The sequence below is a fragment of the Humiphilus diazotrophicus genome (assembly GCF_059726315.1).
Window position 1 is genome coordinate 5,345,243 of record NZ_AP040870.1, and the last position, 230,686, is coordinate 5,575,928.

General features: G+C 51.4%; 162 protein-coding genes and 2 tRNA genes (2 of these 164 cut by a window edge). 66 read left to right on the top strand and 98 right to left on the bottom strand.

From position 1 onward, the window contains the following. Together AC6I7T_RS22135 and AC6I7T_RS22140 are read left to right on the top strand one after the other, a co-directional pair. Positions 1-1,126, top strand: the 3' portion of a protein-coding gene (locus AC6I7T_RS22135) for an AsmA family protein (protein ID WP_497789862.1). It extends 518 nt beyond the left edge of the window; only the last 1,126 of its 1,644 coding nucleotides appear in the window; its start codon lies off the left edge, out of view; its stop codon occupies positions 1,124-1,126. Between the two features lie 90 nt (positions 1,127-1,216). Next, complete coding sequence (locus tag AC6I7T_RS22140) at positions 1,217-2,467, top strand: cation:proton antiporter (protein WP_497789863.1); 1,251 nt, start codon at positions 1,217-1,219, stop codon at positions 2,465-2,467. Between the two features lie 75 nt (positions 2,468-2,542). Here AC6I7T_RS22140 and AC6I7T_RS22145 read toward each other — a convergent pair whose 3' ends face one another. The 6 genes from AC6I7T_RS22145 to AC6I7T_RS22170 all read right to left on the bottom strand — a co-directional run bounded on the left by AC6I7T_RS22145 (position 2,543) and on the right by AC6I7T_RS22170 (position 7,760). Continuing rightward, a complete protein-coding gene (locus tag AC6I7T_RS22145) occupies positions 2,543-3,055 on the bottom strand; it encodes a DUF2147 domain-containing protein (RefSeq protein ID WP_497789865.1) in 513 nt (170 codons plus the stop codon). A gap of 61 nt (positions 3,056-3,116) precedes the next feature. Beyond that, a complete protein-coding gene (locus AC6I7T_RS22150) occupies positions 3,117-4,637 on the bottom strand; it encodes a TolC family protein (RefSeq protein WP_497789866.1) in 1,521 nt (506 codons plus the stop codon). Continuing rightward, on the bottom strand, positions 4,625-5,302 hold the full coding sequence (locus AC6I7T_RS22155) for an ATP-binding cassette domain-containing protein (RefSeq protein WP_497789868.1): 678 nt from the start codon (positions 5,300-5,302) through the stop codon (positions 4,625-4,627). Before AC6I7T_RS22155 ends, AC6I7T_RS22150 begins: the two co-directional genes overlap by 13 nt. Beyond that, positions 5,302-6,480 carry an ABC transporter permease DevC gene (gene devC / locus AC6I7T_RS22160; protein ID WP_497789869.1) on the bottom strand — a complete coding sequence of 393 codons (1,179 nt, stop codon included), beginning with the start codon at positions 6,478-6,480 and terminating at the stop codon, positions 5,302-5,304. Before devC ends, AC6I7T_RS22155 begins: the two co-directional genes overlap by 1 nt. Continuing rightward, positions 6,477-7,493, bottom strand: a complete 1,017-nt coding sequence (locus tag AC6I7T_RS22165) for a hypothetical protein (RefSeq protein WP_497789871.1) — start codon at positions 7,491-7,493, stop codon at positions 6,477-6,479. Before AC6I7T_RS22165 ends, devC begins: the two co-directional genes overlap by 4 nt. Positions 7,494-7,565: 72 nt before the next feature. Continuing rightward, positions 7,566-7,760, bottom strand: coding sequence for a hypothetical protein (locus AC6I7T_RS22170; RefSeq protein WP_497789873.1), 195 nt, complete (start codon positions 7,758-7,760; stop codon positions 7,566-7,568). Positions 7,761-7,889: 129 nt separating this feature from the next. Here AC6I7T_RS22170 and AC6I7T_RS22175 point away from each other — a divergent pair, with 129 nt between their 5' ends. From AC6I7T_RS22175 to AC6I7T_RS22185, 3 genes are all read left to right on the top strand, one after another. After that, positions 7,890-9,113, top strand: a complete 1,224-nt coding sequence (locus AC6I7T_RS22175; protein WP_497789874.1) for a sensor histidine kinase — start codon at positions 7,890-7,892, stop codon at positions 9,111-9,113. After that, positions 9,110-9,754 (top strand): response regulator, encoded by a 645-nt coding sequence (locus tag AC6I7T_RS22180; RefSeq protein WP_497789876.1) that lies wholly within the window; start codon positions 9,110-9,112, stop codon positions 9,752-9,754. The genes AC6I7T_RS22175 and AC6I7T_RS22180 overlap by 4 nt, the downstream gene beginning before the upstream one ends. Before the next feature lie 113 nt (positions 9,755-9,867). After that, positions 9,868-11,097: a hypothetical protein gene (locus AC6I7T_RS22185; RefSeq protein WP_497789877.1), complete on the top strand. Its 1,230-nt coding sequence runs from the start codon at positions 9,868-9,870 to the stop codon at positions 11,095-11,097. Positions 11,098-11,236: 139 nt separating this feature from the next. On the opposite strand, the gene AC6I7T_RS22190 is transcribed toward AC6I7T_RS22185, so the two are convergent. Beyond that, a tRNA-Leu gene (locus AC6I7T_RS22190) sits at positions 11,237-11,321 on the bottom strand. A 995-nt stretch (positions 11,322-12,316) separates the two neighbouring features. On the opposite strand from AC6I7T_RS22190, the gene AC6I7T_RS22195 reads away from it, so the two are divergent. Then, the gene (locus AC6I7T_RS22195) at positions 12,317-14,122 is read left to right on the top strand and encodes a hypothetical protein (RefSeq protein WP_497789878.1); all 1,806 of its coding nucleotides are present in this window, start codon (positions 12,317-12,319) and stop codon (positions 14,120-14,122) included. Positions 14,123-14,221: 99 nt separating this feature from the next. Here the strand turns inward: AC6I7T_RS22195 and AC6I7T_RS22200 are convergent, their stop codons facing one another. Beyond that, on the bottom strand, positions 14,222-17,020 hold the full coding sequence (locus tag AC6I7T_RS22200; RefSeq protein WP_497789880.1) for a PIG-L family deacetylase: 2,799 nt from the start codon (positions 17,018-17,020) through the stop codon (positions 14,222-14,224). Positions 17,021-17,183: 163 nt separating this feature from the next. On the opposite strand from AC6I7T_RS22200, the gene AC6I7T_RS22205 reads away from it, so the two are divergent. Then, entirely contained in the window at positions 17,184-18,602 is a 1,419-nt protein-coding gene (locus AC6I7T_RS22205) for an APC family permease (RefSeq protein WP_497789882.1), read from the top strand. Between the two features lie 46 nt (positions 18,603-18,648). Here the strand turns inward: AC6I7T_RS22205 and AC6I7T_RS22210 are convergent, their stop codons facing one another. Beyond that, positions 18,649-19,458, bottom strand: a complete 810-nt coding sequence (locus tag AC6I7T_RS22210; protein WP_497789884.1) for a 2-keto-4-pentenoate hydratase — start codon at positions 19,456-19,458, stop codon at positions 18,649-18,651. A 103-nt stretch (positions 19,459-19,561) separates the two neighbouring features. Here AC6I7T_RS22210 and msrP point away from each other — a divergent pair, with 103 nt between their 5' ends. The 6 genes from msrP (at position 19,562) to AC6I7T_RS22240 (ending at position 27,412) form a co-directional block, all read left to right on the top strand. Further along, the gene (gene msrP, locus AC6I7T_RS22215) at positions 19,562-20,533 is read left to right on the top strand and encodes a protein-methionine-sulfoxide reductase catalytic subunit MsrP (RefSeq protein WP_497789885.1); all 972 of its coding nucleotides are present in this window, start codon (positions 19,562-19,564) and stop codon (positions 20,531-20,533) included. A 34-nt stretch (positions 20,534-20,567) separates the two neighbouring features. Continuing rightward, positions 20,568-21,182, top strand: a complete 615-nt coding sequence (gene msrQ, locus AC6I7T_RS22220) for a protein-methionine-sulfoxide reductase heme-binding subunit MsrQ (RefSeq protein ID WP_497789886.1) — start codon at positions 20,568-20,570, stop codon at positions 21,180-21,182. Between the two features lie 80 nt (positions 21,183-21,262). Next, positions 21,263-23,311 (top strand): DUF1800 domain-containing protein, encoded by a 2,049-nt coding sequence (locus AC6I7T_RS22225; RefSeq protein WP_497789887.1) that lies wholly within the window; start codon positions 21,263-21,265, stop codon positions 23,309-23,311. A gap of 287 nt (positions 23,312-23,598) precedes the next feature. Further along, complete coding sequence (locus tag AC6I7T_RS22230; protein WP_497789888.1) at positions 23,599-24,144, top strand: DUF1003 domain-containing protein; 546 nt, start codon at positions 23,599-23,601, stop codon at positions 24,142-24,144. Between the two features lie 307 nt (positions 24,145-24,451). Next, positions 24,452-25,162 carry a class I SAM-dependent methyltransferase gene (locus AC6I7T_RS22235; RefSeq protein WP_497789889.1) on the top strand — a complete coding sequence of 237 codons (711 nt, stop codon included), beginning with the start codon at positions 24,452-24,454 and terminating at the stop codon, positions 25,160-25,162. A 129-nt stretch (positions 25,163-25,291) separates the two neighbouring features. Further along, positions 25,292-27,412 (top strand): pectinesterase family protein, encoded by a 2,121-nt coding sequence (locus AC6I7T_RS22240; RefSeq protein WP_497789890.1) that lies wholly within the window; start codon positions 25,292-25,294, stop codon positions 27,410-27,412. Positions 27,413-27,496: 84 nt separating this feature from the next. Here the strand turns inward: AC6I7T_RS22240 and AC6I7T_RS22245 are convergent, their stop codons facing one another. Beyond that, entirely contained in the window at positions 27,497-28,249 is a 753-nt protein-coding gene (locus AC6I7T_RS22245; RefSeq protein ID WP_497789891.1) for a PIG-L deacetylase family protein, read from the bottom strand. A gap of 2 nt (positions 28,250-28,251) precedes the next feature. After that, positions 28,252-29,151, bottom strand: coding sequence for a ribonuclease HII (gene rnhB, locus AC6I7T_RS22250; protein WP_497789893.1), 900 nt, complete (start codon positions 29,149-29,151; stop codon positions 28,252-28,254). A 168-nt stretch (positions 29,152-29,319) separates the two neighbouring features. Here rnhB and AC6I7T_RS22255 point away from each other — a divergent pair, with 168 nt between their 5' ends. From AC6I7T_RS22255 to AC6I7T_RS22275, 5 genes are all read left to right on the top strand, one after another. Next, positions 29,320-32,667 (top strand): carboxypeptidase-like regulatory domain-containing protein, encoded by a 3,348-nt coding sequence (locus AC6I7T_RS22255; protein ID WP_497789894.1) that lies wholly within the window; start codon positions 29,320-29,322, stop codon positions 32,665-32,667. A gap of 585 nt (positions 32,668-33,252) precedes the next feature. Continuing rightward, complete coding sequence (locus AC6I7T_RS22260) at positions 33,253-34,371, top strand: sensor histidine kinase (RefSeq protein WP_497789896.1); 1,119 nt, start codon at positions 33,253-33,255, stop codon at positions 34,369-34,371. Beyond that, a complete protein-coding gene (locus AC6I7T_RS22265) occupies positions 34,340-35,110 on the top strand; it encodes a LytR/AlgR family response regulator transcription factor (RefSeq protein WP_497789897.1) in 771 nt (256 codons plus the stop codon). Before AC6I7T_RS22260 ends, AC6I7T_RS22265 begins: the two co-directional genes overlap by 32 nt. A 167-nt stretch (positions 35,111-35,277) precedes the next feature. Beyond that, positions 35,278-36,417, top strand: coding sequence for an acyltransferase family protein (locus tag AC6I7T_RS22270; protein WP_497789898.1), 1,140 nt, complete (start codon positions 35,278-35,280; stop codon positions 36,415-36,417). A gap of 820 nt (positions 36,418-37,237) precedes the next feature. Then, complete coding sequence (locus tag AC6I7T_RS22275) at positions 37,238-38,359, top strand: hypothetical protein (RefSeq protein ID WP_497789899.1); 1,122 nt, start codon at positions 37,238-37,240, stop codon at positions 38,357-38,359. A 36-nt stretch (positions 38,360-38,395) separates the two neighbouring features. Here AC6I7T_RS22275 and AC6I7T_RS22280 read toward each other — a convergent pair whose 3' ends face one another. The 8 genes from AC6I7T_RS22280 to AC6I7T_RS22315 form a co-directional block, all read right to left on the bottom strand. Continuing rightward, positions 38,396-39,280 (bottom strand): M48 family metalloprotease, encoded by an 885-nt coding sequence (locus AC6I7T_RS22280; RefSeq protein ID WP_497789901.1) that lies wholly within the window; start codon positions 39,278-39,280, stop codon positions 38,396-38,398. Continuing rightward, on the bottom strand, positions 39,277-42,312 hold the full coding sequence (locus AC6I7T_RS22285; RefSeq protein WP_497789902.1) for a DUF2339 domain-containing protein: 3,036 nt from the start codon (positions 42,310-42,312) through the stop codon (positions 39,277-39,279). The genes AC6I7T_RS22280 and AC6I7T_RS22285 overlap by 4 nt, the downstream gene beginning before the upstream one ends. A gap of 173 nt (positions 42,313-42,485) precedes the next feature. Next, positions 42,486-42,893, bottom strand: coding sequence for an OsmC family protein (locus AC6I7T_RS22290; protein WP_497789903.1), 408 nt, complete (start codon positions 42,891-42,893; stop codon positions 42,486-42,488). Positions 42,894-42,900: 7 nt separating this feature from the next. Next, the gene (locus AC6I7T_RS22295) at positions 42,901-43,494 is read right to left on the bottom strand and encodes a class I SAM-dependent methyltransferase (RefSeq protein WP_497789905.1); all 594 of its coding nucleotides are present in this window, start codon (positions 43,492-43,494) and stop codon (positions 42,901-42,903) included. Positions 43,495-43,497: 3 nt separating this feature from the next. After that, a complete protein-coding gene (locus AC6I7T_RS22300) occupies positions 43,498-43,713 on the bottom strand; it encodes a YgaP family membrane protein (RefSeq protein ID WP_497789906.1) in 216 nt (71 codons plus the stop codon). A 13-nt stretch (positions 43,714-43,726) separates the two neighbouring features. Then, on the bottom strand, positions 43,727-46,954 hold the full coding sequence (locus AC6I7T_RS22305) for an efflux RND transporter permease subunit (protein WP_497789907.1): 3,228 nt from the start codon (positions 46,952-46,954) through the stop codon (positions 43,727-43,729). Next, complete coding sequence (locus AC6I7T_RS22310) at positions 46,951-48,072, bottom strand: efflux RND transporter periplasmic adaptor subunit (RefSeq protein WP_497789908.1); 1,122 nt, start codon at positions 48,070-48,072, stop codon at positions 46,951-46,953. The genes AC6I7T_RS22305 and AC6I7T_RS22310 overlap by 4 nt, the downstream gene beginning before the upstream one ends. Then, positions 48,069-49,433 (bottom strand): TolC family protein, encoded by a 1,365-nt coding sequence (locus AC6I7T_RS22315; protein WP_497789910.1) that lies wholly within the window; start codon positions 49,431-49,433, stop codon positions 48,069-48,071. The genes AC6I7T_RS22310 and AC6I7T_RS22315 overlap by 4 nt, the downstream gene beginning before the upstream one ends. A gap of 329 nt (positions 49,434-49,762) precedes the next feature. On the opposite strand from AC6I7T_RS22315, the gene AC6I7T_RS22320 reads away from it, so the two are divergent. Together AC6I7T_RS22320 and AC6I7T_RS22325 are read left to right on the top strand one after the other, a co-directional pair. Then, a complete protein-coding gene (locus AC6I7T_RS22320) occupies positions 49,763-50,791 on the top strand; it encodes a hypothetical protein (RefSeq protein ID WP_497789911.1) in 1,029 nt (342 codons plus the stop codon). A 228-nt stretch (positions 50,792-51,019) separates the two neighbouring features. Further along, positions 51,020-51,634, top strand: a complete 615-nt coding sequence (locus AC6I7T_RS22325) for a TetR/AcrR family transcriptional regulator (RefSeq protein ID WP_497789913.1) — start codon at positions 51,020-51,022, stop codon at positions 51,632-51,634. A gap of 193 nt (positions 51,635-51,827) precedes the next feature. Here AC6I7T_RS22325 and AC6I7T_RS22330 read toward each other — a convergent pair whose 3' ends face one another. The 7 genes from AC6I7T_RS22330 to rpsP all read right to left on the bottom strand — a co-directional run bounded on the left by AC6I7T_RS22330 (position 51,828) and on the right by rpsP (position 57,913). Further along, entirely contained in the window at positions 51,828-52,706 is an 879-nt protein-coding gene (locus tag AC6I7T_RS22330; RefSeq protein ID WP_497789915.1) for a sigma-70 family RNA polymerase sigma factor, read from the bottom strand. A gap of 35 nt (positions 52,707-52,741) precedes the next feature. Further along, positions 52,742-54,805: a RecQ family ATP-dependent DNA helicase gene (locus AC6I7T_RS22335; protein WP_497789916.1), complete on the bottom strand. Its 2,064-nt coding sequence runs from the start codon at positions 54,803-54,805 to the stop codon at positions 52,742-52,744. 104 nt (positions 54,806-54,909) lie between these two features. Beyond that, complete coding sequence (gene rplS / locus AC6I7T_RS22340; protein WP_497789918.1) at positions 54,910-55,263, bottom strand: 50S ribosomal protein L19; 354 nt, start codon at positions 55,261-55,263, stop codon at positions 54,910-54,912. A 46-nt stretch (positions 55,264-55,309) separates the two neighbouring features. After that, positions 55,310-56,143, bottom strand: a complete 834-nt coding sequence (trmD, locus tag AC6I7T_RS22345) for a tRNA (guanosine(37)-N1)-methyltransferase TrmD (protein ID WP_497789920.1) — start codon at positions 56,141-56,143, stop codon at positions 55,310-55,312. A 168-nt stretch (positions 56,144-56,311) separates the two neighbouring features. Next, on the bottom strand, positions 56,312-56,905 hold the full coding sequence (gene rimM / locus AC6I7T_RS22350; RefSeq protein WP_497789921.1) for a ribosome maturation factor RimM: 594 nt from the start codon (positions 56,903-56,905) through the stop codon (positions 56,312-56,314). 48 nt (positions 56,906-56,953) lie between these two features. Then, positions 56,954-57,289, bottom strand: a complete 336-nt coding sequence (locus tag AC6I7T_RS22355) for a KH domain-containing protein (RefSeq protein WP_497789923.1) — start codon at positions 57,287-57,289, stop codon at positions 56,954-56,956. A 381-nt stretch (positions 57,290-57,670) separates the two neighbouring features. Continuing rightward, entirely contained in the window at positions 57,671-57,913 is a 243-nt protein-coding gene (rpsP, locus tag AC6I7T_RS22360; protein ID WP_497789924.1) for a 30S ribosomal protein S16, read from the bottom strand. Positions 57,914-58,124: 211 nt separating this feature from the next. Between rpsP and AC6I7T_RS22365 the strand changes: the two genes are divergently transcribed. Both AC6I7T_RS22365 and AC6I7T_RS22370 read left to right on the top strand, forming a co-directional pair. Beyond that, the gene (locus tag AC6I7T_RS22365; RefSeq protein ID WP_497789925.1) at positions 58,125-58,664 is read left to right on the top strand and encodes an SRPBCC domain-containing protein; all 540 of its coding nucleotides are present in this window, start codon (positions 58,125-58,127) and stop codon (positions 58,662-58,664) included. Between the two features lie 378 nt (positions 58,665-59,042). Beyond that, entirely contained in the window at positions 59,043-62,327 is a 3,285-nt protein-coding gene (locus AC6I7T_RS22370; RefSeq protein ID WP_497789926.1) for a protease pro-enzyme activation domain-containing protein, read from the top strand. A 79-nt stretch (positions 62,328-62,406) separates the two neighbouring features. Here AC6I7T_RS22370 and AC6I7T_RS22375 read toward each other — a convergent pair whose 3' ends face one another. Further along, positions 62,407-63,360, bottom strand: a complete 954-nt coding sequence (locus AC6I7T_RS22375) for an L-lactate dehydrogenase (RefSeq protein ID WP_497789927.1) — start codon at positions 63,358-63,360, stop codon at positions 62,407-62,409. A 158-nt stretch (positions 63,361-63,518) separates the two neighbouring features. Here AC6I7T_RS22375 and AC6I7T_RS22380 point away from each other — a divergent pair, with 158 nt between their 5' ends. From AC6I7T_RS22380 to AC6I7T_RS22390, 3 genes are all read left to right on the top strand, one after another. Continuing rightward, positions 63,519-64,502: an aldo/keto reductase gene (locus AC6I7T_RS22380; RefSeq protein WP_497789928.1), complete on the top strand. Its 984-nt coding sequence runs from the start codon at positions 63,519-63,521 to the stop codon at positions 64,500-64,502. Between the two features lie 320 nt (positions 64,503-64,822). Beyond that, entirely contained in the window at positions 64,823-65,188 is a 366-nt protein-coding gene (locus tag AC6I7T_RS22385) for a PilZ domain-containing protein (RefSeq protein ID WP_497789930.1), read from the top strand. Positions 65,189-65,204: 16 nt separating this feature from the next. Continuing rightward, the gene (locus AC6I7T_RS22390) at positions 65,205-65,933 is read left to right on the top strand and encodes a LuxR C-terminal-related transcriptional regulator (protein ID WP_497794637.1); all 729 of its coding nucleotides are present in this window, start codon (positions 65,205-65,207) and stop codon (positions 65,931-65,933) included. Positions 65,934-66,093: 160 nt separating this feature from the next. Here AC6I7T_RS22390 and AC6I7T_RS22395 read toward each other — a convergent pair whose 3' ends face one another. Beyond that, a complete protein-coding gene (locus AC6I7T_RS22395; RefSeq protein WP_497789932.1) occupies positions 66,094-66,579 on the bottom strand; it encodes a MarR family winged helix-turn-helix transcriptional regulator in 486 nt (161 codons plus the stop codon). 128 nt (positions 66,580-66,707) lie between these two features. Then, positions 66,708-67,325 carry a YceI family protein gene (locus tag AC6I7T_RS22400; RefSeq protein WP_497789933.1) on the bottom strand — a complete coding sequence of 206 codons (618 nt, stop codon included), beginning with the start codon at positions 67,323-67,325 and terminating at the stop codon, positions 66,708-66,710. Between the two features lie 262 nt (positions 67,326-67,587). On the opposite strand from AC6I7T_RS22400, the gene AC6I7T_RS22405 reads away from it, so the two are divergent. Genes AC6I7T_RS22405 through AC6I7T_RS22415 form a run of 3 tightly spaced genes read left to right on the top strand, consistent with a single transcriptional unit; the run spans position 67,588 to position 70,573 of the window. Further along, on the top strand, positions 67,588-68,199 hold the full coding sequence (locus AC6I7T_RS22405) for an SRPBCC family protein (RefSeq protein ID WP_497789934.1): 612 nt from the start codon (positions 67,588-67,590) through the stop codon (positions 68,197-68,199). Between the two features lie 14 nt (positions 68,200-68,213). Beyond that, complete coding sequence (locus tag AC6I7T_RS22410; protein WP_497789935.1) at positions 68,214-69,401, top strand: zinc-dependent alcohol dehydrogenase; 1,188 nt, start codon at positions 68,214-68,216, stop codon at positions 69,399-69,401. A 23-nt stretch (positions 69,402-69,424) separates the two neighbouring features. Continuing rightward, positions 69,425-70,573, top strand: a complete 1,149-nt coding sequence (locus AC6I7T_RS22415) for an SDR family NAD(P)-dependent oxidoreductase (protein ID WP_497789936.1) — start codon at positions 69,425-69,427, stop codon at positions 70,571-70,573. Here AC6I7T_RS22415 and AC6I7T_RS22420 read toward each other — a convergent pair. The 4 genes from AC6I7T_RS22420 to AC6I7T_RS22435 form a co-directional block, all read right to left on the bottom strand. Then, positions 70,561-71,535: a carbohydrate kinase family protein gene (locus tag AC6I7T_RS22420; protein ID WP_497789937.1), complete on the bottom strand. Its 975-nt coding sequence runs from the start codon at positions 71,533-71,535 to the stop codon at positions 70,561-70,563. The genes AC6I7T_RS22415 and AC6I7T_RS22420 overlap by 13 nt on opposite strands. An 867-nt stretch (positions 71,536-72,402) precedes the next feature. Continuing rightward, a complete protein-coding gene (locus AC6I7T_RS22425; protein ID WP_497789939.1) occupies positions 72,403-73,731 on the bottom strand; it encodes an APC family permease in 1,329 nt (442 codons plus the stop codon). Between the two features lie 15 nt (positions 73,732-73,746). Beyond that, positions 73,747-76,410, bottom strand: a complete 2,664-nt coding sequence (locus AC6I7T_RS22430; protein WP_497789940.1) for a glycoside hydrolase family 2 protein — start codon at positions 76,408-76,410, stop codon at positions 73,747-73,749. Between the two features lie 23 nt (positions 76,411-76,433). Further along, complete coding sequence (locus AC6I7T_RS22435) at positions 76,434-79,934, bottom strand: carboxypeptidase-like regulatory domain-containing protein (RefSeq protein WP_497789942.1); 3,501 nt, start codon at positions 79,932-79,934, stop codon at positions 76,434-76,436. Positions 79,935-79,986: 52 nt separating this feature from the next. Here AC6I7T_RS22435 and AC6I7T_RS22440 point away from each other — a divergent pair, with 52 nt between their 5' ends. Continuing rightward, complete coding sequence (locus AC6I7T_RS22440) at positions 79,987-80,250, top strand: hypothetical protein (RefSeq protein WP_497789944.1); 264 nt, start codon at positions 79,987-79,989, stop codon at positions 80,248-80,250. Positions 80,251-80,579: 329 nt separating this feature from the next. On the opposite strand, the gene AC6I7T_RS22445 is transcribed toward AC6I7T_RS22440, so the two are convergent. Beyond that, positions 80,580-81,653, bottom strand: a complete 1,074-nt coding sequence (locus AC6I7T_RS22445) for a LacI family DNA-binding transcriptional regulator (RefSeq protein WP_497789946.1) — start codon at positions 81,651-81,653, stop codon at positions 80,580-80,582. A 127-nt stretch (positions 81,654-81,780) separates the two neighbouring features. Continuing rightward, positions 81,781-82,350: an RNA 2',3'-cyclic phosphodiesterase gene (gene thpR, locus AC6I7T_RS22450; RefSeq protein ID WP_497789947.1), complete on the bottom strand. Its 570-nt coding sequence runs from the start codon at positions 82,348-82,350 to the stop codon at positions 81,781-81,783. Positions 82,351-82,467: 117 nt separating this feature from the next. Between thpR and AC6I7T_RS22455 the strand changes: the two genes are divergently transcribed. Then, a complete protein-coding gene (locus AC6I7T_RS22455) occupies positions 82,468-82,776 on the top strand; it encodes an MTH1187 family thiamine-binding protein (RefSeq protein ID WP_497789949.1) in 309 nt (102 codons plus the stop codon). A 43-nt stretch (positions 82,777-82,819) separates the two neighbouring features. Here AC6I7T_RS22455 and AC6I7T_RS22460 read toward each other — a convergent pair whose 3' ends face one another. Together AC6I7T_RS22460 and AC6I7T_RS22465 are read right to left on the bottom strand one after the other, a co-directional pair. Further along, a complete protein-coding gene (locus AC6I7T_RS22460) occupies positions 82,820-84,475 on the bottom strand; it encodes a glycoside hydrolase family 43 protein (RefSeq protein ID WP_497789950.1) in 1,656 nt (551 codons plus the stop codon). Between the two features lie 232 nt (positions 84,476-84,707). Further along, the gene (locus AC6I7T_RS22465; RefSeq protein WP_497789952.1) at positions 84,708-86,411 is read right to left on the bottom strand and encodes a methyl-accepting chemotaxis protein; all 1,704 of its coding nucleotides are present in this window, start codon (positions 86,409-86,411) and stop codon (positions 84,708-84,710) included. Between the two features lie 813 nt (positions 86,412-87,224). On the opposite strand from AC6I7T_RS22465, the gene phoU reads away from it, so the two are divergent. Next, the gene (phoU, locus tag AC6I7T_RS22470; protein WP_497789953.1) at positions 87,225-87,896 is read left to right on the top strand and encodes a phosphate signaling complex protein PhoU; all 672 of its coding nucleotides are present in this window, start codon (positions 87,225-87,227) and stop codon (positions 87,894-87,896) included. Between the two features lie 53 nt (positions 87,897-87,949). On the opposite strand, the gene AC6I7T_RS22475 is transcribed toward phoU, so the two are convergent. The 3 genes from AC6I7T_RS22475 to crcB all read right to left on the bottom strand — a co-directional run bounded on the left by AC6I7T_RS22475 (position 87,950) and on the right by crcB (position 90,203). Beyond that, positions 87,950-88,552, bottom strand: coding sequence for an HAD family hydrolase (locus tag AC6I7T_RS22475; RefSeq protein WP_497789954.1), 603 nt, complete (start codon positions 88,550-88,552; stop codon positions 87,950-87,952). Positions 88,553-88,679: 127 nt separating this feature from the next. Next, a complete protein-coding gene (locus AC6I7T_RS22480) occupies positions 88,680-89,663 on the bottom strand; it encodes a bifunctional enoyl-CoA hydratase/phosphate acetyltransferase (RefSeq protein WP_497789956.1) in 984 nt (327 codons plus the stop codon). A gap of 165 nt (positions 89,664-89,828) precedes the next feature. Further along, entirely contained in the window at positions 89,829-90,203 is a 375-nt protein-coding gene (gene crcB, locus AC6I7T_RS22485) for a fluoride efflux transporter CrcB (protein WP_497789958.1), read from the bottom strand. A 109-nt stretch (positions 90,204-90,312) separates the two neighbouring features. Between crcB and AC6I7T_RS22490 the strand changes: the two genes are divergently transcribed. Both AC6I7T_RS22490 and AC6I7T_RS22495 read left to right on the top strand, forming a co-directional pair. Beyond that, a complete protein-coding gene (locus AC6I7T_RS22490; protein WP_497789959.1) occupies positions 90,313-90,927 on the top strand; it encodes a YceI family protein in 615 nt (204 codons plus the stop codon). Positions 90,928-91,106: 179 nt separating this feature from the next. After that, entirely contained in the window at positions 91,107-93,722 is a 2,616-nt protein-coding gene (locus AC6I7T_RS22495) for an ABC transporter permease (protein WP_497789960.1), read from the top strand. 74 nt (positions 93,723-93,796) lie between these two features. Here the strand turns inward: AC6I7T_RS22495 and AC6I7T_RS22500 are convergent, their stop codons facing one another. Together AC6I7T_RS22500 and AC6I7T_RS22505 are read right to left on the bottom strand one after the other, a co-directional pair. After that, entirely contained in the window at positions 93,797-94,846 is a 1,050-nt protein-coding gene (locus AC6I7T_RS22500; RefSeq protein WP_497789961.1) for a pectinesterase family protein, read from the bottom strand. Positions 94,847-95,025: 179 nt separating this feature from the next. Further along, a complete protein-coding gene (locus AC6I7T_RS22505) occupies positions 95,026-95,301 on the bottom strand; it encodes a hypothetical protein (protein WP_497789962.1) in 276 nt (91 codons plus the stop codon). A gap of 440 nt (positions 95,302-95,741) precedes the next feature. Here AC6I7T_RS22505 and AC6I7T_RS22510 point away from each other — a divergent pair, with 440 nt between their 5' ends. Then, entirely contained in the window at positions 95,742-96,113 is a 372-nt protein-coding gene (locus AC6I7T_RS22510; RefSeq protein ID WP_497789964.1) for a HesB/IscA family protein, read from the top strand. Positions 96,114-96,234: 121 nt separating this feature from the next. On the opposite strand, the gene AC6I7T_RS22515 is transcribed toward AC6I7T_RS22510, so the two are convergent. The 3 genes from AC6I7T_RS22515 to AC6I7T_RS22525 all read right to left on the bottom strand — a co-directional run bounded on the left by AC6I7T_RS22515 (position 96,235) and on the right by AC6I7T_RS22525 (position 103,660). Next, positions 96,235-98,418 (bottom strand): MGH1-like glycoside hydrolase domain-containing protein, encoded by a 2,184-nt coding sequence (locus AC6I7T_RS22515; protein WP_497789966.1) that lies wholly within the window; start codon positions 98,416-98,418, stop codon positions 96,235-96,237. A gap of 14 nt (positions 98,419-98,432) precedes the next feature. Further along, positions 98,433-100,268 (bottom strand): glycoside hydrolase family 66 protein, encoded by a 1,836-nt coding sequence (locus AC6I7T_RS22520; protein WP_497789967.1) that lies wholly within the window; start codon positions 100,266-100,268, stop codon positions 98,433-98,435. 83 nt (positions 100,269-100,351) lie between these two features. After that, positions 100,352-103,660 carry a TonB-dependent receptor gene (locus AC6I7T_RS22525; RefSeq protein ID WP_497789969.1) on the bottom strand — a complete coding sequence of 1,103 codons (3,309 nt, stop codon included), beginning with the start codon at positions 103,658-103,660 and terminating at the stop codon, positions 100,352-100,354. Between the two features lie 254 nt (positions 103,661-103,914). Here AC6I7T_RS22525 and AC6I7T_RS22530 point away from each other — a divergent pair, with 254 nt between their 5' ends. After that, complete coding sequence (locus AC6I7T_RS22530) at positions 103,915-106,146, top strand: winged helix-turn-helix domain-containing protein (RefSeq protein ID WP_497789971.1); 2,232 nt, start codon at positions 103,915-103,917, stop codon at positions 106,144-106,146. 25 nt (positions 106,147-106,171) lie between these two features. On the opposite strand, the gene AC6I7T_RS22535 is transcribed toward AC6I7T_RS22530, so the two are convergent. The 12 genes from AC6I7T_RS22535 to AC6I7T_RS22590 form a co-directional block, all read right to left on the bottom strand. Beyond that, on the bottom strand, positions 106,172-106,948 hold the full coding sequence (locus AC6I7T_RS22535; protein WP_497789972.1) for a hypothetical protein: 777 nt from the start codon (positions 106,946-106,948) through the stop codon (positions 106,172-106,174). Positions 106,949-106,957: 9 nt separating this feature from the next. Continuing rightward, a complete protein-coding gene (locus AC6I7T_RS22540; RefSeq protein WP_497789974.1) occupies positions 106,958-107,557 on the bottom strand; it encodes a hypothetical protein in 600 nt (199 codons plus the stop codon). Beyond that, entirely contained in the window at positions 107,557-108,144 is a 588-nt protein-coding gene (locus tag AC6I7T_RS22545) for a hypothetical protein (protein WP_497789976.1), read from the bottom strand. Before AC6I7T_RS22545 ends, AC6I7T_RS22540 begins: the two co-directional genes overlap by 1 nt. After that, complete coding sequence (locus tag AC6I7T_RS22550; protein ID WP_497789978.1) at positions 108,141-108,863, bottom strand: PilN domain-containing protein; 723 nt, start codon at positions 108,861-108,863, stop codon at positions 108,141-108,143. The genes AC6I7T_RS22545 and AC6I7T_RS22550 overlap by 4 nt, the downstream gene beginning before the upstream one ends. Next, a complete protein-coding gene (gene pilM, locus AC6I7T_RS22555) occupies positions 108,864-109,781 on the bottom strand; it encodes a type IV pilus biogenesis protein PilM (protein WP_497789979.1) in 918 nt (305 codons plus the stop codon). After that, complete coding sequence (locus AC6I7T_RS22560; protein WP_497789981.1) at positions 109,781-111,409, bottom strand: GspE/PulE family protein; 1,629 nt, start codon at positions 111,407-111,409, stop codon at positions 109,781-109,783. Before AC6I7T_RS22560 ends, pilM begins: the two co-directional genes overlap by 1 nt. 17 nt (positions 111,410-111,426) lie before the next feature. Continuing rightward, on the bottom strand, positions 111,427-112,629 hold the full coding sequence (locus AC6I7T_RS22565) for a type II secretion system F family protein (RefSeq protein ID WP_497789983.1): 1,203 nt from the start codon (positions 112,627-112,629) through the stop codon (positions 111,427-111,429). 52 nt (positions 112,630-112,681) lie between these two features. Continuing rightward, positions 112,682-113,890: a hypothetical protein gene (locus tag AC6I7T_RS22570; RefSeq protein ID WP_497789984.1), complete on the bottom strand. Its 1,209-nt coding sequence runs from the start codon at positions 113,888-113,890 to the stop codon at positions 112,682-112,684. Between the two features lie 314 nt (positions 113,891-114,204). Next, positions 114,205-114,858: a LolA family protein gene (locus tag AC6I7T_RS22575; RefSeq protein WP_497789985.1), complete on the bottom strand. Its 654-nt coding sequence runs from the start codon at positions 114,856-114,858 to the stop codon at positions 114,205-114,207. Next, entirely contained in the window at positions 114,859-115,380 is a 522-nt protein-coding gene (locus tag AC6I7T_RS22580) for a type IV pilin protein (protein ID WP_497789986.1), read from the bottom strand. It abuts the gene before it with no gap. Positions 115,381-115,649: 269 nt separating this feature from the next. Beyond that, entirely contained in the window at positions 115,650-116,102 is a 453-nt protein-coding gene (locus tag AC6I7T_RS22585) for a Spy/CpxP family protein refolding chaperone (protein ID WP_497789987.1), read from the bottom strand. 98 nt (positions 116,103-116,200) lie between these two features. Beyond that, complete coding sequence (locus tag AC6I7T_RS22590; RefSeq protein WP_497789989.1) at positions 116,201-117,502, bottom strand: M16 family metallopeptidase; 1,302 nt, start codon at positions 117,500-117,502, stop codon at positions 116,201-116,203. Between the two features lie 54 nt (positions 117,503-117,556). Here AC6I7T_RS22590 and rlmN point away from each other — a divergent pair, with 54 nt between their 5' ends. Continuing rightward, positions 117,557-118,720, top strand: coding sequence for a dual-specificity RNA methyltransferase RlmN (rlmN, locus tag AC6I7T_RS22595; protein WP_497789990.1), 1,164 nt, complete (start codon positions 117,557-117,559; stop codon positions 118,718-118,720). A gap of 66 nt (positions 118,721-118,786) precedes the next feature. On the opposite strand, the gene AC6I7T_RS22600 is transcribed toward rlmN, so the two are convergent. The 3 genes from AC6I7T_RS22600 to AC6I7T_RS22610 all read right to left on the bottom strand — a co-directional run bounded on the left by AC6I7T_RS22600 (position 118,787) and on the right by AC6I7T_RS22610 (position 121,364). Further along, positions 118,787-119,833, bottom strand: coding sequence for a gluconeogenesis factor YvcK family protein (locus tag AC6I7T_RS22600; protein WP_497789991.1), 1,047 nt, complete (start codon positions 119,831-119,833; stop codon positions 118,787-118,789). Positions 119,834-119,939: 106 nt separating this feature from the next. Further along, positions 119,940-120,485, bottom strand: a complete 546-nt coding sequence (locus tag AC6I7T_RS22605) for a TPR end-of-group domain-containing protein (RefSeq protein WP_497789992.1) — start codon at positions 120,483-120,485, stop codon at positions 119,940-119,942. Between the two features lie 243 nt (positions 120,486-120,728). Next, positions 120,729-121,364 carry a DUF4254 domain-containing protein gene (locus AC6I7T_RS22610; RefSeq protein ID WP_497789993.1) on the bottom strand — a complete coding sequence of 212 codons (636 nt, stop codon included), beginning with the start codon at positions 121,362-121,364 and terminating at the stop codon, positions 120,729-120,731. Positions 121,365-121,728: 364 nt separating this feature from the next. Between AC6I7T_RS22610 and AC6I7T_RS22615 the strand changes: the two genes are divergently transcribed. After that, positions 121,729-122,778, top strand: coding sequence for a UDP-glucose--hexose-1-phosphate uridylyltransferase (locus AC6I7T_RS22615; protein ID WP_497789994.1), 1,050 nt, complete (start codon positions 121,729-121,731; stop codon positions 122,776-122,778). A 92-nt stretch (positions 122,779-122,870) separates the two neighbouring features. Here AC6I7T_RS22615 and AC6I7T_RS22620 read toward each other — a convergent pair whose 3' ends face one another. Together AC6I7T_RS22620 and AC6I7T_RS22625 are read right to left on the bottom strand one after the other, a co-directional pair. After that, positions 122,871-123,032 carry a hypothetical protein gene (locus tag AC6I7T_RS22620; RefSeq protein ID WP_497789995.1) on the bottom strand — a complete coding sequence of 54 codons (162 nt, stop codon included), beginning with the start codon at positions 123,030-123,032 and terminating at the stop codon, positions 122,871-122,873. A 94-nt stretch (positions 123,033-123,126) separates the two neighbouring features. Next, positions 123,127-123,202: transfer RNA gene (locus tag AC6I7T_RS22625), tRNA-Lys, on the bottom strand. A gap of 584 nt (positions 123,203-123,786) precedes the next feature. Here AC6I7T_RS22625 and bcsQ point away from each other — a divergent pair. From bcsQ to AC6I7T_RS22645, 4 genes are read left to right on the top strand one after another with little or no spacing between them, the layout of a single operon-like run. Continuing rightward, a complete protein-coding gene (gene bcsQ, locus AC6I7T_RS22630; protein WP_497789996.1) occupies positions 123,787-125,109 on the top strand; it encodes a cellulose biosynthesis protein BcsQ in 1,323 nt (440 codons plus the stop codon). Continuing rightward, on the top strand, positions 125,106-129,506 hold the full coding sequence (gene bcsA, locus AC6I7T_RS22635) for a UDP-forming cellulose synthase catalytic subunit (protein ID WP_497789997.1): 4,401 nt from the start codon (positions 125,106-125,108) through the stop codon (positions 129,504-129,506). Before bcsQ ends, bcsA begins: the two co-directional genes overlap by 4 nt. Positions 129,507-129,511: 5 nt before the next feature. Further along, entirely contained in the window at positions 129,512-130,669 is a 1,158-nt protein-coding gene (bcsZ, locus tag AC6I7T_RS22640) for a cellulose synthase complex periplasmic endoglucanase BcsZ (RefSeq protein WP_497789998.1), read from the top strand. After that, on the top strand, positions 130,666-135,057 hold the full coding sequence (locus AC6I7T_RS22645; protein ID WP_497790000.1) for a cellulose biosynthesis protein BcsC: 4,392 nt from the start codon (positions 130,666-130,668) through the stop codon (positions 135,055-135,057). Before bcsZ ends, AC6I7T_RS22645 begins: the two co-directional genes overlap by 4 nt. A 161-nt stretch (positions 135,058-135,218) precedes the next feature. Here AC6I7T_RS22645 and AC6I7T_RS22650 read toward each other — a convergent pair whose 3' ends face one another. From AC6I7T_RS22650 to AC6I7T_RS22675, 6 genes are all read right to left on the bottom strand, one after another. Then, complete coding sequence (locus tag AC6I7T_RS22650; RefSeq protein ID WP_497790001.1) at positions 135,219-136,340, bottom strand: universal stress protein; 1,122 nt, start codon at positions 136,338-136,340, stop codon at positions 135,219-135,221. A 6-nt stretch (positions 136,341-136,346) separates the two neighbouring features. Then, a complete protein-coding gene (locus tag AC6I7T_RS22655; RefSeq protein WP_497790002.1) occupies positions 136,347-137,828 on the bottom strand; it encodes a HAMP domain-containing sensor histidine kinase in 1,482 nt (493 codons plus the stop codon). 430 nt (positions 137,829-138,258) lie between these two features. Further along, entirely contained in the window at positions 138,259-139,767 is a 1,509-nt protein-coding gene (locus AC6I7T_RS22660; RefSeq protein ID WP_497790003.1) for a hypothetical protein, read from the bottom strand. 33 nt (positions 139,768-139,800) lie between these two features. Next, a complete protein-coding gene (locus tag AC6I7T_RS22665; RefSeq protein WP_497790005.1) occupies positions 139,801-140,787 on the bottom strand; it encodes a UbiA family prenyltransferase in 987 nt (328 codons plus the stop codon). A 287-nt stretch (positions 140,788-141,074) separates the two neighbouring features. Further along, positions 141,075-142,805 carry a chloride channel protein gene (locus AC6I7T_RS22670; protein WP_497790007.1) on the bottom strand — a complete coding sequence of 577 codons (1,731 nt, stop codon included), beginning with the start codon at positions 142,803-142,805 and terminating at the stop codon, positions 141,075-141,077. Next, positions 142,802-144,007, bottom strand: coding sequence for a tetratricopeptide repeat protein (locus tag AC6I7T_RS22675; RefSeq protein ID WP_497790008.1), 1,206 nt, complete (start codon positions 144,005-144,007; stop codon positions 142,802-142,804). The genes AC6I7T_RS22670 and AC6I7T_RS22675 overlap by 4 nt, the downstream gene beginning before the upstream one ends. Before the next feature lie 282 nt (positions 144,008-144,289). On the opposite strand from AC6I7T_RS22675, the gene larE reads away from it, so the two are divergent. The 4 genes from larE (at position 144,290) to ku (ending at position 148,417) form a co-directional block, all read left to right on the top strand. Further along, the gene (larE, locus tag AC6I7T_RS22680; protein ID WP_497790009.1) at positions 144,290-145,132 is read left to right on the top strand and encodes an ATP-dependent sacrificial sulfur transferase LarE; all 843 of its coding nucleotides are present in this window, start codon (positions 144,290-144,292) and stop codon (positions 145,130-145,132) included. Between the two features lie 22 nt (positions 145,133-145,154). Beyond that, positions 145,155-146,453, top strand: coding sequence for a nickel pincer cofactor biosynthesis protein LarC (larC, locus tag AC6I7T_RS22685; protein ID WP_497790010.1), 1,299 nt, complete (start codon positions 145,155-145,157; stop codon positions 146,451-146,453). After that, the gene (gene larB, locus AC6I7T_RS22690) at positions 146,450-147,259 is read left to right on the top strand and encodes a nickel pincer cofactor biosynthesis protein LarB (RefSeq protein ID WP_497790011.1); all 810 of its coding nucleotides are present in this window, start codon (positions 146,450-146,452) and stop codon (positions 147,257-147,259) included. Before larC ends, larB begins: the two co-directional genes overlap by 4 nt. 297 nt (positions 147,260-147,556) lie before the next feature. Further along, a complete protein-coding gene (gene ku, locus AC6I7T_RS22695; protein WP_497790012.1) occupies positions 147,557-148,417 on the top strand; it encodes a non-homologous end joining protein Ku in 861 nt (286 codons plus the stop codon). A gap of 23 nt (positions 148,418-148,440) precedes the next feature. Here ku and AC6I7T_RS22700 read toward each other — a convergent pair whose 3' ends face one another. The 5 genes from AC6I7T_RS22700 to AC6I7T_RS22720 form a co-directional block, all read right to left on the bottom strand. After that, complete coding sequence (locus tag AC6I7T_RS22700) at positions 148,441-149,505, bottom strand: hypothetical protein (protein WP_497790014.1); 1,065 nt, start codon at positions 149,503-149,505, stop codon at positions 148,441-148,443. A gap of 150 nt (positions 149,506-149,655) precedes the next feature. Beyond that, complete coding sequence (locus AC6I7T_RS22705; protein WP_497790015.1) at positions 149,656-151,461, bottom strand: mechanosensitive ion channel family protein; 1,806 nt, start codon at positions 151,459-151,461, stop codon at positions 149,656-149,658. Between the two features lie 210 nt (positions 151,462-151,671). Then, positions 151,672-153,618, bottom strand: a complete 1,947-nt coding sequence (gene ligD / locus AC6I7T_RS22710; protein WP_497790016.1) for a DNA ligase D — start codon at positions 153,616-153,618, stop codon at positions 151,672-151,674. Positions 153,619-154,033: 415 nt separating this feature from the next. Continuing rightward, on the bottom strand, positions 154,034-154,690 hold the full coding sequence (locus AC6I7T_RS22715; RefSeq protein ID WP_497790018.1) for a ZIP family metal transporter: 657 nt from the start codon (positions 154,688-154,690) through the stop codon (positions 154,034-154,036). A gap of 280 nt (positions 154,691-154,970) precedes the next feature. Beyond that, the gene (locus AC6I7T_RS22720) at positions 154,971-156,311 is read right to left on the bottom strand and encodes a hypothetical protein (protein WP_497790019.1); all 1,341 of its coding nucleotides are present in this window, start codon (positions 156,309-156,311) and stop codon (positions 154,971-154,973) included. A 1,038-nt stretch (positions 156,312-157,349) separates the two neighbouring features. Here AC6I7T_RS22720 and AC6I7T_RS22725 point away from each other — a divergent pair. Next, on the top strand, positions 157,350-157,511 hold the full coding sequence (locus AC6I7T_RS22725; protein WP_497790020.1) for a hypothetical protein: 162 nt from the start codon (positions 157,350-157,352) through the stop codon (positions 157,509-157,511). A 23-nt stretch (positions 157,512-157,534) separates the two neighbouring features. Here AC6I7T_RS22725 and AC6I7T_RS22730 read toward each other — a convergent pair whose 3' ends face one another. Further along, a complete protein-coding gene (locus AC6I7T_RS22730) occupies positions 157,535-157,897 on the bottom strand; it encodes a hypothetical protein (RefSeq protein ID WP_497790021.1) in 363 nt (120 codons plus the stop codon). Between the two features lie 117 nt (positions 157,898-158,014). Here AC6I7T_RS22730 and AC6I7T_RS22735 point away from each other — a divergent pair, with 117 nt between their 5' ends. Further along, a complete protein-coding gene (locus tag AC6I7T_RS22735) occupies positions 158,015-158,293 on the top strand; it encodes a hypothetical protein (RefSeq protein ID WP_497790023.1) in 279 nt (92 codons plus the stop codon). A gap of 175 nt (positions 158,294-158,468) precedes the next feature. On the opposite strand, the gene AC6I7T_RS22740 is transcribed toward AC6I7T_RS22735, so the two are convergent. The 3 genes from AC6I7T_RS22740 to AC6I7T_RS22750 form a co-directional block, all read right to left on the bottom strand. Beyond that, complete coding sequence (locus tag AC6I7T_RS22740) at positions 158,469-158,804, bottom strand: hypothetical protein (protein ID WP_497790024.1); 336 nt, start codon at positions 158,802-158,804, stop codon at positions 158,469-158,471. Between the two features lie 164 nt (positions 158,805-158,968). Further along, entirely contained in the window at positions 158,969-159,466 is a 498-nt protein-coding gene (locus tag AC6I7T_RS22745) for a DUF4149 domain-containing protein (RefSeq protein ID WP_497790025.1), read from the bottom strand. A 25-nt stretch (positions 159,467-159,491) separates the two neighbouring features. Then, positions 159,492-160,361: a zinc metalloprotease HtpX gene (locus tag AC6I7T_RS22750; RefSeq protein WP_497790027.1), complete on the bottom strand. Its 870-nt coding sequence runs from the start codon at positions 160,359-160,361 to the stop codon at positions 159,492-159,494. A 297-nt stretch (positions 160,362-160,658) separates the two neighbouring features. Between AC6I7T_RS22750 and AC6I7T_RS22755 the strand changes: the two genes are divergently transcribed. After that, entirely contained in the window at positions 160,659-164,147 is a 3,489-nt protein-coding gene (locus tag AC6I7T_RS22755) for a TonB-dependent receptor (protein ID WP_497790028.1), read from the top strand. Between the two features lie 80 nt (positions 164,148-164,227). Here AC6I7T_RS22755 and AC6I7T_RS22760 read toward each other — a convergent pair whose 3' ends face one another. From AC6I7T_RS22760 to AC6I7T_RS22785, 6 genes are all read right to left on the bottom strand, one after another. After that, positions 164,228-165,541, bottom strand: coding sequence for a peptidase associated/transthyretin-like domain-containing protein (locus AC6I7T_RS22760; protein WP_497790030.1), 1,314 nt, complete (start codon positions 165,539-165,541; stop codon positions 164,228-164,230). A 204-nt stretch (positions 165,542-165,745) separates the two neighbouring features. Further along, entirely contained in the window at positions 165,746-165,940 is a 195-nt protein-coding gene (locus AC6I7T_RS22765; RefSeq protein WP_497790031.1) for a hypothetical protein, read from the bottom strand. A gap of 53 nt (positions 165,941-165,993) precedes the next feature. Further along, positions 165,994-166,266 carry a hypothetical protein gene (locus tag AC6I7T_RS22770; RefSeq protein WP_497790032.1) on the bottom strand — a complete coding sequence of 91 codons (273 nt, stop codon included), beginning with the start codon at positions 166,264-166,266 and terminating at the stop codon, positions 165,994-165,996. Then, positions 166,263-166,760: a cytochrome c-type biogenesis protein gene (locus AC6I7T_RS22775; protein WP_497790034.1), complete on the bottom strand. Its 498-nt coding sequence runs from the start codon at positions 166,758-166,760 to the stop codon at positions 166,263-166,265. The genes AC6I7T_RS22770 and AC6I7T_RS22775 overlap by 4 nt, the downstream gene beginning before the upstream one ends. A 4-nt stretch (positions 166,761-166,764) precedes the next feature. After that, positions 166,765-168,819, bottom strand: coding sequence for a heme lyase CcmF/NrfE family subunit (locus AC6I7T_RS22780; protein WP_497790035.1), 2,055 nt, complete (start codon positions 168,817-168,819; stop codon positions 166,765-166,767). 225 nt (positions 168,820-169,044) lie between these two features. Beyond that, positions 169,045-169,425: a response regulator gene (locus tag AC6I7T_RS22785; protein ID WP_497790037.1), complete on the bottom strand. Its 381-nt coding sequence runs from the start codon at positions 169,423-169,425 to the stop codon at positions 169,045-169,047. Positions 169,426-170,386: 961 nt separating this feature from the next. Between AC6I7T_RS22785 and AC6I7T_RS22790 the strand changes: the two genes are divergently transcribed. Continuing rightward, on the top strand, positions 170,387-172,114 hold the full coding sequence (locus AC6I7T_RS22790; protein ID WP_497790038.1) for a methyl-accepting chemotaxis protein: 1,728 nt from the start codon (positions 170,387-170,389) through the stop codon (positions 172,112-172,114). Positions 172,115-172,151: 37 nt separating this feature from the next. Here AC6I7T_RS22790 and uvrB read toward each other — a convergent pair whose 3' ends face one another. The 9 genes from uvrB to AC6I7T_RS22835 all read right to left on the bottom strand — a co-directional run bounded on the left by uvrB (position 172,152) and on the right by AC6I7T_RS22835 (position 183,559). Next, positions 172,152-174,140 carry an excinuclease ABC subunit UvrB gene (uvrB, locus tag AC6I7T_RS22795; protein ID WP_497790040.1) on the bottom strand — a complete coding sequence of 663 codons (1,989 nt, stop codon included), beginning with the start codon at positions 174,138-174,140 and terminating at the stop codon, positions 172,152-172,154. A gap of 195 nt (positions 174,141-174,335) precedes the next feature. Further along, on the bottom strand, positions 174,336-175,103 hold the full coding sequence (locus AC6I7T_RS22800) for a hydroxypyruvate isomerase family protein (protein WP_497790041.1): 768 nt from the start codon (positions 175,101-175,103) through the stop codon (positions 174,336-174,338). 122 nt (positions 175,104-175,225) lie between these two features. Beyond that, complete coding sequence (locus tag AC6I7T_RS22805; protein ID WP_497790043.1) at positions 175,226-176,083, bottom strand: sugar phosphate isomerase/epimerase family protein; 858 nt, start codon at positions 176,081-176,083, stop codon at positions 175,226-175,228. A gap of 8 nt (positions 176,084-176,091) precedes the next feature. After that, the gene (locus AC6I7T_RS22810) at positions 176,092-177,003 is read right to left on the bottom strand and encodes a VOC family protein (protein WP_497790044.1); all 912 of its coding nucleotides are present in this window, start codon (positions 177,001-177,003) and stop codon (positions 176,092-176,094) included. A gap of 120 nt (positions 177,004-177,123) precedes the next feature. Next, a complete protein-coding gene (locus AC6I7T_RS22815; RefSeq protein WP_497790045.1) occupies positions 177,124-177,594 on the bottom strand; it encodes a hypothetical protein in 471 nt (156 codons plus the stop codon). A gap of 85 nt (positions 177,595-177,679) precedes the next feature. Further along, positions 177,680-180,277 carry an outer membrane beta-barrel protein gene (locus AC6I7T_RS22820; RefSeq protein WP_497790046.1) on the bottom strand — a complete coding sequence of 866 codons (2,598 nt, stop codon included), beginning with the start codon at positions 180,275-180,277 and terminating at the stop codon, positions 177,680-177,682. Between the two features lie 74 nt (positions 180,278-180,351). Next, positions 180,352-181,062, bottom strand: coding sequence for an HAD family hydrolase (locus AC6I7T_RS22825; RefSeq protein WP_497790047.1), 711 nt, complete (start codon positions 181,060-181,062; stop codon positions 180,352-180,354). A gap of 222 nt (positions 181,063-181,284) precedes the next feature. After that, positions 181,285-182,154 (bottom strand): DUF4097 family beta strand repeat-containing protein, encoded by an 870-nt coding sequence (locus tag AC6I7T_RS22830; protein ID WP_497790048.1) that lies wholly within the window; start codon positions 182,152-182,154, stop codon positions 181,285-181,287. Positions 182,155-182,356: 202 nt separating this feature from the next. Continuing rightward, positions 182,357-183,559 (bottom strand): efflux RND transporter periplasmic adaptor subunit, encoded by a 1,203-nt coding sequence (locus tag AC6I7T_RS22835; RefSeq protein ID WP_497790050.1) that lies wholly within the window; start codon positions 183,557-183,559, stop codon positions 182,357-182,359. Positions 183,560-183,802: 243 nt separating this feature from the next. On the opposite strand from AC6I7T_RS22835, the gene AC6I7T_RS22840 reads away from it, so the two are divergent. Together AC6I7T_RS22840 and AC6I7T_RS22845 are read left to right on the top strand one after the other, a co-directional pair. Further along, positions 183,803-185,173, top strand: a complete 1,371-nt coding sequence (locus AC6I7T_RS22840; protein ID WP_497790052.1) for a hemolysin family protein — start codon at positions 183,803-183,805, stop codon at positions 185,171-185,173. Further along, positions 185,174-186,097: an ABC transporter permease gene (locus AC6I7T_RS22845; protein ID WP_497790053.1), complete on the top strand. Its 924-nt coding sequence runs from the start codon at positions 185,174-185,176 to the stop codon at positions 186,095-186,097. It abuts the gene before it with no gap. 39 nt (positions 186,098-186,136) lie between these two features. On the opposite strand, the gene AC6I7T_RS22850 is transcribed toward AC6I7T_RS22845, so the two are convergent. Further along, on the bottom strand, positions 186,137-187,510 hold the full coding sequence (locus AC6I7T_RS22850; RefSeq protein WP_497790055.1) for a hypothetical protein: 1,374 nt from the start codon (positions 187,508-187,510) through the stop codon (positions 186,137-186,139). A 561-nt stretch (positions 187,511-188,071) separates the two neighbouring features. On the opposite strand from AC6I7T_RS22850, the gene AC6I7T_RS22855 reads away from it, so the two are divergent. The 3 genes from AC6I7T_RS22855 (at position 188,072) to AC6I7T_RS22865 (ending at position 196,431) form a co-directional block, all read left to right on the top strand. Next, complete coding sequence (locus AC6I7T_RS22855) at positions 188,072-191,632, top strand: TonB-dependent receptor (protein WP_497790056.1); 3,561 nt, start codon at positions 188,072-188,074, stop codon at positions 191,630-191,632. Positions 191,633-191,886: 254 nt separating this feature from the next. Beyond that, a complete protein-coding gene (locus AC6I7T_RS22860) occupies positions 191,887-194,205 on the top strand; it encodes a GH92 family glycosyl hydrolase (RefSeq protein WP_497790057.1) in 2,319 nt (772 codons plus the stop codon). 30 nt (positions 194,206-194,235) lie between these two features. Continuing rightward, positions 194,236-196,431 carry a hypothetical protein gene (locus tag AC6I7T_RS22865; RefSeq protein WP_497790058.1) on the top strand — a complete coding sequence of 732 codons (2,196 nt, stop codon included), beginning with the start codon at positions 194,236-194,238 and terminating at the stop codon, positions 196,429-196,431. Positions 196,432-196,509: 78 nt separating this feature from the next. On the opposite strand, the gene efp is transcribed toward AC6I7T_RS22865, so the two are convergent. Beyond that, a complete protein-coding gene (gene efp / locus AC6I7T_RS22870; RefSeq protein ID WP_497790059.1) occupies positions 196,510-197,085 on the bottom strand; it encodes an elongation factor P in 576 nt (191 codons plus the stop codon). A 324-nt stretch (positions 197,086-197,409) separates the two neighbouring features. Here efp and AC6I7T_RS22875 point away from each other — a divergent pair, with 324 nt between their 5' ends. Beyond that, complete coding sequence (locus AC6I7T_RS22875; protein WP_497790060.1) at positions 197,410-199,599, top strand: glycoside hydrolase family 3 C-terminal domain-containing protein; 2,190 nt, start codon at positions 197,410-197,412, stop codon at positions 199,597-199,599. A 25-nt stretch (positions 199,600-199,624) separates the two neighbouring features. Here AC6I7T_RS22875 and AC6I7T_RS22880 read toward each other — a convergent pair whose 3' ends face one another. Continuing rightward, on the bottom strand, positions 199,625-201,166 hold the full coding sequence (locus AC6I7T_RS22880) for a GH39 family glycosyl hydrolase (protein ID WP_497790062.1): 1,542 nt from the start codon (positions 201,164-201,166) through the stop codon (positions 199,625-199,627). Positions 201,167-201,534: 368 nt separating this feature from the next. Between AC6I7T_RS22880 and AC6I7T_RS22885 the strand changes: the two genes are divergently transcribed. After that, positions 201,535-203,253: an IS1634 family transposase gene (locus AC6I7T_RS22885; protein WP_497788306.1), complete on the top strand. Its 1,719-nt coding sequence runs from the start codon at positions 201,535-201,537 to the stop codon at positions 203,251-203,253. A gap of 85 nt (positions 203,254-203,338) precedes the next feature. Here AC6I7T_RS22885 and AC6I7T_RS22890 read toward each other — a convergent pair whose 3' ends face one another. Further along, the gene (locus AC6I7T_RS22890) at positions 203,339-206,899 is read right to left on the bottom strand and encodes a TonB-dependent receptor (protein WP_497790063.1); all 3,561 of its coding nucleotides are present in this window, start codon (positions 206,897-206,899) and stop codon (positions 203,339-203,341) included. Between the two features lie 1,340 nt (positions 206,900-208,239). Here AC6I7T_RS22890 and AC6I7T_RS22895 point away from each other — a divergent pair. From AC6I7T_RS22895 to cas6e, 6 genes are all read left to right on the top strand, one after another. Beyond that, complete coding sequence (locus AC6I7T_RS22895; RefSeq protein WP_497790065.1) at positions 208,240-209,637, top strand: flagellin N-terminal helical domain-containing protein; 1,398 nt, start codon at positions 208,240-208,242, stop codon at positions 209,635-209,637. Between the two features lie 1,057 nt (positions 209,638-210,694). Continuing rightward, positions 210,695-212,233, top strand: coding sequence for a type I-E CRISPR-associated protein Cse1/CasA (gene casA, locus AC6I7T_RS22900; RefSeq protein ID WP_497790066.1), 1,539 nt, complete (start codon positions 210,695-210,697; stop codon positions 212,231-212,233). A gap of 14 nt (positions 212,234-212,247) precedes the next feature. Next, a complete protein-coding gene (gene casB / locus AC6I7T_RS22905; RefSeq protein WP_497790067.1) occupies positions 212,248-212,823 on the top strand; it encodes a type I-E CRISPR-associated protein Cse2/CasB in 576 nt (191 codons plus the stop codon). Further along, a complete protein-coding gene (gene cas7e / locus AC6I7T_RS22910) occupies positions 212,807-213,949 on the top strand; it encodes a type I-E CRISPR-associated protein Cas7/Cse4/CasC (protein WP_497790068.1) in 1,143 nt (380 codons plus the stop codon). Before casB ends, cas7e begins: the two co-directional genes overlap by 17 nt. A 16-nt stretch (positions 213,950-213,965) precedes the next feature. Continuing rightward, positions 213,966-214,634 (top strand): type I-E CRISPR-associated protein Cas5/CasD, encoded by a 669-nt coding sequence (gene cas5e / locus AC6I7T_RS22915; protein ID WP_497794638.1) that lies wholly within the window; start codon positions 213,966-213,968, stop codon positions 214,632-214,634. Continuing rightward, positions 214,609-215,307, top strand: a complete 699-nt coding sequence (gene cas6e, locus AC6I7T_RS22920) for a type I-E CRISPR-associated protein Cas6/Cse3/CasE (RefSeq protein ID WP_497790070.1) — start codon at positions 214,609-214,611, stop codon at positions 215,305-215,307. The genes cas5e and cas6e overlap by 26 nt, the downstream gene beginning before the upstream one ends. Before the next feature lie 239 nt (positions 215,308-215,546). Here the strand turns inward: cas6e and AC6I7T_RS22925 are convergent, their stop codons facing one another. Next, positions 215,547-217,853, bottom strand: coding sequence for a tetratricopeptide repeat protein (locus tag AC6I7T_RS22925; protein WP_497790072.1), 2,307 nt, complete (start codon positions 217,851-217,853; stop codon positions 215,547-215,549). Between the two features lie 326 nt (positions 217,854-218,179). On the opposite strand from AC6I7T_RS22925, the gene AC6I7T_RS22930 reads away from it, so the two are divergent. The 4 genes from AC6I7T_RS22930 to AC6I7T_RS22945 all read left to right on the top strand — a co-directional run bounded on the left by AC6I7T_RS22930 (position 218,180) and on the right by AC6I7T_RS22945 (position 229,395). After that, complete coding sequence (locus AC6I7T_RS22930; RefSeq protein WP_497790073.1) at positions 218,180-221,935, top strand: carboxypeptidase-like regulatory domain-containing protein; 3,756 nt, start codon at positions 218,180-218,182, stop codon at positions 221,933-221,935. A gap of 203 nt (positions 221,936-222,138) precedes the next feature. Further along, positions 222,139-224,466: a GH92 family glycosyl hydrolase gene (locus AC6I7T_RS22935; protein ID WP_497790074.1), complete on the top strand. Its 2,328-nt coding sequence runs from the start codon at positions 222,139-222,141 to the stop codon at positions 224,464-224,466. 158 nt (positions 224,467-224,624) lie between these two features. Then, a complete protein-coding gene (locus AC6I7T_RS22940; protein WP_497790076.1) occupies positions 224,625-228,032 on the top strand; it encodes a beta-sandwich domain-containing protein in 3,408 nt (1,135 codons plus the stop codon). 376 nt (positions 228,033-228,408) lie between these two features. Next, the gene (locus tag AC6I7T_RS22945) at positions 228,409-229,395 is read left to right on the top strand and encodes a substrate-binding domain-containing protein (protein WP_497790077.1); all 987 of its coding nucleotides are present in this window, start codon (positions 228,409-228,411) and stop codon (positions 229,393-229,395) included. Positions 229,396-229,555: 160 nt separating this feature from the next. On the opposite strand, the gene AC6I7T_RS22950 is transcribed toward AC6I7T_RS22945, so the two are convergent. Continuing rightward, positions 229,556-230,686, bottom strand: the 3' portion of a protein-coding gene (locus AC6I7T_RS22950) for a DHA2 family efflux MFS transporter permease subunit (protein WP_497790078.1). It continues 477 nt past the right edge of the window; the window shows 1,131 of its 1,608 coding nt (coding positions 478-1,608); the start codon falls outside the window, past its right edge — the gene reads right to left on this strand; it ends in the stop codon at positions 229,556-229,558.

Here is a 230,686-nt window from a genome sequence, read left to right on the forward strand (position 1 = left end):
TTATACCGATCTAAATGTCAAGGTGCAGAATTTCTCGTTCGCGAATACATTTCCTTTCTCTGTGGAAGGTAAGCTTCCTGCAGGTGGGAGTCTGGACATTAGCGGTAACGGCGGTCCATTCAATCAACACGATGCTTCGCTAACTCCCCTTACGGCACATGTAGTACTTAAGCACGCCGATTTACTTGGAGCAGGATTTGTCGAACCGGCTCAAGGCATTTCCGGGGTAGCCGATCTGGATGCGAAGGTCGCTTCCAATGGCCAAACACTCCATGCTGAGGGACACATGGATGCAGCGCAGCTGAAGCTGGCCAAGAATGGTACTCCTTCTTCACAGCCCTTGAGTCTTCAGTTTGTCGTAAATCAGCAGTTGCAAGAGCTTACCGGAAAGGTAGAAAGTGCCGACCTGAAGATAGGTAAAGCGGCACTTGCCATAACAGGTACTTATCAAACTCGCGGGACTACGATATCCACAAATCTCAATGTTAATGGGCAGAATATGCCCATTAACGAGCTCGTTGCTTTTCTTCCCTCGCTGGGAATACAGTTGCCTCCCGGTTCCCGTTTGCAGGGTGGCACTCTTTCGACCTCATTGAACGTGAGCGGGCCCGTAACGGCACCTGTAATCAGTGGACCGGTACGTATTGCCAATACTCAGCTGGCAGGATTTGATCTGGGAAAGAAACTAGCTTCGATACAGACTTTTACAGGCGCCCGGACCGGTTCGAATACAACGATTCAAGTACTAAACACGAATCTGCACTATGGCCCCGATGGAACCCAGACAGACAATCTGGCTGCAGTAGTCGAAGGAGTCGGAGCCGCATCGGGAAGTGGAACTGTCAGCCCCGGTGGAGCATTGAACTATCATCTGGTGGTTAAACTTTCCTCCACTGGAATAGGCGGTCTGGCAGCACAGGCGATGACTCTATTGCCGGGAGTTTTTGGAACTGCAGTCAATCAGGCTACGAAGGACGGCATTCCCCTTACGATTGGCGGTACAACCTCAAATCCAACCTTTTCTCCTGATATGAGGCAAATTGTCGGAGAAAGACTTCAGCAGAAGAAAAACACCAATTCCAGCCCTTTAACCGATGCGTTAAAGGGATTGTTCCACCGGCACTAGGGTCGGTGTAGGTTGGCAGAATAATTACTCTCTGGTAAACAAGAAGAAACGAAACCTCTGTGGCCGCATGTTTCGCCTATTAGGAGATCCATGACTCTTCTTCTCGTCCAGATGGCAGTTGTCATTCTGGTGACTCTGGCGTGCGGTTGGCTGGCACGAAAGGTTGGTCAGTCACGCGTAATCGGCGAAATTGTTGGAGGGATTGCTCTCGGCCCCTCCGTCTTTGGACGCTTCGCGCCACATGCAGCAGAAGTTTTGTTCCCGAAGTCGTCGTTTACATCCTTCGAAATTCTTTCGACAATTGGTCTGATACTTTTCCTATTTCTGATTGGAATGGAATTGGATTATGCGCAGCTATACCGGCAGCGTACGACGGCTGTTTTAGCTAGTGGAATGAGCATCCTCCTGCCGTTTGCGATGGGCGCCTTGCTTGCACATTCGTTACGTATTCGCTTTGCCCCGCATGGCATCGGCAGTATCCCTTTTGTATTGTTCCTGGGGATTGCCATGAGCATCACCGCTTTTCCTGTCCTGGCGCGCATCCTGGAAGAGAGAGGCTTGCAGAGCAGCGCCTTGGGCACGACAGCTATCCTGTGTGCAGCAGTGGATGATGTTGTTGCATGGTTGATGCTTGCCTTAGCTTTGGCTCTGATTGGAGCGGAAGGAGGCCCTTCCTCGTTGCCTCTGCGGCTTCTCGGACTAGTGGCATATCTCGTGGTTATGCTGGGAGTGATTAAGCCTCTCGCAGCTCGTCTTGCACGTAACAGAGAAGATTCCGATCTCTCCCTTGAACTGCTAGGTATTGTTGCTGCCATGGTGCTTGCCTCTGCGGCGGCAACGGAGGCGATTGGCATTCATCCGCTTTTCGGAGCCTTCCTAGCTGGAGTCTGCTTCCCGCGAATCGAGCATTGGCAAGTTTCACTTCGCGGCCGCCTGGATATGTTGGTTTCTGTCTTGCTGCTGCCGCTCTTCTTTGCTCTTACCGGAATGCGTACCAGACTCGATCTGCTAAGTGGTAAGGCAATGTGGCTGTGGGCCGGTATCGTGCTTTTAGCTGCAGTCTTTGGAAAGATGGGGGGCGCCGCTTTGGCTGCGCGTTGGACTGGCCAGTCATGGCGGAATGCCGTAGCTCTGGGAGCACTTCTCAATACTCGAGGACTGGTCGAACTGATTGTGCTTAACATTGCCTACAACGTTGGGGCATTTTCTCCAACACTGTTTACGATGATGGTGGTGATGGCTCTTGTGACCACGATGAGTACGACTCCGATTCTGAATTGGCTAGGAGTAGAGAATCGTAGTTCGCCCCGAGTCGTTCCTGTTGAAAAGTCAGCAGCATAAGTTCGAAATCTTGCAACAGATAGTAATCCCATTTCTATCGATGCATTCAAAAGCTGGCAGGAAAGCGATCAGCCTTTACCTGATTCGTTCAAGGACTGTGCAGTCGTCTTTTGTCTCTCCGTTGTAGCGAGTCCATGTTTCGGTTTGGCTTAGCCAACTCATGCCGAAGAAGCGTGGCCCTTCCAGCTCTGTGCGAATGAAAAGCTGTCCTGTTTTTCCGGTAGCTATTTGCGCGGGGTAATGCCTGCCGGTTTGCGGATAATAGATATGTCCTTCCCAGGCTCTTAATTTTGGACTCCAGTGAAGATTCCGAAAGACCTTCATGCCGCAAACATGCTGCATGCGCATGGATAGAGATTCGTTTTTTACATCCAGAAGCAAAGCTCCATTTGCTCCATAATTGGGACGCATCCCGGCGATCCTTCCGCATAATCCTGTGCCGCAGACTTCAATTGCGAGGACAGTTTTTCTGTCAGGGGAAAGCCATAGGTTACGAGATAGATCCTTGTCAGCATGGAACTCGGTCTTGGCGCAGGCGCAGAGCTGCAAGAATAGCACTAATATCAGGGAAAGCTGTACGGTTTTCACTGTTGTTCTCCTTGTGATTAGCGTCCTGACCAGGGAAAGATTGCAGTGTTGCAGCTAAGTTTTAGGGCAAAGTGAAGACGATTCCCCATGCCGTCAAAGTCTCTCCGGTTGCGTGCCTCAGGGCTGTTTCTGCGTCGTCACGCGCCCGTAATGCAGCTGAATGCAGCTGATCGCTTCTCTGCAGATCCCTTGCCCGGGTTTCTACCTCGATAAGGCGAACTTCTCCGGCGTGGAATCGACGCAGTTCGCTTTCCATGCGAGCACGCAACTGTTCCTGTGCCTGTTGTGTTTGAGCAATCCGTATCTTGGCAGCTTCCAGAGCGTGGAGTGCTGTCAAAACCTCTGCTGTAACTCGTTCCTGTATTTCCCTTGTCGTTGCGGTGAGTTTTCGCTTTTCTTGTACAGCGCGCTGAATGTGTGCATCTGCCTGTCGGTTATGCAGGGGAAGACTGATGGAAAGTCCGATCTGCCAGGTGGGGTAATCCGGAAACTGCTTGAGGGCCTGTTGAAAGCCCCCCTTTGCATTTCGCAAAATGCCAGGATTGCCACTTATATCGGAAACGGAAACAGGATCCCCGGCTAAGCCTTGCAAACTGACGCCAGTCTTTAGATCGACACGAGGGTGCTTCATGTCACGACCTAGATCTTCTTCCCAATGAGTAAGTTCCTGCTTTTGTTTCAGAAGCGCGAACTCAGGCCGCGTTCGAAATGCACGTGCAATAAGCTGATCTGGCTCGTCTGATGGATAAGGTGTTGTGTCGGTTACTGTAATCCAGACAGGGGCGGTTGCGGGATCTACTCCGAGGGCGAGCGAAAGCTGCATTCGCGCATCGTTTACCCGTTGCTGCACCTGTGTAAGTGATTCTTCTGCAAGAACGAGATCAGCGGAAGCACTACTTTCCTCGGCGGGAGCTAGTTCTCCCGCTGCAATCAGTCTTTGCGTAGAAGAGAGGATGCGGCGTGCCGTGTCGCGATGGAATTGGGTTGTCTCCTGAGCCCGCAATGCCTCTGCTAACTCGTGGTGAGCCGATTCTGCGGTTTGCATAAGAGACGAAAGACGAAGCTGTGCCTCTTCGCGTGCGATCCCAACCTGTTTCCAGCGAACGTGCAGATTATAGCGGTTTTCGTCGATCTGTCTTCCGCGTAGCAATGGCGCTGTCAGGTGAAAGTTCCATTGTGGTGCAAAATAGGGACTCAAACTGTAATAGGGATTATTGGAACTTATCTGCTGATTTTCAAAACGGCTCGAAAGATTGAGGCCCGAATACGGAAGCAACCAGTCAATCTGTGCCGCCTGGCTCCGCAAGCGTTCCTTGAGCTGTCCTTTGGGTGCATCAAGAACCGAAGCTACAGGACTTGTTCCATTCTTAAAGTTTGTTTCGGCACGAAAGACAGGCTCGAAGGCCTCCCGTTCTCCGTTTGCGAGTGCACGTGCTTGAGCAAGAGAAGCTTTCTCAACCTCTATCTCCGGGTGTTGCTCAAGAACACGTATAACTACTTCTTTCAGTGTGATGGTCTCGGTCCGGTTTTCTGGAAAGGACAAGAGAGAGGATGCGAGTACAGCGAGAATCAGGCAGTGCATAGAACGCCATCCTCCATGTGTAAGATCCGGTCGGCAATGTCAAGAATGCGATTGTCATGCGTTACCAGAAGCACCGCGGTCCCACGTTCACTCGCAAGATTTTTAAGCAGATTCACAATCTCTCTGCCGGATTTCGAATCGAGAGCAGATGTTGGTTCATCGGCTAGCAATAGCTTTGGCTTGCGAACGAGTGCACGTGCAATTGCAACCCGCTGGTTCTGCCCACCGGACATTTGATTCGGATATTTATCGGCTTGGTCGAGTAAGTTGACACTTTCCAAGGCTATTCTTGAGTTTTCACTCAATTCCCGTTGCGTAGATTCGAGTGACAGTTCGGCGGCCATATGTACGTTTTGCATGGCGGTGAGATACGGAAGCAGATTATGATTCTGGAACACAAAGCCAATTCCACGTCGTACGCGCGTCAAGACTGCCGGCTCTGTTCCTTGTAGTAGCTCGCCTAACACCTTTACCGTACCGTGTTGGTTGCTTCGTAGGGCTCCAATCAGAGTAAGTAACGTAGTTTTGCCACTGCCGGAAGGTCCAGTGAGCAGAACGATCTCTCCTGCATGGATGGAGAGGCTAACGTCTTTTAAAATTTGTTTGCGAAGGCCATTATTCCCGAAGAAGAAGTTGACCTTTTCTAGGAAGACAACGGGATCCATTAAAAGACCTCCGCGGGAGACGCCTGCCGCAGCTTGCGGATCGCCAGCAGTCCGGAAAAGAAACACATAGTTAATGTCAAGAAAAAGACAAGAATGCTTCGTTGCCATGTCTGTTGCATGGGGATGGACGAGACCTGTTGCGTGAAATGATAGAGAAAGCTCGATGCAATAAGACCGGGAAGATACCCCAGAACACTGAGGATCAATGTTTCCTGAAAGACGATGCCAACGAGGTATCTATCTCCGTATCCAATAGCTTTGAGTGTGGCGTATTCCTTTAGGTGATTGGCTATATCGGTAAAAAGGACCTGATACACGATAACGACTCCAACGATAAATCCGAGAATGACTCCCTGGTTGAAGATGACTCCGATGGAAGTGCTACCTCCCCAGTAGTCCTGTTCTGATTGAATAAGTTCTTCCTTTGTCAGGACACGTAGACTGTTGGGAAGAAAATTTCGTAACGCTGTCTGTACCGCTCCGATGGAGCTTCCTGGATGCAGGCGAATCACTCCAATATCCATGGCTCCAATTTGCCTGTCCGGAAAAGTGCGCTCGAAGGCTTGTTTCCCCATTAATACATTTCCGTCCGCAGCAAAGCTTGCTCCCAGATGAAAGAGCCCCCCAACCTGAAATCTTTGTTTTTCCAGTTGCAGGCGAAGGCGTGGATTCTGGCTCAACATATCGACGATCGGGCCAAATTGGTCGCTACTGGCGTCGTCGTATAGCATCATGTCCGCCATGCGGAGCGTTTCTTTGTGCTTAGTGATTTCGGGGAGGTCTAGTGCCGGACTATCCGGATCAACTCCGATTACAAGCACGGAGCGTTTCACTCCTGTGGTCGGATGTTTTAACCGCCCATTACCGATAAAGAGTTCTCCGACGCTGTCGACCTGAGGAAAATCTTGTGCCAGAATCAGTAATCTTCTTGAAAAGGGTTGTGCTTCGATCAGAGCCTGCGAGCGTTGATCGATAAGAAAGAGGTCGCCGTTTAAATGCGTCTCCAGCAGGGATACGCTATCGGATAGAGATTCTTTGACCCCGAGTTGGGCAAAAATTAGCAGGGTCGAGAAGCTCACTCCCAGCAGGACGACGACAAAACGAAGCTTCTGGTGTGTGAGCTGGAGCCACGCAACTGGAGTCTGTTTCCAGATTGGACGATGCCTTAGATCGCTCATGGAAGGATATGTACCCCCACTTGCATATTGCTCAGTTTGGCTGCCAGTTCGGTGGATCGTGGGTCAAGAGCAATCTGGACGCGGAAGACACGAGCATCGGTTTCTGCTGCTGGGTCACCGTTAATCACTTCGCGTTTCCCCACAACCTGTCCGATGCGTTCTACTTTTCCTTTGAGCATATCTCCCAGCGTTGGCAGTTTGATCTCAGCCATCTGCCCGATACGCACGCGGCGGATATCTGCTTCATAGACCTCGGCCATGACGACCATCTGTTTTGTTTCGCCTAAGTCGAGTACCTTGGTGCTAGCCACCTCTCCAGGGCGGTTATAGATGCGCAGGATCACTCCAGATACGGGTGCCACAATGGTAGCTGCATGGATATCGGACAGAACCCGTTTTGTAGCGGCGCGATTTAGTTCATGCTCTTTACGCGCCACCTCCACATCTACGGGACGCACATTCTCCAAGGTTGTCAGTTGTGCTTGCGCGCGCATAATTTCCCGCTTTGCGTTTTCGAAGTTGAGTCGGCGTTGTTCACATTCGCGAGCCGAAAAATCTCCACTTTTGCACAGTTCCTGCGTGCGTCGAAATTGCGTTTCCGCAATTGCTTTTTCTGACTCAAGCCGTTTGACCAGCCCCTGTTGTGCTGCTATTTCCGAGGACTTTGCTCCAGTTTTAGCTTGTTCCAGGCGGGCTGCGGAAAGTTGTTCCATTGCGAGGGCCTGCTTCAATGTAGCCTGAAGCCGCTGCACATTATCGAGAGAGAACAAGGGCTGTTCTGCGATTACCGTGTCGCCCTCTTCGACAAAAAGCTTTCCGACTCGTGTTCCATCTATACCCGCGGCAGCAGAGATGCTGCGGGTAGATCCCCGGGGTTCCAAGCGGCCGAGTGCATTGACGGAGTAGGGTTGTACTGGTTCCGCCTGTGCTTGTGTTGCGGGCGGTCCGGAATGTTTGCAGCCGCCTAACAACAGCATGATAGTAGCTGTGGCAGCGAGCAATAGCATCTTCATTACATATTCCTTCTATTTTCGAGCTAGAACAGAGATATTTGTGAGGACTTACGCACAGAGATAGGAATGGAATCAACTTTCATGCTCAATGTGGCATGTCCGGTTGTCGATTCCTGCTGCGGACGGCTGGCGATGACCGTCGTTTTTATATTCTGGAGCATCTTTTCCGTCTGAGCCCAAGTAGCCAGCCTGGAGCATTTGTGCTCCAATCTCTCGCATGCTGAAGAAAAGTACAATGCCAAGAATTCCTGCAATCCAGATGTGCATTCGTAGTTCCCCCCTGTGCTATTCAGTCTGCAGAAGGGTGGAATCGCTTTTCGAGTGATGGAAGTCTCGAAAAATGTATGACAAACGTCACTGTTAGCCATGGTTTCGATACCGATAGGATGGAGACCTGTGAAAAATATTCGTCCAGTCACCGTACTGCGTCTCGCCGGACTGTTGATGGGCCTGCTCATGGGGCTTGGGGCCATTTATGCGGAGGTTTTCGGTGTCGGGGTGGATCCCAAAAATCTCATTGATTTGACGGTTCCGGCACACTGGCCACTTGTTGCACGTTCGCTCGCCAAAGCTTCCGGATTTGTTCTTTTCGGGGCGCTGTTGCTGGTCGCAACTCAAGAGCGTTTCTGGCTTCGCACTGCAAGGGCGAACTGGTGGCTATTGGGATTGCAGAGTGCGGTTGCCCTGTACTTCGAGCCAGATCTGTTGTACTTTGTTGCCTCTGAAGTTACGTTTCTCTTACCGGTACGCAGTGCGTTGCTGTGGATTTTGTTTCAATCGGTAGCTGAACTCTGCACCGATATCTACATGAGTCATTCCTACGGAGTTCTTCCCGTTCCGGAGCTCAAGGGGATGTCGAATGCGATGCTTTGGTTCTGGATTGTTATTTCCGCACTTGCCTGGTATCTCATGGCCTTTGCAGTTGGAATGCTGGGATCTTCCGGTGCTAGGCAGGCGCGGGAATTGGCGGCAGCCAACGCAGAACTACGGGCGACACAAGAGCTTGCCTCAGAAACAGCACGAGTAGCCGACCGCGTACATCTTGCACGGGAGTTACATGATTCCGTGGGTCATCATCTGACTGCGTTGAGTATTCATCTCCAGGTAGCTACACGCTTGGCAGAAACGGCTGAAGTACGCTTGCGGGAGAAGATAGAACAGTCATACTTGGTTACGCGCACGCTTTTGGGGGAGATTCGAAATATGGTTTCCGGATGGAATGGAAATGAATCGGTTGGTTTGCGCCCTGCTCTCGAAGCTCTGGCGAAAGAGATTGATCGTCCTCATATCGCAATCCACATAGAACCGGAAGCCGAACAGGTAAGCCCGTTTCTAGGACACACTCTCTTCCGTGTTGCGCAGGAGCTTATTACAAATGCACTTCGTCACTCAAGTGCGGAGAGCATTGAAGTGCATGCCCACAAGCGAAGGGGTGGCTATGAATTGGTTGTCTCCGATAATGGAGCCGGCCAATTGCCGATGTCCTTTGGCAATGGACTCAACGGAGTTCAGCAACGGCTGGCCAGTGTTTCCGGTACTCTTGTCTTTGAAGCCAACAAGCCCCGAGGCCTGCGCGCTATTGCGCGGATTCCCCAGCGCCAGGGAGGAAGCGCAGTATGATTCGTATTCTTCTTGCTGAAGACCAGATGCTCGTTCGCAAAGGAATTGTCGAACTTCTCGGCATGTGTCCGGACTTCGAGGTGGTTGCTGAAGTTGCCGACGGAGAGGAGGCTTTGGCTGCTTTCGACAAGGTGCAACCCGATATTCTGGTGATGGATATTCGCATGCCGGGCAAGTCGGGAATCGATGTTGTGCGCGAGCTAAGCGAACGTCTTCCGGATCCGCCACCATCGCTTCTCCTTACTACCTTTGACGAAGACGATCTTTTCTTTGCGGCATTAAGAGTCGGGGCAGCTGGCTTTCTCCTGAAGGACATCTCCCTCGATCGGCTTGCTGCCGCCATTCGAGATTTGAATGAGGGAAAGACTCTGCTCCAGCCAGCTTTGACGGAGCGGGCTATTCGCCACTTCCGTCAACAGCCCAGGAACTTCGAAGTCAGCGAGACACCGGAGAAGCTGACGCCTCGTGAGCTCCAGATTCTGCGCCTGATTGCTGCCGGATATAGCAATCGCGAAATTAGTGCGGCCTTACTCGTAGCGGAAGGTTCGGTACGTAATCAGATCTCGAATATCTTGGGAAAGCTGGGTGTACGCGACCGCATTCGTGCCGTTTTGCGCGGAGTTGAGTTGGGATATCTATAGCGTGATGTAGAAACGAGTACTAACTTCCACAACTTCACTGTTCGGAATTCCTAACAGAGATATCGCTTCTTGCTCTAAATACTCCGATTTGTCGGCCCGATATAATTATCCAAATGAGCTGTTCGTGGTTTTTGTCTTTGCTCAAGAAGAAGTATGCTGTTTCACTTCTTTGGTTCATGTCCCTGATCGCCGCGATTTGTATGGCTGTGGCATTCCCTTTTGGCATAGATGCAAAAGTCTATGAGAGCACAGTCATTGAAGTACATTCAGGTCAATCTCCCTATAATTCCGGTATTGCTCGCCTACAGCTAAAACATGCTCGGGGTACGAAAGAACGTACGCTGAACTATATCTATCCGCCGATTACGTTGCTTGCAGTGCGTGTAATCGGTCAGATTCCAGTCTGGCTTCGCGCTTCTGGATATTGGATAGCCTATGTTTTGGGAGCGTGGCTATTGCTATGGAGTGAAGAGCACTTTCTTTCTCAAAATGAATGGGGCATTTTCCGCTATCTTTCGCCGCTTTGCGTATTTTTCCCTGGATTACTCAACGATGATTTTCTTTTGGCAGGTAATATAGCTATTGTCCTCTATGGTCTGATTGCTGCCGCTGCGATCTGGGATTATAAGTGCGGCAGCTGGAGATGGTTCTATGGGGCAGTACTTTTAGCCTCTCTTTTTAAGCCTCCAATGCTTACCTTACTTGTAATCCCTGTTTTGACAGCTTATGGCGAGTGGTGGCGAGTAGCGGGTACAGGCTTTCTCAGTAGTGTTTTGTTTGTCTCTCAGAGATGGATGTGGCCTGAAGCTTTTCAGAAATATCTCCAGATGATGAATTTGGAGTTCTTATATAACAAGGAATTTGGCTTTAGTCCTGCGGGTCTACTAGGTGGAGTGCTCTTGGCGCATGGGCATAGCTATCAGACAATCTGTACGGTTTTTTATCTCTTTTATGCCGCAGGTGTTTTGCTGCTGCTCTGGTATTGTTCACGGCATTATTTGGCAGGACGACTTTCCATTTACGACTGGATGCCCGTGCTCTTGATTGGAACGATGCTACTGAATCCTCGAATTCGGCAGTATGATGCCGAAGCCGTAACTCTTCCCTTGGCAATCGTCGCTTGGCGCTTCCTGAAAGAAAAAGTACGCAATAAAAGGATCGCAGTCGCTTTGGTTATGGCGATTTTTGCTGTATGCAATATTTTTGCTGCACTCGCAAATGCCTGGAATTTTACCGAGGGGATTCTAATTGTAGTGATGTTTGCTTTCTCCTTTTGGGGGCTGCAGCAAAAGATCAGGAAAGCGCGACAGCAACTGGTGGATATCGAAGCTGTGACTGTTTGAGCCACTTATGAGCGAGAATTCAGAAAGGGCAGGGAACCTGCTTTGAGGAGGAGTCTTTAGGATCAGATGGGACTTCTCATTGATTTAACGGGGAGCAGCCACAGAGTCAGTTTTATTTGTGGTGTGTAAGCCTGTAGGTTGGTGCGGGCGAGAGGACTTGAACCTCCACGAGTTTCCCCACTAGATCCTAAGTCTAGCGCGTCTGCCAATTTCGCCACGCCCGCAATGGGGATTTAAATTGTTTGCAGCGAACGGGCATTCTTAGGAATACCTCGTTATGACCTTTGCTGCGCGATTGTCATCGTTGCTTCAGGAACAACCTGCTGCCCCGCACTGCGATGACGATCTCTAATAGGGGTCAATTTGCATCCTAGCATGGCCGGGCAGTTGGGAACAGTCTGGAGATGAGGAAATAAGGGGTAAATTTTGCAGAATGAGTAATATAGGGGATTTTAGGCGTATTTCTCGAAAGGAAACGGCAGCAGGGTCTCCGAGTCTACTGCGCCGGAGTTTTCTGCTGCCGCTTGAGAGAGCGTTTATATAGCGTGCCCGCTTAACTGCTCGGGTCTGATGGTCCTGTGTTGCGACTGCTGAACTGCTTTACTACTTTTTTACTGCTTTGCACTACTCAACTACGTTACTTCCAGGACTACTGGTACTGCGAATTCCATCGAAAGCAAGACACCACTGCAAGAACATCAGCTTGAAGCAAAAGCTAGTACTACAATTCTTGCCTTACGAAAGATTTCTTCCTACAACAGCTCTACTGCCGACAACTTTTACTGCCACAACAAGTACTGCACTACCTAAACTGCGAAAAGTGTAGGGATCCTGTTATCCGAATCCTGTTCTGCCCACTTGAGTGAATCATTCAACCTGGAAATATCTTGGCAGGTACCTGAAAATTCCTCTGTGACAGTTGTCCGACAAGCTGGTGATCGTAATCACAGTTTTCTTCCTGCCTACTATCAACTGTTTCCTAACCTGTTAAATCTCCGATATTTCCTCATATCTGGGCCAGAGTTTTTCGAGAACATTCACTGAAATTTCTCAGAACATTCACAAAGGGCTGAGACGATGAGCTCTGGCAAGTTCTGTATCCATTATTGAAGTCCGAGGCCTGCAATTAGCTTCAATGCGGTCTGAACTTTGCCAGAAAGAAGATTCCGCAGGAGTTAGGCGGGTCTACACAAAATAAAAGAAATTCGAGAGAGGCTCAATGAAAACCAATCTTAAGGCGCTTGCTGCTATTGTGCTCGCCACCGCCGTCGGTGTCGGCTATGCACAAAGCACGGCTGGCTCCTCCAACCATGCGCCTGTGAAGAAAGTTCGCAGAAAGGCCGCAGAAAAGAAGCCATCTGTTGAATCGCAGATCGAGGAGTTGCGGCGCGATCTGAATTCGCAGCGTTCCCAAATCGATGGCCTGAAGCAGCAGCTCTCAGATCGCGATGCTCAGCTTCAACAAGCTCAGCAGGCGGCTCAAGCTGCGCAGCAGGCCGCACAGTCCGCCCAACAAGCAGCGAATCAGCAACAACAGCAAGTTGCTGATAATGCAACTCAGGTTTCTACTCTTCAGAGTTCGGTGAGCGATCTCAAGCTCAACACAGCTTCCATCGTCGGGACAATTCAGGATCAACAGGCGACCGTAAAGAAGGCGATTGAAAATCCCGATGCTATTCACTTCAAGGGGGTCACGATTTCTCCAACGGGTAGCTTTATCGAAGCCGCGACGGTATATCGCAGCGCTGCTACCGGTGGTGACATCAATACTCCATTTACCGGTGTTCCTCTTGAACATTCGGATGCGGCTCAGTTAAGCGAGTTCTATGGTTCCGGGCGTCAGTCCCGTATTGCTCTCAAGGCAGTCGGCAAGCTGCCGAACATGACGTTGACCGGATACTACGAATTGGACTGGCTTGGTACCGGCATCACCTCGAACAATAACCAGTCGAACAGCTATGTCGTTCGTCAGCGTCAACTCTGGGCTCAAGCGGCGATGAACAATGGCTGGACCGTAACTGGCGGACAGATGTGGTCGCTGGCCACTGAAACATCGCAGGGTATGTCAAACGGATCGGAAATTCTTCCTGGCACAATTGATCCGCAATATACCGCAGGCTTTGTGTGGACACGGCAGTATGGATTCCGCGTTAGCAAAAATTTCTCCAATAAGTTATGGCTGGGAGTTTCAGCGGAGAATGCCGAGACTCTGAATCCTGCCGGTAGCAATCTGCCGACGAATCTGTTGATCGGCTCCGCCGGCGTTGGTGGAGGTCTTTATAACTCCACTGCTAATTACTCCTTTAACCTCGCTCCCGACTTTATTGCTAAGGCTGTTTGGGAACCCGGTCGTGGACACTATGAACTCTTTGGTATCGGACGCTTCTTCCGTGATCGTGTTTACCCCAATGGCGCAACTAACTCATCGGCAGGGGCCTACAATGACAGCACTGCTGTAGGTGGTGTCGGCGGGGGCTTCCGCATTCCTGCAGCGAATAAGAAGCTTTCGATCGGTTTGAAGGGATTGTGGGGGCAGGGAATGGGCCGCTACGGCGATTCGACCATTGCAGATATTACGCTGCGTCCTGATGGTCAGATTGCTCCGCTGCGTGCCTTCTCCGCTCTTGGCACTTTGGAAGCAAGTCCCACTTCTCGTTTGAGCCTCTACTTCAACTACGGCGGCGATTATGTGTACCGTCGTTACTTCGGAAGAGTTGGATATGGTTCTCCTCAGACAGCGATGTCTGGTTGCAACACGGAACCAGTACCCAGCGGAACGAACACTACCGGCTTCAATCCGGTTAACCCGACTTGCGGAAACCAGAATAAAGACGTGCAGGAAATTACAGCTGGCTATTGGTACAACTTCTATTCAGGACCAATGGGACGTCTCCGTCAGGGGATTCAGTACAGCCACTTCCAGCGCGATCTTTGGTCCGGCACCGGCGGTCCTCTAAATCCGAATGGCGGTGCACGTGGTACCGACCATGTAGTCGAAACATCTCTTCGTTACTATCTACCGTAAGACTTCCCCTCTCCAACAAAAAGGACCCGCGTAGGCGGGTCCTTTCTCTTTCAGGGATATCAGTTCATGACTGCCATGTTGTTCGAACTGGTTTCTTCTTTACTGAGCAGTTCCTTTTATCGAAATCAGATTAGCGAGGATTCGGTAAGCTCCTGGTACTACCTCGGGAAACTGACGATACAGAGCATAAGCAACGTAGGTGTATCGTCCCTTGCCGTAAGGAGCCGTCAGAATTCCTCCCTCTTGCGGGTCTTGTTCCGGATCGGCTGTTTCGGTCAGTGATGTGTATTTGGAATCCCACGAAGCTGCGAAAGAATGTCCTCGTTCTTCCACCCAGCCATTGAAGTCTTCCTGATGAATCGCATTCGGTTGGCACAGCAATGGATTCTCTGTGTGAAGCAGATGAACCGGTGCCTGTTCCGTGACAACCTTCTCTGGAAGATTCCCCAGCGATAACGGATATGGTGTAGGGAAGTCAGAGCTTTGGTACTGAACGACCAGATTGCCTCCGCGTTCGACGAAATCCATTAAACGCCGATTCCATTTGCTTAAGGCAGGTCTAGCCGAATAGGCGCGGATACCGATAATAATCGTGTCATATGCGCACAGATTACCGTTGGCGAGTTCCGCATCGGTAATCAAATGCGGGGTATTGCCCAGGCTTTCGATTGCTGCGGGAACATCGTCTCCCGTGCCCATGACATATCCAATGTGAAGCCCTTCTGCGACCTTCACATCGACTCCCCGAACATGGCTCATTGCCGGACGATAGAGATTTGAGGGTAGCACTCCCTGATAACCTGCTGTCTGCCATCCCTGTTTGTACTCGTGTCCGTTACTTTCCGCAGTTGCTTCCAGCGTGTACAGTTTGGGTTCGAACGTTTGGGGGTGAATCGTGAATGGAAGCGCAACTTCTTCACCCTCCTTGGTAATTTGGAATTGTGCCGATGAAGGTTCGGAGCTCCAGCCCGCCGGCAACTTCAGATGTACCTGCCCCTCTGCGGGAATCTGTCCATGTACTTTTGCTGTAACGGTGAAGGCCTTGCTACTAAGAGGAACGGCGCTGCCGGTTGGATCGAGAGATATGCCCAAGGCAGGTGTAACCAGGAGCGGTTCCTGGATTGATCCTGGTCCTTGAACACGATGGATGGTTTGTACCACTTCTCCTATGCGAATCGTAATGCCGTTATAAGCAAATTCGGCCCACCCGCTGACCGGATAGGGAGCGAGAGAAGCATTTCTCCACCGGGGGTCTTGCACGTCATAGTAGGGTTGTTCGATATTCGGGCGGCTGAAATAAGCCTCGGTAGGCCGGGCATGATCTGGTACTAGAATCTTGAAAAATGTATCTGTACTTGCTACTGAATCTCCACCTTGTTTTTCTACCTTCCAATTTTCGCCTTCGGGAGTGGAGACCTCTGCTTTCATCAGCTTTGCCGCTGCACTGGCAGCAGTCGCATGAACACGGACGAAAAAATTTTGGCCAGGAATGACAGCTTGAGGCGTCTGATTGCCGAGAGATAATCCCTCACTGCTGTTCGATTGCGTCCTGACGGCAGCTACTTCAAGTCCGAGCGCTTCTGCGAGTGCGGTGTTGAACTGGACTAATTTGATATTCAGTTCATGTTCCAGATCTGCTTTGGCATCGTTGGAAAGGGAACTCGCCTTTATTGCATCGAACAGTTTTTGTGTTTCAAGGAGTCCGTCTCTCAGCTGGGGAGCGATCTTTTCCGGTTCTGTAGCAACATAACCGGAAAGAGCAGCGGTGACACTCAACTGTATTTTCTTGAGTCCCTCACGCAAAAAGGCAGGGTTACCGGGCGCGAGCGCAGCCATTCCCTCCAGAGAGGTATCGATTCCGTCAAAGAAGGTCTTTTCGTGCGTGGAGGTAGATACATGGGAGCCCCAACGATGATAGGGATTGCTGGCAGGTCCTGTCAGCACCGGGAATCCACCGCCATTCTGGCTTTTTTGTTCGCCCCATCCTTCTCTCGCAATTTGGACATAAGTACGTCCCAGAACCGGATCGAAAGTGCCTGCTGGTACTTCTACATTTACTTCCGGAGCTTTGTCGCTCCAGGTGCCATCGACATGGTTGCGAAACCGCACGGGAGCCCATTTCCCTGTGGCGTAGTCGAACATACCCTTAGGGCTGACAGGGAAGAATGGGGTGCGCGAGTAAACCTTTCGTGGAGACCAGGGACGTAGTCCGGCGGCGATCTGATCAGGAAAGACCTTGGGATCGCCTGCGGCCTTATAGACTTCCTGTGTGATTTCGCCTGAGACCTGATGTTGTCCATGTCCATCGGTAATTCCGCCGACAAAGACGGACATGACGACGAGAGGCCGATTCAGTCGGACAGCGCGAACGGCATCGTAAAGGACGCGCTCATGACCCCATTTATCGAAGGACTCTTCAATAGTTTTGGAAAAACCGAAATCTGCCACTGTGCCCCAATACTGCTGGGTTCCGTAATACTCGTCGGCGCGCAGCAGTTCCTGCGTGCGGATCAGTCCGAGAGCGTCGTAGCTTTCTCCGGACATTGCATTCTGTCCACCCTCGCCGCGGGTGAGCGTCAAGAGTGAGGTGCGTACACCCAGTCCCCGGCTTTCGTAGGCCAGCATGCTGCCGTCTTCGTCGTCGGGGTGGGCCGTAATCAACATGAGGCTGGCCCAGGTGTTCAGTTTATGCAGGGTCTGTTCAAGTCCGGCTGTGCCACGATCTTCGGACAACTTGCCTGTCCGGATATCGGGAGTGATCTCGGTGGCATAGGGAACAGTTTGGGCTCCGGCACTCGCAGGCAGCACTGCGCAGAGTACCGCGGCAAAACGGCGAATCCAGGTCGGGTGGTTTTTCATCCTTAGGAAGAAGTGTACAATCCGTTCGGTTTTAATCATTTCTGGCTTTTGAAAGACTGAATCCGTACAGAGCTGGAACTGAAAGGCAGCTCAGTACCTTCGCAAAGTAAACGCCTATATAAACCTAACTGATGCCAGAGATTGTCCGTAGACTCATTTGAAACGGTCTCGACGGAGCTATCGTGAAAGCTAGAATGCTCTAATGCAAGATTCAGACAGACAGTCCTCTCATCTCCACCGGCAACTCGGGCTGCCAAGCGCAGTGGCTCTGAACATGCTCGACATGATCGGTGTCGGGCCGTTCATGACTTTATCGCTGGTTGTCTCTGCAATGGGGGGCGTTCAGGCTCTGTTGGCATGGATCTTCGGGGCGCTGATTGCCTGCTGCGATGGATTGGTCTGGGCTGAACTAGGGGCAACGATGCCTCACGCGGGCGGTTCGTATGCCTTTCTTCGAGAGATATACGGCGCAAACCGTTGGGGCCGTCTGGCCTCCTTCCTTTTTGTTTGGCAGCTCAGCTTCAGTGCACCGCTTTCTATTGCCTCCGGTTGTATTGGTCTGGCGCAATACGCCGCCTGGCTATTCCCTGTGTTGAGCACGCCGGTGCATCCCTCTACGCCCTGGCTGCATTGGACGAGTCTTGTGGCTGCGGGCTCCTGCCTGACGGTTCTGGCCTTGCTCTATCGCAATCTCAGCGCAATCGCCCGTCTAGCCTGGATGCTTTTTGCCGGAGTCCTGCTGACTCTTGCTCTTGTGATCATTTCCGGCTTTACCCATTTCCATGCGCAGTTGGCCTTCACTCTGCCTCCTCACGCCCTGCAATGGAATGCGGCTTTCTTCCAAGGGCTAGGCGCGGCGACTTTGATTGCTACTTACGACTACTGGGGGTATTACAACGTCTGCTTCCTGGGGTCGGAGGTTCGAAATCCGGGGAGGAATATCCCTAGGGCTGTTTTGTTATCTATTGCTTTGGTCGGACTGCTCTATTTGGCAATGAATATCAGTGTTCTTGGAGTATTACCTGCCAGCGAGATTGCATCGGGGAATCGTTATGCTGTCGTAGCAACAGCGGTTGCGAAAGCATGGGGACCATCGTTTGCAAGGCTGGTGGCGGCACTGGTAATTTGGAGCGCCTTTGCCTCAGTATTTTCCTTGCTGTTGGGGTATTCGCGTGTGCCCTTTGCTGCTGCCAAGGATGGAAACTACTTCCGCGCCTTGTCTGCATTACACCCCAAGCACGGTTTCCCACATCGTTCTTTACTTTCCTTGGGGTTGGTGGCTACGGTCTTTTGCTTCTTTCCCTTACCGCAGGTGATCGCGGCTTTGGTGGTAATTCGCATCATCCTGCAGTTTCTGCTGCAACATGCGGGAGTGATTCTTCTACGGTGGCGTGAGCCGAATCGTCCAAGGCCATTTCGCCTATGGCTCTATCCGTTGCCGCCATTAGCAGCATTTGCAGGATTTGTCTTTATCCTTGTATCTCGCCATGCTGCCGGCCGGGAATTAGGGATTGCTGCGGTGGTGGGAGTTACAGGTATCGCGGTCTTCCTGGTTCGCACTTTTCGCGAGAGAACCTGGCCCTTTGAAGAAAAGCCTTCTTACGTAGCAAAGGTACAGTGAGCCCGAATCTCGATAGGAGAGCCGGGCCCTGCTGCGGATATCAAGATCAGGCGAAACGTAAGGTGGCGGTACCAAAGTGTGCAAAGCGGGCGATGGCTTCGGATCCCTCGTTTGCCCAGGTCTTGCCAGTCCAGCTACCAGTGGTGATCCACTGACCAGCCTTCAGTCCTCCAGTCCGGTAGGAGCCTTCGTTGGCAAGCCAGACCACCATCCGGAACAGGTCGTGGCCCGCAGAGTTGGAGCCGACTCCCTGCTTCCGAACCGCGCCATCTACGATCATGGCCGCTTCTTCTTCAGCCTGATTGATCGATTGCCAGTTCTCAACGGGCGTGCCCCAGACAAATCCACCATTCACCTGCAAATCGGCCATTACCGAGAGCTTGTCGGTCTTGTCCGGTTCCGCAAAGGCTGAATCCAGGACTTCGATGGCAGGAGTGCACATCTTGACGGCGGCAACAACCTCTTCCCGGGAGTATGGAGTGGTGCGAGGCGGCAAGTCTTTTCCCATCTGGAAGGCAAGCTCTGCTTCCAATCCACGCAGACGGCGAAGAGTCCCTCCCAAGGTCGTTCCGCTGGGAGCAAAGCCCAGGGCGAGCGGCATAGGCCCGAAGGTGGGGGTAACGTCAGGGGAACTGGCCCCGATCTTCCATCCGCCAATCTCTCCGAAGCTCAATGCCATCACATCGTTAATGAAGTAACCTTCTTCCTTGGATTGGGGCCGGAGCGCTTCAGGCAACTCGGTAAGCGGCTGCTTGGTCCGGCGTGCTTCGAGGAGCAGTTCAGCGGCTTGCCGTAGAGTGTCTTTTCTCGCAGAGGTCAGTGTTTCCATCTTTTCTGTAACCTTTCTACCTTCCATGTGTCCTATGTTTGGATGATCTAAAAATTAAATTTCAAGCAACAGCTTCTGCCGCGCCGAAACGTAAACCAGTCCGAAAAGCGTCAAAGAAGGAAGATACGCCATGATCCTGCGGAAACCCAACGACATCCCGTCATCTGAGATTACCCCCAAGGCCGATTATCTGAATCGCCGGAAGTTTCTGGCTAAGGCCGCTGCCGCCGGTGCAGGAATCCTTGGTGTCGAACGCTTTGGCCAGATGATCTCTCCTTCGATAGGGGCACAGGCTGGTACCCGTTTGCAGACTGTCAAGAGTTCCTTAACGACGACCGGAGAACCGTTGACTTCTCTTCAAAACATCACCAGCTACAACAACTTTTACGAGTTTGGCGTAGACAAGGGCGATCCGGCCAAGAACGCAGGGCATTTGCAAGTTCGTCCCTGGACGATTCGTGTTGAGGGCTTGGTGCAGCGTCCCCGGACGTTCGATATCGAGACGCTATTGAAGTTCCGTCCCTTGGAGGATCGTGTTTATCGGCTGCGCTGTGTAGAGGCCTGGAGCATGGTGATTCCGTGGGTTGGGTATTCGTTGTCGGAGTTGATTAAGGAATGCGAACCCCTCGGCTCGGCAAAGTATGTACAGTTTCTTTCTCTATATGATCCTAAACAGATGCCTTGGGTAAACCAGGTAGCTCTGAACTGGCCTTATTCCGAGGGTCTGCGAATGGATGAAGCGATGCATCCGCTGACTTTGTTGACCTTCGGGCTATATGGCGAGACGTTGCCGAATCAGGATGGCGCTCCGGTGCGCATCGTAGTGCCCTGGAAATATGGGTTCAAATCCGCTAAATCCATTGTCGCAATTCGTTTTGTCGCCAAGCAGCCGCATACGGCATGGAATGATCGGGCTTCGGATGAATATGGCTTCTATTCGAATGTAAATCCGAATGTAGATCATCCCCGCTGGAGCCAGAAGACCGAGAGGCGTATCGGTGAATCGCTGTTTCACCAGAAGCGTACAACGCTGATGTTCAACGGTTATGCCGATCAGGTCGCGAATCTATATTCGGGGATGGATCTGAAAAAGTACTACTAGAGGGATCTAGAAGAAAGATACGAAGAAAGGTTTCATGGGGAATCGCACGATCATTTGGTTGAAAATTCTAGTCTGGGCTATGTGCCTGTCCCCGGTAGTCAAGCTGTGCTATCAGGCGTTTAGCAGCACTTTGGGACCAGATCCGACTCACACTGTTACCTTTACTACCGGTGACACAACCATCTGGTTACTAGTCTTATCTCTGGCCATCTCCCCGGTTCGAAAGCTCGTTCCTCAATTGAATTGGCTGATTCGCTTTCGGCGCCTTGTGGGTCTATTTGCTTTCTTCTATGCCTCTCTGCACTTGCTCACCTACATAGGTCTCTATGCCTATTTCAATGTGAACGCGATTGTTTCCGATATTTCACAGCATCGTTATGTTTTGGTAGGAATGTCTGCGTGGTTTCTCCTCCTGTTATTGGCATTGACCTCGACCACCTGGTCGATTCGTAAGCTAGGCGGAAAGCGCTGGCAAGCTTTACATCGCCTGGTTTATGTAGCCGGGGTATTGGGGATTCTACATTTCTGGTGGCTCGTAAAGCCGGGGGTGCTGAAGCCTCTCAATCTGACCGTTTTGTTGTTTATTTTCTTGATATCCAGACCACTTATCGCCTGGCGGCAGCGTCGTCTGCAAAAAGCCGTAGCCTGAGATTGTAAGCTTTGGGATTTCTTGATCCTTCCGCAACTCCTCACCGGAAGTATGGTTCATACCCTTGACGGAGTTTGCCTATGCTACGTTCTGCTTCACTGCTTAGCCTGGTTCTTATCCCCACTCTGGCCATGGGGCAGAGCGCCTCGAAGAAGAGTCTTCCTGTGGGCTCCCATAAAAGTCATTCAAAAATCTCTCCGTCTGAATCACCGCGAGCACCCCTCACCGATGAGGAGCGCGCGGCACACGTCCTGAACCGGTTCACCTTTGGGCCGCGTCCCAGCGACATTCCGTTGGTTGAGAAGATGGGGCCTGATTCATGGTTTGAACAACAACTCAATCCCGGACAAATTAACGATTCCGGGTTGGAAAAGCGGCTCAGTGAATATCCCGCAATGGCGCTTAAGCCCGCGCAGCTTTTATCGCTCATGCCTACTGAGCAAATGCTTCGTCAGGTGATGCTAGGAAAGGCCGGGTATCCAACCGATCCCACGACTGCGGCAATTTATCAAGTACTGATCGCCAAGGCCGAGGCGGAGAAGGCGAAGAACGAAGCCGGGCAGAAGCAAACGGCTCCCCTGACTCCGGAGCAGGAGAAAGCTCTACAAGAACAAGAGGCTGAGAAGAAGAAGATAAATCAGGCCCGAGCTCTAACTCTGGCAGAACAGCTGCTGGTCCTTCCCAAGAATCAGCGCATGCCGATGATTCTGCAGCTGTCAGTAGACGACCGCATCATTCTGACTGAGAATCTTCAGCCGGCCCAGAAGAATCAGCTGATGGGAGATTTCACCCCGCGTGAACGTGAGATCTTCAATGAAATGGCCGGAAACTTTAGAAATGCAACCAATGCGGTTGCAAATGAGTTGATGCAGGCTAAAATCGTGCGGGCGATTCTCAGTGAGCGTCAGCTACAGGAGGTGATGACGGATTTCTGGTTCAATCACTTCAATGTTTATATTCACAAGGATGCAGACAGGTTTTATACCGCAAGTTATGAACGGGACACGATCCGTCCACATGCCCTAGGGAAATTTCGTGATCTTTTGTTAGCTACAGCGAAAGATCCGGCCATGCTGGTCTATCTGGACAATTGGCAATCCATTGGTCCGGATTCCATTGTTGCTGGGAGGCCGAAGCCAGGGCAGAAGAATTTTGTACAACGTGGTTTGAATGAAAACTACGGCCGTGAAGTAATGGAACTGCACACCGTTGGCGTAAACGGTGGATATACACAAACCGACGTAACGAACCTGTCAAAGATACTCACGGGATGGACAGTGGATCGTCCTGAATTCGGCGGAGGATTTCTCTTCGATCCGAAGCGGCACGAGCCCGGAGAGAAAAATTGGTTTGGGCAGACAATTCCGGAGAATGGCTATGCCGAGGGAGAGCGCGCATTGGCCTGGCTTGCAGCTCAACCGCAGACGGCACGTTTCATCAGCTTCAAATTGGCGCAACGCTTTGTAGCCGATAATCCGCCCGACTCGCTGGTAGACCGGATGGCCAAATCGTTTCTGAGTTCCGATGGCGATATCAAAGAGGTTTTGCGGACCATGTATCACTCACCGGAGTTTTGGTCCCCGAAATACTACCGTGCCAAGGTGAAGACTCCGTTGGAGTTTGTTGCATCGGCTTTCCGTGCTACCGATACGGCTCCAACCAATCCCGAAGCATTGGTTTATACACTCCAGCGGATGGGAGAACCTCTGTATCAGATGCTTCCTCCTACCGGTTATCCGATGACAGCCGATCACTGGATGAACACAGGAGCGCTAGTCGACCGCCTGAATTTTGCTCTGTCGCTGGGGAATAGCAAGATGGGTGGAATGAAGTTCGACGCTCCACATCTGTTGGCTGCAGGGCTCATTGCCCGTCCTGCTACTTCCGGGACAAGAAATACTCATGCATTGAGAATTGCGGAATCCACCTCAACGGCACCAAGTGGACAAGATGAAGCTCTCGGTCTCATGGAATCGATGTTGATCAATGGAAAAGTCTCCGTGCAGACACATTCCGTGATTCGTCAGCAATTGCAGAATCTTCCATCCTCCGGTGCGCAAGATCCGGCGCAGGTGCTGAACACGATGACGGCACTCCTGTTGGGTTCTCCCGAATTCCAAATGAGATAGCTTTAAGGGACACCTTCAGAAGGAAAATCGAGATCGTCAAGTTTCCTAAAAACATTCGATGACAACGTCTCAATCGTTCCTAGCAGAAAGCAATTATTTCAAACAAGACGCCTTCTTATGGGCAAGAGACGTTTATTACGGAGGGCTGTCTTCTTGAACTACCAAGGCAACGCTGTGACTTATGGCGATTTCTTAGCCCTTTGTGCCTCCTTGGCTACGGCAAAGGAAAGAACGCATCGCAACAATAGCTTGTCCTATACGGGAACCAAGGCGAGAGGGGAGAACGCTTGGCCAATCATGAGAAGGAAAAACAATTCCAGCCTGGGTCCCTGGGCCCGGTAGAAGCGAATATTCGCAGTGTTGTTGAATTGGAACGAGCCTTCGAGGGAAGGAAAAATTTCGTGGAGCGAGTTTCAGATGCCATTGCCGGATTTTCCGGAAGCATCTTTTTTGTGGGCCTTCACGTTCTCTGGTTTGTCGTATGGTTTTCGATCAACTGCGGAGTAATTCCTGGAATTCCAAAATTCGATCCCTATCCTTTCATTCTTTTGTGCATGATCGTTTCGGTTGAAGGTGTTCTTCTAAGTACATTCGTGCTGATGAAACAGAATCGAATGCAACGTAGGACAGATCAACGCGATCAATTGAATCTTCAGATCGGTCTGCTGTCTGAAAAAGAAGTGACAAAAATACTCCAAGTCCTTCGCCTAATTTGTCACAAAATCGGCGTCAATGAAGCCGAACTGGACAAGGAGCTGGAAGAAATGTCACGAACAACCTCCGTCGATCATTTAGCAGCGCGTATCAATACAGAGATGCCTTCCTCTCACTAGAGCAAGACCAGCGTTACTGTGTCCTGCCCAAATATGGTGATGTGAAGGTTTTCTTAACGGAAAACCTTCACAAGGATTTATGGCTCGGGATACATCTACGCTGGTTTGCTCTAGTTTCCTCGCCATATATCCAATCTTCGGCCAAGGGCCAAAAAACACTTCCTTCCGATCAGAAGCAACGGTATCATTTGATTACTATTGATTAATCTATAGATTACTGATTAATAAACAAATCTCAATATACTGAATTTGCATGAACTTGCGGCAAATCCATCAGGCGCTTAATCGGTCACTCGAGCAACGAGGTATGTGGCAGACAGTTGTTTTCGGCTCCAGGAGGGCGTTAGGACTGCCCAACAGACCTCCGGTACGAATGGTACGGCATCCTTTCGACGTGGAGCACGAGGTCCAAACCAGCGGTGTGGTCTTTCGCAAAGAGCGGGATGGAAGGTACACCTATCATGGCGTCGCACCTTCCCTTTTCCGGCAGGCCACACAAAAGTGGCAGTCTCTGATTCCGTCTCAGATCAAAGGCATCGAAGAATATGTCTTCGTCGATCTGGGGTGCGGTATGGGACGTGCTGTGTTGTTGGCTTCGGAACTTCCTTTTCACCAGGTCGAGGGCGTTGAGTTTGATTTAGCTTTGGTGAATACGGCGCGTTCGAATGTTGCGAAATGGGTAGTGCATGGACGTGCTCGGTGCCCGATTGCTATACACCACGTGGATGCTTTGGAGTATTCCTTTCCCCGTCACCCCCTGTTGATTTTCCTGTACAACCCGTTTGGTGAAAGCATCCTGGAACCCATCCTGTCTCGTTTGCAACAGCTGCAACGGGAGATTCCTGCGCCGATTGATGTGCTTTATATTCATCCGAAATGTGGCTACCTGTTCGAAGATCCAAACCGGTTTCAATTGTTATGGACCGCAAGGGTCGAATACGACCAAGCCGATAAAAATGCGAATGAATTTGGTGGACGCGGGGAGCGGTGCTCACTCTACAGGTTCCGCCAATCCTAGAGCGTTTGCGCCAGATTTTGAGATGAGAGAGGCAATCTCTCAAGATGTGGAACTAATCCACAGATAAACTGAATGGCGGGTTCATAGGGCTTGTGAACCTTCACCAATCAGGGGTATCTCTGGATAGTTATGCATACGTTTCGGTCGTGTTTGAAGGCGGCAGTCCTTTCCTTTTTTGTTGGCACAGCAGCGCTTGGATGGGCTGAAGAGAGCCAATCGGCTACACCTCAGGCATGCGCTATTTTAGTGGCGCGATCTGCTTTTGTGGATTTGGCAGGGGCGCCTGTCGATACCGAACGTATCCAGGTTGCACTCGACCATTGTGGTCCTAAACAAGCTGTCGTGCTGAGAGCAAATGGGAAACAGCATGCATTTCTCTCTGCACCTCTGATCCTTCCTCGGTCGGTTACGCTTATTCTCGAACCGGAAGCCGTTCTCTATGCCTCGCGGAATCCCAGGGACTACGATCTTGCTCCCATGAGCTGCGGCGGACCTCAGAAGGAAGTCCCGACTTGCAAGCCCTTTGTCTTTTCCTATCAGGCACCCTTTGCAGGGATTGATGGAGCAGGTGTGATCGATGGACAAGCAAACCAGCCGCTTCGGGGGCAGAAGAAGTCGTGGTGGAATCTACAGGCAGAATCGCTGTCGAGCGGGAAGCCGATCAGTACTCCCGATCTCGTATCCAGCTATGAGTCGCAGAGCTACTTCCTGAATCGCGTGACTCTACGTAACGCTGCTGGTGTTCATGCTTCGATCTTCAAGAGTATGGGAGTGCGTTCCTCCGGGGTAAAGATCGATTCTCCTCAATCGCCCGCAAATGTTACAGGAATGCTCTTGAGCAATGCGGTGGCTGCTGCCGTGGACAATACCTGGATCAGAGTTGCAGGAGAAGCTCTGAGCCTAAAGCCAAGCATTCTGGGCTCCACCGTGCAGGTGCGGATTCATGACCTTCATGTTTATGGAGGGAAGGGAATTTTCTTCGGCGATGAAAAATACGGAGACACAAGAGATATCGATCTTCAAAATGTAACCATAAAAGGAACTGAAGCGGGAATTACTTTGAATCTGCATGGGCAGGAGCGGGGAAAGATGCAGGGAATTCGAGCGCAGGACGTCTGTATGCAGAATGTTGCCTCACCCCTTCAGACGATTGGCACCTCTGATGTTACGAAGCATCCCATTACCTTCGTTCATGCAGTTGTCCAGGGTAAAGGGGAAATCTCTGAAGAAGGGATCAAACAGCAAGATGGCGCTTCCTGCGATTCCATCCCAGACTTTACATCGGTTGCGTCCTCGACGGATGCTCCTAAGTTTGCCGCTCCAAAGAAGCCGGGTATCCGGGCGAGCCTGCATGTTGCAGTGGATGGAACAGCAGATTTTCATACCATTCAGGAGGCCATCGATGCGCTTCCTTTAGCTGGAGGCGAGGTTTCCGTTGCTCCCGGAACCTATCGTGAGGTTGTGACGATACGGAAACCGCATGTACACCTTTATGGAACCGAAGAGGATTTAACAAAGACTACGATCGTTTTCAACAATGGCCCGAAGAATGGTGGGACCTTTGCCAGTGCAACGGTGTTTGTTGAAGCAGACGATGTGACGATCGATCACCTGACAATTGCGAATGATCTTGGCCCACATGGACAGGCTGTGGCTCTGGCAGCATTAGGCGATCGCGGAATCTTCCGTAATTTGCGAATTCTTGGCGCGCAAGACACACTCTTTTCGACAGCTAAACTTTGTTACGGCGACTACGGCCCATGTATTCCTGCCAGACATTACTTTGTTAACGACTACATCGCCGGAGGAGTGGATTTCATCTTTGGCGATAGTATGGCTGTCTTCGACCATTGCGAATTGCACGGAATCGCGGATAGCAATGTAATGTACACGGCTCAAAGCAAGCATTATCCGGAGCAAGAGAGCGGCTACGTTATTAGCAATTCCATTTTGAGTGCCGGTGCCAATGCACGATCTATTGCTTTGGGACGGGCATGGAGGCCTTATTCTACGGTTGTTTATCTGAATACCCGAATGGATGCACCCGTAGTTCCTTCCGGATGGATTGAATGGCTGCGTTTTGGGAAGTCTACTTTAGCCACGGCCTACTACGCGGAGTACAACTCTAGCGGACCAGGTGCTAATCCATCAGCGCGCGAGTCACACTCTCATCAGCTTACGGAGAGTGAAGCAAAGCAGTGGGCCCCGCAGAAATTTCTGAAAGGGAAGGATGGCTGGAATCCCTTTTAGAGCAACAATCTTAATTGGAATAGAAGGATGAGAAGAGGGCGTTTCGCTCTCTTCCTGTCACTGCGGCAAATGATCGGAGTGTTATTAGGACTCTTCCTTAATTCCAGAGAAGAAGGAGTCATCTTCTCCGGCGAGGAATTCTTGTTCGTAGCTGATAGCGGCAAGCTGGTAGCGCTCTAGACCGAAGTACCGATGAGTCATCTCTTCTCCGAAGCGGTCCAGGATAGGCGCCTGTGAGCGATGGGCTCGGAAGGCATCGATCTTGCGATTCTTCAGTTCCCCAAGTTCCAAGGTCAAAGAATAGGGCGTTCGCGGAATATCTTTTGCGTCTTTGCCCAAGACGAAAGGTGAGCAGAAATAGTAGAGCTTTTGCGGAGCATAAGGTTCGATCTCTAGCTCAGGGAAAAACTGGCTGCGCCCTGCCCAGTGGAAGGCTGCGGCGGTGGCCAATCCTGCAACCGTGTGATCGCGATGAAGATTTGCTCCTCCATCGGAACCAAAGGTAAGGATGACCTGCGGTCGCCAAGTTCTGATGCGTAGAACAATCGCTCCGACGAGTTCATTGAAATGCTGGTGCTGCAATTTCCCATCCGGAAAATTCAGTTGTTCGCAGCGTGTTACTCCGAGAATTGCATTGGCTGCCCCAAGTTCATGGCTGCGAATCTGTGCCAGTTCTTCTGCCGAAGCTGCCTCGCCGCGATTCGATGCTGCTTTGCCGTCGGTTAAGCAAAGTACCTGTGTCTCGATACCTTTTGCATGCGCCAATAGGAGCGCTCCACCGAAGGCTCCGCTCTCGTCGTCGGGATGAGCTCCGACGCACATCATCCTGAATGTCAAAATTAAAGCTCCTCTAGGATTGTTTCTGCTTCGACCGCAACCTCTGTAATTGTGGTTGGGGTGTCATCCCAGGGCAGGGAGGCTTGGGCGACGGGTCGAAAGCTCTTACGATGCAACGGGGTAGGCCCATAGAGACGCAAGGCTTCACGATGCTCCGGTGTGCCATAACCTTTGTGCGATGCCAGGCCATACATTGGATACTCGTTATCCAACTTGCGCATCAAGTCATCGCGATAGACCTTGGCCACAACGGACGCTGCCGCAATGGAGATGCTGAGTGAGTCTCCATAAATGATGCTTGTCTGCGGGCACTCCAGGTCAAGGCGCATAGCGTCAATTAGCAGATGATCTGCCGCGGGTACCAGCCGCAAAACGGCTGCTGTCATCGCCATGCGTGTTGCCTGGTAAATATTGACGCGGTCGATTGTTTCGGCATCGACCTCTTCTATGGCAATGGCCAGAGCTTTCTTCTTAACCTGAATTGCGAGACGCTCACGTTCCTCTTCGGTAAGCTGCTTGGAGTCGCGCAGTCCGGGGATTCTACAACCTTCAGGCAGAATAACCGCTGCTGCCACGACAGGACCAAAGAGGCATCCTCGTCCCACCTCATCGACGCCGGCAATCAGCTTTGCCCCGGCTTCTCGAGCTTTGCGCTCGTATTTCGAGCCGCAAACAAGGGTGCGCAACATACGCATCTTGGCTGTCGATGGGGAAACGGGTTTTTCGTCGGATTCCGAGAGTCCGTCCATGCCCGGCAGTAGCGTTGTTTTGCGTCGTACCACGATTACGAGTGTATCGCGTGTCGCCGGTGGATGAATCCGGATTTTCCGGCAAATTCCCGCATCCGGAACTGTCTGAACTGAATCTAGAGAGTGGATGGTATAGTAAAGGTAATGTTGCACATGGATCACAACCGCGCTTGTTGTTGTCTGCCTCACATTTGGCAGTGTCGTGGTGTTCTGTGTCGCCGTTCTTAGCTAGCGATCAAGAATTTTTCTAAAAAGCCCACGACCTAGATCGTGGGCTTTTTCCATTTATCCCCAAAGTTTCAACTGTCGTGAGGTACAAAGATGCGAAAAGCAGTTTTACTTGCTGTATTTGCCATTGTTCTGGCCATGACGAATGTATCAGGTGCGCAATCTCTTATATCGGGAGATCTGGCCGGTATTGTCGTGGATTCCAGTGGTGCAGCAATCCCCAATGCCGCATTGCATTTGAAGAACACCGATTCTGGAGAGTCATTTTCCGCGATAAGCAACAGTTCCGGAGCTTATCGCTTTGCCCTGCTTAAGCCAGGGCACTACCATCTCCAAGTAACAGAGGGTGGTTTTTCTGCATCCGATCGGGACACTACCGTTCAGGTCGGGCAACAGACAACGCTCAACGTTACCTTATCGATTGCCAGTGCTGCTACGACTGTTCAGGTGACGGAAGAACAGTCTTTGTTACAGACTGACCACGCAGATATTTCCACGGCCTTCGATCAGCAGCAGGTGCAATATCTGCCGAATCCGGGAAACGATCTAACTTATATGGCACAGGTAGCCCCTGGCGCCTTGATGAACACGGAATCCGGTACAGGAAACTTTACGGTCTTCGGTCTTCCTGGCAGCTCGAATGTTTTCACCGTGAATGGCGGATTTCAAGACACTTACGGAATCAATGTCAATTACTCTGCCGCCAGCAATCTTCTACTGGGAAACAATGATATTGCTGAAGTGACCGTAGTAAGCCCTGCCTATGAAGGTCAGTATGGAAGTTCTTCCGGCGCCTACATCACGGAACTGACAAAGTCCGGGGGAAGTCAGTACCACGGGAATGCCGTGTACTGGTGGAATGGACGCATTCTCAATGCCAACAACTATTTCAATAAGCAGAGCACTCCGATTACTCCTCGTCCTTTCGATAATGTGAACCAGTGGGCCGCATCAGTTGGTGGACCTGTACCGCATTCAAAAGATAAATTGCATTTCTTCTTCAATAACGAGGGCCTTCGGATTGTCCTGCCCACCAGCAGCTTTGTTTATATCCCATCGTCGGCTTTTCAACAGGCGGTGTTGGCAAATATCTCTCAGGCCAAGCCTTCGCAGTTGAATTTTTACAAGAACCTCTTTGGCATATATAACGGGGCACCCGGAGCTGCATCGGCGATTGGCGTGACGAGCGGCGATACCAGCGGTTGCAACGGCCAGACCTTGACGATTAATGGAACAGTTTTCGGCGGAGGTGGACAACCTTGCGCTGTGCAGTTCCGCTCCCGTGCAAGCAATTCTACGAGTGAGACAATTTATTCAGGACGCGTCGATTATGAAGCTGGAGCCAGTGATCATCTCTTTGCACATTTCAAAGTCGACAAAGGCTTACAGTCCAGCTATACCGATCCGATCAACTCACTCTTCAATGCCAGCAGTAAACAACCGGAGTATGAAGGGCAACTCAATGAGAGCCACATCTTTACTCCCAATCTGACCAATCAGTTTATATTTGCCACGATGTACTATCGTGGAACCTCAAGCAATCCGCAGCTGGACAAGGCTCTCGCACTCTTTCCTGCAACGCTGCAGTTTTCAGGAAGTGTCTTTGCTCCTTTAGGAGGCAACAACTATAGCTATCCCGGTGGCCGCAACGTTACTCAGTACCAATTCATCGACGACTTGAGCTGGATCAAGGAAAAGCACACGATCAAGGCCGGTATTAACTTCCGTCGTGCCAACATGACAAACTATCGCCCGTCGTCGGGTACCGTGGGATTGATCTCCGGTGAACAGCTCGCGGATTTTGCAAATGGCATTAGCGATAACTGGAGACAGAATTTCCCTGTTCGGCGGACGCAGCCTGTTTCTCTATGGTTCCTCGGTGCCTATGTGCAGGATCAGTGGAATGTCACTCCTGTCCTGAAGGTGACTTTATCGCTCCGTAGCGATACGGAGTCTAACCCGGTTTGCCATACAAATTGCTTTTCTAGATTGAGGACGGATTTCCTGTCTCTGAATCACGATGTAATCACGCCATATAACCAGGTTATTGAGACAGGACTCAATTCGGCATTGCACTCGCTGGATGCTCTGGTTTTCCAGCCCCGTTTGGGTGTAGCCTGGTCCGTTTTCGGTCCCAATTCGAAGACGGTTGTTCGTGGAGGTGCAGGAATGTTCACCGACATCCTCCCCGCTGTTTTGGCTGATATGGCGTTGGCAAATCTGCCGAACGATCCTCGCTTTACTGTATCGTCTCGACCGGCTTTGAACCGGATATATTCACTTGATCCCAGCTTGACCGATAGTGCTTCCACTGCTGCAGCGCAATCTGCAGCTGCCTTTCGGAGCGGTTTCACTGCGGGCTACAACTACCAGCAAATCAGTAATGCTGTGAGTAGTGCAGGATCGAGTTTTGCTCCCCCAAGCTTTACGAACACGGTACAGGATTTTCATAATCCCCGTTACGTTGAGTGGAGCCTGTCCTTGCAGCAGCAACTTCCGCATAGTACGGTTGTTACCCTGAACTATGTAGGAAACCATGGATATCGCGAGCCCATCAGCAATAGCGGATTGAATGCCTATGGTTTTGGCAGTCTGCCTACGCAGCCGACGGATGCAGCTTTCAGCACCATAACAGAGGTGACCAATGCTGGTTCGTCAAACTACAACGGCTTGACGGCTCAGGTGCAGCATCGTTCTCGTTATGCCACGGTGCAGTTCAACTATACGTACAGTCACGCATTGGATTTGATCTCCAACGGAGGCTTTGGCGAGTATAGCGGAGGAACCGCCGCGAGTCTCTTGAATCCCCAGAATCCCTTCAATATCAATGCCAATTACGGAAACGCCGATTACGACGTACGCCATAACTTTACTGCCAGTTACATTGTGAACATTCCCCGATTCCATGGTCCACAAAGGATCTCTGATGGATGGCGCCTTGCCGGTACTGTTTTCGGAAGGACAGGAATGCCCTTCTCGGTTATCGACAGTAACATAGGTTCGGCTCTGAGCTCGAATAACTATAGCGGTGACGTATTTGCCGCGCAGGTTGTTCCCAGCCCTCGCGGCGTGTCCTCTTGCGATCGCAGTGCTGCCAAGCTAAACGGATCCCCATGCTTGAATGCTGCGGATTTTGCTTCGCCTACCAGATTCAACCAGCAGGGAAGGAACCAATTCCGTGGGCCTATCTATACGAACACGGATATGAGTCTCTATAAGGCCACAAAGCTTCCTGGAGACAAAGCGAGCGTTACGGTGGGTTTGCAGGCTTTCAATCTGCTTAACCACACTCCGCTTGATTCTCCTGTGAATGATTTTGCCAGCGGGAACTTCGGGCGAATTATCACAACGGCCAATACTCCAACCAGCATTATGGGAGCTTTCCTCGGAGGAGATTCTGCTCCTCGTCAGCTACAGCTAACGGCAAGGTTTGAGTTTTAGTAATTGCCTCTAGCCTGAAAAGATAACGGCAGTATCCGGCTTCCCTGGATGCTGCCGTTGCCTGGAGTTTCTACATCTTCCGAGCTGGTAATTGCAAAAAGTTTTGAACGCAACCAGAATCTTAAAGGCGGATTGGCTTTTGCTGTGTGTCAGGGAAGGCCTTCAGGCCTGCCGAAAACTGTCTTCTTGGTGGGAGTGGAACATTCTCGGTAACTAATGTTGACGAAAGGTGTAAAAGCATTGAATCTATACTCATTCACGCGTTCTGCCATTACCCCTTCAGCTCCAAGACTACTCAAGCAATATCTTACAAATGTTCGCGCAGCCCTGCCTCCTGCTGCATTTGTTACCGAGGATGTCTATCCAACGTTATGAGCATCGCCGCGGCGCCTGAAGGCCAGCCCTGACACAATGCCGCAAAACAAGCTGAATCACGGGTATTGCTATCTCACTTTTCTTATTTTTTCTCTGAATGTAGAAACTACAGATAACGGCAGTATCCGGCTTCCCTGGATGCTGCCGTTGCCATTTGTGACTCGCAGATAAAAATTGGACAGTCCGACTTGAGTTGTCCATACTTGCTTCATGCGATGGCCGTTCAAAAAACCGGGGAAGGGCTGGCTACTGATCTTTGCCTACTTTAACTTTCATGCCTTCTTCCTGTTCAGCTATCGATACTTGGATTCTGTAGCGAGAGGCCGTCATTCTTCACCATTGGTGCCGTTTCTCGAAGAGGTGACGGGAACCTATGGTGGCTTCGTTTTGCTGCCGTATCTGATCTGGGTGGCCAGAAGATATCCCTTTCATCGTGACAGCTGGTTTCGTTCGACGGCCTTTCAAATTCTCGGCGTGATTGTTTATTCGTTTGCCCATACCAGCTGGAATGCGGTAACCCGCTGGATACTCTTTCCCCTATGTGGATTAAGCCATTACGACTATGGGCACATGCCGACCCGCTATTTGATGGAGTTTTCCGGAGATGTGTTGAGCTGGGTGGCTTTGGTAGGTTTTGTTTATCTGTTTGACTTTTACACCAAAACCAAGCAAAGGGAATTACAAACCGCTCAATTGGAGGCCAGCCTGGCACAATCGCAATTACAAAACCTGCGCTTACAGATGGAGCCTCATTTTCTCTTTAATAGTCTCAATGCCATTTCGGCAACGATGTATGAAGATGTACGTGCTGCCGACGAAATGATCAGTGCCTTAGGTGATCTTCTTCGGAATTCGCTTAATAGTTCCCGTTCTCAGGAGGTTTCTCTTGAAGAGGAACTGCGGCTACTGAAAGACTATCTTGCTGTCATGCGAGCACGTTTGGAAGACCGCCTTATTGTCGAATTCGATGTAGATCCTGAGGCCAAAGACGCTTTGGTGCCCTCTCTTCTGCTACAGCCGCTGGTGGAAAACTCAATTCGGCACGGCATGGACCCGCAATCTTCTGCATTACATATTGAAGTGACCGCGAAGCGGGAGGGTGGATTATTGCACCTTCTTGTGCGGGATGATGGACGTGGATTACGTAACGGTGGAAGTGGGACTTTGCGTAAGGGCGTCGGTCTTGGAAATACAGAAAGACGCCTTGAAGCTCTTTATGGCTCAGCGCACAATCTTGAATGGGATAATGCTTCGGGGGGCGGATTCCTTGTAGCTCTGGAGATCCCCTATCACACACATGAAAGCCATCCGAGTCCTTCTAGTCGATGATGAACCTCCGGCGCGCCGGAAGGTAAGACGGTTTCTCGCCGGATATTCGCAGGTTGAAATTATTGGCGAAGCAGAAAATGGCGCATCTGCAATTTCCGCAATTCGGGAGCTTCATCCAGATCTGGTTTTCCTGGATATTCAGATGCCCGATATGGATGGCTTTAAAGTTCTCGATTCGTTGGAAGAGAAAGAGCGGCCCTGCATCATCTTTCTTACGGCGCATGATCAGCATGCGTTGCGAGCCTTTGAATTCCATGCATTCGACTATTTGCTAAAGCCGATTAGTCCAGCTCGATTTGAAACGGTGATGAAGCGGACACTTGAACATCTGGAGCTTATCCGTCGCGGGCAAATGCAAGTCGATCTTCAGGAACTTCTTTCCCTGGGAGAGAAGAAGGCACGCTATACCAAGCGTCTGCTTATTAACGTGAACGAGCGGTCTTACTTCCTTCCTGTAGAGAGTGTCGACCTCCTGGAGGCCGAGAGAAACTATGTCCGCATTCACACGCAGGATGGTTCCTATCTCATGCGCGCTACCCTGGAGAGTTTTCTCGATACTCTCGATCCCGAAGACTTTGTCCAGGTAAATCGCTCTGCAATTGTCCGGTTGGAAGCTGTTGCCGAATTGCAGTCCTGGTTCCACGGCGAATATCGCATTCATATGCGTAATGGCCAGCAGCTTGTCTGGAGCCGGAGATTCGTGAAACGTGCGCCTGCTCAGCTGCTGCCGAGACGATAACGGCGGGCTCTTGCATCTTTGCGAGCTTCTGTGCCCGCTCATCCCGTTCTAGAGCCCATTGGTCCCATAGGCTTCGATTTTTTCTTGCGCTTAGTTCGACTATCGAATGGCGGCGGTCTCGACGTACGACCTCCCTATTTGAAAAGCACAGAGGAGAAGCGACTCCTATGCGTGAGATGGTTGTAGAACAAAGAGAGATACGGAAGCCCGTAAATGTACGGCTTGCCTTTTTAGATAACCTGAAGGGTTTTCTTGCAATATTGGTGGTCATGCATCATGCCGGTCAGCCATATGGTCCCACCGGTGGCAAATGGCCAATATTTCATGCTGAAAAATTCCGTCTGCTTGGCCCTTTCTTTCACTGCAATGCATCGTTCTTCATGGGGCTGTTCTTTCTGATTTCAGGATATTTCCTTCAGGCTGCCTATGACCGGAAGGGAGCGAGTAATTTCCTCCTTGATCGTTTCAGGCGTTTCGGTATTCCCGTTGTGCTTTGGGGCTTTGGTTTTATTCCGCTCGTTCGTCACTATCAGGAGGGGAAACCTTGGGGAGACAGTTTCCTCCCACTTGATTGGGCACATTTGTGGTTTTTGGGGCACCTGCTGATCTATGCCGTCGCATATACGATCTATCGCCTCTTACGCCGGGATACCTCAAAACAAACGGAATCAAGGGCTTTTCCCAGCAACGGAAGTCTGCTTTCTTATGCAGTGCTATTAGCTTTGGTTAGCGCGATTGTACGGATCTGGTCTCCTATAGATCACTGGATCCGGATAGGTGTGACTGCGGAGCCTGCACATTTTCCTCAGTACTGCAGTCTCTTTATTTTTGGCGTGATTTCTGCCCGGTATAACTGGTTGGAAAAGATTCCGAAGAAGATCGGCAAGCAGTGGCTATTGATCGGTATCTCTGCCGTGATTGCAAGATTTGCCTATTCTATTGGGCATGCACACTTCCTTAATCGAGGCGGCTTCCTCGTAGGTTATATATGGAATTTATGGGAAGCCCTCCTTTGTGTCGGAATGTGTGTGGGGCTTCTGTATTGGTTCCGCGAGTATGGCGCCAGCACAAAACCATTTGCGAGATTTCTGGGGAAGCACGCATTTGCTGTGTATATTCTGCATTTGCCGATTCTGGTCTTTATCCAGGAGGCGATGGAGAGATCTTCTTTCGGTCCCTTAATGCTGACGATTCTGACAGGATCAATTGCTACCGTAGTCTGTTATGCAATTGCCGGAGCCTACGATTTTCTTAAGCGGAGCTTACGCCCAAAGCCTGCTATTCCGGTAGTGGCGATAGAAAGCTAAGTCCGTGCAGGAAACTGTCACGGACAAGAGGAAATAGTGTACCGATGCAGGTCTTTCTCAACAGAAGATCTGCATCGGTATCGATCTTGGATGGCTTTTCTCTAGAGAACAACTCCATATACTACTTCCCCGGTTCGACTCTACTGGATTTAAATTCTCATTTACTAATTTGCGTTGAGGTTTCTCGTAGGATAACTGGATTTGTCTCCTCTTATTGAACCTGCACATTGGCTAATTTGTCCGAGTGCTGCGTCATCGCCCATGTCACCAAATTTCAGCCTAGATATCAATCGGAGTTGACATTACCAAAGTGAAGATAGTAGAAAGTCATACACCAATAAGCTTCGGAAGGAAGGGAAATTCAATGATGCCCACTATTCGAGCGATTCTCCTCACTGTTTTTTTGTGAGCTGTCTGTCAGCTTACGGACAAACTTCACAGTTTCCATGTGGCGAAACAAGAGTACAGTCCATCGATTGTGTCGGACCAAACAAGTGCAAGCAGAACGTCGCAGTTAATTTGCCAATTCAGGCTGAATATCCAGTGGCATTGGGTTACTTTTATGTAACATGTTGTGAATCTCAGATTCCATCTTATTACATATATGGTAGTACTTGTCAGGTCCACTCCAAACTCAATGATCCAGTCTTTCTAAAAGAACTCGCTATCGTGGCTGATAACAAAAGTCTCTTAATTGCTGATTGTACAGGTCTGTATCAACCGTATCGGCAGCCACGGAATCTTGATGTTGGGGCGTGGACGTTAAGTACGCAGCGTAGAAAATTATTAGATTAACAGGGAGATTTGGAGGGTGCAGATCATGATAGCCAACAGAGTTGTCCTTCTTCTTATTGCATTCTTCTATGGGTTTACAGCATTTTCGCAAATAAAACCTCCAGAGAAGAAAGCTTCCGTGGAGCCTATCAGTAAAGACAGCGTTCAAAACTCTATTTCGACAAAGGTTTTGGAATTCAAACCGGTCGAAATGAGTTCCTCCATTGAGGTTTCCCCTATTTCAACATTTCCACCTCATTGTTCCAGTGATGGCACTCTATTCCTAAATCTGCTGGATCTAAAGGACTTGAATAAACATACAGTTGTCTCCGTGAAGGGGAAGAAGATTCAGACCTATCCCACATCTGCTATTTCTGACCTATATGATGTTCTTGTATTGGATGCTTTTCCCTCTGATTCCGGCGTTCATTTCCTTGTTCGTGCTTCGAAGGAAAAGCCGGAATCAGAGCGAGGGGCTGGAAGATCGTCTGCAGGGATTCCATGGAGTAAGTATCACAATTATGTCGTCAACTTCGACGAGCACGGAATATATCAGGGGGCAACTCAACTTTCTGTCAATTATAACGTGTCTCATTTGGGAGTATTTCAAACGGGAGATCTCTTGGTCTCCGGCTATGACCATCCAAACTCAACTCTTCGCGTGCTCTACTTGAAGTCCTCTGGAGAGATGGGGCGGGTGGTGGACCTTCCAGCAGCCAGAGATACAACAAATGCGGGAACATCTGACGGAATGTCCGGACCTTCAATGGCGTCAAAAAAGCTCCTTGGTTCGATTTTCTTCACCGCCTTTGGTCAGAGCATTCTAGTCTGGCATAAAGATAGCAATGATCCGATTTTAGAAGTGAGACCGGGAGGAACTGTACGTGAGGTTCCGCTCCAGGTTCCCGGGGGCTACGAATTTGCCGATCTGATCACATCAAATGATCGATGGGTGGCTCATTTCCGTTCGAAAGGTACGGCGAAAGAGGCTCCCATCAATGGGAGTACTGATAGTTATTTTGAAATACAGCCTCAGGATGGTAGTCCCTCTGCGAAGCTTGTGCTGAAAGGGGACGATACTCCTTCGTTAGCTTGCGAACGTGATGGAGCCTACATCTCCTTCAAAAGAGGCGATGATGGAAAACTGAACTTGCTAAACGCAAGATAAAAAAATGGATTTCTGCACAATAATCATGTATTCAACCTAGAAAGCTTCTAGCGGACGAAGTGCCGGTTGATGCCAATGTTCCGAGAGTACAAGACGTTCAATTTGAATCTTCCGTTCTGTCGCCGGAGGGTGACTCCGGAAATATCCCTGTACCGACTCCCAGGAGATATCGAGTGCTTCATCGATAGGAGAGGCAGGAGGATGGGCAGGAGGGTTTTCTGTTTCACGCTCCAGTTTCTCGAATTCGGAAAGCAATTGCAGAATGCCTTTCGGGGAATAGCCCGCAGCTACGGCAAGAGCTGTTCCGTAGCGATCTGCATCCAGTTCCTGCTGCTTGCTATAACCGGCTGTAAAGATGTCGACGGGAAGACCTAGTAAATCACCAAGGACGCCAAGATGTCGAAGCTGTGCTTCCATTTGTATCCTCTCCGTGCAATGACGGAGATCGACATGCTCGATTTCATGTCCGAGCACCGCCGCCAGGGCATCCTCGCTTTTTATCAATTTGAGGAGCCCTGCCCCAACAAATATGTGGCCGCCAGGTAGAGCAAAGGCATTTACAAATGTGTCTTGGGCTATGTAGTGGAAATGATAGGGAAGCTTTCTTCTTGCGTGCGATCCTACAGCCTCTCCAACCTTTTGCAGATACTGCTCGACCTTTATCGCACGTAATTTTTCCTGGTCATCAACCTGCCAAAGTTGCTGATATTCCCTGGCAAGATTATCTCCTATTTGAATCTCTTCCTGGTCGGACATATGGTCCAACTGGAGCGGAATTCGGCTTAGTTCGTGTTCCGTGTCTCCAGTTATTTGAAGCAGAGCCTTGGGGCCCGGGCGGGTATTTATCCCTTGCCGCTCCGCAAAGAAGATTGCCAGTGCCCCCACTAGAACGATGATGGAAACAGGAAGCCACTTTTTCATAGGAATTTCAGAATGGTCTCCCGATATTTTGTGTAGAGGAATGAAACGAGAAGAAGTGCTGCCCCCATTACGATCAGGGTGATATAGCGATCTGTCGGTGCAAGTTTCCAAATATCGATAATCAATATCTTGCCCACGCCTAAAAGCAAAAGTCCTAACCCGGAAAGACGATAGCTGCGTTCGTGTACCAGTAACGCAAAGAGGAATGTTGCGACACCAAGCGCACTCCAGGCAATGGTGATCATCCCGGCCCGCATTTCATGCGCAAGCAAAATGGTAATGAGCAGCAATGGCGCAAAGAATAGGATTTGTTCCGGCCTTGCAAGTAAAAGCTGCAGCTTTGCTCCTATACCTCCGTTTAGAGAAAATCGCTGTTCAAGCTTCCGGATTCGAAAGCCCAGGGGAAGCGCCAGAAGCATGATCGCAGAAGCCATGATTATGCTTGGCATCCGGCCAGCCAAGAAGGATGCTTGCGCTAGAGTTGCCATGGAGAGATTGAAGAGGACAGCACGGAAGAAAATTGCTACGACCAGCAATAATCCTTGTGCCAGAAAAATCTTTCGGCCGAGCGACCATGCGATGGTCATGCACGCGAGAAGGAGAACGGCCCATCCGTCAATTACCCACTCAGGGCGTAATTCAAAATAAAGAACTGCGGCGAATGCTATGGTTCCGAAACTTGCCGTAATGTTTTCGATCAAGAGCTGCTGGCGTGTATGACCCTGCTCCTGCTGAAGCCGCTCATAAATCCAGTAATAGATGGTGATCAAGGGAACCACTGTATATGTCCGTGGGCTTAGGTGGGTGGTTGGCAATCCCGTATTCAGATTGGCAAAGAAGATTCGAATAAAGCTTGCCGTCAATGCGGCATAAGCCTGGTGCTTAAGGTAAGAACGATTCTTTACGACTCCGATTTCGAATAGCAGCAGTCCTAAGACTCCCCAGGCAACGGCGACGCTTATGGGACGCAGTTCATACCAGGCAGTGAGTGCCAGAAGTAAGGATCCCATCCATGTGTAGGCAGCTGGGACATACTGCGGAAGTCCTTCCTGCACGGTTTTGCGTCGAGTGCAGAGATAATACAAAGCACTGCACAAGAGGCATGTGACTAATCTCTGGCTGATTTTTCCCCAGTGCCCTGTCTCCTGGAAGTTAATTACCAAGATGCGCAGAAAAGCTATGACTGCCAGTATGTCGCACTGGACTGACAGATTTACTGACTTCAATTTGTCAGTGATGAAAGAGAGCGTGAGAGCAAGTATCAACCACGCTACTGCCGTAATTGTTCCGGGACAGAGGACCCAAAGAGCGGCTGCTGCAGATGCCATTCCGAGAAAAGAAGTGGCTCGGAGTGTTTGCGTATCCCATTCGTTGTCGAAGAGATCCTTCCATCGAAGGGGAAGCCATTGAGCGTTGATCCAATAGACCAGACTACCGGTTACCAGAGTGACTGCAACCGCAATATGGCTGGAGCTGTCAGGGTGGCTTTGGCGGAGAGAGAAGATCGGCAGCATATCGCTGATGATGAGCTGGAACGCGATACCGAATCCTGCCAAGACGGCTAACCGGCGGAAGACTATCTCACGAATTCTGATTCCGCAGATGAGAAGGGCCTCAGCCTCAAGAAGCCATAAGATGGACCAACTGGAGCCACTATATCGAAATGGAATCGCTGCTAACAGGAGCAAAGAGGCTATAGTCGACAAGACTATAAATGCCGAGCGTTGCTTTTTCCGCGTGTAGAATGCCAACGCCATCTCAGCCGCGCCGAGAGAGGCGAGCCCCCAGAATGCCCATTCCGGATGCGTAGATTGATATTTGAGTAGCCCTAGAAGGCCGCATGAGTTAAGGATTGCCGAGAAGGTAGCGATGGCTCCCTCACGATCATTGCGAGGAGTCCGTCGGATATAAGCAATACGGAAGAGGAGCCAATAAAATATGAGGAGAGCTGCACTGGGGAAGAATTCCGGGAAGTTCCTGGCAAATCCACCTCGTGCTATTTCGATTCGCCATAGCCACAAAAAATGATTGAGATAGACAACGATCAGGCCGATCGATTCCAGCTCAATCCACTTTTCTTTACTGGTGACCAGCACTAATCCCATCGCCAGTACTGCGCTTGCCACTAAGCTGAATACCGATACCTGGCTTATAGCTACTGTGGAAAATGCCAAAAGAAATGCCAGCCCGGTAACCGTCTGGGACTTATAGCGCAGGGAGTGCCATACCATCCCCATAGCAATAATCAACATGAGGATGAGGTCGACTAATTGGGAAGAAAGTATGCGTGTAGCAGAAATATGGTACATCGCATAGGTGGTGAAGAAAGTAAGAGCCCATCCCCCTCCGATACCAGCTCGGGCAAAGATCTTGTAATGATTTTTCCTTTCGAGTAGAAGCCCTCCAATAAGAAGAAAACCACTGACCAGATAACCTACGAATACTTTACCTGCTGGTCCCATGGCGCGTAGCTGGTACGCGAGGAAAAGAGAGACACCAAAGACCAGCGTTATGATGCCTAGCTTATTGAGCCAATTGGTTCCAAGCTTTTCCTCCAGCGAGGCAGTGGCGCGTGCCGGTGGAAGCTTCTCAACAGAGGGAATATCTTTCACGGTTTCACGTGGATTTGGCGTTCCCTTAGATATGGGGAGAGTAGTATCCGGTAATCCCTCTTGAGGTTGGTTGCTACCTGAGTACTTGAGTAAGACTGGCTCAGCCTTTACGGTAACCTGCGGCGCGATTACTCCTTCACTTGAACTATCTTCGGGCGTGATATTTTCTTTGGGAATGGCTGGCTTCGGAGGTTCGGGAGGCGCCACGGACGATGTAACGGAGGCTGTTGCCGGAGTGGCATGCTCACGAGAAGCAAGCAGGTCACCTGCTACTTGCTTCGATTCCAGGATTCGAAGCCGATCTTCTAAGAAATATAGCCGGTTATGTAGCTCTTTTAGTACCTGCTCATATTTTTCGCGATCACGATTTCTTGTTATCAACCAGATAACTGCCAGAACCAGAAGCAGAAAGTATTCCATAAGGTTGGCAAGAATTATTCCATGATGGCGCCTGTTCCGCCACAAAATATTGATTCAGAAATATGAGCCTGGGAGCTATGACGCAACTCGTCCTGTTAGGAATCCGTGGGGAAGGGTGATCTTTCCGTGGCAAAGTTTTGGGTATCCTTTGCCACGGAGGAGATTCTGGGGTCTTACCGAGTCACCTGAGATTGATTGAGTTCGATAGCAATACTGGGAGGATTAAGAAGCGTGTTGTGGATCAAGCATTGATGTACGGAGCGAGTCAATCCTTGCCTTTGCTCTTCGGCAAGATCCAGTGGCGTGTTGATCTGAATAACAAAGTTGGTGAGGCGTGCCGGTGGCTTTATCTTTTCCGCAGTCACCTTTACTTCGACATTTTCGGTAGAGAGGTTATGTCGCTTCAGATATTGCACTGCATAAAATCCGGCACAGGATCCCAGAGAAGCTAGGAGAAATTCCGGCGGTGTCATTCCTGTATCGTTACCACCGTTGTCAACTGGCTGGTCGCAGATAACAGTATGCTCTCTTGCCTGAATTGAAAAGCGTACCTGATCGAGGTATTTGACCGTGATTTCCATAATTCTCCTAATGTGTCTCTGTGGGTTTCTTTGCAATCACCAAGTATGAGAAACGTGCGATCTCAGAAGCTGCGATCACTTTCCAGCCAGCCTTCTCTAGCATAGACTGCAACTCCGATTGAGAAATGCGATGAGCCTGTGGCGGCCCCGGCGGTCTGTCCAGATTGGCTCTCCAATCGAGAATAGCCAACTTCCCATCGTTTCTTAAGATTCGGGATGCTTCTGCAAGCATCTCTTCTTGTTTATCGAGCTCATGCCAGATATTGGCAAGAAAAACGATATCGCAGCTGTTTCTCTCAAGTCCGGTTTTTTCCGCGTCGGCAGCCCGACACGCGATGTTGCCGATGTTTGCGGATGCCAGCTTGCCTTGGAGTAGTGCCAGCATCTGCGGTTCTACATCGACAGCGATGACTTTTCCCGTAATGCCTACAGCCCTGGCAAGAGGGAGGGAAAAATAGCCTGTACCTGCTCCGATGTCCGCGACCGTTTGCCCTGGGCGTAGATCGAGCTTAGCCAGAATTTCGTCGGGAGGAAGCCATGTCATTCGTTCCGGATCGTCCAAACGATGAGCCTGTTCTGGAGAGAATCTGCGTTCATGCATTCGTCACCTGCAGCAACTATGTTGATTATCCGAAGTCCGAAAGCCCAAAGCGCGAAGGATCGGTATCGCGGGGCACCAGTTGCTAAAAGCCGACTGTAACAGATTCAGCCCTGCAAACACGGTGAGCCATAACCATAGGGGCGATATCCAATGAGCCAGCGCGAGTGAGCCTAGTACGGCAATTCCAGCTAGCATTCGAAGTCCACGTTCTACTGTCATAATAAAGTCCTTTCTAGAAAACTGTTTGCTCAGTCGATACAGGAGAAGCTTCTTTGTGGGCCTCTACCATGTAGTAGAGAACCGGTACTGCCAGCCGCGAGAGCAGCGTCGAGGCCACCTCTCCGGCCATGAGCGAGAGTGCCAGCCCTTGAAAGATTGGGTCGAAGAGAATCACACTGGCCCCAACAACGACAGCTGCTGCCGTGAGTAACATCGGACGGAAGCGGACGGCTCCTGCGTCGATCACTGCCTCTCCCAGCGGCATGCCCTGAGCCCGGCGAAGCTCGATAAAGTCCACCAGAATGATCGAGTTCCGTACGATAATGCCTGCACCCGCAATAAAGCCAATCATTGAAGTTGCGGTAAAGAACGCGCCCAGCATCGCGTGTGCCGGCAGGATTCCAACCAGTGTCAGTGGAATCGGGGCCATGATTACCAGCGGGATAATGAACGAACGGAACCAGCCGACGACCAGGACGTAAATCAGGATGAGCACCGCCGCAAAAGCCAATCCCAAGTCGCGAAATACTTCGATGGTGATATGCCATTCGCCATCCCACTTCATCGCGTAATGGTCTGTTGAATCCGGCTGGACGGCGTTATAGCGCGCCAGGGTGTAACCGGAAGGAAGCGTCAGATGGTCGAGAGCACTGTTCATCTTGAAGATTGCATAAACCGGACTCTCTTCGGCGCCTGCCACATCTCCGGTGACATAGACGACCCTGCGCATGTTCTTGCGGTAGATGCTTGGCTCCAGTGTCGATTGCTTTACTTCCGTTAGCTCCCGCAGGGAGACTTGTACTCCGTCTGACCCTGTGAGCTTGATGTTCTGCAATGCTTCAAGCGAAGAGCGTTCGGAACGATTGGTTTCAACGAGAACGGGAACGGGTTCGCGAGCTTGCTCGATATGCAATAGACCGGCCTGCGTCCCTGATTCAGCCGCAGTAAGGGCTCGGGCTACGTCGGTAACGGCGATACCGTGCAGTGCTGCCTTCTGTTCGTCAACTCTGAAGATTATCTTCGGTTGAGGGTCTTCTACATACCAATCCACATCGACGACTCCGGCTGTTTGCTGGAAGATCTGCTTGATTTTTTGGGCAACGTCAAGTTGTCCGGAAAAGTCCGGGCCATAGATTTCAGCAACCAAGGTTTGTACCACCGGAGGTCCTGGCGGAACCTCGCTGACCTTGATGCGTGCTCCGTAGGGCAATCCTAGCTTGACCAGTTCCGGGCGCAGTCTCTTGGCAATCTCATGACTCTGCACACTCCGGTCGCCAGCGGGAAGCAGATTGACTTGAATATCTGCCTGATTCGGAAGATGGCGCAAGTAGTAGTGCCGCACCAATCCGTTGAAGTTGTAAGGACCGGAAAGTCCCGAATAGATCTGGTAATTGGCAATCTCCGGCTGCTGCGCGAGATAGTGTCCGAGTGTTTGTGCGACTCTTGTTGTCTCCTCCAGCGTTGTTCCATCCGGCATATCGACCATTACCTGGAACTCACTCTTGTTATCGAAGGGAAGCATCTTCACTCGCACCAGCTTGAGCGGAACGAAAGCGACTGCAATCAAGAGCAGACCCACAACTCCGCCCAGAAAGATCCAGCGAGATTTTTTCGATGTGATCAGCGGAGACATGATGCGGCGGTAAAGCTTGGTCATCTTGCCTTCACTTTGATCTTCCTTTCCGTGCCTTGCTGCTTCGTGCTTTAGCAAACGAAGCGCAGCCCACGGCGAGACCACAAAGGCCACAAGCAGAGAAAAGAGCATCGCCGAAGATGCGCCGACCGGAATTGGACGCATATAAGGACCCATTAGCCCGTGTACAAAGGCCATGGGAAGAATGGCGGCGATGACTCCGAAGGTGGCGAGAATCGTGGGGTTTCCTACCTCGGCTATCGCTTCGACGGCGACTTCATGAGGGGCTCTGCCCTTGTTCTCCGGCATGCGGAAGTGCCGTACCATGTTTTCGACAACTACGATGGCATCGTCGACCAGAATGCCGATACTAAAGATCAAGGCGAAAAGCGTAACCCGATTCAGGGTATAGCCATAAAGATAAAAGATTGCCAAAGTCAAGGCGAGCGTAACGGGAATTGCCAGCAGAACTACTCCGGACTCGCGCCAGCCGAGGAATATAGCAATCAATAAAGTTACAGATATCGTAGCTAGGAAGAGATGCTTGAGCAGCTCATCGGACTTTGTTTTCGCCGTGTCCCCATAATTGCGCGTAGTCGTGATATGCAGGTCAGTGGGGAAGCTGTTTCCACGCATCTGCTCCAGACGTTTTAGGACTGCATTGGCGATATCCGTTGCATTGGTACCCTTCCGCTTGGCAACGGTAATAGTGACGGCCTGATATTCACCGCCGGGTGCGGCGCTATGTTGTCCTGCTGCTACACCATAGAGAACGTAGTTGTTCGGCTCCGCAGGGCCATCGATGATCTGCTCTGCAACATCCCTGAGGTAGATTGGATGTCCCTGCTTGACTCCAACAACAACTTGTTCGAGATCCTCTTTCCGTTGAAAGAGGTTTCCTGCATCGACACGGAACTCCTGATTCCCGGCAGCGAACTGGCCCGCTTCGCGGCGGGCATTCGCGGACTGGAGCCGGGTCACTACATTATTGGACGAGATCCCATATGCACTTAACCGCTCATTGTTCAAGACGACACGCATGGTGCGTGGTTGCCCGCCGAGAATCTGTGTTTCGGATACATCCGAAACTTGTTTGATGTCGTGCTCCAATTCGGCTGCAATCTGTCGCAGCTGGTAGCCCGAGTATTTTTCACCCCAGAGAGTAAGAGAGAGGATCGGTACATTATCGATGGAGCGCTCCTTGATCATTGGCTGTGAAGCCCCTTGAGGGAAGCGATCCATGTTGGAGTAGAGCTTACTGTAGACCTTAACTAGCGCGTCTTCTTCCTTTGTGCCTACCAGGAAGCGGGCAATAACCAGACTTGAGCCGGGGCTGGAAGTCGAGTAGACATATTCAACTCCCGGGATTTCGCGCAGCAACTTTTCGACAGGGATGGTAACTTGTTGCTCGATTTCGGCAGGGGAGGCTCCGGGCATCGAAGTTGTTACGTCGAGCATGGGAACTGCAATTTGTGGCTCTTCCTCGCGTGGAATCATGAGGACAGCAAAGGCTCCTAGTGCCAGAGATGCGACGATGATCAGCGGAGTCAGCTTCGAATTCAAAAAGGCTTTGGCAATTCGGCCTGCCAAGCCGAGAGACTCTGTCATTGCCGCACCTCGATACGCTTACCACTTAATTCGCGATCTCCCGGTGCTAGCACCAGTATTTCCCCGTCGCTTACACCGGTGAGTATTTCAATATCTCTATCCTGCTTCTCTCCTGTTGTGACATAGCGGAGAGAAGCGACATGATTGGCATCGAGTATCCATAGCCCATTGAGCGATCCGTGTGTTACCAGCGCTGCTTGCGGGACAAACAAAGCGGAATGAGAACCAGTTTGGATCTTTGCGGTCCCAAACATGCCGGAGTGAAGTCCTCGTGTCTCCGGCAGGTCGATCTTCACCAGGAAGCTGTGGCTTGCGGGATCGGCGGAGGGGACGATTGCTGCGACGCGACCGTTAAGGAGAGGTGAAGGAAGAGAGGCAATTTCCAGTTGAATGGATGCTCCCTTCTGCATATTGCGGAGGAGGGATTCATCGACAGTGACATGAAGTTGCAGTTTGCCACGCTTTTCCACTTCCAGAAGTGGAAGTCCTGGTGCTGCTATAGTTCCGGGATCGACATGCCGGGCTGTAAGGATTCCATTGAAGGGTGCTTGTATTCGCGTATAACTGAGAACCGCATGTGCTCCGCTAGCTGCGGCCTTGTTACCTGTCACTTGTGCACGAAGAGAGTCGAGTCGAGCATTGGCTGCCTGAGCACGACGTTCAACCTCATCAAATTCCTGCGGACTCACACTTTTTCTTTCGCGAAGCAACTGGTATCTCTTGAGAGTGCTTGCTGCCAGTGCGGCTTCGGTTTGTGCCGCTTGTACTTCTTGTTCCGCACCTGTAATGGAGGCTTGCGCTCGATCGACCTCTGCCCGCATCTGGGCTCCATCAAGTGTTAGCAGCGTTTGCCCGGCCCGAACCACATCGCCTTCTTTGGCCGTGATATGTGCAATACGCCCGGTTACTTGTGCGGAGAGGCTAGCGGACTCTTCAGCATGAATGGTTCCCGAGACCGGTACTACGGTCGGGGTCTGTCGGATCTGTGCTTGCGCCGTTGTAAGCCCTGTTACTGTGACTGGTTGCGAGGGGGCATTCGTCTTTTTCTCACACCCTGCAAAGGTCAGAGATGCAGCCAAGGTCAGGAAGGGAATCGCGAAACTTATTCTGGCGCTCATTCGAAGTTCTCCATGCTGGCCTGTGTCAGTGTTCCAGCGGCAAGTTGCATTTCGGCAAAGGTAAGGGTGTTGCGGAAGACAGATTGCCAATAGCTCTGGCTACTTTGTCTTTGAGCATCTTCGGCTCTTAAGAGCTCTGTTACAGTTACCAAACCGGCTTCATAGCGGTCTTTGAGAATGCGAAGACTCTCTTCCGCCTGATCCATGGAAGCGTGCGCTACCTTGACCATCTGCTTAGCGGATTGGTGTTGATAATAGGCACGGCTTACCTCCAGAAGGATCTGCTGGTCTGCTGCTTCTGTGCTGGCTTCAGCTTTGGAGAGCGCTATCTTTTCCATCTTCAGATGTTCGCGTTTCGCCAGAGGAAGAAGGTCGATACGCAGTTCTGCTCCAGCCATCCAATTGTTTCCGCCCGAACCGGTAAAGGATTCGCGATTACTTTCCCATGTACCGAAGGTGGTGATCTTGGGGCCAAAATCCGACCGCGCAGAGGCAACGGCTGTTTTTTGCGCATCGGTTTGAAACCCAAGACTTTTCCTGTCGGGTCTTGTCTTTAGGGCGAGAGCGACGATGGCCGATAGAGGCTGCTCTTCAAAAGAGTGTTCGATCAATGGCTGTAGTTGACGCTGTTCCTGTGAAATGGGCGTGCCGATTGCTGCTTCCAATTCTGCCCAAGCAATGAAGACGTTGCCTTGAGCGGCGATCAGATCTTGCTGGCGTGCCGCAAGATTGACAGCAGCGGAAAGCTTGTCTGCATCGACCGCCAGTCCCGCTTGTACGCGGGTTTCGCTTGAGTCAAGCAGTGCCTTGGCTGTTTCCACCTCATGTTCTGCTGTCTTTACCTCTCGAGTTGCCAGAAGGATTGCTTCATAAGAGCGCAGAACACGTAGCAGGATTTCCTGATCCGAGCGACTAGCCGAGGCCTCTGTACCCTTTGCCAGAAGGTCTGCTTTGCGAATCTCTGCCTGAGTATGCAGGGAGTCGAAGACAACCCATTGGCCTGAAAAGCGGCTAGTGAAGTTGTTCAGCGGTAGGGGGCGATTCAACCGGTTTAAAGCAAAATCGTTCTGCTGGAAGCGTTGCTGCCGTAAACGAGTACCGAAGGCGTAGACCGGATCGTTTCCCCGTGTCGCAGCTTCGGAGTAGGACAAGTTGGGGAGAAGGGCAGTCCTTGCCAGCTTTGCTCCCGCCTGGGCGGTGGCGATATCGGCTTGGGTGATTCGTTTTTCCGGACTCTTGGATAATGAGAGACCTGCTGCTTCTCGTAAGGTCAGAGGGGCTTGCTGCGCAAGTCCTCGCTCTGCAAAGTTCGGCAGAAGAAGAGCTACGAATATGAGCGGGAGCTGAGTGATAGTTCGCATTTCATTTATGGCGTTTCCAGAAGTCTCAGTACGGCGTTGTGCCTGCATCCATTCACAAAACCCGATGGATGATCGGCAACGCCATAGGAGGAACCTCTCCGGACGTCCTCATGCGAACAAAGACAGAGGACAGCAAAACGTTACAGAGAGATTGAACTTTTTTCGGTTTGAGTAAGGATTCGAAGGTCCTCGCGGGCAATGGTCCTGCCTGCATCCTGGCGGAATTCCGGATATTCTTTGAATTTTTCAAAAAGCACTTGAGAAATAGTCCTTCTTGTAATTAAATACCTACCAGTAGGTATTTAATTTAAATACTGGAGATTTCGAAAATGCGCCGGTTCTTAGTTTTTCCCCTGACCTCAGGTGTATTGATCCTTCTCTCTCTTCTCTCGCATTCGAATGCGGCTGCACAAGCATCCGGTGCTGTTGTCCGAACTGGCGATTGGAGTGCTTCGCCTGTTCAGCATGTTTATGGCTTTCCCGGAAGCACGCCGAAGGAGAAGGGAATACTTCGAATCAGCCAGACCGACTTAAGTTTTGCTGGGAAATCCGGCAACTTCTCGATTCCGCTTCAGTCTGTTCTTGCCGTTGGCTCAGGGAATCAGAGAGTAGAGCTGTGGGGGATGAAGGGGCGACTTTTCCGAATGGTTATTCCCAATGGAGGAGGTCTGGCGGCCGCTGCTTTCATGCATCACCGGGTGGACATGCTTACGATTGAGTTCAGCGATAGTAAAGGGGCTTATCACGGAGCGGTATTTGTCTTGCCCGCGGAGGAGGTCACGCGAGCCGTTGAGATCTTGGCTTCGCGGTCCACAATGCGCCAGATGCTTCCGGTTTCTAGCTGCACTAGCGGTTGGGTCGGCTTTCGGACAGTTCGGGTTGCTCTTCCAACCTGGGGTGAAACGGATGTGCCTGTAGCATATCGTGCACTTGTTTATGAGCACTTAATTGATCGTCTCAGCGGGATGAAAGGAGTCGAGCATGTCTACCGCGATGGCGACAATGTTTTTCAAGGCGGCTGCCCGCAATTCACGGTACAGGTATCAGTTACGGGATTCAAGGAAGGAAGCCAGGTAAAGCGAGCATCGATGGGACCGGTCGGAATGTTCGTAGGAACGACGCAGATGGTTTTCGATCTTAGGATCAACGACGCTGGATCGCACATGGATTATCACAATCAGATCAAGGCGACTGTACGTGGCGAATCGGAGAGCATGAATGTAGCCGATACAGTGGCAAAGAAGATTGTGAAGCAGTTCGCCGGGGCTCAAAAAACGACAAAGGAGGCGAACCCTAAGGGTGCCTCGCTGTCGTCTGGATTTGGAGTTGTGGCGGATAAGGCCAAGAAACAGGGCTGATTGCTAGAGAATGCCGGTTTTTGCTACATGTAGCAACTTCAACCCTTGAGGGCATATGCTGCTCTATTCTTGCCCTTGAGGGCGAAAAGTCATAACCCTCCCCAGGTTTTCGCTATTTAAAACGGTAGTACCAATAAACAGATATTGTTTCCCTGTGCTATGTTTTGCCTTCGAGAAGCGTGGAGCTATAGACCGGCACAAACGGGTAGCTTTACGATGAAGAAGAAAATGGCCACGATAAAACCCAATAAACATGAGCTTAAGACAAAGGAAACGCGAGAACTCCTGCTGCGGTCTGCCGAGGAGATCTTTGTCCGCGATGGTTACGAAAGGGCCGAGTTGGGTGAAATTGCTGCTCTGGCAGGCCGAACCAAAGGCGCCATCTATGCTCATTTCAAAAGCAAGGAAGATATCTTCCTCGCTCTAGTGGAAGATAAAGCTCAAAATTATCGCTCCCAAATGGAGCAATTGCTTGAAGGGTCTACCAATACAGAGCACAATCTGAAAATTTTCCGTCAATTCTGTCTTGATATGACTCAGGACTCCGCCTGGTCGCTTTTGTTTCTCGAATACAAGCTATTCGCTATTCGTCATCCAGAGTCGAAGGAGAAACTACAGAAGCACTTTGAGCACCTTTTCCCTCCGAATCATGAAGACCGCTTGGCCGGATTCTTGGGACCTGCAGCGAAGGGCAAGGATTCTCTAAGTCGCGCCAGCGTTGTCCGGATCCTTATGCCGTTGATTTCAGCTTTGGAGGTCGAAGCAAAATTCGAACCTACAGTTCTGGACAACCAGGTACTTCGGAAGGTAGTGTCGCGTATCTTTGAAGCTTTGATGTTTTAGAGCAATTCCGTCTCTTCAGGCGAGTATCCCCCGTACGTCCCCTCTACCCGCCAAAAGACAGAAGAAACGCACGGGGCGAACGCTCCGGAATGCAAGGAGAGACTACTTTATAAAAAGGAATTCCGGCTAGTTCGGTTATTAGACGAGGAAACTATAGCTCCGATAGCAGTTGCTGCCTAGAATTTCGGAGTTTCTATCCAGTTGTTACACCGATGAACCGCAGGTACTCCCTGGTCAGTAGGGACTGCAGCTGTGCCGCTACTTTGGGGTCGCATTGAACATCGACTTGCCTGCAGCGTTCAACGGCGCGTTTCAGGTCTTCCAGAAAGACGAGGCAGGAAGGACAAGCCTCAATATGCTGGCGCATTTCTTCGCAGCTCTTCGGTTCAACCCGGCCGTCGAGGTACTCGGAGAGATTTGCAAATAGCTCCCGGCACTTGGCGGGTTTGCTCTTTGCTTCGGAAAGGCTCTGCTCCGTATTTTCCTGTGGAGCGATCTGGTTTGCCAGACGGCCCATTTCCTTTCGCACATAGAGCCGGGCGCGGTGAAGGCGGACGCGTACCGTACCGGGCTTGATGTCGAGAATTTTGGCTATCTGGTCGGTATCCAAATCCTCCATGTCGTGAAGCACGAGAATGATCCGGTATTGGGGCGGAATTTGCAGAACAGCCTTTTGCACCAGCTGATTTTGCTCACCCTTGAGCAGGCTGCGCTCCGGATTTTGCCCTGCATCTGCCAGCAATAGGCCTAGTTCGGAGGCGTCCGGCATCAGCTCATCGAGAGATAAAGTCTGTTTGGGGGCATGTACGGATTTTCGGCGCATGCGCCAGCAACGATTCCGTGTGACGGTGTAGAGCCAGACGGCGAGAGCTCTCGGGTCTTCCAGCTTTGCCAGATGAGGAAGAGAGCGGACAAAGACTTCCTGCATCGTATCTTCGGCATCTTCGCGATGTCCGCAGACCTTCATGCTGAAGGAATATACGGTGTTCTGCAAAAGCCGAATTGCCTCGCTGATCTCCTCGGGGCGGGTGCTTCGTAGCAGCTTTGTCGCTTCCACCAATTCTGGGCGCATGATGAACCAAAGATAGCTGGATCTATGAGTAGATTTTATGTACCGGCGCAGATCTGGCAAATAGCTTTGCCGAACTTCTTGGCCTTGGCGCTGCCGATTCCCTTAACGGTCATCAGATCCTCGACTGTCCGGGGTTGTTCTTGCGCAAGAAGACGAAGGGTCTGATCGCCAAAGACACAGAAAGCCGGTTGTCCCAGCTTGCGGGCCTCTCCCCTGCGCCATTCTCTGAGGCGCCCTTCGAGCTCTTGCTCTTTTCCGGAGAGTGGACGGTTGGCCTCATCCTGTTCTTTCGCTTTGCGCCGGGACTTGCGTTCGGAACTCTTTTTCGAGCTCGTGTAGGTGATCGATTGCTTCAATTCGAGTTCGACATCGCCATCGCATTCAGCTCCGGTGCGGGTTAAAACGACGCGGCGATAAAGAATCTCTTCTCCATCCTTCTCGAAGGAAGCTTCCTCCAGACGCACGAGCGCTCCTCGCGCCATTGCCCCCAGCAACTCTTCGAAGTCGCGCCGTTCCATTTCACCGTGGGGGCAGACCTCTTTCCATAGCTTTCCGGAGGAACGTGAACCGCTTTCTTTGAGGGATTCAAGAATGGAAGAGACCAGATGCTGCTCTCCTTCATTCATCTTGCGATGCTGCTGGGCCACGCACTTTTGTGGAGCGCATACATCGCAAATTCCACAAGGGTGTGCATCCTCCGTGTCGCCAAAGTGACGTATGAGTGCAACCATGCGGCACTCATGTCCTTCAGCAAAGCGCATCATTCGATCCATCTGTCCCCGGCGATGTTTTGCTTGCGCAAGATAGCGATTCTGCCAGGCATGAGGCCCTCGAATTGCATTTCCATCGATGTCTACGATGGCTCCGCCATGGATCATCAGCTGTTCCAGTGCGCGGTCAAAGACTTCCGGAGCGAGCCTGACCTTTGCTTCCAATCGCTCTTTACTCTTTGGTTCCGGGCCGAGCAAACGGTAAATTCGCTCCAGTTCCTGCACTGGCGGATAGTCGCGCTCAAAAAAGAAGTCGTGCGTCTTGCAGTCGGCGAAGGAGTGCATCAGAACGGTGCGGCTGATTTTGCCGTCGCGTCCTGCACGTCCAATCTCCTGGTAGTACGCTTCCACACTTCCTGGCAGAGCTGTATGGAGTACCGTTCTGACATCGGCTTTATCGATGCCCATGCCAAACGCAATTGTGGCCACGATGACCTGCAGATTCCCGCTTAGAAATGCAGTTTGAATTCTTTCCCGTTCTTCCGGATCCATGCCAGCGTGATACGCAGCGGTAGGGAAGAGTCCGCCAAGGTTCATGGCCAGCATCTCCGCTTCCTTGCGGGTCGGAGCATAGACAATTGCCGGGCGCTGCGATGGATTCCGAAGCAGTTCCGCAGCGAAGGCGGAGCGCTTCGGTTTCGGCACCTGGACGACTTCGACTGCCAGGTTGTTACGACGAAATCCTTGGATAAAGCATTTCGGTTTTTGAAGCCGCAGCTGCTCTACGATGTCTTCCTGGACTTCCGGCGTAGCCGTTGCCGTCAAAGCCATAATGGGAGCTGGACGCAGAACCTCGATAGCGTCGCCTAAGAGGCGGTAGTCCGGACGAAAATCGTGTCCCCACTGTGAAATGCAATGTGCTTCGTCGACCGCAACCAAGGCTGGCGTGCGTTTTGCCAACATCGCCGCGAAGCCTGGAATGCGAAGCCGTTCGGGAGCCAGAAAGAAGAAATCCAGATTGCCCCGCAGGTACTCCCGGCAAGCTTCACGAGCCTCTTCCCTCGGCATACCGGAGTGGACACGGGCGGCTCTCAATCCCAGGGCGCAGAGCTTTTGGGATTGGTCCTCCATCAGTGCGATCAGCGGGCTTACAACCACGGCCGTTCCGCTGCGAGCTAGCGTAGGAAGCTGGTAGCAGAGCGATTTTCCCGATCCGGTAGGCATGACCAACAGGACATCGTCTCCGGCAACAGCAGCGCGACATACGGCTTCCTGGCTGGATCGAAAGCTATTGAAACCGAAAACACGCCGCAGCAATGCCTGTAAGGGAGGCAGTTTGGAGATAACCGGTACTTCTCCCTGCGGCCACGATGGAAATTGATCTGCCAATCTACTTAACCAACGATCTGTACTTTATTGTGCGAGAGAAGCGGCTGCAAAGCAAAAGCCCCGGATGTTCCGGGGCTTTTGTTGTAACTGAATGATAAAGGGGGTTACGAGCGCTCGACTTCCTTCAAGCGAGCAGCCTTTCCGCGGAGTCCGCGGAGGTAGAAGAGCTTCGCGCGGCGAACCTGATAGCTGCGAATCTTTTCGACCTTGTCGATGACCTTCGAATTGAAGGGGAAAATGCGCTCAACGCCCTGGCCGAAGCTCATCTTGCGGACGGTGAAGCTGCCCTGGGGGCCATTTTTGCGGGCGATGACGATGCCCTCAAAGGCCTGCAGGCGCTCCTTGTCGCCTTCCTTAATCTTTACCTGCACCCGAACAGTGTCTCCGGGCACGAACGCGGGGATATCGGTGCGCTGGAGCTTCTCTGCCAGACGCTGCATTACTGGATGAATAGACATGACTCTTTCCTGGCTCTCTAATCAGAACTTTCAGTTTACAACGAAATTACTCTTCGTGGAACCCTTGGGCGTTTTCTTGCTGCTTCCGGCTAATCCGTGTGAGAAAATGCCGGTCCTCTTTCGTAAGGGAAGCCCGTTCCAGCAGATCTGGACGATTGCGCAAGGTCTTACGCAAAGCCTGTTCCCGCCGCCATTTACGAATTTGATCGTGGTTGCCGCCGGTGAGTACATCGGGAACTTTAGCTCCTCGAAACTCTGCCGGGCGGGTGTAATGAGGATAGTCTAGCAGGCCTCCGGCTCCGTGCTGCGAGCGCGGGACGCCGCTGTCGTCATCTGCAATCAAGCCGTCGGCCAAGCCGAAGCTTTCATATTCGCTTGAAGCCTCATTGCCCAGGGCTCCCGGAAGCAGGCGCATGGTTGCGTCCAGGACAACAGCTGCGGCTAATTCGCCTCCGGAAAGCACGTAATCGCCAATAGAAATCTCACGGTCGCAAAAGAGTTCATTGACCCGCTCGTCAACACCTTCATAACGGCCACAGATCATAACCACACGATCAAGTTTGGAAAGATCGCGGGCCATGTTCTGGGTAAAAGGCTGACCCTGCGCCGAGAGCAGAATTACAGTCTCCTGACCGCGCTGTCCCTTAGGTTGAATTGTCATCGATTCGAGCGCTTCGGCAACCGGTTCAGGTTTCAGAACCATGCCTTCGCCACCGCCGAAGGGACGATCGTCAACCGTCCTGTGCCGGTCATGGGTGAAGTCGCGCAGGTCGTGGATAGCAACATCGAGTAGCCCGGCATTGCGGGCCCGCTTGACGATGCCATGCTCAAAAACTCCGGAGAAAAATCCGGGAAAGATGGTCAGGATTTCAAAACGCATCGGATTGGCGATCTTCGTTGCCTACAGTATTCCCAGTAACACTTATGTTCCAGCCAAAGGCAGTGAGGTGTAGCTCTGCTGCCGTTTCATCACACCAAATATCAAGTGTAACGGGGACTTCGCCCTGATGGAAAAGCTAGAAAAGCCATACCGGCCCGTTCCATTTCGTTATAGGGAATGCTCCGGTCCTTTCAATTCTTCTTCAGCGGGCAGCTCGTTGATCTGCAGCAATCCCTCAGGCAGCTCCATCTCGACATACTGGGAGGCTGTATCCAGTTTACGCAAGTAAGCCTTAGCGAATGGAATCAGCAGCTCTTCTTTTCCTCTTTTGATGACAAATAGTGGGACTTCCGTCGATTCTCGATCCACGTCGGAGATTTTTCCGACAACGATCCTGCCGCCTGCGGAGACGTTGTAGAGGGTACAGCCGATGAGATCGCTGATGTAAGCGGAATCCGCCTCCAGTGCAGCTCTCTCGGTAGTGGGAATCGCTACGTTCAGCCCCCGAAGTTCTTCGGCCTGGCTGATCGAGTCAATGCCTGCGAATTTAAAGATGATGCCACCCTTGTGGAGCCAGAAAGACTCAAGCTCGACAGGACGTACCGATCCGTTTGCGGCTAACAGGATTAGCTGTCGCCGCTCTTGGAAGCGCTCGGGGAAATCCGTCAGGATTTCCGCCGAAACCTCCCCTTTGCGCCCTTGCGGGCGCTTCAGTCGAGCCAAGATGGCCCATTCGCTAGATTGTGAGTTGGAGTCGCTCATGGTGATGCTGCCGAAGGGGGAGCGGTGCAATCACCACTAGTTCCAGGCTTACTCGCCCGGAGTGGCCCCGTTCTTCTCTTCTTCTAGGATATCCAAGGTATAGCGATGATGTAATTTCATACTCACCGCACCAAGGATCGTACGGACCGATCTCGCCGTTCGTCCCTGTTTGCCAATGACTTTCCCGACGTCTTGCGGCGCAACTCTAAGCCTTAATACAGTGCTTTCCTCGCGGTTCACTGCATCCACTTCAACTGCGCCGGGATCGTCTACCAGTGCGCGCGCAATCTCGCGAACCAGCTCTTCAACATTGTCTATTACTTGCTCGGTCATGCTTGCCCCCATCCGGAAGCCGGGAAACGCCTGCTGAATAGTAAGCGACATACTACCAGCAAACTTCAAGGTTGACACTCTATATGGATCGTTTCTATTACCTGTCCCAGGATGGGTCAGGAGAGACGCTTGCCCGAAGTGCTTACGGACGTTTTACTGCATCTCTAAGCCTCGTGAGATCAGCCGCGCAGGCATTCTCCCGGCGAAGACATCACAAGGCTATGTTCATTCTGCCATCGCAAAATTTCCCGTAATTTCTTTAGCTACACCGCGATTTTCTTTCGATGGAGCGCAAACGAACTTCCCCACACAGCTCAATTCTTCCGAAAAAGGGCCGTCCGGGAGCATTCAGGAGCTATCGAGAGAAATGCCGTCTGGAGCCGTCGTTCTGTGAGAACAGGGACGGCCCCTGCAGCTATTGAAAGGTAGAAATTAGGCAGCGGTTACGGCAGGGGCCTTCTCGACCAGTTTCTTGACGGTGTCAGACAACTGGGCGCCCTTGCTGGTCCAGTAATCGATGCGCTCCCGCTTCAGGTCGACCGTTGCAGGGTTGGTGCGTGGGTTGTAGGTGCCTACTACTTCAATAGACCGGCCATTACGTGCGCGATCCTTTTCGATTACCACTACACGATAGTAGGGCTGCTTGCGCGCTCCGAAGCGTGCCAAACGAATCATTACCACAGTCAGAATCCTCTCAATCTCTTTATCACGTAGGGGAAGGCGTTTGACCGAACCGGTCCGCGCAGACTGCGCAACCACACAATTCCCAACACTTAAGTATTGCCGAATCGGGCATATTCCGCAACCCTTTCAACGGTTATGGGCTCTGGGAGCGGATTCCAGGCGAAATTCGCATCTAAATCGGGGTGTACAAAGTTGACTGACCATGTCCAAAAATTCCCTGGCCACCTTCCTCGATGAACATAGCATTCGCTTTACTCGAATCCTGCCCGTCCGGATCGAAGTTGCCTGGAGTTATTTAACCGAGCCGGATCTGCTCACCACCTGGCTCGCTGAGGCCATCATTGATCTCCGGGAAAGTGGAAGCGTCGAGCTAGCCTTCGATGCGCACCAAGCACCCAGATCTTATGCTCTGAGTGATAGGGTCACCGGGATTATCGATCAACTGAACCCTCCTCAGCACCTGACCTATAGCTGGAAATTTAGTACCTCCCGCCCCGATGTGGTTCATGAAACCCATGTTGGATTTGAATTGGAAGAGCATGGCGCTGGAGGGGAAAACACAACCTTTATTCTCACGCACACCCGGATTCCCACCGAAGGTCGAGCTCGTTATGCTGCCGCCTGGCAAGTCCATCTCGAAATGCTGTATGCCCGACTCAAGGGTGAAGCGCCAGCTCCCCTTGAGGAGCTTTATCAATCGGCTTTTGAAGCTTACAGATCCTTAGGTTTCGAGCTGCCCTAGGGGTGAGAATAGACATCCATTACAAACTCTTAACGGAAGGGCTGCTCAGCCTTGTCGTCAGTAGCTCCAGGATATTCCGAACGTCAATTAGACGAGTAATTTCCTCTTTTGGATCACATGAAATGAAAATTTGTCACGATCCGTGTGCCAATTTTTGCCCTTTTCCGTCTAACCGTGAGGTAAAACTCCCTTAGCCGTAGAAGTAAGGAATTGCCGTCGCTTAATTATTTACAATCACCATCAGATTTCCTTTTTTATTCGCTAGGGTAAGGGGCTTGTCCATTCTTCACGAAGTGGAGCATTCTTCTCGGACAGCCTGTTCTGGGATTAGCAGTTGAACCATATTTCATCATCCCCTTAGGCACGGAGAAGATCACAGTGCGCAACTCAGGTGTTTTTTCGAGGTCTCTGAAGTACATCTTTCTTGGAATATTAGCCAGTGTCGTTTCATTCTCTGCATACGCTCAGAGAGCGGCACGAATTACAAAAGCAATCGATGAATCTTCCCGTACAACTCTTGCCGGAAACATTTCGTCCTTTGCTCGTCCAGAATTCGATCGGGGATCAGCTCCTCTTTCGCAGCAGTTGACGAATGTGAAACTTGTTTTAAGTCGCAGCGATGAGCAGGAGCAGCAACTAAAGCAATTTCTTGAGTCGGTCCAGGATCGCAACTCTCCCAAATACCATAAATGGTTAACTCCGGCAGAATTTGGGAATCTCTATGGACCAAGCGACCAGGATGTCCAGGTCGTGACTACCTGGCTTGAGTCTCATGGCTTGACCGTTAATAGCATTTCACTGGGGAAAAACATCATCAATTTCTCCGGTTCGGTAGCTCAGATTCAAGACACCTTTCAAACGACTATTCACAGCTTCCGAATCGACGATGTCGATTACTATGCGAATATTGCGAATCCCCAGATTCCCGCGGCAATGGCATCGGTAGTGCATGGAATCGCCCGCCTGAATAACTTCCCGCCCAAATCGACGAGGATAGATGGTGGAGCTGTGCGGTTCAATGCTTCGACAGGATTGATTGAGCCCATTTCCGATTCCCTATCTTCTCGGGTGAAGCCAAATCTTACCTACCAGAGTTCATCCGGCTATAACTATCTTTATGTTGTTCCGGCTGATGCAGCAACGATTTATAACAGTCCCAATGCTTATAATGCCAACTTTTCCGGCGGAACGAGTTATAACGGTTCGGGAGTGACGATTGGAATTGCAGCCGATTCGAATATCGATACGTCATTTGTGACCGCATATAGAACGCTGTTCTTGGGGAACAATACCCCGCCTACGATCACGGTGGTTGGAACTAACCCCGGCATAAATTCAGATGCTCAGGAAGCCTATCTGGACGCTGAGATAGCAGGTGGCTTGGCTCCCGGCGCGGCGATTAATGTGTATGTTTCTAAGGATTTGTTTTCAGGCATCGAGCAGGCAATTTCGGATAATAAGGTAGACATTCTCAGTGTAAGCTTTGGTTTGTGCGAACGTGGCATGACCACCTCGGACAATACTTATGTTTACCAGCTTTGGCAGCAGGCCGCTGCACAGGGCATTTCCGTAACCGTGTCTACTGGTGATAGCGGCTCTGCTGGTTGTGACGATCAAAATTCGCAAACCTCTGCAAAGTATGGTCTAGCTGTGAACGGTCTGGCATCCACACCTTATAACATTGCAGTAGGTGGAACGGATTACGATATCCTAGCTACCAATTTCAGCACCTATGCATCTGTTCCCAGCTCTTCCGGCAGTTCTGCTGGAAGCTCAAGTACCTATTACCGCACAGCTAAGAGCTATATACCAGAGAATCCTTGGAATGATTCGACTCAAATCAATACAGCTTATAGCAACAATGTTCCCCTTCCCATTGGTTCCGCTAACATCGCGGGTGCGGGAGGTGGCAAGAGTAGCTGTGCGACGAATACTACTACTTATGGGTCTAACAATACTACGACCCTAGGAAATTGCACAGCAGGATGGCCCAAGCCTAATTGGCAAACAGGAACAAACGTTCCTTCCGATAGTGTCCGTGATATTCCAGATGTTTCATTCCTGTCCGCAGACTCGTTTTATGGTGCAACTTGGGCGTATTGTTATCCCAATACCAGCAAAAATATTAACTATTGCATAAAGGATAGTTCTGGAGGTTTCCCCTATGCTGGAGTGGGCGGTACCTCGGCTGCAACGCCTGCATTCGCAGGAATGTTAGCCATGGTTGTTCAGGCAAAGGGTTCTCGCCAGGGACAGGCAGCACAAAACCTCTATCAGATCTATAACGGTTCTCACGCGGGGAGTATTTTCAATGATGTAACCACTGGAAATATCTCGGTTCCTTGCACCTCTGGTACAACTAATTGTTCTAGAAATACAGCGGGATATTATTTCCTGACCGGATACGATGCCGGTGCCGGATACGATCTGGCTACAGGTCTAGGCAGTGTCAATGTCACCAATATGATCAATTATTGGTCTTCGACAACAGCCGGGACCCAGACGGCAACGGTTACCGTAACGCCTTCGGCAACCTCTATTACGCGTTCTACCGCCTTGACATTAGCTGTGACGGTGAGTGGTAGTGGCACTACTCCATCGGGAACGGTAACAGTGGCGGGGGGAGGCTACACGGGCTCTGCTACGTCTTTGACGAACGGCTCTGCCACCATAAGCATCCCGGCTAATTCTCTGGATGTTGGTACCGACGCTCTGACTGTCAGTTATAGTGGCGACTCGAATTATGCAACTGCTACCGTCTCAACGACTATCACGGTAACGGGAACACCTACCGCGACTGTTACGGTTACACCGTCAGCGACTTCGTTTAGCCAGTCGACCGCCTTGAGTGTAGCCGTTACTGTGGCAGGTAGCGGTACGATAACTCCTTCCGGAAGCGTTACGATCACGGGAGGTGGTTATGGAGGTTCGGCTACGACTCTGACGAACGGCTCAGCCACTATAACCATTCCGGCCAATTCGCTGGCTGTTGGTACCGACACATTAACCGCAACCTACAGCGGCGATACGACCTATGCCACCGCTAGCGGCACAACGAGTGTTACTGTTACCAGCTCTTCTACCACAACTGCTCCCAGCTTCACTTTGAGCAATACCGTTGCAAGCAGCAGTGTCGCAGCTGGAAGCTCCGCTACCGCGACGATTACGGCTACACAGGCAAATGGTTATCAAGGCGCAATCGCATTAACTTGTGCTGTTACCACAGCTCCGAGTGGAGCCAATAGCTCCTATTATCCCGGTTGTTCCTTTAGCAGTTCCTCTGTTTCGCTTTCCGGAAGCACAACGACAGCTACTTCTACCCTTACGGTCACAACGACAGTGAGGACTACAACGACCTCCAAGAACAACACTTCACCTGTGAATCCCTGGTATACGGCAGGAGGAGGAGTTGCTCTTTCTTCCGTTTTCCTCTTGGGATTCTCTGCCTATCGTCGTAGGTGGCGTGCAATTCTGGGCGCGATGAGTGTGTTTGTTGTCCTGTTCGTGCTTGGAGGCTTGAGTGGTTGTGGCGGTGGTGGAGGTTCGAAGACCACAACTACGACTGGGACAACTGCCGGAAACTATGTAATCACCGTTACGGGTAAGGATGCTTCGAGTAGCGGTCTGACGACGACCACGACTGTTTCGATAACGGTGAATTAAGCCTGAGAATTATCGAACAGTTGTAGTGGCTCTAAACAGAAATGGCCCTCTCAATTGAGGGCCATTTCTGTTTAGGTCTCTAGAATCCCAGAGATTGAACTACTTCGCGGATTTGTTTGGCGCTCGCCTGTAGACCGGCTTCCTCATCGACGGTCATGGGAAGGGGAAGCGGTTGTTCTACTCCCTTGCGATTCACAATGCGGGGCAGGGACAGGCAGACATCCTTCATGCCTCGATATTCATGGATCCAGGCACTGACGGGAAGAACCCTGCCTTCGTTGTGGAGGATCGCTTCCAGGATGTTGGTAACGGCAAGTCCGACAGCGTAGTTGGTTGCGCCCTTGCCTTGTATCACCTGGTAGGCTGCAGACTTCACGTTTTCGAAGATGCCTCTTTTAATCTCTTCCGTGAGTTGCCCGTGTCCGGGAACCGACCATTGGCTTAAGGGGATGTTTCCGATGCTGGCACTGGACCAGAGTGGAATTTCGGAATCGCCATGTTCCCCTGCAATATATGCGTGGACATTCTGGACGGCCACATTGCAGTGTCTGGCTAACAGATAACGGAAACGCGAGCTGTCCAGTACCGTTCCACTGCCAATCACTCGTTCTTCGGGTAGCCCGGTAATCTTCAGCGCGATTTGGGTGACAACATCCACGGGGTTCGTGACCATGAGCAGAATTGCCTGGGGTGCAACCCGAAGCACCTCGGGAAGGATCTTCTTGCAAAGATTTGCGTTCGCTTGCGCCAGGTCGATTCGTGTCTGTCCTGGATTCTGTTTTGCTCCAGCAGTAATGACAACAATGTCGGAGCCCTTCAGCACTTCAATATCGTCAGAGCCATCGATGTTGGCCATAGGAACGAACATGAGCCCGTGATTCAGGTCCAGAACCTCGGCGTTTACTTTGGCCTTGGCGACGTCATAGAGACTGATCTGGCGCGAGACTCCGCGAATCATAGCCGCATATGCAATCGTTGCTCCTACACTTCCTGCCCCGACAATTCCGATCTTCTGTGTGCGTTCTGTTGTCATGGAGGTGATTGTAAAAGGATTTGCAGTTGCTGAAGTCAGTACACACAGTTTCGCCTCCTCGGTATAAGGGCAGAAAAACATCTCTGATAGGCAGGAGCTACCAATAGTTGGCGCCGATTGTATTGAAGCTGTCCCCAGGAGAGAGGCATCCTAAAGCCATGGTTACAACTGCTCCTAACACATTCAAAACACGAAAATTAGGCAACTCCGATCTCAATCTCACCTCCATTGGTTTTGGCGCCTGGGCTATCGGAGGCGGAAATTGGGAGTATGCCTGGGGCCCGCAGGATGACCAGGAATCGGTTGCCGCAATTGAGAAAGCTCTCGATCTCGGTATCAATTGGATCGATACTGCTGCGATTTATGGTTTGGGACACTCGGAAGAGATTGTCGCCAAGGCCCTGAAGAGAAGCTCAAAAAAGCCCTATGTCTTTACCAAATGTTCCATGCGCTGGGACGAGAACCGGCAGATCTATCGCAGCTTGAAAGCCGAATCGTTACAGGAAGAGCTTGAGAACTCACTTCGCCGCCTTCAGATCGAGACCATCGATCTTTATCAGATCCACTGGCCCAATCCCGAGGAGGAGCTTGAAGAGGGGTGGGCAACTCTGGCTCGTTTTCAGAAAGAGGGAAAGATCCGCTATATCGGGGTCTCGAACTTCTCTGTAGCGCAGATGGAGAAGGTGCAAAAGATTGCACACATTACATCTTTGCAACCGCCCTACTCGATGCTGGCACGGGGAATCGAAGCGGAGATATTGCCTTTTTGTAAAGAAAATGGCATCGGCGTTATTAACTACTCTCCAATGGCTTCCGGTCTGCTGACCGGCAAGATGACTGCGGAACGGGTCCGGCAGATGCCTGCGGATGATTGGCGCCGCCAGGCACCACAATTCAACGAACCTAAATTTTCCAGGAATCTCCGGCTGGTGGAATTGCTGCGGGAGATTGGGAATCCACATGGCGTTGAACCAGGCGTGGTGGCGGTAGCATGGACGCTGCATCATCCGGCAATAACGGCTGCCATTGTGGGAGCCCGTCGCCCCGAACAGGTCGAAGGCACTATCGCTGCTGCGAGCTTTCGGTTGACCGATCAGGAATATGGCCAGATCCAGGACTTTCTGGAGAAGCACCCAGCCTAAAGGCCAAATCTCAAAGCACATTCGTTTTGGGGAGAGTGTAAATTGCTCTTCCCAAAATCTTTATTACAATTGTGTTTACGGTTGCCGTGTAATATATCGTTATCAGTCAATGGCATGATGGGAACGATCCGCCAATGTTGATTGACAAAGGAATTCATCCTTTAGGAAAAATTTTGCAGTGCTGGTACACGGACACGGCAATTTTCCCGCTAGCTTCCCGATTTGGGGAATAACGATTGCTTACGAACATTTGTTGCTGAGCGAATACTTTTTCTGAGATAGATTCAAGTAGCGGCGAATTTAATTTAGGGCCGAGTCCAATGGTTACTCCTAAAGCTATGTCGAACGAAGCAAAGACGTTCACGGAAGTGCGCTGTGCGGTACGATTTCCGGTCCAGCTTTCGGTTGATCTGGAGACTGCAGACGGAACGACTCCGGCTTTGACGCATAATGTCTCCGCCAATGGGGTGTTGTTATCGTCAGCTATCCCCTTTGAAGTAAACAGTGCGATAACTTTTTCGATGCGTATGCCCGCTACTATTTTGGGCACACCTCGCGATGTTCTGATCCACTGTCGAGGTCGTGTGGTTCGTTCCTATCCATCTTCGGAGGGATTCTTTACCGCAGCGACCATTGACGAATATCTCTTAAAAGATGATGAGGCGAATGGTACCAGTGAGCGCTGATTTCATCGACGGTGAAATGCAAGAGCAGGACAATCTTTCCGAATCCTCCCTAAAACCTGGAGCTGTTCGGGTTATTCTTGCCGATTCGCAGGCCATCTATCGGGTTGGCATGCGCAAGATCTTCGCGGTAGAAGATGACATCCGTGTTGTAGCGCAGGCAGATTCTTTTGAGAATCTCTGTGCTGCTATTCAGCGTTACCCAACGGACATTTTGTTGTTGGAGAGCAATCTGCTGAATGGTACGAACAATGCTATTCCAGAGATCTTCCGGATGGCTCCGGATATCAAGATCATTGTGCAAACCGCATTAGCGGAGGAGAGTCATACGGTAGAACTCTACCGGCGGGGTGTTCGCGGAATTATTCCCAGGTCCATCTCTCCCGATCTGCTGATCAAGTGCGTTCGCAAGATTGCCGCTGGGGAAACCTGGATCGACAATCAATCGGTCAATTGGGTGATTGAAGCCTATCGCGCGCAAGCGGAGGCTCTTACGAATCCGCGGACCCAGCCCAAGCTTTCGCAAAAAGAGTTGGCCATCATTGCCTGCATTACCCAAGGTAAGCGGAACAAAGAAATTGCCTACCAGCTCGGAACGACTGAGCAGGTAATCAAGAATTATCTGCGTAAGGTCTATGACAAGCTTGGAGTTTCTGACAGGTTGGAGCTGGCGCTTTATTGCCTGCACAACCGGCTTCCATTGAACTCCGATTCGGAGTCCGAGAAGGAAAACGCACCAACTTCTTAACCGAAGCGCTTCAAAGTTCAGGTCAAGATTCCAGAGGCTCTTCTTTTAAGAAGGGCCTTTGACGTCTTCCGTGTGTCTCTTGGCGCAGGAAGATGCCTGTTCCGGAAGGTTGAGATGAAGACTGTCCGATACATCCGTTGCCATCGTCCGATGAGAAGCGTTAGTTGCCATTTGCAGCGCCATCTGTGACAGATTGCCTTGCCTGCTCCAGAAGCGAAATTAGCTGCTGCATCGCCTCTGGAGACATATGGCTTAAGAGTTCCCGGTTGTTACTGTCGACGATATCGTCCAGCTCCGCCAGGCACTCCAGGCCTTTTTCGGTGATCTGAGTACAAACCTGCCTCCGATCTTTTTTGTTGCGACGGCGGCGGACCATCTTCAGTTTTTCCAGCCTGCCTAACAGCCGGGTGATATCCGGATCATGGGCTACCATGAGCTCTCCGATGGTGGAACAGCTCAATCCTTCGGGACCCGCCCCGCGCAGAATCCGGAGCACGTTGTACTGAGTCATGGTGATGCCATAAGGCCGTAGAGTTTTTTGAGCGGCGAGGGCCAGGCGGTCCGCTGTCCGCAGGATGTTCAGTAGGGTCTCTTCCTCTATTGTGCGAAAGGGCCGACGTTGCTTGATTTCTTCCCGTAGTGCCACTCAACTACCTCACTGCTATACCAAACATCTTATGTAACCGAAGATTCTACGAATCCTCGGGTTACCTGGAATGATTGGAGTCAGGGAAGAGCCCGGCGGAGGCCATGCTCTTCCTTTCTGTTTGTTTCTTATTGCTTGACCAGTTCGATGTCCAGGTTAATTTTGACTTCATCTCCCACCATTGCATCTCCGCCGGGTGTTTTCCCTCCGAATTTCATTCCGAAGTCCTGGCGATTAATGACTCCTTCGGCCGAAAAGCCGCGATGCACATGACCTTGTGGATCGGCGACAGCTTTACCTACCCCATCCACCGTAAGCTCTACCTGACGGCTAACGCCATGCATGGTCATGTCTCCTAGCAGGGACAACTTGCCGCCTTTATTCACAACCTTTTTGCTTACGAAGGTCATTTGCGGGTATTTGGCAACGTCAAAAAAGTCAGGGCTCTTCAAGTGTCCATCCCGTTGCGCGACACCGGTATCGACCGTGGTGACATCGATGGAGGCATTGACGGAAGACTTGGAAATATCCTTTTCGTCCAGAGTTACGGTTCCGGCCAGATTGCTGAACCGGCCATGCACGTTAGAGATGCCCATATGGCGGACAGAGAAGGCTGCTTCGCTATGAGCGGGATCGATCTTCCAGTTCGAAGTTTGGGCAAGGGCTGTAGATGCAGTCAAAAGCAAGGCTGCTGCGGCTGCTATCCAGGTACGCTTACTGGTTGCTAATGCTTGAGTGCTTTTCATTCATAACCTCCCGAATCGGCCGCGATTCTGTTTTCTCGAGGCATCTTTGCGGCGATCAGTCGTCTCTAAAGATGCTCCAGAAAATTACTCGTTGCAACAAATATTCATTTTTTTGTCTTCGGGCCGGCGAGGGCGAGATATGGATGTCTCCCGGGAAAGCCGATTTACGCAAAGCTACTCTATGAGGAATCGCACGCATCTCCCGAAGATATGCGGCTTGCTTCAACTTTGAATCGAGTTTGCAAAGGATCGGAGAAGAGTTATGCAACTTTCGTCCTACACACCACTAGATCCTCGTATTGCTCTGGGCGAGCAGGGGGACGATGGTCTGATTGAAGCCCAGGCTACGATGACGATTGCCCAGCCTGCCGGGATACTCTACGACTTCTGGCGTGATATCTCGCTCATTCCCAAGTGGCAAGAACGTATTGTTCAGGTAAGCGATTTAGGCAACGGCCGTTCCCGCTGGACGATGGCGATTACCGATGAGAAAACCGAGGACTGGTACTTGCAAATTGTGGCGGAAGAACCTGCAAGCCGAATTGCCTGGAGGACCGAAGAAGGTACGGCCATTCAGATCGCAGGCCAGGTGGTTTTTGAGCTTGCCGTGAATGGGCGCGGCACGGTCGTGCGTGTTACGCAACAGTTCCGGCTGCCGGGAGGGAAATTCGCAGGCTTCTTCTCTGCGCCGCACCTTCGTACTCCGGAGTCGTACGTGCGGGAGAATCTCCGTCATTTCAAGCAGTTGGCAGAAACCGGAGAGGTAGCTCGCTCGCAGGGACAATCTCATGGCAAGAGTTCTTTGCGAGGCGACATTCAGAGCCTTCTGCTTGGCGAACAGAATGAGGTAGGCGAGCACACCACAGCAGCATAAGAGAGGAATTGCCAATGAAAGCGGCTTGTTGGATGGGAAAGAATTCGATCGAGGTACAAGAAGTGCCCGATCCACAATTGCTGAATCCGCGCGACGCTATCGTTCGAGTTACCTCGACAGCGATCTGCGGGTCGGATTTGCATCTCTATGACGGCTTTATTCCAACGATGATGGCAGGGGACATTCTGGGGCACGAGTTCATGGGGATCGTTGAAGAGGTTGGCCCCGGTGTTAAAAATCTGAAGGCCGGGGAGAGGGTCGTGGTCCCCTTCACCATTGGTTGCGGAAACTGCTACTTTTGCACCACTCAGCAGTGGTCTCTTTGCGACAACTCCAACCCAAACGCTCATGCTGCCGAGAAGCTTTATGGATACAGCGGCTCGGGTCTCTTTGGCTACTCGCATCTTTACGGAGGATACTCCGGGGGGCAGGCCCAATATGTAAGGGTCCCGTTTGCCGACGTTGGACCCTTGAAAATTGAGAACAGTCTTCCGGATGACAAACTCCTGTTTCTCACAGACATCTTCCCTACGGGATACATGGCTGCCGAGAATGCCAATATCCAACCCGAAGATACCGTAGCTGTATGGGGCTGCGGTCCTGTCGGGCAGTTTGCGATTGCCAGTGCATTCCTCTTAGGGGCGAAACGGGTGATTGCGGTCGACAAAGTTCCTGAACGGCTAGATCTTGCTGAGAAGCAGGGTGCAGAGACGTTGGATTTTAGCCAGATCGAAAACTTAGTCGAAGTATTCCGAGAGCTGACTGGCGGAGTTGGACCTGATGCCTGTATTGACGCTGTGGGCATGGAAGCGCATGGTCCGGCGACCGGGAGCCTTTATGACTCCATCAAACAGACCTTTCGGATGGAAATGGATAGGCCAACAGCCCTTCGTTATGCTATCCAGGTACTTCGGAAGGGTGGCACCTTATCCATCCCAGGTGTCTACGGTGGACTAATCGATAAAGTGCCCTTTGGAGCTGCTTTCGGGAAAGGGATCACGATGAAGATGGGGCAGACTCACGTTCATCGGTATCTGCGACCGTTACTCAATCTCGTCGAGGGTGGAAAGATCGATCCTTCGGTGATCATTACTCATAAACTTCCTTTGAGCAGCGCTCCAGAGGCATATAAGACATTTCGTGACAAACAGGATGAGTGCATCAAAGTTGTGCTCGATCCTTGGGAGCAAATTGCAGCATAACCGATACAGCAGGAGTAATGAGCATGCGTGCGGCAATTATTCGAAACGGTAGTGGAGTCTCCTTGGGCCGTGACCTTGGCGGCATGATAGGGAAACTCCTCAGAGGTAAACAGGCCCGCGCTTTGATGGCACGGGCTGGAGCCTATGCGGGAGTAGCTCTGGCTGCGGGTGCGGTATCTGTTGTAGGTGGGGTTGCAGTGTGGAAAGCTGCAGATAGCAGGAGAAAGAAGAGGTTTCTGGATGGGAAGAGAGTTCTCATCACTGGAGCTTCACGGGGACTGGGGCTGGCCATGGCAGAGGAGTTCGGCAAAGCTGGGGCTCACTTGGTTCTGGTTGCAAGAAATGCAGAGGAACTAGCCCAAGCACGGGAATTGCTGGAGCGAAAGAGACGGATCGCAGATGGCAGAGATGTAATTGCCAGGGCCTGCGATTTGACGCGCGAAGACGAAGTAAAGCGGATGATTACCGAGGTATCGCAGCAGCTTGGAGGGATTGACATCCTGGTGAACAATGCCGGGTCGATTACCGTTGGACCTCTGGAGAACCAGACGATCGAGGACTTCCGCAGGGTAATGGAAGCGAATTTCTATACCATGCTGCATTGCACCATGGCCGTAGTGCCACAGATGTTGCGGCGTGGAGGTGGAAGTATTGTGAACATTACCTCTATTGGAGGCAAAGTGGCGATTCCTCATCTGCTTCCGTATACCGCAAGCAAATTTGCTGCCGTGGGATTCTCCGAGGGACTTCACTCTGAGTTACGGTCGAAGGGAATTCGCGTAACCACTGTCTGCCCGGGGCTAATGCGCACCGGATCTCATCTGCGCGCTTCCTTTACAGGGAATGCAGAGGAAGAATACCGCTGGTTCAGTCTTGGCGCGAGTCTACCTGGAGTGTCGACAACTGCTGCTCACGCGGCTCGGAAGATTGTGCGAGCAACAGCGCGTGGAACTGCCGAAGTAACCATAACTCCGCAAGCTTGGCTGGCTGCGCATTTTGCAAATCTTATGCCTGAAACCACCGCTTTCGTTCTCCGGTTGATAAACGATCAGTTGCCGGAGAAGGAAGCGGTTTCTATATCCCACGAAGGCAATGAGGTAAGGGGAAAGGAGATCCGTCCATTGACGGTTCTCGGTGAAAGGGCCGCAAAGCGGTACTGTCAGCAAGTTTGATCTGCGGTTATATCCGGCAACTCAATATCTACATCATGTTGAGAGAAGAAGGACCGCATCTTTGGGAGATCCTGGAAGGCTGCGGTCCCGCCGGCCGCAGTTGCCGATAGTGCCCCTGTCAGATTTCCAAGTCGAAGGCAACGTTCCAAGTCCCAGCCTTGAACATATGCATGGAGAAAGCCGGAGTTAAAACTGTCTCCTGCTCCGACCGCATCCACCAGCGCTATAGGAAAAGCTGGCACATGAATACGTCCTTGTCGCGTAATCAGCATTGCTCCCCGGCTACCGAGCTTGATTACCAGTACCGGAATCTTTTCATTCAGTTTTGCAATGGCATCGTCAAGAGATTCTTCCTGGGCGAGGGCGCAGGCCTCGCGTTCGTTGGGAAGCAGTATGTCTATATAGGAAAGTGCTTCGTGAATTGTCCCCGACCATTCGTTGGACGGATCATCGTTGGTATCGACCGAGATTGTAATTCCTGCTTTTTTGAGCAGAGAGAACAACCGTGGAATATCGGGCTGAAGACTTTTCTGCAGGAAGAAAGATGAGAGATGAAAATGCCGGGCAGATTTTAGATATTCAAGGTCCAGATCGTCGAAGCGGATGGAAGCTGTGGTTCCAGAATACGTGAACGCGTGTCGTGCCTCTGCATGTTGCAGCAAGACGGTGACGCCGGTATGGATTCCTTCGGGCGCACAGACGGCTCTACTTAGGTCTACTCCTGCCCTTGTCAAATGCTCAAGACAAAAGGCGGAAAAAATATCGGTTGCTTTAGGTGTTACAAATCCAACTCGACTGCCCAGTTTAGCCAGATTGTGAGCAGTAATTGCCGGGGAGCCACCCAATTGCAGTTCCATACGATTGGCCAACAATTCCCGCTCCAGTGGAAGTTCTTGGGGAAGTCCATAGAGCAGGAGGTCAATATTGGCCTCGCCGATCATCGAGATATCCAGTGCAGTCACAAAGCTCCTATTTCGTTTGAGCGATCGGGTGGGTTTAGTTTAGAGCATTTCTCGTATCGCCAGAATCTCAAAGGCGAATTGGTCTTTGCTGTGTGTCAGGGTAGGCCTTCAGGCCTACCCTGGAGTTTGTACATTTTCTGCAGAGGAACAGCAAAAATATAGAAGCATTTTTGATCGTTGCAGCCATTGGTCAGGCTTTGTGTCAGGGCTGGACTTCAGTCCAGCCGCAAGGTTTTGCCGAAGGGATTTAGACATTCTCGGTAACCTAAGCGAATCGGACAGCTACGGCTTTGGAGTTTAAGCGCAGGGCTTGGAGTTCCGATTTATAGTTACTGCTTCGAACTACTTGTCCTGTCACATAGAAATTCTCTTTGACTACTCCTCTTGATCCATAAAACAAGTTAACTCCAGGCCATTGCTCTTAACTCCTACTCTTGTTATCGAGAATGTTTGGTCTCTCAAAGAAGACTGTTTTCGGCTGGACTGAAGTCCAGCCCTGACACAAGGCTAAAGCCAATTCGCCTTTGCGATTCTGCTTGTGTACTCCGATTTTCGGCTATCCTCACGCGTTTTGTCATTGCTTCCTTACCTCCAAGACTGCTCAAGCAATGGCTTGCAACTGTTTGCGCAGCCCGGCCTCTCGCTGCATTCGTTACCGAGAATGTCTGTCAAACTCTTAAAGAATGGCCGCGGCTGGCCTGAAGGCCAGCCCTGACACAAGGCCACAAAATAAGCTGAACCACGGGTATTGCCATCTCACGTTCTTACTTCTTCTTCCTCTAAATGTAGAAACTCCAAGCAATTTTTTTTGATGGCAAAGCTACCAAAGCTTATGCGTTTTGGGCTTACACCTGAGCGAGAAATGCTCTAGCTCTTCAGTGCGTCCATGCTTCTTTTACGGCTATAGACGATCCACAGGACAATGCCTGCGACGGCCCAAATGGTACCGACAATGCGAGCCAGTGGTCCCAGGTTCATCCACAGGAAGAAACACACGATGAAGCCTGCGAGAGAGATGGCCATTGCGGGCCACTGCGATCCAGCGCCTTTCCTCCAGCCCAAAACGGCGGAAGCGATGTTGACTCCCATGAAAGCCAATAGTGCACCGTAGTTCAGCAACTCGGTGCCCAGCTGATAGCTGAATACCATTGCTCCGGCAAGACAGATGCCACCGATCAGGAGCACGTTATTCCTGGGAATTCTTTTAGCCGGATGTACAGCTCCGAAGAAGTGCTTGGGAATCGATCCGTCCCTGCCCATCGCAAGCAGAAGTCGTGCAGCGCCAAGTTGAGAAGCTGTTCCCGAGCCGATAGTTGCGAGCAAGAGAGCTCCGTTCACGATGGCAAAGAGGATGGGACCGCCTGCGCGTCCGGCGATGTGAACGTATGCTGTGTCCAGGTCGGGAAAGGCAGCGCCGCGCGGCCACACTAGCTGAGCCAGATAGACTTCAATGGCGGCCAGTACTCCGGTAAAGAGACAGGTAGCAACGATTGCGCGTGGAATGCTGCGGTCCGGATTCTTGGCTTCGTCAGTCAGCGTCGAGATTCCGTCGAAACCGATATACGTCAAAACCGCAATCGATGTACCTCGAAAGAGTGCCGAAGAGGAAAAGGTCGAGGAGTCGTAAAACGGGAATCGATAAAAAGCCGAAGGCTGGTGAGGCAAATGGAGCAGGAATCGTGCGGCAGCAATTATAACCAGTACGATTACAATTCCCAATGCTGCAGCCATTGCTGCATTGATCCGGGCAGAAGTTTCTACTCCATTGAGGTTAAGGGCAGTGAAGAGCGCGGCAAAGAAGATTACCCAAAGCCAATAGGGAATCTCCGGCAAGAAATTCTGCGCCGCCTTGCTACTCCAGATTGTGCAGATTAAGGGATTCAGGATGTAGTCCATTGCCATGCACCAGCCGGTGAGATAGCCGAGACTGGGGTGCAGTTCTTTCCCTACATAGAGGAACGCTGAACCTCCTTCCGGATATACACGCGCCATGCGTCCATAGCTGACAGACGTGAATAGCATGGCAATCATGGCGAACATGATTGCGGTTACCACATGCCCATGCGCTTCGTTGTAAATAACTCCGAAGCTGGGCATGGGCGCTGTGGGCTGAATCAGAATGATGCCATAGAGCACAAGGTCCCAAAAACTAAGGGACCTTTTCAGCGATATCGTTTCTTGAACATCCGTCGTCAAAGTGTTTTCCAGTGATTAGTGAGCAGCTGCCGTTTCTTTTGCCGGGGTAGGCGTTAACGTAAGCTCCTTAGTATTCCATCCGGAGACAACGATGTGATTCGCATGCTTCTTGGGCAACTGCGCAGTGAGAACGCGTGTTTCTCCCGGCATGATTTCGACATAGTTATCCGACCATAATACGGGTGCTAGATTTTGCCCCTTCTCGTCTGTTGCTGCAACAGAGATCTGGAAAGCAAGGGCCTTAGATGGATTGTGGATCCGGACACGAACCGCCGACTCCGAGATCGCCTGTGCTGTTGCTTCCAGCTTTACTTCAGGCAGTTGACGAAGGGCTGTCATATCCTCGCTTTTGATTGCAGGGGTGTGGGTGTAGTCGGTCTTGCTCCAATCGAATTCCGTCAGATGCGCGGGAACCCAATAGAAGTTTTCGCTTACTACTTCTCCAGACTGATTCTTGAGCAAAAGTTTTACAAAGAAGACTTGTGTGTTGGTTGCGAAAACATTGCCGGGAATCGAAAAAGCCCGGATAGCGGCATCTGCTCCCGCTGTGACTTCAGATTGATTGGAATAAAGTTCCTTCATGTTGAAGTCATAGACTTTGGCAAAGGCCGTCAGCTTGGGTACTTCTTCATAGCGGCTGTTCACTACAACAATGCTGTGATCGTCATAGGAGTATTGGACATGGACCGGTTCGCAAGCTTTCTTTGCTCCGAAGTAGCCCCCGCCGGCGTCCAGATAGTAGTCGTACAGATGCCAAATCATTGAAGGCCAGGCGTTATTCAGCATCCACTGGATGACTCCGGTTGAAGTGTACTTGTTCCGTCCATAGGCTTCGAACATGGCACGTTCTCCGTCGAAGGCCATGGTTTGCGAAACACGCACATAGTCTTCCAGTCCGGTTGCCTTGCCATAGGTCGTTGCCATGGCATTGTCGAAGACGTCCAGAGTTGTAAATTTACCGCCACCATTATGGAGAAACCATATCTGATCCGGAGGCCACAGGTGATCCTTCGGGATGAAGCGCTTCAAGCTGGATATGGTAGGAATTGCCGGCCCGGGGCCGGTTTCGGTGTTGAAGCCGTAGGCACCACCGTATTTGCCTGCGTCTGCCAGCCAGTACGACGGGGCCACGTAATCATAGGGGCCAGTCATCTTGACGCCACTATTCCCTGAGACGGTTGTCGGCGTCTGTGTTGCCGAGGAGATAACCGGATTGGGCCAGTGCGTCTCTTTTTCAATAGCCAGGTAAGCACTTTCCACATCGGCCGGAGGCGGATTATCGCTTCCGTTCAGCCATACAAAGGGACTTGCGTGACTGCGAATTCGCAGCATCTGTGAACGGAGAGATTCCTTGGCGACGGACAGATTTTCCGGAGTCCATTTGGACCACTGTTCCCACTGGTCGCAACAGCACCAGCCGAGCATGACCAGGACTCCCTGTTCGTCGGCAAGGTGGAAGAACTGTTCTGTTTCCATCTTGCCTTCGAGACGGATGGTGTTCAGATGCATATCGCGGACCAGACGGAATTGATCGATCAGGCGCTCCGGCTTTTCCTCCAGAAGCATGTCCTGCGACCAGCCTGCACCGCGAATCAGAATTGGTTTGCCGTTTACACGGAAGAGCCGGAAACCTTTGTCCGTCAATTCTGAGGTCATTTCCCGGATGCCAAAACGAACGGACTGGTGATCGGAGAGTTTGCCATCCGCAGAGAAGCGAACTGTCAGGTTCTCCAGATGCGGAGTCCCCATTTGATAGGGCCACCAGAGCTTCGGATGCTCTACATGCAGCTCCGGATATTCTTTGGGATTGAAGACGAGAGTTTTGGATTCTCCGCCGGCGAGATCGACTGTCTGCTTTACACGGATTCCGCCGACATCCGCATCGGCTTCACCGTGAACAGGGTGATCGGTTGTGTTATGCAGCTCTGCATAGACCGAGAGGTCGGCCGGACCGGAAGCTCCTTCCGGCAGATGTGTGGCTACCATGGGAGAACGCACGCTTACAGCGCCGCTGGTGACCAGATCGACAGCGCCCCACAGTCCCATGTCCTTATCGGGTGGGCAGGGATTCCAATCGACCCAGTTGATTCCAAGATCGTTCTCGGTAGGGGCAAAGGTTTCAACTGCAAGTACATTTACTTTGCCGGGTTTGGCTAGCTTGGTGATGTCGAATTCGTAAGTTCGATAGGCACCGGCAACCTGAGTGGAGTCGGCAAGTTTTTCACCATTCAGCCAGATATTTGCGCGATAGTTGATTCCTCCAAAGCGCATCCACAGTGTTTTGCCGTGATCGGAAGCTGGAATAGTGAACTGTTTGCGATACCACCAGGCACAGCGATAAGGACTGTCCTCCGGCATCGGGAGCTTGGAAAAGATTTTTCCGACAGGATATCCAGTCCCTGGAATCTTGCGCAGATTGTCAGCGTAGTAAGGAGGAGGGACGGCTCCATTCGCAGCCTCAACAGCCAGGACCGTTGAGGGAACGGAGGTTGAATACCAACCCTCCGTTTTGAATTCAGACGCGGAAATTGCTTCGCCTTGCGCTTGGAACTTGCAGGCGGATTGTACCCGCCACCCCTCTCGCAGGGCAGTAACCTGCGAGGGGGCGACATCGGATGCCATTGCCGCTGCACCAAGAGTAGAAGCAAATACCAGAACAGCAAATACTTTCGAAAACATGCGGGTACTTTCCTTCATACCAATTAAAAGCTGAATTTCAATCCCAGCTGTACAATACGCGGTTGATGTGCCGATTGCACGGTTCCAAATGAGTCACCGTCGTTCGCGGTCGTATCAATCCCTGCATATGCTGTGTGATTGAACGTGTTGAAGGTTTCCAACCGGAACTGAAATGCCGATTGCTCGTAGACTCTGATGTTCTTAATCAAAGAGAAATCAAGATTCCAGCGGCCTGGTCCCAGAATCGAGTTTTTCTTTGCGTTGCCGGGCTGTCCATTGTTCAGTCCGAGACTAGAGGTAAAGGCTGCAGTGTTGAACCACTGATTTGCCGAGCGGGATGCTCCAATATTGGGATCTCCCACTTGATTGGGGCGGTAGAGACTGCCTACCGATCCCGTGCCGAGTCCCAAACCTGCCGGGTCCTCTCCGTCACTTAGCGAAGGATCGAGCCAGTGACCGGAGTTTGCGGTAAAGATTCCGGAGATCTCCCAACCTCCCAGCATGCGGCCGCTAAAGCCTTGCTGCGAATGGAAGAAAGGTAGCAGATAGACCAGGTTCGTATTGAAGATGTGCCGCTGGTCGAAACGTGCGTGGCTATACTCGGCTCCAAGGTTATGACTGTTCTGGATAACCGTGTAGTTTGGATCATTGGGCAAGCTGGTGAGATTCTTCGACCAGGTGTAATTGACTGTAATCAGGCTGCCTTCGCGGAAACGCTTCTGCAGACTTGCTTGAAGTGAGTGATAGTTGGATTTGAAGATGGGGGCGAAGATGTCGATTCCCGAATAGCCCTTGTATGGACGAACCAGGTTCACGAGCGATTCTGTCGAGGAATTAATCGGCTGCCCTGCAACATAACCCAACGCGTTCGAGGGATCTTGACCTGTCGCCTGAATCGTCGGGTCATTCAAGTAAGCTCCCGGCTGTGGCTGATTGATATCGATCACGGCAATCAGGTGGGTTCCCTTACTGCCGTAATAGCCTAAATCTGCCAGGATGTCCCATGGCAACTGCCGCTGAATATCCAGGTTCCACTGCTGAACATAAGGCTGGTGGAAATTGGTTGCTGGTCCCTGCAAGGGAGAGGGCGTGTTGTTAACAGCGGCGGTACCAGCTTGAGGATTGTCGAGAGGTGCTCCGTAAATGGTGGTTGTGCCGACGAATGGCGGGTTCGCGAAAACGCCATTTTCTACATAACCAACAGGCTGAGCATCGATGAAGACGCCATATCCACTGCGAACGGAGACTTTCCCGTTTCCGTAGGGATCCCAGGCGATTCCAAAACGAGGAGCAAAGCTCAGCTTGGCTTGTTCGGAAATTGCCGATCCATACGGAGAGTTCTTCCCACCGATGATGATTCCATTTAGCGGATCATAGTTTGAGTTCGTGCTGCCTTGGTTGTAGCAAGGTTGCGTGGATGGCGTACAGATGTTTCCTAAGCCATCGAGTACCGGAGCATTTGCTGCTTTATACAGATTGGGATCGAAGGTTGTGGCATGTCCCTTTGCATCTGTGGGCTGCCGGAACATGGAGTAACGCAGGCCGTACGAGAGTGTAAGGTTGGGACGGATTCTGAATTCATCCTGGGCGTATGCCTCAAGCTGATTCTGGTTAATGATCGGGCGCATGTCCACTTGCAGCTGCGTGAAGCTATTGGATTGCCCTAGAAGGAAGTATGCAAGTTCCTGGTGCCATTCGGCGGCAGGATCTGCATCGGCGCTCAAAGATGTGTCCGGACTCGCTTGGAAGGTAAAGGTTCCGGCGTTGTTGCCGCCTGCGTTTTCCGACTTCTGATAGTGGTAGTAGGAACCCCCAAATTTCAGAGAATGCCTTCCCACAATTTTCGTGAGGTTATCGAAGACGTTGTGATTCTTGTTGTAGTCCTTGTAAGAGCCAAAACCTACCATGCTGGCACGTGAAGCTCCGAAGGAAAGACCGGGAATCCTGCCTAAGGTTTGAGCGTTCGGCAAGGTGATAGCGCTGGCAACATCTGGAGATTTCAGAGTAGAGAATGCGCCGATATTGGAGCTAAGAATAGCTCCATAGGACCATGCGTATTCAACCTGATTGATCAACGTTGGCGTAAATGTGGTGGTGATGCTGCCCACGACATTCTTTCCCGGAGATTTAGTACTCGTGGTAGCTACGTTTGGAACCAGAGTACTTCCGAAGAGTCCACCACCTTCCTGAGTGGGAATCGAGTCACCCAACCAGCGCACGAAGCCGGACCACATCGGATTAAAGGTATGGTCGACTCTTGCAATCTCCTGCCGGTAGTTGAAGATGTTGGAGAGATTGGACGTAAGAAGATCCTGCACGCCATCCTGCGGAGCCGGGACTTTTGAATAAACGTTTTTGATGTAGGCCTTCGCCGCTGGATTTACCGAGGAAGCAGGAATAACAGTGGAAGCGGGGATGGCGGGGTTACTGGGATCGCTGGATTGACAAACTGAATTTCCGTTTGCATCGGTGGATAGCTGGACCAGACAAACAGGGTAGGGGAACACATAGTTGCCACCCGTTGAGGAATCCAGACCGCGCTCTTTCAGATTTGGTACCTGGCTTGTGACTGAACTGGACTCAACTACGCGCCGCACCTCTTCGGAAAAGAAAAAGAAGGTCTTACTGCGGTCAGCGTTGTAGTGCTTTGGAATAAAGATCGGCCCGCCAAAGGTGCCGCCGAAATCGTTATAGCGAAGCGGAGTACGAGCTACACCAGCACGCTTGTTTTCCCAGGTGTTTGCGTCGAGGACGTCATTACGGAAGAACTCATAAAGATCTCCGTGAAATTTCGATTGTCCGGAGCGGGTAATGACGTTGATCTGTCCTCCGGCGCTGCGTCCGTATTCTGCATTGTAGTTACCGCGCAATACTTTGAACTCTTCGATAGCGTCGATGCTGGGATAGTTGAGTAGAGTCCCGCTGTTGCCGCGATCTACGTTATCGGCTCCGTCAACTGTCCAGTTATTCTGGTTTCCAAAACTGCCATTCAAGGAGAAAGCTGTTTCATTGGTTGCGCCGCTAGGTGCGCTCACACCGGCGTAGAGAAAATCACCGATGTCTGAACTTACTCCTGGCATAAGTGCGACAAGTTGTTCGTAATTGCGGCTCTGTAGTGCCAATTCACGGACTTGCGTTCCAGTTACCAGCCCGGTGGCTGCTACCGACTGCGTATCTACCTGCAAGGTGTTGGCTTCAACTGTGACTGTCTCGGAGACGTTGCCCACAGTTAATTCCGGGCTGATGTTGAGCTTGTCGTTGACGTTGAGGGTGATGTTTGTTGCGGTGAAAGTCTTATAGCCCTTGGCCTCGATTTTGATGGAGTACTTGCCAATAGGCAGTAACGGAGCGGTATATGAGCCGTTGGCGGTTGTCTTCAATGTGCGCTCAACGGAGTTGCGGTTGGTATTAGTAACAGTGATCTTTGCTTCCGGAACGACGGCTCCGGAGGTATCTGTGATTGTACCGAGAATCGTGCCTGTAATTTCCTGGGCTGAAGCAATTCCGAATGACAGCAGAAGCAAGAGAAGGGTTGAAAGTCGCCTTATGGACCGACACCCCATAAAGCAATTTTGTTTGAAACGAACGGTAGCAAAGGACATCATCTCACCTCCTGAAAGTCCAGGAGCGCAAGAGGACCATGCCGAACTGCGCAGGGAACTCGCACTCGGGATATCGTTTGAACTCCAGAAAATCGGGATATTCAAACGTTTTAATATTTGTGAAAGTATTGCCGATTTTGAAAAGAAGTCAAGAATTTTTTTTATCGCTCTTTGTTTTGCGGTAGGCAGATCGATAGTCGCACTAAAACTGTGCGCGCAAGAACGGGAGCAAGTATAGTGATTTCAGCAGGATAGGTGCGGAGATTCCGATTCTATTTCAAAGTAAATCGGTATTCTGCATCGCTCTGCTCTACATAGTTCTGTATTTCTTAGGGAAATAAGCCTTACCATACCTCATTCGAACTGACCTGATAGAGAAAATAGATTTTCAGTATGAGCGAGGTTCGCTCGCACCAGTCGGGAAACTCTTCGTATGGAAGTGATTTCTGGAGTGTCTTGGAGAGCCCCGGTGTGTCTGGATGTTGTTCCTCCCATAGGACGAGCTCTCTCGGCAGAGAGGCTCTGTCCATCGGACCGTCATAGGTGAAGGTAGAACCTTATCCTGCTTTAGGAGACTGTTCTTGTCCGCGTGGAGCCTCGTTCAACCAATACGGGAGGCAACAATTCCAAATCTGTAACTTCATTAGGTTGGTTTGTCTCCAAAGCCGAAAGAACCCATTTGGCTGTCAGGCTACCCATATCCCACATCGGTTGTCGGATGGTGGTGATGGATGGGGTGTGCAAGCCCGCCGACGGAATATCGTCAAAGCCAATGATGGAACAATCCTCGGGGACCGAGCGCCCTGCCTCTTCCAGTGCGCGTATCGAACCCAAGGCGGTGAGATCGTCGAAGGCCAAAATTGCGGTGAAGTGACTACCGCTTTCCAGTAATTGGCGAGTAAGCTGATAGCCCCCTTCAAATCCTGAAGTAGGGTCCATGCCCGAAGACAACGTCAGGATACGTGCTGGATCTAGTTCGAGGCCGCAATCGCTGGCGAAGCGCGATACTCCTTCCCACCGTCGAATGCTATCAAGCAGCTCATTCGGTCCACGTAGAACTGCAATTTCGCGATGTCCCAGGCGATAAAGATGTTCTGCAGCCAGATATCCTCCCATCTCGTTATTTACCTGGACAGAGCGGATTCGGTTGGCAGTGAGATCGCGGCCGACACCTACGGTAGGAATATTGCTGCGGTCTAGATTCGTCAGCAGGTCGTATTCCGTGAACAGCCAGTTGGCAACAACAATCAGTCCTTCCACGCGATGTTCGAGAAGCATCTCCAGATACTGTTCGAATTGCGGACGCTGATTATGTGCATCCATGATGATAGGAAGATAGCTGGTCGAATCGAGAGTTTCTTCAATGCCTCGCAAGATAAGCGTGCAGAAGGGATCGGATAAATCGAAGACCATGATGCCGATTGTCTGGCTTCTGCGCTTCCGGAGTGAACGGGCAAAGGCATCGGGCCGGTAGCCCAGATTGGTTGCTGTCTGGCGGATCAGCTCCTTGGTTCGGGTAGCAATGTATCGAGAGAGAGGTGCCTCATTGAGGACAATGGAAACCGTCGATGTGGAGAAGCCTGATTCACGGGCGACGTCGAGAAGCGTAACGTGATTCGATGTTGACTTGCGGCCAGTCAAAGCGTCTCCCTCTACACAGATTTCCTTATTGCTATATACACCATGATGTAAGGAACTGCGATTCTAGCTCTTTCGGCATGGTTTGTAGGTGAGCGAATCTTATCCTGAAAGCACGTGAAAATTCCAGTCAAACGGTATGGTTCTCGTTCACAAAGGGAAATTCTTGAATCACCTCGTAATGAGAGCCTTCTTTGCTGAGGTGGCTGCGGTAGAGGTTAAAGCGATCTGATGTAAAGCTGGCATGCAGATTATGATTGTTTTGCGCGGTTATCAACAGCTGTTTCAAGCCATGCCGGGTTCTGGCCAGCGTGATATGCGGCCGATACTCAGATTCTTTACTGGAGAATCCGCAGCGCATTAACTTGTCTTTTACCTCTGAGGCGAGTTGGACCAGTTTGGGCGAAGGACGCACCGCAGCAAAGAAGATTCCTGCTCTCTCAAAGCCGCCAGTCCCATCGATCGTGAGTTCCAGCGGGGGCGAGTGGATCTCCTTCAGTGCTGAGATTATTTCGGAAACCCGTTCTGGCTGTGTGTCGCCGAGAAAGAAGAGCGTAATATGCATCCGGTCTCCGGAGATCCAACGTGCGTCCGTGGAGGGCCCTCGAAGCTGTCTGCTCAACTCCAGCAATGATCTTTGCGCGCTGGGTGCAAGTGGAAGTCCAACAAAAAGACGCATCGGTTTCGTTGTATCGCTCATAGAGAATCGCAACCCTTTCGTGAAGAATAGCTCTTTCAACGTAAAACCTTCCTTGCCGCAGCTGTGGCCTTCGGCAGATTACGGAATCCTTCGTAAAATGATTATTGGAGGCAGATAATGCTGGCAAGTTTCTCGGTAGTTCCTCTCGGTGCAGGGGAGGGTGTGAAAGAGTTGGTCGCGGAAGCCTTGGCGATTGTCGATCAGTCAGGACTCTCGTACAAGTTGGGTGCAATGCAGACAACGATAGAGGGGGATCCTGAGCAAGTGATGGCCGTTGTCATGCGTTGTCACCGGCGAATCCTGGAACTTGCACCCCGGGTTCTTACGCATATCACGCTGGACGAGCACAAAGGGGCTACAGGGAGATTGGAAGGTAAGGTTGCGGATGTTGAGGCAGTATTAGGAAAGAAGCTGGCTCGAGAATAAGCCGGATGAGAGCACCTCTCATCCGGCCTGTGGAAGCATAGTGTTACTCGAAGTGGAACCAGTCGTAATCTGCGTAGCCTGATTCACGAACAGCGGTTTCTCCTGTTGCAAAGAGGCCGACTTTAGCTCCAATCCAGCGGCCTTCCTTTGCCTGGAAGGTTTCTCCGACAGGCAGGAACTTTGTCCCATCCAGGCTGTAGCTGAAGTCAACTTTCGCACCGTTTGAGACTTTCGCTCTGAAGTAGACGGTATCTCCCGTTATCGGAATTGGCGTGCTCTCTTTCTCTGGAGAGCCTGTAGCTGCGTCTTTGCATATGGCTTCCGAAATTGCCAGGCCAGTGGGAGTCTTCTTTGCGGAGATGTAGGCATAGTCAAGCCCCATGACAACTAAGCCTGTCTTCTCTCCATCGGCACGTGAGGTAAATGTAGTTTTGGTTGTGACAGTAAATTGCTGAGCCGGAAACTTCTGCATCAGGACATTGGGCACGTCCCAAAGATTCTTGTACTTTTCCGGAAGAAGCAGGTTGTACAGGCGAATGACTCCAAGAGCCTGGGACGGGAACATCCAGGTAGCACCGGGATTTGCTTGCCATTGCCATTGCAGACCTAATCCTGGTCCATTGAACTCATCTGAGTCGGCGGGAGTGGCTTGGGGCCATGCTTTCCCAACGTTTGGCTTCTTGAACGACAGAACCGGCTCTCCCGTTCCCTTACCCTCTTTGTCGACGCCAATAACAGGCCAGTCGTTTATCCATTTCATCGGCTCGAGATGTACAACACGACCGTAGGGCCCCTGGTCTTGGAAATGCAAGAACCATGACTCCCCAGTTTGCGTCTCTACCCAGGCGCCTTGATGGGGCCCATTGGTTGAAGACTTCCCCTGTGCCATGGCAATCTTTTCATCATAAGGGCCGTAGATGTTTTTCGAACGGAGAATTAGCTGCCATCCTGTAGGGACTCCACCGGCGGGTGCAAAAATGTAATAGTATCCGTTGCGTTTATAGAACTTTGGACCTTCCGTCGTGGGATTGCGATCGTGTCCGTCGAAGACCATAACCCCATCGTCGAGGAGCTTGGTCCCATCGGCACTCATCCTGCTTACAACGAGCGTGCTCTTTGCTCCGGCCCTGCTTGCTGCCAAAGCGTTTACCAGATAGGCATTGCCATCGTCATCCCATAGCGGACAGGGATCAATCCAGCCTTTGACTTCTTTGATAAGAAGCGGTTCGGTCCAGGGTCCTTCCGGTGTTTTTGCTTTGACTACATAGATTCCGTAATCGGGGTCGGGATAGTAAATGTAGTATTCGCCGTTGTGATAGCGAATTGCTGGAGCCCAGACTCCGTTGCCGTGTTGTGTCTTGCTATAGACATCGACGGGAGGCTGGCGCTTAAGGGCGTGTCCCAGGATTGTCCAATTTACCAGGTCTTTTGAATGTAGGATCGGCAGCCCGGGTACGGCATCGAAGCTCGATGAGACAAGATAATAGTCATCTCCCACGCGAATGGCGTCCGGATCTGAATAATCGGCATACAAGACCGGGTTTTTGTAGGTTCCATCTCCGTTGTCGGCGACCCATACTTTGGAAAGTGTTCCTTGCGTAGGTGCGGGGTGCTGTGTCTGACTCAAGAGGGAAGGAGCTAACGAGGACATCAGCAGAACAGTAAACAGCGTGGATTCTTGAAGTGGAAGACGTCTCATATTCGATTCGGTCTCTGATGATGTGTAATTATTCGGGGTTCATTATACTTACCGAATCTGTTTCTTTAGGGAGAGGTTTCAGGCATTTTGCTTCAGCTTTCACTAGGTGGGAAGCTCAGTCGCTGAAACCTTTCCCCGGACCATCAGGTGGGACGCAGATTTGCTTGTTGAGAAGGGAAGAGGAAAGCGTAGGTATTCCGTATCTGCTGGAACTCAACAGATACGGAATTGTTTAGTTTGCACGCAAGGTTGTCGAGCCGGTTAATGCAGCTCTGCCAGTCCTGACCGGCATGGCAGGTTTCTTCATGTTGGTTGTGCCGCCATTTTCTGCCAAACGGAACTCGTGAACGATGGCATGCAGGGAATCTGCAAGCTTAGCCAGCTCCGCACAGGCTTGAGCATTCTGCTCCGCGCCTTCTGCTGTGGTGACGACTTGCTTCGAGATTCGCTCGACATTCATCGAAAGTTCGCCCGTAGCAGCGGATTGTTCTGCTGTTGCCGTTGCGATCATCGCGATACGTTCCTTGGCTGAACCTACAGCCGAGAGAATTTCGTTCAGCGATACTCTTGCTTCCGATGCACGAGTTACACCTATGTCGACCTCATCCTTTCCATGGCTCATGGATTTGACGGCGACTTCGGCTTCTCTTTGTACAGACGAGATCTGGGCCGCAATCTGCTTCGTGAACTCAGCAGTGCGTTCTGCCAAGCGTCTGACTTCGGAAGCGACTACGGCGAATCCTTTCCCCTGTTCGCCCGCACGTGCAGCTTCGATGGTGGCATTCAAAGCCAGCAGGTTTGTCTGGGCAGCGATATCTTCGATTAGATTGACGACATTGCCGATTTTTTCAGTTTCTTTGCCAAGCTTCGTGATATCGGTAGCAGCCTGTCCCACTGTATCTGCAATGCGCTGCATGGTCTCTACCGCGCCCATGACAACTTGTCCGCCTTGTTCGGCGGAAGTTACAGCCTGTTCTGCTGCCGTTGCCGCATCGTGAGAATTACTGGCAACGTCCTGCACCGTGATGGTCATTTCGTGCAGGGCTGAGGCGATCTGTTCAACCTCTGAACGCTGCGCCTCAACCGATTGCGCAATTCCAGAAGAGTTATGGGAAATTTGATTCCCGGCTCCGGCAACATTGGTTGCGGCGCTGGCCATTGCTCCAATCACGCCATGCATTGAGGACTTCAGCGCATTAATTGCTTCAATCGAGGAAGCCAGTTCGTCCTGGCTTGCTGCTACACCGTCCGGTATGGCCAAATCTTTATGCGCCATAGCATTGAGCATCTCAATGGAAATCCGGATGTTTTGCTCAATGGAGCGGGTAATGAATATGGCCAGGAATATCAGAACAGCCATGGACGTAATACAGGCTCCACACAAGAAGCCCACAGTTTGTTTCCGCGTAGATTCCTGCGAAGCGCGCGCAACTGCGAGTTTTTGCAACTCATCCTGCTTTATCTGGTTGGCAAGCTCAAGGATGTTTGCTAGAAGAACATTGTCTTTCCCCGTGGCAAATAGAGTTTTTGCCGCATCGAATCCCTCGTTCTTCCGTGCGGAGAGCATTTGATTAACAAAATCCCGACGTTGACGGACAAGCTCTTCTATCTGGCTCATGGTTGCTGCTTGCGGCGTTCCAGTAAGTGCTTTGTCCAGGATTTGTCCTGTATCCGCGAGCTCTTTTCTCACGGCAGGAATACCGGCCATCGACTGCTCATCTCCGCTGATGAGATATGCCCGTTGTTCTGCTGTGACTTCGCGGATAAGTGATACGTAGTGTTCCAGATTTCCCACAGCTGCGTAAGCGTTCTGCACTTCCTCTGCTGCTTGATTCGCGGCTGCAATTCCCCGCCATGCGAACAGAGTGCATATGACGAGCATCAGAATCGCTATCCCAAAACCACATGTCAGCTTTCGCTGAATTGTCCATGACATGGAACTATTTTGTCCTTAAATTATTCTTTTGTTTTGACCATCGGCAATCAAATGGACGATGTTTAGCCGGAATGCTAAAGCTTCTCAATAAACATAGCGATGGTTATGAAATATCCCACCTTTGTGGGATAGAGCTCTTCCACGCCAGTAACTTGCGCCTATACTCTTGAACGTTAGCTCTGCGGTCAGGAGATAGAAAATAGTTGGTGTATCTGCTCCGATGCCAGTACAGAAGTTATATCTGCAAGCTGCCGGAGATTCTCGAGTTATGCCCTGGAGCACAAGCTTATTTTGTTGTGGGATGAAGCTTACTTTCATCCGATTAATATTTTGTCCGCGTCGATATTCAGGGAGTAGTACAAGCCGAATTGTGAAAACTTATTTCCGAGCAAATGGATAGCCACCGAAATACCCATCCTGCGCATCTACAAACAACAGAGGTAAGCCCTGGAGTATTTTCGGTTTTGATATAGCCCGTCCCAGGCTCACCGGGGAATAACCGTTCTCTGAGGGAAATTCGCCAGGCGAGTATCGACTCCGAATTTTCATCTAACCCTAAAATGTTCAAATAAGAGGTCGGGTCTTTTCTTCCGCAGTTCACTCTGAAATTGAAGCAGGTAGGAGATTTAATTGGGCTATACTGCTGAATTTTTAGGACATAGATGATTTTTTGTCGTTGCTTACCCTCAGGAAGGGTACTCTTGGGAAGATTCCCCTTTGCGTGAGTGGAAGCTGACTTTTCAGATGCCTGCGGTGAAAATTTGCCGAATTGCAACAGTACTTCAGGCACTATCGTGAAATAGGAGAAATTTCGTGCCCCGCATTCATTTTCAGCAGCAGCTAGCAGAATTGAAGGACAAGCTTCTGGCAATGGCTGCTTTGGCCCAGCAAGCCGTGGAATCGGCTGTTGACGCCTATCTTCAGCGTGATGCCAAGTTGTGCCAGTACGTACGGGACAATGAGACAGCCATCAATACAGCTCAGCGTGAACTGGATGAAATGGCGTATGAGCTGCTCGCCAAAGAGCAGCCGATGGCAATTGACCTCCGCTTTATTCTTGCCGTGATCAAGATCAATGGGGATTTGGAGCGCATAGGCGACCAGTCGATGAGTATTGCCATTCGCACGCGCGAGATGCTTGAGATCCCTCCCATCGATATGCCTGTCGACTTTTCTTCAATGGGTGAGTTTGCGAGCAGAATGATCCGGACGGCTGTACAGGCGCTGTTGGAGAGCGATGCGAAGATTGCCGACTCCGTCCTGGCAATGGATGACGAAATTGATCGTATGAACCGTCTGGCACATATCGATCTGATCAAGGTCATTCAGGAAAAGCCGGAATTCACTCAGCAGGCATTGAATGCCATTTTGATCTCCCGCAATCTGGAACGTATTGCGGATCATGCGACCAACATCGCTACGGACGTCATTTTCTGGGTGAGAGGCGCAGACGTCCGCCATCAACTGAGCTTGGCTGTGGATTAGGCCTGATTTGAAACCAATCGCGCTCTGTCCTCGACAGGGACAGAGCGCAGAAATCAATTGGCCGAGAGTCTTTCCATTGGTGAAGGAACCTTGACCGATGCCATTCCCGCTGCCGTGGCGGCTTTTATTCCCATTTCCGTATCTTCGAAGACAAGGCAGGAAGCAGGCGCGACTCCCAAACGGGCGGCTGCAGTCAAAAAGGCTTCCGGATCGGGTTTCCCCTTCTTGTAGTCCTCGGCACAGACCAGCGTGTCGAATTTGTCGAGCAGGTTTAGGCGGCTGAGAGAGGCTGTAACGGAATCCCTACGACTTCCGGAGACTACGGCAAACGGAATCCGGCCATGCTGAGCCTCGATGTGCTCTATGACCTCGGGAATGCCCTTGAGCTGAGGCAGAACATCGAAATAGAGCTTTTCTTTCCGATGGGCCACTTCTTCGACGGGCATCTTCAATCCCTGTTCTTCATTTAAGAGCGAAATGATCTTGGTGACGGGAAATCCGCCCCAGGCATAGAAACGCTCTTCTTCGAACCGGCAATTCCATTCTGCAAGGGCACCTTTCCATGCGATGTAGTGCAAGGGCATGGAATCCACAATGGTTCCGTCGCAGTCGAACAGATACGCCTGAAATGGACCAGGCGGCAAACTCAGCTTCACTATCGTTGATCTCCTAGATTTAATGTAGCATCCGGCGCGCAGAGGGCCAGTTCGAGGTTTCGTTGGCCTTCCCAAAATAGAAAAGGCGCCGGATAGGGCGCCTTTTCTCAAAACAGAGCTATTGCTCTTACTTCTTGACCGGATGTGATGCGTAGTGGAACAGAGCTGCCACTGCACAGGAGGTCAAACGAGCAGGAGCTGCATCGGCGCGGCTGGTGAGGATGACCGGTACACGAGCTCCAAGAACGATACCTGCCAACTCGGCGCCACCGAGGTATTCCAGCTGCTTGGCCAGCATGTTGCCGGATTCGAGATCCGGAACGGCCAGGATGTCGGCCTGTCCAACTACGGGCGAAACCAGCTTCTTGATCTTTGCTGCCTTAGCGCTGACTGCGGTATCGAAGGCCAGCGGTCCATCGAGAATGCCGCCCGTGATCTGTCCGCGATCTGCCATTTTGCAGAGTGCAGCAGCGTCAAGGGTTGAGGTGATCTTCGGATTCACTGTTTCTACTGCCGACAACAGGGCAACCTTCGGTTGGGGGATTCCCAGAGCGTGGGCCAGATCGATGGCGTTCTGGATGATATCGACCTTGTCCTCAAGCTGGGGATAGATGTTGATAGCCGCATCGGTGATGAGCAGTGTCCGATCATATGCCGGGGTGTCCATCACAAAAACATGGCTGATACGCCGTGAACCACGAATACCCGCTTCCTTGTTCATGCAGGCGCGCATCAGGGTATCGGTATGCAGGCTGCCCTTCATCAGGGTCAGGGCCTCACCGTTCCGGCAGAGGGAGACGGCCAATGCTGCGGCCTTCTCTTCCGTGGGTGCTTCCACGATGCGAAAACCCGTGATGTCGATATTCAGCTTCTTGGCCAGGGCCTTGATCTCAGCTTCCGGTCCAACCAGGATGGGATCGATCAACCCTTCTGTGGCGGCCTCTTTGGCTCCCATGAGGGCCACATCACTCAGTGGCCAAGCTACTGCGGTGGGCATGCTGGGCAGTGATTTGCAGCGGTCAAGGAACTTATGAAAGACGTGAAAATCTGCCGGGTGTCCTACCAGGGGATCAGCTACGACAGGCTCTGCCAAGGGTGTAAGATCGCTCATTCGTGTACTCCGATTCCTATTCCTCTTATGTTACCGACAGGCATGGCAAGCAGCCGGCACATTTGAATTCTCTTGCTCTATAAAAAAGGGTTCTGTGTCTATCATCACATAGAGGCCCTGGGTCCCTCTATGTGAGAGAACGCTTTCCCGCCGGGCTTTCCCAATCTAGACGAAAAGCCGACCCAGAGCGACGCCAGCCCAGATGCCGACATAGCCTAACAAAAGACTTAGCGCAACATAGAGAAACCCAACCCCCATCCATCCGGCGTGGAGAGCGCGAAAGGCCTCCAATTCGAAGGTAGAAAAGGTTGTGTAGGCCCCGATGAAGCCAATTGGAATAGCATACCGCCATGCCGACGGAAGAGTACTGTGACTATCGAGAATCGTGACCACCAGTCCTATCAGCAAACATCCTGAAACGTTGATCAAAAACGTTCCATATGGAAATCGGGAGTTCAGGCGGTCGACACACCATACGGAGACAAGATAGCGTGCAATCGCTCCCAGGAAACCACCCATTCCGATCCAAAGAAATTTCATTTGCCTCCCAGCAAAACTACAGATTCCGAGAAATCACTACTGTTGTTCATGAAAGCACAATTCATTGTCCGGATGGGAATTAAGGCCGTTTCTGCATCTTACCGAGAAGATGAAAAGAACAAGATCCCTCGTTTCTGCCCTTTCCTTTGTGAGCTTTATTGCTCTGGCGACCAGTGCCGTTGCGCAGCATACCGTTTTCCATTTTGATCCGGCACAGACTGAGATTCGCTGGAAGGCGCATGAGAACCTCCACGTTGTGAAGGGAACGCTCACGCTGAATGGCGGAATGCTAGCCCTCAATTCGAAGACAGGATCCGCTCAAGGCGAGATCTTGGTGGATATCGATACCCTTCAAAGCGGGAATCAATCCAGAGATGCTCGATTGAAAAAAGACATTCTGGAGACTGGGAAGTATCCACAGGCTTTCTTTCATCCGACTCGTATCAACGAAGTGCGCAAAGAGGGCGATGGCGAGCGAATGACTCTGGGCGGCATGTTCAATCTCCACGGCAGCGATCATCCATTTACGGTGAGTGTCTATCTCGAGAGAAAAGGCACGCAGGCGACCGTGAGAACACAGTTCAAAGTTCCTTATGTGGCTTGGGGCCTGAAAAGACCTGGAGGGCTACTGTGGCGATTTAGCAAGGAGATTGAATTTGAAGTGACCTCTCAAGCGACGGTCGAAGAGGTGCAAGAGTCTGAGAGCGGGAAGGGTGCAGCTTAGGGCATTTTTCATTGATGTCTCATGCAGTCAACAAGATCTCCTCAACGTCTTCCGGTGAAATTACTTCCCATAGGAGTTCGAGTGGTGTACGATGTTTCGTCCCATAGATGTTCGAGTGGAACGCAGCATGGACCACTCGGCTATTGGTAGGAGAAGAAACACAGGGTGAGGAAGACGGCATGAGCTGGCTCAGATTTATTCGCAGGAAGCGCGCGGACGCTGAGTTACAGCGCGAGATCGAATCGTATCTGGAAGAGGAGACGGCTGAGAACCTGGCGCGCGGGATGACCTCGGAGGAGGCACATCGACAGGCGCGGATCAAGCTGGGCAACCGGCAGCAGGTACGGGAGCGGCTCTGGCAGCAGAACAGCATTGCCGTGGTGGAGGCCGCATGGCGCGACCTGAGATACGCGCTGCGGACGTTGAGTCGCACACCTGGGTTCACAACAACGGCAATTCTGGTGATGGCCTTGGGGATTGGCGCGAATGTGGTGTTGTTCGCGGTGGTGTGGAGCGTGTTGCTGAAGCCGTTGCCGTTCCAGGATCCTGACCGGCTCATCGCTGTTTATGAAAATGCGAACGATCAGTTCACGATGAACCTCGTAGCGCCGGGTATGTATGCGGCGTGGGTGAAGCAGAACCGTAGCTTTTCCAGTCTCGCGATGCTGGGTGAGGCTCAGTTCAATCTGTCGACAGAGGACGGAGAATTGCCGGAGATGCTGCACGGAGTGGCCTGCACGGCGAATCTGCTGCCGACCCTGGGTGTGCAGCCGGCATTGGGGCGCAATTTTATAGCCGGGGAAGACCAGCCTGGGAGTAATCGCACAGTGCTGCTGAGTTGGGGCCTGTGGAAACGACGTTTCGGAGGCGATCCGGCGATTGTGGGCCGGACGATCCGACTGAACAAACTGCCCTATAGGGTTACAGGTGTGATGCCTAGATGGTTTGCCTTTCCCAGCTCAGGGGCGCAACTATGGACGCCGATTTACAACTATTTTCCGGCTGCATACATGACGACGATAGGAGACCACCTCTTTGAGATCGTTGGGCGACTGAACCCTGGAGTAACCGAGGAGCAGGGACGGGCTGATCTCTCTATCATTACGCGCCAGGTGCACGAGGCAAATCTCAGCAATCCTTTTGTCAGCAAGGCTGCCAACACGGAGCCGCTACTGAACGACATGGTAGGCGACCTGCATCGGCCGCTATATGCGTTACTGGCTGCGTCGAGTTGCGTACTGCTGATTGCGTGCCTGAACGTTGCCAATCTGCTGGTGGCGCGCACGTCAGCAAGGCGCAAGGAACTGGCGATCAGAACGGCGCTGGGCGGCAGTCGATTTCGTCTGCTGCGCGAGCAGTTGATGGAGAGCTTAGTGTTGACGGCCATAGGCGGCACAGCGGGCCTGGTGCTGGCCTACGGATTGCTGCAATGGCTGGGGCACTTAACCTTTCAGAATTTCGGCCGCTTTGAGGCAATCCATGTTGACGGAGTGGTTGCAGCATTCACTGTGGCATTGGTGGTTCTGTGCGCACTGTTTGCGGGGCTGGTTACCTCGTCCAGCACCGTGGGCCGTCAGTTATCAACGGCGCTGCAGGATTCATCGCGGACAGCGAGTGCTGGACAAGGGCGCGCGCGGCTCCGCAGATCGCTGCTGGCAGCTGAAGTGGGGCTGACAGTGGTGCTGCTGGTTGCCGCAGGTCTACTGCTGAAGAGCTACATGCAGCTGCGCTATAGCGATCTTGGCTGTACTACAAAGAACGTCCTGACCATGCAAGTCAATCTCTTTGGCCGAGGCTACAATGGTTCGGTCCAACGCGTGAATTTCTTTGCCGAACTGCTGGAGCGGGTGCGCGCTTTGCCGGGCGTGGAAGCTGCAGGTCTGGCGCGAACCGTCCCCGGAAGTGGCTATCCGGGAGATTGGTATTTCACGATCGTCGAGCATCCGCCACTGCCGAAGTACACGTTGCAAGATGCCATCGACATAGAGGCAGATCCAGGCTATTTCCGGACGATGGAGATTCCGTTACTGCGTGGGCGGTTGTTTGGCGTGAATCAGCGGCTGGATGCCGCTACCGAGACGGTCATCAACGCTGCATTCGCGCGGCAGTATTTTCCTAACGAGGACCCGATCGGGAAGCACCTGCGCTACAAAGATAAGAACTGGGAGATTGTCGGCATCGTGGGCGATACGCGCTCCGAACTCTACCAGGAACCAAAGCCGATACAGTATTACCCAATATTTTCTGGAACACGGAATAGTGGGATGCTTGTGGTCCGGTCCAACCATGACGTGGAGCAGCTTGCCCTGCTAGTGCAGCGTGTTGTGCAGGCTCTGGACCGCGATCTGCCTGTGTACAACGTGCTCACCATGAAGCAACTGCTCGGCAAGATGACGTTTGACGCGAGCTTCAATGCGGCCCTGCTTCTTGGCTTCGCAGTAGTTTCTCTGGTATTGGCAGCGACGGGCATATTCGGAGTTTTGTCCTATATCATCGCGCAGCGAACGCAGGAGATCGGTGTGCGGATGGCTCTGGGAGCGAAACGAGATCAGGTTCTGCGGCTGATATTGAGCAATGGTCTGCGGCCCGCACTTTGGGGGCTCGTGCTTGGTCTTGCAACCAGCGTCGCAGTGGTTCGCCTGATCCAGTCGATGCTTTATGGAACCAGGCCGCTCGATCCGGAGATCTTTGCGGCTGTCGCTGCCACCTTGTTTGCGGTGGCGGTGCTTGCCTGCTTTGTTCCGGCCTGGCGAGCTTCGCGGTTAGATCCCATGCGGGCGTTGCGGAATGAGTGATTGTCTGGAGACAACCGACTCGCACTTTTCGTCCCGGAACGGCGTCAACTTTCAGGAAAGCTGTGTAGGCTTTCCTATCGAATTGCCTCTGGACTCCAGCCGTCTGTTCCTCCCAGATATTGCCTGGTCGCATATTTGGCTGCTTCTTGTGTTGTCAGCTGGTGCGACTCCTTGAGTCTTTCCGAAGGAGATGCTCCGGGGCCGGATGAATTGAATTCCGCATAGAAGACGGTTGGCAGACTGGATTGTCCGTCATGTTTCCAATCATCCCAACCTGCAGGCATGATCTGTTTCCCCATGAAGGTATTCAGAAAAATAACTGTGGCATATGCCCGCCATGGCCTTCCCAGAAAGACGCGATCGGCTCCCGGTTCGGAAGTGAGTCTGCAATGGTTAAAGACGTAACCACTATCTTCAGCAGAGTACTTCTTACTCTGCGCCGTAATATGCGAAACCGGATGAGCTAGCGAGTGCAATTCGCAATTTTCAAAGACAGCTTTGGCGTCGCCGAAGATGAAGTCCACGTGGCCTTCTACATAACAATCCGAAAAGTACTGTCTTGCCGCAGAGCAGGGACCGGTTTGCGATAGATCGTGACAGCTTGCGCTATCGGCGTAGAGCGTGTCCTGAAATCCAAGTAGACGAATCTTGCGATAGACCTGACGGTCGCCCGTAGTCCGGAGTGCAACTGCCTGACTGCCTTCCCGTGTAAGAGGATGGTTTCGTGTAAAGGTATTCTCAATTGTCAGGTTTTCGGCGTAGAAATCGCTGCTGCTAACTGTGACAGTTGCAGATTTGCCCGTTCCACCGGAATCGCCCGCACTGTGGCTGGCACTGATTACAACTTGAGAGGGATTGGAACCCAATCCTCGTAAATCGAGGTGAGGTGTGCTGATGGAGAGAGTCTCCAGATAGGTCCCGGGTCTGATCTTGATGATAGCTCCCGTGCTGGGGGCAGCCTGCAGGGCGGATTGAATCGTCCGGTAATCACCAGACCCGTCTTGTGCTACTAGCAGAGTTTTACGCGACAGTTTTTCTTGACCGATGGCAAAGAGGGCCATCGTTGCGGTAAGACTAAGCAAAATCGAAGAACGGACGAGGCTGCGAGTACCAAATACAGGCATGATTAACACCTTCAGAAAGCTGGAGGGTAGGCTACTGGCTGCCCATCCTGGCGTCAATCTGTGCCTCCCGTTATCTGGGAGATCTCTCCTCTAGGCCTGCTCTTGCTAGCCTTGCCGCCGGAAGGGGAAGTATCCGGCGCTTCCGGCGGCAAAATTCCGCCCTTCCTTCCTAAGGGACCCTACATATTGAACTGCCGGATGGCATCGTAGACATAAAGGCCTACAATAGCCACCGTCATGACGCAAGTTGTTACTGTAAAGACTCTTACGAGAGGTTGAATACGGTTGATCTTCTTTAAGATCGTTTCCTGCTCCCGATGCTGATGTTCGCCAGCATCATCCAGGAAAAGCTGATCCTCTTCGTAGCGGGTAAGATTGCTGCGGTAAACAATAAGAGCCAGCAATGTAGTGGTGACTATGGCCCACACGATCCACAAAACAGGCATTATGCCCATAAGACACCTCAACTGGTGCACTCGAAGTGGACTTTAAGGCTCCGATGCGCAGTCCGCGAATTAGGCATGCGCCACGGAATCAGAGTCCATTCGGTGCAGCATATTAGCCCCGCCCGATAACAAAGGACAATCATCTTGAAAAGAAATTTTCACAAGGCATATTCGATGTTCTCCCTTTTCGGGCAAAGGTTGCTGCAGCTCTTTGATGGAATGGGAGTTGGGCCAGAGTCGCCGACTGCACAACCACTCGGGTGTGGCATAAATCGGCGTTTCTTGGGTTCTTAGGACGGCGATTTGAAATCGAAAGTCATTCTGAACCTTACAAGCCTATTTCTGCATCTCTTGAAAGGAAACATGACGATTTATCTGGCACCTGGATTAGACTAGAGACAGAAGATCGCACGTATATTTCATTACATTCATACCCCGGGGGATTTTGCATGGCAACTACCGCCACTCCAACAAATACCGATGCTGCCAAGACTCTACCTCTTGTTTTGACAGAGCCGGCAATTGCTAAAGTTCGCGAAATCATGGCAACCCAGGATCCGCTGCCAGCCGGATTGCGCATCGGCGTGGTTGGTGGAGGTTGCTCTGGATTTCAATATTCCATGTCCTTTGAGAATCAAAGCGGCATGATGGATAAAGTCCTGGATTTTGGTGGCCTGAAGGTTTTCGTCGATGCTACTTCGATGATGTATTTGAACGGCTGCGTCGTCGATTACGTCGAGACTCTTGAGGCTGCTGGATTCAAATTCGAAAACCCGAACGTGAAGAACACCTGTGGTTGTGGTTCTTCCTTCAACGTCTAGAACGATAGGTTCGGTAGACGAGAGTTTAGGAATCATGACGATGGGCAGGGGATTGGCCGTTCGGCCAACATCCTCCTGCCCATTTTGTCGTTTTGAGAATTTTTCTGTCAGTGCTACCCGATCAGGGCCTGACCGGGGTAATCAATAGTCGTGAGACCCTGACTCTGTTGTGGGTTACGTTCATATTTTCATCAACCTCTTCCATCCGAAGCTCAAACCGATGTTTCCCGGGGGCAAGGGAAAGTGAAAGCGCACTACTGGTTCCCCAGTTATCCCAGGCATTCTGACCCCGTTGAGGCATTACCAATACCCCGGCAAATCTGCCGTCTACATATAGACTGCGCAGACCGCATTGGTTGTCGGTGATGATCGGTCCAGCTCCGTTGGCATAGCGAAGCTGTATCCGGAAGGTTCCCTTGTGAGCAAGCTGAGCTTCAGCATGCGCCGTTGTCTGGGGCTCTTTGGGCAGATCGAGAAAATCTGTAGCTCCTGCAAAGGGGATTTCCATCATTTCAGAATCATTGATTGTTACAGGTTCGCTGAGAAACGAGGCGTTCCCGCCGTTGTCGACTGCGCTGACTTGATATTCGCCCGATTTGTCTTTTCCTGTTGTCGGAAACTCGGTTGTCTGTACCGTCCCTGTCAATTTTGCATTTCGATAGATGCGGTAGGCATGAGCTCCTTCTATATTCATCCAAACCAGTCGATCTTTTTCTTCTTGTACCCGAGGAGTTTCAGGGGAATATTTGATGCTGGCCCGATGGGGCTCAATCTCCTGAATCCCCGTACCTGATAAGACGATTTCGATATGATGCCGCCCTCGCATATCTTTGGGCAGATTCCCATCGAACGGCTTTCCATCCAGCAGCATAGAGGTCGGTTTTGCTCCATGTCCTTCGACGTGGAGCGATAAGACTGCTTCTCTATACCGGAGATTTTCGAGATCGTAACGGCCACTCCACTCTTTGGGAATGAAAGGCGTGAGAGTTAGTCCCTCCTCGGAGAAATTCAATCCGAAGATAAGCCGATAGACCGTTGCCAGATTTCCAGCAACGCTCCAAAGCTGGCGATCGGAGTTGATCTCTGTCCCTTGTGGGCTCCCTGTGCTTGCGACAAGGTTCTCTTTGTTGGTTAGAAAGAGCGCCGCATTACGCAGAAGTAATGCCATTCCGTCGGAGACAATTGGTCCCGCGCTGTTTTTTGCAGCGGCAAGATTCCAGTAAGCCTGCACGAACGGCCATACCGCATCGTTGTGATAGGGCGGAATTCCGGGAGTCTGAGGGGAAACGGAACTAACTCCGTAATCGGTGACTGGGAGGCTCTTCAACATACGTATCTGTTGCTGTGGCGTGGCAATATCGAAGAGCATCGTAAGAGATTCTCCAAGAGACTCTGCACGGGGAGAAATGCTCATCCACTCGCGACCATAAAGGTACTGCCCGTAGTAGCCCTTATCTTCCATCCAGAGAAGCCGATTCATTGCTGTACGGATGCGGTCGGCATGTTTATCGAATTCCTCCGCAGGTTCTCCGAGAAGCTTCGCCATCTGCGCGAGAATCCGGTATGTCTGGTAGTGAACTGCGTTGGTGCCTAGAGCTTGTGCCGAGTAGATGTCGGTGGCGTCCATCCAGCGAGGATAGGTTTGCTCGCGCCAGTCCAGGAATGAAGATTCTCCACGTGCGAGTCCATTGGGAGCGGCCAGGACGGAGGCGTCGTCATCTGCGGCAGAATTGCGAATAATCTGGTAGCTCTGTTTCAGCCAGTCACGGTCACCAGTGACTTTGTAGATCTCCCAGGCGGCAAGCGCCCAAGTCATACGATCGGACGATACGGGCCACGAACCACCGGTACCCGTGTCTTGCACAATGCGATCTCGTTTGACTTTGGCCAGAAGGCTTTTCTTGGAGATATCCGGAGCAATGGCTGCCAGTGAGAGCACAATGCTGTAACTGATATCTCGTGTCCAAACACCTCCCCATTGGGCGCCAGCCATGAAGGTGTTGTCGGTGCGTACATCTTTTGTCAGTTCTTCGAGCGAGAGGTTATAGACAGCGTCGAGAAGGGGAAGCTGGGAACGTAGTGCAGGATAGGAAGACAGATCAGAATTAAGCTTCCAGTGTTTCCCACTATCTTCCCTTTGGAAGGGGTAGCTAGAGACCAACTCCGTTGAAGAAACCGCGCGTGCTTCCGCTGAACCTTCGACGACGCGGTCGGGGTATAGCGTGAAACGATTGCTACGGTAGACCGGATTTTGCGCGGAAGCAGACATAGTCAGAAGAGCAAGAATAAGAACGATTAATTTCATGAGATGGCCTGGAATTACTCCGAGAATTCATTATTAGGACTGACGAGAAGGACGCTCCAGTAGCGCAGTTCGGGAAGCGTTACTGTCCATTTGCCGGTTGCATCCCTGTGCGGGGACAAAGTATGCCAAGCGCCTCGATCGATATCTGGAGAGGCCCAACCGATATGGCTGGACGGAGAGATCTCTGGCAAGTGAATTTCTATGTTTTGCAGACTCTTGGGCTCCGGGGTTGTTGCTTCGTCGTCACGCCAGCTGTTGCTTATTGCCGATGACAGGTTAATCAAGTGAAGAATCGTCTCCCTTCCTTTGCTCCGGGCAATCGTCCAGACTGTGCCGGGCTTAGCATCACTACTCTGCTGTACTCCGTTAAGCATCGCTGTGGTTGAAGAGGGGACAACTTCGTCACGCAGAATGTTCTCTTCGGCAACCAGGAAATCATAATAATTATGAAGGCTTTTTCTTGCTTCCGCAGTAAGAAGAAAAACGTTGTCATCTGGGAAATACGGCCGGGACAGCATACGATCTCCGTCACCGAGTTCGATGTGTGCTGCGCCTGAGGCAAAGATTGCGGCATCCGCCAGCAGCACGCCGGGGAGATTAAAGTTTCGGTGTTCGCCAGTTTTGGCCATCTTCTCAGCTAAGCCATTGTGCAGGTAGGCGGCAAAGATAATTCCACTGGAAGGATTGGCTGCATGGATTTCGTTTGCAGCTTGCAGGATGCTGAGATAACTTCCATGATCTTCCGGCCAGAGTTCGGAGTAAACAAACTCTGCTTTTGTCTTTGCCATGGCAGCTTCACCTTTTCCCGAGACTGTATTTAGGACTACCGGACGGCCAAGCGCCTTAGCTGCCGCATTTGTGAATTCCGGAAAGCTTGAGAAAAAGTCAATTTTTTGTCCGTCGTACGACCAGGCTTCCGGATTTCCGAAGCTGTCGATGTGCCAGCCATCAAACTTTAACTTTGAGATGAACTGATTCATGCGGCGGAAGATGTAGTTTTGCCATTCCGGGCTGGATTGGTTCATGTAGATCAGAGCCGGTGTGGCCCATCCTTCCGGCATTTGAAGAGATTTCACCGTTTTCTCGCTTCTGGCTCCGGAAGCAGATGGCCAGGCTGCCCACCTTAACTCCACTCCGCTTCCATCTGTGAAGGCATCGGGATAGGCAGCATAGCTGGCGTTATAGGCCATGGTCATCATGTTGTGAGTTTTGCCCTCACGAATAAAGGCAAGAATGGTGTCGCGGTCGATTTTGCGGCCCGCGATATCGGGCCAACTGGCAGGCAATTGCTCTCCCGGAGGTGTCGGCAGATGGTGCTTATACTGCATGTCATAAAACTGCAGACCATTCAGATGATAACTGTTTAGCTCGTTGATCCATCGGGTTGCGGGCGTTCCCGCGTCGTAGTTGGCGAGATAGCCATAACGCGGAAATCTTGCCCAAGTGGATGAAACATCTAGAGCTCCACTGCCGGTGGCAATCTTATGGCCAGCTCTATCTTGTAGCTCTATCGAAATTCGATAGCCCCGGAAGTCCGGATTTGGAGCTCGAAGGCGAAGTTGTTGAGTGCTTTTTCCCGTGCCTGATAAAACGAGGGCTTGGTGTTCTGTGAGTACGGAACGACCCTGTGCTTCAAGAGTAACCTTTGCCTTCACGTCCTTCAGGGAAGCGAAGGTTTCCAGTTCAACAGCTATAGAAACAGGATCTCCAGGAGCATAGCGCGCCTTATCTGTTGTTACGTTGAGGATGGAGATCTTCGGTTTTACTTGTCCCGATAGAAAAAGAGGAGAGCCAAAGAGCATAGAGATACAGACAGCTGCCAACCTTGCTCGCATCAAAAAGTCCGACATCGTACCTTGCCTCATTAATATTCAGAGAAGTCCCCGGAGCGCACGAGGTGCAACTCCGGGGAGAAATGGAGGTTGGAAGTGCTCTAGAAATAGACCTTCAGAGCCATTTGGATCTGCCGAGGATCTCCGACTGTGCCGTAGACCTTTCCGAAGGATCCAGGATCGTTGATGCTGGAATTTGGATTGCCGAAGTTCGGATGATTGAAGGCATTGAAGAATTCCGCCCGGAATTCGGTGCGAACTCTTTCCGTGACCGGGAAGGTCTTAAAGATACTCAGGTCAATGTTTTTGTAGCCGGGTCCATGAATGCTATATGGTCGGCTATTTCCAAATTGTCCTGAAGCAGGTGTGCTGAAGGCTGCCGGATTGATGTAAAAGCCGGTAGCCCCGGAGATGTAACGATGGGGATCGGTACTGCCTCCGGCAAAGGGATCTCCGATGCGATTGGCACGGGAGGCATGATTGCCGCCAGTTCCACTCATATCTGGGGCGGATACTGTAAAGGGGTTTCCGGTCTGAAGCGTGATGATTGTATTGGTCTGCCATCCGCCAATCCACCGGCTGGCACGGCCATGATTCTTCAGAATCCATCCATCCTTGCCAATGGGCAAAACCCATGTAGCATTCGCTACAAAACGATGCCTTACATCGAGAGCCGAGTCACTACGCTCTGCTGCCATGTCATAGGCATTCTGTGGGGTAAAGTCGCCGTTGATCGGCGTGTTGAAGTCGGCCATGTTGTGGCTGAATGTATAACTCAGGCCGTAAGCATAGCCCTTGCTGTAATGACGCCGCCAGGAGAGTTGTAAGGCGTTGTAGCTTGTGTTGCCGTCATGTATCTCGTTTTCGAGAAACGCATGTTGGCTGCCGCTGTTGAGGTTCCCGTAGGGAAAGGTCACGATTGGGCTTCCGGTGCTATCGGTTCCTGTGATTCGTCCCTGATTGGAATTGCGAATACGCGCGAATTTATGTCCGAAGTTTCCAACATAATCGGCAGACGCCAATGTGGTGGATGTGACCTGGCCTTGAATGCCGAAGCTTGTTTGTTCGACGTAGGCAGTTCGTTGATTCGGGTCCTGTGCTCGGATCTGTAACTGATAGAGCGGGGTAGTTGTGGAATTGAGCGTACCGATCGGAAAGCCTTGGCTAAGGTTGAATACCGGTGTGGTGCTGCCCTGGCTGTCGGTGAGCTGAGCATCTGCAACATATGGCGGATTCAGGCTCATGACCGCTTCCGATCCGTAACGGTAGCTATGTTGAAAGAAGACTCCGAAGCCCCCGCGGACTACCAGCCGAGGTGTCATTTGGTAGGCCACACCCATTCTTGGTGCAAAGTTATTGCGATCAGGGTGAATGAGCGAGCGGCTCTCCCAACCCGATGCATTCTTGGCAACGCTAACAATCTTTCCACCACTCTCTGTTGAGAAGTTGGCGATGGCATTGTCATGCTCCAATAACGGCGCGTATAGCTCATAGCGGAGTCCGATATTCAAGGTCAAGCGATCCGTGATGCGCCAGTCATCTTGAACATAGAACGAATGGCCTGGACGGAAGGTATGCGGGACAAGTGGCGTTGTATAACGCGCCATGCTCATCTCTCCCAACAGCAGATCGCTTAATCCGAAGTTATTGCTGTTGGTGTAGATTCCTGTGGCGCTCATGGCTCCTTGCGGTGCCTGGATGTCCAGGAAGGAACTGTTGAGTCTGTAGTACTGGTAGCCGAACTTGAAGCTGTGGCGTCCACGTAGCCAGCTCAGGTTATCCATCGCCTGATAGACCCTCGATACCTGGCTCTGCGGTCTCCAATACGAACTGCCTAATGCCTGGAAGGTGTTGATATTGATTGGCGGCAATCCGACGCTATAGCGGGTTACTGGCAGTCCATTCAGCCCGTAGTTTGGAGCTTCCGACTTGCCCATCGAGTTTGCTCCCGGCGGTTCCTTCTGTGCGTACATACGGTTGTAGCCAAAACGGGCTTCATTGACGATGTTGGAACTTAATGTGTCTGTCCACGACAAATTCAGAGATTCGCCATGAGTTGTGTTGTCGGAGGCCCAGTTACTGGCACCTGCCAGTGTGTTTGCTGTCCATGGTGGATCGACTGTTGCTATGCGGGAGATGCTGAAACGTCCAGAGATGTGGTTCTTCTCATTGACATTGTGGTCGATACGAATATCGCCCGAATAGGTGTCGTTTGGTTGAGTAGTGGCGTATTGATAATTGGAGCCACCACCGAAACCGCCGGCAATACCCTGTTTTGCTACCGCACTGGGGATATTGGGATCGGGATAGAGCGCGATCAGCTTTAGCGCTGCTGCATCCAGACAGTTCGTCTGAATCACGTTATTGACAATGCAGCCTGCCTTGGAGGCGACCACCGGGTTGAGAGTATAAGGGAGTTCGATGAAGCTGTGTTGATTCTTCATCAGCGGGGTTGGAACCGTCGCGGTTTGGGTTACGGCTCGACGGCTGTTGAATCCTTGAAAGTCCATGAAGAAGAAGGCCCGGTCACGCCGGATCGGTCCTCCAAAGGTTCCGCCGTATTGATTCTGGGTAAAGTGACCCCGCTTGACTCCATTGCGATTGTTGAAGAAGGTGTTCGCATCCAGTTTGTCATTACGTAAGAAGTCCCAGACATTTCCATGGAACTGGTTCGTGCCGGATTTTGTGGAGACATTGACTACCCCGCCGGCGGCATTACCGAACTCTGCCGAATAGGTACGAGTCTGGACCTTGAATTCTTCGATTGCGTCCGGTGGCGGCTGCACGACCTGCATGGAGTTGTCCTGCTGGTTCGTCGAACCGGAGTTGTTATCGACTCCGTCGAGTGCAAAGTAATTCTGCATCTCCGAGTTGCCATTGATGCTAAAGCGGTCTGCTGTCTCGTTCGGCCCTGAATAGTATTTCCCAGCTCCGGCTTCAAGCAGTGCCAGTTGGGCGTAGACACGTCCGTTCAGAGGCAGATCGTTGATGGTTTTGCTGTTGACTACACCGCCCATCTCGGCGGATTGAGTTTGCAACTGTGGCGTATCGCTGGAAACATTCACTACTTCCGTGACCGTTCCAACCTGTAGATGGAAATCGAGTGCCGGTCGAGATTGGACGTGAATTTCCACATGCGTATAGCTCTCCGGCCTCATACCGTTTGCCCTGGCCTCAACCCGATAAGTTCCCGGAATCAGAGCCAGAACCTGATACTGCCCTTCGGAATTTGTCGAAGTGCTTTCAGACACACCGGTGGCTTCATTGGTAACTTTGATCGTTGCACCGGATATGCTGGCGCCGCTTGTATCCGTCACTGTGCCCACAATGGCTCCTCGATCGATCTGCGCAAAGCAGATCGCGGACCACATCAGGCAGCACACGGCGACCATGAATATTCGTAGTCTCACTTGGTTCCTCCTCAAAACTTCTGCATCCAGATGGGCGGAATATTCTTTTGCGCTACCACTTTCACTTCCCGGGCAGTGGGTTTCGGGTGACGCTTCACACCCAATCGAAATGCGGACGAAGAATAGCTGCCGAAAAATTGGGTGGGCAATGCACGGACGCTCATCTATTTAACAAATGTCAGATCATCAGGTAATTATCTGAAAACAGGATATTTGTAGGAAAGTATCTATGGTTTTTCAGAGGCAATTCCGATGTGCGGAGCGAAGATGATACAGTTGTGGTACTCTTGCCGCCGGAAATGGAAAGTAATAGCAGACAATCGGGGAAGCTTTGCTTCAGTGTTTTTCAGGTTGATCTGCGAACAGGCGAGCTGACCAAGCGCGGAATTCGCATTCGTCTTCAAGGACAGCCGTTCAAGGTCCTGTCGCTTCTATTGGAGCGGCCTGGTGAGTTAATCACCAGAGAGGAACTGCGTCAGAAACTTTGGGGCGATGACACCGTCGTAGATTTCGATCATGGTCTCGCCACCACCATCAACAAGATCCGCGAACGCTTGGGAGACTCGGCAGAGAATCCGCGTTTCGTGGAGACGATTGCCCGGCGCGGCTATCGTTTTCTTGCCCCGGTGCGTTATGTTCCCGATGCGGAGTTGACTGCTGTAACGGAAGTGGCATCGGTAACCGCAACAGCATCCGCTCCCGTTTCTACTGAGTCACCTTCTCAAAAAGCAAAGCTGGTTATACGAAGATCTTGGCTTTCATTGGTGGCACCCCTCGTTGTGCTGCTTATTGTCGGAGTCTGGCTCTTCTACCGGTATCTCAATCCTGCTTCTCCTCCGCGTATGCGCCAGATCACCTGGTCCGGCCATGTTTTCCCGGGAGACCTCGGGATGGAGAGTTTCCCGGGGCTTGCGACTGACGGAACCAGGATCTATTTCAACGAGATTCGGGATGGCCGCTTTGTGCTTGCCTACTCTCTTCTTGCCGATAACGAGACGCATCCTCTGGGAATCAATTCCGAAATTGCGGGCCCCTCTTTAGTTGGCATGTCTTCCGACGGAGCCCGGCTATTGGTTCGGAATCATCTGTCGCCCGATGTCGAGCAGCCGCTGTGGATTATTCCTACGGTAGGAAGTTCGGCAATGCGCGTGCCCGATGTACTTGCTCACGACGCCGCCTGGATGCCGGATGGGCAGGGGATTTTGTATGCTTCAGGACTCGATCTCTTCATTACTCGAAGCGATGGACAAAAGGCTCAGCATTTCGCCTCGCTCTCAGGGAGAGCTTTTTGGCTGCGCTGGTCTCCTGATGGAAAACTTTTACGCTTCACGCTGCTAGATCCACGAACACGTACCGCTTCGCTCTGGGAGATCTCTAGAGACGGACGAAACATGCGTCCGTTATTCCCCGAATCAAACGACCTTCGTGGAGCATGTTGCGGCAGTTGGACCGGAGATGGCCGTTACTATATCTTCCAAGCTTCGAGTGAAGGACGGGAGAACATTTGGGCCTTGCCTGAATCCGGATTGCGACGGTGGTTTGCTTATCGGCCCATTCAGATTACAAACGGTCCTCTGGGAACCTTTGCTCCGTTAGTGGCACGTGGTTCGAATCATCTGTTCTTTGTTGGTGGTCATAGTCAGAGTCAGCTCTTTCGTTACGATCTTGCTTCGCATCAGCTTCTGCGCTATTTGCCGGAACTCACCACTGCTACTCATGCTTCCTTTTCGCCGGATGGAAAGAAGGTCGCCTGGATCAGTACAAATGGAGGCATGCTCTGGTCGAGCCGTCTCGATGGTTCCCAGCGTATCCAGCTCACACCTCGGCCAATGCAGATTTATATGATGGCCTGGGCTCCGGACGGGAAAAGGCTTGCCTTCATGGGGAAGGAGTCCGGGAAGCCATGGAAGATTTATACCGTATCCGATACGAATACCAATCCGACTATGTTGTTATCGGAAGAAAATAGCGAGGCCGATCCGACCTGGTCTCCCGATGGCCGATATATAGCCTTTGGCCGTCTGACTGCATACATGGCGGAAGACAGCAAAGACAAGGAAATCTATATTGTCGATACCGCGAATGGCTCGGTATCGCAGTTGCCGGGTTCTAAAGGGCTCTTCAGCCCGCGCTGGTCTCCGGATGGACATTATCTGGCTGCAATTACGCTCGATCAGCGAAAGCTCATGATCTGTGATCTTGCGACACACAAGTGGATAGAGCTTCCAACTGCGAGTATCGATAATCCTGCCTGGTCGAGCGATAGCCGGTTTATCTACTATCACTCATTCATGGAAGAGGGATTGCCCATTTACCGCCTCAATGTGCAGAGCCGACAGCAGGAGAGGGTTTTCGAGTTTCGCGATGAGCAAGTTTCGAATGCCGCCGATTATTCCTTCCAGGGGCTTGCTCCGGATGGTTCTCCCTTGCTTTCTGTCCATCAGTGGTCGGCAGATGTTTATGAGATGGATTGGATGGCAGACTGATTACCGCTCATCCCCTATAACGAATCTACTGTTGTGTTGGATTCGGACTCGGACTCGGATTTGGCGAATTGTTTACCGGTCCTTGCGAGCCTGTCGGTCCCGTCGATCCACCCGAACCAGCTGCAATTTTTCCAGCCTGTAATTGTTCGGCAAGGGGATCGTAGACGAACTCCCATTCGTTATAGTGCTTCTGCTTCTTGTATTCCTTCAGAGATGTTCTTTTGACTGTGCTGGCAACGCCGACAACAGGGCCGCCACCAAGTGTGGAGTTTGTTGTGCTCCCAGTACTGCCGGTGCTGCCGGAGGCTCCAAAAATACTGCTTGAAGAGGATGGAGAACTTGAAAAGGAGCTGGAACCGGATGTGCTGGTTCCAAACGATGAAGATGATGGCGTCGATCCTGAGCTACCGGTCGATCCGGTGCTGCCTGTTTGGCCAAATAGTCCCATTGTAGGAACCTTTGCTTCTCCCAGGTGAATCAGCCGCCACTCATCTTTACCCGTGAAGGGATCTTTATATTTCTTGCGTAGAAAACGAATGTTATTCGTGTTTTCCAGTTGTGAGATGTTGATTGGATATCTTCCGAACTTTGTGTAGTAGAGCTTAATTGCGCGGACATATTGATTCCCGCGATGGAGAAGCTCCTGTTCTTTGTCTCGCTGGATCTCGATGGCCATCTTGGGCGCAGCAACGGCAAGAGCGACAAGGATGAGTGCCACCATGAAGAGAAGGCCTACCAGCAGGTAGCCTTCTTCTCCTTTAGTGCGAGGTTTCGAATTGTAAATCGGGCAAGACATTGCCATTCACAGCTCTTAGTTTTGTACCAGAGGAAGATTCTGGGTGTTGTGGTACGGGATGTCTTCTATCTGAACGGAGAAGGGCATGATCCGTACTACCTTGTAACGATGATTGACAACATCACCTTCCGAAGCCAGAAAGATATCTTCGCCGTGCAACAGAAAGACGCGTTTGCTACCACTCTTCGGCGCTGCGTAGCCGAAAAACTTCAAATCGATTGGCGGAGGTGGCGGTGGAGGCGGCGGCCCCTGTGCAATCTGAGCAATCGGTCGAGGTGGAGCCTTTGGCTTTGGAATATTGACTGGCGGAGCAGACGATTGCGAGAAAATATTGCGTCCTCTACCCGCATAGCTGATGGATTCGGCCTGCGCCATTAATTCTGTGTGCAGGGTTGGGTCCAGATTGATGTGTCCAACCTTCTTCGCTGTTCCGTTCGCGGCCGGAGCTGCAGTACTTGCAGGTGCTGGCGTTGCTGCAGCCGGAGGTGCGGTTGGTGTATCGCTGGTTCCAAAGGTGCTCCATAGAAAGCGAGCCAGCAGGATAAGGACAACAGCTCCAAGGCAAGCGGCCAGAATGACTTGTTTTTTATTTTCTGTTCCTACGCGTAAAGCCATTATTGACCTTCCTCTCCAGCAACGGGGATTCCTACTGCTGCGGAAGGCCGCAAGAAGGTGCGCAGGTGCATACGTAAATTCACCATGCCGCCTTGTTGTCCACTGAGTGCAAGAGCATCGATAACAAAGAAGGTTTTGTCGCGCTCTACATCGTTAATGAAATGCACAATCTCGGTGTAGTCCCCGCTGATGCTGGCATCCATGCGAATCTCTACCAAAGTCGGCAGAGCGGGAGCCTGCGTGTACTGTACGCGGGTGATATGGACGTGGTCCTTGACCTGCAAATTGCCCAATTCGGCAACGAAGGCGGAATCACTGGGGGGAATCCGCTTCGCATAGAAGCCGTCGATTGCTTCCCGGGCTTTGATGATCTTGGCGTCGAGCCCGCGCAAGGGAGCATTTTCGAGATTTAGCGTTTTAAGCTCGTTCTTCTCTGCAGCAAGCTGATCCTCTGGCTTACCTTGTGCTGTGTGCCAGGCGATTCCCAGTTTCACTCCCAGGAAGATATTGAATATCAGGAATAGTCCCAAGCCTGCCAGGTGCAGATTCAATGGCGTTAGCAGTTTCTTTTGCCAGTCTGCGGTCATCGTGCACCTCTCTTCTGCTGGTGCGGAGCAAGAGGTTGAGCCGCGACTGGCTTCCGGACTGGTTGGTTTTCTTCCATCTCTGCCTTTTCTGTTTTGGCAGGTTCTATTTTCGTCGGGGCTGCGAGTGGGTTGTATTCGGAAAGAATATCGAAAGAGACCTGATTGGAAGCGCTGACCGGTTGCATCATAGGGCCATTTCCATTGGAATTGCCAGTTTCTGCTGTCTCTCCTGCCAGGTAGGGCGAAACGAATCTCTTGGATCGCTCCAGATTTCTGATCAGATCTACCGACTTGTCGCGGGGCCCTATCACTTTGAGGCGTATGGAGACATTGCCCGTCTTGGTGATTACCGGTTCTATCGCAGAGACCTGAACTCCGGCGGGAAGCACATTTTCCAGATCCATCATGACAGCGGTCCAGGAAAAGGCCTTCTGCTGAAAGAGGTGATTCAGAAACTCCGAGTGTTGCAGCACATCCGCATTCTGCGGCTGGTGCATGAGAGTTTGAAAACTTTGCTTTTCTTTTAGCAGCTGGTTTGTGTTTTGTTGCAGCAGCTCTTGTTCTGCTTTAGCATTGGCTGCTTTATTCTCTTGTGTACGCAGTAGCGACCACAAAGTGAAGGCGAGCACCGCCAGTAAGGCCATCCATAAACGAAGGCGTTGCAGGTAAGGCCGTAGATCGATGTGCGGCCTGGAGGCGAGATTGAGAGTAATGCGCATCTATCGAGCTAACGCTCCTGTCACTCCCGCTAGAACACCGCGAGGTAAAACTGTTGAATAGCCGATGGAGGGAATAGGAATCAAATCTTTTATTTCTACTTCCATCGAGTTGTCCGCTATCAGCCGTTCCAATTTTGCCACTCCATCCTGTCCTGTGCAGAGTAACTGGGAGGGCGGGGCATGAAGTGTATCTTCAAAATAAGCCATGGTAACGCTGACAGCTCGCTGTATTTCTCCGCGGGCCGATTCCTCGTCAGTGGGGAGCTCCACCGTGCGATAAAGCAACAGTTCTTCTCCGCTGGCGATGGCTGTTGTGATGGTTTGTCCGCTACTGTTGACGATCAGAGCCGATTCCAAAGAAGAGATCGTTGCACTTGCAGCCAAAGTACTGGGCAATACCGCTCCTGCTTCGTAACCCAGGCGCCGGAGGGTCTGCTCATATTCGTTCAAGAGTTCGTTGGGGATAACTGCCACGAGCACTCGAACCTCTTCCGGCTTACGTACCATCACCTGGTAACTCACCATGGCTTCGTCTATTTCAAAAGGGACGAGTTTCTTGAGACGAAAACGCAATATAGGCAAAGCTTCCTGCAGCTTATCCGGCAGGGTATCGAAATCGAGCAACAGAACGCGTACCGCTGAATCCGGTATTACCAGTGTGGCTTGTTTCTTGCGGTTGGATACCTCTCCCAAGGCTTGGCCGAGAGCTGCTTCTACCGCCTGTGGAGAGGCGATATTCGGACCATTGAGGCCGGGAGTGAGTGCTCCGGCTGGCAGCGGAACAAAGGCAAAGGTCGGCGCTTCGCCAGGTTTGCTCTGTCCTGCGGCAATTACCCCTTCCGGCGTAAGCTCGCAAGCCAGATCCGGTCTCTGGCTCGGATCGGAGGCCGAAGGCAAGATTTTCCAAAAGTTCAACACTAGCGGGATGCCTCGATAAACGTAACTTTATTGATCTCTTTAAGAGTTGTGACTCCGGCTCGTACCCGTTGCAAGGCCGACTCACGTAGAAAAACCATGCCCTCTTCTCGCGCTGCTTTACGAATCTCAGAGGTAGGCTTCTTCTCCAGAATCAGCTCACGAATCGAGTCCGTGAGGTCCAGGAGTTCGTGAATAGCGGTTCTTCCCCGGTATCCGGTGCCGCCACATTCAATACAACCTGCCCCCTCTTTGAATTCGAAGTCGCGCCACTCTTCCAGTTTTAACCCGCTGGAGATCAGTAGGGATTCATCGTACTGAACAGGTTTTACACAATGCTCGCAAACAGTACGGACAAGTCGTTGGGCAAGGATGCAGTTCAAAGCGGAGACGAAATTGTAAGCTTCTACGCCCATGTTCAAGAAACGACCCAGCACGTCAACCACATTGTTAGCGTGGACCGTTGTGAAGACGAGGTGTCCGGTTAGAGCTGATTGAATTGCGATCTGTGCTGTTTCCGTATCGCGGATCTCACCGACGAGGATCTTGTCGGGGTCATGACGCAAGATCGAACGTAGACCACGAGCAAAGGTGAGTCCCTTCTTCTCGTTGACCGGGATCTGCGTGATTCCGCGAATCTGATACTCGACAGGATCTTCAATGGTGATGATCTTGTCTTCGTCGCTCTTGATCTCATTCAGAGCCGCGTAGAGCGTGGTTGTTTTACCTGAGCCGGTAGGACCGGTAACCAGCACCATGCCGTAGGGCTCGCGGATGTAGCGGCGGAAACGGCGTAGATCCTCTTCCCAGAAGCCGACTACATCGAGAGTCAACTTGCGGAACTTTTCGCTCATCGACTCCTTATCCAGCACACGGAGCACAGCGTTTTCGCCATGCACTGTCGGCATGATGGAGACACGGAAGTCGATCAGGCGGCCCTTATAGCGAACCCGGAAGCGTCCGTCCTGTGGGACGCGGCGCTCGGCGATATCCAGTTCGCTCATGATCTTGATACGCGAAAGGATGGTCGAGTGGTGTTCTCTGGCAATTGGAGCCATTGCAGGCTGGAGCACGCCATCGATACGGTACTTCACCAACAAGCTATCGTCGTAAGTCTCAATGTGAATATCGGAGGCCCGTCGCTCAAGGGCGGTAAAGATCGTGGTGTCAACGAGACGAATAATCGGGCTGATATCTTCTTCCGAAGTCAGCTTTTCAATCGAGATATTCTCGTCGGGGTTGTCCTCTTGCGAGATGACATCGAAGGTGAGTCCTTCAGTGGCCTCTTCCAGTACGCGCTGCGACTGCTCTGTCTTCTTGAGTAGGTCGGTGATCTGACTTAAGGTCGCAACACGCGTGATGATGCGTTGACCCAGGAGCCCCGATATCTCATCCAAAACCATCAATCGGCTTGGGTCGCTGACCGCGATGATCAGGTGATCTTCGTTTTGCTCCAGCGGGACAAAGTTGTAGCGGAACATCAGCTCGACAGGTACGGTGCGGAAGAGGTCGTGCTGAATACGGAAGTTCTTGAGATCGACGAACTCGGAGCAATAACGCTTTGCTAAGGCTTGTGCCTGTGCCCGTTCGTCGTTCTCGGTCGGCAATGTCAGTAAGGGAGCTTGAGCCATTTGGATTCCTATCTCGCCTAGTGTTGCATGTTGCCCATTTGACTAAGCGAGAAGATGGGCAAGTAGAGTGCGATCAGGATGACGACAACAACAACTCCCATCACGATCAAAATCGCAGGTTCGATCAGGGCAAGGGCTGCCGTCAGGGCCGTTTGAACGTCTTCCTCGAAGAATTCGGCGACGGAGTTCAGCATTTGGGGTAAAGCTCCGGTCGATTCTCCGACTTCAATCATCTCTGTAGAGAGCTCTGGAAAGACTTTCGTCGATTCCAAGCTCTTGGCCAGACTCTTTCCTTCTCGAACCGTCGTTACCGAAGAGAAGACGGCCTTGGCAATTCTGCGGCTGGCAATCGATCGAGCGGCCGTCTCCAGGGAGGGAACCAGAGGAAGTCCTCCTGAGAGTAGCGTCGAAAGCGTACGAGCGAAGAGTGCCACCTGGTACTTCAGCCAGATCTTGCCAAACAGCGGCAGCCGAATACGAATGCCGTCGATCCGGTCGGAACCGGATGAGGTCTTGCTCCAGCGAAATAGTCCGTAGATTGACAGCGCCAGCGCGGGAAGCACATAGAAAACATACTTCTGAGCATTCGTCCCCAATGACAGGAGCAACAACGTGAGAGCTGGCAGATTGCTGCCCATCTGGTCGTACAGGGTCGCGAAACGTGGGACGACAAAGGTGATGAGGAAGATGAACAGGCCAATTACCAGGCAAATCAGCATGATCGGATAGATCAAGGATGCGGTAAGTTTTTTGCGGAAGGTCAGTGAGACGCGTTGGAAGGAGAGAAATCTCTCCAATACCTCTTCCAGATTGCCGCTTCGTTCACCGGCCAGGAGCGTTGTCGTATAGATAACAGGGAATCCACCCTGGGCTTCGAAGGCGGCCGACAATGATTCTCCGGTTTTGACCCGCTGGGCGACATCGAGCAGTTGGGCCGCAAACGCCGTATTTCTCTGGCTTTTGGCTAGCATCTCCAGAGAGCCCAGGATGGGGAGTCCGGCCCGGATGAGGGTCAAGAACTGCTGATTGAAGATGACGAAGGTCTCAAGCTTGACTTTCTTGCGCTTTAGCCCGCTCACCATGCCATGCGGCTTTACCGAATAGACATAGAAGCCAGCCTGGGTAAAACGCAGGCGTAATTCTTCGGCTGTGGCAGCCGATTGTACTTGCTCCTGAACATGACCGCGCTCGTCGGCCAGCTTGATGACGAATTCCGCCATTCCTATCTAGGCTCCGGAAATCTGGGGAGAGTTTGTTTTGCAGCTGTGTCTCTCATTTGGAGGTTGCAATCTTCCCCTTCAACGATATCAGTTTGCCGATACGGCCATTCGGACCGACAGCCCAGGGAAGACTGAGAGCATTCCAGTTTCCATTGTCGACCGATTGCCAAGTGCGGCCATCATCATAGCTCACGTCTGTTCCATTTGTGCCAACGGTCAACCAGGCCTTGTCTGCTTCATCCCATGCTACGGCTGAACGGTAGCCGTGAGGCGGCTTTGTGGCCGCTGCCCAGTGCCTTCCCCCGTCGGCAGTCCAGGCAGCGGTTCCCTCGCTTTCAGTCGGCTTCTGGTAGTTGCCGCCTACAGCCACGCCTCTTGCCGGAACCCGAAGATTCCTAAGGGGTCCCTTGTCGGACGAAAATGCTGTTTTCGGTTCCCTACGAAAAGCTATAGAGAAGACGCCCGAACTCTCGGTTCCGCTCGCCAGTGGAACCGAGACGGCAGGAAACCAGGCAAAACCCTCCGGCTCGAAGGTTCCATCCTGCTTTTGTACGTCTCCTAATATCTGAATTCCTTGGTGGACAAAGGCTCCGCTTCGCCCCCCGACGCCGAACCAAGCCCATCGATCCTGAATAGTCAGAGCCGAATTGCTGGCAGCGAAGGCTCCAGCTCCTTCCTTCCCTGCTGCAGGGATCTCTCCTCGTCCTGGATATTTCCACTTCCAGGTGTTTCCTCCATCGTTTGTCTGGAGCGTGACAAAGTGCTGTCCGCTCCATGCGGGGCCTTTGTACTCGGGTTTGCTGAATCTATAGTCGGATATCGGGTCTCCGAGGATGAGCCCGTGCTGTTTGTCCCAAAACTGGACACTATCCCAGAAACCGTCTTTGTCTGGATTGGTGAAGAGTAGCTTCCAGCTGTGGCAACCATCGACCGTTTTGTAGATTCGGCTCTGATCGCCGGGGCCGGATGACATGACGATAGCTGTGTCGGCGTCCCAACCCAAGATCCCCCGAAAATCCAGCTTTTCTGCCCCAGGAGGGATGGAGCATGTTTGCCATACATAGCCACCATCCTCAGTGCGCAAAACCGTTCCATTGGTTCCGCTGGCCCAGGCAATGCCATTTCCTACGGCATGGATTCCACGAAGGCTCGCTGTGGTGTTGGAGGTTTGGATCTGCCAGACGGTATCTCCGGGTTTCTCTATCGCGGGAGCTGCCTGTGCAATAGCTGTGCAGGAAAGGCCGGTCAGAATTGTAATCAAGAAAAGGGCGCGCCATCTCATGGCCGCAGTGTAGTTGATGAGGATATTTTTTACAGATGGCGGGACTGGAGATATAAATCCGGAGGATTCTCAGATTCTTGCTGGAGGCAGGTAAAGAGGAGAAGAAACAGTGGAAGCGAGGAGAGCAGTCGCCGTTTCTCCTCGCATTGTTCCTATGCTGCCAAAGCATTTCGGTGGGATGCTACGAAATTAGCCCCGCTGTAGCGGAGCTACACCGGGGCTAATATTTGCGCCAAATGTACAAATTTCAGACAGTCGAGCAATTTGTCTGCTCAGCAGGATCTTGAGTCCTTCTATACAGGAGGCAAACCCTGAACAATTTTCACGCCTGATGCAGGCTTAAAGACGAAGTCCTGATCGCCCACCGGAACGTTGTCCTGTTCTCCGGCGAAGGAGAATTCGGTAATAGCTCCATCGACTTCCTGCATCTTCATCGTGTGGATCACGCCATCTTCCGTCACTCCCAAGCTGAGCATCGAGACGCGTTTCTCCATGCCCTTGGGCGTTCCTGTCAGGAGATATCCCTTCCCATTGGGCTCAATCTTTAGATTGTTGAGTTCCTTTTCCAGGCGCGTGTGCCCTAAAAGGAAGCGAAGCGGCGAGCGAAGATCGTCCAGTTCTTTGGCTGGAATACGAGTGGCTTGGGCCTGTCCCGGCGTATAGAAATAGCCGAATTGTCCATCCAGGAGGAAGATTTTGCCTGCAGGCTGCGAATAATTCCAACGCATCCGGCCCGGCTTCTTCAGCAGAAGAGAGCCACTTTCCTTGCGTTGCATACCCATGCCTTCATAGCTTTGGACAAAGCTGACTTTGAGGCTTTTGAGTGAGTTGTAATGTCTATTAACGGCATTTGCCAGCTCGGTGGCACTGGCCGGAGTTTGGGAATATGCGGGAGCAACAGAGATGGCGGCCATAACGGCCGCCATCAGGAACTTACTGATTTTCATCTACTTAATAGCCTGTGTGCAGTTGGTTCCACCCTTAGGATCGGATTTGATTTCTCCAAACTGATCCAGGCAGAAACCTCTATTGCCTGTTTTGCCTACGGCTTGTGGGACTGCGGTGATCTCGTAGGAAGTGTACTGGTCCTGGTTATTTACTGTGACCTTTTGGCAGTTCACGATATTAAAGGTATAACCGCTCTTCTGCCCTGAAGTCAGGTCACTTGGCAACAGGTGTGCTGCCTCAGCAGTAGGCGGTCCGCTCTTGGGGTCACCACCGAGAGCTGGAAGAGAGCAGGCGAAACCATTGGCCGGATAAGTAGCAGAATACTGAATCTGCGCTCCGGCGATGGCTCGCAGAGACTGGATAGCCGAGGTCTCATTGGCTTGGCTCTTGATGCTGGAGAAGTTTGGAATAGCGATCAGCATCAGGATGAGCATGATGGAGATAACGATCAGCAATTCCATCAGGGTGAAACCATCTTGCCGCCTGCGACGTGGTTGTTGCTTGAGTGAACGCGAATTCATCTGCTTACGGGTCCTTGAACGAAGCATATACCGATGGCAATCGTATAACCAACCAGACGTAAAGGGAAATCCCTACGCTCAAATCCTCTTCCTTTACTTTAGACGATTGAAGGGGGGCAGAGGATGAAGGTCCTCGGTTAGGCTACAGCAGCCCTTTAACGGACAATGGATATGGGCTTTTTCTGGCGGACTTTTTTAAATGCTCCCCGGTCCTTGTGCCGGACCGGGGAGCATGGCTGTCGATAGAAAACAATTATCCGTAGTTCTGCTTATTGCTGGGGCGGTGTTGTAGTGCTGGAGGGAGCCTCCCCGGCTTGTTTGTGGTGATGCCCACCCTTTCGCTGCGCTTTCATCTGCTCGAATTGCTGTTTCTGCTGATCGTTCAGCACTGCCTCAAGCTTGCTGTTCGAATCCTCCCGAATGCTCATCAGCTTGGCGCGTTTATCCTTTGGCGCGATGCTTGAGTCAGAGCGCACGCTTTGGACCTGCTGATCCGCATCACTCAGGATGGGCTTGATCTGATTTTGCTGATCTGCCGAAAGGTTGAGCGCCTTGGTCAGGTGCTTGAGCTGCATGTCCGGATTGGGAGCATGCCCGGCTCTTCCTGCGTGTGCTGGAGCTGGTTCGGGCTGCTGGGAACTGTCCTGGGCATAGGCTGTGCCTGCGGTTAAGCCTGCGACCAGGAGTCCACTCAATACGATTTTCTGAAGCGATTTCTGCATGGGTTTTTCCCTCCTGCGACTACAACAGACCCACGCTTATCTGAGAGGTTGTCCGCAACTTTTAAAAAAGTGTTGAAACAACCCCTGAAGAATCGCAACTAGCAAACCATCTGGCTACGAGAAAGCTTCAGCCCGTCCAGGCGGCCGAGCAGCGTAACGGCTACTGCCTCCGGCTGGAAGAGAGAGCGTGCCATGCTGATGACCTGCTCGGCATCGACTTGTTCAATCAGCTGCAGAATGTCTTCGACCGAGAAGAAGTGCCCGAAGTACATCTCCTGCCGTGCCAGATTGGACATCCGTGAAGTAGAGCTTTCCAGTCCAAGAAGGATGTTCCCCTTCAGCTGGTCCTTCGCCCTGCGTAGCTCGTCTTCCGGCAATGGCTGCTCTTTCAGCCTGCGGAACTCCTCCATGATTAATTGCACGACCTGTGGAGCGCGCTCTGCTGAGGTTCCGGCATAGACACATAGCGCTCCTGTGTCCCGGTAGGGATTCAGGTCGGAATAGATTGCATAAGCTAATCCACGCTCTTCGCGGACAGTTTGGAAGAGCCGTGAACTCATTCCTCCCCCGAGTACAGTGTTCAGCAGCAGAGTCACATAACGCTTCTGATGGGCAATCGGAGGGGAGGGAACACCAAGGCAGATCTGAACCTGCTCCAGTGCCTTTTTATTGCGTATGACGATCTTGGCCGTAGTTTGCGGCGGTTCTTCGGCTCCTATTGCCTGACCTGAAGGCAGACCTGAGAATCTTTTTGCGACTTCGGCGACAAACAAATCGTGATCCAGGTTTCCGGCTGCGGAAAAGACCATATTCCCGCCCAGAAAGCGCTCGCCATAATAGCCGAAAAGCGTTTCCTGCTGAAATTTTCCGACAGTATCGCGTGTGCCCAGAATCGGCTTGCCAAGTGGATGGTTCTTCCAGAAATTCTGCGTAAAGATCTCGTGGACCAGATAGTCAGGATTATCCTCGTCCATCTTGATCTCTTCCAGAATGACGCCACGCTCTCGCTTGATGTCTTCTTGGGCAAAGACCGGGTTAAGTACAAGGTCAGAGAGAACATCGAGAGCCGATGGAACATGTTCGTCTAGAACTTTTACATTGAAGCAGATAGTCTCTTTTCCCGTAAATGCGTCGAGGTTTCCGCCAATGGCGTCTACTTCGCGGGCGATACGTTGGGCGGAACGTGACTTGGTTCCCTTAAAGACCATGTGCTCAACAAAGTGGGATATGCCGTTGATCTCGGGACGTTCGTTGCGTGAACCAGTTTTCACCCAGACGCCCATTGCGACAGAGCGAAGGTGATCCATACGCTCGGTCAGTACGATCAAACCATTGGGGAGGACGGTACGGCGGATATTGCGTTCGGTAGACATTGAGGTGGTGATTTGCTCCAGTTTCAAAAGGCGACATCCCATTGGCCAGTGCTATGCTGGCGAGGCGGGATGCCGGAATCCATGTCAAAAACTAATCCATTCGTTTCACTGTTAGACGCGCCTGCCCACGCCGGCGATAGAAAGAATGGCCGGATCCTTTTTGGCCTTACGCATCAACAACTTAGCGAACTTGTCGAATCTTTTGGGCAGCCTTCTTACCGTGCTGGCCAGGTGGCGGAAGGTCTCTACAAGCACCGATATGACGACCTCTCAGCATTCTCTACTTTACCGAAAACTCTTCGGACGCAGCTTGTGGAAGCCGGATATCAGGTCGGCCTGCCTCGTATCATGCAATCTTTTCAATCCTCCGATGGCACCGAACGCTATCTGGTGGAGTGCAGGGATGGGGAAACAGTCGAAACAGTTTGGATGCCGGAAGGAGACGGCGGAGAAGCAGGTGATGGCTCGGAAGCCGGTGACGAGGAAGAGAGCATTTCTGCCCGGCAACGCGCGACAATCTGTGTCTCTAGCCAGGTAGGCTGCGCCGTAAACTGCCAGTTTTGCCTTACTGCCAAACTAGGCCTCAAGAGAAATCTTACTCCTGGAGAGATTGCCGGACAGGTTGTTGCGGTGTTGAAAGACAAGCAGGTTGAGATTGGCCGGGATCGTATCAATCTTGTTTTCATGGGGATGGGTGAACCCCTGCTAAATTACGAGAATTTTTTCTCGGCCGTCCGGTTGCTTGTCCAGGAGGCTGGAATCGCAGAGTCCCGGATGACGGTCTCAACATCCGGGATCGTTCCGGCAATGGGGCGGCTGGCGGAAGAAGAGATCAGGCCTAAGCTGGCAATTTCTCTTAATGCCCCGAATGATGAAATCCGTGAGCAAGTCATGCCGATTACACGCAAGTGGTCTATTTCCAGTGTCTTGGAGGCTGCCCGACGGCTTCACTTGCGGCCCAAGGAAAAGATCACACTCGAGTATGTGCTACTCGGGGGCGTAACCGACCAGCCAGAACACGCCGATCAGCTGATCAAGCTCGTGCGGCGCGCCAATTTGCCGCTAAAGATCAATCTGATTGCCTGGAACCCCGGCCCTGGAATTACGTATTCCACGCCCGAAGCTGGGGCAGTGGAGCGTTTTCATCGCCGTCTGATGGATGCTGGTATTGCTGCCTTCATTCGGAGGCCCAGAGGTCGGGATATCTATGCCGCTTGTGGTCAACTGAAGCGCACTGTCGGGTAGATCAAGAACAGAAACTACGCAGCTTTCTTCCAAAGAAAGCTGCGTAGTTTCTATCGTTGACGCGGCTTATTCTGCTTCACTCTGCCGCCGCTGTAAGGACTCGCGCCCCAGGCGAAGCAGCGCTCCCGTTACACGATCTGAGGTGTGGCGGACCAGATTGCCGCCAGCGGCAAAATCTCCGGTAATGCAGCGGACCCCCAGCGCCTCAATGCGGCTGATATCTGCTTCGATGGGTGCGGCACCTTCGGCCGCATACCGTTCACGGGTTTCAGGCGGAATGGGAGCAGTATTGATCAATGCGTAATCGAAGATGGGCGCACGTGCATGTTCGTAAATGCGCTCGATATGCTGGGCGGCGGTAAGCCCGAGGCTTTCATTTGCCTGGGTCATCAGGTTGCAGATGTACACCCTGGTGCCCTGAGCCTCGCTTAGTGCCTCCGGAATGCCGTTTACCAGTAGATTCGTAATCAAGCTTGTGTAGAGCGAGCCTGGACCGATTGTGATCATGTCCGCTCGGGCGATTGCTTCCAGCGTCTCGGGCAGGGGATCGGCATTGGGAGGCTCGAGCATCAGTTGCACGATGCGCCGCTTGTGAGCCGTAATGCTGGTTTCACCTCTTACCAGCGTGCCGTCATCCATTTTGGCGACTAGAGTTGCGTTTGCTGTTGTCGCCGGGTAGATGCGGCCACGCGTTGCCAGAATTTGAGACGCCAGTCGGATTGCATGTGCAAAATCTCCGGTGATCTCCATCAGAGCGGCAACGAAAAGGTTCCCGAAGGCATGGCCTTTGAGCCCCGTGCCGGTACGAAAACGATGGCGAAAGAGCTGAGAGATCAGGTCCTCTTCCTCGGAGAGCGCAACCATGCAGTTCCGCAGGTCTCCGGGAGGAAGCATATTGAAGTCTTTGCGGAGCTGGCCGCTGGAACCACCATCGTCCGTAACGGTGACAACCGCTGCTAAATCACTGATAAAGCAGGGGATTTCCGTGTTCGGAGTAGTGGCAACTTCAGGATTTAACACATAGCGTCTTAGACCGCGAAGGAGGGTCGATAACCCGGTTCCGCCGCCAATTGCAACAACGCGTAGAGCCGGGATCGTGGTGGGCCTTTCCATTTCTTCCTCGGTGGAATGGATGGAAAACGACTTACTCTCAGTTTTGGGCAAAACAGAAAAACTCCTCTACACGTAAGGAAAGAGATCGTTGGGGGACGATTTTTCCTTACGACACTTCCGGATACAGCAATTCCGTAAAACGAGGATCGTCAGCCATATCCTGGAAATCGGAATCACTACGCGCCTGAATGCGATTCTGCGCGTTGAGTTCAATAGCCTTCGACAAATGCTGCAGACACTCCTCCGGACGGTCTGTCATGCTCTTCAAAATGGCCAATCCATAGTGAGCATAGTCAGCTAAGGGCTCTTTCGTCAGGATGTCCTCGAACTGCTCTTCCGCTTCGCCATAAAAGCCTGTATTGAGCAAGGAGACGGCGTAGTCGTACTGCTCCTCAAGATTGTCGAACTTGAGTTCTGCAGAGCGGACGTTGCGCTCGCAAGCAGCAAGATAGACACGGGACCGCTCCAGTAGCTCCGGTGGCCCACTGGTGACCAGCTTCTCGAAAATGGCGTGAGCCTTCTCATACTTCCCCTGCTGCATGAGCTGCAGGGCAGTCTGATACTCTTTCACAGCTGCTTGAGGGGGCCCTGCCTCCTGTTTAACTTGGGGGCTGGATTTGCGTCGGCTGCCGGCCTGGCGTGCTTCTTGCATACTCTTCTAGATCCCTTTATCCGAAACTCCGGGCGATGACTGAATCTTTACAGTGGTGCGCCGTATATTCTACGGCGTTTTCACATTCGTCCTCTTATTTATCCGGCTTTATACAGACTGGCGTCATTCTCAAGAAAAACACCTCTTAACTGTCCATATCCCGGTTTGTATCGCATGTGAAAGCGCTATAGCGTTTGCAACGTTTTATACGCAGAACGGCTCAGGGCGTCAACTAAACAGAAATTACCCGTGAGTGCTGGTGCGGTATACCTGTGGATTCAGCGTCGGATCGTTATACATCTTCATTTGCCTATATAGCTTGAAACGTCGTTCTCCAAAAATTGCCTGCTGCCATAAACGATCAAGACATCCGGCCAAATCTTTGCGTTGCTCTGCCAGGATATCGTATCGCCCGCGATTGCGCTCAGCATGACCAGGAGGGGCGTCGATACGCTCAATCTCCTCCTTCGTGTGGAAGAGTTTGAGGGAGAGGATAGACAGCCTGTCGATGATCAGCCCGGGTGTCTCTGAATGTAATTCCGCCTCTGCGCGAGGCAAATCGTGTCGACTGAGCTCTTCCAAAAGGAAAACATCACACTTTTCTACCAAATCATTGCGAAGCTGGTTCGTCTTATCGATTGATCGCTTAGTACGGGCGATTTCCGAATCTGGTGCTCCGGGTATCCGTGCGGAATCCTCCGTGTGCCAGAGCTCAAAATTTGCAAGATGTTGCTTGATGACCAGTTGCAGCCAGCTTCCAGCCAGTCCTTCCGGGGCGGCAGGTGCTTGCTGATGCCAGTGCTTCGTGTAGAAGTCCTGAAGCTGGACGATCTTCTCTGCGGAGACGGTTTTCTGTAAAGGATGTTCTTGGCCGGGCATGAAAGAATCTATCAGTCTACGTTCTTCCTCATGGTAGAGCGAAATATGGGTTAGAGCATCTCTTTGCTCAGCCGTAAACCTAAAGCACAAAAGCTTTGGCAGCTTCCGTTCAAGAAAGCCGCACTTCACCATCTTTGGCGAGTGTATACCGATGCGGGAAATGCTCTGGGAAATCTCTCAGAGACCGATCTACGATACCGGCTTACGTTTCCTGGAGCAAATCCCTCCCATAGTGCAGTATCCTTGGGCTGATCCAAATTGTGGTTAGCTACCGCGCTTGGAATCCTGGATGGACCAATGCGGGGCAGTACGCTGGTATCAGGTCAAAGAAGATTAGTTCAAAGAAGAAGGAAGGTTTTTCCACGTGTCTGAAGCAAATTGGCAGTTTCCTCATAGGAGATGGAATCCGCTCCGCCGCCAGTGGGTGATGGTATCTCCGCATCGCACGGCCAGACCCTGGCAGGGAGAGGTGAATCGCGCTGCGGCTTTTCAGGGTGTCAGCTATGACCCAACATGCTATCTGTGCCCGGGAAATGAGCGGGTAGGCGGACATCACAACCCTAAATACACCAGTGTTTTTTCTTTTGTAAACGATTTCTCGGCCCTGCTACCAGATTCTCCCAAGGTAGAGGCCAGTGCGGAAGTTTCTGAACTGCTTCACGCCGAGCAGGAGAGAGGCATCTGCCACGTACTCTGCTTCCACCCGGATCACAGCCTGACTTTGGCACGGATGGATCCCTCCGATATCCGGCATGTCATCGACGCTTGGAGTGAGCACTACCAGGAGTTGGGCTCTAAATCCTGGATTCAACATGTCCAGATCTTCGAGAATCGCGGCGCCATGATGGGAGCGAGCAATCCTCACCCCCATTGCCAAATCTGGGCGACTGAGCACATTCCCGATGAGCCTGCGGCCGAATTAGCCTCCCAAAGCGAATACTGGAGCAAAAAGGGACATTGTCTGTTATGCGACTACCTGGCCACGGAGATCCAGCAGGCTCAGCGTCTGGTTGTGGAAAACGAGCATTTCGTTGCTCTCGTCCCCTGGTGGGCTGTTTGGCCCTTTGAGACTCTTGTCTTGTCCCGCAGTCACCTGGGCTCGATGCCGGAGCTTTCTCCCGCCCAGCGCGATGGCCTGGCAGACATCCTGAAGCGGCTGACGACTCGTTATGACAATCTCTTCGAAACAAGCTTCCCGTACACGATGGGCTTTCACCAGACTCCCACTGATGGAAAAGATCATCCTGAATGGCATTTCCACGCTCACTTCTATCCGCCGCTACTACGGTCGGCCAGTGTGCGTAAATTTATGGTTGGATTCGAAATGCTCGGCATGCCTCAGCGGGACATTACCCCCGAGAGTGCGGCAGAGAGACTGCGGGCGCTCAAGGATACCCACTTCACGCTGGCGTAGCAGCTTGTAAATTCATTTAGCCGATCTGTTCGGATCGGCAACAGATGTCCCAGGTCTCCGTGCTGAGTCCTGGGACATCTGTTTTATGTACATCAAGGAACAAAAGCTCCGGCAGTTTTCTTTGCACCCAGCAAAATGGAATAGCCTTCTTCGCTATCCACATCGAGCCGAAAATACTCCGAGTTCACTATGTGATAAGCCTTCAGCCTGTGGAGCAGTTTCCCCCGGGCGGAAAAAGTGACTGCCCTGTTCATTCGTGGGAATGATCTCTTGGAAAGCTTTAATGATGGGGAGATCGAGTGCCGATAAAGAATTTGGAAAGATGTGCGAGATTTGGGGGGATTAGGGTGGTGAGCTCGCTGGGATTCGAACCCAGGACCCACGCCTTAAAAGGGCGTTGCTCTACCTACTGAGCTACGAGCTCTCACTACCTCTACTTTCAAATTATCACATCAGGATGACTTTCGCTTTCCGCCTAGTTTTCCACCGAAGGGGAAGAGGGCCTGGGATCGTTCGATCGGCTCCCGTTCCGATTCAGTTTGGGAAGCTCTCGGAGGCTATCGAAAACCTGGTGCGAAATAGCTTGAAGATTTTCCTCTTAACTCGCTCGAAATAATTGGACGAACAATAGAGCACTGGAACTCAGAATATTCTCTTGGGAGATGATCTCGGAGTTGTTATCATAGGTATAAAGAAATCAATATAACTTAGTAACATCTGCAACTTGCACCAATATAAATCTATGTAAAGAACAGGTGCGGTTCAGATTGCTTCCTAAGTAACCTATTGATTAGTTACCGTGAGCGGATAAAGTCACTGGTTCAATAGCACGTAAGTGTGATGTTCGCGGTCTTATGAATGTTTTTAAGCATTACTTTTCCCTGGTGTTTTGCGAAAGCGTTGGTAGCCTCTTGGTTCCGATACATAGGAGAGTTCTCCCGGATTCGTTCTTGTGAGCATCTTTCGTGACGTCACATACAGGGTGGAAGGTCGACTGAAGGACGGGTTATGGCGGACTCTAAAGGTGAAGCAGATTTTCTGCAACCTCCTGACGATATAGCAACGCTTTATACGTGGGCCAATTTATACGGAGCGAAATACCGGGACTTTTCTGCATCCAGACAGCAACGGCGACTTCGCAATCGCGAGGAAGTTCAGGCTGGATATGGATCAGAAGGTACAAACAAGTCTGAGAGCCAGGCTGAGCGAGTCAAAGCCCTTGTAGAAGGCACGGGAGATAGCGAACGGATTTCCAGCAAAGAAGCTCTTCTTGAGACTGGTACTTCGTCTTCTCCTGCTTCGAATACTGTCCGACCAGATAGTACTCCATTAGCGGTTACTTTTATGGAGGAAGAGGTCCGGGAGCCAATTCGGACATCGTGGTCCTGCGTCAATGAGACTGTGCCATCCGAACAGCACACCAAGGCTCGTGTTCCTGACAAGGTGAAAGAGGAGGAGGACGTAACAGATCCCTCTTGTGACCCGAGGGAACCGCGTTGGCATGCCTTGAAGAGTATTTTGGGACATTCCGGAGGAATGCCCGATCTCTTTCGGAAACACGATCGGGATGGCGTTGCTCCCATTGTGGCTGTCTTCTCTTTATCTGGCGGTGTCGGCAAGACCAGCTTGTTAGCTGCTTTGGGCCGTGAGTTTTCTGCAGCAGGAGAGAAGGTTCTGCTGATCGATACGGCTCCTTATGGTCTCTTGCCTTTTTATTTCGGAGCACGAGAGCAGCGTCCGGGTATTGTAAGAACTTTTGCTCCCGCAGAGTCCCGTGACGATGCTGCTGTTCGTGTGATCAGTCTGGGAACTGAAGAGCTTTCTCCTTCGGATGTATCGGGGAAAGAAATTGCCCAGAAACTGAAAGGCTATGCGACAGACGCGACTCGAATTCTCATCGACCTGGCTACAGCATCTAAGTCTGTTACAAATAACGTCCTAAAGCTTTCCCCTATCGTCATCATTCCGGTGGTTCCGGACATGAGTTCTGTAATGACCTTGGGCGCTATTGAATTTTTCTTCAGACGCTATCAGACGGTTAATGGGGAACAGGTAAAGCGGTACTATCTTTTGAATCAATATGACGAAAGTCTGCAGCTGCATGTAGATATTCGAAATACGCTCTACCAGCAATTGGGAGATCGCCTTCTTCCGCTTCCATTCCGTCATGACGAGGCAGTCAGCGAAGCACTGGCCGAAGGCATTACTGTCGTTGATTACGCCCCGGATTCGGCTGCGGCCCTGGATGTAAAGAGCCTCTCCAATTGGTTGCGACAGGTTTCTCCTTCTGCGGCGCTAACTGGCCGTGGTGCACATTGGAGTGAACAATGAACCCTTTTTCATTGTGGGAGTCGATTGGCGAAGCTGATAATTTCTTCGCCAAGATATTGCGTTGTGCGCTCCTGCTACTTTTCTTTGCTGGCTTGGTTTTCTTTGCCGTTCTCCCGTTGAATTGGCCTCAGCAGGTCGTTTTGGGCTTTTCCATGCTCCTGATGGCGCTATGGATGGCCCGTTCCTCGAACTCTTATCTGATCACCCTTACTTTGATATTGATGTCGATGTTTGCCAGTTTCCGTTACGGCTGGTGGCGTCTATCGACAGTGATCCTGTTTCTGCGTGACCCTATGTTGCATTGGGGAGCTTTGGATGTTTTTTTTATTGTCATCCTGGTTCTGGCAGAAACCTATGCGGTCATTATCCTCATATTTGGTTATTTCCAAAGCATCTGGCCATTGCGCCGTGCACCAGTACCTCTGCCGGATAATGCTGAGGAGTGGCCCGAAGTCGATTTACTGATTCCTACTTATAACGAACCTTTAAGTGTTGTTCGCCATACTGTATTGGCCTCGCTCAATATTGACTGGCCGGTGGACAAACTGCATGTCTACCTTCTCGATGATGGCAGGCGCGAGGAGTTTCGGAAGTTTGCGCATGAAGCTGGCATTGGCTATATCACCCGCGAAGGAAATAAAGGAGCCAAGGCCGGCAATATCAATAACGCCTTAGCTCAGGTGCATTCTCCTTATGTTGCGGTCTTCGATTGCGACCATGTTCCTACCCGTAGCTTTTTGCAGGTTACGATGGGATGGTTTTTTAAAGATCGCAAATTAGCTTTGCTGCAAACACCTCACCACTTCTATTCTCCAGATCCATTTGAACGTAACCTGGATCAGTTCCGTTCTGTTCCGAACGAAGAAGAGCTCTTTTATGGCGTGGTGCAAGATGGCAACGATTTTTGGAACGCAACTTTCTTCTGCGGCTCTTGCGGCGTAATACGGCGTGAGGCCCTCGATCAAGTTGGTGGAATTGCTACCGAGACGGTCACAGAAGATACGCACACCTCTCTTCGCATGCAGAAGAAGGGTTGGAATACGGCGTACATCAATATTCCTCAGGCCGCGGGGTTGGCAACAGAACGTTTGTCCGGGCACGTGACGCAGCGCATCCGTTGGGCTCGTGGAATGATTCAGATTCTTCGCCTGGAGAATCCTGTGTTTGCGCGGGGGCTGAGCTGGGCACAACGTCTCTGCTACTTCAACGGGATGATGCATTTCTTGTATGCCTTGCCGCGGTTAATCTTCCTTACCGCTCCATTGATTTATCTCATTCTGGGGCACAAGAATATTCCTGGCCATTGGGCGGCAGTGCTGGCATATGCTTTGCCTCACCTTTTCCTGGTCAACGTGACCAATTCCAGGATTCAGGGCCGACATCGCCATTCCTTTTGGAATGAGGTTTACGAGACGGTATTAGCTCCTTATATTTTGCTTCCCACCTTGCTGGCGTTGGTCAACCCAAAACTGGGTAAGTTCAACGTTACTGCGAAGGGTGGCACGGTTAAAGAAACTTATTTCGATACAACCATTGCACAGCCGTTCTTCGTTTTGCTGCTATTTAACTTTATTGGGATAGTGATGGGCGGCATGCGGTTCTTCGTCTGGGATGTTGCGAATCGGGGAACCGTGATCATGAACTTGGTCTGGGCCTTCTTCAATATCGTCATCCTTGGTGTTGCTGTGGCTGTGGCCCGGGAGTCGCAACAGCGGCGTCAGGATGTGCGTATTGATTTGACCCTGCCCGCGGAAGTCCAGCTTTCCGACGGCCGTACCGTAAAGGGCACAACGGTAGATGTCTCGAGCGGTGGTGCTGCAATTCGTCTACACGAGAGCGTTGCAATCTCTTCGGGAGAGGCATTACGGGTCGTGTTCCCAATTCCTGGTGGACTTGCCTCCTTGCCTCTAGTTGTTGTGGGTCACGCGGGAGATCTCCTTCGTCTTCAATTTGAAGAGCTATCTATTGAAGATCAGGAGCAACTTACCCAAATTTTGTATTCGCGCGCCGATAGCTGGTTGGGCTGGGGCGAAGGCCGTGAAGTGGACCGTCCGCTACGCAGCCTTTACCGGATCTTCCGCTTGGCGATTCATGGTCTGTTGCATACCTTGCTTATCCTGTTTAAGAAGTCACCGAAAGAAAAGGAGAAGGGAGAGGGCGAACTATCGGCTTCAAAGCTGACATCTATTTTCCTATTGATGTTTCTTCTTGGCGGAATGGCTACCGTGCCGTTGCATGCTATTTCTGTAGCGTCGCGGAAAGTAGTTTCTCCCCTAACTTACGATTCCGTTAGCAATAACGGCTCTTTCCATGAGGGATTTGAGTTAAGAGATGCAGGTGAGACGAAGCCTATCGAGATGCGAGGCTTGCATAGCTTCCATACCGTTTCGTTTACGCTCTCCGATACCCACGTGGTGAAGCAGGCGACGATTCACATCCGATATCGCTTCTCTCCCGCCATGTTGCCGCAGCTTTCGCAAATCAAACTGCTGCTCAACGGTACTCTTTTCGCTACGCTGCAGATGCCCGCCAACGGCTCGGACGGTCTGATTGAGCAGACAATACCGATGCCCGAGGATTTGCTTGTCCGCAACAATCAACTGGTCTTCGAGTTCATCGGACATTACAACCTGGATTGCGAGAATGCCTCGGACCCATCGCTTTGGAGTCGCATCGATAACAAAAGCTCTATCGATTTATCGGGAAGCCTGCTTCCTCTGGTCGATGAACTGAAGATGCTTCCGGTTCCTTTCCTCGATTCAGCGTTGATCGCGCGGCCTTCTATCCCGATAACCTTTTTCGAACAGCCTTCACTGAAGTCTGTACAGGCTGCCGGAGTTGTCGCCTCTTATTTCGGGCTGGTTGCGAATTCCCGTCCGATTCGTTTTCCCGTTTCGATTGGAAGTATTCCGTCCGGCAATGTTGTCATCCTGGCTCCCCATAGCTCTGCTCTTCCTGCAAGTCTCAACTTGGGGGGAGTGGGTGTTCCGACGATTGCCGTGCGGCAGAATCCTAATGATCCCTATGGCAAGGTACTCATTCTCACAGGTCGGGATGAGGCACAGTTGCTGGTAGCGGCGCAAAACTTAGCTGTAAATTATGCGAGCCTGCATGGTGAAACAGAAGCTGTGTCGCAGTTAATGCTTCCGGCACCACAAGAAGCCGATGCAGCGCCGAAGTGGGCAAAGACCGGTCAGCTGAATCCTCTGTGGATGGACTCCACCGTCGATTCTTTGCAGACGGATGGCTCGGGATCACTGAATACTTATCTTCGGATTCCTCCCGATCTTTATTACGGACAAAAACAGCGCGTCTATCTCCATCTGAACTATCGCTATAACTCAGTTCCTCTGGGCGATAACTCTACGATGGCGGTGCGCGCCAATAACACATTCCTGGGTACGCTCCAATTACCAGCAGGGAAGGAGGAAGCGCGGACAGCTAAGGCGATGATTGTAATTCCTCGCCTAAACATGCGCCCCTTCTCGAATACTCTGTCCTTCGATTACAACTTTCAATGGCCCAAGAATGGACAGTGCCAAAATACTGTTCCCTCGAATATGCAGGGATCGATCTTACGGGACTCGTATCTGGATCTACGCGATTTTCATCATTACGTCGATCTGCCGAATCTGGAGATCTTTGCAAACGCAGGATTCCCGTTTACCCGTTTCGCCGATCTTCATCAAACTGCAGTCATCATGCCGCCAAATCCGGGACCGGAGGCTATTGCTCTCTTCCTCGCGCTCATGGCTCACTTCGGCGAACAGACCGGCTCTCCTGTTTTGCGTGTTACGGTAGGCGACCAAAGCTTGCTGCAAAAAGGAGCGAACCGGGATTTTCTCGTATTGGGCACCACGGCCGATCAGCCTGCCTTCGATAAGTTGGCAGACTATTTGCCGGTAAAGATGATGGGAGGCCAAGTAACCCTTCAGCAGCAGAGTGGGATCCTTGGATGGTTACGGCATGCCTGGTGGGTCATTCAGACCTTCGGGACAGATAAGTCCAGCGCTCCGGAAGAGGGAACTCAGGCAGATGCCTTAATTGAAGGAATAGAGTCACCCTATTTCCAAGGACGTACTCTTGTCCTTATCGAGGGCAAGGATATTTCTTCTTACGATTCTTTCCTGGCAGCCTTTATGAAGGTTTCGCAATCGGGAGATATATCTCAATCCGTAAGTATCTTGAATGGAGATGTCTTTAAGTCATTCTGGGCCGGGGAAAACCGCTATCATGTCGGTTCGTTGCCTCGCTGGACCCAGTGGAGCCTCTGGTTCGTAAATGTGCCGTGGCTGGTTGCCTTTCTTGTTCCTCCAATCTGTTTGTTGCTCGCTGTCTGGCTTCGCGTCATGCTGCGTCAACATGCTCGCACCCGACTAAAGATTGCAAGGAATTAAACAAGATGCGGGCGTCTGTGTTCCATATTGTTTTGGCCTTATCTCTCGGCTCGGCTTTACTGTCGGGGACGGCCATGGCCTATGGTCAATCGTGGCATTATTGGGAGGCATATCGTAAGGCCTTCATTGACAATCAGGGACGGGTGATCGATCCGCAAGGCTCAAATCGCACTACGTCCGAAGGGCAGGCTTACGCACTGTTTTTTGCCTTGGTTGCGAATGATCGCTCCTCGTTCGATCTGCTTCTCCACTGGACACAAGATAACCTTGCAGCAGGAGATCTGAAGGCACGTTTACCCGGATGGGAGTGGGGTAGAGCGAAGGATGGCCAATGGCGCCTGCTCGACCGGAATCCTGCATCGGATGCTGACTTATGGATAACTTACTCGCTGCTTGAGGCCGGCAGGTTATGGTCGAAACCGTACTATTCGGAATTAGGTCATAGCATGGCCGCACGAATCGCGGCGGAAGAGGTGACAGAGCTGCCCGGTTTTGGAACGATGCTTCTTCCTGCCCCGGTAGGCTTTCATCCGGATAATCAGACTTGGTGCTTGAATCCCAGCTATCTGACACTTCCGTTGCTTGTTCGTTTGGCTCATTTGGATTCCAAGGGCCCATGGAGCGGGATAGCTTCTGCCGTACCCAGGTTATTGCAGCAGAGCGCGCGCAAAGGCTTTGCCATGGATTGGGTAAGTTACAGCCCAAAGACCGGATTTACGCCGGCAGGACTGCCCGGACAAACAAATGCTTCCCAGGAGGGAAGCTATGACGCAATTCGTGTTTATCTCTGGGCTGGAATGGCAGATCGGAATATGCCTGGACACGTGGCCACCTTGCAGGCGGTCTCAGGAATGGCCAATTATCTGAGAGGCAATTCCACTCCTCCAGAGCGTGTGAGTGCGCAAGGTGTTCCCTTGTCCACTCCTGGGTCGCCAGGATTCTCCGCAGCTTTGATGCCGTATCTGGATGCGTTTGGTGCAAAGAAAGAGTTAGCTCAGCAGAAGAGCCGAGTTGCTATACAGCGAGATCCGAAAACAGGACTTTTAGGAACGCAGCGCAATTACTTCGATCAAAATCTTGCGTTATTTAGCTTGGGCTGGATGGACCAGCACTTCCGCTTCGGAAGGAATGGTGAGTTGAAGGTGTCATGGAAAAAAGAATGAGCTTGGATTTAGGTATGAGACCACGGTATCGGAAGATCTCAGCATTTGCATTGGGACTGTCAATGCTATTGGCAGTAGCTCCTTTGCATGCGCAGTCGGATGCACAAAAGACTCTGATTGAGAAGGCTCGTTCTTTGCAGTCTCGCGGTCGCGATGACATGGCAGCACAAGTCTATCGGCAGATCCTCATGTCCGATCCAAAGAACATCGAGGCTATTAGCGGTCTGGCGCGGTATTACAAGCTTGCAGGAAAAGAGGCGGAGGCAGGCCGGTATCTCGAACAGCTACGAGTTCTGAATCCGAATGATCCGAACATCGGTAAGATCCAGATTCTTCCCAGCAACGCGAATCGAGATACTCGTCTTGCCGAGGCGGGACGCCTCGCACAAGCGGGCAAGCCTGAGGCTGCGATGACCATTTATCGAGCACTCTATGGCAACAATCCTCCCGACGGAAATCTGGCGCTTGCCTATTATGAGACGGAGTTTGCTACTCAAAGTGGACGTGCTCACGCAATTGAAGGATTGCGTGGATTGGTCCATCGCTATCCCAATGAGCCTCAGTATTCCGTAACCCTCGGGCGGCTGCTCACCTATGAGCCCAAGAGCAGGATGGAAGGAATAAGAATCCTTCGCCAGAATGAAAAACTTGGTGCCGCGCAGGCGGCATTGCGTCAGGCTCTTCTTTGGGAGGCACAGAATCCGGAAGCATTGTCTGCTATCAGGGAGTATCTGAAACAACATCCCGATCCTGAGCTGGAAGCAAAGTTTCAGGCGGAGGAGTCGCACGTTGCGCAGCAGCTACAAGGATCGCTTGCGATTTCTCTCGAAGAGAGGGCTGCTTACAAGGCTCTAGATCAAGCGCAACTGGATGAGGCCCGCCAGCGCTTTCAAGCGATTCTGCAGCGTCAGCCCGAAAATCCCAGGGCAATTGCCGGTTTAGGTTTCCTTGCTATGAAAGAAGGAAACTACTCGGAGGCGATCAGTGCTTTTGAAAGAGCAGAGAAGGGCGGCCTTCATGTTCGTGCAATAGAAAATGCGTTGACTCAATCCCGCTTCTGGCTTGCTATGCGTGAAGGGGCAAAGACCTACGATCTCGGCCAGACGGAACTGTCTGTCGAGAGATATCGCGCAGCGCTGAAGATTATTCCCGATAGTCCGGAAGCTCTGGAGGGGCTGGCCGGAATCTATTCTGCAAACCAGCAGTATTCGCAGGCGATCAGTATCTATCAACAGTGTATTAAGGCTCAGCCCAAAGCGAGTGGTGCCTGGGGCGGTCTGTTTATTGCACAGGCGTTGAATGGGAATCTTGTAGAAGCGATGGCAACTCAGGAGCGTTTGTCTCAGACGGTCCGAGCCGAATTGGAGAAAGATCCTCACTATCTCGGTGTCCTGAGTTCTGTCTATAGCAAGTTGGGCCGCGAAGCAGATGCAAAGAAGATTCTCGATCAGGCTCTGATGCTTCCCCTCCCAGTGAATGGAAATAAGGTAAATGCTCAGTTGCAGCGCGCATCTCTCCTTGTGCAAGGCAGACGCTACGAAGAGGCAGTGCAGCTGTACCGCCAGATTACGGCGGAAAATTCGCAGAACAAGAATGCCTGGCAGGGCTTAGTCGATACCTTGCATCAAGCAAAACAAGATGCGGAAGCGATTGCCACCCTAGAGAAGATGTCCCAGGAGATGCGGGAGACTCTTCTCCAAGATCCCGGTTTTCTTGCTGTCCTTGCTGCCAGCTACCAACAACAGAATCGGCTTGAGATCGCACGCGGTTTTCTGGAACGGGCTGTGCGCATGCAAAAGACCACAGGCCTGCAGCCATCGATTCCTCTTCAGTTGCAGCTTGCATCGATTGAGCTCATGACCGGTAGCGCGGATGATGCTTTTGCGATCTACCGCAAGATCCTCTCGGATAATCCGGAACGGGCGGATGCCTGGAAAGGCCTTCTGGCATCACTACACCAGGCGGGCCGGGATCAGGAAGCACTCCTTCAAATCGATCAGATTCCAGTCACTGTTCGTAGCTCTTTGGAATTGGATGTTGAATACCAGCAGGCAATTGCCGGTATCTATGCTTCAACCGGGAGACTAAGACAGGCTTTGTCGGCGATGTCCCAGGTTCAGGCTCATTATGCCATTCAGCATATTGCACCACCGACGGATGTCGATATTCAGAATGCCTGGCTTCTCTATAACCTAAAGGACGATCGCGATCTCTATCCCGTACTCATGCGTTTGGGATCGCGTCGCGACCTCAGTTCGGAACAGAGGGATCAAGTACAAAGGATTTGGGGCAACTGGAGCGTACGTCGTGCCAATCAGGCTATCGATGCAGGAGATTCCGGGCGCGCTCTTACGCTTCTGGATGCTGCAGCACAGGCACTGGCTGGGAATCCTACAGTCAGCAGAGTCCTTGCAGGAGGTTACGCGCACGCAGGGAAACCGGCTCTGGCTCTCAGAATCTATGAGGGACTGGATTGGGCAAATGCCGATTCGGCGGATTATCAGGGAGCTATTGGCGCAGCCTTAGCCGTGAACAATCGCAAGCTGGCGCAGGCGTGGCTATTACCCGCCCTGCAGCGATTTGCTCATGATTCCCAGATCCTTGCGTTAGCCGCTCGTTACGAGCAGAGCTATGGAAGCTCACAACGGGCTGCTGCTTACTGGCGTGCCTCCCTGGAGGCCACTCCTCGTTCTCTGGCTGCGGACCGCTTAGCTCAAGAGATGGCTGCGCCCGCTCCTCAAAAGCATCTTCCAAATCCACAGGATCTTGCGTCTTTGCTCGATCCTCAGGGAGCGTCGGAGGTGCGTCAACAGCCTTTACCCGGATTTAGTCCGGCTGTATTGCCTGCAGACTCAAACAGTGCAGCCCTCGTTCCTGTTCGTGTCGGAGAACAAGTGCCGGTAGACAATTCCGCATCCGCGACGCCGATTCAGGCCCAGGCTCCGGCTACATCTGCTTTGTCGGCGTACCGAGTACAACCGCCTGCCAATCTTGAAACTGCTTCTGCGGCTCTGGCTTCTCCATTAGCTCCGGCTTCGGGGCAGATACGGTCATTTGAGAAGGAACTGCCTGCACTCAATACTGCAGCTTATGTGCCTGAGGCAGTGGCTACTTCGGCTCCTGTTTTTGCCGAGGCAGTGATTCCCGCTCCGACTACCTCCAAGATTCCAGCGAATGACCCTCGGCAAGAAGCAGAGGATCAGCTGGCAGCAATTGAAGGCAGTCATAGTGGTTGGTTTGGTGGTACAGGTGTCAGCAGTCATCGCAGCGGCGATGCAGGCTATGACCGCCTTACATCTCTGGAAGCGCCGTTTGAAGCCTCAGCTACCGTGGGAGATTCTGCACGGCTCACAGTCGTGGCAAAACCTGTCTTTCTCGATTCCGGTCAGGCTGATGGCACCAGTAAGCTTCGTACGACCAACGGCATAATTTCTCAGCCCTTGGGAACGCAGCTGCCGACGGAAACGAATCCTCCTGCGCAGCAGAATGCAGCAGGAATAGGTGGCGAACTTCAACTTGCCACCCAATCAGTCAGTGCTGCCATTGGATATACGCCGGAGAATTTCCTCGTTGCTAATGTCCTGGGACGTTTGCGAATCCATCCGGTCAGCAGTCCGATAAGCTTCAGCTTTTCTCGTGACAGCGTGAAAGATACTCAGCTTTCCTACGCGGGATTGCGCGACCCCGGTTCGATTTCTACCTCCTATGCAGGAAACATCTGGGGTGGAGTTGTTGCCAATAGTGGAGATGTTCAGTTCGCAAAGAGCGATACAGGCTCCGGTTATTACGTCGGAGTTGGTGGTCAGTACCTAACAGGACGCCATGTCCAGACAAATAGCCGTATCCACGGCAATGCCGGTGCTTATTGGCATTTGTATACCCTGCCTGAATATGGCTCCCTGACCATCGGAGGAAACTTCTTCGGTATGGGCTATGCTCATAATCTCCGCGGACTAACTTACGGTATGGGTGGATACTTTAGTCCCCAGTCCTATTTCTTGGCTAACCTCCCGGTTACTTGGAATGGCCATTACAAACGGAACCTCACTTACAACATCGTAGGCAGCTTTGGCCTGCAGGCATTTCAAGAGGATAAGGCTCCACTATTCCCGCTGGATAAGAACATCGAGCAATATGCCTTCAGCTATGCGGCACTCCCAGCGCATACAAGCGTTGGCGGTAATTATGATTTCCGTGCTGAGCTGGCTCGTAACCTAAACGATCACTGGTTTGTTGGGGGCTTTGCCAGCTTCAATAACTCAAGAGATTACAACACTCAGAATGGTGGATTCTTTGTTCGCTATCTCTTCCGTCCGCAAGCTCCGGTGACGGTCGGGCCAACTGGAATCTTTCCCCATGAGGGTCTGCGTCCTTTGCTTGTTCCCTAAAGCAAGCAAAGGCTATGGCCATTGGAGAATAGCCATATAGATATCAGTCATTGGTTTTCTTGAAATGTAAAACCTGCCTGATGGCAAATAAGAAATCAGCCCAGAATTGGACAACATTGTTGGCCTACTCTGGGCTGATTCTTTTTGCTTCTTTGTTTGTCTTATTTAATTCGTTCTTTACTAAGTGGCACAACCTGGACGGTAACATCCCGGACTTCTGAGAGGAAGCGATTGATTACCGAGCCGCGCAATAAGATATCGAGCCGTGATCTTACGGATTGTCCGAAAATTACGTGAGATATGTTTTCCTGTTGCGCAAAACGAATGAGCGCATCGGAAACATTCTTTTCATTCAGGGTAATGACCTTTGCTCCGAGGTCGCGCGCAAGTCTCTGGTATTCCAAGAGGCGTTGATATCCAGCCGGATCTTCCTGTTCTTTGTTTCGATCAGGCAGCGAAACATAAACTGCATACCAATTCGTGGCCAGGCGCCCTGCAATACGAGCCCCTATTCTCAGAATTCGGTCGGTGCCGGGGCGAGTAGAGAGACAGACCATGACCTTTTCAGGGATAGGAGCTTGTTCAAGTCCCTGGTTGCGGCGGTATTCTGCCGCCCGTGAGCTGACCTGTTCGGCGGTCGTGCGCAGGGCCAACTCGCGCAACATGCTCAGGTTTCCTTTGCGGAAGAAGTTGGCAAGAGATTGCTCAATCTTCTCCGGCCCATAAATCTTGCCCTGCCGTAATCTGGTTCGCAGTTCATCGATGGTTACGTCGACATTGACGACCTCATCGGCGCGACGGAAGAAACTGTCGGGGATGGTTTCGCGAATAGCAGAATTCGAGGAACGGGCGACGGCATCATTCAGCGTTTCCAGATGCTGTATGTTGACGGCGGCCAAGACATTGATACCGGCGTCCAATATCTCAAGCACGTCTTCGTAGCGCTTGCGATTGCGCGAGCCGGGGACATTCGAATGTGCGAGTTCGTCGACAATGCAGGTGTGCGGATGGCGCTCCAGAATGGCATCGACATCCATTTCCTGAAGTACTACCGAGCGATAGGAAACCTGCTTTAGCGGGATTTGTTCCAAATCCCCAATCTGAGCGGCCGTTTCTTTTCGCCCATGCGGCTCTACCAGACCGATGACGATATCTACTCCCTGCTTCTTTAGCAAGTGAGCATCTTGAAGCATGTGGTAGGTCTTGCCTACGCCAGGAGCTGCTCCAAGATAGATGCGTAGCTTGGCCGGTTCTTCTTTATGTTCGAGCTTGATTTCTGTCATTCCTGGTTAGCCAATCTCAACGGGGTGACGGTTTTCCGCAACAACTGCTACAGGAAAAGCAAAACGAAATGTGGTGCCATGTCCTAAGCGGCTTTCAACCGAGATCTGTCCGCCGAGAGATTCCACAAGACGGCGAACCAGAGCCAGCCCCAGTCCTGTTCCTGCATCATGTCCACTGCTAAAGCGGCCAAAGATGCCAGGCAGTTTTTCGGATTCAATGCCCCTGCCGGTATCACGTACGGCGAATTGAATTTTGTCTTTTACTTCGTCAGCTTCCAACTGAATCGCGCCTTCTTCCGGGGTGTAGCGAAGAGCATTGCTGAGCAGGTTATCGAAGATGCTGCGCAAGGCTCTGCGGTCAGCCATGATCGGAGAGAGATCGGCGAAAGCACGAACATTCATATCAATCCGGTGGAGTTTAGCCTCATCCGAATGCCGGGCCATGGCATCTTGCAGTACGTCATAAGGACGAATGCGTTCTACCTTCAGCTGACGGTTTCCGGTTTCGAGCTCGGAAACCTCAATCAGATCTGCCATCAGGTCATTCAGGAGCTCGGCTTCCTGCTCAGCTCCTGCGACCAATTCTCCTTGTAGAGGACGAAGATCTCCACTGAAACCACGGCTCAGGGAATACAGCGCAAGTCTCAACTTTTGCAATGGATCGCGCAGCTTTCGAGATGCAATTTCAAGGAAGCGGGTTTTGAAGCGGTCGATATCCTGTAGCTCGGTTACATCTTCCAAGGTGGTTACCGCACCAAGGAGCTTGCCTTCCGCATCGCGCATCGGCGTGGTGCGAAGGCGATAGCTGCGGTCGAGATTTCCGATGCGCATAGGAAGCATTGCTGCATCGCCCTCATTTGCTACCGGCCGTTGCATGGAGATGGCATTGCGAATGGCGTTGAGGATTTTTTCTCCTCCCGGAGTATTAGCCAATGCCATACGATCCGTTGCTGCATCGCCCAGAATCTCCCCTGCAGCCTGATTGACTCGAAGAACGTGTCCCTTGCTATCCGTCACGATAACCGGTTCGAAGATTGACTGCAGAACGGCTGAGCTGAGCTGGTATTCCATTTGTCGTCTGCCCGCTTCGGTCTCACGCAGCTCTCTCAGGCGGACTGACATGCGATTTAGCTCTGTGGCGATAACTCCGAGATCGTCTCGTGACCGCCATTCTGCGCGTTGTTGCAGGTCTCCCTGTCCCATTCTCCGTGCACTCTGCGCCGTTTTGCGCAAGGGGCGAGCGATGGAAATCAAGGTAAAAATGGCTCCCATTGTTCCAGCGATCATTGCAAGAACAATTGCTTCGTTACTCCGGCGTTCCAAATCCATCCGCTCAATCAGGTTTCCTGCGGTAGAGGAATGGATAGTTGGCGACGTAGATGGTGCCGCAATGCGGTAAACGTTGCCACGGAGATACAAACCCAGCCCCAGCAGAATTGCGAGGAGGAAGAGGAGGCCAAGCGATAATCTCTGATTCAGACTTAACATGGCGTTTTTTTAATGACTCGTGTAGCTGTTCTCTGCCCGATAAACCGTACTTCGATAAGGTATACAGTGCCCTGCAGCGGCTGGCTGCTACTCCTCGGATCTTTTGGGCAAGAGCAGAATCTAATGCTTCACCTAAACTAGGGTTTCAGTTCCAATTTTAGACCGTTTTCACAAATACTGTTTACGGACGAGCGAAAGCCCAGAGCGGCTTTTCTAAACGGAAAAGCCACTGCGAAATTCTTTCCAACGGGTAACACTGTTTGGGAAAACGGGGTAGTGCAAATCCTCAATTGCCGACGTTGCCGAGGGGTAGGCGGGTTCTTGGGAGCATGGAAAAGGGCGCTCATTTGAGTTTGGCGCCCTGAGGATTCTGCCGGAGATATTTCCTGGATTTAGTAAAGTTTTCAGTTTGTGCCGTAACTTCTTGTTTTCATTGCGGAATTCTGCAAACGGCGATGCCCTTGCTGTTATAGGGGCAGTCGAGTCCTGGTGGAATACGATTCTGAAGTACTACCCATTGAATGGGATACCGCTTGGCAAGACGTCTGAAATCGTCCGCAGTAAAGTTGTTCCAGCCCTGCATGGAAATCTGCTGTTTCTTCCAATCGGTTGCCACCGCAGGAAAGAGTGAAGCTACGCCGCTGTCTTTGTAGTAGTCTGCCAGGCGGCTGCGTTCGGCCACGGCCCGGAAGCCATGCTGATCTTCTCCAGGGAGGTACATATATATCGGGTCCAGGGCAAAACCCGCATTGAGCGGTGTATTTGTCCTGATCCAAAGGAAGGCCGCAATCCAGGGATTGCTGTCTTTCCCTCCGGGAATCTCGACATGCCGGCTTGCCGGATACATCGTCCTTTGCAGATAGAACATCCCTGCTGCCAGAGGCAGAAACAGAACTATCCAGCGCCAGGTTTGCCGTTGCAGGATATATTCCCCAAGCAGCCCGCCGAGCAGGATGAAGAAAAAGATATAAAGCAGATGAAAACAGCGCATCGGCTGTAGCCGCACGAAGTTTTCAAATAAGGGTGTCGAACTTAGAAGTATCGCAATTACGGTTGCGCAAAGTCCGAAGGGAACCAGTGTCCGGCAAATTCTGCGGAATGCTGGAAGAGTGGCCCTCCATGACTTCCGAGAGAGTCCAAACAGAATTGCAATAGGTACAAATACCCCCAACCACTCATACCAATGCCACTGGGAGACAAAGAAAAAGGTCCTCATATAGAGCGTTTCGCGGTAGTCGCCCTGTGCAGGTTGAAGCATGAATCCCTTAGGCAGTCGGGTTTGAATCCAGCCTGCGGCCGCAAACGTAGTCTCTATTCGTGATACTTTTCCTGGCGAGATTTTGTCAGAGAGAAAAGAAAACAACAGAAACCCGAATCCGTACACTGCCATTTGTGGATGAATCAGAATCGTGATCAACATCCAGAGGGCTGCAGGGACCATTCGTTTCTCTAGAAAATAGCTGATGGCCAGCATGGTTGCCGGTGTAGAGAATGATCTGGCCGTAACGTAAGGGTCCATCAACACCAGCGCGGTTCCCGTTGCCGGTACCGCAGTTACACAGGCGAGAACCACTGTTGCACTGAGGCATGCCGCGCGGCTGCTGAAACAGAGTGAGGCAATTCGCCAACCTGCGAAGAGGAAGAAAAAGATGGTGACGATATGCCAGAGAAAGATATCGAGGTCTACCGAAATATGAAGAATTCGTGCAGTGACGGCCAACAGTGGTGCAAACAGAGAGAGCTTTGCGTGGGTTAGAAAATAAATCTCGCCGAAGGGATAGAGTTGAGGATTTACGGCTCGTTTGACAGCGGCGATATAAATTTCGGAATCGTCGACGCCAAGATGATACCCCTCAATGAGAATTGCAATAACGGTTAGAACTGCGAGCCATAGCCAAGGAACTGGAGATGAGAATCTTTTATCGTGTACCAATTTCATCGTTGCAAAAGCAAAAGTAATTCAAGTTTGTCTTTAATGTAAGACGGATTTTGGAAACATTTGTTCTAGCCAAGGCAGATGGACCGAGAGCAGGAAAAGCAGCAGCAGAACGCATCCTCCGACAAGGAGCATCAGTCGTGGTTCTCTAAAGAGCTTTTCCGGGTTCTGAACGGCACTTTCATGTTCAAAAGCCAGATCGAAATAGACAGCCATCAGCAAGGCGATCATCGGAAAAGCAAGAATCAACTCCAGACGATAGCGCATTACAAAAGCCCCAAAGAAGAGCATGGATGCTGCGGCATAAAACAGGACGGAATTCAGGAGAGACTTTTCGTTATAGAAAAGAAAAGAGCGCCGGTAGGCGCCGGCAATCTTTGCTCCATTTTGCCGGTATTCGCTGAAGCGCTTGAGTGCCATGAAAAAGGCACCCAACATCCAGTACGAAATAAGCAGCGAGACTGGCGGTACGGCAACAGCGGTTACCATATACCATCCGGCACAAAATCGGAGAGGGTTATTGATCGATTCTGAGAGGACATCGAGATATGGAATGTCCTTCGAGCGTACCGGCGGGATGTTGTAGATACAGCCCATGCACCAAAGAGCCAGGCCGCTCAAAAAGAGTCCTTGTGAGACTGTATGCGCCAACCATATTCCTGCGACTCCCAACGTTAGCCACTGTGCATATCCGGCAGGGAAGTTCACCAATCCACAAGCCGCTGGCCGCCATTGCTTGGTTGGATGCAGCCGGTCAAATGGAGCATCGAGCATCTCATTTAGAACATAATTGCTGCTGGCGATTGCGGTGATGGCAATCATTCCAAGCAGGATATGCCACGTAAGGTGATGCGGTGCCGTCGCAGTACAAAGGCTCAGAGCAACTACAATTCCGGGCAGGATAAAGATCTGCTTGATGGAGTGATCGAGCCGTAGGATTTGTCCATGGGCTCTCAGTCGCATGTCGAAACGGACTGTTTCGAACGTAGAACTAGAGTGTTGTGAACTTTCTGCAACTGTCATAGATGATCTTGCTGACTTCTCTTTTCATGTCCCATAGAAGGATGTACACCGCTTTAACGCGATTGCTCTTAAGCGTTCATCCTTAACCTGAGAAGCCAATTGTGCCTCTTTATTGTTTATTCAAGGTGAATTGCAAGTACCCGGCTATAGCTCATCGCAACTGCCTGGCGTTTTCCTCTGGGGGAGAGACACAATGAAATACAGGCATTGTATTCGATCACAATTGTCGCCGAAGACAGATGATCTTCCTGCAAGACTACTCTGCTATACGAAAAAATGTCGAGAAATTAGTCACTTTCTTCATAGCGAGCCAAAACGGTAACCAATCGGATAATGCCGTTGAGAGCATCTCGATTGGCACGATTGCGAACGATAAGTACGGACCAACGGTGGAAGTGCGGTAAGGTACGATCCAATTGATGGTCGGGGAAGAGAACTGGAAGCCGATCTTTTGGCAGAATGAGTTCGATTCTGGTCTCCTCTGAATATTGTGTCTCGAATTTAGTTATTTCTTCTGTCGTTATTGCGTAATAAGATCGGTCGCTCAGGTTCAAAATCGCTTCCTCAGATTTTGATCTCTTTAATTCGGCAGCGATTTGACTCAGAGTCAATGATCCAGACACGAGTGGGACATCGATTGGACAAAGAGCATCTTCAATACGTAAGGTCAGCTCTTCCCGTTGTTCTTCCATCGAAGGCAAGTCGAGGCCGTCCTCCTGTGTAAAGAGCTCGAAGATAGATTTCGGCTGTAACCATCGAGAGAGCAAATACGCCAAGGTATTTGCCAGAATGACTGGAAGCACGATCGAGTAATTTCCGCTGACCTCCAGAACCATAAAAACCGAGGTTAGCGGTGCTCGCAAAAAACCGGCAAAGAGGACTCCCATTCCAACCAGAGCATAAGAACCAACAGAGGCGGAAAGGTGAGGGAAAACGAGTTTCTCAAATGTCCCGACCGAGGCTCCAAGCATCGCCCCGATGAAGAGTGTAGGAGCAAACATTCCTCCTGGAGTTCCGCTTGAGAAGGAAAGGGTAGTTGCCAGAATCTTCAGGAGGCCGAGGGCCAAGAGGAATTTCCAGGTGAATTGGTTATGCATCGCCTGGTCGATAACCTCATATCCGGGTCCCATGACCTGGGGGCATCCTAAAAATCCGATGAGGCCTACCAATAGTCCCGCTATTGCGGGCTGAATCGAATGTGTCCAGGATTTAAGCCGTCGAAGCCGTGGCCTCAAGGCAGCCAATGACCGGGAGAAGACCAGGGAGGCGATACCTCCGATAATGCCCATGATTGCGTAAGCAATCAGCTCCCGAGGATCCCGTAGTTCAACTGCCGGGATGCGAAACATTGGCTGCGGTCCCCAGAACCATCGCGCCACAACGACACTCGATATTGCCGAGAGAACGATGGAGCCGAGCATCGCCGCATTCCATCTGCCAACTACCTCTTCGATTACGAAAAGAATAGCGGAGATAGGTGCGTTGAAAGCGGCAGCCAGTCCAGCAGCTGCGCCTACAGGAGCAAATAGCCTCAGTCGGTCTCGGGAAAGATTCATCTTCCGGCTGATGTAGGAAGCTACCCCGGCTCCGATCTGAAGAGATGGATCTTCTGGCCCCAGCGAGTGGCCACTGCCGATTGCGATAGCCGAAGTCAGGAATTTTCCGATGGTGGTACGAAAGGAGATAAATCCGTCGTAGATATAGAGGGCAGCTTTGGTCTGGTTGACCCCGCTTCCTCGAATGCCGGGGAAGACGTATTTGATCAGCAATGAGACAAACAAGCCTGCTAAGGAGGGCCAGAGCAACAACCGGAATTGGCCGCGATGGGGGGCTGACCCCAGGGTGGCCATTTTGATGGATTCAATACCGATTCGGAAGCAAACAACCAGAAGCCCGGAGATGACTCCCATGAAGATGGGCAGAATTAGGAATAACCGTGCATCTCGCTGAGGAGATGTGACTTTTGCGGGGGGCTCCGGCTGCGGAGCCAGGCTTGTTTGCTCCAAGATCTTTGTCACTGGACCTCCACGGCTTGAGGGGTCGCGGCTATCTTTGCCAGCAAACGATCGTCGCCCACCGGTTCTCCGCAGCTCTTTTCTGTTTCCAATTCAATTTGATAGGAGAGTCCAAGAAGCTTCTCGCCAAGCTCTCCATTTTCGGCAATCCGCGCGGATGTGCGTTTTGCTGGAAGAGAAGCCCACTGTTTGGACAAGGTGTTCAGCGGGTCTGGAATTGGTTGATTCTTGCTATACAAGGTTGCCATGCAAGAGGCGAGCCGATCTGCAGAAATCTCTTCGATCACTGCGATTCGCCGTGCCCGTTGTTGCGGCGACAGATTCCACGAGGGATACATCGTGAGGATATGAATAGAGTCTCTTAGCTCGTTGCGTATTTCTTCTCGTGTTTCCTCCGGTTTATGGGAGAAATCCGGATGATTCAGCGTACGTTCCAGGTAATTGCGGGCCAATAGATAATAGCCTCTGCGGTAAGCCGTGCGCCCGGCACCTTCTAAAGCTGCAAAATGCGCCGGATTATGTTGCAATACCTTTCGGTACAGAGCTAATGCGTTTCCGTAATCTCCTGCCTGCTCCATTAATCCTGCAATTCTGAGCCGCAATGCCACGTCTTCCATTGCGTTACCAGACGCGATGAGCAATTCGCCACGAGCCTGGTCGAGATGCTTTTGCCGAAGCAGGTACTCCACAAGCTCCAATCGGACGTCGATCCGGCGGCGGGAGCCGTCTCCATTCCAGGTTCCATCCAAAGCGGCGTGATAATCGGTCCACGCTTCGGTAAAGTCTCCTCGTTTGGCTGCCAAACGCGCCAAAGCCAGATTGATTGGGCCATTTCCTGGCTCATGTTCCCATAGCGTGCGGTAGTAGGCTGTCGCCTCCGAAGCTTCGCCCGCATTCGCCAGAGCTTCCGCCAGCAAGAGCTGAATTCGGTTTTCATCGGCAGCATAGGGCAGGGCTGCACGAAAAGCGTTTACCGCTTCAGCTGGCCGGTGTGATTGCAATGCCTGTATTCCGCGGGTTGTCCAGTTATCCGCAACAGCGCTTTGGTGGTGACTATAGAGTCCAAAGAGAAGGTGGGTGACAAGGAAGAGAAGGGCAGTCACTACCAGCAAACTGAGTAAGGCAACAGTGTCTTTCAGCAGGAAAAAACGCGTTCGAGGGCTTACCGGTGCGGACAGTGGATGAACCTCCCCTAAAATCAGCATACTTCAACCTTGTCATCCGGTATCCGCAGGCTTCAAACTCTTAGAGGTGGATAGATGCGGCTGTGGGTGCTCAGCTGCTTTGATATTTCTCCAGAGTAGCTGTTCCATAACAGATTGCTCTGCAATGAGAAGGATAAGGAAGAGAAGTTTCTCTTGAATAGAGAAAGTTGCTCGGTCCGTCAAAGCTTCTGAGATATCGGAAAATGCTCCACCGACTTCGATAGCACTATGGGGTAGTTGCTGGAGGATTCTGCATCTGAAAAGTCGAGTGGAGGAATTCGGATGGAAGATCTGGAGCGGAAACAGCATCTCCTCATATCTCTTCTCCAGGACCTGGGGAAGGTATTAGTCGCTTATTCCGGAGGGGCGGATTCTGCATTCCTCGCCTGGCAGGCACACCAAGTCCTGGGCAAAGACGCTCTGGCCATCATTGCCGATTCACCTAGCCTGCCTCGAAGCCATTTTCGCGATGCCTTAGCCTTCGCCGAACAGTGGGGCTTTGTTGTTCGTGCGGTTCGTACAAACGAGATGGAACAAGAAGCCTATGCCATAAATGATGCAAATCGGTGTTTTCACTGTAAAGACGAGCTCTTTCGGGCTCTGTCTGCCGAGGGCGTACGCCTCGGTATCCCGACGATCATCTATGGCCTAAATGCAGATGACACGCGGGATTATCGCCCCGGTCAAAAAGCTGCTGCCCTGCATGGAGTCCGCGCACCTTTGGCAGAAGCTGGGTTGACGAAAGAAGAGGTCCGCCAGTTATCCAGACAAAACAATTTGAGTATCTGGGATAAACCAGCCGCAGCTTGCCTGGCTTCTCGTGTGGAGTATGGGCGGCGGGTTACGCCTGAGGCCTTGCACATGATTGAGGTTGCGGAAGAGGGGCTCCTGGAATTGGGTTTTCGGCAATTCCGAGTACGCCATCATGGTGCAGTTGCCAGAGTGGAGATCTCTGAAGCCGAGTTACCCCAGGCCTTAACCATGGAGAACTTTCATCGGATTTCAACCGTCGTTAAGAAAGCAGGTTTTAAGTATGCTGCTATCGATTGCGACGGATATCGGTCAGGGTCGATGAACGACCTGCTACCGGCAGAGGTATTAATCTCCTCTCGCGTCGTGTCGTAAAGGAAAGAAAGGGCCCATCTGCATGAAGATCGGATATATCGAGTGCTTTGCCGGAATTAGTGGAGATATGTTTCTGGGGGCACTTGTGGATGCTGGGGTTTCCCTCGATAAGTTACAACGTGCAGTAGCAGCGCTCAAGATTGGAGCCGAGCTGAAGGCTGCTCCGGTTATGCGCAGCGGCATAAAGGCGACGAAGATCTCGGTGCTGGTGAATGGCGAGGATGCAGAGAAGGCTCATTCTCACGAAGAGGATCATCATCACGATCACCCTCACTCTCATCCTCATGAGCATATACACGAGCACAAAGATGAGCACAAGCATTCCCCTGGTCAGGAGCCACACCGGACTCTATCCATTATTCTCGATTTGATTCGCAATGCCTCTCTGGATTCTCGCGCTGAGGCACTGGCGATCAAGGCTTTCTGTCTTCTTGCTGCTGCTGAGGCAAAGATTCACGGCATTGATGAAGAGCAGGTCCATTTTCATGAAGTAGGAGCAGTCGACGCCATCGCCGATATCGTCTGTAATGCAGTTGCTTTGACAGATCTTGGCATGGACGAATGGTACTGTTCTGCAATCAATGTAGGGAGTGGTTCCGTGGAGTGTGCTCATGGGCACTTTCCTGTTCCTGCTCCGGCCACAGCTGAACTATTGAAAGGACTGCCCTCCTACTCCGACGGCCCGAAGATGGAGCTGGTTACACCTACCGGAGCTGCTCTGCTTCGTGCTGCGGGTGTGCGTTATCTCAATCGTCCGTTGCTGTCTGTAGAGCAGATTGGCTATGGAGCGGGAACTCGCGACCCTCATGGCTTTCCCAATGTTGTGCGCATCAGTCTGGGCGAGATGCTTGGTAAGCCAATGGCAACGGAGAGAATCGTAGTTCTTGAATGCACCATAGACGATCAATCTCCGGAGTTGTTGGCTCACGTGCTGCAGCAGAGTTTGGCCCATGGTGCCATGGATGCAATGATGTCTCCGGTCACGATGAAGAAGAGCCGTTTGGGAACCCTGTTGACCGTACTCGTTCCTCCGGAGCGGAAGGAAGGAATGATGCGATTCCTTCTTAAGGAGACCAGCACTCTAGGCATTCGTTTCCGTGAAGAAGAGAGAATTTGTCTCGCCCGCCATTTCGAGCAAGTCGAGACTCCTTATGGCATTGTGCGTGTGAAGATCGGTTCGCTCGATGGTGAGCCATGCAACTTTGCTCCTGAATTTGAGGATTGCCGAGCGCTGGCCGAAAGTAAGGGAGTTCCGTTAAAAGAGGTCATGATAGCTGCGCTAACTGCTGTGCGCAGCAAAGAGGAGATGATCAAAGCATGAATCCTGAAGTGCTGTTAGCCATGTTGAAGAAGGTTCAGGATGGTTTGACAACCCCGGAAGAAGCCATGCGGCAGTTATCGCATCTGCCATTCGAGGATGCGGGGTTTGCCAAGATCGATCATCATCGTGCTTTGCGGATCGGACTTCCTGAGGTGATCTACGCTGCGGGAAAGACTCCTGAACAGGTTGCCGAGATCTTCTTCCGCATGGCGCGAGCCGGTGGCGATGTCTTGGCGACTCGGGCAGACGAAGCTGCCGCAACTGCCGTTCTCACTGTAGTTCCAGAGGCGAACTACAACAAGACTGCCCGTGCGATAGCCCTCAAGCAATCCGATTCTTCTCACCCGAAAGGACGCGTAGCTGTTCTGTGCGCCGGTACAAGTGATCTGCCAGTGGCGGAGGAGGCGGTGATTACGGCGGAGTTGATGGGGGCTAAGGTCGACCGCATGTATGACGTCGGAGTTGCCGGTTTGCATCGTTTGCTGGCTCAGCAGGACGTGCTTCGGTTAGCGGATGCTGTTGTCGTTTGTGCCGGGATGGAAGGAGCCTTGCCGAGTGTCGTAGGCGGTCTGGTAGGTGTACCGGTAATTGCTGTTCCCACCAGCGTGGGGTATGGTGCCGCCTTTCGGGGGTTAGCTGCTCTGTTGGGAATGCTGAACTCCTGCTCTCCAAATGTCTCTGTCGTGAATATCGATAATGGATTTGGAGCTGCTTATATCGCCAGCATGATTGCGCGTCGGGCAAGAGGCTCCGAACAGGCTGTCGAAGAAGATGTATCTGTAACAAAAGCTGAGACTTCCGTTTAGAACAAAAGAGAACTCGCATTCCGATTGCAAAAGCCTATCGTCAAAAGCGATAGGCTTTTTTGCTATTCTGGGCTAACTTTCCACAGACCACTCTTCATCTCACTCTCGAAAGCCATGCCTTTGCCTCTGTTTTCGCTATTTGCGACTGTAGCAGTAAGGCACTTTCTCTCGATCTCGACATAAGTTTCCTCTGGAATAGGTGCTGTGGTTCCCCATGAGAAGGGAACTTTTGCTTTTGATTTGGACTAATTTCTTTACCCCGGACAGAAGAATTACTTTGCAAAGTGGGGAGATCCAATGGCATCCACTGTTTGGAAGGGATACATCTCTTTTGGTCTTGTTTCTGTTCCTCTGCGGCTATACACAGCGGCGCGGGGATCTCATGTCAGCTTCCACATGATCCACTCCACTTGCGGAACCCGCATTCGGCAGCAATTGTTTTGTCCAACCTGTGAGCGGGTGGTCGAGAGGAACGAATTAGCCAAAGGTTATCCCATCGACAAAGACACGAATGTCATCGTGACCAATGAAGAGCTCAAGGCTTTAGAGGCTCCCTCCTCGGAAGCCATGGCGATTCAAGAGTTTGTGCGCTTAGGAGATGTTGATCCTATCTATTACGAGACCTCCTACTACACCGTCGCCGAAGAGCCGGGGCGGCGTGCTTATACCTTGCTCTTCCAGGCCATGATGAAATTGCAGGTTGCCGCAGTTGCGAAGCTCACCTTGCATCAACGGGAGCAGGTGGTCCTGGTGCGTGCCTATCGTAAAGGCCTGATTCTTCACACCTTGTACTATCCGGAAGAGGTTAAGGAAATCGCTGAATACGGCCAGCAGGAAGAGGGGGAAGTTCAATCCCAAGAGCTGCAATTGGCCGAGCAATTTATGCAACAGCTTACCGGGAAGTTCGATCCCGGCAAGTTTAAGGATGAGTACAGCAGGCGCGTAGAGGAGTTGGTGCAATCGAAGGATGTGGGGCTTCCCGGTCCCAAAGAAGACCGGAAACGCGGCAAACTGGCTCCCGTTATCAATCTGATGGACGCCTTGAAGAAGAGCATTGCCGAGCAGGAAAAGGGGCCAATGCCGGAGAAGAAGCAGCCGAAACGAAGCACCGGTACGGAGACGATTCGTCGTCCAGCGAAAAAGAAGGCTGCGGGCTAGAGCCTCTAGTAGACGTCAGAAGCTTAGGTTAGTTTCCGCCTGCTTTGAGCTCCATGCAGCTTCTTGGCTGACTTCTTTCCTACATGCCTGCTATGACTTGCAACACGAAGGGCGGTTACAGCGTGGCCGCGATGATGACGCCTTATGACTGCCGGATGTAGAGTGGCTGCGATTTCCCGCTCTGCTGCGCCTGGAGCCTGGAAGTAATCGGGATTGAACATGGCGATTACTTTTGTAGCCCGGCCGCTGTATTTTCGAGCCCATTGGCTTGTCATCAGCGAGTGCTGTACGTTCTTCCAATGCGCCACATCGTCTGCAGTGGCATCGCCATTCACAATATCCAGAAAGCGCACAAACTGCTCAAGATTAACGCCCATCTGGTAGACCAGCTGGCTCAGTGCCATCTGCTGCGGGCCGCTTAGCTCGTCAAATCTCCGGCAGTAGGCTTTGGCGTTATAAACAGCCTGTATTGCCGAGACGCGGAGAAGCCCGGTCGCTTCCTCACTGTCAATTTGCGAAGTTAACGCATGAGCTCTGATCTTCTTGCGGAAGGTCTTTTTTGACCAGGTACTGCTGTCGATTGCGAATTGATCGAGTATTCGTTGCAGCCGTGCCGGTTCCAGTCCCGCTGCTTTCCAAAGCTGGGCTGACGATGGTTCCAGGAAGGGATGCGGATTGCGAGGATCGCGCTGGAGATGTACGCGCTCCGGCAGATCGAGGCTGAAGCCTGCGCCGATAAGCGGCCTGCTTGTGTTTGGGTCAGGATAGGCGCCAAGCACCCAACCTTCATGCCCTCGCAAGGTACTCATCAGGGTCTGCAGGTTGAACTTGATATCCGAGTCTTTAAAATCAAGCAGTTCGGAGACCTTCCCCATAGGTGCCGCCGAAGTTTGGATCGCAGGCGAGCTTTCTGCGGGAAGGGAAACGGATGGCGCTGAAGACGGAGAAACAACTCTCTGAGGCTGCGCCACAGGATCTTCGCTAGCCGGCGAAACAGCTTGCCCCGCAGCCGAAACCGATATCGCTAATCCAAGTGCCGCAACCGATAAACGCATACCCATCACCTGTACCCTGAATACCGATTTCATCGGCACTATTTCCAAAGATAATGAGTGAAAATCCCTCGTTAAGCAAGGGTCGAAATCACTCAAGTATGTGGAGTGTCACCCATTTCAGACTGCAATTTCCCAAACAGGACTGCTGCGCAAGATAGTCCTGTCTGGATTTTTCACGATGGTCTATTGGACTGCGGCCTTAGCCTGCATCCCTTCGATGAGCTTCTGGTAGATTCTTGAGCGGATCGGCAAACGTTCGGAGGCGCGGGCGACATAACGGACCGTTACCTCGATGCTCCCGTTTACCGGACGGACGCTGACATTCGGTGTGGCTGAAAAGTTTTTCAGACTATAGCTTCCGGATGCGCGCTTCCATTCCTTTTCAGCCAGTTCCGTGGAATTCCCAATCTCTTGATTCACAATGCCAACAATGCGGTCCGTGTCTTCCTGGAGATTATCTCCGGATGGAACATTTACTCGTACTTCATCCCACAACCATTGACCGACGGTCGAAAAGTTGAAGTACTGTCCCTCAATTGCGAAGCTGTTAAAGAAGGTGACCCTTCGGCCTGTAGGATGTCCTGCTGCAGTCCAATTGCCCGTTTCCATCAGGACAGTGCGGAAGAGTCCCACCTTCACGATCTCACCTGCCACACCGTTGATTTCGACCCAGTCGCCAATCCGTACTCCATTCCTCCCGATCAGGACAAACCAGCCGCAGATAGCGACGATAAAGTCCTTTAAGACAACTGTAAGTCCTGCGGTTACTAACCCAATAATTGTCGAAAGCTGCGGTGGCGGTCCCAGGATGATTATCAGGATCATTCCAAAGATCAGGATCTGAACCACCAGTGTGGAGATAAGTCGCAGGTGATGGAATTTCCGATGATCGTTGCCGAATCTTTCAAAGATGCGGGAAAGCAGCGCATCGAGAACGATTGCAATGATGACCCAGGCGATGACAATACCGCAAACACGGATGATGCGATGCAGAACGGTGAGCCGCTGCAATCGAACCAATTCGCCCCAGCTTTGATAGATCTCTGCCAGCTGTTGCTCGTCGCGAATGCGCTTGTCGTATTCGACAAGCGTCTTTCGCTGGTCGCCGACCTTGCGCATGGATGCGATTGCTGCTTTGCGGGTGTCCGTACCTGGCGCGGTATTTTGTGCAACAGCCTCCGTCTCGGCCTGCATGGAGTTGGCAGCTTTTTCTGTGGTAGCCTCAAGCGCTTCGTGCTTCTTGCTCAGCGTCGCTACCATGCTCAGGGCATCCTGACGAGCTGCCGCTAACTCTTTCATCCGCTCTCCGAGCGAGGCGTAGGCCTGGATCTTTCCTGGAAGAGTGCGTAGAGCTTGCGGCGTTTCCTGTGTCGCGGTGATGGAGTTAACTGTCCCGGAGTTCTTCTGGATTTGCTGGTAGGCTTCGAGTGCCTCCTGCAGCTTGACGCTTCTGCCTCCGCCTGCACGGATAAAATCTTCATGCAGGTCGTCGAGTTCGTTCTCATCCAAAGCCAGTTGAGCATTGGCTTCATCGAGATCGTCCTGAGCGCCTTCCTGGTCTGCAGCTTCGGCCAGGGCTTTTTGTAGACGCGTAACTGTCTGCTGCTCCTGCTTAACCCGAACTTGCAGCGCGGACATCCTCTGAGAAAGCTTTTCTGCAGCAGCGGAGAGTGTAGGCGCTTCAGCCGTTGCCTGCCTCAAGGCGGTGGCAAAGGCCTGGGAAACCTCGTGGTCGGCGAGGTGCAGAGCCTGCTCCGCGTACTGGTGTTCCTGTGCGGTTGCTGCCAGCGAAGCTAATCGGCGCGCCGTGTTCAGCGGCTTCTGGTCGACAAGCCCACCTGTGCTCGGCATCGCTGCGGGAGCATTGTATTCAAGGGAGGCATCACCCCCGCGAGTTAAATATCCAAACAGGATCAGACTGGCAAAGACCAGCCCCAGCATTAAAAGAAGCCAGCGGCGCCCGGTTGTCCAGCGAGAGATGTTTACCATAGCGAACGGGGAAGTGCTCCTAAGGACCAGAAATTAGATGTTGTGGTGTTTGGTTGAAGATAATCCGGAGCAACGTGCTTACACTTACATGACAGTGTAAACACAATAATTGCTCTTATGTCTCTATAAGACGATATCAAATTCCGGTGAAAGGGAATTGAATGCGAGTCCGATTCCGGGGAAGAAGCCGTGGTCGGCAGGAATTTAGCTCTAAAGGCTCTGCAGAATTTTTTCCAGCCGCGTTAGCGGTCCGGTAAGCGTCTGTTCTCCGGAAAGAGTGGGGTGAAAGAGGTCCCCATATTTTTCCGTCCGCTTCCTGAGTGTGCGGATGGAAAAGCTGTAGGGGGTACGCCGCTTGTGAACCTCGCTCCACATCAGGGGAGTAGAGACCGGGGCTCCATCATGTGCACGTACCGAGTAAACGGAAGCTAACGTCTTGCCCTTCGCAATTTGTAGATAATCGAAATAGACCTTTCCTGCCTGCCGCTTTTCAACCGAACGCGGAGTGGTAAAGAGGTCGGGCTTGCGTTCTTGTACTGCTCGTGACAGCAGTTCTGCAAAACCTCGGACATTGGCATAGCTATATCCGTGACGGAGTGGGATACAAATGTGGAATCCGTCGCCTCCCGAGGTTTTGGGATAGCTCTCCAGTTCGCAGTCCTCCAACACTCCTCGCGTCAATAAAGCCGCTTCCATAACCTTGTCATAGGAGCACTGATAGGGATCGAGGTCGATCAGGAGATAATCCGGCGAGTCAAGCGAAGAAAGGCGGCTCATCCACGGGTTGTGATCGATGCAGCCAAGGTTCACGAGGAAATAGAGTCCGGCAGCATCGTTGCAGACGATGAATTTGTTCTCCTCCTCATCGCTGCGTTGCAGCCACTCCGGAATACCTCGTTCTGCGTCTTTCTGAAAGAATGCTTCTTCGTGAATACCGTCAGGGTAGCGACGCAAGGACAGCGGGCGGTCCTTCAGATGGGGGATCAGAATCTCCGCTATATCCGCGTAATACGAAATAATGTCTGATTTTGTATAGCGATCGTTGGGAAAGTAGATCTTATTTAAATTAGTCAGTGTAACTTCGTGTTTTCCCAGACGAAGATCTACGGAATCCTTCTGCTCGGGAATTGCTGGAATCGTTGTAACCTGTGCTGTCCTTTTCGGTGCTGGCTCTGCACTAGCGGGAAGATCTGCCGGCACGGAAAGAGGATGCGAGGGCGGGTCCAGAGTGCTATCTTCGCGGATACATTGTTCCGGCGTGATGTCGGTTCGAAGTCCAAGGAAAACAGGAGCTCGCAGACGATCTTCTTTCGTCCATTGCGTGTATTTGATTCGTGATACTAACTCCGGTTTGATCCACGTGACCTCTCCCGTAATCCGAGGATTGGCCGCAAACGGGTATTTTTTGATTACGCGTTGATCCATGAGGCCCCGCAGCTCTTTCTGCTGCGCTGTATCGAATCCCGTACCCACATTCCCAATGTAGGTCAACTCGCCGTCGCGATAGAGTCCCAGAATGAGTGAGGCAAAAGCCTCGCGTTTGCCCATGGTGAAGCCGCAGATCACACAATCCTGTTCCTGTACGAGTTTTATCTTGCGCCAACTGCTCGTGCGGCGGCCCTCGTACACGCTGCGGGCATCCTTGGCCATAACACCTTCGAGCCCGTGCTTCCTGGCAAAATCGAGCAACACCTTTCCATTTCCGCGAGAGCTGGAAGAGAGCCGGATCACGGCGGATTCTTCCACTACTGTCTCCAGGAGCTTGAACCGCTCTTCAAGTGGGACACTGCGAAGGTCGTATCCGTCGAGATAGAGGAGATCGAAGAGAATCAGGACAGCATCTGAGCGAGTTTGCTTCAACCGGCTCAACATGATTCTTGGCTGTAGTGCCTGGAAGTCGGCGCGGCCCTGTTCATCGAAGACGACAATTTCGCCATCCAGAATTGCTTCTTCCGCATGAAGACACTCGATGGCTTTCTTCAGTTCTGGGAATTGACTTGTTAAGGAGGTGCCATTGCGGCTCAGGAGGGTTATCTGACTCTTCTGCAGAAAACAAAGGCTGCGGATTCCATCCCACTTAATCTCGAAAAGCCAATCTTTTCCGGCAGGAAGCTCCTCGGTAAGTGTGGCAAGCTGAGGAGTTACCTCGGCTGGCATCTGCGCCTTCCGCGCTCCCGGTAGACGGTTCAACCTCCCAAAAGATATCGATACCGGTGGAGGTGCTAGAGCTGCTTTTCCCGGGGACATGGTTGTGGGTCCTCATTCTGCCTGGGACCTGGGATTCTCCCTTCCCGTGATGGCATATTTATCTTCAAGCTTCAAGAGCAGCCATCGCGCACTTTTTTCTTTCGTGAGATTGAGCGTTACAGGGATTTTCTTCTAACCTCTTCCCCTGCAACGAGAAAGCGCTTTCCCGATTCGAGATGGCCCTTTCGACAGAACAGCACTCCTCCTCCGGACAATTGAATTCGCGCGCAACATATCCCCATCTCTGATCAGGATGGAGCGGTTTTGGGACTCGGTTGCTTGTGAAGGCGATAGATTCTTGCCGAAGACGGAATCCAGAGATGTTCTAGAAGGCAATCAGGGTTCGTAAGCCCAGGAAGGCGGCAACTCCAAGAAAGAAGACCAGCGCCATACGGAATCCAGGTTCTTTGTTGATCTCTGGAATCAGGTCGGTAGCAGCAACATAGATCGCTACTCCGGCAGAGAGGGGCAACCCGAATTTCACGAAACCGGGGAGCAGCTCGATTACCAGAACGCCCAGAATCGTAGTTGTTGCCAGCAGGAATGAGGCGTTGAGTGCCATCCGTACCCCTCTTCCGCTTGCCAGCATGATCGATGCGATGGTGAAACCTTCCGGCGTCTTGTGCAGAAAGACTGCGATAAAGATCAGCCAACCCAGCCAGTGAGAAAGGGTAAAGCCTGAGCCGATGGCGACTCCATCGAAGAGGGAATGAACCGCCAGGCCTCCAAGCACCGAGTAGCCTGTCCTTGCTGAGAGGAACTCTTCGGGATGTGTTTCTTCCCCAAAATGAAAATGCGGCGTGATGGTGTGTTCCATCAGGTGGAGTATGCAGTAGCCAACGAGAATAAGAATCGGTGTAATGGTAGCCGACAGCCGGAAGCTCTCGGGAATCATCTCCAATATCGCGGCAGCCATCATGAAGCCTGCACCCAAGGCGATGGTGTAACGCAACGACCGCTGGCCCCACTTGGCGCGAACCAAAAGAAACCCGCCGAGTATATCCGCCAGGGCGGCAACGGCACCGAGGATGAGCGAAGGAATCAGGACAGCACCTCAATTACTGAGGCTTCCACACGGATTGCTCGTCGTGAATTGTCGGTCTTGGATCCAAAACTGGCCCTGCCCGCTTCCGGCAGGACATAACTATCAAAATTCATCCGCTTCCTACTGCACTCTGAGGGGGTTCGTCAATCTTTGATCATACATGGTGAGGCTGAATCGTGCCGAGAGCACAGCTTTAGGATTTCGGTCTGAGGCCAATCTACCGGCATCCGACGGGCCTATTCAGTAATTTCAGCATGTCCGGGCCGTGGTCGTCGGCAACAGCGTTGATGTACTCCTCCAGATAGCTGTAGCCGGTCGTGGGATCGATCTTGCTTGCGTCGGAGGGATCAGCCGGATTCAGTTTATGAGACGCTTCCCAAACATCGGGAATACCATCCTGATCCTTATCTTCAGGGGCTTTGCCGCTGCGCAGCTTTGGTGCTCCACCAACCTGCTCTTCCGTATCGATAATCTGTCCGGCCGTTCCCAGTGAGAGTACATGGCCAACAAGCCTTTCGTCGACTGAATCCCGGCACAGCGTATCTCCGGCTGTGGCAATTACTTTATTGAATGCCGCTTCAGGCGAATCGGTTTGGACCGTTGGTGCCGCATTCAGTACAGAGCGGGAATCGACCTTCGCCGTGGCACGAAGAAAGTCGTCGTCTGTGATGAGACGTCCATCCAGCTTTCCGTTGCGATTGAGGTCTACCATATTGTTCGCCTGATAGACATGGTCGGAGGGCCAGAACATCGAGATAAAGGCGTCGTTTTTTGAACTCGGTCCCTTCAGAAAGTAGTTGCCGATAAGATCTGCATAGTGGTCCCACTGCGAATGTCCACCAACATAGGCACTCACTCCCCAGTTATAGACCACGTTATTCACATATTGAATGTGACCTTTGCCTTTGGGATTGCGGCTCTGGTTGTCCACCCATAAGTTATGGCTCAAGGTCATGAAATCACTCTCGCAGAGACACCCAAAACGTTGCGGCCCGATGGCTTCTCCTATCAAGGAATTCTGAATTGTGATGTAGGAGGAGCGCGCCGCCTGAATATCGTCCCAACGTCCCCATTCAATGGAAGCGTGATCGACAATAACTCGATGGGCATCGCTGATGTTGAGCGAACTTACTTTGGGCGACTCTGCAATTCCGCCGCGCAGACGAAGATAGCGCAGAATGACATTGCCTTTGGCGGCGGAGACCTTCGCTCCATAGATCATGATGCCGTCGCCGGGAGCTGTCTGTCCCGCCACCGTAATGTTGCTTGCGATTTCGACATTGGAGTGGAGTTGAATAATGCCGGAAACTGCAAAGACCACAATTGCATTCGGCTTCGATACTGCTTCACGAAACGATCCGGGACCGGAGTCATTCAGATTCGTAACATATACGGCTCTGAATCCCCGTCCCCCTGAAACGTCAGCCCCATAGCCTTCCGCGCCAGGAAAGGCGATGGGAGCAGCCCAGCCAATATTGGCCAGCCCGCAAACCGTCAACAACAGGAATGTCGCCTGCCACACGCGCCGAGTCCAGCAATCTAAATGCAATATCTTCATAAATGGGGTTTGATCCTTTCGATAAGCCGACGCGATTAAGTGAAAATCCGAATTACGATTCGGATTTTTCCAGCACTGTATCCTGAATGCCGTTCGCAGATCGTCCCTTCTGACGTGGCGAACAATACCAAAACTACAAAGCAGCCGTGCCGTACATGGCAGTGGCTGCTAAGTCGAAAAATGAAAACGAGACAGTGAAGTTTACCATCTCGCTCTCGTCGTTATTTACATAACGCAAGACGTACTGAATAGTGAGGCGTCGCTAAAGCAAATACCACGTTATGGCATCGCTAAAAAAAGAAAATGTACCGCCGGTCTCCAGGCCGGCTGTCGTGTGGGCGTCCTCGCCCACACAGAGGATGCAGCGTTGAACATGAAACTTCGGATTAATATTCGATCTTCCCAGGTGGAGGGCCTGGAGACCCTCCACGACAGCCGGCCTGGAGACCGGCGGTACAACGGGGGACTGCAGGCTCCCACCGTGGTCATACTCGCGCTCCCGTATAAGGAGCAACACTGAGAGAACGTCCGGAGCATCATTCCAACCCTTTTCCCAATCCATGTTCCCGTGAAGGGAACCGACGTGGGAACAGTGATTGTTACGAATTGAGGTTTGTGTTTCAATCCACGCTCCCGTGAAGGGAGCGACGGCGGCATGTCTAAGGTGTACATGCTGCTAGGCCTAGACGCTTTCACCTTTGCTCCGGACAATGGAAATCAGGCAATCGCTCTTCTATGTCGGATCTCAGGACAGCAACCATTCATCGAGGGCCTTGATAGGCGCGGATGTCTTCCCCTAGCCCGCATTATTCATGAATAGCTGTCGGTCTCTGAAAAGCAGCAATGATGCACTTCTTTCGATTCCAGGATTTTGACCGCCAAACAGTCTGTCAGTCGCGACCGGATGCAAAAACAGGGCTCAAGTGTGCATAGGAAGCGGGTTTCCGAGAATCCAGCTCCGAAATTCATGAATAATGCAGGCTAGACATGCTCTAAATTAGTTATTTAGTTATATTGGCCAGGATTTCTTGAGATGTTATGATGATGGCACTTCGTGGAAGAGCGGCGCTCGGCAAGGACGATGTTCAAAATTTCGACACTGTAGAGCCGGAATCCGCTACACCTCGAAGCGGGTTGGACCCGGTTTCGGGACGCATAGGTGTTCGCAGCACCAAATACGCCCCTGGCCAATTCACCTAAGAGGCAGGTTACTATGGTTGACATCAAGGATACCGTTTCCCCATTTCCGGTACAACCGATGCGGTTGTATCGCGCATTTCTTGAGCCTTTCTCCGTTCCGGATGAGGGCTACTCGCCTCCGAATCCATAAAAATTACAAATAACGATTCTCGTTCCGATTGCGGTCTTCGTTCGCCATAGTGGCTGACGACAAGGGCCGTTGCGTCTCCATGCTCCGACGCGGTCGGCTCTCTGTTGGCTATTGGTGTGCCGACGATGAGGGAAGGGGATTCGTGTATCTCCTTTGAGGGCAGCGGTGCTTTGTCTTTCGAGATTCGGCGCCGGTGTGTCCTCATTCTCCAGTGCACGTTTGTGCCATCGTTCTTGCCTGCGACGGCAACAAGCATGTCTCCCGGTTACGAATCAAGGAGACGGTATTCCTTTTGTGCAGCCCTTCTCGTTTGGCTCGGGAATGGCTGCACCTTTCCCCGATGCGCTTGAATGTCATGTTCGAGGGAGATTTTATGATACAGAACCAGCAAGAGAAGCAAGGCTTACCTAAGGCTGTCGATTTAGTCGGACGTCCGGCGCAGTTATATGAGTTACACGAAAGCAGCGGGGAAGAGAGGAAAGGAACAGGTCTGGCGCAGTGGCTGAAGCCGCCTCCCGATAGAACTATTGTCATTGCGGCTCGCGATGTCGAGAGCGCTTTGACGTATATTCACTCCCACATCCCGGATTTTCGTGTTCAGAGTGTGACCCCGCGTGGTGGCGTTCTGATGGTGGTTGAGCGGGGTTCGTGAGTTTCTTACTTGACTTTCGTATAACTTGGGGAGTTATGCGGATTTATGGAGGATTTCTCCCCGCCACCTATGGGGCGGGGATTTTGTTGGGGGGAGCTAACCCAGCGCTTCCGTCCGCAACGTGGACTCCGCGCTGGGCTAGTGTCGATTCGCCCCGCTGGGGCGAAGTGCCGATCTATCTTGTGTGAGACCACGGTAGAAGATAGGTCTCAAATAACCATGCCAGGAAAAAGAGAACAGCGATTCCGGTTGAAGTCCATAGAAAGACTTGCATCGGGAAGGTCGATGTTAGGCGCAGGCTATGTCTTGTGGTATTGAGTCGCTGTTCCGTTGTCCGGAAGAGCTGTCCGCTCAGGGTTGCCAGTCCTGCGGCGAAGACGAAAAGCTTCATGAGTTCCATAAGCCGTTCCGGGAGACTCAGCGAAAGGGCCAGAAAGGCTTGATGGAATAATGCACAGAGAGTGAGTATCAGGAGTAGAAAAGATACGAACTGGGCGAGTTCCATGAACATGGTTCTGCCTCTTTCGTCTCTTCGCCCGGCGTTTTCAGAGATCCGGGCGATTCTGGCAAAAGTCTAGTCCTATTGTGTAAGTGTCACAAGAGAAACTATCCCTCGGGCGGGTAGAGCAGTTCCGGCGATACATCGGTGGCGGTCAGAAACCGCCACCTTCCTGCTCAGCCTTCTTTGTTCGTGGGTGCAGCGTTGGCCAACAGAAAGAGCAGTGCGACTCCGCAGAGCAGAACGCCTCCTTCTACTTTCTCTGAGATCTTGTGCAGGCGATTGAAGCTGACGCGGGCAGGGTCGGTAGGTGCAACGCTGTTAACTGCGCCACCTGCTTGAAGCCGGTACTGCTCCATACGCGGGATGATTCCGAACTGTGAGAAGGCAGTAAGAGCCAGCATGCAGAAGAGAGCAATAAGCGGAAGCTTCAGCTTCTGCTGTGAGTAGATCTCCAGCCGTCCGGCTGCTGTTATCAGGAGCACCAGGATGACGCCGCAAATGAGTCCCATCCAGTGCAGGATGCGTAGGGATGCGCCTACGATGGTACCTGCCTGATGGGTATCAGGCAGGCTGAGAAAGGTGAGAGGCGCCTGTACAAAGGCGAAGAAGATCAGGCCTCCGATCCAGATAGCGAGGCAAAGCATCGTCAGGGTTCGAACTAGAGTCTTCATCCGATTCGCGTTCTCCCCTTCAATCCTACTCGATCACGTTGCCGTAGACAGAGGGGCGGCCAATCAAGCGCTCGATTCTTTTCGTGATCGGCGGATGCGTCGAGAAGAGGCTGGCAAAGTCTCGTGTGCTGATCATCGGCTGCACGATAAAGAGATGCGCAGTGGAAGGCGAAGCCTGCATCGGTAGACGGTGCGAATAGGCTTCCAATTTTTCCAGCGCACTGGCAAGCGCATAAGGATTCCCGGTGATCTGGGCTCCGGTGGCATCGGCCTCATATTCCCGGGAACGGGAGATTGCCAACTGAATTAAAGTTGCGGCAATTGGAGCGAGGATCAGCATGAACAGTGCGGCAAAGCCGCCTCCACGATCACGATCGTCGCGGTTGCCGTAGCCGCCAAAAAGCGACGCCCAGTAACCCATACGCGCCAGCATGGTAATTGCTCCGGCCAGAGTGGCTGCGATGGAGCTGGTCAAGATGTCGCGGTTGCGGACATGGCCAAGCTCGTGAGCGAGAACGCCTTCCAACTCGTCGTCATTTAGCAGATTGAGAATGCCGGAGGTTACGGCTACCGAGGAGTGCTGCGGGTTTCTGCCGGTAGCAAATGCATTGGGTGAGTCCGAAGGGATCACGTAAATCTTCGGCATGGGCAGGCCGGTGCGTTGCGTCATTCTCTCGACGACGTCATAGACGCGCGGCAGTTCTTCCCTGCTGGCGGGTTGTGCACGATACATGCTCAAGGCCAGCTTGTCGGAATAGAAATAGGAAACGAAGTTCATGATGGCCGCGAGACCGAAGGCCAGGACCGCTCCCTGACTGCCACCAATGACGCTGCCAAAGAAGATCAGGGCCAAGGTTAGAAGCGTCAGGAGAAAAGCTGTCTTTAAGGTATTCATTTTCAGGGGCCTCTCAATCCCACCCCCGATATCTATTTTCTCACCTCAGGGGTTGTAACCTTATCTTCGACTCCTCGCAGTGGAATTAGTCATCCGGGGGATGCGAGGGCAACGACATTTCACGGATTTTTGTGAAGCATAAAAGTCTTTTCCTTGCATCAGATAAAGCGAAAAGAGATACACCTGTTCCATTACTTCTTCTTTTCTAGCTGGACGTGTAATACCCTCTCACTACTTCATCGTTTCGCCCTATCGAACAAAATGCTGTTGATCCGGTTTGAAGAACAAGGAGAAAGAGTGCTCAAGAGGTGGTCGAAGCTTGTTTGGATGTTTTCGCTGCTCATGGGATTCCTGTCCTCTTTCTCCAGTGCCCAGACGGATAGCGGGCAATTGGCAGGTACCGTTACCGATTCGTCAGGCGCGCTGGTGGCTAAAGCTACCGTTATCCTCCGTAGCCTGAGCACGAATATCAGCCGCACGCAAACTACTTCAAAGCAGGGAGATTACAGCTTTACGGGGCTGCCTGCGGATACGTATTCCATCTTTGTAAAGACTGCCGACCGCCAGTCCTACACAGGCAAGGTTCAGGTTACGGTAGGTAGCCGGGTAACTCTGAATCCCAAACTGTCCATTCAAACCGATACGACAGAGGTAGAGGTTCTGGCAGAGGGCGGAGCTCAGATTAATCTGCAGTCGCAGGAGCTGTCACAGATAGTCAGCCGCCAGCAGGTTACGCAACTGCCGAGTTTGACTCGCAATCCTTACGACTTCGTCGCTCTAGCCGGGAACATTTCTTCCGGAGACCGTTCCGCGCAGGGACGGAATCAAAATGCCACGGTTCGCGGTGTGGGCTTCAGTATTAACGGGCAGCGTTCCTCGGGAACGGAGATCTTGCTGGATGGTGTGGAGAATACGGATCTCTATGCTGCGGGTGTGGGTATTACGGTACCGATTGATGCTGTCCAGGAATACCGGGTACAGACAAGCAATTTCGATCCGCAATACGGACGCGCTTCCGGCGGTGTCGTCAATGTTGTCACCAAAGCAGGAACTAATTCCTTTCATGGAAGTGTGTGGGAGTTCAATCGTCTTGCCGCATTTACATCCAATACTGTTACGAATGCACAGAACAATCTGACGAAGGGCAACTATACACGGAATCAGTTTGGCTTTGCTGCCGGTGGGCCGGTTCTCAAGGATAGGCTGTTCTTTTTCCAGAGTGTGGAGTGGCTGCGGGTCCGCAGCGCCAGTAATCAGATCTCCGTTGTTCCCACGCCTGAGCTGCTGGCTGCGGCTGCTCCGAATGTACAGGAGTATTTCCACACGTATGGGAATCGGAGCTTTCGCTTCCTGCGGACTTATACCGCGCAAGAGATGCTGGATGGAGGCGATGGCGTGAATCCCAATGGCTCGCTGGTGAGCGTTCTTGGCTTGTCTACTCCAGCGTTTGGGGCAGTAGCGTATAAGGCTCCTACGGACTCCGGTGGCGGTTATCCGCAGAATTCCTGGAACATGGTTAGCCGGGTTGACTGGAATCTTTCCGCGAAGACACAGAGCTCCTTTCGCTATGTGCAATACGGCTTGACGGCGCAGGGATCGGCCTTTACCTCTCCTTATCCGCAATACGATGTCGGAGAAAATGACAGGAATTATGCGGTTCTCGTCAATGTTTCCCATGCCTTTCGGTCATCGTTGCTGACGAATACCAAGCTGAGTTTTTCAAGATTGAATTCGCAGCTTATCTACGACAAGGCGCTGCAATCCACTCCCACGCTCTTTGCCGGAGCACGAGCGACCGTTGGCGGAAATTATGTTCAGCTTCCGGGTTTTTACGATCTCAATCCCATTGGGGGAGGTTTGCCTTATGGCGGGCCGCAGAATGAGATTCAGTGGAACCAGGATCTGGATTGGACAAAGGGAACTCATACGATGCAGTTCGGCAGTCAGGTCCTCTATGTCCAGAACAATCGTGCGTATGGAGCCTATGGTCAGGGTGTCGAACAGTTAGGGCAGGATACGCCTACCAGTTTCGACCATTTGCTAACGGGCGATCTTTATCAGTTTCAAGCTGCCGTAGATCCGAAGGGCGCCTTGCCTTGCCTCGATGCTTCCAATCCAACGGCTTCTTGTCTGGTTACCTTGCCTGCTTCAGCTCCAAACTTCGCGCGAAGCAACAGGTTTCACGATTGGGCTGTTTATGGCCAGGATCGATGGAGAGCGACCTCCCGGCTGACGCTCAGTTATGGCCTGCGCTATGAGTATTACGGCGTTCAGCACAATAATCATGCAAAGTTCGATTCGAACTTTTATTACGGTTCCGGTCCCGGCTATTTTGACTCCATTCGGAATGGCCAGGTTTATACCGTTCCGGATAGTCCGGTGCGGGCGCTCTGGGAGCCTACTTACGGAGCGCTAAGTCCGCGAATCGGCTTTGCCTACGATTTGCTTGGAGACAGCAGGACCAGTTTGCGCGGAGGGTATGGAATTTCTTATGAGAGGAATTTCGGACGCGTTACTTTCAACGTGATTCAGAATCCTCCTCACTATGGAGTGATTCAGGTCTTCAATACCAGAGTCACGACAGCCAATCTGGGGCCTCTGGCCGGTGCTACCGGAGCTGTTCCTCTGCCGCGCACGAGTTTGCGAAATGTGGATGAGCACATCAGAACCGCGCAAACGCAGTTCTGGAGCCTTGCTCTGGAGCAGCAGCTTCGTAGAAGTACGATTGCAGCTATCGAGTATTCCGGTGCTCGCGGAATTCATTTATATGACATTCGCGATATCAATGGAGCCGGCCTGGGGAATCTTCTACTCGGTGACTCTATCAATGTAAGTACCGCCAATCCCTGTCCGGCAGACCAGTGGCAGCAGGACCCAGCCGCCTATTCCAGTGTTTGCCGCTTGACCCGGCTGAATCGGCAATATACGAGCATCAACAATCGCGGATCGAATGGAGACTCCTACTACGAGGCGTTCAATCTTCGTTTCCAGACAGAGCATTTTGCGAATACTGGTTTCACTGCAGTGGCAAATTACACTCTTTCTCATTCCATCGATAATCTGAGTACGACCTTTTCCGAGACGAATAATACGGTGAATACCGGTTATACTCAGCCCTTCAATCCTGGATATGATCGAGGTAACAGTGATAGTGACATTCGGCACCGTTTTGCGCTGGCCGGAATCTATGATTTCGTCTGGACGAAGAAACGGCATACACTGCTGGGCCGGGTTGCAGGGGACTGGCAGATAGCAGGCATCTATACCGTGCGTAGCGGAACGCCCTTCAGTTATTTCGATGGAACCAATTACGCCGGTTACGGAGATGTACAGCGGTATGCTCCTTCTACGCCACTGCAGAAACATTCCTTCCGGAAGGCGATTGCGAACAGAGGCGGAAATCTTTATACGATTGCTTCCAATCTGCCTGCCAGCACTCCGGCTGCGAATTCTGCATTAGGTGGCATCTCCGATTGGGGGCCATATCTTCCGAATGCAATTGGACGCAATAGCTTTTATGGGCCGGGGGCATGGAATCTCGATTTGGCGGTCAGCAAGAGATTCCTGCTTTTCGATGGAGTGCGGATGGAGTTGCGCGCAGAAGGATTCGATGTTCTGAATCATCACAATCTGTATGTGCTGGCCACGCGGAATAATCAGACCAACTTCCTGGATGCTAAGGGCGATCCTTTACCCGTTTCGATCTATGCCAGAAAAGGCGGAGTAAATGGAGGGGCTAACGATGAGCGCCGCTTTGGACAGTTCGCGCTGAAGATTGATTTCTAGATTGAACGGGTGCTCCACCTTAACTCGCTTCACGCGCGAGATGGAGCACCCAGAGTTGTGGAATCCAATGTTACTGCAATTTAGGAGACGCCTGTACGCTTTAAGGCGCGACGCATGATTGTTTCCAGGGCTGCCTTCAGCTCGGAGTATTGTGTCTCGTCGAGCTTACCTTCCATGCGCTCGGTTTCTACTGCGAAGAGCTCTTCTTTCAGCGCTTCCATTAGCAATCCGCGATGATTACCTGTTGCCGGAGTGGCAGAGATTACCTTTCCTGCTACAGCTGGGCTGGTGGTTGGGACGGGTGCGTTAGCCGCGTCTGCTGTTGCGGGTGCCGTTTCTGCTCCTGCAGGTTTCCGTAGAAGGAAGCCTGCAACCACAGCCAGAACTACAGAGAGCCCACCTAAGATCCACCACTTGTATTTGCTTAGGGGATCGGGATTGTTGATAGGTTCTCCGAGGCCTCCACCAGGACGGTTGTCGGCGCCAGCTGCAGGCATGCCTGCTCCTTCAGCTTGTTGTCCAGCGGCATCCTGTGCCTCTCTTGGCATCGAGCCCGTTCCAGATAAGGTGAACTCCAGCGGCTGAGATGAAGAGACGTTGCGAGCCAGAAAGGTTTGGGCTTGCACGTTGTCATTGATGGGCTGATATGGAGCGGAGGGTCCGGGCGTAAACTTCATGCTCTTGGGAAGCATGATGGCCAGATTGTCTGCTCCGATTGGCAATCGCGGTGTGATCTTAAAGCTGCCGTTGTAGGGCAGATGATAGCTCAGCTGAAAACGGGTTCCGCTATCCCCTTCATTGGGGCGGATGGGGAAGGCAAAAGCATAGTGCCCCTTTTCGCCCATCGGTACCGGAGAAGAGGCCACGGCCATTCCCGCTGGCGCCATCGCTGCGGAACTATCAATGATTGCGTCTGGCGGGAGATAGATCTCGTAAGAGTGCTCGCTCAGCTGCGTCTTTGGCGGCTGGGAGTTGTTCTTAATAAAGTAATTCTCGGTGACCTTTAACGTTGAGCCGTCGGCTTCGAATCTCAAGACGTCCGCTTCTGTCGAGATGCCATCCACTTTGGGCGCCACATCATAGACCGAGATTTCTGCATCGGAGACGCCGGGCATCATGTTTTTGAAGTAAGCGCCCTTCTGGTGCTCAACGCGAATGAGGTGCGGTCCCGGATCCGAGAATTCGAAGGAGAAATGTCCCTTAGCGTCGGTCTTTGTCCTGCCGGATTCCTGCATTCCCTGCGTTAGTTGAAGCAGGACAACAGTATCGCCAACCGAAGGTTTATTGATGGTCCGATTGGTGACCGTACCGTTAATAGAAGCGCCGTAAAGCGCAGTGCTGGAAAGCAGAGCTACAGCTGCCAGCAAAAGAGAGGAAGATCCACGTAGCTTCATAACTGTGCCTGAATTCTAAATGTTGGAGAGGTATTTCGGTCAGGAAAGGAGAAAGGTGTTTTGTAGCCGAGGCAGATCCGTCAGGCGAACGCACTTCAGTCCAAGGCAGATTGTAGAGGGAATATCCCGTCTAAAGGGGGTCCTTTGGAGGAGTGAAGCCTTCTTGTCGGGCTTTCTTCCTGGAAAGGGGGAGTGCTCCTGCATCTAGTAATAGTTAGCTACTTCGTCGTCGTCTTCGTCGGTATCGTTCTCCGCATTCCCGCTTAAGGTCACGGTATCAGGCTCAAGGTTGGCCTTGGTGCCCTTCCGTGCCGAAGACTTTGCCGGATACGCCGAGGATCTCTTCAGATTCTTCAAGCTCGTACCGGAGATCGGATTAACGGTGATTACGTCGTCCATGTTCCCCTCATCGACCGGTATCTTAGAGAGCTTTAATCGGGGGTAAAAGTGTCTTATCGAGCTACAGTTTCGAGCTGTTCGATCTCAGCTAGTATCTCGGCCGTCTCATTTTCGAGCGTTGCCCTCTGGCCGACATAGTCCTCTTCTGGATATTTGCCCGCACGGTACTCAAAATTCAGGTCGCGAAGGTTTTCGTAGAGCAGTTCTTTCCGTTCCAGCAGGAATTCCAGGCGGGTCTTTTCCAGCTGCTGTTCTACATGGCGCTCAGGCCAAAATACATAGGCAAAGACACCTATCAATAACAAGGCACAGAGGATGATGCTCACGGGCGAGGCCCTCCCTCGAAATCGGTTTCCCGCCGGATGCGCTCCCGCACGGCATCGAAATTAATCACATTGGCCGGAGCAGGCACGGACGCGGCTTTCAGCTTCCACTTCCTGACCAGCAAGGTCGTTCCCAGTAGGGCTAACATCAGGACCGCAAATGGCATAATCCAGGCCACTTTGTTGAATCCTGAATTGGTTGGGGCCGCCAGAACGGTGGGGCCATATTTCTGAACAAAGGTCTGTAGAATCAGATCGTCGTTATCCCCGCGGTTCAGGGAGGCCATAAGCTCGTTCCGCATGCCTTCGGAGGAGGGACACCCGACGTGGTTACACTCCAGCAGTACCTGACCACAGCCGCAGGTACACATCATTTTGTGGCCGAGAGTATTGAAACGAGTGCCCGGATCGGTAGCTCCCAAGCTGAAGATCAGGCAGAAGGCCAGAAGCAAGGCCTGTGTCGAACGTATTGTTATGCGCGACCAAGAATGTTTCACTTGTTTAGTCTCCGCTCCGCATTGCCACTGTCGCTTCTTGTCCGGTAACCGGAACGCGGCTGCGGTTGGCAGCGAGTGCCGCAGTCAGGTTTGGCAATAGCGCGACTCCTGTGCCGAGAACCGTGATAACGAGGCCTATCCAGATCCAGACAACCAGCGGATTCAGGAAAGCCTTGATGATCGGCAGTCCGGTATCGGGATTCTTTCCTTCATAAACGACATAAAGATCCCATGCCGGGGTGGAGTGGTTTGCCACCATTGTTTGTGTCTGCTGGCTGGCAACGTAGAAGCGCTTTTCGGGGGCAAGTTGCGTAACCTTCTTGCCGTTCCTGTAAACATCCAGCAGAGAGTATTCGGTGTCGTAATTTGGATTCGATTCCTGTGTGAAGCTTTGGCAAACGAGCTTATAGGGGCCGATCTGCATGGATTGCCCAAAGTCCATTTCCTTCTCGGTGCTGCGATTAAAGGCTGAGCCCGCCAGCCCGATAAAGATGATCACAATGCCAAAGTGGACAATGTAGCCGCCGTAGCGCCGAGTATTCCGGCGGGTCAGCTGCACAATACTGGCGACCATATTCTGGCCAGAGTGCCGTTGAATTACTGCGGCTCCGCGCAGGAATTCGGAGAGGATTGCGGTAGCTACGGCAGCAGCTAGGCCAAAGGTAACTACTGAGTACAGGGCTCCCTGGTCCTCCCAGGGATGCATCCCGGTCAGGATAAGGACCATAACCGTTACCAGACCGGCAACGCTCGGAAGCAGAAAATTCTTGCGGATACTCTTTAATGACGAACTGCGCCAGGCCAGGAGTGGTCCAATTCCGGTTAAGAGCAATAAGAAGAGCCCGATAGGCACTGCGACACGGTTATAGAACGGAGGCCCGACGGTGACCTTATTCCCCTGAACATATTCGGAAAGTATGGGGAAGAGCGTTCCCCACAGGACTGTAAAGCAGGCCGCGAGCAGGATCAGGTTGTTAAAGAGGAAGCTCGACTCGCGCGAAACCAGCGATTCCAACTTGTGCTCGGTCCTCAGGTGATCGCGATTCAGAACGAAGGTGAAGATGCAAACCAGGGCGACGATCAGCAGGAAGGCCCAGAACCAGGTTCCGATGGAACCCTCGGCAAAGGCATGGACGGAGCTAACTAATCCTGAGCGGGTGAGCAGCGTTCCCAGGATGGAGAGCATGAAGGTGGAGAAGATCAGCCACACATTCCAATGCTTCATCATGCCGCGCTTTTCCTGCATCATTACAGAGTGCAAGAAGGCTGTGCCCGTGAGCCAGGGCATAAGCGATGCGTTTTCTACAGGATCCCAGCCCCAGTAGCCGCCCCAGCCCAGCACGGCATAGGCCCAGTGCATTCCCAGGAAGATACCCACGGTGAGAAAGAGCCACGTCACCATGGTCCAGCGGCGGGTGATCTGAATCCACTTTTCACCTGGGTAACGCATCATCAGAGCGCCAAGTGCGAAGGCAAAGGGGATGCTGAAACCTACGTACCCCAGATAAAGCATCGGGGGATGGATGACCATCTCCGGATACTGCAGCAAAGGATTGAGTCCGAAGCCATCTTCCGGTGGCGGTCCCTGTACCAGGGAGAAGGGCGGTGCCGCAAAGTTTAGCAGCGAGAGGAAGAAGACCTGAATGCCAGCCAGAATGGTCGAGGCAAAAGCTGTCAGGCGGACATCCACCTTATGGCGCAGTCGAAGGACAAATCCATAGGCTGCCAGCAACCAGGCCCAGAGGACTAGAGAGCCCTCTTGTCCAGACCATAGTGCGGCAAATTTGTAAGCTCCCGGGAGTGCTCGATTCGAGTGGTGCAGGATGTAGGCGATTGAGAAATCGTTGGTGAAGACCGCCTGAAGGAGTGCAAATGCCGCACCGGAAACAGCCACAAATCCGGCAATTCCCGCGCGCCGGGCCGTCTCCGCCAATCTTTCGGGGGAGATTCGGGCTTGACCACCGGTGGAAATCAGGCGCAGAGCAATGGCTCCAGCTACCAGGTTGTAGACACTGAGTACCAGGGCTACGAGAAGGGAAAAGCTACCAAATGTGGCCATATGAATAGGTGTCCACCTGATTGTCGCACCGATATTTCAACACAGGCAATCGGACGACTCAGTGAAGCTGTTCGAATGCTATCTGCTGATACCTAATCATAAACGTGTTTAAGATCACCGGATTGATCGAGCGAGGGGAGACCCTGGAAAACAGGATTGCAGAATACCGAAAACAGACCTCCGTAAAGTGGCCTTGCAGCCTGCGGGGCGTTTACCTGCAGGTGGTTACGCTGTACGGCTAATCGGTTCCTGCAAAAGCTTTTGGCAGAGTTCAATAAGCGCATCCGGTGGAAAGGGCTTGGACCGAAAGACCACATCCAGCCCCATGTACTCATCGCTGGCTTCAGCCAGACCGCTGAGCACAACAATTGGAACCGTGGGAAGGAACTTGCGGGCAGCGCGAACAAATTCCGGACCATTCATCTCAGGCATCAAGTGATCTGTGATGATCAAAGAAATTGGATGGGTGGATGGTTCCCGAATCAGATTCAGAGCCTGACTGACTTCCAGCGTATGCGTAACTTCCTCAAAATAGAGGCTCAGAATCGTCTTGCGTGTAGTCCCCTGAACCAGATTGTCATCAACTACCAAGATATGCGTATGCATGAATATGAGTAAACTCGTTGTTTAATTATTTTTAGTTCTGCTTTACAACTTTCTTTCTGGCAGTTTCCTTATCGGATAACACATTCAATTACAAGAAACACAATAAATAAAATGTATTATGTCACTTTTTGAGCTTTCAGAATTGAATCTGCCGTTATCTTTTGATAAACGATCTCAGGTTCAGGCAGAAACTCTTACAGCAACTCAAGTATCTTCAAAAGGTTAGAGTACTTTTCAACACTATCCGACGGCGACTCAACCGAAAAATTCTTCTGAATATTTTTACTGGGGGCCTGCTCGTTAACTTCTATTATTATCCTCTTTTGCCCAGTGAGCTTACGTTACCGCTGTCACAGTATCGATAACAAAAGGAACGACATGCCCCTGGTCTTCAAGCGAGCACATCGTTCCTTTTGGGTTAGGTGCCTAGCTTTGAGCGGCCCCATGCGGGCCATCTATCAGGGGTGGAGCACCCCTAATCCGTTTTGTTTCTGTTGTTTTACGAGCGAAGCCTCCACAACTGTATTCCTGTCAGCATTCCACATCTCAGGACTCCTTTTTATAGAGGCGATTCGTTTCAGTAAGTGGACCGGCTCCATGCCTGATCCAGTACGTTCTCAAGGGGTTTCATCTCCAGACCCTCTTGAGCTTTCTCTACAAAGTATGAGTGCAAGTTCTCGGGGATTGGTTGCCGCAAGGCTATGATCCCGTTCCTGTAACGGAACCGGGTAGTTCAATCGAGGTTTTCTTATCGATAGGAAAAGGTAAGATTTGCCTTCGACTATTCTTTCCAACCCTATTGATCCAAGCTAGTGCCTATCCATTCCAGGTTTACACCGAGACCTAAATTGCTTCAGGCTGAGTCTCTTGGGAAATGAGAGTTACTGTTTGAGGAGAAGCTCCCACGAAAGTGTAGTGCGGAATCCCTGAACTCTTAAATGGAATGCTCGATAAGCATAATATGCCTAAGTCGCTAAAGATTTCTGTCGCAATTTATGTTTTATTAGGCGTTTCGCTTTTATCTGGCAGCGTTGCTAGTACTTATCTCCTTTATCGTTGTGCTCGCATAAGTGAAGAGTACCAAAGGATTTTTGAACATGAAGTAGCGCAGGCCGAGCAGATTCGCGTTATTCAGGTTTCGTTCAAAAAGCAGGTACAAGCGTGGAAAGATATTCTGCTGCGTGGACAGGATCCGGCCGCATTTACGAAGTATAGCCAGGAGTTCCATCAGCTTTCGCAACAGGTGCAGCAGTCGGTTGCGGATCTGGAGCCGACAATCTCGGATTCAGCATCTAGGCAGGTTCTGTCAGATTTTCGCGATGCTCATCGTGGTCTGAATTCGCGTTACGAGACGGCTCTCTCTGCCTTTGCAGAGAACAAGAATGCCGCAGAAGCAGATCTGGCGGTAAAGGGGCAAGATCGTAAACCAACCGATCTTTTGGACTCTGCTGTAAAAGGATTGTCCGATCAGGTTAGGCTTGTTCCCGAGCATGAGAATAAGCAGCTTCGTAGCGAACAAAAGATTCTGATTGCTGTTCTGCTGTTAATGTGGATCGCAATTTTTGCTTGGGGTGTCTCTTTCGTTCGTTTACTATCTGCTCGTTTGAATCGGAGTGTGCTTTTCATTCGTCAAGTTGCCGATGGCGATCTGACGGCGGAGACACCGCACGACGATCGTCACGACGAACTGGGACTCCTAACGCAATCGATGGAGCAGATGCGTCAGAATCTGCAGACCATGATTGCGGAGGTTCGTGGTGCAACGGAGCACATGGCCATCAGCATAAAGGATATAACTGCCTCTTCCGCACAGATTGCGCGTGGTGCAGCGGTGCAACGTGAGGAGTCGGTCCGAGTGTCTTCTTCCATGCAGGAGATGACTGCAACTGTCGGTGAAGTGAATATGCACTGTACGGCTGCTGCTGCGACTACCCAGGAGGCAGGCAATTCTGCATCTGCGGGAGGCCGTGCCATGACCGCGACGGTGGATAGCATTCGTGCCTTGGCTGAGAGTGCAAAGCTTACCTCAGCCGCGATGCGTGAATTAGGCGCAAACTCGCGCCAAATTGGGCAAGTGGTTACTGTTATCGATGAGATTGCAGAACAGACCAACCTGCTCGCTCTGAATGCTTCTATTGAAGCGGCCCGTGCAGGTGAACACGGACGCGGTTTTTCAATCGTTGCTAACGAAGTTCGGAAGCTCGCAGAAAGAACTACGACCGCAACCGGACAAATTGCTTCCGCTGTAAAAGCGATACAAAGCAGTTCACAGACTGCCATCCAGATCATAGAGAAGGATGCTGCAGGTGTTGAAAGCAGTGTGAGTGCTGCTGACCGTGCATCTGAGTCTCTGCAGGTCCTGGTTGAGGGGACGAATGAGGTTCAGCAAAAAGTAGCCCAGATCGTTTGCGCAACTTCACAACAGACGACTGCTTGCGAAGAGATCAGCCGGAGCATGCAGGAGATTGTCGATCGCGTGCATAGTACATCCGAGGGCGCAGAAGAAGCTGCCAGAGCTTGCGAGTCGCTGAATGAGCTTTCCGAGAATCTTCAGGGGCTGGTGGCTCAATTCAAGACTGAGCGGGGAACTCCAGCCAGAAAACCAGGTAACAAAGCTATTCCTCCCACTCTTACAACGGTGAGGCGGATAGTGAAACCGAAAAAATTGCAGGAATATTCAAGAGTGTAGTTCGAGAGGGAGAGGGTATTGCTCCTCTCCTTCGTATTTAAGAAAACATATATTCTTTGGATCGTAGTTCTTTGATCGAGTCTCTGAGTTTGGCAGCTTTTTCAAATTCAAATGCCTTGGCTGCCTCTCGCATTTGCTCTTCCATTCCGGTGAGGTACTTATCCATCTCTTCCTGCGACTGGAATTCCGGTATCTCTTCAGACTGTTCCGTCAGATCGGCGTAATCGGCCTTCAGGATTTGCGCCAACGACATATCGATGGAACGAATTACAGATGCAGGTACAATTCCGTGCTCCTCGTTGTATGCCGCTTGGGTCGCGCGGCGCCGTTCGGTTTCGTCCATTGCGCGACGCATGGAATCCGTAATTGTGTCGGCATAGAGAATTGCCCGTCCCTTCACATGACGGGCGGCGCGGCCCATGGTCTGAATCAACGAGCCAGAACTGCGGAGGAAGCCTTCCTTGTCGGCATCCAGAATCGCGACCAGGGATACTTCCGGAAGGTCGAGCCCTTCGCGTAGAAGATTGATTCCGATCAGAACGTCGTATTCCCCCTTGCGAAGATCTCTGAGAAGTTTCACGCGTTCCAATGTCTCGATTTCGGAGTGCATATAGCGGCAGCGCACACCGATCTCGGAATAGTAACTGGAGAGATCTTCAGCCATGCGCTTGGTCAGTGTTGTGACCAGGACCCGCTCTCCGTTCTCCGCCCGGATACGAATTTCACCGAGAAGGTCATCGATCTGTCCGCGAACTGGGCGAATCTCAACTTCAGGATCGAGAAGTCCTGTTGGACGAATGATCTGCTCGATTACGACTCCTGAAGATTTGGTCAACTCGTAAGGACCTGGCGTTGCGGAGACATAAATGATCTGATTGGTGCGCGCTTCAAACTCCTCGAATTTGAGAGGCCGATTGTCCATTGCCGAGGGCAGACGGAAGCCGTAATCCACCAGATTCTGTTTCCGTGAGCGATCGCCATGCCACATACCATGCAGTTGAGGAACTGTGGCATGTGACTCGTCGATAAAGAGCATATAGTCACGCGGGAAATAATCGAGCAAGGTCGGCGGCGGCTCTCCGGGCAGTCGTCCGGAGAAGTGACGCGAATAGTTCTCAATGCCATGGCAATAGCCGACAGACTTGATCATCTCAAGGTCGAAGCGTGTACGTTGATGAACTCTCTGGGATTCAACGAGACGTCCCTGCGATTCGAGTTCTTTTTCCCACGAGCCAAGCTCGTCGAGGATCGACTCAATTGCCTGTTTCTTTCGAGTTGGTTGTACGACGTAGTGGCTCTTCGGATAAATCGGCAAACGGGCAAACTTCTGCTTTACGGTGCCAAAGAGTGGGTCGATTTGCGCGAGCGAGTCGATCTCATCTCCGAAAAGCTCAATGCGATAGGCCAGTTCATCGTAGGTCGGAAAGATCTCGATAATATCGCCGCGAACTCGAAAGGTACCACGGCGAAAATCCGAGTCGTTGCGTTCGTACAGAATGTCGACGAGACGGCGGGTGATGTCATCCCGCTTGATCTTCTGTCCTTTTTCGAGGAGGAGCAACATTCCGTAGTAGGCTTCCGGAGAACCGAGGCCATAGATGCAGGAGACCGAAGCAACGATGATTGTGTCCCGGCGCTCAAAAAGAGAGCGTGTTGCCGAAAGACGGAGCTTATCCAGCTCCTCGTTGATCGTGGCTTCCTTCTCAATGTAGAGATCCCCTGCAGGGATGTATGCCTCTGGCTGGTAGTAGTCGTAGTAAGAGACAAAGTATTCCACCGCATTCGATGGAAAGAACTGTTTGAATTCGTGAAAGAGCTGTGCAGCCAGCGTTTTGTTGTGAGCCATGATCAGGGCTGGGCGATTGAGCGCCTCGATCACCTTGGCCATGGTGAATGTTTTGCCTGAGCCGGTAACTCCAAGCAGTACCTGGTGCTGCTCTCCTGCGGCGATGCCGGAGACGAGTTCGTCAATTGCTCGCGGCTGGTCGCCTTTGGGCTTGTAGTTTGTAACGAGCTGGAAATCCATAGCGCTTCTTTATAGATGTTATAGCTTTTCTTCCGGCGCTGTTTTCTTGCATTTCCCAGCTCTCCGGGGGGAGGGCAGGGGCAAGATTCGTGATTTCAGCTGCTGCGCCGATAGCGAGGTTACCGTTGCCGAGCCGTTTAATCCGAAATTCGGAGGTGAAGGCAGCCAGATTTCAACAGTTTTGCAGTTCCTCAGCTAGATGTCACAAAGATCTACCGCTTCACGGAGCGAAATAAGAGGATCCCTGGTGGGGACGAATTCATGCGCCACATACCCGGTGAATCCAGTTTCCATGATGGTGTGCATAACAGCATCCCAGCGGATCTCTTGAGTGGCATCTAGTTCATGGCGGCCGGGCACTCCTCCGGTATGGTAGTGCCCGATCCATTTGGCATAGCGGCGAATGGTTGTAATCAAATCGCCTTCCATGATTTGCATATGGTAGATGTCGTAAAGGAGTTTGATGTTGGGCGAAGCTACCTCTTCCAGAACGCCAGCTCCCCATGCCGTGTGATCGCACATATAACCTGGATGGTCCCGTTTGCTGTTTAGCAACTCAATGCAGATCGTGACTCCGTGATCTTCTGCGATACTGCGGATACGCTTAAGTCCTGCGATAGTATTGCGTGCGCCTTCTTCATCCGGCATGCCATTGCGGAGCCCGGAAAAGGTGATTACATTAGGGACCCCTGCTTTCGCAGCCAGTGGAACATACTTTCTAAGTCCCGCTTCGATCTCCGCATGATTTTCCAGACGATTGAGACCCCGGTCGATCTCTCCTCCTCCGGCATATCCCATAGTGCAGCGCAGTCCGTAACGGCGTGGGATTTCGTACTCCTCCGGTTGAAGCAGATCAATTCCTTCCAGCCCGATTTCCGCGGCATAAGAGCAAAGTTTCGTGAGTTCGATGTTCTTATAACACCACCGTGACACAGACTGATGAATGCGATGATTCCGTTTCACTTTTGCCCTTCCGGCGATTTGCTCTCCGGGACTCCATCTGCTTGCAAGCATAGTAGCGATGCTTGTAATTCCGGCTTTGAGCAGGGTTCGTCGGTGAAGGAGAGACATTATCTGCATTATCCCTATGCTAGCAACGTTCGAAGATAGCGATAGCTGATGCTTAAGCTTTCGATGGGAGGATGGTCACTGGCATCCTGGTCAACGAAGAAGTATTGAACTCCCTGATGACGAGCTATTCTCAGAATCTCAGGCCAATTGAGAGTGCCGCTTCCAACGTCCGTAAAGTGGCCTGCTTCGCTATTCAGTTCTTGGGAGGGAGGAAAGCCGGGTTTGCGATCTTTGAGATGGAGGAGATGAATTCTATTTGCGTATTGCCGCAGCATCTCAACCGGATTGTGCCCTGCCTGAGCGGCCCAGTAACAGTCAAGCTCCAGTCCTACCAAAGTCGGGTCCGTGTGCTGCATCAGAATATCGAAACCTGTTGTGCTGCCAATCTGCTTGAATTCGTAGTTGTGGTTATGAAAGCAGAATTTCATTCCACGGGCACGAACAAGTTCTGCAAAGCGGTTCAGCTTCTCCGCTCCGCTTTGGAATCCTGCTGCGCCTTCAGTCCTGATCTCTTGTGGCAGGATTGGGCACACCACGAACTTCATTCCTAGTTCGGCAGCATAATCCAGCTTGCTCTCCAGTGTGCTGTAGTCGAAGTGTCCGCTAGGTATCTGCAGTCCGTTATCCGCGCAAATGCGTTTGAGCTCCGCGGCGGGTCGTTGCATAACCATGCCGAAAGGTTCGATTTCCTCATAACCGATGGCATGAATTTGTGACAATACCTGATTCAAATCTTTAGTAATCAGGTCCCGAACCGAGAAGAGTTGTACTCCAAGAGGTTGATGTACCGGTTGTGCAACTCCAATTCGATTGGCAGCAAAAGCAACCGCTGTCAGAGACGAGGCTTTCAGAAAGATACGTCGGCTGAGCACTAGTACCCCTATTGCTTGGGATGTGATGCGGTAAATGCCGAACAGCATGGAGCTTTAAACGGTTGGAATTCCATAAACTCCACTCGTGTTAAATCCGGGTCGTAGACATTAAGCTGACGTTTACCGTCGCGCCCTTCCTGGCGATGCTCACCCTGGCTCTCGTGCCATCCGTGCTCCTCCAGCTTCTGAGCCGCATTGTTAATGTCCACAACGCCCAGAGAGAAGTGATTGAGTACTCCAAGGGAGCGCTGCGTCGGGGTGGGAGGGCCACTCAGCATGTACTCCAGCCAGTCTGTTCCGTCCGGTACCTGTAAGCTCACCCAGTCATCAGGCCCGGTTTCTTTCATTCCGCCATGCCAATAGGGACGAAATCCCAGAAGCTTTTGGTAGAAGGTATCTTCGGCTTCTCGGTTGTGTACGGCAAAACCTATGTGGATCATCCTTGTCGAGGTTGGATTATTCGGCGATAGTTGCGTCGTCTTCTTCCCGATCTGCTCGAAGCCTATCGTATTCCCCTCTGGATCTTTGACTAGGAATGATGTTCTGCCATCCGGCTGATGTGTAACTTGGTCAGGCACTGCTATTCCTTGCGCCTTTAGATAACGGCGCAGTCCTTCTGTGTCACTGGTATTGAAGTAGACTGCTTTCAGTCGCGAGATTCCATGTTCCGCTGGGAGTTTCGATACGACAACATATTGCTTTGAGCTGGCAAAATAACGTGCTTCTCCCTCGGATGTCGGAGTGCCTTCCAGGAAGCCTAACTCCCCAACATAGAATTTTCTCGAGGCTTCTGGATCCGCGGCATAGATCGTCATGTGTGAGATGCCGGTGATTGCAGGACGTTTTTGCTGCGCGTGACTGGGAATTGTGCCGCAGAGGCATGTGCCAGCTAACAGGACCAGGAGTGTTTTGCGGAACAAAATATTCCTCCGAAGTAAAACAGAACTTTACTTCGGAGGTTATTTCGATGTCCAACAATATCGTTTTACCGGATAAGAATGGCGTGAATAGCTAAAAGGATTTTCTTGAGAGATATAGCTTTATCTTCGCTGCGGAATGTACGTGGGCCGGAACCTGTCGATAATCCAGCGAATCAGCAGGAATGCTCCCCAGAGAAAAGCTATGAACATAACGATAAAGGGGATAAAGATGGCAAAGGGAAAGATTACCTTGTCCCCGTTGATAACCGCGCGCGGTCCGGAATCGAGATGTCCGCCAAAGACGACAAGATCTTCTCCAATGCTCGCATCCTCTCCCATGGAAACGCTACCGCCGAAGACTACAACTCCCTGGTGTGCTGCGCCTTCCAGTTTGACGCTGCCTCCAAAGGCCACGATGTCGCCATTCACATCTCCTTCTGCATCGACGGAGCAGAGAAAACAGACGATATCGTCGGCGGAAGCACCGCTCGGAATATGAATATCCTGACCGAAGTGAACTTCGTTGCTGGCGGAGGCTGGGAGTGCAGCGACGAATAGAAGAACAACAGCAAGTAAAAACCTTGAAAGCACGTACGTTCCTCTCAAAGAGACGATACGAGGCCCCACAAGAAAAGGTTCCCGGAGAAGTCTGGAAAACTCCTCCGGGAGATTCTACCTAGAAACTAATGCGCATGCCCAATTGAATTCGTCTGGGTGGTTGCGCCGAGGTGATCTGAGCAAAGTCTCTAGAGCCCTCAATGTTATCTACGTAAGAACCGTTGACATGGTTCAATACATTAAACGCGGCGGCTGAAAAGCCGATTGTAGGACTATTGTCTGCATCTCCTGGCCGAAGCCGGAAATCATGTCCCCAGCGGAGATCCATATCCACATAGTCGGGACCGAGTTCTGTATTACGGGCTACACCCTCCGGACGGCTATTAAAGAGATTGTCTCCATACTCATCATCTCCGGTAAGGACCGTCCAAGGTTTCCCCGAGGAAGCAAAGAGTCCGACACTGAGATTCGCGACACTGTCCGGGTTGAAGATTCCATAGATCCCCAACCGGTGCCGCTGGTCGAAATCGGCGTTTGACCATTCGTCATTCGCCAGGTATTGGTTTTGTGGAAACCATCCGATGCCACCGGTATTGTTTTCGTAGTGGCTCCAGGTGTAGTGAGCAAAACCTGTGAAGTACTTGTTATACCGGCCGCGATAGGAGATGTCGATCCCGTTTCCGATCTGAGTTCCAGCTGGTTGCATCTGGCGTAGCCGTCCGACTTTCGAATTTGGGCGACGTTTGTAATTGGTCTGCGGCGTCGGTGCATTGATGTCCACTGAGCGGAAGAGGCTTACGCCGCGACTGGAAAAGAGACTGATCGTGGCAGTAGCGCGTTCTCCGACGTGACGTTCAAGGGAGAGCCCGTAATGGATCTGATACGGCGTTCTTGCTCCCGGTTTCAACTCCACCAGCGAGGGAGGAATCGAACTCAACGCTGGGCATATGCCTGCATTGCAGTCCGTCTGCAGTGATAATCTCCGCGCAGTGCGATAGCGGGTCAAATCGAGCAGTGGTCCCGATCCGAAGCGGTCGTAATACAGGCCTCCTCCGCCACGCAGAACCATCTGGTGCTTTTGGTCGAGCACGAGAGCAAACGAGAGTCGCGGCGAGAAATTCGAACGGTTGTCGCCAAGGAAGTTTTGCCAGTCATAGCGAAGCCCAGGTGTAACGGAGAAGTTTTGCCGCAACTTCACCTGGTCCTGAACAAAGCCGCCCATCTCCTGTTGGTGATAGAGAAATTTGGATTGACCGGTTTGTATCGAGAAGCTTGAGGGAAGTCCTTGCTCGTAATCGGAGAGGCTGGCGTACGTGTATGTTCCACGTTCATTGCCGTGATCTTCATAAACCCTCCGTCCCATGTGCGGAATGCTGGTTCCGAACTTGAGCTGATGGCGTCCACGTGTCCAAGTAACAATCTCATTTGCGCGCAGGTTGTACTCGGTATCGAGCGAGTTGCTTTGCGCGCTGCCTCCCGTGAAGTTTCCTTGTACCTTGATCTTTGTGGCTTCCACTGCATCGGTTGTTTTGTTCCAAACCTTTTCGGCCACAAGAGAAATCTGATTTAGTAGGGAAGCAGAGTAGGCGTGGTCATCATGAAGGATGAGGTCATCTTCTCTGTATTCTGTATTGACGCCGGATTCAGGCAGAGTCTGATTCCCAACTCCCCGATTCCGATTGGTTGAATCCTGATAGGCATATTGAAGATATGTGCTGTGGTCGTCACTGAATTTATGCGCGCCGCGGATGGAAAACTCTGTATCGCGTGTTGGAGCCGGCACATTCGCCTGGTACGTTCCGGTGGGATTCTGCGTGGTAGGAACGGTTGTGGCGTTGACGACAGCATTCAAGTCTTCTTCGGCGCGATTCATTGAGAACAGGAAGGAATTAGCTTTACTGTGTGCTATCGGTCCTGTCATATGCCCTTCGTAGATGCGACGTTGTTCGAAAGGCTTGCTGGGAGCAAAAGCATTCTGTGCGTTCAGCGATGAGTCGCGGAAGAGGAAATTGAACTGACCGTGATAGGTATCCTGGCTGGCCTTGGTGACGATCTCCATCTGGCCCCGCCCAGGATAGTAGTAGCGCGCAGAGTAAGGATCTTCGTTGATGTGAACTTCCTGTACCGCCGAAGGTGAAACTGTGGCGCGATTTGCTTCTACTCCATCGACGATAAGTCCCGAACCCCCTGTACCTGCTGCTCCAGGATCGAGGAAAGAGCTCATCGCACTGACATAATCGTTGTCAAAGACGGGAAGGCTCTTCAGGTCTTCCGATGTCATGACCGTGCTGTCAGTATTTGAAGAAGAGCTAGTCAGATCCGCATTGGTAGAGGCATTCACCGTTACCTCGGTGGCAACAGCTGCAATGGGCATTGTGACCTGAAGCGGTGTTGCTCGTGTGAGCCCAATGTGAAGAGATACCGCCATGGTCTTGAAGCCATTCAAGCTAAAGACCAGCTTGAAATCTCCAGTTCTGTTGGTTTGTAGGCGAAATGCGCCTGTTGCATCCGTTTGCCCTGTGGCCAAGGGATTTCCACTAGCGTCTTCGAGCTGAATCTGTGCTCCGGGGATGATGGCTCCGGTCGGGTCGGCCACCGTTCCGGTGATGGCTGCCGGAGTGGCGGGAGCGCTAGAAAGTGATGTTCCAGTCGTCGCGGCTAGAGACGTCGAGGCGAGGCAGAGAGAAACAAACAGGAGAAGTGTTGGTCGCAACACGAGAAAGCTCCTCTATTTCCATGCATATATTCTGGGAAAGTTTGTTGACAGTTCTATCTGGTATCTTTTGCCGCTTATAGCGATCTCTTTGTAGATATTTTCTCAGCGCCGAGGGCATGCGTCCACTCAAAAGCAGAATCGACGAGCAAATCGGGAGGCGCAGCTTCCAGAGTATGCGGAGATAGCCCGAATTTGCATCCGAGTATCCAGGCACCTGCATTTCGCGCCGTTAGGACATCCACGTCGGAGTCCCCAATCATGATTGTTTCTTCCGGAGTTGCATTTGCCTGATCCATCAGCTCCATTAATCCGTGGGGATCGGGTTTCTTAACCGTAAAACTGTCACCGCCATAGATCTGGAAGAAGTATGGACTCATGCCGAGCGCTTCGCAGATAGCCTTTGCCGGACCGACTGGCTTGTTGGTCAGAACAGCCATAGAACGCTGTTTCCCTTGAGTCAGGGTCTGAAGGGACTCCAAAACCCCGGGATAAGCGTAGGTGTTGTCCAATTTATGCTCGCGATAGTAACCCAGAAAATAGCGAAGGGAACGGGATACTAGTTCTTCATCGTCGGGATCCCCGAGAGCACGGCGCACCAACATAGCCGCTCCATCGCCAATATAGCTCGCAATGACCGCATTCGGGAGCTTGTGGCGACGTTCATTCACTAACATGGCATTGATGGAATTACAGAGGTCCACGCTCGAGTCGATTAGTGTTCCATCGAGGTCAAAGACAACTAAGCGAATAGAGTCTGTAGGTATCGACCGTAGAATCGTAAGCATAGAGCCAGTCTACGGCCTTTTACTTTCCTTGTAATCAAATCTGGGATAGAAGGAAATGCCCAGGAAGAAAAAAAAGGCCGGGCTTGTAGGCGCAAGCCCGGCGAATTAGGAGGTTGTGCAATTTCGGCTGTGGTGTGTCCGTAGCTAATGGTGGCTTGTGTTGGTCTTCCGCTAGAAAAATCTACACGTGGTCATCACTAGGAGCGGACATGCCGAAATTGTTTAGTGAATGTGAATGTTTCCAGATCCTGTTTCAACACGGACAAGCGGCCCACCGCCATTGACCTTGCCAGTCACGTGATGGCGTTCCAGACTGCCTTCAACCGTGAGCGGCACATCACTCTTGACGGAGCCGGATCCAGTTGAGGCATCGAGTGTGTAGGAAGCATTTCCAGTGGTCAGATTTACCGATCCTGAGCCTGTTCCAAGCTTCCAATTTGCAGTCGGCTTTCCCTGAACCTCGATATCTCCAGAGCCGGTTTGTGCTTTAAGTGCTCCTTGGATTCCACTCAGATGCACACTTCCGGAGCCCGTCTCCGCTTTGACATCGCTAGCTTCTATCGCTTGTGCCTGGATGTCGCCGGAGCCGGTTTCCAATGAGATATTTCCACGTACTCCGTTTGCTGAAATGCTTCCTGATCCGGTGCTAAGCTTCACGTCCTTGCCTACGGATTGAATGCGGACATCTCCCGAACCGGAGCTTGCAGATAATTGCGCACTTTTCGGAGCTGTTATTTCGTAATCAATGGATACATTTCGCAAGAAGGAATGGTCTTTGCCGATGCGGATAATATTGCCCACCTGATCTATCGGCGGATGGTTAACAACTTCTTTTACTCTTTCTTCCGGCGAACTCATGCTGAACGAACCACGGTTTGCTTTTACATGGCCGACAACGTGTACCTGGCTATCTGTTCCGGGAGTAACGTGAATGTATCCTGATCCCGTTGAGATATCCAAGGTTACTGCTCCCTGAACATTCAGCGTTTTATCGAAGGTTCCTTCTGCGGAAAATGCATAAACAGGGATCGTCAGCAGGAAGGCCGCTGCAGTACTGGCGATAATAGAAGCACGGGTTTGTAATCTGTTCATTCTCGATTTCTCCTGCCTGCCAACTCATTCTTTGAGGTGCGAAAACTCTTTGTTCTTGATACTGAACAAGCACGCAGTGTGCCAAAGCATAAACCGGCAAATTTCTTTGATTTCTGCTGAATCTTGACTGAGGCTTCGTCATGAAGCGTCCGAATCTATGCCGGGGTGTCCGAATCCGAACATCCCGGCATAGGTACTTGCTTTACTGCTGCATGATGACCGTCTCGTTTTCTTTGAGGCCGTCCAGAATTTCAGTACGGCTGCCATTCGAGATTCCCACCTTGATTGGTACACGACGCTTACCATCTTTTTGTTTCGAATCGGGGACCTCAACAAATGCGTTTTTCTGATTGTCGTAAATTACTGCATTCTCTGGCACTGTCAGGACGTTTTTGTGTTCTTCGAGAAGGATTTCAGCATTAGCGGTCATGTTGGCCTTCAATTCGCCGGTCGGATTATCGATCGAAACGCGAACTTCGAAGGTCGTTACATTATCCTTCTCAACGCCGAGTGGAGCTATCTTTGTTACTTTGCCGTTAAAGACCTTATCTCGGAAAGACTCCACCTTAATACGTGCAGGTTGTCCAAGATAAACATGCGCGATATCGGCTTCGTCAACCTTGCCCTGTACATAGACTTGCTGCGTATCTCCAAGTGTCATGACGAGGGTTGCCGTAGAGCCCAACACAAGGATGGAACTGACAGCATCACCTATTTCTACGTCGCGCGAGAGGACAACACCATCAATAGGAGAAGTAATTGTTGTGTAGCTAAGCTGCTCTTCCAGTTGTTTCAAACTTGCCTGACTCTGGGCAACTTGTGCCCGTGCCTGTTTCAGCTTTGCTTGATCGACTCCAATTTGCGCACGGGAGGCATCGCGCTTATTGAGTGCTGCCTGATAATCACGATTGGCATTGTCCAGAATCTGCTGCGAGACGACGCCTTCTTTGGCCATCTGTATGTTTCGATCCAGGGTGCTCTTGTACATCGGGAGATCGGGAGCAGCAGCATTTACTTTATCTTGATCGATATTAGCTTCATACGTTGAGACATTTGCCTGTGCGGCCTGTAACTGGGCGCGTTGAGCCTCTACCTGAGCAAGGATTTCTTGTTGGTCAAGCTGTGCTAATAGCTGTCCTTTGTGAACGTTAGCATTGATATCGGTAAAGAGCTTTTCGACGATACCGCTAGCCTTGGATTTAACCTCCACCTTGGTAATAGGCTGAATCTTGCCCGTGGCGATAACACTCTTGGCGATATCTCCCCGTGTGACTTTGCCGATGCGGTTCGGATCGATCTTTGTTCCATGTCCTCGTGCCGCAACCACAGCAACAACCAATAGCAGAACGACGACTGGAACGCCAACCCAGAGCCACAATCTCTTTTTCTTACGTTGCGTTGTCAAAACATTCCTCCACGACCGAGAGCGAGCCTGGTCTACAGTGAACCGCCTCTTCCAGAGATAGTACGGGAGAAGGGGGGCATCGGTTCCCGGGGAAGGGCAAATTTCTGTCACCAGATTGTGTGCGTTTTTTCAGATATTCCAGGCACAGAGGGGCGGGGAAGACCCGGTTTTCCGGAAAACTGCGCACACTTTTGCTGCCCTGGGTACATCTACGGCGGAATTGCTTTAGACTCGGAGGCAGAAATGTTTGAATACCTGCTCTTTCGGTTTTTCTCGGTGACGATGTTGATACTCGCCAACGGCTTTTTTGTCGCTGCCGAATTTGCTCTGGTGAGCATGCGTCCGACGCGAGTGGAGGAGTTGATTGCCGCCGGACGTCCGGGAGCACGGGCTGTAAGACATTTACAGGAAAATTTGGACGACTTTCTTTCTGCGGCTCAGTTAGGCGTAACCCTCTGTAGTTTGGCCCTGGGCTGGATGGGCGAGCCTTTCGTCGCCGGGCTCTTTGAGGGATGGTTGCGCGGAGTTCCTCATGCTGACATTTATGGGCATTTTTTTGCCGTTCCTCTGGCTTTTGCCCTGATCACCTATTTCGATCTTTTATTAGGAGAGCTTGTTCCTAAATCGCTTGCCTTGCGCAAAAGCGACGAGTTGGCTCTGGGAATTGCCGGGCCGATGCTGGTCTTCATGCGGATTACCCGCCCGGCAGTGCATTTTATGCGCGGCTCTGCGGCGCTGGTCCTTCATGCCTTTGGCGCTCCCATGATGAATCAGGTCACAGTCCATTCGCCGGAGGAATTGAAGCTGATTGCCACGGCAGCTCGAAAAATGGGGATGCTGCCCGAATTTCAGGAGTCTTTGATCCACCGGACGGTGGAAATCGACCACATTGTGGTGAGAGAGATTATGACGCCGAGGCAGCGGATCTTTTCTCTGCCAGCCGACATGTTAATAGAAGATGCGAGTGCCAAGGTCACTGACGAACAGCACTCTCGTGTTCCTGTTTACGATCCGGTACGCGGTCCGGAATATATCGTTGGGGTGGTCTATTCGAAAGATCTTGCTCGCCTGATGCACTTCCGGTTTACAGCGGAGACACGTTTTTCGCGGGCACCCTTCAGCCAGCTTCGTTTACGTCAGGTGATGCGTGATGTTCTGGTCGTTCCGGAGACAAAGCCTGTTCTCGATCTTCTGCAGGAATTTCAACAGCGTCGCCGTCATTTGGCTATTGTGGTCGACGAGTATGGCTCAACAGCCGGTTTAGTAACAGTTGAGGATGCAATTGAACAGCTGATCGGAGAACTTGAGGACGAATTCGACGTTGCCGCCAAGACCATATTGACCTCAGCTTCCGGCGCCGTTCTACTGGATGGAGGAGTCAGTCTGCGCGATTTGGAGACCCAGATGCATTGGAGGCTACCTCGCGAGGGAGGCGTGGAAACCCTGGCAGGATTTCTGCTGACCCGATTAGGTAAGATTCCTCGTGGGGGAGAATCGGTGGAGTTCGACGGGCGGAAACTAACCGTAGTGGAAATGAATGGACATCGCATCAGTCTTGTTCGCGTGGAGCGGATTGTTCCTAAAGACGAAAAAGCGAAGGAGAAAGCCAGTTAAATGGCAGCTCTTCGATCCCTCGGCAAGCGAATTCTCTATGCGGTACCTGTCCTATGGCTGGTTGTATCGTTGGTCTTTCTCCTGATTCACCTCGTTCCCGGCGATCCGGTTCAACAGATGCTTGGCGAGGGAGCCACTCCTGCAGACATCGGCGCTCTGCGTCATCAATATGGCCTTGATCTCCCCTTGGGAGTGCAGTATGCCCACTATTGGCGTGGAGTTCTGCACGGAGATCTGGGACGTTCCATGCGTATGAATGACACCGTCGTTCATCTCATCGTGGTTCGCTATCCTTATACATTGCAATTGACGGCTGCAGCTGTGCTCATGGCTCTTTTGCTTGCCATCCCTGCGGGTGTAACCGCCTCTTTGCATCGAAGCCGTTGGCAGGACCATGTGCTGGGCGTCGTCAGTCTTCTGGGACTTTCTTTTCCCGGGTTTGCCCTTGGTCCTATCCTTATATTGTTAGTGTCGATTCGTCTGGGCTGGCTTCCTGTGTCCGGCTCGGGATCTATCGCTCACCTCGTTTTGCCGGCCATTACGATGGGTGGCAGTCTGGCCGCGATTTTGACTCGAATGGTCCGGACTGCAATGCTTGAAGAGCTCTCTCAAGACTACATTCGGACGGCCAGGGCAAAGGGTTTGCCGGAGAGGACGGTTGTTTATCGTCACGCATTGCGGAATGCGCTGATTCCAGTCATCACCTTAGTCGGCTTACAGTTTGGCGCGCTTTTAGCCGGTGCGATTGTGACGGAAACGATCTTCAGTTGGCCGGGAATCGGGAGACTTACCGTTTCCGCGATCTCAAATCGCGACTACTCTTTGGTGCAAGGCTGCATCCTTGCCGTAGGCCTTACCTATGTTTTAGTGAATCTGCTTACAGATGCCCTTTACGTCGTGGTGAATCCACGTATTCGCAGTTAGGGCATTGTACGGTTCTTTGATGCTTCAGTCCCAAAGGTTCTAGTAACTGCAAGAGGCCCCAGACTCAATTCTGTAGGCGATGACTTCGGAATTTGCGTATCCGCCAGGCAGGGAAGTGAGTTTGATAAGGGCTTCGAAGGGGGTAACGTCGGTTCCCGGCTTATGACCAATACTGCGGAGCACGGACTCAAGTCGGCGGGGATTGGTCACCGTTTCCCCTGCTGCTTCCGTTGCTTCCATGTTTAGCCCTTCCAGCAGAACTACCAGGTCATGGCCATTGCATCCCTTCAGCAACGCGACTAGTCCATAGCTTTCCAGCTCCTTTTGTTCAGCTCCATTTACATCGAGCATTGCGGGAAGGCTATACGTTACTGCCTCCCTTGCTTTCGGAACTTTGTTCCTGAAGAGCGGAGCATTGGTTTGCTGGTCTCTTTCGACAACAAAATTTAACCTGGGTTCAAAGACTTCTACCCAAGGATTGGAGCGATGGCTTCCGAGGATTACGACATTGCCATTTTGAAAAGCTCTACTTCCGATATCTCTTGCGTATTGCGGACTGATGTGCCCGCCGAATTCTCTAGCCAGGGATGAAAGTTGGAGGCTGATGGATAAATCTGCTGGGCTGGTTGAACGTCGAACCGCCACTTCGCGCAATTTATCGTTTGGTATTTGGAGGTATTTGCGGCTGAGATAATCGCCCAAATTCAGATTATTGCCACTCATGTCCTGCCAGAGTCCAAAACCTGTATCTGCAGCCACAACCCGAAGCTCTTCATCCGGGTGCACAAAAAATTGGCCCCAGAAATCCTGAATCGCCTTTGCCGGTGCTCCTACCTCAGCACTTTTCTTGCTTTGACGCGCCGATGTATAAAGGAAGACCGAAACAACAACTGCAATAATTGCTATCGCTGAGCCAGCCAACCATAGCGGGCTCCACCTGCTTTGAGGCCTCTTTTCGGGCAATTGTATTTCTGCAACTGCGACAGGAAGTGGAACGGTAGGAGAGCCGACTTCTTGTGCCTCTACCTCAACAGCGATCGGACGTGCATGGAATTCCGGTACATAGGTTCCCTTCGGAACCGTGATAATGAAAGGTTCCTGAGCGCCCTCATTAGCGAAATACTTTTCGAGACGTTGCCTCAACTCGTGAGCACGAACACGAACAATATTGTCTTCTGCCGGATCGTAGTTTGGACGCCGACCCAGAACCTCTGCTCCGATACATTGTTCTTTGATTCGCTCCGGTCGCTCTTCAATCGCATGTTTTGTGATGTACAGCAGAAAAGCACGCATCGCTGGTGATCGAGAGAACACCGAACTGCTAACGACCCGCTCTACGAGCTCGAATTTCTCTTTTACGGTCGGCGCATTGCCAAGCCCGTTAAGAGTCGGTACCGAATGAGAAGAGGACATAGTTTTTTTATCTTTATATATACATCTCACTACCCGGAGCTTCCCGGGACGGGTGATAGGCCCTAGTCTCACCCTTGTCATGCCAGACTCTATTTCCGCTACAAAGTCATGCGCCTCTTCTCATTTTGGGTCTCATTAGATTCGCAAAAATGACAACGATGGTAATTTCCACCGATCCGAAGGCATTTTACGGTAAAAAGTGTGGAAATTACAAGGAAACAGTTGGCTGTTTCTCCCGAAGTGGAAGAGAGTGACGGAAACAAAGAGCTCTCAAAAGTTTGCCCATTTGAAAGAACTGTTTACATCGAGCTATATGCCTCGAGTTTTCGATGGTTGCACGAGTTTACTGTTACTTCACTCCACAAGCTTGTTTTTTACGAAGAGAGTACTTGGCGGATCTCAAACGGACTTTTAGCTGCTCCCAGAAAATACGCCTTGAGTTCGTTGAGAGCCAACCAACAAGGAGGATCCACTCTAGCTAGTCAGCAAGAGTGGATTCTTAAATCGGTCAGTTGGTCCTTTGCCTTGCGCCAAGGACTTGAACTACTGGAGGCAAAAATAGTGAGAAATAAATCAAAAATACTCTTCTATAGCGCCGTGTGCTTGTTATTTCTGCTCACAGGAATAATGGCTCATGCGCAGGGAGACCGCGGTAGCATCGGGGGAACAGTTGTCGATTCTTCAGGAGCCGCCGTTCCAAATGCGACTATCACAGTAACGAATAGAGGCACAGGTAATAGCCAGACGACTCAATCTGGCTCGGGAGGTGACTTCCGCTTGCCTTTTCTTTCGGTTGGGCTCTACGGAGTGACCGTTGAGAGTGCTGGATTTCAGAAATGGGAATCCAAAGACGTAACCGTCAATATTAATACCCAGGTGGAACTAAATGTTCATCTCACGGTTGGTTCAGCTACCGAGACAGTAGTGATTAATGATGCTCCACCTCTTCTCTCCGGAGCGGGGATGGATCTCGGGAAGGTCATGACCAACAAAGAGATCATGGAACTCCCCTTGAGCATTGGTGGAGGATCTCGGAGTACCTATTCTTTCATCGCTCTTACTCCTGGTGTGACTACGGCAGGCGGTACAAGAATCGCCGGAGGCTTAATTCAGGGAACAAGTATTTTGATGGATGGCGCCGAGTCCATGAGCCAACGTCGTAACGACGAAGGCATGAATGGAGTGAGCGTTGAGGCTATTGAGGAATTCAAAGTCCAGAGCTCGTCCTACTCAGCTGAGTTTGGACGCCTATCTAATGGTATTGTCAACTTCGGTCTGAAGTCCGGCACGAATAAATTCCACGGAACAGGTTTCGACTTCTTCCGCAACGAAGCCTTCGACGCAAACAATAGCTCCTGGGTGCAACAACGGAAGGGGCAGAGGCGACAGAACAATCCAGGCTTCAGCTTCGGCGGTCCTGCTATCAAGAACAAGTTGTTCTTCTTTACCGCCTATGAATATGCCTGGTGGATCAACCCTCAACCGACCAATTTGGTCACCGTCCCTACCTCTGCGATCCGTACCGGCGATTTCCGCAATTATAAGGATGGCAGTGGCAAGATGATTCCGCTCTTCGATCCGTTCGATGCGAATGGCAATCTGATTACGGATGAAACCAAGCGTCAGCCGATGCAGTGTAACGGAGTCTACAACGTAATTTGTCCCAGCAGAATCTCCAGTTCCATCGTTAACAAGCTACAGAGCATGTTGCCGAATCCAGAGCTGACGACCACAAACGATAGAGACAACAATTACCGCGCAATTTCGCAAACCCGCAACAAGTCCAACGTTTTTTCCTTCAAGGTCGACTACAATCTTGGATCGAAGGACCGGATCAGTTTCTCATTTGGCCGCTCTTTTAATCCTCCGTATCCAGTCCTCGGTCCGGTGGCCGGAATTCCGAGCCGGGATTTTGGTTCCGATAGTTTAATTCGCTACTACCGTTTGAATGAAGACCACATCTTTACCGATCACCTGATCAACCACTTTACCTTTGGTTTTGATCAGCGCCACATCATGGAAGGCGGTCCTGGCCTATCCAGCGTAACGGATGATGTCCGTAATGCTGTTCAGTTCCCAGGAACGGCATCCCGCCAGGGACTACAGCGTGGTCTGCTGACTCAATACAGCACAGAGTTTGTCCAGTGGGGCAGCGAAGTGCTCACAGATTCACGCCAGCGGTCGGAGAGTCTGTATGACACGATGATCTGGAGCCATGGAAATCATTCCGTGAAGTTCGGATTCAATTATTACCACTGGTTGTATCGCAGAATTGATTGCATTTCTTGTAATGGCACCATTCTTTTTGACGGTGCTGCAACCTCCAATGCTTCGTATAACTATTCCGGCACATTACCCGGATCTGCTGCGGCATTTTCCACCTCTAATCAAGGATCGAACTATGCTGCATTTCTGCTGGGGCTGACAAACACTGCTGGCTTCAATTGGGGCGCTGACCAGGCCTTCTCCGCACCATATTTTGCATGGTTCATCCAGGATGATTGGAAGGTGACTCACAAGCTGACACTTAATGCTGGCTTGAGATATGAGCTTCCTATTCCCAAGGGTGAACGCCATCGTAACAATAGTAACTTCGATCCCACGGTGCCGAATCCTTCCGCGGGTGGAACGCTGGGTGCACTGGTCTTCGCAGGACATGGTCAGGGCAGAAGCGGAATCGATCATTTTGGCGAAACCAGACTCAATGCCTGGGGGCCAAGATTGGGCTTCGCCTATCAGGCCACTCCTTCTACCGTAGTACGTGGTGGTGGTGGTGTCTTCTACCAGCCAGTACGTGAAGATGGAAACGCCGACAACGGTAACATGGGTTTTGCTGGACGTTATTGGGCTCCTGGCAATCAACTGGCCAGAGGCGTCAATACGATTGTGCAAAGCACATCGAGTGGTGGTTTGCTTACACCCTTCTACCAAGCACAAATTGCAAGCCAGAGGCCTCCTCATATTGATCCAGGCATCCTGGTCGGTCAGGGTGTGTTCTGGTATCAGCGTAAGGCTGGCCGTACCCCGTACTTTGGAACGTGGGATCTGACCCTTGAGCAGGGCATCGGCAATAACTCAGTCCTGCGTACCAGCTATCACGGAAATGCAGGTATCAAGCTCCTTTACAAGAAGCCAAACTTCAATCAGCTTGATCCTAAATATCTATATCAGTACGGCGACAGTCTGCTATCGAAAAATGTAATGGATCCTGCGGTTCAGAAACTTGGAATCGTACCCTCGTGGATCCCCTCCAACTACCAATTCAATCAGGTATTGCGTCCGTATCCGCAGTACTCGGATATCAACATCAATGCTGGCGGCGCCGCAGGTGGTCACTCTAAGTGGGACGCCTTGGAAGCAAGTTTTGAGCATCGTTATAGCAATGGCTTGCAGACGCTCGTTGCCTATACCTTCTCGAAGCTAATTGGCAATACCGACGGTGAGGATGCGAACCGTGGTGATGGTGCTGCTCAGAACACATACAACCTGGCTGCTGAAAAGTCGATTGATAGAGACGATCAAACACATGTCATCAGCTGGAGCTATGTTTACGATCTTCCTTTCGGAAGAGGATCCAAGTATTTAGCGAACATTTCACGTCCACTAGATATCTTAGTGGGAGGATGGAAGGTCTCCGGTATTGAGCGCTTCAATTCCGGTACTCCGATGCAGATTGGCGGAGGACTGGATTGGATGGGTGGCGCAAGCAGCAATTCACGCGCCAGCTGGGCTCCGGGATACGGTCCTCATAGCCAGCTCAAGAACCCTAACTACAATAAGTTCGGCCAACACTCCAAGTACCTCAATACGGCTGCCTTCCGTCGTGCTCCTAAAGTAGAGCTGCCGAATGGCATCCGTTACGGAACCTATGGAGATACCCCCCGGTATATCTCTCAGCTTCGTGGACACTGGGGGATGCAGGACGATATCAGTCTGATGAAGAACTTCAACGTCACGGAAAGCAAGCTAATTGAGTTCCGTGCGTCTGCATTCAACTTCCCCAATCGCCGTTATCCAGCATATCCTGACACAAACGTCGATGATTCCAATTTCGGAGAAGTAACCAACCCACAAAGTAACTCCCCGCGTTCTGTGCAGTTTGCCTTGAAGTTCATCTTCTAGGTACAGCAACGAGCTTCGGAGTTATTTAACTTTGTCCGACATGCATTGCCTGTCTCCTTCAGGGGTAGGCAATGCGTGTCGGCAAATGAATTTCTGTTGATGTGGATATAACTTTCGGGGACATCTTTGGAAGTTTGATTCAATTTGCACTGGAGATGCAAAGTAAGTTTCCTCTCCAGGTGTGCCTTCCAATGATGTCAACAACGCCCGTTTATTTAGTTCTGCCCGGTGCTGATATTTGTGGGCAGAGGAGCATGGAGAGATTGGAAGTGGAGAACAACCCGAAGATTACTAGCAGACGCGATTTTCTGAAAAACGCCGGGAAAGGCGCTGCTACAGTTGCAATAGCTGGAAAAGTGATGTCGGCGAATGCCGAGCTTGTGCAGAAGAACTCAGAGAATCGAACACACTCCAGGGGTAAAGAGAGCACCGGTATTAAATCTGGTTCGTCAGGCAGACTTATCGACTGGGTAAATATTCTGCAGGGAACCAATTCAAGCAGATTGTTCTCTAGAGGGAATACTCTTCCTATTATCGCGATGCCGTTCGGAATGGCACACTGGACGCTGCAGACGAGAGAAGAAGCACAACCGTGGTTTTTTCATTCTTCCGACAACAGAATCGAAGGCATTCGTTGCACACACCAATTGAGTCCCTGGCTCAGCGATTATGGTTATGCGACACTACTTCCCTTTATGGGTGATCCTTCTCCTTCACCTGGGGGTCGCGCTTCCTCGTATCGAGAAGATACCCGCGTTCTGAATCCTAATTATCTGAAACTTGATTTGTTGCGCTATGGATGTCAATTGGAGATGGTTCCAACGGAAAGGTGCGCAATTTTCCGTGCGACTTTCAAGGAATCAGGACAAGCTGGCTTCATGGTCGATCTTCCCGGAGACGATGCTGAATTCAGCGACCAGCAATCTAGCGGTCTTATCATTGGCATTACCCGGGCAAATAGTGGCGGTGTTCAATCCGGATTCGGCGCTTATTACCTGGTGCAGGTAGACACAACCATCACGAGCTTCAACGTAAAGACACTTCAAGGCCGGAAGGTTGGAGTACTCCGCTTTAGAGCAGAGACCGGGAAGCCCGTTCACATTCGGGTTGCGAGTTCGTTCATCTCCGCCGAGCAGGCTCAAAGAAATCTGAAGCTTGAACAGGGTGGCAAGAGCTTCGAGGAACTGCATAGCAGTGCCGCTAATATTTGGGAAAAGGAATTAGGTCGCATCAAGATTGAAGGCGGTACTGAGGCTCAAAATCGAACCTTCTACTCCGCTCTGTACCGTGCATTTTTGTTTCCCCACATGTTGCATGAATCTGATGCGAGTGGGAATCCGGTTCATTACAGCCCGTATACCGGAAAGATCTCTTCCGGCGTAATGTATGCCGACCATGGCTTTTGGGATGTGTATCGTGCCTGGTATCCGCTTATGTCGATACTCAATCCCCAACGTCTGGGAGAAATCCTTCAAGCGTGGGTAAATGCCGCCGCCGAGGGTGGCTGGTTACCGCAATTCCCGTGTCCTGGCTATCGTTCCTGCATGACAGGAAGCCTCATCGACTCTGCCTTTGGAGATGCGGCCGCCAAAGGTATTTCTGGTTTTGACGTCGAAGCTGCATATCTTGCTCTGAAGAAGCACGCAACCCAACCGGGAAATCCTGACGGAGGCTATGGTCGTCGTGGAATCGAATATTACCTTAAGTCTGGCTATATTCCTTGTGATCGGGTATCGCAAGCTACAGCGGAGACTCTGGATTCTGCCTACGGAGATTTCTGTATAGCTCAGGTTGCAAAGGCTGCAAGAAAAGAGGGAGACGCTGCCATGTTTGAGCAGCGCTCTCAGAACTGGCGCCAGGTATTCGATCCCAAGACTCGATTCATGCGCGGGAAATTATCGGATGGAAGCTGGTTGGAGCCCTTCGATCCCTTTGTCTGGGGCAGTCCTTATGTGGAAGGCGCAGCATGGCAGCATCGATTCGCCGTGCCACATGATACGGATGGATTGATTGAGGCTATGGGTGGGAAGAAAGCCTTCGTCGGATATTTGGAAGAAATGTTGCATCTGCCGCCACGTTTCGAGGTAGGAGCCTACGGCTTCGAGATTCATGAGATGTCTGAAATGGCTGCCGTCGATTTTGGCCAGTATGCTCACAGCAATCAGCCCGTACATCACGTACTCTATTTGTTTAGTGCAGCCGGACGTCCGGACCTTACGCAGTATTGGGTGAGACGCGTGCTGGACAAACTGTATACGCCGGATGACTTTTCAGGAGACGAGGACACGGGGGCGATGGCAGCGTGGTATATTCTGAGCTCTCTTGGTTTCTACCCACTCTGTCCCGGAAAGCCGAGCTATGTTCTGGGAGCACCATTGTTCAATCGGATGACGGTACATCTTCCCGATGGAAACCAGACAATCATTGAAGCCCCCAATAATGGACCGCGCAATCTTTACTGCGACCACATTACCGTGAATGGAAAGCCTGCTGTTGGGAATAACCTTTCGCATCATGCGATTGCTGGAGGAGCAAAGCTGTTCTTTTCTATGACAGCTGCTTCGCATAGCTAAATAGTTTAGAAATGGAAGGATGAATTGGGCGTGAGAATAGTAAAACTCGTATTTGGCTTGACGTTGTCGCAGCTGATGCTTGCCAATATAGCAACAGCCCAGAATGTGTGTGCCACAAAAGAGCGAATCGACGATGAGAGGCTAAGCTTTCAAACGCATGCTCCCTGGTCGCCGCGCATCAACCTGAATGCTGATGTTGTAATGGCGTATGGAATTGAATCTTCACTTCCATCACGGCTGGATACCTGGCGTCAGCACGATTACAAACTCCAAGTGATGACCGGGGTAGCCTGGGGCGAGTATCAGGATTATCTAAATGGCAAATTCGACGGCATGGACCATTGGGATCAGGCCCAGAAGCAGAGTAATGGAGAACTGATTCAACACGGTCCTACCGTGCCCTACATCTCTCCAGGAGAGAACTATGGAAGGTATTTGACCGTTGGGGTCAAGCGAGCCCTCGATGCCGGAGCCGAAGCTGTCTATCTGGAAGAGCCGGAATTTTGGGCGCGTAGTGGATGGGAGGAAAACTTCAAGCGGGAATGGAAGTCATACTACAAAGAGGACTGGCAGGCTCCGAACTCCTCTCCGGATGCGCAGTATCGTACTTCCAAGCTTAAGTATTTTCTCTATCGGAGAGCTCTGGAACAGATCTTTACCTTTGCCAAAGAGTACGGGAAAGAGCACGGACGTAATATTCGCTGTTACGTACCTACCCACTCACTGATCAATTATGCGAATTGGGCAATTGTGAGCCCTGAGTCTTCTTTGATTAATGTAGGTGCCGATGGCTATATTGCACAGGTCTGGACAGGGACGGCGCGTGAGCCCAATTTTTATCAGGGAACGCTCAAGGAACGCACCTTCGAAACTGCCTTTCTCGAGTACGGTGCGATGCAGAACCTTGTTCGTGCTTCCGGGCGTCGCGTCTGGTATCTCAATGATCCGATAGAAGACAATCCGAATCACGATTGGGAGGATTACCGGACAAACTGGGAGAGTACGTTGACAGCTTCCTTGATGCAGCCCGAGGTCTGGCGTTACGAGATCATGCCTTGGCCCGAGAGAATCTTCAACGGCAAGTACCGGGCAAAAGGTGGCACTGGTACAGAGGACGGGAATGCCGTTGAAAAAGTCGGTATTCCGAAGGCATATGAGACCGAGCTTCAAGCCGTGATCAGCGCACTGGGCGATATGAAGCAGTCCGATGTGCATTGGCAGAGCTCTGGTACTGAGGGGCTTGGCGTACTGGTCTCGGATACGATGATGTTTGAACGTGCGGCCCCCACGCCATCCGATTCGAAGCTCGGCTCTTTCTACGGATTGGCCCTGCCTCTGATCAAGCATGGTGTGCCGGTCGAGCCTGTACAGATTGAAAGCGCAACGGCACCCGGATTCTTGTCTCGCTACAAATTGCTGCTCCTCACCTACGAGGGCCAGAAGCCTCCGACCCCGGAATTCCATTCAGCATTGGCCGAATGGGTTCGGAAGGGCGGAGCACTGGTTGTCGTCGACAACGATGACGATCCATACAACTCTGTTCGGGAATGGTGGAATACTGCTCCGAACTCTTTCAAGACTCCGCGTCAGCATCTATTCCAGACTCTGGGCCTGGAGGCAGATGCAGCAGGTCTTCATCATGTAGGCCAGGGTGTCGTCTTCTCCGAGCGTCACTCTCCGGCAGCGTTTACGAGAGCCGAAGACGGCGGTGAGGCTCTGCGCAAAGTTGTGCATGAGGCTGCAACTGCAACAAAGGTTCCATGGAAAGAATCGAATGCCCTGGTTCTTCGCCGTGGACCTTACGTGATTGCGGCTGGACTAGACGAGTCATTGCCCAATGCAAAATCTTATGTGCTACAGGGACGGTACCTCGATCTCTTTGACGCACAGCAACAAGTGGTGACGAGTGTCACTTTAGGGCCGAGCTCCCGCAAATTCCTCATCGATCTCGATGTGAGCAAGCGTGATTCCAAGCCCAGAGTGATTGCTGCTGCCTGTCGAATTCGGGATGAGCAGGTTACGACACAGAAGCTGAGCTTCAAAGCTGATGGAATCGGCGATACCAATGCTGTCGTAAGTATTGCGCTCGCCAAGGCTCCCAAGCAGGTATTGATCAATGGAAAAGCAGTAACGAAGGATCAATACAGCTATTCAAATGGCATCTTGAAATTACAATTTGCGAATTCTATCGAGGCTGTACCGGTAGAAGTAGCCTTTACAAAGTAGTAACTGATTGTTTGGTCATCGAGTGAAGGGTAGAAACGCCCTCACTCGATGACCAAATAGTCTTCTTCTAGAAGAGAATCAGGCGCGCCCGGCAAATTCGCGGGTTTCTGTGTACACCTTGACCTTTTCACCCTCTTTGATGAAGACAGGTACCCTGATTTCGAGTCCCGTCTCGAGAGTGGCCTTTTTCGTGACGCTTCCGCTGGCTGTATCGCCGCGAACTCCCGGCTCGGTGTCTGTAACGGTCAACTCTACCTGTGCAGGCAATTGCAAACTGATGGGGTTACCGTTATATTTGTCGACCTGAACGATCAGGCCCTCTGTAAGAAATCCGGTGCCATCTCCGATCATCTCACTCGTGAGTGTCAGTGTTTCAAAGCTCTCCTGATCCAGGAAGTAATATCCATCGGCATCGCTGTACAGATAGGATGCCTCGACAGTTTCCAGGTCGGGCTCTTTAAATTTGTCACTTGCCTTGAATGTCTTATCGAAGACCGCGCGGGTAAGCATATTACGCATCTTCAGCCGGACCAATGTTTGTCCGCCTCGGGCCGTCGGCGTGGAGATCTCGGACTCCAAGCAATAGTACGGCACGTTTTCAAACTCAAAGTACATCTTGCGCTTTACGTCGATGGCGTCAATTAAAGCTGCCATGGTTTTCCTCTGGAGCAAGGCCGGAGCCGGAGATCTCAGCTGGCCTGCCGTGAATTCTTTCTAGCTAGAATCTGAAATGCTCTAAATAACGAGTGCCCTTAGGATAACAGGCGGATGTCAATCGACGTGAATACCGCTCCTCCGCGCGTATCGGCCTGGCCTCAGTCCATCGTGATTCAAATTCCGCCTATTGCACCAGCCAGCTCATCTCACCTCATATTCTGGGATAGCCATGATAGCCTTAGTGCGTTTAAAAACCTGCCCGTCAGATAGATCCCAACTCAGTTTGGGACTCCGGTGGCAAGAAAAGGGTAGATGGTTACAATGCAAAAACGACTTCCTGGCATACTGTGCCTTCTGGCCTTGGGGTTTGTTCCGGCTTTAGCGCAACAACCCAAGTATCCCTTCCGTGATCCTAAATTGCCTGTGGAGAGTAGGATTACCAACCTTCTTTCCCTGATGACAATAGACGAAAAAATCGACTGTCTAGGGACTCGAACTGCCGTTTCGCGGCTAGGAGTAAAGAGTTTTGGCAGCTCGGAGGGGATTCATGGTGTCGTCCAACGTGGAGGAGGATTGAGCAATCGCTCCATGATTCCTACTACGCAATTTCCTCAGCCTCCGGGGATGGGGGAATCTTGGGATTCCGACCTGGTTCGCCAAGCCGCTGGTGTTCAAGGTTACGAAGCCAGGTTTGTTACCCAAACGGAGAAGTTTGATCGCCAGATTCTGATGCTGTGGGGTCCGCAGTCCGATCTGGCTCGCGATCCTCGCTGGGGGCGGACAGAGGAAGTTTATGGAGAAGATCCATTCTTCAACGGAACGATGGCTGTAGCCTTCATTAAAGGTTTGCAGGGGGACGATCCAAAGTATTGGCAGTCAGCCGCGTTGCTGAAGCATTTCCTTGCCAATAGCAATGAGAATTATCGGACAAGTTCTTCCTCGAACTTCGATCAGCGTTTGTTCTGGGAGTACTATTCCGTGCCGTTCCGCATGGGCTTTCTGGAGGGCGGGGCAAAGGGAATTATGGCTTCCTACAATGCCTGGAACGGGACGCCGATGGCAATCAACCCCATCCTGAAAAGCATTGTTCGGGATAAATGGGGTGTTGAAGTACTGTCGAGTGATGGCGGTGCGGTAAAACTTCTGGTCACCGATCACAAGCGTTTTGTAACCCAGAAAGAGGCTGTCGTTGCCTGTTTGAAGGCCGGCATTAACCAGTTCCTCGATGTGTACAGGGACGAAACGAAGGCCGCTTTAAAGAATGGCTCTATCACGGAGGCGGAAATTGACGAATTGCTTCGTCCTAAGTTCCGCGTCTCGATTCGACTAGGTTTACTCGATACTCCTGAGATGGTTCCTTACGCTTCCATCAAGGATTCACCCGAGCCTTGGAATACCGAAAAAGACCGTGCCATTTCTCAAAAGATGGCGCTGGAATCTGTAGTCTTGCTAAAGAATGCAGATTCGCTTTTGCCTCTCGATAAAACAGCCATCAAGTCGATTGCGGTAATTGGGCCGCTGGCTGATTCCGTTCACTGGGATTGGTACGGAGGTATTCCGCCTTATGCGATTACTCCATTGCAGGGGATCAAAGATGCGGTTGGCCCGGGCGTGAAGGTTACTTACGCGGCGGATGAAATTGGGCAAGCGGCATTCACTGCTGCAAGATCTGCCGACGTTGCCGTGGTTGTCGTTGGCAATGATCCCACCTGCGGCCCAGATATGCCACATGATTGGCATAACACCCCATACGATGGAGGCGGGACCCTCCCCTGTTCTGTCCCTAGCGATGGTCGTGAAGGACGCGATCGCGAAAGCCTCGATCTTGCACAGGAGCAATTAATCAAGCAGGTTTACGCAGCCAACCGCAAGACGATTGTCATGCTAATTTCCAGCTTCCCGTACACCATCAACTGGTCTCAGGAGCACGTACCCGCAATTCTCCACATGGCTCACTCCTCCCAAGACGAAGGGACGGCGCTAGCGAAGGCTCTGTTCGGAGACTACAATCCGGGTCGTCGCCTGGTAACGACATGGCCTAAGTCTGTGGATCAGCTGCCTCCGATGATGGATTATGACATCCGCCATGGACGGACCTATATGTACTTCAAGGGGGAGCCACTCTATCCCTTTGGCTTTGGCTTGAGCTATACGAATTTCCGTTATTCCAACCTAAAGACCAGTTCGCCGGTGTTCGCAAAGGACGGAACTATTACTGTAAGTGTAAATGTGACGAATACAGGTAATAGGGAGGGTGATGAGGTCGTTCAGCTTTATGCGAAGCATCCGCAATCGAAAGTCGAACGCCCAAATCAAGAGCTGAAGGGGTTTCGTCGGGTTAGTATCAAGCCTCACGAAACCAGGACAGTGAGTATTCCTCTCAGCGCTTCAGCTCTCGCTTATTACGATGAAAAGCTGTCAGGGTTCAAAGTGGAAGAAGAGCCTGTTAGCTTGATGGTGGGTAGTTCTTCGAAGGACATCAGACTAACCACCACCGTAAACGTGCAATAGCAAAGTGCTTTTACTTCATCCGGTGTCAGCGTGCTGACACCGGATGATTCCCGATGGTAATAAGCAGAAGAGCATTGGGGCCTAAAGTCAGATTCAACTTCCCATCTCTTAGGGTTTGCTGCTCTGGCGATCCTAGCTCTGTTTTCTGATTCAACTGTTCTACCTGCGCTTCAGTCGGGTCTTCGGGACTTCCTATAGCTTTGTAAGCCGCGAGCGTATTTCCGTGTGTTTCATCTACCCGACTGATTGTTGCAGAGGCATTTCCCGGAACTCCTTGGATAGCTAGTTGAATGGTTTTTGCCGATCCTGTTTTGTCAGGATCGACGAGATTCCATAAGGCAATTACGAGACTTCCATCTTTCCGTTTTGTGACCAGGACCTTGGAAGAGGAATTAGCGATACGCTGATCCCCGAGTTGATGAAGTAGTGCATAGCCGTAATAGCTTGGTTTATTGATGCCGCCTTTTGCTCGAAGTCCAAATCCACCGATAAAGGGGCGAGGAATTGGACCTCCCTCTTCAAAGACGTCCGAGAAGGTCCAGAACGACATCATGTCCACTAATCCATCGCATTCACGAATTGTGTTTGCCAGGCCGGTGGCCACGAACGAAGTGTCTCGCGACTCGTTCATTCCTTGTACATTCCACTCCGTCCAGAAGAGAGGAAGATTCGGCATCGCCGAGGCTTGAATTTGCTTTCTTACCTTACCGATTGCCCGGCACACGCGATCATCCATGGGGATATCTTCTTTTGTGCCAAAGAGGTTTTCGACGGTATCGTCGGCATAGCCATGGCTTGTCACAAAGTCTACGGGGACGTGGTTTTCTGCTGCATGCTTCAGAAAATCGTCTACCCATTCGGATGCAGCAGTTGCGGGACCTCCCACTCGTAAACGTGGATTTACGGCCTTCAAAGCTTTTGCGGTGTGATCGTAAAGTTCGAAATAGCTCTTCTGCCGAGGAATTCCATTCCAAAAGTCAATGTTCGGTTCGTTCCAAACTTCGAAGTACCACTGGGATACTTCATCGATGCCATAACGTTCTACCAGGTGCCGGGCAAGGTGCGTCATCAAATCGTCCCATCGTTCCCAGCTCTTTGGCGGAGAGACGTTTTGCTTGTACCAAAAAGGATGTAACGCATCGGGATTAAAGGCAAGCTTCTTTGGCATGAAGCTTATTTCGACGACAGGTCTGACACCATTCTTTAGCAGTCCATCGTAGATTTGGTCCACGTAAGAAAAGTTATAGACCGGATTGCCGTGCTCGTCTTCGTTGTAGACCCCAATCTCGTCATGCAGAATAGCGTGAAAACGGACGTAACGAAAATCTGTAACCTGCTTGACTGCGCGCAGGTCATTGCGATAGCTCTCACGCAGTGACAGTATCGCTCTCCCAGAACCAAACATTTGCTCCCAAAAGTGCGAAAAAGGGGTGCCTGGTGCTTGCGCATTAATCTCTATCTTCTCCTGACCGAAAGAATGAGAGGCAGAAAGAAATATCAAAACCGCAAGCAATAAAAGGGAGCGTGAGTGAAGACAACGCAAGATGAGTTCCTCCCGGAAGAACAAGCTGATATCTAAATAGAGATTTTATCAGTGAGTATTAAGAAGAACGACGAGGGCGTGTCTAGAACATGCCCTCGTTCGGAATTGAAAACAGTGTAAAACCAGCGTAGATGTAGTCTGAGCCGCAAATCCTTGCGCAGGTCTTCCGTTCAGGAAACCTGCGCATTACCGTATTGGCGCGGGATTAGCGCGACGCTGGTTTTACTTCTAGACCGAAGTTCCAGCTTAGAAAAGGAGCAAAGGGAGAGATAAGCACCTTACTGATAAGTGAGATAAGCAGAGTATGTCTTTGTTGATTACATGAAAATGTACCCATGTAATATCAAAATCATCGCTTGACGTCGTGCTGTTAATGATGCATATTGCTGGCCATGTACATCGACGTCGTGCCCAACCGCAACTCTCCTCCAGCCGTACTGCTGCGGCAGGCCGTTCGCGAAGGCAAGAAGATTCGCAAGGTTACCCTGGCCAACCTTTCCGACTGGCCGCAGGAGCAGATCGATAGTCTGCGCTTGGTACTCAAGGGCGAGTCGATGATCCCGCTCAACGGAGCCTTCACCATCAACCGCTCCTTACCTCATGGTCACGTTGCTGCTGCTTTGGGCACTCTGCGTCAGCTAGGACTGGAGCGCCTGGTGTGTCGAGAGTCTTGTCGGGAACGCGATCTGGTTGTAGCCATGATCGTGGCTAGGATCCTTGAGCCAGCTTCGAAGTTGGCTACCGTACGGGGCTTGGAAGCCGAGACCGCCTCCAGCAGCTTAGGGGCCTGTCTGGGGCTGGGATCTGTGAGCGAAGAGGAACTGTATCGCGCCATGGACTGGTTGTTCGAGCGCCAGGAGTCGATTGAAAAGCAACTGGCCAAGCGCCATCTGCAGCAAGGCTGTTTAGTGCTCTACGATGTAACCTCCACGTATTTTGAGGGTCGGCATTGTCCACTTGCACAGTATGGTCATTCCCGCGATGAGCGTTCAGGCAACTTGCAAATTGTCTTCGGTCTGCTGACCGATCAAGACGGACGGCCCCTTGCAGTGGAAGTCTTTGAGGGCAACACGGCCGATCCGAAGACCGTTGCCGTTCAAGTGGAAAAGTTACGCACCCGCTTTGATCTGCAACAGGTCATCCTGGTGGGCGATCGAGGCATGTTGACCAGCGCCCGCATCGAACAGGATTTGCGCAACTCCGGACTGGATTGGATCACCGCCTTGCGTAGCGTACAGATTCGCAGTCTGGTGGATTCTGGATGCCTGCAGCTGTCTTTGTTTGACCAGCAAGACTTCGCTGAGATCTCTCATCCCGACTACGCCGGAGAGCGACTCATCGCTTGTCGTAACCCTTTATTGGCCGAAGAACGCTCGCGCAAACGTCAGGAGCTTTTAGCTGCCACAGAAAAGCGGCTGGAGCAGATTGTTGCCGCCAGCAAACGCAACAGACGTCCCCTACGAGGTAAGGAGAAGATCGGCATCGCTATTGGAAAAGCTCTGGGCCGATACAAAATGGGCAAGCATTTTCAGTTCACCGTCGAGGAGACCCGTTTCACCTATCGACGTAACTTAGACAGCATTGCTCAAGAAGCGGCCCTGGACGGCATCTATGTGCTTCGCACCAGCGTTGCCCAGCAGCAGCTCTCCGCAGAACAGACGGTGCGCAACTATAAGCGTCTGTCGGTGGTGGAACGAACCTTTCGTAGCTTGAAGAGTGTTGATCTGAAGGTGCGGCCGATTCACCATCACTTGGCTAACCGCGTTCGGGCTCATGTCCTGTTATGCTTGCTGGCGGCCTATGTCGAATGGCATCTCAAACAAGCTCTCGCCTCCTTGCTATTTACCGACGAAGAGCCTCAAGCAGGGGAGGCTCTTCGTCCTTCCGTCGTAGCTCCAGCTCATCGTTCCCCAGCGGCTCTGGAAAAGCGGCAAAACCATCGCTCCGCTGACGGCCTTGCTGTCCATAGCTTCTCCACGCTACTCGAAGACTTGGCTACTCTGACTCTCAATCAAGTCTCTGTTACCGACCATTCCATGCAAATGATCTCTACACCTACGCCGCTGCAACGCCGCGCCTTTGAACTGCTCGGCGTTGCCCCTGCTTTCTAAACTGTACCCAGACCCCGATTCGCTCTCTGCACTTATCCCTCTGAATTCGCACACCTTTTCGTCCTTAAGGATGTGGAACTTCGGTCTAGAAGCTAAATCGTGCCTGCAATTGTATCGTTCTACTGCCGAGGGCCTTCTGTGCGACCCCAAAGCTCGGATTCGGGGTTACTGTGCCATCAGGAGCAACTGATCCAATATTGGAGTTGATCTGAGCGACATCGAGATTAGTTTTATTGAATAAGTTGTAGGTATCAGCGCGGATTTCGAACTTTGCGTTTTCACCCAGGATCATCATCTTCGGTAGGCCAAAAGCCTTTGTGAGACTTGCGTCTACATCGTTGTAACTCGGACCGTTCAAACTATTCCGTGAAATTCCCGGTCGGGGTGCAGGTGCTGTGGCCGGAAATCCTGGTCCTTGAACATAGGTGGGTGCAACGAAGAACTGAGTAGCATTTCCTCCATAGTTTGGATTTGCTGACTGTTGGAAAGCCTTGTTATCGGTTCTCGATCCCGCCCCACGTCGTATGGCAGCAGGGCGAAGTTGACTATAACCGCTTCCTTGGAAGTACACGCCGTTGGTGCTGTAGAACGGATTCCACGGGAAGCCAGAGTGTATATTCCAGATGCCGCTGAGCGACCATCCTCCAGCTACCTTTTCTAACCAGCCATAATTTCCATGGAAGAAGACCGGCTGCCAAAGGCCAAACAGCTTGAAGGCGTTTTGAACGTTGTAGTCGGAACGTGCATAGGCGGCGTGACTATTGTATGGATATGGATCCTGGAAGTAAGGTCCGGAGTTCTCATCCATAGTTTTGGCCCAAGTATACTGAGCCTCGGCCTGAAAACTATGGGAAAAGGTGTGCTTGATGGTTGCAATCATCGCATTATAGTTGCCCATTCCGGAGTTCAGGAACATATCAACGTTGTTGACTTTAGGATTAAGAGCCAGCCCGTTCCCTATGGCAACAGCATTCCAGTTGTTCTGAACAAGCAGATGGCGAGTCAGGCTTCCTTGATACCCGAGGGTTGCAACTAGATTGAGCGGAAGCTGATATTGTGTGTCCAAGGAAAAGTGGTAATTAGAGATGGTTTTCGGGTTCGCCTCAAATCCATTGAGTTGAATAGGTGAGCCGGTGAGCGGAAGATTGTCCGGTCCAAAGGTCGTAATCGTATTGGGGTTTGGAGCGTATCCAAATAGGGACCGGGTATCGCTCGCCGTTGCATAAATGATTCCGGTTCCTGTGCAGGTTGGATTGGTGGTGTATGGATAAGGGCAGTTGAAGTTTGCCCTTACTGCGTTGGGTGGGTTTCCACTCCCACTTGAAGTAATTGCAATTTGATTCTGGTTGTAGCTGATTCCGAATCCACCACGTACTACCAGCTTGCCTTGAGCTTGCGAGGGTTGCCAAGCGAAGCCGATCTGTGGTCCCCAATTATTCTTTTGTGGGGTGTAGAGGTTTCCTCCTACCTTGACGTTCATCCCGGTGAGAGCATTTGCTCCAGTTCCGAAGCGAAGTATATCCAGATTATTCTGTTTGGAATATAAGGCTCCGAAGTAAGACCACCGCAAACCTGCGTTAATTGTTAGATTAGGCAGGACCTTGAAATCATCCTGAATGAAGAAGCCCCAAAGATTCTGACGATTGTCTTGGCGATTAGCGAATGGGATGCCTGTCTTGGAATCGAATTGACCCGTCTCTTGATACGGAGCATCGTTGGCGAAGGCCCAGAGGTTACGGAAGGTGTAGGACGGACGTGCTGAACCAACTGGGTTATTCAGATAATAAAGTCTCGTTAACTCTCCTCCGACCTTAATGTTATGACGCCCGGCGACCTTTGTGAGGACATCGTTATAGCTGTAGGTCCACTGATTCAGATTGGAAGGACCTGGTGCCCCGAAGAATTGTGGAGTTGTTGGAGTTGAACCTACAGGACTTCCGATTGCGTCGATGTTGGCTTGTGGAAGGCCGAAGGGTGCCTGAGGATTCGAAGCGACTTCATTCCAGCGCCAGCCTGCAGCATTTGCACGAGCTTGATTTAGGAGTGTCGGAGAAAATGTGTGATTCCAAATTACCGAGAAAGCATCATTAACCTGTGAATGATGCCAGAGGTTAGCGGAGCGAATCGGTCCATTAAAGTTGGTCCGGTCTACAGGTACCCAGTAGATGGCGAAGCTTAACCGATCATTTTGTGTGACATTAGCATCGAGACGCCCATTGTATTGCGACTGAGATGTCGTAGTAGGGTTAACTGAGTTGAATAATGCGAAATCAGGCACGCCATCCAGACCTCCGCCAATACCGGGGTTGTTTGAATTTCCACCGTACGTCAGGTCCTGACGGCCTAGACCCGTTTTGAGTGGAGAGCCAACGTCTAATCCCTGCGATGTGGCCCTGCAGTTTACATTCTCAACAAGGCCGATACTTGCGCAGTCTCGCTGAATGATTCCGTTGGCAGAGACCTCTCCTCCTGGGAAGGAAAGATACTTGGCCGCAATGCTTCCACTTGCTGCTGCGCTGGAGCGAAACTGTGAAGTTTCATACCAGCCCTGTGCTGTCGTCTTTGCTGCAAGAGGACTGGTCTCCCAGTTAAAGAATGCGAAGACCTTATCTTTCCAGATGGGGCCGCCCAGGCTGCCGCCGTATTGATTAAATTGGTTTTGATCCCGATTTAGTCCGCGAGATTGTGGCGTGCCTGCGCGGTTCGAACCAACTCCATTCCAGCGTTGATAGGCATTTAACCCAGGGCGAGATGCCTTAAAGAATGCACTGCCGTGCAGAGCGTTGGTCCCGCTCTTGGATGTGACTTGAATCTGCGCGCCACTGAAGCGGCCATTTTCGGCGTCGTAGCTATTCGAGACTACCTTAAGGCTCTCTACAGAATCCTCGCTGGGAGTGATGATGGAAGTCCCGCCCCAGACTGCACTGGCCGTGCTAATTCCGTCGACGGTGATGCCATTAGTCTCGTATTGACCACCACGGGTCTGGATTTGAGGTCCATTCTCGGTCTGGAAAATACCTCCAGAACCCCCTGCCGTGCCTCCAGGTCCCTGATTGCCGGGAGTATTGGATGCGCCGCCTCCACCTGCCTGCGATGCATCCCCGAAGACACCCGGAGTCAACTGTGCGAGTTGGAATATATCCCGATTGAAGGAGGGAAGGTGTTGGATCTGGTTGCTGTTTATCGTTGAGCTTACGGTAGCAGTTTCTGCGTCCAATGCCTGCGTCGTACCCGATACAGTTACCGTTTCCTCGGCACCGCCGATTTCCATTTGCAGATTAAGGGAGTTCAGTTGCTCGGGAATGAGTTGAACATGATCGAGAACCTTCTTCTTGAAACCGGTCTTCTCGGCCGAAATTGAATAATTGGCTGGCGCCAGACCATTGAATATATAAATTCCATTCGCATCGCTGTTGCTGACCGACTTCTGATTCGTGTCCTTATTTGTCAATGTCACAGTTGTGTCTGGGACGACAGCGCCCTGTGTATCTGCAACCACTCCTCGAAGCGAGGCCCTGTATTGGGCGTTAGCCATCGCTGTGAGGCCAAAGAGCAGGGCGAAAATAACGAGATAGTGTCGAGACCGACGGATTATTAAATCCGGTTCTGCTGATGTGTGGGATTGAATCATGAAATATTTGCGCATACTGCCTCCAATCGAGTAACCGGGCGTTTCTGCCGATTTAAAGCCGGTTGTGTGGAGATTAAGTTGTTTATTATCTGGTAAATACATTTGCCAAACGTGGCTAAAGATAACTTATGTCGATTTGGCGTTTGTCATTGAGTAGACCCAATATGCTGTGACGTCAGCGCAGAAGGTTTTGACACTTGATAGGTGTACAAAATTTCGATTACACAGGTTCATCGCAAAGCCTGGGTGTGTAATAGAAAATTTCTATCCGAGCGTGAATTTACGTACAATTCCACTTCACAGGACAGATCAGCAGCAGATCTCCTCTGCTACGATGCGCCCATCTAAAAAGGATGCCAGCATTGAGAAATGGTTGTAAGGCGTGTGGCCACTTTTGTTTACAACTTTGAGACTGATAAATTCTGTTCTTCGAGGATGGTCGAAAAAGTGGAAGGAATTCCGTTCTGATCGGAGTGGATTTATGGTCTGATTGTGCTCTCGATCTCCGGCAAGAGTTACCATTCGTTGAGAATTGTGTTTTGGTTTATTACGTCGACAGGCAGCGGCAGAAAAACCGTGGGTTCCCACCTTCGCCGTAATCTTGAAGCGGGCGCAAGCTGAGATGGTGTCATCAGAAGTTTCCATCATCGATAACCGAGCCATGTGTTGAAATTTAGCTCTGCACGGTTACTGATATTGAATCTTTGTTGGTCTAGCCTTAACTCACTTTGCTTGTAAAGATGAAGTCCCTCCAGCACTGAGCAGGGATGAGTCTTCCGTCTATCGATATCGCAATATCGGCATACCACCCAACAATTTCAATTTTCGAATGTCCGTCATCTTTTTGGGCCAAGCCTCAATATGACTCGGCATCTTCACGGCGTCTTCTCTTTTGAAGGTTGATGAATAATCCGGATAACGAAATAAAACGGGTTTCACCATCACGACGCGCAATAGCCTCTCTCGCCAAAGATTCATTTTGAAGGTAAAAGACCATTGTGGCGACAACGTGAAGATTAATTACTTGGGACCGTGTGGTTTGCGGGAGCTTATGAAGAGGAGAAAATGTGGAATTTATCGAGAGCTCTTGTGCGTGCAGTAATGCGCGAAAATTCAAAGATTCAATTAGAAGGGATAGGAGTGACTGTGTTGGAAAGTAAAAGCGAATGATAGTTCAATAACTTATGATTAATCTATCTAACTTAGATTCCTCTACCTCAAAGCCTAAAGTCGACTTTCTCGTGACCGATAAGTGGGTCAGTACCGAGGATGATCTAGCTCAACACTAGAAGCCTCCTATCTTAGAAAACTCCAGCCTATGTGCTGGCTACCCACAAAACGAGAAAGGGAAAAGTATGTCACTCGGCGTGCTCAACAATATCTCTGCGATTTATGCGCAGAACAATCTCAATAACTCACAGAAGAACCTGCAAACCACCCTTCAGCAGCTCTCTTCTGGATCGCGTATTAACTCCGGCGCGGACGATGCTGCAGGACTTTCGCTGTCGGATGCGCTGAGCGCTTCCTCCACGGCTCTCACTCAATCGGCAAAGAACGCAAGTGAAGGCGTGGACTTCCTGCAGGTTGCCGATGGTGCGATGTCCCAGATTACCAGCCTGTTGAATCGTGCTGTAACTCTGGCCACGGAAGCTGGTAACGGAACCCTGAACTCATCTCAGCTCGCAGCTACCCAAGCAGAGTATTCGTCCATTATGACGCAGATCAATACGATCAGCAGCAATACCGAATACAATGGAATCAACGTCTTTAGTAAGGGCGTAGGCGTTTTTACCTCAGACGGTACTGTTGCCAGTTCTTATTCGACTAGGGCTTTGGGACAGGTTGATTCTTCGGCGATCGGTCTTCAGACCCAGATCCTTATTGGATCTACTGGCGACAATGTTGCGGCGTCGGAAGCAGGCGTTGATAGTCTCGGAAATTCCTATTCACTTGGCGATCATATAGTTACGATTAACAGCAAGACATATAATGTCGGAACATCGACGGCACAGGACATTGCAATCAACGGTAGTAGGGTGTACGGGCTAGGTGCCGGTACAAGTACAACGAAGTATTTCACTGGAACCACTAAACAAGACGCAACTGCCGACGGGACTGGAAAAGACGCACTCGGAAACACCATTAATAAAGACGATTACATCCTCACGGATTCGACGGATGGAAAGGTATACAGGATTGGTGCTACCGGTTCAACATCGACCACTGTTGTCAAGGTGGATGGTACGACAGTCACAGCTAGCACACCCGCTGAAGCTTCTGCCGCCGCAGCCGCAGATAGTCACAACCTGCAATACTCCCAAGCTACGGCGGCCCAGGCTGGTAATCTTGACTCCAACGGAAAAGCGATTACCGAAAACAACTTTCTCTTTGTTGATGCGCAGGGAAATACCTTCGATACCGGTTCGACTTCTAAGGCGGCCGGAACTTTCGCTCTGTCTCTCGGGACTCAAACGGGAGCTCAAGCAGCGCTGAATGAGATCACCCAAGCAATCGCAAATGTTGCTGCATCTCGTGGAACTGCTGGCGCCGCCATCAACACCCTGCAAGCGGTCAGCAATGTTATGAGCACGCAGTCCACCAACGTACTCTCCGCCCAGAACGACGTTGTTGCTACCGATTATGGTACCGCAACCTCAAATCTGTCGAAATACCAGATCTTGATGCAAACCGGCATCTCGGCTCTGGCTCAGGCCAATAGCACCCAGCAGCTAGTTACCAAGCTGTTGCAGTAGTGTTGGAAGGTTTCCATAGAGAAACCTCCTTATATATAAACCCAAGGACAGGCGCGGTCGTTACCCTCCGCGCCTCTTTTTCCCCGACCGTCGACTAGGTGAGAGCTCGGTTGCCTATCAACCGTGTAATAACAATGAGGAAATATACCTTTGCTCAGGCAGTATAGGATTCGATATTCAGGCCTACCACGAACTGCGTGGCTTGGCGCAAAACGCATTCTTCCGTGGTGGATTTATGAGATGTTTGAGGTCTTGTGACCTTAAGTGAAAATCCTAGCTGTCGACGGGTGACACTGATGACGCATGCTGGTCGTGTTATCTAAAATCAGAATGAATCTTTATGACGTAGTGGTAGCGGAAGATATCTTGTGCGGAGCTAGATTTCTAATTCCTAAGCAGGGTGACCGGTGTCACTACAGAGGCAAAAACAGAAATGTATAACGATAGCACAAAGACAGAGCGGGATGTAACCAATCTTCAAATTGTCCTATCGAGGATCGTAGCTATAGGAAGATTTGTTGGCTAAGTTAAATGGATGTACAATTGAGTCGTTTCAGTAATAAAACAAAAATAAAATAAGATGTTGATTTTCCGTCTCCCTTCTTCCCGTAGAGCGGAGGAGCAAAGGGATGAACCGGTGTATAGTGTATTGACTGATTGATTAGTCTCGACAAATCCCTGCATCTGCGGGGATGAAAGCGCATGACGAATCAGATGCTGCTTGGGTAGCCTAGATGTAAATCATTGATGCTATCGATAACAAAAAATATATGCTTCATTGTGCACCTATAAGCATCTGCTTAGCGTGCAAATGTGTACAGTGAGACGCGTAGGACGTAGGCATGCTGCTAATGCAGTTATGTACGTATATGTCCGAAACATTTTGGGTCTTTGAGCACGGCCGGTCAGAAGGTATGAAGTACAGCTATCTTTTGACGGAATTGCTATACATTGAAACCTAAGATGATTTAGGGGCCGGAATTACCTGTAGCACCATAGTTGTTGGCGTTTAGCGGGCCTGCATGTGAAAGGGCTTGCGGGGTGGATGTGTAAGCTTATGGGTAAGGGGTTCAACCTTATAGATGAGCCGTGGATCAGTGTCCGTATGCTCGACGGTTCGGCAAATAATGTCGGTTTAGGGCAACTGTTTGAGAAGAGTCACGAGATTCGATCTCTGGAGGAGGATTCTCCAACAACACTAATAGCGCTCTACCGGCTATTACTGACAATTACTCATCGTGCCATGATGAGTGCATATGTGAAGAAATGGAGTCATAGCGACAGGGTTCATTGGTATAACGAGGGATTCCCGGTCGATGTATTTGAGAGATATTGGGCAGCCTGGAGAGAACGTTTTTGGCTTTTCCATCCGGAATACCCCTTTATGCAGGTTGCTGAGTTAGCGATATCGAAAGAGACCAGGAGTAAGGTTAAGCCCTGGACTCAAATATCGTTCGGCAACGCATGTGGAGCTTCGCCCACCGTTTTCGATCATTCTCGAGATTCTGTTCCGGTAGCTATCGATCCTGCTGCCGCGATAAAAATGCTTCTGGGCTATCTCCAGTTTTGTCCGGGCGGGCTGGTCAAGGTTTTACGTGCTTCCGATAAGGCTGGCCCGCTGGCCAATACGGCGGCTATTCTTCCAGTCGGGAACAATCTTGCGGAGACGCTGTGTTTGGCATTGCATCCTCCATCAAGTTCATTATCCGAGGATTTGCCGGTATGGGAGAGGCCGGCTGTGCAGATATCGGATCTGAAGGCTGAGTCCACATCTGTATCAGGACCGAATGATCAATATACCCGCATATCCAGAGCTACGTTGTTTGTGCGCGAGCATGATGATCTGGTTCGCTGGCTCCACTTTGCTCCCGGATTAGCTCTGAGCGACAATGTTCCTCCCGATCCAATGGCCGTTTATGGGCAAGGAAAAAGTGGACCAATTCGTTTTAACTTCAGTAGTGGGCGAGATATTTGGCGGGATCTTTCATTACTGATCGCAGCTGGTTCTCAGAACTCATTTGCGAGTGCGGCTGAAGTATTGACCTGGGCGTCAGAGCTACACGCATTGCTGGGAGGGAAAGGGGACCAAAAGCTTCTGGTCGGAGGACTGGCGAGCAATCAGGCTAAGTTGTTGCGATGGCGCATGATGGTGATTACTCTTCCTGTATCGATCTTCTCCGATGTAGAGGCTACTCAATTATTAATGGGAGAAATCAAGCGTGCAGAGGATATGCATGGACAGCTTCGTATTCTTGCAACGAAAATGCTTTCCAGCATTATGCCGGGTGCGGATCGCCCAGAAACCTTTGCTCAAGCACAAGCGGTATTGGACCAAGGTCCGCTGACAGGTGAGTTTTTCACGCCTCTTCAAAGGGTATTGCCCCGGGTCATGATGCTGATTTCCTCGGGAGCTGTTAGTGAAGCACGTCGGCATTGGACGGATGCTTTGGCTTTAGCTGCGGGGAGAGTATGGATTCTGCTGGAGAAGAGCCTTGGGTCTTCTTGGTCTGCGCTTCGTGCTGAAGCTTTATATCGCTCACGATTTAATGCTCTCGTAGAGTCCCTAACAATTAACGATCTAGATAGTACTGTTTGAAATGTAGGCGAATTATGAAAAATCGCATGGAAGAATTCATTCCCTATCTCTGCCGGTTGTCGAAGAAAGATTCAGGAGCTATTTCAAAGCTACGCCTAAGTCTGGAATATCCTCTAGGTCATTATCCGCCAGCCTATCCCTATGTAGAGCCATTTGTTGCCTCTGACATGCACGAGTCGAATCCTGTTCGGCTGTCGCTATATCTGGTAGGTGGTTTGTTTGCAATTCATCCTTCCACCTCTTTACGCTCTTTGGCCAGAAGCTGTGGTCAACTGATGACTCGTCGTGAGGGGCGGCATATCGGCATAGAGAGACGTTTTATCTCTCTGCTTGAAGCTCCACAATCGAGCCTGAAAACTCATCTCCGGCAGATTGTCACTATTCTTGCTAAGGAAAATGTAGGCGTTGATTATACGGAGCTGTTGAAAGATCTCTGTTACTGGCTGGATCCTTCAAGAGAAGAAGTACATAGCCAGATACAGTTCCGGTGGATGCAGGAGTTTTATTCAGGTGTATCTTGGGAGCCTGTATTGATGGACAGCAGTGCTCGGCAGGAAGGAATGGGAACCCACTATGAGCCTGTTTGTTGAATACCATTTAATTCAGAGTTTCGCTCCTTCAAATTTGAATAGGGACGATACCGGATCTCCTAAAGAAGCGATCTTTGGCGGAGTTCGCCGCGTTCGGGTCAGTAGCCAGTGTTGGAAAAGGGCTATACGTGGAGTGTTTCAGCAATCTGCATTGCTCGACGATGATTTTTGCGGGGTGCGGACGAAGAAGCTCAAAGAATTATTGGAGACAAGACTGGCCACTTTGGGCAGGGAGAGTGCCGGAAGTCGGATCGATTGGATTCTGAGTGGAGCAGGGCTGAAGCTAAAGAATGATGGTAAAACCGAATACCTGCTCTTTCTTGGGGAAAAAGAGATCTCGGCATTGGTTGAGTTGATCCTCCAACACTGGGATCAACTCGGCAATGGTGGAACTGATGGATCGCAAAAGAGCAAGAAAGAAGCCAAGATGAGTGTTCCTGCGGAAATTGCAAAACAGACTCGGGCACTCTTGAATGGAGGCAAAGCGGTCGACATCGCACTCTTCGGTCGCATGCTAGCCGATCTCCCTGAGGCGAATCAGGACGCTGCCTGCCAGGTTGCGCATGCGATTAGTACGCATCGAGTTGAACGCGAGTTCGATTACTTTACGGCGGTTGACGATAAGAGCAGTTCTGAAGAAGCTTCGGCGAGGATGATTGGTCAGACGGAATTTAAGTCGGCTACCTTCTATAGATATGCATTGCTCGATACTCAAAAGCTTCTGCAAAATCTTCAGCAGGATAAGGATCTTGCTCTAGAAGCAATCCGTTCATTTACAGAGGCATTGACGCAGGCCATTCCATCAGGGAAACAGAATGCTTTCGCTGCGCACAATCCGCCAAGCTTTGTAGGTGTTTCCATTCGTCATCGCAGTCCGTTTAATTTGGCGAATGCCTTTGAGGTGCCAATAACAGCTAAACCGGGGAGAGCGCTTAGTGGTCTCTCTGTTGAGGCGCTAGCCGAGTACGACCGTAAGCTCGCAGGTGTCTACGGCGATAATCGGGACGAATGGGCTTATTTGGATGTTTCTGAGTCCTGGCCATCGATAAAGGGAGTAGACATGAAGAATCTGTCGGGCCTCTCGTCATGGGTGAAGGAAAAGATCGAAGCGGAATGGGCGGTATGAAATGTCGACATTGTTGATGAGACTGCAGGGTCCTCTACAGTCTTGGGGGACGATGAGCCGTTTCGATGAGCGTGACACTCAATTGGAGCCATCCAAATCAGGAGTTCTTGGCTTGGTTTGTGCTGCACTCGGACGCGATAGGGAAGAAGATATTCAGGACCTCGCTGAACTGCAGATGGGCGTTCGTGTTGACCGTGAGGGTATTTTGATGCGTGATTTCCAGACCGTAGGAGGAGATCGTGACTCATCGAAAAGGACCCTTTTTGAGGCCTCCGGAGTCGTAACCAATCGGACTATTGTAAGTCCAAGATTTTATCTTGCGGACGCGGTATTTCTGGTTGGATTGCAAGGAGAGACAGAGTTATTGCGACAGATTCATCTAGCTCTGGCTGCCCCGGTTTGGTCTTTGTGTCTGGGACGCAAGAGTTTTGTTCCCAGTTGTCCTATTTGTCTTCCTGACGGTCTGAAGATAGACCAGACAATAGCTGAGGTTTTTTCCCGTTACCCGAGATTGTGCGTTCCTCGTAAAGCGGATGAGGGAAAGGCCTTGCGCTTTCTTCTGGAAAATTCGTCAGATGGATTTGTACGTTTAGATCAACCGATTGCTCCATTCTCCAAGCGGCTATTTGGGCCGCGTTTTATAAGAACGGAAACCATCAATGTATCTAACGAAGTTATTGCTTGATCCAGGTTGTACACAGGTGCGCCGCGACTTGGGAGATTCGTACGAGTTGCACCGAACACTCGTTCGGGCATTTGTAAATGGTCCTGGTGATAAAGCTCCACGCTTCTTATGGCGTTTGGAACAATTTGAATATCTTCCCATGGAGCCGACAGTCTTGGTCCAGTCGGAAATAAAAGGGAATTGGTCTGTACTCGAAAGACTGCCTGGCTACCTGCTTCGCTCGACACAGACAAAATTGGTGAATCTAGATAGTTTTATTACTGCCGGTTACAGTTATCGCTTCAGGCTGATGGCTAATCCAACTGTTACGAGAGGAAGGAAGCGGTATGGACTGTCTCGAAGGAGCGATCTGGACGAATGGCTTCATCGCCAGGGAGAGCGACACGGCTTTGCGGTCCGGCAACATCTCGTCGTCTCTCGTAGATTATTTAGAAGCAGTCAAAAGATCACATCGACGATTTGTCTTTATCAGGTATGTTTTGAAGGGTTACTGCTGGTACGTGATAAGAATGAAATCCGCAATGCAGTTCTGGCCGGACTCGGACCGGGCAAAGCTTTCGGTTGCGGGTTGTTGAGTCTCGCTCCTTGTCTCGATACAGAGGAAGAATGCGAAACTGTGGCTTATAACCAATATTCCGGAGCTATCGCCGAGCCATGTGGTTCAGCGATGTAGATACTTGGAGATTATTGCTTGCTGAAGATGTATATTTTCCCCTCGACGAGGGGATGAACCGATTCATTCTGAAGGGAAACAGTAATTGGAAGATCTGTCCCCGCGGTGCGGGGATGAATTTCTTGAGTGCGAATAACTTGGTCTCTGAGGAGAATTCAGCGAAAGCTGATTCTTCTCAGGAGCCTTTCTCGTACAAAGATAGAGTTGTCAGTGATAGCGTGTACTAGGTTATTGCCGAATCATAGTTTGTGTTTCTGTTCTGCAATATGTGCTTCTGCTTCCGCAAGATGCAACTGCGCTTGTGGATAATTAGGGTTTGATTTTAGAATTCGTTGATACTCTGCAGCGGCTTCCTTAAAGAAACCCAATTGCAATTCGGCGTTCGCAAGACAATCTTCGTGGAAGTCGATTCCTGAGCTAGGTGGAAGGTGCTGCAAGGCAGCTCTGAATTCTTCAAGAGCTTTTTGAGGGCGGCCTTTTGCCATATCTATGTGACCCTGGTAGTAGAACTTAGTCCTCTGATCTCCGGGTGTTCCTCTCTCTTGAGTGGGAATGCCCTTAAACAGTACGCGTTCTAATTTGCTTTCCGTACTGCTATCAGATTGTTTCAAGGCTATCACTAAGGATGTCCAGACCGAATTGGGATTATTTTTCAATTCGTTTGCTGCTGCTTTCTTCGCGTCTGAGATTCGATTCATTGCGAGATAGACAGTAGCTAGATTTCCATAGCCCAGGGCGCGTGCCTTATTTGTGTCCGCAACTTTGATATAGAGATGGTATTGGTCGATGGCTTTCTCGAATTGTCCTGTTTGATAGTAGACGTCACCGAGGTGAATGATTGAAGGCTCAAATTGTGCATTAAGTGTTAAGGCCTGATTGTATTCGGATATAGCTCCGGGATAATTACCGGATTGCTGGTATCCCATTCCCAGACTGTCGTGTGCATTGGGCGCATCCGGCGCCAACTCGACATATCGATGGAAGGCGCTAATCGCTTCGGGATAACGGTGGAGGCTTAACAACACAAATCCGAGTGTATTGTAGAGGTTCTTGTCGTCAGGATTTAGTTCAAGCCCGCGGCGAAGAATTGCGAGCGCTTCCTCCGGTTGCTCTTCGGCTCTCAGTAAACGCGCCAGACTCCAATATGCTTCTGTCTCTTGTGGATAAAGATGACTAATTCTGTTCAGAATTTGTCCAGCCGTTTCATAGTCGGATTTGGAAATGGCATACCAGGCTCGAATTGAGAGGCTATCCTTTTCAGAGAGATGCTTGGAAAGCTGAAGTGCCTTTTCCAAATACGGCCTACCCTCTTCCGGGGAAAAGTCGGCCAGTGCATAGGTGTACCCGATCCGGGCATAGGCCATTGCAAACTCCGGGTCGAGTTTGGCTGCCTGTTTCAGAAGATCCAATGCCTGAGAGTTTTCGAACTGCTGTGCTTTCTCTACTCCGAGAGAATAGTACTGATAGGCCTCGACATTTTTGGTGGTTACTTCTGCAATGTTTGATTTGACTTCCGAATTCAGTGCCATCGCAGCTGTCAGGTGTTCAGCGAGGACATCAACCTGGTTGAGGATTCCGCTAGGGTTTGGAAATGTTCTATGATCGGCAAAGATGATTTGTCCGGTGCGAGCATCATGTAACTGAATGTCGATCCGAAACTGGCCATCGAGGGTACAGAAGCTTCCGGTGAGGAACTCCGCTGCATGAATGTCTTGAGCAATGCGCATCGCCTGAGCAAAAGACTTTTGCCCATCTGGCTTACCGCGGTCGGATACCAAAAGTGAGAGCTGCTGACGGCTCAGAACATGAAGATCCGGGGTTCTGGAAAGATCTGTGATCATCATGTCTGTCAGCCCTTGCCTCAGCCAATCAAATTCTTCTCTCTGCGAATCGTTGTCGAAATACATTACGATCAGGCTTCGTTCGGTGCCCGAAGGTAGAATTGGTTGCTTTGTTGCAACCGATTTTGGGGAAATGCCGATCAGCAGTCCCAATGTAATGATCAGAAAGCAGGCTACGACACAGAGGACATATGCTTTCTTGAAAGAGCTCAATCGTTGGAGAAGATGAGTGCTAGGCCAGTGCTGCCTTGTTTCTTCGTTTGGGAGGCTAGCCGAAGGTACCGGGGGGAAGCTCAGAATGTTTGGTTCTTGAGCCCCGACAATCGCGGGAAATGGAGTGTCAGATCTCTTGACAACGGCGGGCTCAGTGCCCGGGGGGAGAAGTTGGACCGGTGCCACGAAGCAGTAGCCGACCTTCGATACTGTCTTTATATATATAGGATGGCGGGAGTCATCGCCGAGGGCCTTACGTATCTCCGTGATGCACTGGGTTAGGCCATTTTCAGTAACCGCAGCATCATGCCAAATCCTGGTAGTCAACTCTTCCTTAGATACGACCTTCCCTGATTGTTCCAGAAGATAGAGTAATACCTGGAAGCTTTGGTATCGGAGAAGGTGCTCCTCCCCCATGCGCCTGACGCAGTTGCGAGTGACGTCGATTTCGATTTGGTCCGTACGATAAATGCAGCCAAGTGCAGTACTCATTCAGCCCTCCACAGAGCTCAGGTGAAGGTGAGGGAACTGGGCTTTGATCGTCAAAGCAGAGTTAGCAAGCAGCCAGCTTTATGTTTACCAACTATAAAACAGCAGCAAGCTCCGCTTCAATTCGAATTCCTGTACAAGACTTGGCATAAGAGCCTCCAGAAAATTGAAGAATTGGTCCATGTCATCGTGTTTATAGAAGATTTCAGAAATATTTCAGAACTTATCAGTACTTCATCTTTGCTCAATCCTAGACTCGCTCTTAATTCGACGGGACTTGGGGTTCAAAATCTCAGACCCTGCGAAGTCTATCCTTTGGAGAGCCAGTCATGCGTAATCAGTTCGCTTGGCGAATGCGGAGCAGCTTTTGCCTGCTCACCGTATTCTTTGTAACTCTCTGCTGTGGTGCGCAGGAGTTTCGGTCAGTCCTGACAGGTCAGGTTACAGATCCTTCAGGAGCGATTATCAAGAGTGCTACAGTGACTGCAGTAAATGTCGATTCGGGTACACAGTACACCACTCAGACTACTGATAAGGGTGTCTTCTATATTCCGTATGTTTTACCCGGAACCTATACTGTTACAGCAAATGCCACCGGATTTAAGACTTTCATTCAAGATAAGGTCCTTCTTCGCGCTTCCCAAACTTTCAATCAGAACTTCACACTTGAAGTAGGAGCTGTCTCGGAGCGTGTAGTAGTCAGTACAGCGCCACCGGCGCTCGAGGCCTCTACTGCTTCAAACAATACCGTTCTTGACCAGCGTGAATTACAGAGCGTTCCTGTGAGTGGTGGCCAATCGTACAACCTGATTGGGACTACTCCAGGCAGCCAGTTTACCCAGACAAGTTTCGGCACCTCCGGAGCTCATGGCACCACCGGTTACGACGTTTCAAACCAATACACTCTCGGCGGCGGCATCGTAGGGAACAATCAATTCACTCTGAACGGAAGCAACATTACCAGCCAGTTTGGTTATGACAATCACCAACCTGGTGAATGGACAGTCTCGCCCAACCTGGACAGCATCCAGGAAGTGAATGTGATGACCACTACATATGATGCCCGCTACGGTCGAACGAGTGGCGGTACTGTCAACGTTGTCACAAAAAGCGGCGGAGATCAATACCATGGCTCTGCCAGATACGCCTATGAGGATTCGTTCATGAATGCCAACACCTTTCAGAACAACCTCACAGGGACGCCTCGCCAAGGGGCGATTCAGCACCAGTTCTGGATTACGGCCGGCGGGCCGATTAAGAGAAACAAGCTCTTCTTTTTCTTTGGCTTTGAAGGCTACCGTCAATCGCTCGCGGGTGTGACGCTTGAAAATGTTCCGCCTGCCTATCTTCGTCCTGGATATAACGGAAATTCCGGGGTGAATTTCGGACTGGTCCAACAAATGGATCCGCAGGAGTTTCCGACTGGGCTCCCGGTTTATCAGCCAGGAACTGCTTACTGTCTTGATGGAGGTCCGGCCACTTCCTGTAACAGTAATCACGTTGCCCAACAGCCCCTCCCGAATAACACCATTACAGGGGCGCAGATCAACCCGGCTGCAGCAGCTGTTTTGAAATACATCCCGCTGCCTAACATTCCGGGTACGGGAAACCTTGCTAAGGGCAACAACTACATAGGCATCACTCCATCCCGCTATGACTATAACCAGCCAATGGTCCGTGTGGACTATAACCTTACTGATAAGACAAAGCTCTACAGCTATTTCCTCTGGTGGAAGGGGACAGAGAATCGGAGTCAGAATGGTTTGAGCGGTGTTGCTGCAAACGGCAACATTAATTATGCACACGAGAGCTGGGTCGCCACGCAGGATGTGACTCATGTATTTTCGTCTTCATTGGTTGGCGATTTCAAGATTTCTTTTAACCGCTTCTGGGAGAGCTCTCCCAACGGCGATCAGTCCCATCAGATCGACCCAAACACGATTGGACTTGGCATGCCGCTCCCTAACTATACCTCGGCCAAATACTTGCCGGAATTTCGCGTGACAGACAGTTGGGGGACTGGATTCCTGGCAAACAACCCTGCCGACAATCACCAGATTTTTGGCAATCAGCTCAACAACGATGTGACCAATAATTACACACTGGATGCCGATCTCACCAAAACATCTGGGGCTCATAGTCTTGAGTTCGGCGGTGAAATCGACGAGTTTCAGTATGGCGGGCGGCCATATTCCGGCGGGCATCCCAATGGGACTTTCACCTTTAATTCTGGATGGACTCAGTTCAATCCTCACAACCAGAATTGTTATCCGGTTGCGCCTACCTCCGGCAATTCCAACGGCTGTCAATCGAATAGTCCCAACGGGTCCGCTCTTGCTTCGTTCTATTTGGGGTATCCATCGAGCGGTTCCATTGACTGGTTCCCGTCGATCATGGAAGGCTATCCAGTCTATGCGGTTTATTTTCAGGACAATTGGCGTGCAACTCATCGCCTCACGCTCAATCTAGGTATCCGCTACGACGTTCAACGTGGATTACGTGAGCGCTACAACCACCTGAATCGTGGTATTTGTCTTACCTGCGTCAGTCCCTTAACGAACGATTCCACATATCAGGCAAACGTTGCCAGTGGAGCAAACTCTGCCGCCTGGGCTGCGGCTGGAATTAATGTCGCATCTCTGGCGACCGTCTATGGAGGACTTCAATTTGCTGGCACAGATGGTCAATCGCGCAATGCCTATGACACGGATTGGTCAAATGTAGGGCCCCGGATAGGATTTGCTTTTGCTGTAAATCCCAAGACCGTTATCCGTGGTGGCTATGGAGTCATGTATTCCTATGGTCTTGAAGGCGGATCGAGTATTGGTGAAACGCAGAGCACCAATTACACCTCTTCTACAGATGGGGGGAATACTCCAACCGGCTATTTTCAGTCAGGCGCTCCGTTCTCTACTGGTCTTCTGGTTCCCAGCGGCAACAGTAAAGGGCTGTTAACCAATGTTGGTAACGGAACGATTCAGGCTGATTTTCCTAATAGAAAGATTCCAATGGAACAGATTGTCTCATTGGGATTTCAGCGTGAGTTGCCTGGTGGGATGGTACTGGACGCGCGTTATGCCGGGAATTTCAGCAGCCGCTTGCGTGTAGGTCTATGGCTGAACGGTGTAGCAACTCTTGCCCAGCAAAGAGCCGCACAGACGAATCCGCAGATCTGGGACCAACAGGTGCCCAATCCCTATTATGGAGTTGCCGCCATGTCCGGACCGGGACAATGCGGAACCTCCAAAACCATAAAAGCAATTGCACTGCTTCAGCCTGGGTCACAATATTGCAGCCCCGGAGGAAACGGGCTCATCGGACAATACAATGCAGGGTTGGGTCGGAACTGGTATGACGCTCTTGAGGTAAAGCTCAATCGCAGAGTCACAAATTCTTCCGGTCGTGGGTTAAGCTACCAGCTGGCGTACACCTATTCGAAAACTATCAATGGCGATGGGTATCAGAATGGGTGGCCTTATCAGGATCCAGTTCAGATTCATTGGATCTCCGGTTCCGATCGTACTCATATTCTGTCGGTAACCAGTGTTTGGGATCTTCCCTTTGGGAAAGGAGGATATATTCTTTCTGCGCCATCGCGTCCACTGGCTGCTTTGATCAACAACTGGACTCTCAGTGGTGTCTTTAATACTCAGAGTGGAACCCCCGTCGGACTGAATACTGGCTATTGGTACACATGTTCCAACCAAAGTTTCCGTGCTCCTGGAGGAACTTCTGTTGGCAAGGGACGCTGGCTAAATAACGATTCAAGCTGCTGGGCGGGAATTCCCTCTTACGGACTGATGAATCTTCCGGATCATACAACTCAGGTTCGAACGCCGACAATTCCGAGTCTTGATCTTTCGGTTCAGAAGAATCTGGATATCTGGGAGAACTTCAAATTTCAGCTGCGCCTGGATGCATTCAACGCACTCAACTCCGTTCTCTTTGGCGGTCCGGATAACAATCCCGGCGATGGACCACCCACCTATAGTCCGACTTCGGGATGGAGTGGCTTTGGCACCGTTGGTCCAACACAACAGAACTTCCCGAGAACTCTCCAACTTTCGGGAAAAATCACCTTTTAGAGAAAGTTCAGCATTACTATACCTGGTTCAGTGTTAGCGAAGCGCCGCTTTCTTTGGCGGAGAGCGGCGTCAGCTTTCCTGGGTCCCAGAGTTGGCCGAGGCTGGTATTGCTCTAGCTCATCGCAGAGACTTTTGCTGTTACATAATGCGGAAGTCTCCGCCTCACTCGGTTTGTCTGTACAGAAAAGTAAGGAATTTTTGTCATGACTGTTTTGCGCCTGTTTTTGAAGTATCCGATGGCATTCCTCTTTGTCGGATGTATATGGCTTACAGGAGCTCTAGCTCAGCAGGAAGGAGATCAAACGAAATCTCCAGTCGAGTATGTGAACACTCTCGTGGGTACGGCTCCTCTGGACGATCAAAAGTTGATAGGGAATGCTCCTCCTCCAGGTGAGCAACTCTACTCCGGATTTACTTCTCCAGGGGCCAAGCTGCCCCAGAGCTCCACCGAGCTAGCTCCTATTAATGTCAATCTGGATGTTAGCTTTCCCGCGGGTGTCAGGGCGCCCTATTTCTATCCAAACCGAACAATGGTGGGCTTCTCTGGTGGTGTGCTGGATGGGCTTGCGCTCATGCCGATAGTCGGGAACTGGACTGCTCCTCCAGAACGAACGGCCTCTGTCTATGACAAGGCTACAGAGAAGGCATCACCCGGTTATTACAGTGTGTATCTCGAGGATTTCAAAACCAGGGCCGAGATGACTGCTACAACGTGGACTGGTCTGTTTCGTTTTACCTTTCCGGAGTCGGAGAAATCTAATGTTCTTCTCGATTTAGGTGATGCGGGTGGGGATATAGAAATCCTCGATGATCATACCGTACGAGGAAGAAGTGAGCAGAACAACGCTGTCTTTGTGGCTGAGTTCTCACGCTCCTTTACGTCCTTTGGGGCATTTCGGGAGATTCCCCCAAAGAAGCCCATAACTAACGACCCTCTGATTGGTTACAGCGATGTGAAACCTGAGCAGAGAAAGATTTCGGGCAACTACGCCGGAGCATATCTTCGTTTTTCGACAAAGCCTGGGGAACAGATCCTTGTAAAGGTAGCTTCCGGGCTTGACTACACGATGGCCGAGCGGCGGCTCGAAGCAGAGAATCCAGGATGGAACTTTGAGGGCATCAAGACTAAAGCGCAGGAAGCGTGGTCAAAGAAACTAAACCTTATAGAGGTAAAAGGTGGAACAGAGAAAGAGAAGATGCTCTTTTACTCCTGCCTCTATCATTCCTTTGCCAGTCCGCGCCTGATTGCACGAAAAGGAGAGTCGTTTGTCGGCCGTGATGGAAAGACCAGGATTGCCGAATATGATCGCTATGGAGAAGTACCTTTCTGGGACACAGGTCGCAATCAAATCGTATTGCTTACGCTTCTTGAGCCTGATGAAAAAATCGACATTCTACGTTCGCAATTCGATATGGCTCGTGAATCTGGATACATGGGAACTTCCTTTCACGGAGACAATGCTGTCTTTATGTATCTGGGAGATTGGGAACGCGGCTTAAATTTCGATTGGGCTGGTGTTTACGAATATCTAAGGAAGAATGCAACAGATAGCCGTGGTCCTCGTGGGTATCTCGAAGAGTACATGCGGCAGGGATGGATCTCGGACATCATTCCAAATCATAATCCCAGTCCTCCGTATGCGGGTGGCAAAGCCGGAGCCGCTACAACACTAGAGTATAGCTGGGATGATTATGCTCTCGCGTTCTACGCCAAAAAGCTTGGCAGAGAAGACGACTACAAATTATTCCTGCAACGCGCACATAACTACCAGAACGTTTTCGATTCTTCAATTGGTTTTATCCGTGGAAAGACAGAGGATGGGAAATGGATATCTCCCTTTGATCCTAAGGAACCGTATTACAACTTTATGATGAAAGAAGCGTCGGGCTGGTCAACACTATGGCTTGTTCCTCATGACGTCCAAGGTTTAATCAATCTGCTTGGTGGCCGGGAAAAGTTCACCGAAAAGCTAGATCAATTTTTTAGCACTCCGTATTCGGCGAAAGGAATCTGCCGGGATTGCACTGGAGTTATTGGCCAATATGTACAAGGGAATCAACCTGACCAACAGGCTGCCTACTACTATGATTGGGCGGGACAGCCATGGAAGACGCAGGAGCTATCTCGGAAGATTCTAAAACTAATGTATGGTAGCGATCATGCCGGGCTTGCATTCCCTGGAATGGATGATCAGGGCTCGACATCCTCCTGGTACGTCATGAGTGCTATGGGGTTCTACACCGTAGATCCTTCCAGCCCGGATTACATTTTGGGAAGCCCTCTCTTCGATCAAGCAACAATCCATTTGAAAGGCGGGAAGGATTTCACAATCGTCGCGCACAACAACTCGGACAAGAACCTTTACATCCAGTCTGCAACGCTGAATGGAAAACCGTGGAATAAACCTTGGTTTAGCCATTCAGATATTAAAGATGGTGGAAAGCTGGTATTGAATATGGGACCGTCGCCGAACAAGAGCTGGGGAAGTGCTCCGGATGCAGCGCCTAAGTCAATGTCGGCACCTCAATAACCATACAAAGTCAGTAGCACTCCCTTTTAGGTCGACTCGCCCTCGAAATATGAGTGCTAGGCGGGAGGGTCGATCTATGTCCTGGTGGACTGCAGTCGAGTACAGCAATCACCGTTCATTTTGTAGATGAGCGGCAAATCACGATGGAGGCACTTATCATGTGCTGGTCTCTAGATAGAGTCATGAGGAAGATGTTTCTTGTTTTCTCGGTCTGGATTGTGGCGATGTTTTCGTTGCTGACCACATTGCAGGCGCAACGGCGGTCCCTCTCTTCACGCGTATTGGCTCCTGATAATATCCAGGCTCAAGGAGAACTTCCTGCCCAACAACAGCTGAAGCTGTCTTTTTCTCTTCCTCTCCGCAATACACAAGAGTTGCAGACATTCTTAAAACAACTAAGCGATCCGAAGAGTCCTAACTTTCACAAGTTTTTGAGTGTGCAGCAATTTACTGAACGTTTCGGTCCCACAACAGAAGATTACGAAAAAGTGATTGCCTTCGCCAAGGCGAATGGTTTTACCATCACGCGCACCTACCAAAACCGTATGCTGGTAAACGTTAGCGGGCCGGTTAGCAACATCGACAAGACATTTCAGATCAGGATGCAAGCCTATCAACATCCTAAGGAGAAACGTAAGTTCTTTGCGCCGGATGTTACTCCCACAGTGGATGCTCAACTCCCAATCCTGAGTGTACAAGGCCTTTCTGATTACAACCGCCCACATCCCATGTTGAAGCAATCTGCTACTACGGATATTCATAGCAATACCACTGGCTCAGGGCAGAGCGGACTTTTTCTTGGCAGTGATATGCGGGCGGCTTATGCTCCGAACGTTACTCTGGATGGAAGCGGCCAGACTGTGGGACTCATCGAACTTGGTCCGTATAATCTCAGCGACGTTCAGAGATACTTTGAAAGCATTGCGCAGCCTCTCAACGTGCCGATATATAACGTGTTGCTCAATGTCGATGGTGTCTGTGCGGGCACGCCTGCAACCGGAGGCTGCGACGATGGAGAAGAGGTCATCGATATTCAGCAGGCCATATCGATGGCTCCCCGTCTTTCGGGGTTGATTGTCTATGAGGCGTATGGTTCCGGAAGTGATGCCTTAACCGCATTTACACAAGCGGCCAGTGATAATGTAGCCAAACAGTTGAGTCTTTCGTTTGGGTGGGGAGGGACACCCGGATCGGAACCCGGATACGAGCAGATCTTTATGGAACTTGCAGCTCAAGGCCAGAATGTTTTTGTGGCTTCTGGCGATTCCGGTGCGAATGTTGGCGATATTGGGTATCCGGGGAACAGCCCCAATATCGTTACTGTCGGAGGAACCGACCTTACAACGAATGGCCCGGGAGGCACATGGCAAGCGGAGACAACGTGGATAGGTAGTACGGGAGGATGGAATACCGCGTCCTCAATTCCCGATTATCAAAAGTCTGCCATCAACAATACGAATCAAGGATCTACAACCTTCCGCAATATTCCCGATGTTGCGATGGAAGCGAACACTGACAACTATTTCTGCGCCAACGGACAGTGTTCGGGCGCAATTGGAGGTACAAGTCTGGCTGCCCCACGGTGGGCCGGCTTTTTAGCGTTGGCAAATGAACAGGCGAATGGCTTGCCGATCTCTTTCCTTAATCCAATCGTCTATGCATTAGGCCAACAGTCTAGCTACACGACGCTCTTTCACGACATCACTGAAGGCAATAACTTCAACAACTCAAGTCCAAATCTTTTTTCTGCTGCTGCTGGGTATGACCTCACGACAGGCTGGGGGTCCCCTACCGGACAGGCATTATTGGATGTTCTCGCTCCAGTTCAAACGAGTGCTCCGAACTTCACGATCACGTCATCTCCTGCCAGCCTGATGTTGAACCCGGGTAGCGGAGGAACCAGTATGATCACAGTTTCGGGGATCAATGGTTTTGTCGGGACGATTGATCTTGCGGTTTCAATGATCGGCAATCCCGCGGGAGTGACGGCGAAGTTGAGCCAGAATTCGGTTTCTGGTTCAGGATCTGTTTCACTCGATGTTTCGACGACTGAAGCGGCTGTGGGTGGAAATTTCCTGATCGGTATCACCGGTGTCAGCGGCGGTATTTCCCATACCACCTATGTGAACGTCGGACTGCCATTCTTTACTATCTCAACATCGCCTTCTAATATTTACCTCAATGAAAATGGAACCGCTACGGCGACGATTACTGTTGCACCTCAAAATGGCTTTACAGATAAAGTTCGTTTGAACCTCTTGGAAAGTTTGCCCGCAGGGATTAAGGCTGCGTTCCATGTGACTGATTCCTTTGGTTCTGCTACCTTGACACTTTGGGCAAGCAAGACTGCTGCAACCGGAGTGAATATTCCGCTTACCGTGAAGGGGAGCACTGCTACTTATAGTGCCTCAGCTCCGACTTCCGTGCTTGCAGTCAGTGCGGCTCTCCGTGGTTGCGGAAGAGGTGTGCCGGTTAATCTTTCTTCCGCTTTCAATGTGAATGCTATCTATTCCGATGGTACGACCTTCACCAGCAAAGGCTTGGATGGTTCAGGATATGCGTATTCCTCCAACCTGCTGAGCGATACGCGCTCATTACGCGAGGTTCGATTTGATTTCGGACCGGCAAACGATCTCGACGGTGTCTACGGGACTGGTCAAACAATTGCATTACCTGCAGGCCGCTTTACCTCGCTTCAGTTGCTGGGTACAGGAATTCAGGGCAAGCAGGCAGCTCAACCTTTTATCGTGACCTATACGGATGGAACAAGCTCGCAATTTACACAAAGCTTTAGCGACTGGTTCTCGCCTTTCAGCAATCCCAATGAAATGGAAGCTGTTGCTATGGCGTATCGGAATAAAGCTGGAGGGACGAAAGACAACCGGCAGTTTAATCTTTATGGGTATACGCTTGTGCTGGATTCTCGAAAGATCGTCAAGAGTATCACGTTGCCGAATAACCGGAATGTCGTGATACTTGCAGCAACATTAACTGAACAAAATTTGGGTGAACCAGTCGATCTCGATTCCGTATTCAACGCTATCGGAATCTATACAGATGGAACAACCTTTCCCTCTGATGGCGGTCTGGATGCAGGCGGAGCTGCTTATTCTGCAAATCTTCTTGGAGATGTGTCTGGAGCAACAGAGATCGTGGTTAATGGAGTGCGCTTTGCTGTAGGGCAAGCGAACCTGAAAGATGCTATTTACGGTGACGGTGGGAGCATTCCTCTCACTGGTGGTTATTACTCTGGAATCCAGCTCCTTGCAACCGGAGTTCAAGGCAACCAGTCAAATCAAAAAATTACTATTACCTATGCTGATGGGACAACTACGATATTGACACAGAGTTTCAGCGACTGGTTTACACCGCAAAGCTTCTCGGGAGAATCGGATGCACTAAAGCCGGCATATCGTGATCTATTTGATGGAACGCAAGATCGCAATGCCTTCCATCTTTATCACTACACGCTTCCGCTCAATATCAGAAAGAAGGTCAGGAGTCTCACCTTACCAGACAATCGTAATGTTGTGGTGCTCGCCGTAACACTTACAAGAGATCGCTAGAGCATCTACAGCTCGAAGGAGGATCTCCGAAAGGGGGCCATCTCATCGAGGGATGGCCCCCTTTTCATATGTTTTCCGGATGGGAAGGCATGGGGAGAATAGCCCTCGACATTACGTAGCATCGCCGGATGGTGAAGAAGATAAATCTAAAGCCATCTTTAGCTCACGGCTACTATGGGATCTAGATTGGTGGGATCGAAATGGATGGGGGAGATCTAACCTTCGCAGGATCAAAACAAAATAGCTCTGGAAGAGGCGAGTCCATATGACCAGGGGGTACAATTTCGCCCGACGCACTGCTGCCTGCCGGGAAGTGGGGTGGGCGGCGCAATGTGGAGCTGTGCGTCCATCTCTCCCTTGGGCTTTGGAGGCTAATATGTTGATTAAGCGGATCTTTTTCTGGCTTCTACTGCCGGCGATGCTGGTTATCGTAACTGGATGTCAGTATCACTCAAAATCTGAGAAGTACTATTTGATATCCAACAACACAGGGCTTGCCTATTGGAAGACGGCTATTGCCGGATTCAACAAAGCTGCGGCTCAATATAATGTAACGGCGATCATCTCCGGGCCTGCGAGCTATAGTCCTCAAGGTGAGTTGCAGGCGTTACAGCAAGCCATTGCTGCTAAACCCGCCGGCATCCTGATCTCCGTTTCCGATTCCGAACTTCTTCAGCCTGAGATTGACAAAGCAATTGATGCTGGCATTCCCGTCATCACGATGGATTCTGACGCTCCATATAGTCACCGGCTCTTTTTCATAGGAACTAATAATCTCCAAGCAGGGAAATTGGGTGGACAGCGTGCGGTCGAGAAACTCGGCGGAAAAGGGAACGTCGTATTCTTTTCCATTCCAGGCCAGCCCAATCTTGATGAAAGATTGAAAGGCTATAAAGAGGCTTTTGCCAGTCATCCCGAGATTAAGGTTATGGATGTGTTCAATATGAAAGGGGAGGCCGTTAAGGCCTCAGATATGGCGAAGCAGTATGTAGCGTTGACAGGAGCGGCGAGAGTTGATGCCTTTATATGTCTCGAAGCTTCATCCGCGAAAGACGTTGGCGCAGTATTGAGAAGTCAAAATGTCCGTGATCGTCTTCTGATTGCCATGGATGTGGATCCAGATACTTTGAATCTCATCAAAGATGGCATCGTTGAGGCTACCGTCTCGCAGAAGCCATACACGATGGCCTATTACGGGCTGACGGCCCTCGACGAGATATATCACCATCCACCAAAGAGTCTACGCAGCGGATACTCCGTCGATTCATTCTCTCCCTATCCGGTGTTTGTAGATACCGGTACTGCTCTTGTAGACAAGATTAACGTGGATCTTTATTTGCACTCAGCAGAAGAAGCTCAGTAGCCGTTTACCGCAGCAACGCGGAGCATATTGGACCATACAGCGAACTGGATTTGCGATATTGAGATGCGTCAGCAAATAAGTGCTACTCTTGTGCCCCGATGTAGGCGAATAATCTTTCTCGCCTAGAAATAGTGAATTAACGCTCTTCTGGCGTCCGTAATCAATGTCCCCCGCTAACCCCTCCTCCGATTTTGAAATTTCGGGTTAGAAGAACCAACGGAGCGGCTATGAGCGTTGCTATTCCGAGTACATGGAAGCAGTCCATGAATGCCAACATCCTCGTTTGAGAGACCAGCAGGCTGTAGCAACGGGCATACGCGGCATTGAGGGCGTCTATATGGCTTAGGCCATGGGCTTCGAAATAGCCTGTTAGTTGCTGAACCGTCTGTTGCAAGGGCAGCGACGAAAATGGCAGATTCGCACCTACGGTTGACTGGTGAAAGTTCTGGCGACGTTCTGACATTGTGGTGATAAAGGCGATTCCAAAGCTTCCTCCCCAGTTACGGAAAAAGTTTGTAATGGAGGAAGCACGGTTGTTTTGATCTGGGCGCAACTGCGAATAGGTAATGATGGAAACAGGAACGAAATAGAATGCGTAGCCTAAGCCTTGCAGTGCCCTAGCCCAGGCATAGTGAGCATAGTCGGTATCGAGATTCATGTGGCTATAGTGCAGGAATGAAATGCCGACGATGGTGACGGCCATCGATAGCAGAATTCTCGGATGAACGATGCCGCGTTGTACCAATTGGGCGCCCACCGGAGCGAGCAGCGTGATTACAAAGGCTCCCGGTCCCAGGACCAGACCCGCATCGACTGCTCGGTATCCATAAAGAGATTGAAGCAGCTGGGGAATCATGGTGGTCGAACCGAATAGACCAAAACCGAAAAGGAAATAAAAGAAGCATGCAATCGCAAAGTTCCGTGTCTTAAGCAGATGAAGATCAATGATAGGATCGCTCTGCTTTAGTTCCCAGAAGACAGCCGATAAAAGGCACAACACCGCTAAGGTGAACATCCAGCAGATAAATGTTGATTCGAACCAGTCGTCGATCTGCCCTCTGTCGAGAAAGATTTCGAGCGCGGCAGATCCAATACCGATCAGGGCAATACCGGCTGTATCAATACGAAGCTTGCCTGCTATGCGCGCGGAACGGCGCTCTTCTTCGAAGGCCGGAGGATCATGTACGAACCTGCCGGTAAGAAAGAGGGACAGCAGTCCAATAGGAATGTTGATTAGGAAAACCCACCGCCAGTTGTAGCTATCGGTGATCCATCCTCCAATTACGGGACC

Coding starts and splice junctions, on each gene's coding strand:
- AC6I7T_RS22140 (WP_497789863.1), top strand. CDS start 1,217: ATGACTCTTCTTCTCGTCCAGATGGCAGTTGTCATTCTGGTGACTCTG.
- AC6I7T_RS22150 (WP_497789866.1), bottom strand. CDS start 4,637: ATGCACTGCCTGATTCTCGCTGTACTCGCATCCTCTCTCTTGTCCTTT.
- AC6I7T_RS22155 (WP_497789868.1), bottom strand. CDS start 5,302: ATGGATCCCGTTGTCTTCCTAGAAAAGGTCAACTTCTTCTTCGGGAAT.
- devC (WP_497789869.1), bottom strand. CDS start 6,480: ATGAGCGATCTAAGGCATCGTCCAATCTGGAAACAGACTCCAGTTGCG.
- AC6I7T_RS22165 (WP_497789871.1), bottom strand. CDS start 7,493: ATGAAGATGCTATTGCTCGCTGCCACAGCTACTATCATGCTGTTGTTA.
- AC6I7T_RS22170 (WP_497789873.1), bottom strand. CDS start 7,760: ATGCACATCTGGATTGCAGGAATTCTTGGCATTGTACTTTTCTTCAGC.
- AC6I7T_RS22180 (WP_497789876.1), top strand. CDS start 9,110: ATGATTCGTATTCTTCTTGCTGAAGACCAGATGCTCGTTCGCAAAGGA.
- AC6I7T_RS22185 (WP_497789877.1), top strand. CDS start 9,868: ATGAGCTGTTCGTGGTTTTTGTCTTTGCTCAAGAAGAAGTATGCTGTT.
- AC6I7T_RS22195 (WP_497789878.1), top strand. CDS start 12,317: ATGAAAACCAATCTTAAGGCGCTTGCTGCTATTGTGCTCGCCACCGCC.
- AC6I7T_RS22200 (WP_497789880.1), bottom strand. CDS start 17,020: ATGATTAAAACCGAACGGATTGTACACTTCTTCCTAAGGATGAAAAAC.
- AC6I7T_RS22205 (WP_497789882.1), top strand. CDS start 17,184: ATGCAAGATTCAGACAGACAGTCCTCTCATCTCCACCGGCAACTCGGG.
- AC6I7T_RS22210 (WP_497789884.1), bottom strand. CDS start 19,458: ATGGAAGGTAGAAAGGTTACAGAAAAGATGGAAACACTGACCTCTGCG.
- msrP (WP_497789885.1), top strand. CDS start 19,562: ATGATCCTGCGGAAACCCAACGACATCCCGTCATCTGAGATTACCCCC.
- msrQ (WP_497789886.1), top strand. CDS start 20,568: ATGGGGAATCGCACGATCATTTGGTTGAAAATTCTAGTCTGGGCTATG.
- AC6I7T_RS22225 (WP_497789887.1), top strand. CDS start 21,263: ATGCTACGTTCTGCTTCACTGCTTAGCCTGGTTCTTATCCCCACTCTG.
- AC6I7T_RS22235 (WP_497789889.1), top strand. CDS start 24,452: ATGTGGCAGACAGTTGTTTTCGGCTCCAGGAGGGCGTTAGGACTGCCC.
- AC6I7T_RS22240 (WP_497789890.1), top strand. CDS start 25,292: ATGCATACGTTTCGGTCGTGTTTGAAGGCGGCAGTCCTTTCCTTTTTT.
- AC6I7T_RS22255 (WP_497789894.1), top strand. CDS start 29,320: ATGCGAAAAGCAGTTTTACTTGCTGTATTTGCCATTGTTCTGGCCATG.
- AC6I7T_RS22260 (WP_497789896.1), top strand. CDS start 33,253: ATGCGATGGCCGTTCAAAAAACCGGGGAAGGGCTGGCTACTGATCTTT.
- AC6I7T_RS22265 (WP_497789897.1), top strand. CDS start 34,340: ATGAAAGCCATCCGAGTCCTTCTAGTCGATGATGAACCTCCGGCGCGC.
- AC6I7T_RS22270 (WP_497789898.1), top strand. CDS start 35,278: ATGCGTGAGATGGTTGTAGAACAAAGAGAGATACGGAAGCCCGTAAAT.
- AC6I7T_RS22275 (WP_497789899.1), top strand. CDS start 37,238: ATGATAGCCAACAGAGTTGTCCTTCTTCTTATTGCATTCTTCTATGGG.
- AC6I7T_RS22280 (WP_497789901.1), bottom strand. CDS start 39,280: ATGAAAAAGTGGCTTCCTGTTTCCATCATCGTTCTAGTGGGGGCACTG.
- AC6I7T_RS22285 (WP_497789902.1), bottom strand. CDS start 42,312: ATGGAATACTTTCTGCTTCTGGTTCTGGCAGTTATCTGGTTGATAACA.
- AC6I7T_RS22290 (WP_497789903.1), bottom strand. CDS start 42,893: ATGGAAATCACGGTCAAATACCTCGATCAGGTACGCTTTTCAATTCAG.
- AC6I7T_RS22295 (WP_497789905.1), bottom strand. CDS start 43,494: ATGCATGAACGCAGATTCTCTCCAGAACAGGCTCATCGTTTGGACGAT.
- AC6I7T_RS22300 (WP_497789906.1), bottom strand. CDS start 43,713: ATGACAGTAGAACGTGGACTTCGAATGCTAGCTGGAATTGCCGTACTA.
- AC6I7T_RS22305 (WP_497789907.1), bottom strand. CDS start 46,954: ATGACAGAGTCTCTCGGCTTGGCAGGCCGAATTGCCAAAGCCTTTTTG.
- AC6I7T_RS22310 (WP_497789908.1), bottom strand. CDS start 48,072: ATGAGCGCCAGAATAAGTTTCGCGATTCCCTTCCTGACCTTGGCTGCA.
- AC6I7T_RS22315 (WP_497789910.1), bottom strand. CDS start 49,433: ATGCGAACTATCACTCAGCTCCCGCTCATATTCGTAGCTCTTCTTCTG.
- AC6I7T_RS22320 (WP_497789911.1), top strand. CDS start 49,763: ATGCGCCGGTTCTTAGTTTTTCCCCTGACCTCAGGTGTATTGATCCTT.
- AC6I7T_RS22325 (WP_497789913.1), top strand. CDS start 51,020: ATGGCCACGATAAAACCCAATAAACATGAGCTTAAGACAAAGGAAACG.
- AC6I7T_RS22330 (WP_497789915.1), bottom strand. CDS start 52,706: ATGCGCCCAGAATTGGTGGAAGCGACAAAGCTGCTACGAAGCACCCGC.
- rplS (WP_497789918.1), bottom strand. CDS start 55,263: ATGTCTATTCATCCAGTAATGCAGCGTCTGGCAGAGAAGCTCCAGCGC.
- trmD (WP_497789920.1), bottom strand. CDS start 56,143: ATGCGTTTTGAAATCCTGACCATCTTTCCCGGATTTTTCTCCGGAGTT.
- rimM (WP_497789921.1), bottom strand. CDS start 56,905: ATGAGCGACTCCAACTCACAATCTAGCGAATGGGCCATCTTGGCTCGA.
- AC6I7T_RS22355 (WP_497789923.1), bottom strand. CDS start 57,289: ATGTCGCTTACTATTCAGCAGGCGTTTCCCGGCTTCCGGATGGGGGCA.
- rpsP (WP_497789924.1), bottom strand. CDS start 57,913: ATGATTCGTTTGGCACGCTTCGGAGCGCGCAAGCAGCCCTACTATCGT.
- AC6I7T_RS22365 (WP_497789925.1), top strand. CDS start 58,125: ATGTCCAAAAATTCCCTGGCCACCTTCCTCGATGAACATAGCATTCGC.
- AC6I7T_RS22375 (WP_497789927.1), bottom strand. CDS start 63,360: ATGACAACAGAACGCACACAGAAGATCGGAATTGTCGGGGCAGGAAGT.
- AC6I7T_RS22380 (WP_497789928.1), top strand. CDS start 63,519: ATGGTTACAACTGCTCCTAACACATTCAAAACACGAAAATTAGGCAAC.
- AC6I7T_RS22385 (WP_497789930.1), top strand. CDS start 64,823: ATGGTTACTCCTAAAGCTATGTCGAACGAAGCAAAGACGTTCACGGAA.
- AC6I7T_RS22390 (WP_497794637.1), top strand. CDS start 65,205: ATGCAAGAGCAGGACAATCTTTCCGAATCCTCCCTAAAACCTGGAGCT.
- AC6I7T_RS22400 (WP_497789933.1), bottom strand. CDS start 67,325: ATGAAAAGCACTCAAGCATTAGCAACCAGTAAGCGTACCTGGATAGCA.
- AC6I7T_RS22405 (WP_497789934.1), top strand. CDS start 67,588: ATGCAACTTTCGTCCTACACACCACTAGATCCTCGTATTGCTCTGGGC.
- AC6I7T_RS22410 (WP_497789935.1), top strand. CDS start 68,214: ATGAAAGCGGCTTGTTGGATGGGAAAGAATTCGATCGAGGTACAAGAA.
- AC6I7T_RS22415 (WP_497789936.1), top strand. CDS start 69,425: ATGCGTGCGGCAATTATTCGAAACGGTAGTGGAGTCTCCTTGGGCCGT.
- AC6I7T_RS22430 (WP_497789940.1), bottom strand. CDS start 76,410: ATGTTTTCGAAAGTATTTGCTGTTCTGGTATTTGCTTCTACTCTTGGT.
- thpR (WP_497789947.1), bottom strand. CDS start 82,350: ATGAGCGATACAACGAAACCGATGCGTCTTTTTGTTGGACTTCCACTT.
- AC6I7T_RS22455 (WP_497789949.1), top strand. CDS start 82,468: ATGCTGGCAAGTTTCTCGGTAGTTCCTCTCGGTGCAGGGGAGGGTGTG.
- AC6I7T_RS22460 (WP_497789950.1), bottom strand. CDS start 84,475: ATGAGACGTCTTCCACTTCAAGAATCCACGCTGTTTACTGTTCTGCTG.
- AC6I7T_RS22465 (WP_497789952.1), bottom strand. CDS start 86,411: ATGTCATGGACAATTCAGCGAAAGCTGACATGTGGTTTTGGGATAGCG.
- AC6I7T_RS22480 (WP_497789956.1), bottom strand. CDS start 89,663: ATGAGCGATCTTACACCCTTGGCAGAGCCTGTCGTAGCTGATCCCCTG.
- crcB (WP_497789958.1), bottom strand. CDS start 90,203: ATGAAATTTCTTTGGATCGGAATGGGTGGTTTCCTGGGAGCGATTGCA.
- AC6I7T_RS22490 (WP_497789959.1), top strand. CDS start 90,313: ATGAAAAGAACAAGATCCCTCGTTTCTGCCCTTTCCTTTGTGAGCTTT.
- AC6I7T_RS22495 (WP_497789960.1), top strand. CDS start 91,107: ATGAGCTGGCTCAGATTTATTCGCAGGAAGCGCGCGGACGCTGAGTTA.
- AC6I7T_RS22500 (WP_497789961.1), bottom strand. CDS start 94,846: ATGCCTGTATTTGGTACTCGCAGCCTCGTCCGTTCTTCGATTTTGCTT.
- AC6I7T_RS22505 (WP_497789962.1), bottom strand. CDS start 95,301: ATGGGCATAATGCCTGTTTTGTGGATCGTGTGGGCCATAGTCACCACT.
- AC6I7T_RS22510 (WP_497789964.1), top strand. CDS start 95,742: ATGGCAACTACCGCCACTCCAACAAATACCGATGCTGCCAAGACTCTA.
- AC6I7T_RS22515 (WP_497789966.1), bottom strand. CDS start 98,418: ATGAAATTAATCGTTCTTATTCTTGCTCTTCTGACTATGTCTGCTTCC.
- AC6I7T_RS22520 (WP_497789967.1), bottom strand. CDS start 100,268: ATGTCGGACTTTTTGATGCGAGCAAGGTTGGCAGCTGTCTGTATCTCT.
- AC6I7T_RS22535 (WP_497789972.1), bottom strand. CDS start 106,948: ATGGCAATGTCTTGCCCGATTTACAATTCGAAACCTCGCACTAAAGGA.
- AC6I7T_RS22540 (WP_497789974.1), bottom strand. CDS start 107,557: ATGGCTTTACGCGTAGGAACAGAAAATAAAAAACAAGTCATTCTGGCC.
- AC6I7T_RS22545 (WP_497789976.1), bottom strand. CDS start 108,144: ATGACCGCAGACTGGCAAAAGAAACTGCTAACGCCATTGAATCTGCAC.
- AC6I7T_RS22550 (WP_497789978.1), bottom strand. CDS start 108,863: ATGCGCATTACTCTCAATCTCGCCTCCAGGCCGCACATCGATCTACGG.
- AC6I7T_RS22560 (WP_497789981.1), bottom strand. CDS start 111,409: ATGGCTCAAGCTCCCTTACTGACATTGCCGACCGAGAACGACGAACGG.
- AC6I7T_RS22565 (WP_497789983.1), bottom strand. CDS start 112,629: ATGGCGGAATTCGTCATCAAGCTGGCCGACGAGCGCGGTCATGTTCAG.
- AC6I7T_RS22575 (WP_497789985.1), bottom strand. CDS start 114,858: ATGAAAATCAGTAAGTTCCTGATGGCGGCCGTTATGGCCGCCATCTCT.
- AC6I7T_RS22580 (WP_497789986.1), bottom strand. CDS start 115,380: ATGAATTCGCGTTCACTCAAGCAACAACCACGTCGCAGGCGGCAAGAT.
- AC6I7T_RS22585 (WP_497789987.1), bottom strand. CDS start 116,102: ATGCAGAAATCGCTTCAGAAAATCGTATTGAGTGGACTCCTGGTCGCA.
- rlmN (WP_497789990.1), top strand. CDS start 117,557: ATGTCAAAAACTAATCCATTCGTTTCACTGTTAGACGCGCCTGCCCAC.
- AC6I7T_RS22600 (WP_497789991.1), bottom strand. CDS start 119,833: ATGGAAAGGCCCACCACGATCCCGGCTCTACGCGTTGTTGCAATTGGC.
- AC6I7T_RS22605 (WP_497789992.1), bottom strand. CDS start 120,485: ATGCAAGAAGCACGCCAGGCCGGCAGCCGACGCAAATCCAGCCCCCAA.
- AC6I7T_RS22610 (WP_497789993.1), bottom strand. CDS start 121,364: ATGCCCGGCCAAGAACATCCTTTACAGAAAACCGTCTCCGCAGAGAAG.
- AC6I7T_RS22620 (WP_497789995.1), bottom strand. CDS start 123,032: ATGAACAGGGCAGTCACTTTTTCCGCCCGGGGGAAACTGCTCCACAGG.
- bcsQ (WP_497789996.1), top strand. CDS start 123,787: ATGGCGGACTCTAAAGGTGAAGCAGATTTTCTGCAACCTCCTGACGAT.
- bcsA (WP_497789997.1), top strand. CDS start 125,106: ATGAACCCTTTTTCATTGTGGGAGTCGATTGGCGAAGCTGATAATTTC.
- bcsZ (WP_497789998.1), top strand. CDS start 129,512: ATGCGGGCGTCTGTGTTCCATATTGTTTTGGCCTTATCTCTCGGCTCG.
- AC6I7T_RS22645 (WP_497790000.1), top strand. CDS start 130,666: ATGAGCTTGGATTTAGGTATGAGACCACGGTATCGGAAGATCTCAGCA.
- AC6I7T_RS22650 (WP_497790001.1), bottom strand. CDS start 136,340: ATGACAGAAATCAAGCTCGAACATAAAGAAGAACCGGCCAAGCTACGC.
- AC6I7T_RS22655 (WP_497790002.1), bottom strand. CDS start 137,828: ATGTTAAGTCTGAATCAGAGATTATCGCTTGGCCTCCTCTTCCTCCTC.
- AC6I7T_RS22660 (WP_497790003.1), bottom strand. CDS start 139,767: ATGAAATTGGTACACGATAAAAGATTCTCATCTCCAGTTCCTTGGCTA.
- AC6I7T_RS22665 (WP_497790005.1), bottom strand. CDS start 140,787: ATGACAGTTGCAGAAAGTTCACAACACTCTAGTTCTACGTTCGAAACA.
- AC6I7T_RS22675 (WP_497790008.1), bottom strand. CDS start 144,007: ATGCTGATTTTAGGGGAGGTTCATCCACTGTCCGCACCGGTAAGCCCT.
- larE (WP_497790009.1), top strand. CDS start 144,290: ATGGAAGATCTGGAGCGGAAACAGCATCTCCTCATATCTCTTCTCCAG.
- larC (WP_497790010.1), top strand. CDS start 145,155: ATGAAGATCGGATATATCGAGTGCTTTGCCGGAATTAGTGGAGATATG.
- larB (WP_497790011.1), top strand. CDS start 146,450: ATGAATCCTGAAGTGCTGTTAGCCATGTTGAAGAAGGTTCAGGATGGT.
- ku (WP_497790012.1), top strand. CDS start 147,557: ATGGCATCCACTGTTTGGAAGGGATACATCTCTTTTGGTCTTGTTTCT.
- AC6I7T_RS22700 (WP_497790014.1), bottom strand. CDS start 149,505: ATGAAATCGGTATTCAGGGTACAGGTGATGGGTATGCGTTTATCGGTT.
- AC6I7T_RS22705 (WP_497790015.1), bottom strand. CDS start 151,461: ATGGTAAACATCTCTCGCTGGACAACCGGGCGCCGCTGGCTTCTTTTA.
- ligD (WP_497790016.1), bottom strand. CDS start 153,618: ATGCCAGCCGAGGTAACTCCTCAGCTTGCCACACTTACCGAGGAGCTT.
- AC6I7T_RS22720 (WP_497790019.1), bottom strand. CDS start 156,311: ATGAAGATATTGCATTTAGATTGCTGGACTCGGCGCGTGTGGCAGGCG.
- AC6I7T_RS22725 (WP_497790020.1), top strand. CDS start 157,350: ATGATGATGGCACTTCGTGGAAGAGCGGCGCTCGGCAAGGACGATGTT.
- AC6I7T_RS22730 (WP_497790021.1), bottom strand. CDS start 157,897: ATGCTTGTTGCCGTCGCAGGCAAGAACGATGGCACAAACGTGCACTGG.
- AC6I7T_RS22735 (WP_497790023.1), top strand. CDS start 158,015: ATGATACAGAACCAGCAAGAGAAGCAAGGCTTACCTAAGGCTGTCGAT.
- AC6I7T_RS22740 (WP_497790024.1), bottom strand. CDS start 158,804: ATGTTCATGGAACTCGCCCAGTTCGTATCTTTTCTACTCCTGATACTC.
- AC6I7T_RS22745 (WP_497790025.1), bottom strand. CDS start 159,466: ATGAAGACTCTAGTTCGAACCCTGACGATGCTTTGCCTCGCTATCTGG.
- AC6I7T_RS22750 (WP_497790027.1), bottom strand. CDS start 160,361: ATGAATACCTTAAAGACAGCTTTTCTCCTGACGCTTCTAACCTTGGCC.
- AC6I7T_RS22760 (WP_497790030.1), bottom strand. CDS start 165,541: ATGAAGCTACGTGGATCTTCCTCTCTTTTGCTGGCAGCTGTAGCTCTG.
- AC6I7T_RS22765 (WP_497790031.1), bottom strand. CDS start 165,940: ATGGACGACGTAATCACCGTTAATCCGATCTCCGGTACGAGCTTGAAG.
- AC6I7T_RS22780 (WP_497790035.1), bottom strand. CDS start 168,819: ATGGCCACATTTGGTAGCTTTTCCCTTCTCGTAGCCCTGGTACTCAGT.
- AC6I7T_RS22785 (WP_497790037.1), bottom strand. CDS start 169,425: ATGCATACGCATATCTTGGTAGTTGATGACAATCTGGTTCAGGGGACT.
- AC6I7T_RS22790 (WP_497790038.1), top strand. CDS start 170,387: ATGCCTAAGTCGCTAAAGATTTCTGTCGCAATTTATGTTTTATTAGGC.
- uvrB (WP_497790040.1), bottom strand. CDS start 174,140: ATGGATTTCCAGCTCGTTACAAACTACAAGCCCAAAGGCGACCAGCCG.
- AC6I7T_RS22825 (WP_497790047.1), bottom strand. CDS start 181,062: ATGCTTACGATTCTACGGTCGATACCTACAGACTCTATTCGCTTAGTT.
- AC6I7T_RS22830 (WP_497790048.1), bottom strand. CDS start 182,154: ATGAACAGATTACAAACCCGTGCTTCTATTATCGCCAGTACTGCAGCG.
- AC6I7T_RS22840 (WP_497790052.1), top strand. CDS start 183,803: ATGTTTGAATACCTGCTCTTTCGGTTTTTCTCGGTGACGATGTTGATA.
- AC6I7T_RS22845 (WP_497790053.1), top strand. CDS start 185,174: ATGGCAGCTCTTCGATCCCTCGGCAAGCGAATTCTCTATGCGGTACCT.
- AC6I7T_RS22850 (WP_497790055.1), bottom strand. CDS start 187,510: ATGTCCTCTTCTCATTCGGTACCGACTCTTAACGGGCTTGGCAATGCG.
- AC6I7T_RS22860 (WP_497790057.1), top strand. CDS start 191,887: ATGGAGAGATTGGAAGTGGAGAACAACCCGAAGATTACTAGCAGACGC.
- efp (WP_497790059.1), bottom strand. CDS start 197,085: ATGGCAGCTTTAATTGACGCCATCGACGTAAAGCGCAAGATGTACTTT.
- AC6I7T_RS22875 (WP_497790060.1), top strand. CDS start 197,410: ATGCAAAAACGACTTCCTGGCATACTGTGCCTTCTGGCCTTGGGGTTT.
- AC6I7T_RS22885 (WP_497788306.1), top strand. CDS start 201,535: ATGTACATCGACGTCGTGCCCAACCGCAACTCTCCTCCAGCCGTACTG.
- AC6I7T_RS22890 (WP_497790063.1), bottom strand. CDS start 206,899: ATGCGCAAATATTTCATGATTCAATCCCACACATCAGCAGAACCGGAT.
- AC6I7T_RS22895 (WP_497790065.1), top strand. CDS start 208,240: ATGTCACTCGGCGTGCTCAACAATATCTCTGCGATTTATGCGCAGAAC.
- casA (WP_497790066.1), top strand. CDS start 210,695: ATGGGTAAGGGGTTCAACCTTATAGATGAGCCGTGGATCAGTGTCCGT.
- casB (WP_497790067.1), top strand. CDS start 212,248: ATGAAAAATCGCATGGAAGAATTCATTCCCTATCTCTGCCGGTTGTCG.
- cas7e (WP_497790068.1), top strand. CDS start 212,807: ATGAGCCTGTTTGTTGAATACCATTTAATTCAGAGTTTCGCTCCTTCA.
- cas5e (WP_497794638.1), top strand. CDS start 213,966: ATGAGACTGCAGGGTCCTCTACAGTCTTGGGGGACGATGAGCCGTTTC.
- cas6e (WP_497790070.1), top strand. CDS start 214,609: ATGTATCTAACGAAGTTATTGCTTGATCCAGGTTGTACACAGGTGCGC.
- AC6I7T_RS22925 (WP_497790072.1), bottom strand. CDS start 217,853: ATGAGTACTGCACTTGGCTGCATTTATCGTACGGACCAAATCGAAATC.
- AC6I7T_RS22930 (WP_497790073.1), top strand. CDS start 218,180: ATGCGTAATCAGTTCGCTTGGCGAATGCGGAGCAGCTTTTGCCTGCTC.
- AC6I7T_RS22935 (WP_497790074.1), top strand. CDS start 222,139: ATGACTGTTTTGCGCCTGTTTTTGAAGTATCCGATGGCATTCCTCTTT.
- AC6I7T_RS22940 (WP_497790076.1), top strand. CDS start 224,625: ATGTGCTGGTCTCTAGATAGAGTCATGAGGAAGATGTTTCTTGTTTTC.
- AC6I7T_RS22945 (WP_497790077.1), top strand. CDS start 228,409: ATGTTGATTAAGCGGATCTTTTTCTGGCTTCTACTGCCGGCGATGCTG.